We start from the raw sequence: 173,104 nt of genomic DNA on the forward strand, positions 1-173,104 counted from the left end.
AATACATCACCATTTGCATACTCAGCTACAAAGTATTGCAGGGTTGACGATAGAGATACAGCACCTGTGAAATTAGGTGGATTTTTTGCATTAACCTGTAACGTGTAGGAGTCTCCGAAGTCTCCACCGCTTGTGATACCAAATGCGTAATCACCAGCTGGTAAATTGGTTAACCCAAGAAGACTGCCAGCCGGCTGAATGAGATCCGTTGGGTAGGCTTGTCCTGTTTCATAATCAACAACAAATAATTGGACGAAATAATCAGGATTTGAAGAGGTAATCCGGCTGATGAGTGCCTGGGGTGAAGACGTGCTTAAAAACCATAAATCAACTGGATCGTCCTCTGTTAAGACAGCCGATTGGTTGATTGCTAGTCCATCAATGGAGCGTACGGCAGACGTGCGCAGCTTTCCATCTTTAGCGGCTTTTCGTTTGATACTTATTCCGTTTTTCTTATCTACTTTAAATGTTTTTTTCATTTGCTTCTGTTGAATAGCGGTTCCTTCATCCTGCTTCAAAAACGACTCTTGCACTTGCTGAATGGCTTTTTCCGTCAGTGGCGACACTTTTCCATCTGATTTTGGCGCTTCTTCTGCTTTTAACGCTGGTGAAAATAAACCTGTTGTCACAAGTAAAACAGACAGTAAAGCTGCGGTGATTTTTACGTAAAATGCTCTCACAGGAACATCCCCTTTTCCCTCATTTGGGTTTTTTACCCTGTGATCATTTTACCATTATTCCAGTAATTGTTTCGGTCTTTTTTAGGACATTTTTATAACAAAAAAACCAGCCGTATGCGTTACGACTGGTTTTTGGTCATTTTATACAATGGTTTTGACAAATAGTCGTGCTGTTTCTGCACTTGATCCTGGGTTTTGTCCAGTAATGATTTGTCCATCAACAACAGCGAATGGCGCAAAAGCTTCTCCTTTTTCAAACACCGCTCCTTGCTCACGAAGCTTTGTTTCCAATAAAAATGGAACCTTTGATGTCAGCTGAACGGCATCCTCTTCCTCGTTCGTGAACCCTGTTATTTTTTTTCCCTCAATAAATGATTTTCCATCACGATCCTTCACATCAACAAAGGCTGAAACACCGTGGCAAACGGCTCCGACTGCACCATTTTTTTCTGAAATCGCTAAGATCGCATCAGCTAACAGCTGATTGGATGCAAAGTCGATCATTGGGCCATGTCCTCCCGCAAAGAAGATCCCATCATAATCAGCTGGGTTCACATCTGTTAGCGCCTTTGTGTCTTGAAGTAATTCAAATACATCCTGATATTGCGCTGGAACACCTTCAGGAATTGAATTTTTATCTATCGGTACAGTTCCACCTTGAATGGAGACAATTTGTACGTCTAGTTCATTTTCTTTAAAGATGTGAAATGGCTCCGCCAATTCTTCTAACCATAAGCCTGTTGGGTGTCCGTTCATTTCCGGGCTGCTTGTCGATACTAATAAAACTTTCTTACTCAACTTGATCATCCTTTCGATTCATCATGTGGTTATTTTATATTTTGCACAATTAAATATCAAGCAATTCGACTTCGATGCAACTCTTTATGTGATACCCGATTTTCTAAAAAATATGCCATCACTTCAAATCTCATCACTATGTCACATTCTGTTGGTAGGGAATTTCATGTAAAATTGCCATTGAGTGATATAATATGAGGAAAGATTGACAGACCTCTCGTGCTGGAGGGAACTTTTAAAGGAGTGGAAAAGAGATGAAAACCTATTCGATTGTGATGATCATCATCACGCTCTGTATCATATTGGCCGTCTTCTTAATGAACCTAACAGGGGTCATGTACGGAAAAATCATTTTGGCTGTTGCCGTAGCTCTTTGTCTGACATCCATTATCCGTTTGATGGGTCTTCGAAAAAGATAAAGCCGCCCTTATCAGAGCGGCTCAGCTTGTTGACAAAGGGCTAAAATGATCTTTATTTTAGCCCTTTGTCTTCTTTTCAGCGTGATAGAAAACCTTTGAAGTCTACGTGTACCGGAGCAGAGCGAATTTGAGATTCGTGAGCACCTGCACGCAGGACTGACACCGAATGCGAAGGTTTGTCTACACGCTGAAAGCCGTCCTTATCGGGGCGGCTTTATTTAAGATTAAATCGCCAGCATAAGCGCAATTAATGCGAGCAAGGCTGGTACTCCTTGTTTGATGATAATGGATTTATTGGATGTTACACCGCCAAATACCGCTGCGATGATCACACAAAGAATGAAAAATAGCTGAATCATATATCCAACGGTATTCGATCCGAGAATGAGCCCCCAAATGAGCCCTGCAGCTAGAAACCCGTTATAAAGTCCTTGATTGGCAAACATCACCTTCACATTTGGATCTTTTTGTAAGTGTTCAGGGAGCCGGAAAGATCTCTTAGCCATCTTTGATTCCATAAAAAACATTTCTAGTAACATGATGACAATGTGTTCTATCGCGACAATTCCTACTAAAATCATTGCTAAAATATTCAATTTAGTTAATTCCTTTCTGATAGACGATCACGAATCTCTATTTTGTCCGTGTATAAATCAAAGTCTTGTATTAATTCTAGCGCTTCAGTAAACCGACTTTGTGGAATGTCTTTCATTTTCCTTACACCGAATTCCCTTTTAATAAAAGCCATGATGGTATTGATATGAAGCTTACCATGGCCATCATACTCCAAATGGCTGCAAAAAGTCTGCATCGTCCCTCGAATCACCTTTAATTGCTTGGCAGTGACACAACTCATTGGTAACGCTCATCCTTTCCTGTTTTTTAACAGCTAAAAAGAACCGTGAATGAAAGAAAACCTTCCAGTCTCTATTATATAATGGTTTCATTCGGATATCAAAATAAAAAAGAACAAACATTCGATCAAAAAACGATCATGTGATAAAAATCCTTATCTCAACACATCAAAAAGCCGGATTCAATGGTAGAATCCGGCTTTCTGTTTAGTTACTTTTAGAAATTAATACCTTTCCAACAGAACGATCCTTACTTTGTCCAATGACTTTAAAGGATAGACCATATGTCGGCACATCGCGTCCTGCATCTGGGTTATTTGGATTCACATAATTCTTTTGATCACTAAATGTACGAGTCGGACGAATATAGCGATCTTCCAAGGTTAAGCCTGTTGTCGCTGTATAATCAATATTCAGCTTCGTACTTGGATTCAAAGAGAATGCTGCATCATGTACTTGGAAACCTGTCGCCGCGATGGAGCCGTCACTCCATTTCAATACTTGCTGATCCGCATCTACGACACCAAGGAAGCCGTTCCCTGGATGCTTTCCTACCCAGTTATCACTATACGATTGATCGACATACCACACGACCAAACCGTTATTATAGCTCATCAGACTTGCTCCACGTTTGATAGACTTTAAGCCTTTATCGACATCAGCATAAGAGCGCCACTCTAGTAAATAGTATTGCGCTGCATATTGTTTTCCATTAGACTGCGAGAAACCATTGAAGGTGAAAGTGGACGTTCCCTCGGCATCATCTGACCACACTTTCGTTCCATTTGCTGTTACGTTCAGATCATCTACGAACAAGCCTGGTAGCGAATAGCCTGCATCGGTTGTGTATCGGAATTGCAGATCGATTTTCTTCCCTGCATAAGCAGAAAGATCAAAGGCTCCATCTACCCAGCCGTCTGATTTTCCGTCGATGCCATTACCTTCGTTAGCACCTGCTTCATTTCGGTCATTTGTTATGTTACCAGCAATGGTTTTCCATTGCTCGGTTCCAGTTTCACGAACTTCTACATATGCATAATCATAATCTTCTTCGATATCGTACCATGCTTTAAACGTAAGCTCTGCTTTGCTTCCCTTCGACAAATCAATACCTGTTGTCGTCATGGTTGCATTCAAATTGTCACCCGTCCCGCTGAAGTACGCGTATTTCCCCTCGGCAGGCTTTGTGACCACAATCTCTTTATCTGGTAAATCTACGCGAACCGCATCATGGTTGGTTCCTTTTGTTGCTGCTTCATCAATTAATACTGTTTTGCTTTTCTTTAATGTTTTACCATCAATGGTTTGTCCTGAAAGCCAGTTGCCGCCATGCAGGTTTTGAAGCATTTCTTTTGCATATGGACTAAAGCCTGTTGGTTCCGTACCAGGTACTTTACCTGCCCAGCTCCCACTTGACATGATAGACCAGTAAGAAACGGGCTCTCCTTTACCTGTGTATTGTGTATCATACTCATCAGGAAGACCAAGATCATGCCCGAATTCATGTGTGAAAACGCCTGCTGCACCATCTTCAGGCTCAATGGTGTAATCTAATGCTCCTAATTTTCCGCCTTGACCCGCTTCAGATTCAGTATTCGGAATTTCAAATACATCACCAAGTGACCAGCGGTGAGACCAAATGGCGTCAGAGCCGAGCTGTCCGCCGCCTGCCTCTTCACCTACGCCAGCGTGAACGACCATGAGATGATCAATGATGCCGTCTGGCTCGTTATAAACGCCGTCTCCATCAACATCATAGCGGTCCCATTGATCATATTCACCGAGGTCAATATTCGGATCTTTTGCTGCTGCTTCAAGGGCTTCTTTCACCAATTCACGCGGTCTGCCATCACTGCCTTCATCGTCAGGGACATTCCCGCCGTAATAAGCTGCTTCATGCTTGGCTGTATACCAGCCAGCAACTGTTCCACTGACCGTGTAACTGCCGCCGGACTGCTTTTCATAATATTGCTTCATGGATACTTTTCGTTTTCCATCTGGACCGATGTAGCCATTTTTTCCGAAAAGCATATCTTGATAGTGCTGTTGATCGTACTTGTCATAGTACATATCAGTCTCTTCTTTTTTAATACTATTATGCTTATAATCTTTAAAATCTACTAATAAAACCAATACTTTATCATTGCGAACGTCGCCTTTATACTTTTCCTTTTTGACAGGTTTTACTTGGCTGCCTTCTTTTCCTTTATGCTTCTTTAACTTTTTCTTTTTGGCTAGTTTGTTATGTACTTCTTGTTTGTATTCTTTCAGGAATTCAGGCTCTTCTGTTAAGGTGCTTGCGCTTTGTTTCATCGCAGCTTCTTCTTTTTTCTTTAGATAGTTCTTTAATGCCTTTTGGGTTTCTGCCTCATTGGCATTGTTTTTGATTTTCCCTTGTTTTTTCAAGGCTTTGATGAGGCGGTCTTCATTCACGACACTTGAGTCGAATGGAATACCCGAATAATGACCACCGTCTGAGGATGTTGATTTTTCTGAGGTGTGGGCAGATAGAGGTGTGCTGAAAGCTGTCAATGTGCCTAAACTGAGGACAGCTGTTAGTGCTATGCTCGTCCATTTCCCTTTTTTCATATTGGTTCCTCCCTAATTTGGTAATAAATAATATCTAATTCTAGCATATTCCAATATACTTAAGTCGAAAAACATTTTATTTTCAGAAACTTTGTGGAAAATGCACAATACGGGAATGAAACGGGCGGAACCATGTGTCGAAAATAAAAGAACCCTAGGCAATAAACGCCTAGGGTGATTGTTGTTTTCTATGAAAGCTGCTCGCCTTGAAAGGCAACAACATCAAGTGGAGCGGCTAAGAATTCTTTTGCCTTCGCTACGAAAGCTTGGAAATGTGCACTTGCATTATGGCTCTGAACTGCTGCTTCATCTTTCCACACTTCTAACATTAAAAAGGCATTTTCCTTTTCTGTATCCTTGAACAGCTTGTAGGATACATTGCCTTCTTCCGCTTGCGAAGCTTTCATTAATGCATTAATTTCTTCTAGAAATTCGTTTTCTTTTTCTGGATGAATGGTCATCCCTGCATGAGTAATTATCATATAATCGTCTCCTTTTGAAATGATATTATTTCCACTCTGTAATACGATCAATCGGTAAGCGGTAAGATGCATAGCCTTCGTCAGCAGCTTTCCCAATTGATAGCAGCATCACTGGTACATAACGTTCTTTATCCCAGCCAAATGTTTCAGCGATGACTTCTTTATCATATCCGCCAATTGGGTTTGTATCATAGCCGTGTGCACGTGCAGCAAGCATAAGCTGCATAGACACAATTCCACCGTCAATTAAGATGGTTTCGCGATTGACTTGCTCTGGAAGAGCGTCAAAATGTGCAGTTAATGCAGCAATTTGTCTTTCTTTCACTTCTTGCGGCATGTAGCCGTTCTCTACTGCTTTTGAATAAATTTCTTCTAAGTATTCATTGTTTTTCATATCTGCAAATACAGCAATGACAGCTGCTGATGTTGACACTTGAGTTTGGTTGAATTTTGCAAGTGGTGCAAGCTTTTCTTTTCCTTCTGGGCTGTCAATAACCATGAAGCGCCAAGGCTGTGCATTCACTGATGATGGTGCAGTTGTTGCTTCTTCTAAAATCTCTGTCATTTCTTCTTTGCTGATTTTTACAGCTGGGTCATAGTTACGAATCGAGCGGCGCCCTTTCATAATGTCCATAAAATCGTTTGTTTTTAATGCTGTAGCCATGTGTAACACTCCTTTAGGTTGTTTGAATCTTTTCGATGTTTTGTTGTATACGGATGAGCACATCAGTGAGAAGCTTTCGTTCTTCATCACTTACGTTTTCAAGCATTTCTGAGATAAATCGTTCTTTTTCTTTTTTAGAAGCTTCGATTCTTGTTCTGCCTTCCTCTGTCAGACGGACAAGTGTGACTCGATTATCTTCCGGCTTTCTTCTGCGCGTGACCATCCCTTTTGTTTCTAACTGTTTTAAGTGACGCGTCACAGCCGCACTATCAATATTTACTTTTTTCTGTAAATCTGATTGGCTGATTTCATCGGCTTGAAATAACAGTGATAGCAACTCCAGTCTTGATTGGCTGATGCCCGTGCATGCTTCGAACTTCACGCCCATCATACGGTTCACACACTGCAAACGATATAATATCTCTGCTTCTTCAGAGCAAAATGCTGTCAATGCCATCCCCTCTTTTCTATTCAGATCAATTAGTTGATATATCAATCATTGACTCATCAACTAATATACACCCATTGTTTGATGATTGCAAGAGGTTTGTTTCATAAAGTGAAATTTTTTTCAATAGAAAAAGACGAGCTGTACGCCCGCCTTATGTTCCTGTTGTCGATGTTGGTCCTGCATAGTGACTAATGATTCCAATGATGATCAAGACAGCAAAAATGAAGAGAATCAGTTTGAGCATCTCATGGATTATCCCCTCCCACCTTTCTAACTAAAATTGACATAAAAAAAGACAAAAGCGATCAATCAATCACTTTTGTCCTTTATCTTTATTCTGTAATTACGGTGTGAATTAAAGTTGGTGCATCGGCATGATCAGCAATGCGGATGTTGTCGTAAATTTTCTCCGTCACATTCGCAACATCTTCACGATTCGCATGCAGCGTCACGAGAGACTCGCCTTTTTCTACACGATCGCCCACTTTTTTGTTCAGCATGATGCCGACAGATAAATCGATATCATCTTCTTTTGTTGCACGTCCTGCTCCAAGAATCATCGCTGCAACACCGATTTCGTCTGCGACGATTTCAGCAACCACACCTGATTCTTTTGCAGGAACTTCGATTTGGTAAGGTGCTTGCGGCAGTTTTTCCGGCTGATCTACAATCGAGCCGTCTCCACCTTGATTTTCTAAGAATTCCTTGAATTTATCAAGTGCTTTGCCGTTTTTCATGACTTCAATTAGCTTTTCTCTTGCTTCATCAAGTGTCTCTGCTTTTTTCGCAAGAACAACCATTTGACTTCCTAATGTGAGCACAAGCTCGTTTAAGTCTTCAGGACCTTCGCCTCGGAGTGTATCAATCGCTTCTTTCACCTCAAGGGAATTTCCAATTGCTAAGCCTAACGGCTGAGACATGTCAGAAATAACAGCCATCGTTTGTCTGCCAACGTTGTTTCCGATACGAACCATTGCTTTTGCCAGCTTCTCAGAGTCTTCAGGTGTTTTCATGAAGGCACCTGCACCTGTTTTCACGTCTAGTACGATTGCATCTGCACCAGCAGCAATTTTCTTACTCATAATGGAGCTTGCAATGAGCGGAATGGAGTTAACGGTTCCTGTCACATCACGAAGAGCATACAGCTTTTTATCAGCTGGTGTGAGGTTGCCTGATTGCCCAATGACTGCTACTTTATGACGGTTCACCAGCTCGATGAACTCGTCTTTTGTAATTTCTACGTGGAAGCCTTTCACAGCTTCAAGCTTGTCCACTGTACCGCCTGTATGCCCAAGGCCGCGCCCTGACATTTTCGCAACAGGTACATCAAGTGCTGCCACAAGAGGAGCGAGTACAAGAGTTGTTGTATCGCCTACGCCGCCTGTTGAGTGCTTATCTACTTTAATGCCGTCAATGGCAGACAGGTCAATCGTATCACCTGAGTTCGCCATAGCGAGTGTTAAGTCTGCACGTTCTTGATCCGTCATATCTTGGAAGAAAATCGCCATAGCCAAGGCACTTGCTTGGTAGTCAGGAATTGTTCCGTCCGTATATCCTTTGACAAAGAAAGAAATTTCCTCTGAAGATAATTCTTTTCCGTCACGTTTTTTCGCAATGATATCTACCATTCTCATTGTTCTCACCATTCCTTTTTTAAATTAGTAAATCAAACCGACAACGCCTGCAGTTAAGAAGCTGACGAGTGTTGCACCGAATAACAGTTTTAATCCAAAGCGTGCGACAACGTTTCCTTGTTTTTCGTTTAAGCCTTTGACTGCTCCAGCAATGATACCAATAGAGGAGAAGTTCGCAAATGATACAAGGAATACAGAGATGATGGCTTCTGTACGTGCAGTGAAATGTAGACCGTCTCCAGACAGCGCCAGCATCGCCACAAATTCGTTGGACACCATTTTGGTTGCCATAATACTTCCTGCTTGTACCGCTTCGCTCCAAGGTACACCGACTAAGAAAGCAAATGGAGCAAAAACATATCCAAGTACATCTTGGAAAGAAACGCCGATGACCGCTGTGAAGATTCCATTAATCATCGCAATTAACGCAACGAATCCAATCAGCATCGCAGCTACAACAATGGCTACTTTGAAACCATCCATAATATATTCGCCAAGCATTTCAAAGAAGGATTGTTTTTCTTCTTCTACAACTTCGAGCATGTCTTCGTCCTTAGACACTTCATATGGATTGATGATAGACGCGATAATAAATCCACCAAATAGGTTCAGCACAAGTGCTGTCACAACGTACTCTGGTTTAATCATTTGCATGTACGCACCGACAATGGACATCGATACAGTCGACATCGCAGAAGCACACAATGTATAAAGACGCTGCTGAGGTAATAATCCGAGCTGTTTCTTAATGGAAATAAAGACTTCTGATTGACCTAAAATCGCAGATGCTACTGCGTTGTAGGATTCTAGTTTCCCCATTCCATTCACTTTACTAAGCAAATACCCGATTCCGCGTACGATAAGCGGGAGAATACGCCAATGCTGCAGGATACCGATCAAGGCAGAAATAAAGACAATCGGCAGCAAGACGTTAATGAAGAAAGTTGACGCATTATCATTCATTAACCCGCCAAATACGAAGTTGATTCCTTCACCGGCATAGCCTAGAAGCATTTGGAATCCCTTTGCAAATCCTCCGACTAGGAAATTTCCTACACCTGTATTGAGCAGAATATAACCTAAAATAAATTGCAGTACAATCATGACAATGACTGGACGGAATTTCACTCGTTTTTTCCCGTTACTAGCCAGCCATGCAATGGCGAGAATCACCAGCAAACCGATGATACCAATCACGTATTTCATGTTTTTCCTCCTCGAATGAATTCGTTTACATTAATGCGCTTGTATGGAATAAACCCTATTTCGCAAACAAATCGCGGAAGAAATTCCCATAAACGAGATCCTTCCGCATATGACTTTTTCATCATTTAATGCATCATGATTGTTATCCTACCATAGGACCGTATGAATTAATAGTCTTTCGAAGGAGCTGATTGATCCCCTTTAATAATGGAAACGCCTGCACTGGCACCAATGCGGGTAGCACCTGCAGCTGTCATAGCCTCAACATCTTCTTTTGTTCTCACGCCGCCTGATGCTTTCACACCGATATCAGGTCCGACTGTTTTACGCATCAATGCGATGTCCTCAACGGTTGCACCGCCTGTACTAAATCCAGTCGATGTTTTCACAAAATCAGCGCCAGCTTTCACAGAAAGCTCACAAGCTCGTACTTTCTCTTCATCTGTGAGTAAACACGCTTCAATGATGACTTTCACAAGTGCCTTACCTTTCGCTGCGTCTACAACCGCACGGATATCTTGTTCCACCACATCATATGCGCCGTCTTTCAGTGCCGCAATATTGATGACCATGTCCACTTCTGTTGCTCCGTTTTCAATCGCATCCTTTGTTTCGAATGCTTTGACCGCCGTTGTACTTGCGCCTAACGGGAAACCGATGACTGTACATACATCAACGCCTGTTCCTGCTAGTTCTTTCGCTGCAAGTGACACCCATGTTGGATTGACACAAACGGATGCAAATTGATGAGTTTTTGCTTCTTCAAGTAACTGCAAAATCGCAGCTTTAGTTGTATCTGGTTTTAGTGCTGTATGATCAATGAGCTTTGCTATCGTCATGCTTCACACTTCCTTTTAATTATGATACTTTCATCATAAATGACTATTGAACAATTGTAAATATAGTTATGAAATTTTGTTCATCTATTTTGTGACATTTAAAAGAGCTCTTGCTGTGTGCTGATCAATGATCAATACGTTCGCATATTTTCCTCTAAGTGCTCCGTGGATAGAGGCAACCTTTCGATGGCCGCCAGCGACAAGAATAGACCGTTCTTTTTTCCTTAAATCATCAAGCTCCACACCGATTGTCCGATTGTTAATCGCTTCACTGCAAATACGTCCTTCATGATCATAAAAGCGTGAACAAATATCTCCAACGCTAGATGCCTTAAGCAGCGCTTTTTCTTCTTCACGGAAATAACCAAGCCTAAACAAAAGCGCCTCATCCCTTACCGTCCCAACAGTAAACACAGCGATATTCGCCTGTTTGCCCATTTCAATGATCCGCTGAATATGTCTGTCCTGTTCGACCATCTCTTTAACAGCTGCACTATCAAACACAACAGGAAGCGGCAAATAGCGTGGTGCTGTTTGAAAGGCCTCCGCAAACAGCTGGATGGTTTCCGCAGAATATGTATTGACATGTGAGTGGCTGATTCCGCCCTTCAGCTGGACAACCTCTACACCTTTTACCTGTTTAGGTTGCATGTTTTGTGCAATTTGATACATCGTGGTTCCCCAGCTCACCCCTACGATATCACCGTCTTTCACCGTGTCTTGCAAGTAATCTGCACCAAATTGGCTCAGGTAATCGGTGATGGTCGGATAGTCGTCCTTTGGCGAAAACACTACATGAGCTGCGAGCAGATCATATTTTTCCTTGAGCAATGAAGACAGCTCGTTTAAATCCTCAAACGGGTCCATCACCGTGATTTGGACGTACCCTTTTTCCTTCGCATATTGAAGCAGCCGAGACACAGTCGGTCTAGACAGATCAAGCTGTTTGGCGATTTCCTGCTGACTGTAATCAGATAAATAATAGAGCCTTGCCGCTTCAATACTTAGTTGCTGTTTCTCACGATCCATTCGTACGCCTCCTTTTTTTCTTCTATCATAACAAATTGTTCACCTGATCATGCACAAATGTTCATTTGAAGAAAATCGTATAGGCGGCACGGAAGGTCTCATTCTTCTCTAAAGTTTGAATGCCGAATTTCTCCTTGTACTGCCCATTCGTCCCTTCCATATCGGCGATGCCATACCAAGGCTCAATACAAACAAAAGGAGCCATCGTTCTCTTTTCCTGATCATAAGGAGACCAAATGCCAACGAATGGAAAACCACTGAGGTAGATCTCAACCCCATGACCTGCCTGGGAAAACAATGACACTCGATTGATATGACTAAAGATCATCGCATCATGCTGGAAAAGCTCTGCCTGGAGCTGAATCGGCTCAAGCTGAACTCCTTTCCTCTTCTCTCTTACAAGTGAATCCTGAAGTTCATATTGGACTGGATCATGTTCGGTGGAAGGTGTCAATGTCAGTGAATAATCTGCTGTTTGCTCCCCTTCAACAAGCGGGACATGAAATGCTGGGTGCCCACCAATAGAGAAATACATCGTGTCATCTCCGTCATGATCAATTTCCCAGGAAATCGTCAGCCCATTTTCCGACAGTTCATAACGAATGCGGGCTGTAAATTCATAAGGATATTGCTCAACGTGGCGGCCATTTGATTGATATTGAAAAGCTACTTTATCTTTCGCTTCTTCAAATAGATCAAAATCGACATCACGAAGAAATCCATGCTGCGAGAGTTCATACGTTTGATCGCCTATCTTGTATTGATCATCCTTTAATCGTCCAACAATCGGAAATAAGATGGGTGAGACCCTGCCCCAATAAGCCGGATCACCAGACCACATATAGTGACGCCCACTTTCCTTGTGAAGCACCTCTCTGACTTCGGCACCCCTCTTATTGATCTGAATCAATAGCTGATCATTTTCAATCGTTCTCATTCAACACATCCCCCTTTCATTCTTCTTTTATTATGACAGGGATTTTGGTTTTGAGTATTCCCAACCCATCCATTCTTCTTCAAATAAAAAAATTTTTTTAAAAAAGACAGAAATTCGCCAACAAAATGTGATGCTGATTCGTCTAATCTTATATAAAATAAAAGAATCGTTGTTCTTTTGGAGTAAACAACAAATAAGAAGCGTTCGACATTGATGGGGGATTCATTTTCATGAACAGCAAGGAAAACCGTTTACGTTACATATTAGGATTAGATGGGCTGAGGGCTGTTGCCGTATTGGCGGTCATTGCTTATCACTTACATATCGGACCCGCAAGCGGCGGGTTTCTTGGCGTTGATTTGTTTTTTGTGATTTCTGGTTACTTGATTACGACGATCTTGCTGCATAAGCAGGATTTGGGCTATCAAGAGCTTTTGCCATTTTGGATGGGCCGGATCAGAAGGCTTCTTCCAGCTGCCTACATCATGATTTTTTTAACTGTCAGCTGGTGCGCCATTGCTGGTTCAAACGCATTATTGTCCATTCGTGGCGATGCCTTATCATCCTTTTTTTATGTGAGTAACTGGTGGTACATTTTTCATCAGCTTTCTTACTTTGACAGCTTCAATGCTGTATCTCCACTGAAAAATTTATGGTCTTTGGCAATAGAAGAGCAATTTTATATTATTTGGCCGGTGCTGTTGATTGCTGGACTGAAATGGATGAAAAATAGAGCCCACCTCCCCATGATCACCTTTGGCCTTGCACTCGTCTCCGCCTTATGGATGGCGATTCTCTATTCGCCAGATACTGACCCAAGCAGGGTTTATTATGGAACAGACACTCGTGCATTTGCGCTCCTGATTGGGTGCAGTCTCGCATTTGTATGGCCGATGCAAAGACTGTCTAGCAGAAAATTACTTCCTGTTGGCAGACGTATTTTACATATCGCTGGATTTGGTTCGTTTGCGATTTTCCTTCTATGTGTTTATGCAGTGGACGAATTTGACAGCTTTCTCTACCAGGGCGGTATGTTTTTATTCTGTCTTAATGCAGCAATCTTAATTGCATGCATATGCCACCCTGCAAGTCTCGTGGGGAAATGGCTGTCCTTTAAACCCCTCGTCTGGCTTGGGAAGCGGTCTTATGGTATTTACCTGTGGCATTATCCCATCATTGTGCTGACCACACCGGTTATTGAAATTGGACAGCCTTCCATGGGGCGTGTCACATTGCAGCTCATGGCAATTCTACTGATTGCAGAGGCTTCCTATCGCTGGATCGAACAGCCCATTCGACAGCTTGGATTCAGACAATATTTTGCCTCTTGGTCTATTTGGAAAAAAGGAATCAAACAATGGTCTATGTCCAATAAAGTGTTCCTTGGGATTACCGCAGCTCTCTTGATTTTGTTTACAATTGGCATGTCTAGCTCGTCTCATACATCCCCACATGCCAAGGAAGTGACACAAATTAAGACGGCACCAAAAAAAGCAGGAGACCCTGACCCTTCGGAATCAAAAGCAAAGAAAAAGAAAGAAAAACACGGAAAAAAAGCAGGAGATCACAAACAATTTCATCAAATTCTCGCCATTGGTGATTCCGTCATGTTAGATATTGCTCCTAATCTCGAAAAGGTATATGAACAAATCACCATTGATGCGAAGGTTGGCAGACAAATGAATGAAGCCATCAGTATCGCCCCTCAATATGCTTCATTGAATCATGCTGATTCCGCCATTATTATTGAGCTTGGGACAAATGGTTATTTTACTGAGGGCACTTTGACATCATTCATTCAGCATTTTTCAAAAGCACACATTTTCCTTGTGAACACGAGAGTTCCAAGGTCTTGGGAAAATGATGTGAATGCAGTGATCCAGCGAGTGGCCGATCAACATCGCAATGTGACCTTGGTCGATTGGCATTCGGCCGCTACAGGACAGCCAGCCTATTTTCAGCCAGATGGTGTCCATCTTTCAACAAAAGGATCTGACACATTGACACAGCTCATTACAGCAAGCATCAAGAAAAAAGGAGATGTGTCGTCATCATCATAAAAAGACTAGCATGGCGCTAGTCTTCTTTTATGCCGTCAAAAGGCTGGCTCTAATCGCTAACGCCCGCTCTTCCTTCGTTTTTTGATCAACCAAAGCGAAATCACCGTTCGCATATTTTAGTGAAAATAATTCTTCAATATGAAAAACGCCTGGCTGAAATCGTCTGTTCAACAAGTGCAGGGCCGTGGCACAGGCGACTTGAGCTGTTGCCTGAGACTCATCGTGTCCTTTAATTCCAAGCGTTGAATGATGAACCCTTTCCCCATTCATTCCTGTCACATCCACTTTGACCGCATATTGATCTGTCCCCATTTGAGAGGATTGAATCAACGAGATGGCTCGTTCCTTGATCTTCGGTAAGGTGAGAAATGACGTCATTCCAAGACTCCTCATAAAAGCCAATGCGCGCGTTGCCACGCGGGAATCAAAACAAAGCCTTGTCGTTACAGAAGGCACGCGAAGCGTTGAAGGCAATGTCTGCTGATCAGAAAAGGGGAATCGATAGGCATACCGCTTTCCAAGTTTCCCGCCAAAGTCTACCCGTTTCCCTCCAGTAAAACTTTTGACTCTTTTCCGCTGACGATGCTCGGTGAGCTCATAGTCAGAATGGACATGATCAATGGTCCATTCAATGGCGGCTCTTCCATGCTGATCGCCCACCCCAAGCATAATGCTAATATCCATTTGATCCACTGAAGCGAGCTTAGATGCCGCTTTCGCTGCTAATAAATTCGTAAGGCCAGGCGCAAGCCCTACACTGAACAAAGCAGTTGCACCCATGTGCTGCTGATCCAGCTTTGCCATCTGCTCCATATATACCCCCTTTGCCGAAATATCGAGATAATCGATCCCTGACCGCAAACAGGCGTCAGCAAATGACGTGTCGTCTTGATCAAGACACATGATCACCAGCTTCGTTTCATCCATCCAGTCCGAATTTAACGGCTTTTTGACATCTATTTGATAAGGACGAACCCGCCCTTTTGTCTTGCGTGAAAATTGTTCAGCCTTCACATAGCTTCGACCTGCCGCAAAAACTTGCCCAGGGTACACTTCACTCAACTGAAGACATATTTGCTGTCCGACATGTCCATAGCCGCCAATCACCATCACCTGTGATCTCATCTCTCATCCGCCTCTCTACGACCTCGTTTGCAAACAAGTCCTTTGATCATTCCTGCCTGAAAATAAGGTCTGATGTCTTCAAATCCCGCTTTGATTAAATGTCCCCTCATCTCTTTCTCAGACACAGGGTGCGTCGTGTCTCCCAGCCTTTCTTTAAAGGAAGTAAACACTTCTTTTTCCAGGCCTTGACGCTGCATGAATAGGGAAAGCATATGAAGCTCCTGCTGAAATGAGTGAGACTTCATATTTCCTTGAATAAAAGCCATCACAAGCGGTGCCCCTGGTTGAAGCCGGAGGGCAATCTCCTGTAAAAATGGCAGCCGATCTTTTACAAAATGAATCACAAGCATACTCACCGCTGCATCGTACACAGTTTCAGCCGACACCTTGTCTAATGCGGTCTTATGCCAAGTGACGCGTTCCTCCATATGAAGCTGTGCAACCCGCCGTTTGGCCATATCAAGCATGGATGGAGACGGATCAACCCCTGTGATTTGCCAGTCTTCTTTTCTTTGGAGCATGTTGATGATCTCTTCGCCGCCACCCGCTCCGACAGTCAGAATGCGAGAGGCTGCTCCCGTTAATTCGGTTTCTAATACATCTACTGACAGCTCATGCAAGAGATGATAGCCAGGTGCTTTATGTGCAATCGTTGCTGCGTATGATTCAGCAACGGGATCGTACCAATGCTGATTTCCTTTCATGTGCTTCTCCCCCAGTTCCTTTCCTCTTTACATGGTTTCCTGTACACTTTATTGTAAAAAGAGACATCAGAAAAAACGATCCCTAAAAGTAGGGATTTTTGAGGAGGAGATCAAGTGACCAATCCAGCCACTCATTTTCAGCAGCTGAGACAACACATTCGGGATGAGCTTGCCACCGTCCTTGATTTTGATGCCGCCTGCATCACAACCATTGATCCAGCCACCCTCCTCTCGACAGGTTCCTTCACAGATGAACCGATTGAAGAAATTCATGACCAGCTGTTTCAAAATGAATTTTTAAAAAAGGACGTGCACCAGCATGATTCTCTAGCCAAAGGACCTGTACATGCTGCGAGCCTGGTCCAGAGCGGAGAATATCACAACAGCGAGCGCTATCAGCACATCTTGACCCCTAAAGGATGGGCAGATGAATTACGGGCAGCCCTTGTGATTCAAGGAGAATGCTGGGGAATCGCCAGCCTCTATCGTAAAAAGGGAAAGGAACCTTTTCATGAACAAGACATACAAGCGGTCATCCATCAAACACCAGCACTCGCAGCCAAACTGAGAGATGAGCTTTTCAAAAAAAGAGACACTGAAGCTGATGACGCGGCGAATCAGCAAGGATTCATCATTCTTTCTCATGATCACACCCTTCTTTATGGAAATGAGACAGGGCTTCATTGGCTTCATACCTTCCAAACCTTTGAGCAAATCCATGACCGTGCCGTCATGCCCCGTCCGTTTAGAGCATTAAGCGCTAAGCTTGTATACGGCGGCAGCGCACAAACAGCAGCCAGCATGACGAGAATGCCTACGGGGCTTTTTCTCTCTCTTCAGGCATTTCGATTAGAGCAGGCAGCCGGGCAGGCAGAAGCCGTCATGATTCATATCAAGCGAGCCCAAACGAGTGATATTCTTCCTTATGCAGCGAAAACGTATCGGCTGACAGAAAGAGAGATGAACGTCCTTGACTGTTTATTAAAGGGCCTGTCTACAAAGGAAATCGCCAGTACGTTATTTATTTCAACCCATACCGTCCATGATCATGTGAAGGCGATGCTGCAAAAAACGAATTTGAGCAGCAGACGTATGCTTGTTTACTTTTTCTCAAACATATAAAAAAAGCGGCTACCTCATGGGTAGACCGCTCTTTCCTTATTTTCTTAGGACTAGCTCATGCAGCACATGTGCCACTCCGGCTTCATTATTGGATTTTGTCACAACATCCGCTACTGCTTTGACGTCATCAATGGCATTTCCCATGGCAACGCCACAGCCTGCAAACTCCAGCATCGACACGTCGTTCCCATTGTCACCAATAGCCATCACTTCTTCACGAGAAATACCAAGCTCATGAGCTAGAAGCTTCACGGCATTTCCTTTGCTCACATCAGGGTGCAGGATTTCAAGGAAGAAATCCGTGCTTTTTACCATCATGTACTTGTCCTTCACTTCAGACGGGATGGCTTGTATCGTCTTTTCTAAACGTTCTGGCTGATCGATATACATCATTTTCGGAAGTCTCATTGACTGATCTGCCTCTTCGACAGGTACATATTTAAGTGGTAATTTTGTTAAGTAGGATTCTAGCACTGTGTACTCGCTAATATCGCGATTTGGTGTGTACAAATGAGCTGAATCGAAATAATGCATCGGCGTGTCGAGCTGACGGCTCAGTTCATATAAAGAAGTCAAATCATCATAGGATAAAGTCAGTTCTGACACCACTTCATTTGTATGGCTGTTTTGTACAAGAGCCCCATTGTAGGCAATCACATAATCTCCCTCTTGATCGAGCTGAAGCTCTGCTAAATAGCGGTTCACCCCGCCAATTGGCCGGCCTGTACATAAAACAATTTTAACTCCTTCTGCCTTCGCCTGTTGAATGGCTTCGAAAACCTCATCTGGCACCATATGTTGATCATTTAATAACGTACCATCCATATCAATTGCGACTAATTTATACATTCACTGCTCCCCTTTTCTCAGCAAAAACGTGCTGTCTCTATTTTGAGCAATCATCTACATGATCACTTATCATTCCATTACTATTTACCTATTTTAGCCTATCGTTTTTTTCTCACTCTGTCTACTTGTTCTCCCCTGTAACAAAAATCACTTTATCCTACTCTATTATATCGCATTCTATTCAACCTGATTTAAATAGAGCTTACTCCCCTTTTCAAATGAATGAAATGAAACAAATGTTCACCATTGAATATGTTGAAACTAGCAAGTCTAATGTATGATGGATAGCAAAGAAAGGAGGTGCAGGGAATGATTACGTTTACGAGAGGGAAATTGTCAAAAATGTCTGGTGTACATATTGAAACCATTCGTTTTTACGAAAATGAGGGTGTGCTCCCCGAGCCTAAGAGAGCGCATAACGGCTATCGTTTATATGATAAAAAATATGTACTCATGCTATCCTTTATCACCGAAGCGAGAAAGCTAGATTTCTCACTCAAAGAAATTCGTGAAATTATCACGTCACTATTTGAAAAACAGTCAAAAACAGAAGCTGAACAGCTGCTCGAACAAAAAGTCGAAGATATACAACACTCCATTCAAGAGTTAAAAAAGAGGAAGGCTGCCATTCAATTGTTAACGAAACAAACATTAGCCAACATCAGCTAATTGTAAGGGCTGCCAAAGATGTGCCGGTGTTTGTCACTGGCACCACTCTCCGCCCAGGTCCCAAGTGCACGCGCAATTTAAACATCAGTTATACTAGAGACAGCTTTACTTGATATCAAACGAGTGGAAGGGGTTTTGAGTAGAATGAATATTGCAACCATCGGCACAGGTGTGATTGTGGAAGGCTTCCTGCAGGCAATTGAACAGCTGGAAGGTGCCTCTTGTCACGCTGTCTATTCAAGAAAGGAAGCAACGGCAAAGAAACTCGCAGATCAATTTGGTGTGCAAACCACTTATACAGATTTAACCGCTATGCTAGAAGATCCACACATAGAGGCTGTTTATATCGCATCACCGAATCGTTTACATAGCGAGCATGCCACGGCTGCATTGAAAAACGGAAAACATGTGATTTGCGAAAAGCCTTTCACCTCTAATGTGAAAGAGCTGGAAGCCTTAATCGCTCTCGCAAAGGAAAAGCAGCTCCTCCTATTTGAAGCCATTACGACCGTTCATATGCCAAACTATCATTTAATCAAAAAGCACCTTCATCAATTAGGCAGAATCAAACTGGTCCAATGCAACTATAGTCAATATTCAAGTAAATATAATCAGCTGCTAGCCGGTGAAACGCCGAATGTCTTTAACCCAGCATTCTCTGGAGGAGCCTTGATGGATATTAATATCTATAATGTCCATTTCATCATGAATCTTTTTGGATCACCGGAGCAGGTTCGCTATCAGGCCAACCGCCATCCTAACGGCATTGACACATCTGGTGTTTTGACGTTCAATTACAATGATTTCATTGCGACAAGTGTTGGCAGTAAGGATACAAGCAGCATGAACTTCGCATTGATTCAAGGAGAAAAAGGATTCATACATGTGAAAAATGGGGCCAATGGCTGTGAGGAAGTGCTGCTGCATGTTGATGACAGGGTCATCTCACTCAATGCACAAACGAATCCAAACCGCCTGTTTTATGAAGCAGAAGCTTTCCAGCACATTATTGAAACAGAAAATCATGAACAGTGCTATGCATGGCTTGAAGAAAGTCTCTCTGTCATGAAAGTCCTTGAAGCCGCAAGAAAAGATGCAGGTATTGTTTTCCCGGCAGATCATGCTTAAGCGAAAAACCGCCTTCTACCGAGAGGGCGGTTTTTAAGCTTAAATACTCTTTGAATACGCCACAAGACGCTGAGACATGTGATTCACTTCATCGACTGAAGCATTTACTTGCTCTGTTAAAGCAGCCTGTGTTTGCGTAAGAGCTGTCATATTCGAGATGTTTTCAAGAATTTCATCAATTTGTGTTTTCATTTCAGTTAAACTAGATTCAATATTTTCTGTTGCATTGGCACTATGCAGCGCCAGCTTACGCACTTCATCTGCGACGACTGAGAATCCACGTCCTTGCTCACCAGCTCTAGCTGCTTCGATCGCAGCATTCAAACCAAGTAGGTTCGTTTGGTTCGCCACTTCTTTGATCAAGTCAGAAATGTTTTTCGTCTCATCTGCACTGTTTTTCGCTAGATTTGCGGCAGACGTTGACTGCTCTTGAGCTACAGCAAGCTCCTGCGCTTGGTTTGTAACAGAGCTAATGCCCGATACCATCTCACTAATAGAACTTGAAAGCTGTTCTACTTGAGAAGCCATTTCATTGGCTGTTTTCTCTTTATTTTTTTCTAAAGTGATATCACGAATGGTTCCTGCAACACGAAGAGGTACACCTTTCTCATCACGAATGGTTTCACCACCCGCATGATACCAGCGGTACTCGCCATTTTTACTCTGCAATCTATAATCAATGTCAAATGGCGTGCGCCCAGAGTGATCATTTAAATGATCAGCAAAGGCTTGCAGGGCCATTTCTTGATCCTCAGGATGCAAACGATCGCTCCAGCTGCTCAAAACGTTCGGGAAATCTTTTTCATCTGTGAAGCCAAGCGTTTTTCTAAATTGTGGAGACCACCAGAATTCGTTGTTTGGATTGACTGGATCTCCTGCCTCTACGACCATGTCCCAAGGAGCTTCCACAAGCGCACGGTTGATCAGGTCATATCTTGTCACGAATGCTTGCAGCTCTTCTTCTTTCAATTTTTGATCATGAATATCAAAAAGAGCCCCCGCCACACGAAGAGGTACACCATTTCGATCACGAATAGTCGTTCCTGTTGCTTTGAACCAGCGATAATCTCCGTTTTTCAACTTTAAGCGATATTCGATATCATATGGCGTACGACCAGAATGATCCAATAAATGCGTAGAGAACCCATTCAAGGTGTATTCTTGTTCATCTGGATGAATTCGAGATGCCCAGCTGTCTAAGACATTCGGAAAATCGTGCTCATTTTGAAAGCCAAGCATTTTCCGGAAATCATCCGTCCATGTGAATTCATTTTTAGGATTCACTGGATCTCCTGCTACGACCGTCATATCCCATAAACCAACTTGAATAGCTTTTGTCAATAAATTCATACGCATATGAATATTTTCATGCGCTTCCTGCATCTTTTGCAAAGCTTCATTTATTTGAGCCACTGCTTCTATCGTTTGACTAGAAGAGAACGCAGCAGTATCTAGTCTCGCTGAAAAATCTCCCTTCTCGATTTGTTCTATTAATTGACTGCTTTCACTTAGAAGGATACCCGACGATGAATCATTTGCTTTTCTCATAAACATCTTCAATAACTCCTTTCAGCTCTTTCATACATTTTTGAAATATTTTACAGTTATAAACAATTCTTTATTAGGTCTTTAGTAATACAAATGATATATCGACAAAAACAGACAATTGTTTATGTCATCAATAAGGCAGATGTTCATTTTTTCACTAGGTTTCATATTTTGGTTTTGGATTAAGGAAGGAATTTATGGAGATAAGTAGCTAAATTGATAGAATAAACCGTCTATTTTGTCTGAAAAATCTCTTTTTTTATATTGACACTGGCGTCTTGAAAAAAGAAAATGGAACATAAGCATTTTTAAAAAAGGAGAACGACATGAGCGCGAATCAGGAACAACAAGAATTAAAAAAGCTTTTATCGCCGCGTCACATTCGCATGATTGCGTTGGGCGGGGTCATTGGTACAGGAATCTTTAAAGGAAGTGCCGATACAATCGGTTTAGCAGGTCCTGGAGTCATCTTTTCCTATGTATTTGCCGGATTGCTACTTCTTATTGTCATGGCAGCCTTGGCTGAAATGGCCATAGTCTATCCGGGGAATAACCTTCGCGACCTTATACAGATTGCGCTTGGTCAACGTTTTTCATTTGTAGTCGGCTGGGTTTACTGTTTTATGTGGCTCACTGTGTGTGTCATCGAGATCATTGCAGCAGGCAGCCTGCTCCAATATTGGATGCCGAACGTGCCGCTATGGTCACTATGTTTACTTTGCTCGCTTTTAGTCATCGGAATTAACTTAAATAATGTAAAATATTTTGGTGAAATTGAGTTTTGGTTCGCTGGAATGAAGATTTTCGTTATTATTGTCTTTATTATTCTCGGTGCAGCATTATTATTTGGGATCATTCCGAACGAACAAAGCACACCTGCTCTCACCAATTATCAAAACTTTATCCCGAACGGATGGGGTGCGATCTTTGCATCATTATTAGTGGTTATTTTCTCTTATGGGGGCTCTGAATTGATCGGGCTGACCATTACAGAAACAAAGGATGCGGAGAAGGTCTTACCTGGTGTTGTCAAAAGTATGATGTGGCGTATTATTTTATTTTACACATTGCCAATTTTGATTATCTGTGGTCTCATTCCTTGGAATCAAATCGATCCAAATAACAGTCCTTTTGTCCAAGTCTTCTCTGCTGCTGGTATGCAAGGCGCCTCTCACTTCATTAATTTCGTATTGATTACAGCCGTTCTATCTGCGGCCAATTCTGGCATTTATGGGACGACGAGAATGATTCATTCTCTATCTAAATCAGACGGCGGTCCGAAAAAGCTGGCACAGGTCAATAAAAGAGGCGTACCTATTTTAAGTTTATGGGTAACCGTTCTGTTTCTTCTCATCGGAACATTCTTTGCTTACTTATATCCAGAGCAAATTTTCAGTTATATGCTGGCTATTCCTGGATTTGCTGTTTCACTCATTTGGATTAGCATTTGCATGGCACATCTGAAACTTCGCCCGAAATATCCACAGGAGCCGTATTTCAAGGTGTGGCTGTTTCCGTATTTGACGTTATTTGCAGGTCTTGTACTAAGTGTGAGTTTTGTTATGTTCCTATTCAGACAAGAAAACTTGCCTAGCTCGATTATTAGCATCGGTTTCTTAGTCGCTGCCATTATTGCTTCATTTTTAATGAAAAAGAAGGCTTAAACGCTAAAACCCGCCATAGAGGCGGGTTTTTTTCATGAGCTGCTGTCTTCTGTCACTTCAAAATCAAGCGACGCTTTTGGGACACCGTTGATGATAATCGATAAAGTATGGGTTCCCGCATAATGCTTTCTCGTCGTCATATTTTGAAAAGACTGGGACCTGACGAATTCTCTACGTATCGCTGAGCCTGTTTCAAATTCTGTGATTTTAAATACCTTTTGATTGCGGGTACCCCGAGCTTTAACGTAATCAATGGCATACTCTACGCGCAGCTTTAGTGGCTTATCAGCCTGAAGAGTAAAATGAAAGGCCATTTTTTCTCCAATTCGAATAGAATGTTGCGCTACCTTTAAATCTGTTACTTGAATGGACGGGTCGTCTCCATAGCCAAACATGGCCATAATATCTGGATCGCCTTTTTTTAGTAATGTACGGGATGCATGTTTGACAATCCAGTTCGTATGTTCATTGGTTCCATACCAGCCTTTGACCGTTTGCTTCATCAGATCAGGCTGAATTGCGGAAATATCATTTAAATGATTCGCTACACTTTTTTGCACATACCTCGCCGGATCCGATTTCAAGTTTTCCAAAATAGGCCGTGTAACCGAAGGATTCTTTTTAAGCGCAGGAACAGATACCCCCCATGGCAAACGTGGTCTGCATCCTTCACTAGCCAGCCGGCGGATATGCTCATTTTGATCCTGTGACCACACCAGCATCTGCGCCAGCATGTTGTCTTGATCTTGAATCAGAAATGGCCGAACAGCAAATTCAGAAGTGGAAAAAGGTGTAAAGAATTCGAGCGCCTTAATCGAGATATCCCAATGTGCCAGACCGTACGTCTCGACGTAGTCTGGAAATACGAGCGCACTAAGTCCTGAAAAATGCGGTGCTGCCTGACGCAGCACTTCAATTGCCTGCTCGTAATCCTCAGGCAGACAGGCATGCATCGATTCAGTGACTTTTCTCATTCGTCCTTTTAACTCAAGCTGTGCCCAATCCTCTTGAAGCACGAGCCGCTGGAATTCAGCCGTATCAAATTTAGTGGACGCTTGTTCAAGTTTCTCCGCTAATTCTTGAATAAATAATTCATGATATACATGTTTTAATGGTTCGATCGTATCCGCCTCCCACATCTCAATATCATTATTTTACCCCAATCCGTAAAAAGTGGCATCGCAACAAGCTAAAAACAGCCCAATTCCGGAGAACTAGGCTGTTGCGTTCGCTATATAAACATATTAATGATCATAATAAATGCAATGGCACTAACGGAAATAATCGTCTCCATAGCAGTCCATGTCAAAAACGTCTCTTTAATGGTCATACCAAAATACTCTTTAATCAGCCAAAAACCCGAGTCATTGACATGAGACAAAATCAACGAACCCGCTCCTGTTGCTAACACAAGAAGCTCTCTGCTCACATCCGGCATGGATACAGCAATTGGGGCTACAATACCAGCTGCTGTCATCATGGATACCGTAGCAGATCCTGTTGCCACACGAATGACCGCAGCAATCAGCCAGCTAAGCAAAATCGGTGAGATTGGCGAGTGTTTCGCTAAATCAGCAATATAATCACCAACACCCGAATCGATGAGCACATTATTGAAGGCCCCGCCTGCTCCAATGACAAGCAGAATGGAAGCGATCGGTCCTAAGCACTCATTACTAAAGGAAAGCACCCGGTCACGGCTCATCCCTTGCATAAAGCCGAGGCTGAAGAAAGAATACACCGTTGCAATCAGCAGGGCTGTAATTGGATCTCCGATATACTTGAACACCTGAAACCAAATACTTTCCTCTGGCAAAATAATATCCGCCAGTGTGGCAAGCAGCATGAGAATCACCGGCACCAAAATGGTAAACATCGTATTCGCAAAGCCAGGAAGCTTTCGATCTTCATTTCGTTCAGTGAATTGTTTTCTAAGCATCTCTGGAACTGGCTTATGTATCCGTTTGCCAATCCACTTTCCATATAGCGGTCCAGCAATGATAGCTGTCGGCAAACCGACAATAATGGAAAAGAAGATGGTTTTCCCCACGTTGGCATGATAGATGCCCACAGCTGCCATTGCAGCTGGATGAGGCGGCACAAGACCATGCACAACAGACAATCCAGCGATTAACGATATCCCAATCGTCACGAGCGATATGCCTGTTTCAATCGCAATGGTAAAAAGTAAAGGAATGAGAAGAACGAATCCGACCTGGAAAAACACAGGTATCCCCACGATAAAGGCAACGAACATCATCGCCCAATGTACATTCTTCGTCCCAAATCGGCCGATTAATGTTTGAGCAATCCGTTCAGCTCCACCTGATTCAGCCATCATTTTCCCAAGCATGGTTCCAAGCGCAAGAACAATCGCCAGCAATGATAAAGTATTTCCTAATCCCGTTTTAATCGATTGAATGATTTCCTGCAAATCCATCCCTGTGGCAAAGCCGACAAGCATAGAGGTAATAATTAAACTCACAAACGGATTTAACTTAGCGACTGTAATGAGAATGAGTAAAAGGACAATCGCCGCAATCACGATGAATAAAAGCATGTTCTCCCACCTTTTCCCTGATGTTTAACGATTTTGTTTTAATTGCAGCGCACTAATGACATCAAATTCATCCTTTAATTTGTCATAGAGGCGCTCATATAAATAAAACAGCTCTATGTATGTCTCATTGTTCTTCATATTTGGTTCATGACGGGCAGATATCCGAATCCACTCTTGAACCTCTTCCATCTCTTCCATTTGACCTAAACTATGAAGTGCGAGGACAGCCGCCCCAAGTGCCGAGGCCTCATAACTTTCTGGAACAAGTACTTCTCTGCCCATCGTATCCGCTAAAATTTGCCGCCATAGCGGAGATCTGGCAAAACCACCCGAAGCCCGGACATCCTTTGCTGAACCAGTTAAATCTCTTAATGCAACACCGATCGAGAAAACACTCATAATGACGCCTTCTAACACGGCTCTAATAAAATGCTCCCGCTTATGCTGAAGGCCAATACCAAAAAAAGTGCCTCTCGCATTTGGATTCCAATAAGGTGCACGTTCACCTGTTAAAAATGGTAAAAACAGCAGTCCCTCTGAGCCAGCTGGCACCTTTTCCGCAATATCAATCATGAGATCGTAAGGGTCCACACCAAGGCGCTTTGCAACCTCCACCTCTGAAGAACCAAATTCATCCTTAAGCCATCTCAGCATGATTCCGCCATTATTGGTCGGTCCCCCGACAACCCAATGCTTGTCCGTCAGCGCATAGCAAAACGTTCTTGATTGCTCATCTGTGATTGGCTTATCTACGACTGTACGGACTGCACCGCTTGTCCCAATCGTGACAGCCACCTCTCCTTTACCAATGGCGCCAACACCTAGATTTGCTAGAACACCATCATTCGCACCAACGACAAATGGTGTATCTTCCGCGATCCCCATTCGCAGCGCAATCTCTGGCTGAAGCCCTCTCAGCTGATGCGTCGTTGGGACAAGTTCAGACAGTTGATTTTCCTCAATTCCAGCAATGCGAAGTGCCTCCTCGTCCCATTGAAGCGTTTCCAAACGAAACAGTCCTGTTGCTGAAGCGATTGAATAATCGACCACATACTGACCGAAGAAATGATAGAGAATATATTCTTTTATGGAAATAAATTTTGCTGCCTGCTTGAAGACATCAGGCGTCACTTCCTTTATCCATCGTATTTTTGAAAGCGGTGACATTGGATGGATCGGTGTACCGGTTCTTTTATAAATTTGAAAGCCATCCATGTCTGTAATGATTCGTTTCGCTTGTTCTGTACTTCTATTATCAGCCCAAATGATACTGTTCGTTAAAGCATTTCCATCCTCATCCATCACAATTAAGGAATGCATCGCCGTACTAATCCCGACGCCTATGAGATTCTTTACATTAAATGCTGCTTTCGTCAATGCGCCTCTTACACTCGCAATGACGGCTTCTAATATATGTTCAGGATCCTGCTCAACCCATGCTGGCTGGGGCTGAATGAGATCATAAGGAACCGAATGCTTTGCTATCACTTTCCCCTGTGGTCCAAACAGTACAGCCTTTGTACTAGTTGTGCCAATATCCAAACCAATTACCGCCTGGTTTCCCTTCATCTGTATCACGCCCAATCATTGATTTGAAATAAAATGTCGTGGTGCCGGTGTACCTGATAAATCCCATTATAGGAATATTTTTTTCGACATTCAACGATCAAAAAGAAAATAATTTTCATTTAAAACCTCAGAAACGTTACCACAACAGCATTTTTCACTAATAGAAAAATTTATTTTTGAAACCATTACACCCTTTTTTGAGAAATGATTTCTCTCATTTGCTTTAAATTTGTTAATGTTTCCTGCTGCCTTAAATGCGCAAGTGCAAAGTATAGAACATCAATCACAGTAAGCTGAGCAAGCCTGGCGGACATCGCTTCCGTTCGGAAAGCCGTTTCTTGCGTTGATGTATACAACGTGACATCTGCAAGCTGACTCAATGGCGAGCGCTGGTAGCTTGTAATGCCAATGGTTTTCGCTCCTTTTTCCTTGGCTGTTTTCATCGCATCAAGTAAATCTTTATTTCGACCAGAATGAGATATACCGAGCACTGTGCTCTTTTGATCAAGCAGACCTGCTGACATCGCTTGAAAGTGAGAATCTGTATGAACAATACAATTAATGCCTGTCCTCATAAATTTGTGAAAAGCATCTGTGGCGATGAGACCAGACCCACCGCTGCCATAAAACTCTAAGCGCTCAGCTTCATGGATTAATTGTATGGCTTTTTTTACATCTTCTGGATTCAACAATTGAAAACTATCCTTTAATGCAGTTATATTTGCCTGAAATACCTTTTGCATAAAAACAGCGGTATCATCGTCAAGACTCATCTCTTCATCTACATAATCAGGCTTTGTTTGGTCTATTTCCTGGGCAATAGCAATCTTCAAATCTTGATAGCCCTCAAATCCAAGCCTTTTACAGAGACGAAAAATCGTTGCCTCTGAGCTCGCTGTCTTTTTGGCAAGCTCTACAATAGACAAATGGATGATGTCGCGGGGTTCACTCGTAATAAGTTCTGCAATTGCTTTCAACTTTGGCGGCAATCCTCTGCTTGCTGCCCGTATCTTTTCAATACTACTTAAACTGACAGAAGCCAATCGACTTCACTCCTTCCTGATAATGTGAGCGCATACATTTCCTCATGTTCTCATCTTATAAAAAAGAAGCCTGTTTGCACAGACTACTTTTTTAAGAATTCATGACTTGGATCAATAATTCAAAGAAAGCCTCAGCATCTACATCCATACATACTTGGACGTTGCGCTCTTTCTCCCATTGATGCTGAAAATCACATATCATCTGACCATCACAAAACTCACTCTTCGTCTCCACGTCTACATGAAAAGCCTGTGTGCTCACGTGCTGCTTGTCAATGGCAAGACTTACAGCAAGCGGATCATGCATGGCACACGCCCACACACCATTACGCTCAAAATAGCGCTGGCGGTAAATGCTTGTACTCTCTCTTATATAACTCGCCAAAGTTTCATTCTGAATGGCGTCGATTTTTTCATCCGTTAACAAGACCTGCCTTGTGACATCTAATCCAACTTGAGTCAATGAAGGGAACCCAGCCTCAAGCACCAATTTCGCCGCTTCTGGGTCTGCATATGTATTGAATTCCGCAACCGGTGTGACGTTCCCCTGTCCCTGCACGACACCACCCATAAAAATGACTTCTTTGACGTGATGAATCAGCTCAGGGCATTTTTTCACCGCAAGGGCTAAATTTGTTAAAGGTCCTGTCAACACAAGCGTGACCTGCTGCGAATACTGCATCACTTGGTCGATGATAAAATCAGGCGCAAAACCTTCATCTGCGGTCTTCTTAGGCTCGACATCCTTTAAAGCACCGCCAATTCCATCCTCCCCATGCACCCGATGTTCATAATGAGGGGCTCTCAAAAGAGGCGTCGCTGCACCTTTGATGACAGGGATTTCCTCTGCCTCAACCAGCTCAAGCACTTTACACGTATTCAACGTCGCCGCATCAACAGACACATTCCCGCACACTGTTGTCATCCCCAACATATCAAACTGCTGACTTTTCACTGCAAGCAAAATACCAATCGCATCATCAATTCCAGTATCTACATCCAAGATCAATTTCTTTTTATTTGCCATGTTTGAAAACTCTCCCTTATTTGAAAGTGTTGTTAGGGGAATGATAGCATATTATTTTTGAAATTGATTTAGGGAATCAATCGGCTTTGTCGACTTGTTATTTCCCTTTTTCTCCAATGTCTTTCAGATATTGTTCGCGTTCTTTTTCAGAGAGTCGCTTAAGATAGTTTTCCTTTAATTCTGGTTCATCTTTAAATTTATCCCAATCTTTAAAACGATATGACAACTCAGGATCATAACTCATTGAACCTATTTTTTTAGCTCTATATTGTAAAGAAGCTGAAAATCCGTACTTCTCCGGTTCATTATTTATATAGCCATCTATTGTAATATCCCCCATAGGATTGATGGTCACATCTTTTTCAAACGTTATGGTTTTGATAAAGTTATGAATATCTCTTTTGTGTAAGTGCTCTTCAATCTTGGGTTTCATCTTCTCTGCAAGTCCTTCTGCTTTTGCTTGATCACTCTTGACCGCATTATTAGATTGGCTATGCTTGTTAACCTGAACGATTAACAAAGTCACTGCGACAAGGATGACTACAAACAATACAGATAAAAGCTTTATTGTGTTTTTCATGTCTACCGTTGCCACCTTCTTAATAATGAAAAATAAAAAAACAGGTAGATGATTACCTGTCAGGCTGTCGAGAAAATCTCGACAGCTTTATTTTTTTCCTTAAAATTTACATCTCCTCATTTTATAATAGAGAAAAACCCACTAAAGGAAGGTGTCTTTCTCATGTTCCACACTAGAAATTCTTCTCAGCACCAAGCCGAATTTGTATTGCTAGATCAACTGGTCGAAGAGGATCACCTGCTTCGTAAAATTGATCAGTACATTGATTTTTCATTTATCATAGACAAAGTAAAACCATATTATAGTGAGAATAAAGGTCGCCCTTCTCTTGATCCACTCATTCTGTTCAAAATGATGTTTATCGGATACCTGTATGGTATCCGTTCAGAAAGACAGCTTGAAAAAGAAATTTACTATAACATGGCGTATAGATGGTTTTTAGGTTTGAATATTAATGACCCCGTTCCTCATCATTCCACCATTAGTTGGAATCGTCGTACTCGATTTAAAGATACAACGATTTTTCAAGATATTTTTGATGAGATTGTGCTACAAGCCATCAATCACGATATGGTTGGAGGTCGTGTCCTTTTTACCGATTCAACCCATCTAAAAGCGAATGCCAATAAACATAAATATACGAGAAAAACGATCGAACAAGATACTCAGAACTATATGAAAGAATTAGATGAAGCCGTTCAAGAAGATCGAGAGGTACACGGAAAAAAGCCCTTAAAGGAAAAAGAGGAGGTGAAAACGAAAAAAGACATTCGCCAAAGTACGACTGATCCTGAAAGTGGCTATCTTTATCGTGAAAATAAGCCTGAAGGCTTTTTCTATCTAGACCACCGTACAACAGATATGAAATACAATATCATCACTGATGCCCATGTCACGCCCGGTAATGTCCATGATTCTGTTCCCTATCTTGATCGATTGGATCTCCAAATCGCACGATTTGGTTTTCAAGTAGAAGCTGTTGCCCTTGATTCTGGTTATTTAACAACACCAATCTGTAAAGGTTTATCTGATCGACATATTTTTGGTGTTATTGCCCATAGACGTTTTCATCCAACAAGAGGATTATTTGAGAAGTGGAAATTTCAGTATGATTCTAAACATGATCATTACATATGTCCAAATGGTGAGAAGCTTTTATATACGACAACTGATCGAAAAGGTTATAGGTTCTACAAATCAGATCCTAAAAAATGTGCATCGTGTCCTTTCCTTGAAAGCTGTACAAGATCTAAAAATCATCAAAAAGTGATCTCAAGACACGTGTGGGAAGAGCATAAAGAAAAGATCAGACAAAATCGTCTATCTGTCTCTGGAAAAGAGCTATATAAAAAAAGAAAAGAAAAAATAGAGCGAAGCTTTGCAGATTCAAAACAACTGCACGGGCTTCGCTACTGCCGGTTGAGGGGAAAACAGAATGTGAGTGAGCAAGTTCTTCTCACAGCTGCGTGCCAGAACATGAAGAAGATTGCCACACACCTAGCGAAGCTAGGCTAGGTGTGTGGGAGGCCTTTTTCAATACATTTCATTCTTCATACATACGTTAAAAATAAAAAAGATTGTAGAAAAACATGAGTTTCTCTACAATCTGACAGGTAGATGATTACCTGTTTTTTATTTTTCTCCAATATCCTTAAGATACTGTTCACGTTCTTTTTCAGAAAGTCTTTTAAGATAGTTTTCCTTTATTTCAGGCTCATCTTTATATTTATCCCAGTCTTTAAAGCGATATGATAAATCAGGGGAGTGGCTCATCGACCCTATTTCATTAGATCTGTATATCAATGATGCAGAGAAATGATATTTTTCAGGCTGATTATTTATATATCCATCAACTGTAATATAACCCATAGGGCTTATGGTTACATCTTTTTCAAATGTGATGGTTTTTATAAAATTGTAGATATCTTCTTCATGTAAACGTTCTTCAATTTTTGGTTTCATCTTTTCTGCGAATTCTTCTGCCTTTTCTTGATCGCTTTTTTCTTGCACAGTAATCTTACCTCCTGAATCATTCGATTTTTTTTCATTAATTTGTTGTAGTATAAGTGCAACTACCAAAATGATAACAATAGTAAGTAAAATTAATACCAATTTCAATGTGTTTTTCATCAAGAAATATCCACCTTTAAATATTTTAATTGATAGATCCGTTCTTTTTATAGATATATATTATACTTTAATTTATAATATTATATGATAAATATTACAGGAGTGACAATTTTGTCTAAAAACAGATCCCACTTTCAGCTTAACGACAAAGACTATAATCTTATTTCGAATGCATCTTACAAAATAGATTATTACAAAAAAGCAAGCGACATAGTTATAGGAAATGGTAGAAAAATGTATGTCGTTGATTATAAAGAAACAACTAAAGGTCTTAATGCACTAACTATCGTTTCCGAAGAAGATTTTGATCGCTCCGATGGCGGAAGAGACCTCCACAAAATCAAAAACGCAGTCATCGCTTACCGCGGTTCAGAACCGATTGGCGCAGGCCAATATAAAGATACCATTAAAAAACATGGAAAAAAAGAGTCAGATGATCTTCTTTCTACCATTTTGACGAAGCTGCCTCCTTTTCGTCAGTCACAGACGTCAAAGGAAGTTACGACGAAGGTGGCGACAGGGACAACGACCTATACAAATGAAATTGTTCAAGATTGGATGGTTTCAGATACAAAGTATCTGATTAAAAATATCCCTTTTGAACACGGCGCAGAGAATCAAATGGTTCAAGCAGATCGTTATGCAAAAGAGATACATAAGAAAATGCCGAATGCCAAGATGTATGTCACAGGGCATTCACTCGGCGGGTCTAATGCTTCCTATGTTCTTGTGAAAAATGACTTTATTAAAGGCGGCGTGACGTTTGAGAATCCAAATATTTATCCAAATCTATCAGATGGTTTACAAGCCAGAGCACTAAAAGGCGATTACCGCAGTAGATTAACAGAATATATCAATCTAAACGACGGGCTTTCTCTTTTAAATCGACATACGACAGAAATCGGTCAAGTGAAAGTGATGTATGATGCCGCTTTACCTGAAGGCGTCGATTACTCCGAGGACTCCTCTAAAGCCGTCCAAATCATGAAAGATCTCCTCAATCGGGCAATGAGCGTTAATCCTTCACTGGATGCAAATTTGTTTCTTGAAGCCCTCGCTGGCAGCCATGGCTTAGATCGGTATGCATTTTCATCAGATGGCTCCGTTGAAACCATTGATGATATGTTGAGAAAAAACCCTTCTCTCTCTGCCGCCATGTTACATCAATTGAGTCAGTCGAATGTTCACCCGCAAAGTGTGGTGGCGATTTTAATCAAGTCGCATGTTCTCATGAACACAGGTCGTCAATTCTCATCACTTGCCGAGCACAATATGCAGCAAATCATTCGCAAAATCGAGAAACTCGATGACAAAGTGGAGCAATCTGTGGAACGGGTACGCTCGAGATACAAACAGATTGTTGGCTTTGGTTCGTATGATCAGCTGACGGCTTCAGATGTGGATGATGTGATTCGTCACTTAAAAACGGAGGGACTTGAGAACGAGTTCTATTCAGTCAAAAAGTATGATACGGCGGTTGATAGCGCGATGAATATAAAAAGGTGGCTGGACTCAATATCAGATGATATGAGCCAGCTAGGGAAAGAATACCATGATGCAGATACAGCCCTGGCAAAGAATATGGGTATTTCTTAAGGAGAACGAAGAATGGAATTTTCAAAGAAACAACCAACAGATGCAGATCGTTTTTTGCAACGAATGACAGATACGCATACATCAAGCTCCGTCTTTTCTCAAACAAACTTTCATACAGAAGATATGACATCAGCAGAGCTGGCTGCTTTAAAAGCAAAGATCAAAGAAGAACAGAAAACAGCACTAATCAGAGCCATCCGGCATCAGCTTCAACATGAATTTGCAGAAGACCGCAAAGAAGCGGGAGAAGTTTTAGATCTGATTGATGAACTTCTGATCAAAGTCTATAAACATAAAAAGCAAATTCACACGCATATGTCAGGTCAAGCCATTGACGCATTAATAGAAAAAATCGAACAAAGACTCACGTTTTTCGAACTGAAAGAAGATGTTCAATCCGCCATCAACTCGATTGGCATTTAGAAGAACCTCTCAGTCCGATGAATCTTTTCCCCGCCTCACTCGTATATACTAAAAGAGTGATTGTTTGAAAGGAGATTTGTTTGTGGGATATATTTTGTTATTTTCGGTTGTGATCGGTCTTGTATTGACCCTTTTGCTCACACCGCTCAGGTTGATTATTAGAAAGAAAGGGACAGAACAGCAGGTTCCTCTTATGTGGATTGCAGGCCTTGCTTTGCTGTTCATGATCGGTATTTTTGTTTTCTATTACATGACCAATTTAGACCGTAACCCTTCATCCCTATGGCTGATTGGACTTGTTGTAACAGCAGCAGGCGCCTTTTTGTCAGTCGGATTGGAGCGGAAGATCAAAGGCGTGTTGTTCCTTATTCTTTTGCTGCTTGGTGTTTATATGGCGACAGCTTTTCTATTCAATGCGAATGAGAAATTTGATGTCTCCAAAATGGAGCAAAAAGTGGAAATCAAAGCGTTTGATGAGACAGAAACACCTGCGAGTGTACCGCCTCAATTTGCTCGCAATAAAATGAAGAAATCGTTCGGACAGGTTCCAAACACAAGCTACTACGAGCTTGGCAGCTTGCAAATTCAGAAGGTCAATGGTGAGTATGTGTACATCGCGCCAGTGGAATTCTCGGATTTCTTTAAATGGATTCGTTCAGGCAGTACGCCAGGTTACTTTACATTAAGTGCGACCGACTCATCTGCTAATCCAAAGTTTGTGAAAACAGAGATGGTTTATACACCTTCCTCCTATTTCAACAAAGAAATTGAGCGGCATATCCGTCTCCAGTATCCAGATTTAATTTTCTATGGAGACACTCAGCTGGAAATCAATGATGATGGCAAGCCTTATTACATTCAAACGTATGGCGATTTCATCTCTGCCAGAAACGGCTTTAAAGCGTCAGGCGTGGTCGTTGTTGATGCCAAAACTGGTGCAACGAAGAAATACTCCTTAGATCAAGTACCTGCCTTTATCGATGGTGCTGTTTCACCAGAGGCGATTAGTCTGCAAAACAGTTATTTCGGAAACTATGTTCACGGTTTCTGGAACAGTATGTTTGGAAAATCGGATGTGAAGCTGCCTTCAGACGAGGGGACAGAAGCCAATGTGAGTCCAGTGTTTGATTCAAAAGGAGAGATGTATTACTTCACCGATTTCACAAGTCCGAAAGAGGGCGTTGATTCCATGCTCGGGTATACCCTGACAAATGCCCGAACAGGAAAGGCCACGTATTACACCGGGAATCTTGAAGAGTCCTACATGGATTCTCAAGGAGCTTTGCAAATTATTGAGAAACGATTCATCGAGAAGAAATGGAAAGGGAGCATGCCGATTCTTTATAATTTCTATGGAGAAGCCAGCTGGCTCACACCTGTTCTCGATTCAAATGGGTTCCTGCAAAACTACTTTATTGTCTCTGCGGCCAACCCTGAAATCTCTGCGTACGCTTCAACACCAAACGAAGCACTGAGAGCCTATAAAACAGCTCTTCAAAAGGGCGGCGGCACGGTCAACAGCTCATCTAAGCAAGAAAAGAAAGATGCCATAGGCAAGGTCAAACGTGTGTATAAAGAAAAGACCGGTGATTACACAACCGTCACCTTCCTACTAGACGATGGGAAAAACTACACCATGTCATCTGAAAAAGAGCCTCTTATTATTTACTTAAAAGAAGGGGATCAAGTCACCATTAAGTACACAGATACAGGTGAAATCTTCCTTCCAGTCGATGAAATAAACATCAAAGGATTATAAAAAAAGACGCTTCTCCTACTGCGGAGAAGCGTCTTTTCTCTCTTTCCTCAACAACTCAACAAGCAATTCCTTATTTTTATTCCCGCCTGTCATCGGTGATTCGACATAGGAAAATTTCCGTTTAAAGTCCATTCCCCTCACAGAAATGACAGCCAATTCCCCGCCAATGCTGCCTCGCTGGAGTACATATTTAGATAAAACAGACAGCCCCATCCCGTGAATGACAGCCTCTTTAATGGCTTGGTTGCTGCTAAATGTCACAAAGGTCCGCGCTTTCAGTCCATTTGATTTCAGGACGTGCTGTAAGTATTCCCCTGTACCTGATCCCTCTTCTCTTGTGATCCAGGTTTCGTTTTGCAATTGATCAATTGTGACATCCTTTTTCTTTGCAAACGGATGGTCTAATGGGGCAACGATGTAGAGTTCATCCTCTAGAAAGGTTTCCACAGAGAGTTCTTTATCATTTGTCTGTCCTTCAATGAGACCGATATCGACATGGAACAAACGGACATGTCTTGCGATTGCCTCTGTATTATCAATGACCACCTCAATATCAACATGCGGATACAGCTGATGAAACTCCGCCAATATTTGCGGCAGCACGTACTCGCCAATCGTGAAGCTCGCTCCAATCGTCAGCTTCCCTCTTGCCAGATGATGATGCTCATAAATATCCTGCTTCGCCTGTTCATATAAACGAATGATTTGTTTTGAACGATGGTATAACATATCCCCAGTTGGTGTAACGGTTAATTGCTTTGGCGAACGATTGAGCAGAACGGTCTGGAATTCCTGCTCCAAGTTCTTAATATGAAGACTGACACTCGGCTGAGAAATCCGCAGCTTCTGGGCTGCTTTTGTGAAGTTTTTCTCCTCCACGACTGTCACAAATGTCTTCAGTGCATCATAATACATCTGTCCCTCTCCTATCAGAAATCTTAATCCAACACCTTCATTACATATATCTTACTAATTCCTTTCCAGCTCGTAAAGAACCACCTAAACGAAAACAATTTAATAAAAATATTTACTAATTTTTTTAAAGACTCTATACTGAGAGGAGATATTTTCTATAGGAGGTGCTGATTTGGCAGCAAAAATAAAAGATATTGCTAAAAAAGCTGGATTATCGATTGCGACTGTGTCTCGCGTACTGAACCAAGATCCCAACCTTTCTGTCACGGATCAAACACGCGAGAAAGTATACGCCGCCGCGGAGGCTTTATCCTATCAAAAAAAGACATTCAAACATTCCTTAAAAAAAATCGCCTTTCTCTATTGGATGACCGAAAAGGAAGAGCTTGAAGATATTTATTTTAAATCCATTCGTCTAGGCATTGAGGAACTCACTAATACCCGGAGTTTAAATGTCACCGCTTACAATCCAACTGATGGTCTACACTCCATTGATCCTTCTACAGAGGGGATCATTGCTATCGGAAGATTTAAAAAGTCAGAGCTTGACCAATTATATGCGATTACACATCACATCGTCTTTATTGATACGTCTCCAGATGAGGACCGCTTTGATTCTGTAAAACCAAACCTGAAACGAATTGTTGAAAAGATCATTGATTCCTTTATCGAAAAACAGCACAAATCGATCGGGTTCATTGGCGGGACAGACCTTGATCTCAATACAAATATGCGCATTCCAGATATTCGTGAAACGACCTTCCGCGAGTACATGTCGGCAAACAATGAGCTGGATGAGCGATTGGTCTATATCGGTCACCATTTCTCTGTAGATGAGGGCTATTCGCTCATGATGAAGGCGATCGACGAGCTCGGTGATGATCTGCCCACCGCCTTTTGTGTCGCAAGTGATCCCCTTGCCATTGGCTGTTTACAAGCATTAAATGAGCGCGGATTTTCCCTGCCGAATCGCGTCAGCGTCTTTAGTATCAACAATATTCACGTCTCTCAATATGTCTCACCACCGCTCACAACCTATCATATCCATACCTCTTTACTTTGTGAGACAGCGGTCGATTTACTTTTAGAAAGACTGGTTGACGGCAGAACATTACCTAAAACCGTGCTGATTGCCTCAGAACCTGTCTTTCGGAAAAGCACCATATAAACAGCTAGAAGCCCCGCCCACTGTGGAGGGCTTCTTTTCTCTCTAAACCAGTAAAATATTTTACTTAATAAATTTAATAAAACATGTTTACTTTTTTTACTTAAGTTGATATTCTCACATTAAGAAAGCGTTTTCTTGTTATCTGTGAAAAAAGAACGAGAGGGGATTACCAATGAAAAAGAGAAAATGGGCGACATTATCAGCAGTCGTTGGGACTGCTGTGCTTCTGCTTTCAGCATGCGGACCGGGAGATGACAATTCAAGCGGGAGTCAGCCAGCATCTACAGGTACAAAGACCTTGCTAGTGTGGGAGGATGTCAAAAAGGCTGACGGGATTCAAGACGCTGTAAAAGAATTCGAAAAACAACATGATGTGAAAATCAAAGTTGTCGAAAAAGCATATGCCGACCAAATCGAAGCTCTCCGCCTTGATGGAGCAGCGGGAACAGGTCCAGACGTCATCACGATGCCTCACGATCAAATTGGATCAGCTGTAACGGAGGGGCTATTACAGGAAATCAAACCAGATCAAAAAGTGATTGATTCCTTCACAGACGAATCTATTCAATCACAAACGGTGAATGGCAAGCTGTATGGTCTGCCAAAATCTGTTGAAACCACCGTGCTTTTTTATAACAAAGATCTTGTGAAAAAGGCACCAACTACACTTGATGGCTGGTATGATCTTTCGAAAAAGCTGACAAAGGACGGAAAATACGGTTTTGTCGCGAAATGGGATGAAATTTACTACGCACAAAGTGTGTTAGGCGGATCAGGGGGCTATATTTTCAAACAGAAAAGCGATGGCTCTTATGATGTCAATGATATCGGTCTGAATAACGATGGCGCCATCGAAGGCGGAGAGTACATTCAGAAATTCTTTAGCGAAGGGCTTTTCCCGAAAGGCATCATTGGTGAACAAGGTATCAACGTCCTCAACTCCTTATTCACAGAGAAAAAAGCAGCGGCTCTTATTTCTGGTCCGTGGTCATTTGGTCCATATAAAGAAGCTGGTATTGACTATGGCGTGACCGAACTGCCAACACTCCCTAATGGAAAACATATGAGCTCTTTCTTAGGTGTGAAGAGCTACAACGTCTCCTCTTATTCTAAAAATAAAGAACTTGCTGAGAAATTTGTTGAGTTTATCACGAACGAAAAAAATTCGAAGAAGCGCTTTGAAGTAACAGAGGAAATTCCACCAGTGAAAAAGCTGATGAAAGATCCAATCATTACTGAAAACGCAAATGCGAATGCTGTTTCAAAACAAACGAAATATGCCACGCTGACACCGAACAATCCAGAAATGGCAGAGGTGTGGAAGCCGATTGACAGCGCATTAGGGCTGATTGCGACCGGCCGTACAGATGTGAAAAAGGCATTTGATGATGCGGTCAAACAAATCGACTCTCAAATCAAAGCGAATCACTCAAAATAAACATCGAACACGGGTAGCCTTGCGTCTATCAAGCTGCCCGTTGTTTCATCTAATTTCATACGAAGTAGGTGTTAGACGTGACGGGTAACCTTGAACTAGACCGCACACACACAGTGGAACCAAAGACACACCGGAGACGGGCGCTAATGTTCTCTCTTATACCCGGGATGGGGCAAATATACAACAAACAGTATGGCAAAGGGGCACTCTTTTTCCTGTTCGGCGTCTCTTTTCTGATTGTCTTTTATGATTTATTCAATATTGGCTTTTGGGGATTGTTCACACTTGGTACGATGCTGCCTCGTGACAACTCTGTCTTCCTTTTAGCAAAGGGGATTATTGCGCTTTTAACAGCTGGATTTGGTATCGGATTTTACGTGCTCATGATGCGTGATGCATTTATGAACGGAAAGAAACGTGATCAAGGGGTTCCGCTTCATTCCATCCGAGCTCAATATCATCAGCTCATCGATCAAGGCTTTCCTTACTTAATGAGCACTCCTGCTTTCTTTTTACTTCTATTTTCTGTTGTCTTTCCTATCATGTTCAGCTTTGCGATTGCCTTTACGAACTACGATTTATACCACTCGCCACCTGCCAATCTCATTGATTGGGTAGGGGTCAAAAACTTTCAAAATATCTTTTCGATCGATATTTGGAGAGACACATTCATTGATGTACTTGGCTGGACCGTTGTATGGACATTGGCTGCTTCGACCCTTCAATGTGCTGTCGGCATCTTTCTAGCTGTCCTGCTCAATCAGAAGGATTTAAAAGGGAAACGGTTTTTTAGAACGATTTTGATTCTGCCTTGGGCTGTTCCGGGGTTTGTGACCATTTTGGTGTTTGCCGGACTGTTCAACGACACGTTTGGTGCCATCAACAATACGCTTTTTGCATCGATTGGGATTGATCCAAAGCCGTGGCTGACAGATCCATTTTGGAGCAAAATTGCCCTCATTGCGATGCAGACTTGGCTTGGATTTCCTTTTGTTTTCATTATGACAACCGGTGTTTTGCAGGCCATTCCTGAAGATTTATACGAGGCAGCGACCATTGATGGAGCAAACTTCTTTCAGAAATTCCGGTCCATCACATTACCGCTTGTCCTCTATTCAATTGCACCTATATTAATCACGCAATATACCTTTAACTTTAACAACTTTAATATCATCTACTTATTTAATGGCGGAGGACCGCCTGTTGCTGGGTCAACAGCTGGGGGTACGGACATATTGGTTTCTTGGATTTATAAGCTAACGATGCAGTCCTCTCAATACGCACTGGCTGCCGCTGTGACGATCTTACTTTCGATCTTTGTCATTGCCATTGCACTCTGGCAGTTTAAGAGAACGAATTCATTCAAAGAGGAGGACATGATGTGATATGGGATCAAAACAACAAAAACTCATTCGCCTGACTATCACTTATTTTATCCTTTTCATTGCCTCCGCTTGTATTCTATATCCACTGCTTTGGACGATCGGTGCTTCCTTTAATCCTGGGAACAGCCTCATGAGCACAAGCATGTTTCCGAAGAACCCAACGTTCAGCCACTTCACCGAGCTGTTCTTTGGTCAAGGGGCACTTTATGCAAATTGGTATTGGAACTCAATGAAGATCAGCATCGCCACCATGATCTTAACGCTGATTCTCGTCAGCTTTACAGGCTATGCCTTTTCCAGATTCCGTTTCAAAGGACGGAAAAATGGGCTGATGCTCTTTTTGCTGCTGCAAATGATTCCCCAATTTTCAGCGCTGATTGCGATTTTTGTTCTGGCTCAAATGCTTGGACTGATTAACAGCCACCTTGCACTGATTTTGATTTATGCAGGCGGACAAATTCCGATGAATACGTATTTAATGAAAGGCTATCTTGATGCGATTCCGAAGGATCTCGATGAATCAGCCAGAATGGACGGTGCAGGGCATTTCCGGATTTTCATCCAAATTATTATGCCGCTCGCCAAGCCAATTTTAGCCGTTGTCGCCATCAACTCATTTACAGGACCACTGGGTGATTTCATCATCTCCAGTGTCATTGTCCGATCACCCGAAATGTATACGCTCCCAATCGGTCTGTACAATCTCGTTTCAGACAAAATGGGTGCCAGCTACACGACCTTTGCAGCCGGGGCTTTACTGATTGCAATTCCTGTCGCTTTATTGTTTCTTGTTTTACAAAAACAATTTGTATCCGGCCTCACACAAGGCGGGACAAAAGGATAAGGAGAGATTTGATGAAAAAATGGATGCTCGTCACTGTTGTCGTTTTCTTTCTCATGGGGTTAGGTATTCTGCCTGAAGCAAAAGCAGACACGGTTTCTGTTCAGCCGATTAATGGACTGCAAGGGGACTTCATCAAAGGGGCCGATATTTCGATGCTTGCAGAAGTCGAGAGAAGCGGCGGCAGATACTACGACCAGAACGGACAGCAGGTTGATCCCCTTAAACTATTAAAGGACAAAGGCGTCAACTATGTGCGCATCAGACTGTGGAACCATCCATACGACAATCAAGGCCGTGCCTATAACGGCGGGACAAATGATTTAAACACAGCCATCGCTCTATCGAAACGAGCAAAAGCACAAAACATGAAAGTGCTGCTTGATTTTCACTACAGTGATTTCTGGACCGATCCTGGTAAACAGTTCAAACCGAAGGCTTGGGCGTCCCTCTCACAAAGCGATTTAGAAAAGGCTGTCGGCACTTACACAAGTGATGTGCTAAAAGCGATGAGGGCGCAAAATGCTCTGCCGAATATGGTACAGGTCGGGAATGAATTAAACTCAGGTATGCTGTGGCCAAACGGCAAAAGCTGGGGTGAAGGCGGCGGTGAATTTGACCGGCTCGCTGCTTTGCTAAAGGCTGGCACAAATGCTGTTCGCTCTGTCGATTCGAACATGAAAGTCATGCTTCATCTTGCACATGGAGGAGACAATGGCGCATCTCGCTGGTGGTTTGATGAAATCACAAAACGAGGCGTCACATTCGATACGATCGGTTTGTCTTATTATCCTTATTGGGATGGTGGATTCAGCGGCCTTTCCTCCAATATGAATGATATTAGTGCGCGCTATAACAAAGACGTCATTGTGGTGGAAACCGCCTATGGGTTTACAACAGCAAATGGTGACAACTTAGAAAACTCATTTAATCAAGACTCCGTCAAAACAGCTGGGTATCCAGCTTCACCGCAAGGGCAGGCATCTTTTATACGAGATGTATCAGAAAGAATTTCACAAGTGAAAAACAATCGCGGGAAAGGGTTCTTTTATTGGGAGCCGCTTTGGATTCCAGCGAAAGGCGCGCCGTGGTCTAGTCAATACGGGCTGGCTTATATCCAAACAACCGGTACGGTCGGAAATGCTTGGGAAAATCAAGCCATGTTTGATTTCAACGGAAAAGCACTGCCTTCTCTCGATGTATTTAAACAAATGACACCGTAATTAAAAGGATAGGACGTGACAAAATGGGAAAGCGTTACCCGCTCGTTCACCCAAATGTGAAAGGCTTTTTGCATGGTGGTGATTATAATCCAGATCAATGGCTCCATATGCCAGAGATCATTGACGAAGATTTTCGATTAATGAAGCTTGCACACTGTCAAACATTCTCCATCAACATTTTTTCATGGAGTAAGCTAGAGCCAGAAGAAGGTCAATATGACTTTGCATGGCTGGATGACATCATGGACCGCTTGACAGCGCAGGGGGCTCACGCCATTCTCGCAACGCCAAGCGGGGCAAGGCCTGCTTGGCTCTCACAAACATATCCAGAAGTATTACGCGTCGAAGCGAACCGCCAGCGTAACTTACACGGGCTTCGGCATAATCATTGCTTCACCTCACCGGTTTATCGAGAAAAAACAAATACACTCAACCGGCTGCTTGCTGAACGCTACAAGGATCATCCAGCACTGATCATGTGGCACATTTCGAATGAGTACGGCGGCGAATGCCATTGCGATCTTTGCCAGGAGGCATTCCGACATTACCTGAAAGACAAATACAACCATGACCTTGATGCATTGAATCAAGCATGGTGGACGGGATTTTGGAGCCACACCTATAGTGATTGGGCACAAATTGAGTCACCTGCACCGCATGGGGAGCACATGATTCACGGCATGAACCTAGATTGGAAGCGCTTTGTCACAGCTCAAACAATCAATTTTTATCAAAATGAGATTGAGCCGCTGCGAGAATTGACGCCTCATATCCCAGTGACCACCAACTTTATGGGCGACTATCCGCATATGCGTCCATTCCTTGGGCTCGATTATCATCAATTTGCAAAAGAAGTCGACGTGATCTCATGGGATAGTTACCCTGCATGGCATAGCGGCAGAGAAACAACTGCCGAATTAGCGTCAAACGTCGCCTTCGTTCACGATTTGTATCGTTCATTAAAGGACGGACAGCCGTTTCTCGTGATGGAAAGCACACCGAGCCTCGTGAACTGGCATGATGTGAATAAAGTCAAACATAAAGGAATGGCACACCTCTCTGCCATGCAGGCGATCGCCCACGGATCAGACTCCGTGCTGTATTTCCAGTGGAGACAAGGACGAGGCGCCTCTGAGAAATTCCACGGTGCAGTTGTTGACCATTCAGGGCATGAACATACGCGTGTGTTTCAAGAGGTGGCTGATCTAGGGAAACAACTAGAGCAGCTGCAGGCGATTGCGGGCACATCCGTTCAACCTGAGGTCGCGATCATATACGATTGGGAAAATCACTGGGCGATTGATGATGCTCAAGCCTTAAATAATGCAAACAAACGCTATGTGGAGGCTTGTCAAACTCACTATCGCAGCTTTTGGAAAAAGGGCATCCCTGTTGACATTGTCGGAATGGAAAAGGATTTCTCATCCTATCGAGTGCTGGTAGCTCCAATGCTCTACATGATCAAACCAGGCGTCGCAGAAAAGATTGAAGCCTTTGTCAAAGAGGGCGGCATTTTTGTCGCGACATACTGGAGCGGTATGGTTGACGAAAACGATCTCTGTTTCCTCGGCGGTTTCCCGGGCCCTCTCCGCCATGTACTTGGCATTTGGGCAGAAGAAATCAACACATTGATGCCAGATGAACACGTCTTAATGACCACAGGGAATGGACGCACCTACCATGTCGGCCAATATTGCGAATCCATTCATCCTGAAACGGCCTCTGTGTTAGGGCATTTTGAGAATGGCTGCTATGAAGGACAGCCAGCGCTTACTGTCCGTCCATTTGGAAATGGGAAAGCGTACTATATGGCTTCCGAAAATGAGCAGGCTTTTTATGATGAGTTTTACGAGGATCTCATTGCAGGCACTGGCATACAGCCTGTCCTATCTTCTGCGATGCCAGAGGGAGTCAGTGTACAAAAGAGAACAGATGGCACTCAGGACTTTGTGTTTATGATGAATTTTACAGAACAGCAGCAGGGCATCTCACTAGATTCAATGGAAGGCTATGAAAATATGCTGACTGGACAGCATGTGCCCGAACAGTTTCAACTTGATCCTTACGAATACATCATCTTGAAAAAATAGATTGAAAGATGCGTCCATTCATTGGACGCTTTTTGATTTTAATAATTCTAAATACCTATATATTTTTTTAATTGTAGATATGCACTCGAAGTGTTATTTTTTATCTAAATTTTTTGACATGTTTGACACAGCGCCCTGACTGGATTTGCCATCCTTTTTTGCCATTGTATAGGTATGAAAGCGGTTGCCTAACACTCATATTTTTGATACTCTTTTTTTCAATGCAGCTGTGGGACTGTATTGTGTTAAAAAGAGCAAATAAATGTCAACGGTTTATTGTAGGGGGAGGGGCTTATGTTAACGTTTGTTGGATTGTTGATTATTTTAACGATTGTTGTATTGCTGATTTGGGGGAAAGCAAGTCCAATTGTCGCCATGGTCATGGTACCTTTGATAGGGGCGCTCATTGCGGGATTTGGTATCAATGACATTCAAACCTTTTTTGAAGAAGGGATTATCAAAGTATTGCCAGTGGCGACCATGTTTATCTTCGCCATTTTATTTTTTGGCATTTTACAAGATACAGGGTTCTTTGAACCTGTAATTAAAGCTTTAATTAAGCTGACAAAAGGAAATGTTGTCACGGTTGCGATGGGAACTGCTTTGATTGGGGTCATCGCACACTTAGATGGAGCAGGAGCTACGACCTTTTTATTAACTGTACCTGCACTGCTTCCGCTTTATAAAAAATTACATATGAGTCCTTACTTACTGCTGTTATTAATCGGGACGAGTGCCGGCTTAACCAACATGGTGCCATGGGCTGGACCGACCGGACGAGCAGCAAGTGTCTTGAATATCGATCCATCAGAGCTATGGGTCCCGCTCATACCAATTCAGCTCATCGGAGTCGTTCTCGTGTTGGGGATGGCGTTCATCTTAGGGAAAAGAGAAGAGAAACGTATTAGGGTGAAAATTGCTGCAAACGAAGTAGCCGCTGTCCAACTAGAAGGCGCTGATTGGGACCAGGCTATTCAATCTATCAGCGAAACAGGCGACGCCTCTTTAAAACGTTATCACCTCATCTGGGTGAATTTCATCCTGTTTTTGGCTGTTGTTGTCCTTCTTGTGCTGAGTGTGATTCCAGCCAGTTATATGTTTATGATTGGACTTTCTCTTGCGCTGTTGATTAACTATCCGATTGTGAATGTACAAATGGAAAGAATCAAGGCTCATGCACCTAGTGCGCTGATGATGGCTGCTGTCATCTTCTCTGCAGGTTCATTTCTAGGAATACTAGAAGGGACGGGAATGCTCAAAGCAATAGCTGTTGACAGCGTTCAAATTCTACCTGCTTTCCTGCTTCCATTTTTACATATCATTGTGGGGATGTTTGGGGTACCGCTTGATATGCTGACAAGTACAGATGCCTATTATTATGCACTTCTGCCAATTGTCGAATCGATTACATCTGAGGTTGGCGTGTCAGGCACTTCAGCAGCATATGCCATGATGATTGGAAATATCATCGGAACCTTTGTCAGTCCACTTGCTCCTGCTGTTTGGCTTGCCATAGGTCTTGCAGGAGTCGACATGGGGAAACATATCCGCTATTCCTTCTTTTGGATGTGGGGATTCAGTATCGTTTTACTCATCGTCGCCAAGCTGATTGGCATCATATAAAAAAGAAAGACATGCGCATATGGGCGCATGTCTTTTTCTTTGATTTATGAAGGATATTCACTTGTGTGCACTTCTGTTTTCGGTTTTTTAATCAGTGACATCAACCCAACGATAAGCAACAAGATCATCGGAACGAAGGCAAGACCAACGGTTCCAATTAAAAGAGTCACAGCCGAAACCAAGAAAAGAATACCAGAAAGCACGGCACGTCGGTCTGTTTTCAAGACAATCACACCAACAAGTGTTAAGACAGCCGCAATTGCGGAAACAACCATAAACTGAACACCAAAGGCATGAACCGAAGCCTCAAGTGTTTCAACTGGCAATGCACTGCCTTCCTCTTTTAACACTTCATTCATTTCTTCATAAACTGCTGGATCTACAGAGAGCATCAACGCCCCAAAACCAACACCAATTACGTTGAGGACAATACTGATAATCCCCATAATTTTTTCACCTTTACGCTTAATCATTATAGAAACCTCCTAAAAAGTTAAATTAACCTGTTTTTACTTCTCGCTTTTGGAAGACGATTAAAGCAACCACCAAGAAGATGGCCCAATAAATGACTAGGACCGTTAATGAGAATCCTAGGGACATGTCTTCGATAAAAGTAGGTGTGTCTGCGAAATATTGTGCAGGATCGTTGGCAAACAATAAGTATTTCGCCCAATCAAAGAAGAACATCAAAATGCCTGTGATGGATGCTCCCACAATATAGGCTAATACACTAATCGCAATGGAAATGGCCTCGCTTCTAAACACCGTTGAGATGGCAAAAGAAAGTGTCCCTAATACAACAAACATAGCACAATGCGCCAAATAATAAGAGACCATATTTGCAAACTGAGACCGTTCAATGACTTCACCATTTTGATAAGCCAAATACACATAATCATTGTTTAGTCCAAAGAATATCGCACCTAAGATAAAGGATAAGATAAACAGGACAGCGATCAGGAAAAGTGAATATAGTTGAACGGTAAAGTATTTAGATAAAAGAACCTTCAACCTGGATGGCGGACGAATCAATAATAATTTAATTGTACCATGCTTATATTCAGCCGAGACAATCGTGGCTGCAATAATAATCACAAATACACCGACCAGCTGAAGCAAATCAGCATTGATCTTCACATAAGTCCATGCATTTTTACCGAATTGATCGGCTGGAGGCAAATCATGTTTGATTCGATACTCATTGATCGCTATATCATTTTCAAGGGATCTCTTATAAAATGCTAAATCATTCTCTTTCAATTCTTGCTTCTTTTCTTTATTGATCATTCGCAGCTCGGATTTCCAATCACTTGACGTTTGTTCATCGTCATTTGTCTTAACTGCAAAGATCAACGTCGCAATCATGCCTAACACAAGAAGCCCAACCATAATCCAAGTACCAACACGATAACTGATTTTCATCCACTCGTTTTGAATGAGGCGAATCATACGTCTGCCTCCTTTTTACCTGTTAAGCTTAAGAACTTATCTTCTAAGGTTTGTTTTTCTATTTTGATTTCGTACAAATGAATAGACGCACCGCTCAAATGACGAATCAATTCCGGCATTTTCTCTTCTAGGATGGAGAAGAATAAGTACTGCTCCTCTTCTCTAACCGTGATGCCTTCCTCGCATGCCTCAATGAGCTTTTGAGCTTCTTCTAGCTCACTTGATGCTACTTTCATTCGATAATTGACCAAATCATCCTGCTTCGTCTCCGCACGCTGATCCTCAATCGCAATCAGCTTTCCTTTTTGGATAATGGCGAAACGATCACACATCAATTCCATTTCTGACATGAGATGACTAGAAACGATGACAGCAAGACCTTCTTCCTTTGCCAGCCTTCTCAAGTAATCTCGTATCATTCGAATTCCCTCTGGATCTAGTCCATTGGTCGGCTCATCTAAGATTAGCAGTTTCGGTTTATGTATCAATGCCTGAGCAATACCCAAACGCTGCTTCATTCCTAATGAAAACGTACCGACACGCTTATGTTTCACATGCTGCAAACTAACTAGTTCTAGCAGTTCATCAATTCGACCTTCATCCACTTTTCCATTCATTCTGGCAAAATGAACAAGGTTTTGCCTTGCCGTTAAATGATTATACATTTCTGGATTTTCAATAATCGCACCGACATCTTGGATGGCATGCTGATATGAGGTTTGAATACTATGTCCATTAATCTGAATGTCACCAGATGTAATCGGAGAAAGACCGACCATCATGCGAATGGTTGTTGTTTTCCCCGCGCCATTCGGTCCTAAGAAGCCAAAGACTTCTCCCGCTTGGACAGAAAAGCTCAAGTCTTGAACAATCTTTTTCCCGCGAATATGCCTAGATACATTATGCAGTTCTAAAACGTTCGTCACGTTACCTCTCCTTCTTTGTCTAAGTATCATCTATCATCTATTTCCTGATAAACACCATGATCCGTCAAAAATAGAAGAACACTTCCATATGGTACAGCAATGCCCAAAAATTGTGAAGGGAATTAGCCAAAATTTAGAGAATCCTCTGCCTTTTTTAAGGTAGGGTTAAGAAAACTGAGGATTTTTATGTGAAAAGAGGCTTGATTTTCTAAAAAATGAACCTTTTTCAACAGGTATATATGTATGGAGTTCTGTTTAAGATTATTCCTTTCACCTATAAATAATGAAACGAAAAAGAGGCCTCTTATTCGACAGCCTCTTTTTATTCATTATACCTTTTTCACAAACTCTGACTTTAGCTTCATAGCGCCAAAGCTAGGAATTTTACAATCAATGTTATGATCGCCTTCAACTAAACGAATGCCTTTGACCTTCGTCCCTATTTTTAAAACCGAAGAAGAACCTTTCACTTTTAAATCTTTAATGACAGTGACTGTGTCGCCATCACTTAACAGATTCCCATTCGCATCTTTCACAACAAGCTGCTCCTCTGCCGCTTGTTCTTGTTCTAGTGACCATTCATGCGCACATTCAGGGCAGATAAGCAGACTGCCGTCCTCGTAAGTATAGGATGAACTGCACGAAGGACAATTCGGTAGATTAGACATTTGTATTTCCTCCAAATTTCTATTTCATTTATCACTATTTTACCACATTTCTATAGAAATGAACGTGATAGAAAAGGAAACATTTTTCAGCATTTACTTCTCTCTTCCAAATGTCATCACAGCCGCAATATTCCGCGCAGTTCTCTCTACGTGAAGAGCCGCATCATGCATCGCATCAGAAAGAGAGATGACACCTGGAACGATACTAAAAAGGGCATCAATTCCATGATCATGTACGACTGTACTGTCTTCTGAGAGTGATCCTGCAATGCCAATTACAGGGAGACCATACTGTTTGGCTGCTTTGGCTACACCGATCGGCGTTTTTCCATAGATGGTCTGCCGATCGATTCGGCCTTCCCCAGTAATGACGAGGTCTGCCTCCTCGATGACGTCATTAAAATGAACGGCCTTCAGTACAATATCGATTCCTGTTTGAAGATCAGCCTGTAAAAAGCCTAATAAACTCGCACCAAGTCCTCCTGCTGCTCCTGCACCGGCTGCATCAGCAATAGATACATTAAACTCCTTTTCTGCTACTTGTGCAAAATGAGCTAAGTTCTTGTCTAACACTTGAACCATTTCTTCATCTGCTCCCTTTTGAGGTCCGAATACGGCAGACGCCCCTCTCTCTCCCGTTAAAGGATTATCCACATCACAAGCTGCCTCCAGCCGGACGAATTGCAGTCTTGGATCAAGTCCAGATAGATCAATAGTAGCTAATTGATTCAGTGACCCGCCGCCCGGCATGAGGTCTTGTCCTGTTGTATCGAGAAAAGCTGCACCTAATCCTTGCATCATCCCAGCGCCGCCATCATTCGTTGCACTTCCGCCAAGCCCAATGATTACATGATTCGCTCCCTTATCCAGTGCCGCAAGCATTAATTCTCCTGTTCCTCTCGACGTCGTGAATAACGGATTCCGCTTTTCTGGCGGGACCAGATGTAACCCAGAGGCTGCGGCCATCTCTATGACAGCGGTCTGACCATCCCCCAACATGCCAAAAAAGGCATCCACAGGTTCGCCAAGCGGACCCGTAACCACTTGATTGACAATATGCCCACCTGTCGCATCAACCAACGATTGAACCGTACCCTCTCCTCCATCTGCCATTGGAAGTTTGAGATATTCTGCGGTTGGCAAAATAGAACGAAACCCTCGCTCAATGGCACAGGCCGTCTCATAAGCAGATAAACTTTCTTTAAATGAATCTGGTGCGATCACAATTTTCATCCAAAAACCCCTCGTTTCTCATCATGTCCTCAGCCGAACAGCTGGAAAATGCCAAAGATAATGGTCGATACAACGGTTAAAGTCAAACCAATTAACGATTCAAAAGGCATTAATTTCAACCGTTCTTTGATGTCCATTTGCACACTTCCTGCTGTTGCATGGAAAAAGCTCCCGTGCGGCATATGATCAAGCACCGTTGCTCCAGCATGAATCATGGCTGCGCCTGAAAGAGCAGATACGCCAAGCCCAATCAGTGTGCCGCTAAATACGCCACTGGCGACCGCCGTTCCTGCTGTTGTCGAAGCGGTTGCTGCTGACATAAAAATACCTGACGTTGGTGCAAGCAAATAAGGAGGCAGTCCCGATGCATCAAGTGCTTGAATAAACACATCTTTTAAGGAAGAATTCGATACGATTCCTGCTAGTGTACCTGTCCCTAATAACATAATCGCTACGCCCGACATTTTATGAAGTCCCGACATCGCATAATCATTGATATACTTTCCTTTTTTCATCAAAACAGCGCCTACAATGCCTCCAATCGGTAAGGCAACCATTGGATCTATATTGATTTGAAATAGCGGCCTTAGAGTCAACAATAAAATGGTAACAAGCGGACCAGCCAATGCTTGAAAAAAAGCAGGCACTTGAACCTTGCTTTGGTCAGCTTCCTCTTCAAGAACGGGTGTCCCTTTATTTCCGAGCTTTTTGGCTAACACGTACGTGACAGCTAATCCAAACACAGCCGGAATGACACCTGCCGCCATCATGGAAGTAAGAGGTACACCAAAAGCATCAGAGGCTGCAATCGCATTCGGGTTCGGCGACATGATATTTCCTGCCTTCCCGCCCCCAATCATGGCAAGTAAAATCCCCATTTTTGAAAGCTTTGCCCGTTTGGCAATGGCAAGTGCAATTGGTGCTACCGTGATGACTGCTACATCTACAAAAACGCCCACCGTTGTTAAAATCATCGTTGCAAGTGCGAGTGCTAAAAGGGCCCTCGCTTCTCCTAGCTTTTTCACGATGGCCTCAGCGATAGATAACGCTGCACCTGACTCAATCAAAACGCCAGCCAGTACACCTGCGGCCATTATTCTAAGGACAGCCGGAATCATGTCCTTAGCTCCGTCCATCATGACGTTGACGGTCTGAACAATATCTACACCGCCAACCAAACCGCCTATGAATGCACCTGCCAGCATGCCATATGCAGGTGATACTTTTTTTAGAATGAGAACAATAGCGATCACAAGCGCCATCATGGCACCCAGTGTACTTACCGTTACATCTTCACTCATTCTCAATCCCCCCAAATTGTCTTTTCTTAATTGTAAACGTTTACTCATCGGGATCGAGATGTGAATCTATATGATCTTTTTTTATTTATCACTTCATTCAATTGTGCAAATGCACAATCAAGGTAGTTGACTCATCAACTGCGCCATATAGAGCTCCATCAACTGTTTCACATGACGAGGGTCTTTCCCGGTTATTGTTTGAATTTTATCTAAACGATATCGCAGTGTATTGCGATGAATAAATAAGCGATCCACGCTTTTTTGCAAATCGCCTCCCTCTTCAATGTATACCTTTAACGTATGGACGAGCTCCGTTTCTTGTGCAAGTGGCTTGTAAAAATCAGTCCATCTATTTTCCTCTTCAGCGGTTCCTGCTCTTATAAATAAGCTTTCCAGCTGATAAGATTCAAAGAAAAATATACTTTCACCTGGATCAAGAACCTTCCCCAACCGCAGAGCATCTCTCGCCTGCTGAAAAGACAATGGTAATTGACTCATGTCCTCAGCGACAGTCCCTACACCTACAAGCACTTGCCTATCTACTGCTCTCACCATCGTTCTCTGCAGCTGCCCGGTCACGTGCTTCAGACTATGTTCATGAATCGGCTGCCTTAAAAGAATCAATTCATGAAGGAAGGTCATGCCTAGTAAATCGGCCGCATTCTTATCGTATTGAATCGCATGCATCATTTTGTGCACAGTGTCCTCGGAGGATGGAACTGGCTGAAAAATAATCGCCATTCGCCGCTTATCTAAATCCATCCCCAGCCAGGCCGCTCGATTCTTTAGCTGATGATCACCCACGTCAGAATCAGAAATCAACTGATTGACAATTTCACTTTCTATTCGCTGCCGCCACTGAACTCGTTCAAGCAGAAAAGATTGTTCTAACACCAGCTCAGCTGCCATTTTCACCAGCTCTGCATGATGCCGAATGTCCTCTGGCTCACCAGTAATTCCAATCACACCAACTACTTGTTCACGAAAGCATATAGGCAAATTGATTCCCGGCATCGCTCCCTTTAAACGGAAGGATTTCTCCTGGTCAATTTCCACACTGTTCCCGCTCGTCAGCACAAGTCGTGCACCATCATGTTTCTGTCCAATCCTTTTTCGTTCACCAGAACCAATAATCACACCATCTGCATTCATGACATTGATGTTTTTATGTAAAATATGCATCGTACGTTCAACCATTTCTTGAGCCAATTCACTGGTTAAAAATTGCATGCAGCATCTCTCCTGAAGGTATTTTCATTCAATGTATCATAGTGTTATTGCACAATAAATGCAAAGTTCTCAAAAAACAGCCGTTGACAAAGGTACGTTGAAAAGTGTTTAATCAAAACAAGGGACCGACCGACAGTCTAGTCAAAAGAAAGGATGGCTTTATGAGAACCGTTAAACATCCTGAAGAACGCAAAAATGACATCTTAAACGCAGCAGAGGTGCTTTTTTCAACCAAAGGCTATCAGCAAACAACGATTATTGACATATTAAAAGCCGTTGGCATTGCAAAAGGCACATTCTATTATTACTTTACATCCAAAGAAGAAGTGATGGATGCCATTATTGATAGAATCATCAAAGCAGATATCATCGTGGCAAAGCGTATTGCGGCTGATCCAAACCTGCCAGTCGTCGATAAACTATTTCATATCATCATGGCGCAATCACCTAAGCAAGGAAGCAATAAACAGGGCATGATTGAACAATTTCATCAACCTTCTAATGCAGAAATGCATCAAAAAAGCTTGATCAAAGCCATTAAAGAACTTTCACCAGTTTTGGCAGATGTCATTCAGCAAGGTATAGAGAAAGGGACATTTCAAACGAAGTATCCGCAAGAGACGGTTGAATTTCTCCTTGCTTCTGCACAGGTCATATTTGATGAAGGCCTTTTCCAATGGACTGCCGAAGAAAGTATACACAGAGCTCTAGCTTTTATCGATCTCCTCGAATCTTCTTTACATGCAGAAAAGGGAAGCTTCTCCTTCCTTCTCAAGCGATTAACTGGAGAGGGAGATGAAAATAATCAGTGATTGGTCACTTCAATACCAATCCTGCATACATTATAGACTGACGGTCGGTCTAAAAGGAGAGTGATATTCATGTTTTTGTTATCCAAAAGAGGCCCCACCCACTTTATGTACCTTGTTCTCGGACAGATTATTTCCGTTTTCGGGTCTTCATTAATTCGGTTTGTTTTATCTTTACACGTGCTGGATATGACACAGCGTGTTGACTTATATGCCTTACTTTTCGCTTTATCTAATGTCCCGCTCCTCCTTTCCCCATTAGCAGGGGCAATCGCTGATCGGTTTAACAGAAGGAACTTAATGATTTTATTTGATGTCCTCACTGGCATCATGATTCTGGCCTTTTATTTCTGGTTATTTTCAGGAAATGATTCACTCTATATGATCGGAGCCGTTATGATACTGCTTGGCGTGATGAGTACGTTTTACGCTCCTGCTGTGATGTCCAGCATTCCACAGCTAGTGAAAGAAGAACAATTAGAACAAGCAAACGGCATCGTAAATGGTGTGCAGGCTCTTTCAGGTGTTCTCGCTCCTATTATCGGCGGAGTTCTGTACGGACTTATTGGGAGTCAATCCATCATAGGGGCTAGTGCCATCATATTTTTTCTATCCGCATGCATGCTTTTACGGTTAAATATTTCCTTCTCACCCAGCCTGCTAACGGAGTCCATGAGTAAAGTGCTCGTGAAAGATATGAAGCAGGGATTTTCCTATATAGGCAATCAGCCATTTTTAAAAAGAGCCATGCTGCTTGCAGCGATGTTAAATTTCATCCTCACACCTTTTTTTATCGTGGGTGGTCCAATCATTTTAAGGGTCATAATGAAAAGCAGTGACATCATGTATGGGATTGGAATGGGCTTGATTGAGTTTGCTGTCATCGCAGGGGCACTGCTAGTTGGACTCGTAGCAAAGCATTGGCGCATTCCTACTTTATATCGCTGGCTGCTCGTCATCGCCATCATTTTACTGCCTGTGGCTTTTTCAACAACAAAAATGGCCCTTCAGTTTGGCACATATCCAGCCTATTTTCTCTTTTTAGCAGGATGTCTCCCAATTGCTATGCTGCTCACAATGATTTCAATCGTTGTGATCTCACATGTTCAAAAGAAAACACCCAATGCCCAATTAGGGAAAGTGATGGCCAATCTGACAATGGTTTCTCAATGTGCTGCTCCGCTTGGTCAAATGATGTATGGGTTCTTGTTCAACACCTTTTCTACCAACATGTATGTGACCGTGCTAATAGTCAGTATCTTCATGTTTGCACTAGCGTTCTTAACAAAAAATATGCTTCACCATGAAGGAGAATCAGCCTCATGAGATTGACGTTTATAAAGAAAGACTTAACCCGCCACCGACTCATTTCAATCGGCTTAACCATTTGCATCATGATGACATCATTTTTAGCAACAAGCGCCGCTCAAATGACAGCTCAGCTGAATGGTTCCATTTCTAACCTACTCCATTCAGCCAAAGCACCAGACTTTGTCCAAATGCATGACGGCACCATAGATGAAAAAGACATTCAAACATTTTCAAGCAAGCAGCCCATGGTAAAAGCACATCAAATTGTCCCAATGATTGCAATTGAACATGACAGCATCAAGTTCGGAAATGAACCTGCCAAAGCAGGTGTGATGGATCATTTATTTGTGAAACAAAATCGTTTTTTTGATTTTCTTTTAAACGAGCGAAATGAAAAACTAACTGTAAACAAAGGTGAAGTGGCTGTCCCCATCTATTTTCAACAAAAGTATCATCTCAAGATAGGGGAAACCTTAAAGATTGAAAAAGGGTCTAATCATTTCTCTTTTCAAATCAAAGCGTTCTTACGAGATGCGCAAATGAACCCCAGCCTTGTCAGTTCAAAAAGATTCCTCCTTCATGACGAGGATTGGGACGAACTGAATCACGAGTTTCCAAAAAAGGAGTACTTGATCGAATTTTTACTGCATGATGCCAAGCAAGCAGATGCTTTTCAAGCAATTTATCAATCATCAAAGCTACCACAACAGGGACCAGCTGTTACATTACCCTTACTACGTATGCTGAATGCATTGACAGATGGAATGGTGATTGCCATTCTCCTGCTTGTGTGCATGCTGCTCATTAGTATAGCCCTTCTCTCTCTCCATCTTGCTATGACAGCTGCTATAGAAGAGGATGAACGTGAAATTGGAATACTGAAGGTGCTGGGGATTCCTTTATCAAAAATTAAGCAATTATACGTTGGGAAGTATGCTGTGCTTGCCTGTGCAGGGTGTATAGCAGGATATTTGTTAACACTTATGTTTGGTGATATGTTTACGGCCAATATTCAGCAATATATGGGGAATGACTCTTCTTTTGCTCAATGGCTGATCCCGCTTTTCGTTTCTATTTTGACGGCAATGATCGTCATCTCATGTAGCTATGCTGTCCTAAGAAAGTTTGGTCAAGTATCGGCAGCTCAAGCGCTTCAAGGTGGTGTCACTTCACCAAATCACAAAAAACAAATTCCCATGCACCTCAAGAGAAACAGGTTCCTCCCAGTCAATATATGGTTTGGTTTAAAAGATCTGTTCTCGCGAATGAAGTTGTATACAACGATTACCTGCATTATCGCACTTTGTACATTTTTGATGCTGATGCCTATTCAGCTATGGCACACTTTACAATCACCAGATTTTATCACATATCTTGGCTCTGGCAAAAGTGACCTTCGAATCGACATTCGGCAAGGAAATGATTTAGAGAAAAGTACAAATAAAATCGAGCCTAAGATTCGCGAAGATCTAGACATTCAAACATCTGCCGTATATGAAACAACTTCTCTCCAATCTAAAGCAAAGGATAATACATTAGAAACGCTCTATTTAGAAACAGGTGATCTCTCAGCATTCCCTCTCACCTATTTAAAAGGACGAGAACCTTTCAAGGATGGAGATATCGCCTTATCAGTGCTAAGTGCAGACTCACTTCAGAAAAAGGTAGGAGAAGAAATCACTCTCGTAACAAATGGGCATGAAATTCAAAGATTGGTGACTGGCATTTACCAGGATGTCACCAACGGAGGAAAAACAGCAAAAGCATTATCACAACCTTTTCCTCAATCACCTCTTTGGAAAACCATTCAAATTCAACTGAAACAAGGAATAGATATTGCAGAAAAAAAGGCAGCACTAGAAACAAGTATGTCTCCTGCAAAAGTGACAGCTATGAAAGAATACGTTCATCAAACCATCGGCAGCACAGCATCTTTAGTAAAGGTGGTTGCATTTTTCTCTACAATAGCTGCTTTTGGAACCGCCAGTCTGATGCTATTAATGTTTCTGCACATGTTAAAGGCGAAAGATTCAAGTCGTAACCATATGTTAAGAATGATTGGATTTTCTATAAAAGATTTAACGGGACAATACTTAACAAGTTTTATCGTGGTTCTCTCTTTTGGCGCCTTTATTGGAACAATCGCTGTCAATACCATTGGTTCTGCTTTAATGAGTGTAGGTGGAGCATCCTTAGGGGCATCAAGCCTTCAGTGGTTGGCACCACAATGGGTGTCAGTCGTGTACCCACTCTCACTGTTTATCGTCAGCTTAGCTTTAACCTCTTGGTTATTGAAGACGTTTTTTTCTAGCAAAACCACCCAACATACACTTTCATAAGGAGATGTTTCACATGGAACACTTAATAGAAACAGAGCGATTGTCTTTGCAAATTGATTCATTAAAAGGGCAAAAGCAAACCATTCTTAAAAATATTCATTTATCGATTAAGTCCGGAGAGTTCGTGACCATTATGGGACCTTCCGGATGCGGGAAAACCTCTTTGCTTTATCAGCTTAGCGGTATAGAAACAGCCTCAGCGGGAGAGATCAAATATAAAGACCAATTACTATCAAAAATGACAGACAAACAGTTAACGGCTCTGCGCTTAACAGAGATGGGGTTCGTCTTTCAACACAGCCACTTACTAAAGAATCTCAATTTATTTGATAACATTATTGCTGCAGCTTATTTAGCGAAAAAAAAGCCGAGAAAAGAAGTAAATGAACGAGCTAAATATTTAATGGAGAAACTTGATATTGATCATTTAGCAGATAGATATTTGTCAGAAGTATCTGGTGGACAGCTCCAAAGAGCCTCTATCTGTCGGGCTCTTATGAATGAACCAGACATTCTTTTTGCTGATGAGCCCACAGGTGCCCTTAATTCAAGTACCACAAAGGAAGTCATGAATATTTTTTCAAAAATTCACTCTGAAGGAACAACTCTACTTCTCGTCACACATGATCCGAAAGTTGCTCTCCGCTCTGAAAGAATGATGTTTATGAATGATGGAGAAATTGTATCCAGTTTATATTTAGGGAAATACGAACGCTTAACTGCTGAGAAACGAGAAATTAGGTTAAATAATTGGTTGCAAGATTTAGGGTTTTAACGGGGGTATAAACAGGCAGAGAGCTGCCTGTTTTACTTTTTCTGACACTCAAACGAATAATCCATAGACAAGTAATTAGTTTCTAATATGATTTTGCCATCTGCTTGTTGACATGACTCTGTCAGCAGTTCAATTTCTTTGCTATAAAAGTATCTCTTTGACATGTAAAGAGTCACTAGAACGAGTAAAAGTGTCGTGATCATTAGTGTGATTTTCCAGTTTATGATTTGAGATCTTTTTTTCAATTCAACATCCTTTCTAAAATACGAGAGTTTTTATAATTTGTACTTATATTCACCTTTGTCCACTTCAGTCAGTTTCTTTTCCATCATGATCTAGCAACATCATAACTGATTTTCCCTGCTAGATCGACCCTTCATTCTTCCTCTTCCTTACCTAAAATTGCTTTATTTTAACTATATGGGGTGATGTTTTCGAACATAAAGATAAAACTGATTGTATTTATCACTTTTTTAGACTTCCAAAAAAAGTTTTTATCCATTTGTACAAACAATCATTCACCGTTACAATATCGTACATCACATGACCTAAGGTCCTTTTTATTACCTCTTGTCAATCACCTCGCAGAAACGATTATATTTTACCAAAAATTGTGATATCGTTTTTTAGTGAAACAGGTGAAAGGATCTTAAAGAGGTGAAATTTTGATGACTATCATTTCAGCTGAACAGGTGGGGAACCGTTTAAATGATTGGCGAATTGCGATTCGTAAGCATGATGTACAGAGTGCAAAGGCAATGTACACAGAATTACAGGAATTACTTCAAGAAATGGAAGAGAATCAGGAGGTCTTGACTTATTATTCATTGCTAGAAGGCAAGTATAAACTCATGTTATATGAACGAAGAGGTAAAAAACTGAATGAACAGACAGAGCTGGATTGCCCCTCTAAAACAAACGACTTAATTGAATACTATTTTTACCTTTACAAAGCCCTTTACGCTTCATATAAAAGAGACTATGCATCAGCGATTGGACTATTTAAAATTGCCGAGAAAAAACTACAAAACATTCCTGATGAAATAGAAGTAGCAGAATTCCATACAAAGATCGCAAACTTATATATGCTGCTTCGTCAAAGCCTGATTTCACTTCACTATATTCAGAATGCCATTGATATTTTTAAAAGTCATGAAGGCTATGAAAGAAGACTGGCGGCAGCCATTGTGATCGCCGCTGCTAATTTTATGGATATTGGTGACTTCATAAGAGCAGAAAGCTACTACAAAAAAGCATTACACATCGCAAACAGTCTAAACGATCATTTTCTAACATCACAGCTGTATCATAATATCAGCATTCTGTATGCTGAAACTGGAGAATCAAAAAAATGTATCGATGCACTAGAACAGGCTCTTAGTGATGATGACTATCTTTCATCGTGTTATTTCCATCACTCCATGTTTATGTTAATAAAAGAGCTGCTCTCCATCGATGAAAGAACACAAGCACTCTATTATTTCGAATTGGTCAAACAAAAACATGCAACGGAGAAAAGCCCCATCTATACAGCAAAAATGAATTTGCTCCACCATTTATATTTCACTGAGGATATGGTCAAAAAAGCTCAAGCCTGTTTCGATGAAATCAGCATTTTGAAAGAATTAAAGGATGCGGAGGGTGCCCGTGAATTAAGTGCACTGGCTGCCAGACACTTTGAAGAGCTGGGGGCAATTCATCAAGCCTATCTCTTTTTAAAGGACGCCTATCACATGGAACACACTACACTTGACTGGAGGAATTCAAATGAAAAAAATGAGTTTACTGATTTTCACTTTAGCCATCGTTGTTTTCGGACAAACAGTGTCTTTCAATTCCTTAAATGAAACGAATCCTGGTACAACAGAACGACCTATCGGAACATAATTTAAAACGGGACAATACAAAGAACCACTCGCCTTATTACAAGGCAAGTGGTTCCACATTTATTTTAATTCTTGATAAGAAATGAGGCGGTGTATATGTACCGCAAGATAAGTAAGCTCATCATTAGGAATGACGATACTATGCACCTGTTTAATATAATCTTTGATTTTGAAGGCAACATCCATCGCTTGAGGATACAAGTGAGCAATTTGTTCAAACAACTCATTTTCTTGATCTGATAATAATTTATTTGCATAAAATCTTTCTACAAAGAATTTCACATGGGTAATGAACCGGCTGTAATGAATATTCTCTTGATCCATTTTCATATTTAACGTATATCGCACGAGATTGACAATACTCCCGATCATCTTGGCATATTTCATGCCATCTTTCGAATCGGATTCTTCACCTAGTGCATTGATTAAATGAAAGGCGATATTGGCCGCTTCTTCCTTTGGTAATTGTATGCCAAATGTCTCATTAACCAACTCAAGCGCATAATTACCTACTTCAAATTCTTCAGTATAATAGTTTTTGATTTCCCAGTACACGCGATTTGTGATATTAATATTCTTTTTGTGTCGTTCTACTGCAAAATTCAAATGGTCCATTAAGGTGAAATAGACACCTGAATTTAGGTTTGTGTTCAAGCGCTTTTCTGCGTATTGAACGATGTGCTGAGTTAAATCTATGAACTCTTGAGGCATTGAATCTAACAGTTGAAGAAATTCTTTTGCCCTCATATTATCAACTGACATAAATACTTGGTCTGCCTTCTTCTCTTCTATCATTTGACCCGGCTTCTGTCCATAGCCGATCCCTCGGCCGAATAAAACCATCTCCTGTTGGTTCTGATCTTCAGCCAGGACCACACTCGAGTTTAAAACTTTTTTGATTTTAAACATCGTCATCACCTGTTTTCATGATTGTGGTTTTTCAATCAAGCGATTCACCATTTGTCTCAATGACCTTTTGGTACCAATAAAATGAGTCTTTTCGAGATCGTTTTAAGGTTCCGTTGCCATCATCATCTTGATCTACGTGAATGAAGCCATAGCGTTTTGACATTTGTGATGTACCTGCACTAATAATATCAATTGAGCCCCAGCTCGTATATCCAAAGAGATCGACGCCTTCTTCCATCGCTTCTCTCATCTGACGGAAATGCTCTTTAAAATAGTTAATACGATAGTCGTCATGGATAGAGCCATCACTTTCAACAACATCCTTTGCACCCATGCCGTTCTCTACAATGATAAGAGGTTTTTGATAACGGTCATACAATTCTATCAAAGATATTTTCAGACCAACCGGATCAATTTGCCAGCCCCAGTCAGTTGATGGCAGGTAAGGATTTTTGACCCCACGAATCGTATTTCCTTCAGTCTTTTCTAATCCTTCTTGGGCTGATTCAGTTAAAGACATATAGTAGCTAAACGAGATAAAATCTACTGTGTTTTCTTTTAAAATGGCAAGGTCATCCGCTTCCATTTGGATATGAATATTTTTTCTCTCAAGCATGCGCTTGATTAGTGGCGGATATTCACCAAATACCTGAACATCTGCATAGAAATAGTTTTCTAAGTTTTGTTTCAAAGCTCGTTCCACATCATTCGGATGACACGTATGCGGATACGTTGTCAATTTTGTCAGCATACACCCTACCTGACTGCCTGGTATGATGCGATGGCAATCTGCTGTTACGAGAGCAGATGCGACAAATTGATGATGCAGTGCTTGGTAAACCGTCTCTTCCTCTTTTCCTTCAGGACAGCGATCAGGAATAATTCCTGCTGTAATGAAAGAATGGCGGTGAATACTATCAATTTCATTAAAGGTGAGCCAATATTTCACATCATCTTTATAGCGTTCAAAACACACATTGGCGAATTTAATAAAGAGATCAATGACTTTTCTTTCAGCCCAGCCGTTATATTTCACACTAAGTGCTAACGGCATTTCATAATGTGACAGCGTCACGATCGGTTCTATGTTGTGTTTTTTCATTTCTGCAAATACACGCTCATAAAATTGCAGCCCTTTTTCATTCGGTTCAGTCTCTTCACCATTTGGGAAAATGCGACTCCAGGCAATAGAGATACGAAGTGTTTTAAAGCCCATTTCAGCAAAGAGAGCCAGATCCCCTTGATAGTGATGATAGAAATCAACGCCTCTACGTTTTGGGTACTTTTTATCGTTTGAGTCGTTAATGGCACGATCAATATTTTCAGAAGAAACTGCTAGGTGTCCTTCATAATCTTCTACACTCAAATTTGAACGGTACATCGCAATATCTGCAACAGACGGGCCCTTTCCATCTACATTCCATGCGCCTTCTGCTTGGTTTGCGGCAATTGCGCCGCCCCATAAAAATCCTTTTGGAAAACCTTTAATTGTTGTCATATGATTAACCTCCTAATTGTGTGACAATCATCAATGTATCTTGACGATTGACCTCTTGTAATGGCTGTACTTTAATATCAAATTGATCTGTATTTGTGATCACAGCAAGTGTAACTGGATCATATCCTGCTTCTATGATTTTTTCTAGATCAAATTCAATCAGGAAATCTCCTGCTTGAACACGATCTCCTGCCTGTACTTTCGGATTGAAATACTGACCTTCCAGCTGAACGGTGTCGATGCCAATGTGGAATAATACTTCAACCCCTTGATCTGTTCTCATACCAAGTGCATGATTTGTTTCGAACAGCAGGGTGACCTCACCATCTACTGGTGCATAAAGTGCTCCTTTTGAAGGCACAATGGCAATCCCTTCTCCCATAACCTTTGAAGAGAAAATATCATCTTTCACTTCAGATAGGGAGATCATTTGACCAATGACAGGGCTTTTGAATGTTTCACCTGCCCCAATTTGTTCAGCAAATGCCGCTTGGTCATTTGTTTTTTCTTCTACTGTTCGATCTTTACCTAAAACAAAAGCAGCGATAAATGCAACAACAAACGAAATGACAGCTCCAATGACAGCAAACATAAGATTTCGCGGGAGCTCATCTGATATGAACATCGACATACTTGCTAATCCAGGACCAACAAGCACAAAGGCTTGTATACCAACTAATCCAATGAAGATCCCACCGACAAAGGAACCAATCATGACACTTCCAAGAACTCGTTTATTTTGGAGGGTCACACCATATAATGCCGGCTCTGTGATCCCAAAAAATGCTGATATTCCTGCCGAGATTGCGGTTGACCTGAGCACTTTATCTTTTGTCCGTAGTGCAACAGCGAAACATGCTCCACTTTCCGCAATATTATGCGCAAGTGATGCTGGTAGGTAAAGCGCTTCTTTTCCAAGGTTCCCCATCGTCGTGACTGCATAAGGAACCATCGCTTTGTGCATGCCTGATGCCACCATGAATGGGAGAACCGCTGCTAAAATAGCGACAGCTACCCAGCCTACTGTATTAAACATTGCAAGAATGAGAGATGAAAAACCTTGTCCTGCTGTAAAACCAATCGGTCCTAACAGAAGTAACGTAACTGGTACTGTAATGACCAATGACATCATTGGTACGAAGAAAATCCGAATTGGTTTTGGTGAAAATCGAGTAAAGAATTTTTCCATCTGAGCGTAAAGCAATACAGAGAGGATTGCTGGAAATACTTGATACGCATAGGCTATATTTTTTACGTCGAACGACAGTAATTGCGCTCCTTCAGTGAGCATTGCTGTCATATTCGGAAGAATGAGTGCTCCGACTGCCGATAATGCGACGAGTGGATTTACTTTTAATTTATTTGCAGTCGTCACAGCGACTAGTAAAGGCAGGAAGTAAAGCGGTGCGTCACCGACCATGTTCAGTATTTGATATGTTTGACCCTTTGCATCCACCCAGCCTAATAAAGAGAAAAGGAGAAGAAATGATTTCAAAATCCCTCCACCTGCGATAGCTGGAACAAGCGGCTGGAAGACACCGACAATGAAATCTAACAGAACTGCGCCTACTTTTATTTTTTCTTTTGACTGATTGGAAGGTGCGTCTCTCCCTGATGAGCTGGCACCTATTAAACTTGTTAACTTTTGATACACTTCAATCACGTCATTCCCAATGACCACTTGGCATTGTCCTGACATTCTGACAGCTATGACACCTGGCGTTTTTTCTAGAGCCGGTACATCTGCCTTCTTCTGATCAATCAATGTGAAGCGAAGTCTTGTTGAACAATGTTCAAGATGAGCAATGTTTTCTTTGCCACCTACATGCTGTAAGACGTCTTTGGCAACCTGTGTATAATCCATCTTTTCTCCCCCTTTTCTCATACATGAGACCTATATTTTGGCAATAAAAAAAGGACCTAAAACGACAAATTCAAGAAATTCATCGTTTTTAGATCCTGCCTGCATGACCAGTCACATGTCTAATTTATCAATATTGGATTTGTTTTTAGTATATATTGAGTTAATGTAAGCGTCAACATATATTTATGAATTAAAAAATATTTTTTATAAGTCTAATGTCACCAAAACGATCTCATTTTACTTGAGAGGACATTTAAATCAAAAAAGTCAGATAGATATGTCCTATCTGACGTGATTGTTATCTTTATTTTTTCTTTGCGGCTTTTTTCTTTGCGGCTTTTTTAAATGCTTCTACTTGCTTTTGATATTGTTTCTTATTCACAGCTTTCAGTTTCATTTTTTCATTCTTTTTCCAAAACGGCAACTCAATATAGGCAGCTTTTACATCAGATGATCCTATCATCTTAGACAGGCCACCCTTTATTTTTGGTGTGGGATATACCCAAAAGTTTTTAAAACCTGTGATTCCAACTGCTTGATATTTTTCTTTTTTCAATGGCTTACTTTTCTTCCCTGTGGCTTTGGAGATTGTAATAGCCCCTGAAAAATCCCCTTCAAAAACGGCTTCTTCGATATTAAGGAAAATTTGATATGAATTGTTTTTTGCTGTATACAAATAGCCGTAGGCTTTATTTAAATTGTCTGTGTATTTCCCTATGATCTCATAGTAACGGTCTTCTGCTGTATCCACGTACTCATCATAGCGCTTATCAATGGCTTTTTTGTATTCTTTTAATTTCTTCTCATCAACAGCTTGATATCGTTTACTTTTCTTTGCCCCTTGCTTTTTGACCATGAGGTCTTTTCCAGAAAAATAAATGTCAAATACGATTGTTTTTTTCTTTTGTTGGACTTTAAGTTTGTATCCTTTTTTCGTGGTTTTCCCCGTTAGTTTGTATTTTGTTTTCACCATATAAGGTTCAATTGGATCAATCTTCACACCCTTACCGTTTAGGTATCCCGTGACCTTGCCTTTCTTTTCAGTCACCTTCAGCCAACTGACATTGTCCTTTGTTTTATAGGCATATGCATAAGATTGGTTCAGTGATTCTTTTTTAGCAGATGCTTTGTTTCCTCCAAAACTTCCAGCACCAATCAATAGTGCAACAATCATGAACAATATTCCTATGTTCCTCAACTTCATTTGTACACCCTCCATTCTTTTATGAATAGATGCGCAAGCTCTTTACACATCAAGTATATATTACCATATTTATGATTTATCTCCTGTATTTTAAAAATATAAAGCTATCAATTATTATTTTCTTGCTTTTTATTCATTTCAAATTTATTATATATCTAAATGATATATCTTTTAGATAGGTGTGTGGATGTACTGAAAAAATACAATGATACGACGTATGCGATTTTAGGTATTTTAACGACAGATTGCAAGTCAGGGTACGAAGTGAAGCAATTAATTGATAAGAGCTTGCATCATTTTTGGAAAATTAGTTATGGACAAATTTATCCTGCTTTAAAGTTTATAGTCGAGGAAGGACTTGCTGAGGTTTCACCTGCTTCTACATCCGGCCGTTCAGACAAGCGGGAATATCATCTGACTGAAAAAGGACTGGATACGTTAAGGCAATGGCTGGCGCAGCCGCTCGATCAGTTACCAGCAGAACGAAATGAAGTGTTATTAAAGTTATTTTTTGGACAATATCTTTCATTTGAGAAAAAGCTGGTGCTTCTACAGGATTATGAGAGGGGGCTCCGTATCCGTTATGAGACATACGTTTCGATTGAACAAAACATCAAGGAGCTTTATCCAGATGAAGCTGATGCGAAGTACTGGCTGTTTACTTTAGATTATGGAAAGAAAGTGGCTCAAGCAGGAATTGATTGGTGCGTGGAAACATGTGAACAGATGAAGAAAGAGGGGTGAACGAATGAAAAACGACATACGTGCTGGCAGATTTACAACGGACCATTCTGACTCGATTGTTGTGTTCATCATCGGAATGAGGATCAACAAACGCTGGGCGATCCATCAATGGCTGCCTGTGTTCATGGCGATGCCTGGCATGATCAAAGAACTGTATACCCATCAAGACGAGCTTGGTTTCCTCGGGACAGAGAATTACTTCGGTTTACGCACTACAGCGATGATCCAATATTGGAAGTCAACAGATGACCTTCTTGCCTATGCCAAGATGGAAAAGCATTTGGCGGCTTGGAAGGCCTTTAATCAAAGAGCACGGACCAATGACGCAGTGGGCATTTATCATGAAACGTATCAAGTTCAAGCCGGATCATATGAATCTGTCTACGTGAACATGCCTTCCTACGGACTGAGTCAAGCGAGAGCTTCTATTCCAATTGGTAAAGGAAAACAAACAGCGGAAGAACGGCTGGATACAACAAATTCCTAGAGAGCGATTCTCTAGGAATTTCTTTTTGCAACGGTCACAAAATGCTTTAATATGCGGGCTGTTAATCCCCAAATGGTGTATTTTTCATAATCATAAAACCATTCCTCAATCGAACGGCTCCCCCAGCGGTACTTCTCGCCATTCATGATTTTTTCATAGGGGAAATCCTCAGCTGGTGTTGGCTGAACAGACACATGATGTAGGTACGGCTCATATTGGCTGAGCCATGATAAAGGTATGGTAAAGGTCTCCTCCACTTCCTCTTGATTAAAGGAGTGCTTTACCTTTTGCTCATCAATGATGCCGACATACGGATAGACCACGAAGGATGGAGAAGCAATGTAAGGACTGAGCTGCCCAAGGATCTCGACTGATTCAGGCGGAATGCCCAGCTCTTCATGTGTTTCTCGCAGTGCAGCTTCTTGTGCTGTTTCACCGCCGTCGAGTTTGCCTCCAGGGAAGCTAATATCACCAGGCTGTTTTCTCATGGTCAGCGATCGCACCTCAAATAAAATATGCCATTCCCCGTTTACTTGCACCAAAGGAACAAGGATCGCCGCTTTGAACGCTGTCTCTTCTCCAATAAACAACGGTTGTGATTGATGTAAGTCATTCTTTAATTGATCAATGAACAAGGACATCACCTGTTTTCTGTTTCTCTTTCCTTTAGCGTATCATTGTTCACCTTTTGAATAAAGATGATCTTTCTGACAATTATTTTTATCATTTTGACAACTAAACTTGTCAAAATGAATATAATGCTTTACAATCAAGGAAAGATTTCGATCAAAATTGAGGTGACGGAATGAAAAATCGGCTAAAAGAGCTTCGTGCACGTGATGGATTGAACCAAACTGAACTTGCAAAGCGTGCAAAGGTTTCTCGTCAGACCATCAGCTTAATGGAACGCGACGAATTAATGCCGTCGCTCTTGCTCGCTGTTAAGCTTTCACGTATTTTTCAGGAACCCATTGAACGTATTTTTCTATTCGAGGAGGATGAACTCACATGAAAACTGTATACAAGATGCTCTTAGGTGCTCTCCTTGGCTTTCTCGGTGCTTACTGTTTGCTGGCGGCCGAATTTGAAATGACACTTCTTGATATTGCATTCGAAACGACTCTTGTCATCACTGGATTGACGATTCTATTGATCATTTATTGTTTTTCAGGAATTTCACGTATGAAGAAAAGAGTATCACTTTCTGTATCTGGTGATGAGGAGGATGAACTGGAAGTAAAACAGTATCGAACCTTTACTGATTTGTCGTTAGCCAATACGGTGAGTACCATTTTATCCATTATTGCAATCGGTATGGCCATCGTGACCGAGCAGCCACTCTGGCTTATTCTTGTCAATGTCGCTTTATTTACGATCACCATTATCAGTTCTTATGCTGCGATATCGGTTCTAAAACTCGTCTATCCTAATCGCAATCTACCAAGCCCATCCGACAAAGATTATAGCAAAAAGCTGCTCGCCATTTCTGACGAAGGTGAAAAGCATGTGATGCTGGGAGGGCTGTTTCACACCTACCAAATGATGAATATGTTATTGATCGGTGCCATGTTTATTCTCATTGTATATTCCCTTGGAGCGAATCACTCTCAGCTCTTCTCGATCATGATCATAGGACTTGTTTTGATCATTCTGAATGCAAATTACATGTTGAAGATTAGAAATCGTTAAATGGTAAAAAGCACAGCGCTATGAAAAGGCTGTGCTTTTTTTCATCCATTATGCAGCACGGCGTTTCTTTCGTGCATAAACCAAAAATAGAAATCCGAACCATACCGGTGTCAATAACAGCGCTGGACGTGTTGCGTCAGCGAAGAGCATGATCACGAGAATGGCGGCAAAAAGCACAAGAACACAAATATTCACAAAAGGTGTGAATGGCGCTTTAAAGGTAGATGCTGCATGCAGTTCAGGACGTGTTTTTTTATATTTCAGGTGACATATTAAAATAATACTCCATACCCAAATGAAACAAATGGCACTGATTGTTGTCACAATGCCAAAGGCTTGTTCAGGAATCAGCTTGCTTAAAAGAGCCCCGACAGATACCACGATCGTTGAAACAAATAGTGCATTGCTTGGGACAGCGTGTTTATTCAGACGGCCAAAGGAAGATGGTCCCTGTTTTTGATGACTGAGATTATACAAAATACGGCTCGTCGAGAACATGCCGCTATTACAAGCGGAAGCCGCAGAAGTCAGGACAACAAAATTAATGAGCCCCGCTGCTACTGGTATACCAAGCAGTCCAAAGGTTTTCACAAAAGGACTTTCTGATGCACTGAGCTCGGTCCATGGGTTGATACATAATAAAACAAAGATCGCACCCACATAGAAAAATAGAATTCTTAATGGAATTTTATTAATCGCAGACGGAATGTTTTTTTGTGGATTCGCCGTTTCTGCTGCGGACACGCCAACAAGTTCCACTCCCACATACGCAAAAATCACCATCTGGAATGACAATAAGAAGCCTGTGACACCATTTGGAAATACCCCGCCATGTGACCAAAGGTTCGTGACCGTCACAGGCCCGGCATCTGTTTGAAAACCAATGATTAAAAGAACAACCCCAACGCCAATTAGCAGTAGAATCGTAATGACTTTAATCAGTGCAAACCAAAATTCCATTTCTCCAAAAAGCTTCACTGTTAATAAATTAAACCCTAGTAAAATCAACAAACAAATGATTGCAGGAATCCATTGCGGAATGTCAAACCAATACTGCACATACACCCCGACCGCAATGACATCAGCCATCGCTGTCATAATCCAGCAAAACCAATACGTCCAGCCAGTTACAAAGGAAGCCCATGGGCCAAGATAGTCCTCTGCAATATCGGTTAATGACTGATAGCCTGTCTTCGATAAGAGCAATTCTCCAAGTGCCCTCATGACAAAAAAGATGGCCATTCCGACAATTAAATAAGCAAAAATAATCGACGGACCTGCCAATTGAATGGCCTTTCCAGAGCCTAAAAACAGCCCTGTTCCGATGGTTCCGCCTATTGCAATTAATTGAACATGACGGTTTGATAAATCTCGTTTTAATTCTTGTTGTGCCAATGTCAACGCCCTCCTCCGACACGATCCTATACTAAAATAATGAACCTTCAAAAAGTCCATAAAAAAAGAGATTGGATGCGCTCCAATCTCATGGTCATAAAAGAATAGCAAAATAGAGAAAAGCAATACATGGCATCATCCATGCATCACAAATACAATATTTCGTACTCTTCTGTCCTTTTGCCTGAGATTGTGAACCCTTCGGCGCCGCACATACATGCGGTCTCTCCAGAAGCTGCTCCTGCCATAGTGTGACCCACAGCAATCATAGCCTTCGTTATTTACTTAAAATGTTGCTATTTCTGAATAATTTTATATTTTACGCCTCTAGAAGAAAGCTGTCAATGGTAATCTTTTAAGATTTTATCCCTTCTCTACCTGATGCAATATGACTTCACTTCATCAACACCCCCTGATAAGGTATAATAAATCAAAAGATGTTCGGCTCGTTTGATGGAGAAATCCATCTTGACTATGAACCAAAGTTAGGCAATCCATTGAAGTTGGTGAAGACAAATGAAAAAATTGAACAAACAGCGTGTCACATTACAGGAAGTCGCCCGGCATGCCGGTGTCTCGACTTCAACGGCCTCACTCGTTGTTCGAAACAATCCTAGAATCTCTGAAGCCACTCGAACAAAAGTACTGCAATCCATGGAGGATTTAGGATACGTGTACGACCGCGTCGCTGCAAACATGCGGTCAAAAAGCTCCAATATTGTGGGTGTTATCGTCACGGACATTTCAAACACCTTTATTTCTGAGTTTTTAATCGGCGTGCAAACCACACTTGAATCACTTGGCTATACCGTTTTACTCGGTACAACCTTTGACAGTGTCGATAAGCAGGAACGGCTCATTTCCACAATGGTAGAGCACCGAGTTGGCGGGATTATTTTAAACCCAGCTTCGAAAAGCTCTACTAGGACGGTCAAACAGTTAAATCAAATTCGCACCCCAAAAGTACTAGCAAACCGTGAATTAGCGGAAGTGCATTGTGACTATGTCGGCGCTGATTATGAACAAGGCGCTTGGATGGCGGTACATCACCTTCTTCAAAAAGGACATCGACGTATTGCCTTTTTAGGCGGCATCAAGTCCTCATCGACTTGGATTGAACGCATGAAAGGTTTCAAAAGAGCCCATGATGAGGCAAACCTGACGATTGATGAATCTCTTATTATCGATATGGAACCTACCCGTGAAGGCGGGAAAGAAGCCCTTACCCAAGTCATCGACCAGCCCGAGCCTCCTACTGCTATTTTTTGCTTTAGTGACTTAGTCGCGTTTGGGGTCATTCAGGAACTGACAGCACGTGACATCAAGCCTGGTGAAGACATCGATGTTGTTGGATTCGATAACATCCCTGAAGCTGAGATGTATCACCCGCCGCTCACCACTGTCTCATCATTCCCACGATCCATCGGAGTAAAAGCAGCGAACCTTTTATATCATAAAATGAACGAGCAGGATGAAGAGCTGCAGCGATTGATCCTAAAGCCTCAACTTCATATTAGAGAAACCTCTACATCATCATGAAAGGGAGAATTGCGTGCAGCAATTCTCTTTTTTTATTGATCAAGTCAACTATTTCTTTATTTCATTTTTCTTTTTTTACATCACAAAGTCATAAACTTGACACATTTAAAGCGCAGGAGTATATTTATCACGTTGCTTCTTTTGGTATATCGTTATACCAAATTCGTCATACTATTATTTTTATTTAACAACAGTTGAAATTGATAATTTCTGATTCTGATCAAATCATGAAGATACACTTTCTTATCAAGACTGTTATTATTTTTTATTTTTAGTAGAACGATGTACTTAATGGAAGAACAGATGAATATTCATTATTTTTTCATCAATCACACAAGGGGTGTTGTGATGGGCTTGATATTACAAAGGTTAACAAAGAATTTGACCCAAAAAGGGTTTTAAATATAGGAGTGAGAACATGAAAAATCCTTATATTAAATCGTCACTTGGCATGTATTTAAACTACTTCATGCTCGGCATGATCAATATTATTGTGGCTTCCAACATGGAAAGCTTATCTGAACGCTACCATGTGGATATTCCGAAAATCAGCTTGCTTGTATCGGCGATCGGAATAGGTAAACTGATTGCTCTCTTTTTCTCTGGACGGTTAGCAGACCGCTGGGGACGTAAGCCTGTCATTATTACAGGAAACTTTCTTTACTTATTATTCTTAATCGGAATTCCAACGACAACGAATTATACACTCGCTTTTATCTTTGCGATTTCAGCAGGGATTGCAAACTCACTGCTTGATTCAGGGACATACCCTGCTCTAACAGAATCGTTTCCTAAAAAAGCAAGTTCAGCTTCTGTTTTAGTGAAGGCGTCCGTTTCAATTGGAGCGACTGTTCTTCCATTTATCTTGGCATTCTTTATTGCACATGACATCTTCTGGGGCTGGGCGTTCTTTGGACTAGGACTTCTTTATTTACTCGTAGGGATTTACTTGATCTTTATGCCATTCCCGAACCATAAGCAAGTCTCTTCACAAGATGATCTTCCAGTGCAGGAACAAATGAAGGAAGAACCTAAAATGTTTGGTGAAGGCTTAGCTGTTGTGCTCATGGGATTCACGTCTACTGCATTGTTTGTCGTATGGCAGACGTGGCTTCCGCAACTCGGGTTAAAACTGATTGGACTTGGCACAGGACAAGCGACGCAGCTTCTTTCTTATTTTAGTATTGGTGCCCTTGTGTCTGTTCTATTACTATCGATCGTATTAGATAAATTTATTTCACCTATTATGGTCGCCATTATTTACCCAATTGGGGCATTCCTTGCAATGTTTTCACTATTTCAAATCGAAACGTACAGCATTGTGATTGTCAGCACCTTTTTCTTAGGATTATTTACAGCAGGGATCTTCCAGCTGGCCATGAGTATTATGATGAAATTATTCCCTACAAACAAAGCAACGGCTTCATCATACGTCAACATTGCGGCAAGCTCAGCGTTTATTCTTGTGCCGCTCATTACAAGTGGGTTGGTCAGCACGTACGATATTAAAATGACGTTATTTTTCGATATGATCATTGCAGTCATTAGCGTATTGTTAGCAGTCTTTGTTTTAGGACGCATGAAAAAATTGTCTAGATAATAAAAGGAGATGTCAATTATGACAAACATACATGAACGAAATATTGATGGAAAAACAAAATTAGTCGGTCTTCTTGCTACACCAATTGGACACAGCCTGTCACCACGGATGCACAACCTTGGATACACATTAACAGGTATCAACTATGCTTACCTAGCCTTTGAAGTAGGAAATGATGAACTAGAAGCAGCAGTAAACGGAATGAAAGCGATGGGTGCAGCTGGATTTAACGTATCTATGCCAAATAAAATGAAAGTGCTGGATTACTTAGATGAACTAGATGATTCTGCGAGATATACACGTGCAAGCAACACTGTTGTGAACAAAGATGGCAAACTGATTGGCTACAACACAGATGGTCTTGGTTACGTGAGAAACTTGATTGAACATGGCGTTGAACTAGCTGGACAAAAGGTAACACTTGTTGGCTCAGGCGGTGCTGCGACACCGATTGCCATTCAACTTGCACAATCAGGAATTCGTGAAATTAGTATTTTTGCTCGTCAAGATCAATACTTTGTTCAAGCGGAAGAAAATGTGAAGTACATCAATGAAGAGATGAAATCATTCGGTGTCAAAGCGAACATTTTCCCACTTGAAGACAAAGACGCTTTCCGCCGTGAAGTAGCTGAGAGTGCGATCTTAGCAAATGGGACAAGCCTTGGGATGAAACCATTAGACCAGCTTAGCATTATTGATGACACGCTTGATGTACTGCGTAAAGATTTGATCGTGACAGATGTTGTGTACAACCCGCAAAAAACAAAACTTCTTGCTCAAGCACAGGAAGCGGGTGCCAAAACCATTAACGGTCTTGGAATGATGCTATGGCAAGGTGCTCTTGCTTACAAACTCTTTACTGGTGAAGATATGCCAGTTGATCAAGTGAAACAGATACTTTTTGACAACGACCGTTTCTAAACAAAAAAAGACGACTTCCTGAGCGGAGGTCGTCTTTTTTTATTCATGTACCATGATTTGGCGGTATCGATACAGAATATACATCGCACCGATAATGGCCACAACAGCCACAACCGCATCGAACATAAAGATCTGTAAAATGGTCGAGTGGCTTTCAATCAAACCTGTTACGACCGGGATGACAATGGCCGACACCCCGCCGGCTGTTGAGATAATCCCTGTCATCGTTCCTTTGTTCTTCCAGAAGAATTCAGCCATCACCGTTAATGTCAGCTGAAAGACACCAGCTGTTGAAAATCCCAATACAAATGAATTGACAGTTCCTATGACTGGAGATTTTACGACCAGTAGCACACAGATAGAGGCAAGTGTAATGATTGGATAGATCAGCAGCACCGTGACCGGACGGACAATGCGGCGCAAAAGAAATGCGAGCAATAGGACAGACAGCAAACCACCCATGCTATAGTAACTAAGCAGCTTCACTGCACTGCCAGAAGCCATCCCCAATATGGCCTCACCGTACGTAGGAAGCCAAATTTGCGGCAAGGCGTACAGACCATTTGACGTAAAGCTGATCACAATAAGTGCGATCCCTTCCCTCCAAAACGTAGGCTCTGACGTGAAGCGTGGAAGTCCGTCATGCTCGGTCACCTGGACTTGCTCCACTTTGCGATGATTCGGAAATGGCAATGTCCAGAGCATCAAGACATTCACAAGATAGATAAGGGCAGGAACAAAAAACGCAATGCCATAAAACAAATCATGCTCCGCTAAAAAGAAAATAGCCAGCGGCAGAATGGTCGCCCCAATCGAAATAAAAGCCTTCACCATCACATTCGCAGATCCCGAGTTTTGTGGAAAAGCCTCCATTAAGGCTGGATACGTTCCTGCATCCATCGCTGAATTCGCCACCCCTGCCAAAATCGCAAACGCAAAGGCGATTTGATAATTTGGAGACAATGGGATCCCGATGAGGAACACCGCCATCAGCACACCAGAAACCAAAATCACCGGCTTTCGGCCAAACCGATCTGACAGCACACCTGATAGACCATACGTGAGCACCCTGCCAATGCCGAGTGCCGAGATCATATAACTAATTCCCGCACTATTGGTATCTAACTGTTTGATTAAAAATGGCATATTTGAAGCCAATATAATATTGACCATACCTAATAAAAAATAATTGATATAAAGACTAGAAGCCGTTCTCACATACGGATTCCTCATGCTGACACACCCCTCAACACCATCGCAATGAAGTGACAAATAATGGTTACGCTTACAAGATCTCATGTGTGAGGAGGAGCAGCTTCGCAACCTTCACGTTCAAACATCTCATGCAGCTCACAGCTTACATGTCCTTCATTTATCAAGCATCTCTTCAAATTTTCACTAGCTCTTATTTTATATGAATGTGAAAGGTAATGATAGTGAATTGCTTAAATTTGAGGGGAATGATTGTAGAGAGAAATCCCCTGAGGCATGCAGGTGAGTTTTACATAATGAATATGGTTATTGAACATTGTCGTTTTAAAAGTATCATAAGTAAATTCGTGATTTTAAATTTAATTGACTCTCACAGCCCCCTAGTACTTAGCTCATAAAAATACTCTGTGCGCTCTATACACAACCCAAAATGAAATCCCCATATCCACTTGAAAATTTCGTTTGCTCAAGAAGTTGATTTAAATGAGTAAAACATTCATTCTCATTCACTAATATCGCTTCAATTTCTTGCTCCCGAAAAAATATCAGTCTACCTTGTTTAGGAGTTAATTTTACCCTGCTGACGATTTCCTTTAACATTTGTGTAGACTTTTCAATATGCTCTCGATAGTTATCTCCATGTATTTGAATTTTATGTTCTCTCGAGTGAAGGAAAGGAAATACCTTCTGACAAAACAATTGATTCTCTTCGATATCTAAAAAGGGTTTTCTGGAAGTGTCATATAGCTTAATTCGTTCATTAAGTGCTTTCTTCTGCTTTTTCTTTTTAATTTCTCCATTTTTTCTTTTCGGACCTTTCTCACGTTAGCACCTATCTTAGGCTTAACTTACTCTTTTTATATTCAAACATCTTAAGATTTCCAACCAAATAAAAGGCACTTTATAGCAATAAAGTGCCTGAATCATTATGTTGATAATCGTCAATAATGATGTTTAATCTTTGAATATTTCTGGTATTTTCTCTCTCCAAATTAACAACAGCTCTCTGAACTCCTTCGTTTCAATTTTATTTTCATGGGGTTCTTCAATCCTATAATGATGTTCAGCTATTGTCTCATGTTTTTTGATATTGACACTGGTAGCATTCAATGTAATTTCAAAGTTTTCATATACTCCATCTATCACATTTTGAATATATCCTATATACTCATCTACTTCTTCTTCTGTTGAAATATCTTGAATAAAATCTGAGAAAATACTTATTTCTTCTGGTAGTATTATTGCTAAATCACCAAATTGGTCTTCCTTAAATTCATATGAATATCTCATATAAGTTAATCACCTTCATATTATTTTTTATATAGTGGATATGCTGTAGCTATTGACCCATCTTTATTCAGATACATCTCTATTTTCATTCCTGTTGATGTTACACCTTTGAATTTGTTAGGACCTATCTGTTGTTTATTTTGGTAAGCTTCATCGATAGCTTTTAACACATCAACGCGATTCCATTCCTTAGGAAAGAAACTTGATTTAGCTACTTTTTCAACTCCATCTATTTCAACTTTAGCTCTATAAATACCGTTTTTATCAGGTAAACTTTCACTTCCTGGAATAACCTTACCACCCTGCATACTTTCATGATGATAACCAACTGCTTTTCCTCGTTTGTTTATTTCGCCATGATAAATGTGCTTCATTGTATGGGTATTATATTTTTCAGTATCCTTAATTCCCATCTTCCCATGAAACCCTTTTGCTCCAAACGGTAAAAGCATTCCAAGTGCCGCGTTCATACTCGCTTCCTGCTGTTCTTTCGAGACCTTGTTTCCAAACATGTCACGACCCGTAATCGCTTCGCTGAAGCCGTTGGTTGCGGTGAGGCCATATAAGCCTTTTTGGGATGTTTTTAAGGCGTCAAAGGACTTTTGTGATGTCTTGTAAATGTCGACTGCTCTAACTGCGGCTGATGTGGCTTGGGTCGTTTTATAGACGGCTTTTCCGCCTTTGAATATGCGCCCTGCCCAGCCGACGACAGGGATATAGCCTGCTGCGGCCATACCGCCTGCGGCGACTCGCTGGCCTGCGGTGAGCTGTTCTCCTGTGATCGGATCAACGCCCGTTGCGGCACGCTTTGCATCGTTCACACCTGTCAGCTCATTGACGATATTTCCGCCATAATCGAATGCTTTTTCATACCAAGGACGGTTGGCGAGGGCTTCCTGTTCCTTCGCGATCTCGCGGGCTTCTTCTTGTTCTTTTTTGATTTTCAGATATTCAGAAGTTTGCTTCTCAATATCGCTTTTTGCCTTGTAAATTTCACTATTTTGATACGCTTTCTTGTCAAAATTCATAGGCGAAATGGATTTTCCGTCATTTGTCGCATTCATCATTTCTGCGTACAATGCCATTGTAGCCTTCTGTTCTGTCTCTGACAAAGCATATTCATCTTTTAAATTTTGATCAAGCTCTATCAAATCTTTAACCGTCTTTTTCCGTTCGTCTTCTGCATCTTCGATCTTTTCATCAATGGTTTTGCTATCAAATACCTCCAAAGAAATGAGGTCATCAATGTCTTGAAAAATGGTTTTAAGTGCCTTTTTTTGATCTTTTACAATGCTTTTGGCATTTTTGATTCCCATGTGAACAGCGTTATCTAAAAAGTGTTCCTCCACAAAGGTATCGCCGCCAAAGCTCGTATCATCAAGTGTACCAGAAACACCTTCATGAAAGGCTTTTTGCTTATCAATGAAGGTGATAAACATGTCTACATTTCCAGCTAGTTCTTTATAAAAGCTTTTAATGTTATCGGCGCCTTTTCCAGTGAAATCATCACCAAGGTTTGCCACGCCCTGTAAGGCTTTTTTCAAATCAGTCATTTCTTCACGGAGTGCCTGATAATGTTTTGCCCTTGTGTCCATGGCACTTGTTAGTGCTTTTGCATCAAGTATCTTGCCCAGAAAAAGTCACTCCCTCCATTATTGATCATAAAGTCTATTTTACCGTGACCCTCAAAACGAAAAAATAGGATAAACGACATAAAAAATAAAATGAACTCTCTATATACATAAGTAATTAGGAACTAGTGAATGCATCATACAAACTATTAAAATCTTTATCTGTTTTCTTTCTCTACAGTTGTATGAGACAATGCCAACTAAAATGAGAAAGGAAAACCAAACTATGTATAAAGTATTTATTCCAACTGTTGTGATGATCTTCATTCTTTGGATTCTTCTTCAATTATCATTCCACATCAATATCTTTCACAATCCAATGAACTATTTTATCGTCATTACCCTCTTTTTTCTTTGTATTCAGGCGTTATTGAAACATAGACAATAAAAAGATCACTCAGGTACATACACTTTTTTCAGAGGTAATAAGGATCTTGTCTCAGCTGGCATATGTTCATACCAATGTACAATAAGATTTACGAGTTCTTCTAAGTCCACTAGATGAACCTCATTATGCTTCGCAACAGCTTTTGCATGAGAAGTAAACCCACCAGTAGAAACAAATAAACTGTTAGCATTCATTGGATTAGCACCTAATAATTGCTGTACCTCTGGCGAACTGGCTGAGGATTTTCGATGTTTTACTTGCACTTTTATAATTGGCTTTTCAAAACCAAATGCATCTTTATAAGCTAACACATCCACACCGCCATCAGGCCCTTTTGGACTCACGCGAACATTGTATGACATTGCTTGCAGTAAGCCTCCGACTAAGTCTTGTATTTGCCAAGGGTCCAATTTATCTACTTTATCTTCAATCATGACAGTGGCTTTGCTGACTAAATCTTCGATAATTTCATCTTCTTCTGTTTCATCTTCAGGTGCTGTTATGGAAGTAGGGTTTTTGAGTAAATGTTCAATCTCTTTCCCCCAATCATCTACACGAAAAACAGTTGATATAGAACCGAGGCTGTTCTTAGCTGATTGACTGAGAGAATCTCGTTTAACTGCTGTTGGTTCCCAATTCACCTGAATATGATTTGGATACATTTTATCTCCAGCTGTTTCATCAAAAAAATGCGGAGCAATCACCGTACCTACTCGATATTCACGGCTTTCTTTTATGTATGTAATGATTCGATCTCCCTTTTTAATTTCTCTACTAAACCTCCATACCTGACTGACCCAGCTTCTTCTCGTAAAAGGTTTGTTCTCAGCGAATATGACATCAGCTCGAGCATTCATCTCTTGCTTTGTTTGATATTGTTTTGGGTTACCTAATTTAGGCCACCCTATCGATGCGATGCCCTTCTCTTCCCAAATTGAAATTAACTCATTTTGGTCACCCGCACGAACCATCCACCATTTCGTCATTTACTATCTCTCCCATTCCATCCATCTTCTCTTATTTTCATCATCAAATATTCTCACTAAATTATAAGACTTATTTCTTGTTAACAAAAGGATATGCGCACCTTTTTTGTCGAAAGAAACACAAAACCCGAACAAGCGAATCCCACGCTCATCCGGGTCTGCATTTTCCTTTATTACACTTCTTCGCCATTCGTTGCAATGACGTTTTGATACCAAGTGAACGAATCTTTTTTGAGACGCTTCATCGAACCGTTGCCTTCGTTGTCGCGGTCAACGTAGATCATTCCGTAGCGTTTTTTCATTTCACCTGTTGTGAATGAAACGATATCAATGATACCCCAAGGTGTGTAGCCGATGAGGTCCACACCGTCGTATTCGATGGCTTTTTTCAGCGCTTCGATATGAGAAGCGAGATATTGAATTCGTTCAGGATCGTGAATGGAACCATCATCTTCCACTTGATCAATGGCACCAAAACCATTTTCCACGATGAAGAGTGGAATTTGATAGCGATCGTAAAAACGATTCAATGTATATCTTAGTCCAGTTGGGTCGATGGACCAACCCCAGTCACTTGATTTGATATAAGGGTTTTCTACACCATGCGGCAGGGCCCCGTTGACAATGTCTCCGCTGTTGTCAGACACTGCATCACTTTTGACCGTTGTCGACATGTAGTAGCTAAAGCCGAGATAACCAACTTTCCCTTTTCTTAAGCTTTCTTCATCGCCTGCTTCAAACGGAATATGATAGCCTTCGCGTTCAAATTCTTTTAATGCATAGCTCGGATAGTAGCCGCGAACCTGAACATCAGGGAAGAAATAACGTTGTCTCATATATTCTTCTGCAAGCATGACATCCTCTGGGTTTGAGGAATATGGATAGATTGGCACATGGGAGACCATCGCTCCAATTTGAAAATTAGGATTGATTTCTTTTCCTTTTGCTACTGCCCATGCACTTGCAAGCAATTCATGATGTCCTGCTCGATACATGATTTCTTTAGCGTTTTCGCCTTCTTTGACCGATACGCCTGAATTTGTCCAAAGGAACAATGGGTTGTTGACATCCATTTTGTTATTGATTTCATTAAATGTCATCCAGTACGTGACTTTGTCCTTGTATCGATTGAAGCACACTTCCGCAAATTTCGCGAAATACTCAGCGACTTTTCTGCTGCGGAAGCCGCCGTATTCCCTTGCCAAATGAAGGGGCATCTCAAAGTGGGACAGCGTAATCACAGGCTCGATGCCATGCTTGAGCAGCTCATCAAACACATCATCATAGAACTGTAAGCCTGCTTCATTCGGCTCTGCTTCATCTCCCTTAGGGAAAATCCGGCTCCAGCCGATTGATGTACGCAAGCATTTTAAGCCCATTTCTGCAAACATGGCGATATCTTCCTTGTAACGATGATAGAAGTCGATCGCTTCATGGTTCGGGTAAAATGTTCCTTCTTCTATCGTTTCAGTGATTTGTCTCGGTACTCCATGAGCACCTGCTGTCATCACATCCACAACACTTGGACCTTTGCCTGCTTCGTTCCATCCACCTTCGAATTGATGTGCAGCTAATGCGCCGCCCCATAGAAAATCTTTTGGTAAAGTCATCATTTATTCCTCCTATTTCACTATTGTCATCATGACATCCGTTGGCTGACATGTCGAATGTTCCTCTACAATCACATCTTCGTACGCTTGTGTATTGGTGATGATAACTGGTGTGATTGTTTTTAATCCCTTGCCTTCAATCACCTCTTGATCAAATGTCATCAACAAGTCACCCTTCTTCACCTTGTCGCCTTCTTGGATATTGAGTGTAAATGCTGAGCCATCTAGGGAAACCGTATCAATTCCGACATGAACAAGTAACTCCACACCGAATTCTGAACGCAGCCCAATGGCGTGCTTTGTCGGTGCAAGCATGACGACACTGCCGTCAAACGGTGCATACAGCTTATTGTCTGTTGGCTCAATGGCAATCCCTTTGCCCATCGCTCCGGAGCTAAACACGGCATCCGGCACCTCAGATAATGGGAGCACTTTTCCTGCAAGTGGTGCAGTAATCATTTCCTCATTGTTCATCGAAGCATTCGTTTTTTCTTCATCTTGATCTTTCACAGATGCTTCACCGGCTGTCTGTTCTACCGTATCTTCCCCATAACCAAACATTTGAATGAGCACAACTGGTAAAATCAGCGCAATTGCCACACCAATCAAAATACCAAAGATCGACGTTGGATAATCTGCACTAATTCCGTTCACAATCGTCAGCGGACCAGGCAAACCTGCATACGCAAAGTAATAGGGCGTAAAGAAGCTGGCGACAATGGCACCAATCGCTCCAGAAATACATCCGAAAATAAATGGTTTTTTGAAGCGTAAGGTGACCCCATAAATCGCAGGCTCTGTAATTCCGAAGAGACCCGTGATACCCGCTGAGACCCCGACTTTCCGTGTTTCTCGATTTCTTGCTTTTAAAATAACGCCTAACACTGCACCGACCTGAGCGATAACAGCGATGGTTTGATATGCCTGGAAGGAGTCACGTCCATACTGTTCGAAGTTGGCCAGCACCATCGGCGTGATGCCCCAGTGAACACCGAAAATGACAAGCACTTGCCAGAATCCGCCGATAATGGCGCCTGCTAATGCCGGTACATTGTCAGCTAAGACATTGTATCCGTTTGCAATCCCATTTGCACCTGCTGTCGAAAGAGGACCAATTAATAGAATGGTTAACGGGACCATGACGACCATACAGATAAATGGGACAAATAACGGTTTGACGACCTCATGAATTCGTTTGTTTAAAAATCTCTCCAGATAAGAAAGAATCCATACTAAGAACAGCGGCGGCAATACCGATGATGTATAGACCGTTTCAGATAATGCAATGCCTAAAAAGGTAACGCCTTCACCTGATGCCACGCGCCCAGCAATCTCTGTCCAAGCTGGACTGACAAGCGCTGCTGTACAAGCTACTGCGATATACATATTCGTTTTAAAGTGCTTGGCTGCTGTTATTGCAATAAAGATTGGCAAGAACGTAAACGGCGCCCAGGAAATGAAGCTAAAGACTTCATATGTTCCAGTTTTCGAGAAGATTGGAAATAACAGGTTAATTAGGATAAGTGCACCTTGTAAAATACCAGCCGCAGCCAAAATATACACAAATGGCGCAAACACAGCGGACATGGTCGCGATGACTCGGTTCAGCACCGTTCCCTTGTTCTCATTTGCCTGATCATCATCAGACGATTGAAGCTGAACAAGACTGGAAAAATGCTCGTATACCTCACCAACATGCTGACCGATGACGACCTGAAATTGCCCACCATTTTCCACCACGGTAATAACGCCAGGCATCGCATTGACTGCTTCCTTGGCCTTCGGATTTGAACGTTTCAGAACCAAACGCAGCCGCGTGGCGCATCTTGCGGCACTCACCACATTTTCCTCTCCGCCCACTGCCTCTAAGATGTCTTCTGCAAGCTTTTGATAATCCCTCACTTTTGACATATACCCCCCTTATCACTACTAGTATATGTACATTATAATTATACCGGTACAATTTATCAATACATATATAATTACAGATGGCATATCAAAGGAAAATCCGTATGTGCTATAATACAAAGACAATAAATCGTGAAAACAAAGAGGAATGGCTATGTTAAAGTATCAACAAATTGCGAGCGATATTGAAAAATATATTGTCACCCATGAGCTGCAGCAAGGTGACAAACTCCCTGTACTCGAGACACTCATGAGCCAATTTTCGGTGAGCAAAAGTACAATTATCAAATCATTAGACTTACTCGAAAGAAAAGGAATTGTCTATCAGGTGAGGGGCAGCGGGATCTTTGTCAGAAGACACCGGCGCAAGGGCTACATCAGCCTTTTATCCAACCAAGGGTTTAAAAAAGATTTAGAGGAATTTCAACTGACATCAGAGGTTTTAACATTAGACACCATCAAACCGCCAGAAGAAGCTGCGCTTAATTTGAACATTGAACAAGAAGAGGATGTCTTTTACCTCAAACGTATTCGTTACATCAATGGACAAACCTTATGTTTAGAAGAATCCTATTATCGGAAGACCATTATTCCCTACCTCAACACGGAAATCGCCGCCGATTCCGTTTTTAAATTCGTCAGCGAAGGTCTGGGACTCAAAGTCGGCTTTTCTGATATGTACATGCAAGTAGGCAAACTGAACGAAACCGAAGCGAAACACCTCGGCCTCAAACAAGACGATCCCGCCCTCCGCGTCGAGACTGTCTTTCACCTCACAAACGGCCAGCCCTTCGACTTCTCAAAAATCACGTACAACTACATGCAGTCTCAATTTTTTATTCAAGCGAATAATTATTATGGGTGATGGACGGGAAAAGCCTCCTGAGACAATCAGGAGGCTTGTTTGTCGTATGAAGAAGTGTCGCATGATGAATGTTTTGCAGAATATGAGGCATCACCGCTTACCTCATCAGTTAATGAAAGACCGTTTCGATTCCGCAGCAGCAATACAATCCCTAATTCGGATACGAGCTTCGCAATGTTATGACTCACGCCAGACTGTGTCAGCCCAAGTTTCCCCCCCCCCGCTTTTGTAAAACTGCCGCATTCGACGACTGTTAGAAATACTTTGTATTGGAATGTGATCAGTTTGGTCACCTCACAAGCTCAATTTAGATCTTGGCAAAATCTACTGTTAGACATTTCTTTGATTTTTCGATTTAAATGTTGTTCTATCAATTGAAAGCATGTCTGCTGAATCCATAAACGTTTAAAAGTATAGAGCTGTTCTTTTTCATCACCATGCAAATCTTCATCTTTCTCCAACTGGAAATCTGTTAAGTCTATTTTTTCATGAACATACATTTTAGTAAAGACATGAGCATTGTGAAAATCGATCATATGCTCTACTAAAGAAGAGATCGTGGTGATAAAGTCATCAAATGTATCTTCTTCAAGCGTTTTTTTGAGATCGAGATTACTATGAACATCAATTGAGATGTAATTATCTCTTTCATCCAATTCTTCTTGGGGAGCTAGCGGATAATCGTGAGTCGTTGCTTTTCTATTTAAATCTGTAATGGAGAAATAAATAATGATTTCTTTTTTATCGAGAAATTCATACTCCCATAATTCTGCATCTCTTAATCTTATGATACGGGTGAGGTTGTCCAACTTTTAAACCCTCCATTTGATTAATAAGATCGTTGAAATGTTTCTTAATTCGTCGTTGTCGACGACGAAGACCTAGACGCAGCTTCATCAGCCTTCACACAATCAATAGCAACAACCAGCGCAATCATCATAGGCTCCATCTCTTCTTTCAAAATATCGACCTTATAACTATCTCCCCAAGTAAACCATTCCTTCTTCACCTGTCCGATCACTTCGCCGTTCTGCAGCACTTGGAAATTCATATCCCACCAGTTGCCTTGAACTTCTATCCCCACTGCATCAATCGAATATTTTGCTTTAAAGAACGTAAACTCTTTTTTGATCGTCAATACCTCTTGACCACCAACTTCTACTAAAAACTTCGGTAAAAAACTAAACATCTTTTTCGTAATCACGGCAATTTCGTCTCGTTCTGTATTCAGTATGGTGAACGTCTTCGGCATCTTCATAAAGCTACCCTCGACCACATACACATCGTTCTCCTGCTGATCCTTTACCGTAAATCTGCCACTGAGACTAAATACCTTTTGCTTCATATAAAGTTGTTTCATATGTACCTCCAATTTAATATTTAATTAAAATCTCTCTTATATCGAACAGCTAGGTATACTCCTGAAGCGAGAGTTGCAAGAGAATATTTAAACAAAAAGAAGATTTGCCACATATATTCTTTTGGAAAAATCACGTCACATAAAATTACTCCGAATAACATGCAGAGGCAACCTTTTAAAGTGATTTGATTTGTCCTTTCGTCACTCTTTCCAATTCGTTTAAGGAATACAATTGTTAGAATTAATCCCACTAAAAGCATAGCAAACCCAATACCAAGGAGCATGTTCCAATTATCAGTTGATGATTCCACCCAAGTTTTTAAAGGATAAAAGATTGTATTTGTAAGATCTCCCTTATTTTCCATTATTCTCAATTCCTTTCACATAAGTAAAAATATCGTTAACATCAACTTTGAAGAAATTCGCAATACGAAAGGCTAACAGTAAGGTAGGAACATAATTTCCTTTTTCCATTACGAAAATGGTTTGTTTAGAAACACCGACTTTCTCAGCAAGCTCTTGCTGAGACATTCTGGCAAGCACCCGATATTCATAAACCTTATTAGATATCGAATCACCAAAATCTCCCTTCATATCCATCACCTCTTAAAAAAAATCATAAACTAATCGTTTACAAAAGTAAAGTAAACTTATATAAAATAACAATATACTTTTCAAAAAGGGATTTCTTTGAGGCTAATTTTTGTTGTAGCATTAACATAGGTTAATCTTTGGCGTTATGCATCGGCCTGCTCAGTGAAACAGGAGAAATACCGATATACGAGGCATCATGATATTGAGCGATACGTTGAACTAAGCCTAGATATTTCAACAAAATGATTAATAGGTGAGGTTATCATTGCAGCTAGTTCTTGGCTTTATAACAAGATTAGTAATTATACAGTAAAAAAGCAGCAGATACTGCGGCTAAAAAGATTCCAAAAGCTTAAAAAAGTCAGGGGGGTAAGGTTGATTTAAAAAAGTTTAAAGACAAGCATGGAAAAACGCCAGCTCAAAAAACAAGCGGTACCTTTAAAAACGGTAAATGTAATAACAAAAGATGTAGGGAAACGCAAGGCATCACTAGATAAGTATGGTAATGTAATCGTGAACAAAAGAAGAAACTATGAAAAGAAAATGGTCATTTTAGTGCCATCAATTGAACTAAACAGTGTGATTTGGATAGATGAAAACAACGAGCTACAAATCAAACCTACTTGGGATTGTGTCATTATTATTAATGCTAAAAATATGTCTGTCACAGTTCGTGATGCAGAAGATGTTGTAGGCTTGCCATAGAAATTAGTCTCATTTGACACATAGCAAATGAGACTTTTCTTCACTAACTACTCCTTTGGAAAAAACGTAGTAAATGTCGTTCCTTCTTCATTGCTTTCTACCTCAATAGAAGCATCGTGATAAGAGAGAACTTCTTGTACAATTGATAATCCCAGACCCATTCCTTCTTTATTTCGTGCTTGATCCACCCGGTAGAATCGTTCAAATATTTTTTCCAATGTCTCTTTTTCTATTCCAATCCCCGTATCTCTGATCTTCACGACCGCTTCTGATTCATTTTCTTCACAATGAATACTGATCTCTCCGTACTCTTTATTGTATTTAATCGCATTGACAATTAAGTTCTCCCATACGTTGATCAGCAATGTACGGTCAGCATACACGGTGACAGGCTGTAAATCGATCTTAATTTCTAACCCCTTCTCTTCTATCCGCCATAGCATTGAATGAACCACTTGATGAAGCTGATCATCGATCCTGACTAGTTGTTTATTCGTTGGATATGTCCCCTGATCAATTGAAGTAAGAATGAGGAGTTGTTTCGTTAAGTTTGATAATCGCTTCGCTTCTGTTTGAATAATGTGATTGTATTTTTTCCCTTCGCTTGACGAAAGCTCCCCATCTAGTAATTCAGAATACCCCCGGATATTGAGTAACGGTGATTGGAAATCGTGCGAGACGTTATTCACGAATTTCTTTCTCGCTTGATCTGTATTCTCCAACTTCTGCTGCATCATCCGAAAGCTATCGGCAAGCTGCCCAATTTCATCTTTGCGGTTAATCATTAATGGGTACTGGAAATTATGGTTGGCCATCTCTTGCGTTGCACTCGTCAATTCTGAAAGGGATTGGGTGACCTTTCGAGACATCAATAAAATGCCAATGATGCTGCTAATAAATACGGCGAATATAAACCCAAATATAATCAAATGAAATTCTGTGAAAAGGCTAATGTTATTCGGACGTAAAAATAATCCCCATTCTTCCCCTTCAATTTCTATTTTCGTTCCCACTGTATTCTGTATATCATTTGCGAAATGACTCATGATTAAATATGAATTTTTAAAGGATTTGATCCCGTTGTAAGCTTTCTCGCCTTCAAATAAGGCGTGCATTTGGTCATTCCATTGTGTCGTTTTAAAGGGTTCACCAAACATCCGAATTTCTCTATCTTCTTTAACCAATGCAATTTGATACCCTAGATCGCTCATGGTTTGCAGAAAATCGGAAGATGCCTGTAATGTGATTTCGTGTTCTTTGATTTGTTTCGATAACTGCTCCGCAATGACTAAATAACGATCATTTAATTGTTCTTTTACAAAGGCATTGTAAATCAAATTCGAACAAATAAATCCAACAAAGATGCTGATACAAACAATCAAACACGTATATAACATAAATCGTTGTTGTAGTCTCATTCTTTTACCTCTAGTTGATAGCCAAAACCACGAATTGTCACAATTTCAACATTCGCTTCAGCTCTTTTTAATCTTTCGCGAATGCGGTTAATGTGAGTGTTTAATGTGAATTCGGGTTGTTCTAACGTATCCCCCCAAATGTCATCAATTAAATCCCAGCGGCTCACATTGCGGTTTGCCCGCTGCAGCAGATAATGGAGAATTTCTAATTCCCGCATGGGCCAGATATATTGTTGATTCTCAATCATTAATTCCCAACGGTTCGTATCAATCTGAATATTCCCCGCAGTTGTTAAAGCTTCTATGGATTTACGATATCTTCGTAAAATGGCATTTACACGGAATAGCAGTTCCTTCGTTTCAAATGGTTTGACGATATAATCATCAATCCCTTGTTCAAATCCTTGCTGTTTATCTTCAATTTGCCCTTTCGCTGTCAGCATAATGACAGGCAGTTCATATTGTTTGATAACAATGCTAGCCAGCTGAAAGCCATCCATTCCAGGCATCATCACATCAATGATCATGAGATCAAATGACTGATGTTGCAAAAAAGCAAGCGCTGCCTCAGCATTGCTTGCTTTTATCACGTGATATCCCGCCTGCTCTAAATGGATGGACACTAATTGCAAAATGGCTTCATCATCATCCACAACCAATACATGCAATTAACCTTCCTCCTTTATCACCTTATCTTTGTCTTTTTCAAAGAATAATATGAGCGACGGCAGCAACATTCCTCGAACTAAGAATGTATCGATGATAATCCCAATAGCGACAATAAATCCAAAGATAAATAAATCGGTAATGGGCATGGTCATTAATGCGGCAAACGTTGCGGCAAGAATGATCCCCGCTGAAGAAATGACCCCTCCTGTGTTTCGTATCGCCACTTGTAATGCAGCTTTGACGTGTAACGTTTTACGTTCTTCTAAGAAACGGCTCACAAGGATGATATTATAGTCAATTCCTAAAGCCACTAAAAAGATAAAGGCATATACAGGGGCACGAGTGGAAATGGCATCATATCCAAATAACACATCGACTAAGAAAATGCCTAACCCTAAAGCAGATACAAAGGAGATTAAAATCGTCGCCATCATATAAATCGACATTTTGATCGAGCGTGTCAGAACGAGTAACAAGAGAAGAATGAGTAACGTTTCCAGCAAAACAATCTTTTTAATATCTGATTGATTCACTTGTTGTTCATCCACTAATTTAGCCGTTGTGCCCGCAAAAGATAGCTGAACCTCTTGACCATCTGATAAACGATAGGTGGATTGATCTGTACGGAATTCTTTTAAAAATTCAATGGCCTCTATACTGTATGGATTCACCTTCAGTGATACAGTCATTTTGCCATGCTCTCCATTTTTGGTAACTCCCGAAGGACGAGCCGACCCTATCTGGTCATTTTCTGAGAAATGAGAAGAGATTTCTTGTAAATGTTCCTGAGATAGGTTTTGACCGGTCACTAGCACCGTTGTCTGGGCTAGATCTCCTTTATTAAATTGATCCTCGACGATTTCAAATGCGACACGAGAAGGTAAATCCTTCGGGAAATTTTTCACTGAGTTAAATTCATACTGTAAATTGAAAACATTCGCCCCTGTCACAAGTAAAAACAGTAAGACAGCACCACCAATCAATCCTGGTTTTCGAACAACAAACTTTGCAATAGGCCCCCAAATGCCATGCTTCACTTCTCTCGCTTCACCATATTTGGGCACTTTCGGCCAAAATGCTTTACGGCCAAATAACGCAAACAATGCTGGGATTAGTGTAACAGAAGCCATCATAATGATCACCATCGCAGCACCGAAGATTGGAGCAAAGTTTTGATAATCACGGAAATCTGCCACAAATAAAATGATCATTGCCGCGAATACTGTACCTCCTGCAAATAATACGGGTTTTGCCGTTGCACGCATTGCCACTTTCATCGCTTCATATTGATTTTCATCATGATTCAACTCTTCACGATAGCGAGAAAAAACAAATAATGAATAATCAATCACAGCCGCAAATAATAAAATACTCATAATAGAAGTGGTCGAGTTATTGATTTCAAGTCCACCGACGCCAAGTAAAGCGACGACTTGATTTACCACTTGATAGACAATCACCGTTGCAAATAATGGGATGATCGCTAATAACGGGGAACGGTAAATGGCTATCAATAAAACCAAAATGATCGCAACGGTGGCTAATAACAGCTTCAAGTCAGCAGATTCAAATAACTTAACAGTATCTCCAGCTATACCTGCTGGGCCCGTAATATAAAAATCTGTATCTAACCCTTTTGCTATCTTTTTACCAACCTTTGTTGTTTCATCATTAATCTCTGCATAATCAGCATTGCCTAATCCGGCTTTCAAATTCATTGGCACAATCATAGTAGATTGATCTTCTGATAAAAATGCGGATAACGCTTGAGGAGGCAATGCGGTAACATCGACAATGTCTTCAATCCCCTCAATTTTTGCCTCTTTGATTCCTCTTATAATCGTTTTTACATCTTTGATAGCCAGCTTGCCATCAGGATGATGGAAGACATATAACCCCGGAGTCCCTTTGTCACTTGGGAAATACTGATCTAACTGCTTTTGTGTCACAATAGACTGAGCATCACTAGGTAAAGACTGAAAGTTACTCACTTTATGATCGCCCAATGTAGGACCAGCACTCAACCCTATCATGAGAACAAGCCAAATGATAACGGTCAGCCAAGCTCCCTTTTTTGTAGAAATTTTATCAATAAATGATCTAAATAAACTCACCGATTGTTCTCCTCCTTTTCTCACCGCTTCGAGTATATCGCTCGTATATAAACTTGATATAAACTCAGTGGAAGAAGGAGGCATGAAAATAAAAAAGCAGAGGTTTATCCCTCTGCTAATCCTTCATAACCATTTACAAAATAAGCGATCGTCTCTAACTCATCTTCTTTCAATTCTCTGTTCACATGTGCTTGATATTCACTCTTGATTCTCTGCTGATCTCCACCATAAAGATCAGTGTATTTCGCAATCATCCTAAGTTTTTCTGTTTCCTGACGAAACTCCTCTTTTGTCCACGGCCTTTGGTGTGACGGAATATACGTATCGGCATCAAAAGCATCTAATTCATCTAAAAGACGCAAGATTTCTTTTACCGTATAATGTACTTTTTCAGCATACATTTTCGGATAAATGCAATCAGCAAGAAACAGGATTTTCTCTTCTTTCACATATACGATCACTGAATCTGCGGCATGATCGCCCCCAACATGTTGCACGACACAAGTAACCCCGCCAAGATCAATTTCCATCCGATGATCAAACGTGACATTCGGTAAAACCACCTGAATCTCTCGATGATCCTGATATTCTTCCTTGATGGCTTTCGCACAGAACTCAATCTCCGTCCCTTCCCTCACCCGCTCATCAATCGCCTCATCTGACCAAGAAAACGGAAGAAGCTTCTCCATTTCCTTTCTGGTTTTTGCAGAAGCAATTGAAATCGTATCAGGCAATGCCGGCAGACCAAAGATATGATCCCAATGCCAATGTGTGAGGACAACCAGATCGGGCGAGGCGTTCTCATTTTTTAATGTTTCTTTGATGAAATAGTTCGCATGATTTTCCGAGTTGCCGGCATCGATCATTAATGTTTTGTTATTGCCTACGACCACGCCTAGGATGGGGCGGTCGGTTCTTGATACTGGTGTGATGTAGGAGAAGGTTTGGCCTAATTTTTTGATTGTGTGCATGGTGTGCCTGCTTTCTTAAATGTATATTGAACTACTTATGTTCTTCTAAATACGCCGCTAAGCGTGATCCAGTTGTACGTATATATTATAAGTGCGGAAATTCACTTATTATTATAGTCCTTAATAATTGATATAGTCTTGTTTGCAACATCACTTCCCAAAGATGCATACAATTTCTTATCACCAATAATATAAAATTCTTCTTTAGCTCGTGTAGCCGCAACATTCATTATATTTGGGTCGGAAACAGCCCATTTTGCTGCCCCACTGCTATTTGAATCTGCTCCAAGGACAAAATAGACAATTTTCGCTTCTTTTCCTTGAAAAGTATGAACAGTACCTACATTTGTTGGCTTACCATCTTGTCTTTTAGTAAAGTCAATTTCTTCTAAAACTTTTGCAATTTGGTAAGCCACGTTTTTAAATGGAGAAATCACATAGATTTCATCAGCTAAATCTGAATTCACTTGTAATCGCTCAGTAATTTGATTTTTCAGTAACTCAGCTTGTTCTTTAACATATTTATCATTTGCTTTTCCAGCAGAATGAAGCCACTCTGATGTCCCTTGCACCTCATCTTCATTTTTACCTTGTACCATTAAACCATCATAAGATATTTCATTAGAAATAGTGAACATCGGATAGTTTGAACGTCTATGTACCCACAGTGGAATACCAACCCATTCGTCTTCGTTTTTTTGGAATCCATACTGACTAGTATCGTCTACTATTGTTTGAGTGGATGCATCAGCAGAGACAAATTTTTCGTCTACATTATAGTGTCTTCCAATCAAAGTTAAAACATTTGGATCTAAAGTTAATACTGGCTTTATTTGTGAGGGGTCACCAACAACCATTACTTTTTTACTTCTAAAAATGGCTCCGACACTAGCCTGTGGTAATGCTTGACCAGCCTCGTCAATGAATAAGTTTCCAATTGAATTTCCCTTGAGGTTTTTAAACATTCGACCAAAACTTGCAAAAGTAGTACTGATAACTGGCACAGCGAAATTGATCCATTGCCATGCTTCTGAAATTAACTCATGGCCATTCTCTTTTGCAATGTAATTAGATTGTTTATTCCAAATAATCCTTGCCGCTTTTAAATTTCTTACGTTCTCATAGAGGAATCGCTTTCTAACTTTTAAAGCCGAAATAAATAATTCTGATTGTAAAATTCGAAACTCCTTTGTAAACCAAGGTTTAGACTTTTGAAGTTCTTCATATGATAGAGAAAAATCTATTTCCTTTATTCCACTTTGTGATTTGTTCTTTTCAAATGAATCAATTTCTTTTTTCATTTTTTCCAGATCATTATTCTTAGTGTTCACCCATCGTTCAAAGGTAGATTTTCTTTCCTGCATTTGTTTTTGAGTATACTCTTTTTTAACAGCATTTTTCTCTAGATCATTTACAAGCCGCCTAGAGTTATTTTCACGTTTTGTTTCTTGTTGAGATAGATCATTTAAGTGTTCATTCACGATGCTGAGATTTTTGAAATACTGTTCAACTTTCAACCTATTAAATATTTTCTGAAACCATAAAAAACTCGGTTTTTGTGAAGTAAGAACATGATAATTTCGTTCAGCTTGAATTTTTTCCCTCGATAAATTTTCGAGTTCAACAGAAACACTGGATAAAGCTTTTTGAAATTTTAATCTCTCTTCTCGCAATCTCTCAATTTCAGCTTTGGCTTCTTTTTCATTACTAGTCAAAACAGTTTGTTTTTTCTTTTTTTCTTTTTCAAATTCTTTAACTTGATTTATATATTTAATCTTTAGTTTTCGTAGATAATATATTTTTTGGCTATATTCTTCCGCTTTGTCTCTTTCAACTTTCAATTGATTATAAAGCCTTGTGAATTCCTGATATACATCACTATTCGATTGTTCATTTTCTTCTAAATCTTTTTCAATTGCTTCTATATTGAGAAGCAATTTATTCATGTTGATTGAATTTCCACCTTCTAATGAAAAAACACCCCAATTTTTATCATTGAGCAGTTCACTTATAATGTATCGATCCTTCCCAAATCCTTCCCCTGTTAGTTGAGAATTAGAGATATCTTTGAAATAATTTGCTTTCTCTAATTGATCTTGAAAACATTCTGAAATCTCTTTTTTCTTCGGTAATTCATTAACGATATTTTGGACTGCTCCATTATTTGAACTTGCCACAATAATATTTTTATCTGAAATAGATCGTGGTAAAACGCCAAATTTAGCATTTTTCCAATAGGTCAGACTGCCTTGAACCACTTTATTAGAAAGTTTTGACATAGCTAGCGCCTGTTGTACGACTAAATCAGCAAAAACATCCTTCAACAATGTTGTCTTCCCTGTTCCTGGTGGTCCGTTAACACTACGGATATCGTTTTTGTCGTTTAAAGCTAAATTAACAGCAGCTTGTTGCATAAATGAGAGTGCATAATCAGGGTTTGTTGGAAAACGTCCTAACGGATAATATTTTGGTTTTAAAGCAATCTCCTCAAAAATATGTGCATTAAAGTGCTCAGACTTTTTATGACTGTCTAAATTTCTCCTATCTCCAGTAAACCCATTAAAATATCTGTTTATATTTTCAGTATCTATTAACTTTGCCATTTTTAAATCTTCAATAAAGAAGGAATGTAGATTAATATCCTCATTATCCAAATGTCGTACAAATTTATAGCGGAAATTATTCACTGAAACATTATACTTTTGTATAAGTTCAGAAAACACTTTATGAAAATCCTCTTCAAATTTTCGATTTAATTCTTCTCTAAATAAAGTTTCAACTTTTAAGAAATCATCAGGTAAATGACCATTTTCACGAATATAGCCGCTCATTGTTAAAAACAACTTATCAGCTATCAGGTTAAGTTGATGATCAAAATATAAAGCGAAAGTAAATTTTTCTGAATTACTGATTTCCTCATAAGTTTTATCAATATTATATTTTTCTCTCAATATATCAACAACTTCTTGAAAATTGAAAATACCAAAGTAAAATACGATTCCAGACTTGTTAAAGGCCTTATCTGACATATTATTTTGTTGCTTTTGATGAGATAAAAAATTCATAAAAAAATTTTGCCAATCTTCCTCAAAATGATTTAATGTCTTTAATATTTTTTCTTTTTTGTTAATTGACCCTTCCGATAACTGCTCTATTGTAATCCACGCATTTAAAATGTCTTCCTTTTTATTCATGTTATATCTCCTATTATCATGCATATTTAAATATGGACAATTATACTTTTGAATAGTCTTTGAGTCTTTAACCATTAAATAATAACATACTTTTCCAGTATCGCTCAATTCCATATTGCACCTAATATGAAGCAGCAAAATATCACCTAAACGTATTCCAAAAAGTCTTTTATAGTAACCTTTCTTTTGATTTAAACACTAGTTTATTTTATTACGCCATTAATTAAATAAAGCGTCATTCAATTCTATTGAATGACGCTTGCTTGATCTATAAATTAACTAATTCTGTTCTCTTTTTTTGAAAAGATAAACCATCCATTCCAACAGAACCATAATAAATAGCTAATCTATCCATTTTACCAATAATACCCACTGGATAATCTGCTTCTCCAATGAAATCTTCAAAATCATCTGGATGGACATCAACTTCAATTTCGTGACCAATGAACGCATGATGATAAGAGATATCCTGATAAAGTTCGATTAAAAACTGTAGCATTTGATTTTGAAGAATAAATACTTCTTGAGAGGCTACTTCTTCCCAATTAAAATCTAGTAAGAAACCAAAGTATCCATCTTCTATATGAATTGTTAACCTTACTGGTTTAGAGCTATTAAATAGATTTAATACTTCAAATTCTGTATAGTGACCAGACAAATTTGCATCTTCGATGATATTTTTACTTATACTTTGTTCAATCCAATTTTCTCCATCTGGATCTATACTATACTTTACTTTCTTAAAGGACACGTCCCTTTTTTTTAAGGAATTTACGAAAGACTGAAAGATTGGTATATGATCATTTTCACGAAAAACAACACCAACATTTACAGATCCACCTATACCCATTATTGATCACCTCTTAACTATTAACTCACCGATTCTAACATAGTTATTTTTTTGTTTCGTTGAGAGCTTATAACCTGTAATAAATTCACCGTTCTGCTTGAAAAATGCAGCTTTATTCCCCTTTAAATGCATCATAACGTAACCTGATTGTCCACTATGCTTTGTTCTATATACATGACTTGAACGACTTACGTGGTTTCTTAGAGCTGTTTCAAATTTTTTTGCATTTGCCTTGCTATAAGATCCTTTTACACCAAAATCAACAGCATGTTTAAATTTCTTTTGTAGCTGCACAGATTTAAACGTAACTGCAGTAACAGCTCTTAAAATTTGACTTCTTGTATACATCTTAAAAGCAATCTTAGCAGAAGTTCTGATAATCACACCTAAAATAATAGCTGGTAAAATAGAAGCCTCAATTTCTTCAGAATTAACAGTGTTTTTTTCACCAGAGTCTTTATCTGTTAAGGTAGCTTTAAACGTTTCATTATCCGCCTCTTCAACGGCAATGTCATATTCTTTGTTAATAAGTTTACCATTTTCATCAATAATAGATGACGTAAAGTTCATTTCTTCCGTTTCTAAGCTCATTTCAAGGTCACCCTTAACTTCAAGATCGTCTGAGTTAAAGGTAGTTTCAATATGAAGTGATTCTTCTTCTAAGTCAATTAAATTAATATCCAATTCATCAGTATAATCAATATTTAATTCATCATAGACTTCCTGCTTAATCTCATCAAACTGATTTTCTAATAATTGATTATTTACTTCATTAGTTTCACTAATCGCTTCGGCTTGATTTATTGGTAAATTTACAATTACCATCGCAGTCACTATTAATATAGTTATTATTTTTTTACAATTCATTTTAGGCTCCTTTATGATTATAGATTATTAATCCGTTCCCTTGCTCATCATCATTTAAAGATTGAACTTTTCGGGATTCTTGTTTCAACTTTTTCATAAGTTCATCAACATTTAACTTCTTAGATTTACTCAAGTAATCCTGAACATACAGTGAAATTAAACCAGTAACATGTCCGGCTGCAAAGGAGGTTCCAGTAAACAAACTATATTCCCCCCTATGATTAGTAGAGAGTATATCAACTCCTGGTGCAATATAATCTATCTTTCCTCTTGCCGCTGAGCTTGGCCTTTTAAGATTTTTTTTAATAGAATTAACTGATATCACATTTGTGTATTTCGCTGGATACTCTACACCAGTTCCATATGTATTACCTGCTGCAGCTACTATAATTATTCCATGTGACACTGCTTTATCAATGGATGACTTTAATTTAGCTTTATTAGTAACTACTCCTGAACTGATATTGATTATATGTACACCTTCTTTTATGCTCCATTCAATACCCTTTATTAAAGAATCAACATCTCCTTTACCTTGTTGATTTAAAACCTTAACATCATAAAGCTCCACACCTGAATGATTGTAACTTGTTATACCTTTATTAGATTGTCTTGCTCCAATGATTCCTGCCACGGCAGTGCCATGACCAAAATCATCGGTGACAGGTCTTTTGGGAGTAACAGCATTATATTCCTTTTTAACAATATCTTTTAAATCCTGATGTTGTTGATTAATACCACTGTCTAAGATAGCTATTTTAACTTTAGTTCTTCCTTCGCTTCTCCCACTGTTCATATATGGATCAAGCAACTTAATATTCCATTGAATTTTTTTATCTTCACTGAAGTTATGTTTCTCACTCTCTTTATTTATATTGTTTAAGTCATTTAATACAAAAAAAACAAAAACGAAAACCATAACTATTATGCTAATTATAATCCCATACATTTTTATTCTTATAAGAACCATCTCCAATTCGTGACTGAAGTATCACTCAAATTCAAATACACAAACATAATATCTTATAATAATGGTAAATTCAATATTTAAATCCATAATTAGTTATTTAATGAAGTAATTATTTTATCTATTATTTTTTAATCATAAATACAGATTTTGAAGTTTTGGACGTAAAAAGATCTCACTCACTTATGATAAGGCTCCCCCCGCACAATCCGAAACGCACGATAAACCTGCTCCACCAACACCAACCTCATCAACTGATGCGGAAACGTCATCCTCGAAAACGACAGTTTCTCATTCGCACGCTGCATGACGGCGTCGCTTAAGCCAAGGGATCCGCCTATGACGAAACATACTTTGCTTTTTCCGTATGTTGCCAGCTTATCTATTGTATCGGCTAATTCTTCGGAACTTTTCATTTTTCCTTCGATGGCGAGGGCGATGACGTGGGCGTCTGGGTTGATTTTGCTTAGGATGCGTTCTCCTTCTTTGTCTTTGATGATTTTCATGTCTTGATCGCTGAGGTGTTCGGGCGCTTTTTCGTCCGCGAGCTCAATGATCTCCATTTTCGCATAGGCCTGTAATCGTTTTGTGTATTCGGCTATGCCTTGCTTTAAATACTTCTCTTTTAATTTTCCTACTGTGATAATTGATATATTCACAGGTCATCCCCACCTTAAGAACAAGTTATTCATATAAGTTATCAACAATTGTGGATAAAATTTGTGTATTTTGTGTCCGATCATTCGTTCCCCACTATATATATTGCAGGTTCAGCGCACAATTCACAGGTTGTGGATAAGCTGTGTGTATGTTCGATTTTTCTGAATTCTGGTGGCAGTTCGTGATCATCTATGTACATGTCTAGGACGGTTTCAATGTGTTCTCCACAAGCATAAAATATTTTGTTCATAAGTTTCTTATTCCTCCAATATGTTCTCCGGTTATTCACATTATTTCGCTCATTGTTCAATATAACCGATTTATTCACATGTTAATAGTCTTTTGCCATTTTCCACACCTTTTGTCCACAAACAAAACGAAAAAGCCTCCACTTCCAGTGAAGGCTTCCTTCTATATAAACGGATTATAAAATCTCGTTCCTCTGACAAAAGTCATCACAAGCGACACAATCAGTACCACACCAACAAACAATAATGCTGCATAATCTGCTTTTTGAAAGTCTTTGGCGGTAAACCATGTGCGCTTTTTATGCTTTCCAAATCCACGCAGCTCCATCGCATTGCTGATCGTCTCAATCCGCTCCAGGCTGGAGAAAATCAGCGGCATCACGATCGATAACGCATTTTTGATTCGTTTCCCCAGTTTTTCATTCTTCGATAAATCGATTCCTCTTGCCTGCTGAGAAATGGCAATCGTTCGAAAATCCCGCTGGATATCTGGAATATAGCGTAGGGCAATCGCTACAGCATAGGAAATCCGGTAGCTGACCCCGATTCGGCTGAGCGATGAGGCGAATTCACTTGGATTCGTTGTGACGATAAATAAAAGTGCCGCTGGCATAACCGTCACATATTTGAGTGTAATGTTCAATTGATAGAAAAGCTGTTCAAGCGTGACATTGTACCAGCCTGCGATATGAAACAGCTCGTGTTTTGCTCCGTAGATGGCGACACCTTGCTGCGGCGCAAAGATGTAAATGGCGATGTTGTTGATCACTAGGAAAATCGCCAGGACGATCACCACGAAGGATATATCACGAAGTCGCACGTTCGACAGCTGAAAGAATACGATACTGGCGGCTAGCATAAACACTAATACGCCTGTATCATACGTGAGCATCGCTGCGGATGACCAGAGGATAAAGCAAATGAGTTTGGTTGCACCTGTCAGCCGGTGAATCGGCGACGGGCGATCGATATAGGACAGCATGTCTACAGCCATGTCATTCGTTCCTTTCTGTCAACCTTAATGAAGCGATCCACGAGTTCATTTGGATTCGGCCAGTCTGCTTTCAGCGCCAGTTCATACAGCGACGTTTCCTTTAAACTCGCCTTTTGGACAAGCAGTTGATCTGTCAGCACTTTGGCCGGTGTGTCATCTGCGATTTTTTCTCCATCTGACATCACAATGGTTCTTGTTGTGTATTCGAGCATCAAATGCATATCATGGGTGATCATGAAGATCGTGACACCCTGCTTATTTAATTGCTCTAAAAACGTCATCATTTCTGTATAATGTCTAAAATCCTGTCCGGCGGTTGGCTCGTCTAAAATGATGATTTCAGGTTCTAATACAAGAATAGACGCAATGGTGACGCGTTTTTTCTGTCCAAAGCTGAGGGCCGAGATGGGCCAATTCCGAAATGGAAACAGTCCGCATACTTTCAGAACCCGCTCCACCCGTTCCTTGATTTCGTCTTCTCGTACGCCTCTTAAAACGAGACCAAGTGCGACCTCGTCAAAGATCATTTGTTTTGAAATCATTTGATTTGGGTTTTGCATGACGACACCGATTCGTTCGGAGCGTTGTTTGATCGTATCTCCTGTGATGTCATCACCATTTAAAAGGATTGTCCCTTCAGTTGGCTTTTCAAACGCGCAGAGCAGCTTGGACAATGTCGTCTTGCCCGCACCATTGGCTCCTGCGATGCTGATCATTTCTCCTTTTTTGACGGTAAAAGAGATGTTGCTCAGCGTGTTTGGTCTTGTCGGATAGTCAAAGCTCAGCTCACGTACTTCTAGTAAATCCTGCGCTGCAATCTGCTCTGTTTGATGCTCAGATGCTTCCATCCACTTTTCGATTTTCTCTTTTGCCTCGTCATCTAAGGTGAGGTGCTGTAAATTAGCTAACTGATCTCCTGGTGCGACCGGAATGCCTGCATATTTCAAGGCCTTCACATATAATGGCTCGCGCAAATATGCCGCTTCCAACACATTTGAAGCGAGTAATTCATCTGGTGTCATATCAGCCGCAATCGTTCCGTCATTGACAACGATGATGCGGTCTACATGACGAAAGAGGACGTCCTCTAATCGGTGCTCGACCATCACGACGGTTTTTTTCGTTTCTTTTTGCAGTCGATCGATGAGATCGATCACTTCTTTGCCAGTAGCAGGATCAAGGCTTGCAAGTGGTTCATCAAATAATAAAATGTCGACATCGTTGACAAGTACACCTGCAATGGCTACACGCTGTTTTTGACCGCCTGACAGCTCATGCACGGATGCTGCCAGCTTGCCGTCTACTTCTGTTAATCTCGCCGCTTCTGCTACACGGGCTTTCATCTCTTCGCGCGTGACCTGATCATTTTCAAGCGTAAACGCGATGTCTTCACCAACGGTCAGCCCGATAAATTGCCCATCAGGGTCCTGCAGCACCGTCCCGACAAGCTGTGAGAGGGAGAAAATGTTTTCTTTCTCTGCATTCTTACCGCCGATGTGAAGACTTCCTTCCATAGACCCTTTATAAGACGCAGGAACTAGCCCATTGATACAATGGGCTAGTGTGCTTTTTCCCGATCCAGACGGGCCTGCGATGAGGACTTTTTCCCCTTCATAGATGGTCAGGTTGATATCTTTCAATGTCGGTTCTGACTGACTGCGATACTTGAATCCGAAATGCTCGAATTGAATCATCGGTTTCTTCATTTACGTGTTCCACCTTACTTCATGATGTTTCTTTCGATAGGCTGCCGCTTTTGCTTCTCGTTTTCGCATAAGCTGCAATGATGATTGTTCCTAGTACACCGACTGTGATGATGTTCGAAATTCCTGCTACGATACCTTGCACAAACACTTTGTTCGCAGGTTCTGCATAGATCACAATGTCGAGTACAGGGGCAATAACAAACCAGCCTAATGCCTGTGCGCCTGCTTGTACGGCGTTGAAGAGCGTGATCTTTTTCCAGCCGAAGTCGCCCTCTTCTACTTTTAAACGGTTTGAAATGAAGCCGATCAGTAAACCAACAACACCCGAAACAATAATCCAGCTCCACCAAGGGCCAAATGTGGTGGCATCTTTAATGAGATGGCCAATAAAACCAATCAGTGCGCCTGCAACAGGGCCAAATAATACAGCCATTAACGCAAGGAATGCGTACGATGTTTCAATTTGTGTATTCGGAATTCCAGTTGGAATGGAGACGAAGCGTCCTAAAATGACAAAGACGGCTGCGCCAATTCCGATGGCAACGACAGTTTTCGTTGAAAGTTGTTTACCTGCCATGATGTTGTTTCCTCCTCTTATTCGTATATAATGCGCGGAGCTTTGCGAATCGAAAGGCGCCAGCCTGTGCCTGTACCGATGTTATAAGCCTTTGCAAATGACCCTTGATTGATCGCCACGCCTAAATGATCGAGTGAATTGACATATACGAGTGGTTCGCCTACCTTTAAATCGGCAAAAGATCGTCCATAGGTCATGATATTTTTATACACATTTTTCGGGCCGTTGGCAATGGTAACTTCTATTGCATCACCATAATTGATTGAAAGTTGTTCAAATAACGTGTGATGAATGTTTGTCCATAGGTTTCCGAACCTCACATCTAAAATATCAATTGTTCCTGTGATCACTTCCTCTTCGGCATAAGCCTTTACGACTGGAAGGTGAATAATATCATCAATATTCGCCTTTGATCCGACTTCTTCAAAAGAAATCACGCCTGAAGCAATTCTCGCGCCTGTATACGCGTAAATATCTCTCCCATGAAATGTATGTGATTTTCCCGACTTCGGCAGCCGGTTAATGGTTTCATCTAAATAACGGGCTTCCACAATCCCAATATCCTGCGCGACGTGCGTGAGTGTCCCGTTATCTGGGGTAATGATATAGTGCGAGCTTGTTGTTTTGACGACAAGACTCTTTCGCTCTGATCCAACGCCCGGGTCAACAACGGATACGAAGACCGTTTCTTCCGGCCAATATGTGACGGTTTGCAGCAGGCGATAAGATGCCTCCCAAATGTCATATTGCGGAATGTTGTGTGTTAAATCAAAAATGCGGATGGTGCTGCTTACCGTATTTGCCACTCCGTACATTGCGCTGACTGCTCCGTCATCAATGCCGAAATCTGATTGTAAAACCAATGCATGTTCACTCATGTTAATCTCCCTTTCATTTGAAAAAATGGTTGTGGTGTTTCACGTGGAACATTTGAACATTTGTATGAAAAAAGTGGACAATAAAAAATACCCCATCCTTATCTTTGAATCATAAGGACGAGGTATTTGTCTCGTGGTACCACCTTTATTTACTGTTTGCTCGCGCTAAACAGCCTCTACAAGTACAAAGCTCCAATCTGGCTCATATACTGTGGTTTTGATAACGAGTACCAACTCTCGTCGTGACCTACTGATATCAAAGATATGTTCAGTACGAGGCTCAGAGACCATTTTTCGAATCATTATTTTTGCTTCTTTTCAGCTGCCGAAGCTCTCTGTGGAAAAATTGATGATTGTACTTTCTCTCGTCATTGCCTGTTCAACTATTTTGAATTAAAGCTATCATACATGATGTTATTTTATAAATCAAGATATTTTTCTGAACATTTTTAAAAATGAGTCAACTGATACTGAAAGAGTCTTCTTTTTATAAAATTTAAACAAATGTTAAAGAGCGGGATATGGTGTCTTTCTTTTCTAGCGTTATAATAAAGAGGAAGGGAGGTACAGTGTGTGTGGACCATCTGTATGAATGAGTTTAAGCAGCTCTTCAAAAGCACAAAATCCATCTTAACAATTGTTATTATATTCATTTTATCTACTTTTGTATCAAGTCTTCCATTTATAGCTGCTTATCAAGGGAAATGGGAACAGGCAAAGGACCCTTATTCCATTGGGAATGAACTGGTGATGTCTTTATTTGGTTTTTTCCTTATTTTTTTATTGTCTCATGATATTATGAGTCGCGAAATTCACTTGAAAACCATTCGTTTTCTCGTCAGTAAAACGACCCGTTTGAATATTATCGTCGGAAAATATCTTGGACTGATGCTGTTTTGGCTCAGCTGCATTATGACGACATATGTACTGAATATGGTGATTTCACATCGTTTTCTGTTCTCTGATGCCTTAAAAACCTTAACCTTTATCAGTGTCGGCATCTCATGTACTTTGTTTCTGTCCATGCTCTTTCCAACACCGCAGAAATCGATGTTTGTCGGTATGTTGTTTTCCTTTCTTTTCCCAATCGTCAGTATGATTTCTGTTCTCTCTTCAGAACGGTTGATTCATTGGTTCAAATACATGACGCCTTATTATTATGCGCGATGGAATGAACCGCTGACCTATGTGCTGATGAATGCAGCATTGACCGTTGTCTTACTCATTGGAACTGCGCTGCTGTTTCAAAGGAGGGATGTCTAAATGCTACATACAAAAGGGCTTACAAAAAAATATCGAACAAAAGTCGCAGTAGATCATATTAACCTTGATGTCAATCAAGGCGATATCTTCGGACTCATCGGACCAAAGGGTGCTGGTAAGACCACGTTTTTCAATATCATTACGGGAATTTCCCGCCCGACCTCTGGTACGTTTACAATGATGGACATGCCTTCGTTAAAAAAAGTGAGGCATCACATCGGTGTTCTGCCTGAATATACGGATTTATATGAAGGGCTCACGGCACTTGAGCATATTGCCTATTTATCAAAAATTACCGGTACACGCCAGAAAACGAGCGATTATGAAGAATTACTCGAATTCGTCGGTTTACATCGCTATCATCAGGAGAAAGTCGGTGCCTTTACTCCTGGTATGAAGAAGCGGCTCGGAATTGCGCAGGCCATCGCCCATCAACCTGAATTTATTTTGCTCGACGAGCCTTTTGCCGATATTGATTCAGATTCTATCTTGAATATCCAGCGGGTCATTGATACGTTAAAAGATGAAGGCAAAACCGTCTTTTTAACAACTGACCGTCCACGGTTCACAAATAGTATCTGTACCAAAACTGCGTTCATTTCTGAAGGAAAATTAGTGTCCCCACATACTTATCCTCAAGAGAAAACCATCACATCCTCAAACATTCGTGCAACATTCAAGCATGCATGGATTGATGATGAGGTGAAGCCTGTTCTCACGCAGTATTTACAAACTGTGGGAACAGATCTTGTGATCAGTGATGACGAGACCTCATTGTTGATTCGTTCAGAAGCCCAAGTCCCTGCGATCATCCGCGCTTTCGTGAAATGCAAAATAGACCTATACAGAGTCACGGCTCAGGATGCCATGATTTCCTCATAAAAAGTACCGTACGCTCTCCGCACGGTACTTCTTCTTTTTTATAAGGGTTTGCTCATGTAAATGCCGGTTTCCGCAAATCCCGTCTTCTCATACAACGCACGGGCAATTTGATTATGAGCAAAGACATGCAGCGAGAGTTTTTGCACACCTAATGACTTTGCCTGCTCCTCTAATGCAGCGATGGCCTGCTTCGCAAAACCTTTTCCTCGATATGCTTCAAACAAAATAAAGTTATAAATAAATCCTTCCTGTTGAGGGTGATTCGGATCATAACAAAGCCAAACCCAGCCAATCGCCTCTTCTCCCTTTAAGAAGTTCCACAGCTCATGATGCTCTGTTTGAAGACCTTCTGGAAGCAGCCTATCAAATTGATCTTCTGCGTTCTCAAGTGCTTCTTCCTTCTCCCATGTCCCTGCGAGCACTTTTTCTTCTGCATACCTCTTAATGGCTTCCTCCATCAATGAATCATAATCTGTTTGTGACATCGGTTGTAGTGTAACCAATCGTACCTCCCCCTTTCCTTCATCATATGATGAGCATGCAAAAAAAACCAGTCCCTTGTTGGAACTGGTTATCCGCCGAATCGGTCGGTCTGGGAGAGTTTGACCTCTACTGATTTTTTCTTTCCGCTTCGGTAAAATTGCACCTTTACCTTGTCGCCGACTTTCTTTTGATATAAATATTTACGCAGATCCACGATATTCTGTACATCTTTGCCATCAAAGGATGTCACGACATCCAGCTCTTTTAGCCCCGCTTTTCCTGCTGGAGACAAAGGTTCAACACTCATCACGACGACTCCGGTTGTGACCTTTTCTGGCAGTTTCAACGTTTCCTGCCAGTGGTAGCTCGCAATATCGGCTAGTGATTTCATGCCAACCCCAAGGTATGGACGTTTGACCTCCCCATAGCGCTCTAAATCCTCTATGACAGGGATAACCAAATTCGCAGGAATGGACAGCCCAATTCCTTCAACTTCTGATTCAGCAATTTTCATTGAATTGATACCGATCACTTTCCCGTCCATATTGATCAACGCACCACCACTGTTTCCCGGATTGATGGCGGCATCTGTTTGCAAAACTTCCGCATTCCAATCCGCCTGTCCGTCTCCATTCGAGTCCACAGGAATCGCACGTTCCGTTCCTGAAATGACACCTTGTGTGACAGAGCCCGCGAATTCAAGCCCTAATGGATTTCCAATGGCGATGACTGGCTCACCTGGCTTCACATGATCTGAATTGCCAAAGGCGGCGGTTTTCTTGATCTTATCACTTTTGACGGTGAGTACCGCTAAATCCATGAGCTGATCGCTGCCGACAAGATCGGCTCCAATTCTTGTCCCGTCCTGAAGGCTCACTTCAAGCTGGTTTGCGCCTTTGATGACATGATGGTTGGTCACGATATAAAAGGTATCACCCTTTTTTTTATAAATCACACCTGACCCGCTGCCTGCTTCTCCACCTTCCTCCCAAAAGCTCGACTTTTGGATGTTAATGACGCCGACAACCGTATCCGACATACTAGACACCACTTTCGTGACAGCATCATTGACGCTCACATTGACTGTCTTTAAAGGGCCCTCTGATGCTTGCTGGTCTCCGGCCGGCTGCCAACCAAAGGGACTGCCGCTCTGTCCAGATACATAGGGGAAAAAGAATCCCATTAAAAAAGCTCCTACCAATACACCGATCAAACCAGATAGGAAATATCCTTTTCTGCTCCGTCTCGGCTTCCACTCTACATCGCGATAATCCACTATGTTTCCTTCCTTTCAGTGAATAGATGATGTATATAGTGTTGGTAAGAAGCTCTTATCTTAATCATACGATTGTCAAAATCATACGGCGCAAAGCGGTGTTGCTTTTTTCGGATCCGTATCATATAAATCAAAGCCGTCCCCCACAACATAGCCCTTCATTTCAAGCGTCTGCTGGACCGCCATACGGGCTAAATCCTTCATGTTGTTGTCTTGACTCAAGTGAGCTAAGTAAATGCGTGAGGTGGCATCCCCAATTACATCTGTCATCGCAAGAGCGGCATCTTCATTCGATACATGTCCAACGTCGCTCAGGATTCTGCGCTTAATACTCCATGGGTATCGGCCCATTTGCAGCATACCGACATCATGATTGCTCTCAAATACAAATGTATTGGCTGATTTAATAATTCCTTTCATGCGATCACTCACATAGCCTGTATCCGTCATGAGGGCAAGCTTTCGCCCTCCATAATGGAACACGTAAAACATAGGCTCTGCCGCATCATGTGACACGCCAAATGACTCGACATCAAGACCGCCAAAGGATTGAACCGTCTCCATATCAAAATGAAATTTCTGCTCGGTGTCAATCTTCCCAATATGAGATTCCATCGCCTTCCACGTTTTCGCATTTGCATAGACGGGAAGCTTGTACTTTCTTGCCATGACACCAAGCCCCTTAATATGATCTGAGTGCTCGTGTGTCACAAAAATTCCGTCCAAGTCTTCAGGCTTTCGGTCGATTTGACCAAGCAGCTCGACCATCTGCTTGCCGCTTAGGCCAGCATCCACCAAAAAGGCATGCTCGTCTGTTTCTAAATAAAAAGCGTTCCCCGTACTTCCGCTCGCTAGTACACTGAACTGCAAGCTCATGTTCTCTCACTCCATTGAAGATTTGTCATCTTTCTCTATATGATCAAGTGTTGAGCCGTCGATGGCATTGATCAAATATTCTTCCTCTGTCTTTTTCTTTGAACCAGCTGATTCGCCTTCAAGCTCCACTCTCCATACAGGAACCATGACCTGCGTGCTTGCACCTGGGTATTGCGTATAGTAGCCAAGTTCCACCTTGTTCACGGTCGTGTTTTGGCTCAGCATATTTTGCGTATATAAGTCCTTCACAGTTTCAAGCGCCGGGACAAGGGTTTCTTTTCTCACTTCATTAATCGACGTCACCATCGACTGCTGATATGATACGACCTCGTTTTGATCGTTCAAATCTAATGTGATTTTTCCGATGGTTTCGGTGTCATCAAGGCCTTCTTGGAAGATGTATTTCCCTTTATACGTTTGGAAAAAGACGATTTTACCTGTCTCTTCATCAATACTCCACAGCTTATAATTCTTCCCATCCAGCAAACGCTGGTTCACAAGGTTCGTCGCTGCTGTTTTCATATCCTTTTTCGGCAATGCGACTGGTTTATTGAAGGTCATTTCAAGCAACGTGACAGGATCATCTTTGTCTGTTTTCGGGAATGTGCTTTTCGCCTTTTGATCAGCTAATCCGTCGACATCCTTTTTCGTATATTGCTTCTTTTCAGCTGTAATGCGGTATCCAATCTTCGCTTCATCTGATAGATTGCCATATTTGATTCCGTCTGCCTTCATTTCTTCCAGCGTATCCGTTTTTTCGATAATCGCAAAATGATCAGTCGATCGTTTTTCAAAGTATTGAAAACCTAGAAAGATATCGAGAACGAGAAAGGCTAGGATAAAGATCGTTTTGGTCTTATTCCACTCCATTATTCTCGCTCCCCTCTGTCAGCAGATCATTCGATAGAATCACGGTTTTGCCGTTATATTTCATGCACCATACTGGCTCCAGCCAGACAAACATCGCTTGATCTTGATCTGATGCCGTTGTCGCAGCTTGATACGCAGGGAAAATCTGTTCAATTTTCTCCAGATCATCATATTTCGTCTGTTTGATGATCAGATTCTTCAGCTCTGTCCCATTCATCAGCTTGACCTGTTCACTCTGACTCGCTTTGTTGCCAAGAATGTAGTTTGGACGCTTGTAATTCAAGATGTCATCATTCGCCCATTGTACTTCCAGAGAGGTCATACCAAATGGATGCTTCGTACTATTGACGATTGGCAGACCATCCATAAACATATTGAAGGACAGCTGCTGGTTGCTGTTGATGCCAAAGTATTGATAGTCATCAGTAAAGCTTCCCGTATCATTGAAATACTTCACGCTTCGCTTGATCAAATCCCCCGTTTGAAAAACAGTACTGGAATTGATATTGCGGTGCTGATATTGGATGCGGTGATCTTTTTGATTGGCTTCAAGACGACTTGTCCCATCTGTATACACCGTCCGGTTTAAATTAGATTCCTCACCGACAAGACTTGGGTCTGTAAACAAAGCGTCCTTGAATTTGGTTGTCTTAATCGTTTCGATAAAGAACATTTTTGCTTCAAGCTGCTTTTGCTTTCTCGGCAGGAGGAAATCTCTTTTAGAATTCTCTGAGAATGTATAAAGATCATAGCGCGGCATCTCGCTTTGAGCGGCTGCGATGCTGTCCATCAGATTACGATAGTTGGCGGACTCAATCGTCAGCTCAAGCACCGTTTCCTTGCTATATGAGACCAAATAGACTTTTTTATTGGCCTTATTCTGCTGGGCAAACGGCACAATCATCCGATCAAATGAGTTGTATTCAATGGATTTATTCGGCCATTTAAACAGTGCTTGGAAAATATCAATCGGAATCGGATCATTGAACACAAGATCCAATGTCTTCCCCTGTCCTCCGCGTCCATAGAAGAAATTTTTAAATCTCTGCTCGGAATATTGGTCCGACACATCGGCAATCTCTTTGACATCCCACAGGCTCACATCATTCCAAAAGTTTTGGAAGAGTTCCTTTTGATCCACTTTGAAATGCTCTCCATTGGAATGGATGAACATCTCACGCGGCTTCACGACATCAATGAGACTTCGGGGCTCATCGCTTGAAATCTTCTTCGTTTCCACGACCTTTGTGCCGGCATCCGCCTGATCCTGCATGACGGGCTGGAACATCCAAATATTCCATGTAAACACAAGGCTGATCGCAATTAGGATTGTCAATATTATGGTTTTAAAGGTCTCACGCTTCATCCCAATCATCCTCTTGTTCTTCATTGTACGGAAGGGTAAAGGTTACCGTTGTTCCTTTTCCTTCAATGCTGTCAGCCCAAATATCTCCGCCATGAGCCTGAACCATTTCTTTTGCAATCGCAAGTCCTAGGCCGGTACCGCCAAGCTTTCTTGTTCTCGCTTTATCCACTCGATAAAAACGTTCAAAGATTTTATCCATATCCTTCTTCGGAATACCGATTCCTTCATCTTTGACGCTGAATAACACAAGCCCTTCATCCTCATCCAGATCGACTGTGAACGTAATATGTCCACCCTCTGGAGAATATTTCATGGCATTGGAAATGATGTTATCGAGCACCTGTGTGATTTTATCTTGATCAATTTCCACATATATTTCACGCTGCGGCAGATTGCGGATAAAATCGACATGCTGCTCCTTCGTCATTTCAAAACGATCAATGACGAGCGAGATAAACCTGATAAAGTTCGTCCACTCACGGTTGAATTGATAGTCCTTGCTGTCGAATTTGGACAGCTGGAGCAGGTCGTTGACAAGCCTGATCATACGCTCTGTTTCATTTTGCGTGACACTGAGGAACCTTGGCGCAAGCTCTTTATCACCAATTGCACCTTCAGCTAATGCCTCAAGATAGCTTCGCATCGTCGTCAGCGGTGTACGCAGCTCATGCGATACGTTCGCTACGAATTCACGGCGTTCAGCATCAATTTTCTCTTGCTCTGTCACGTCATAAATGACAGCAATTAAGCCGTCGATCTTCCCATGCTCTTTCTGAATGACTGAAAAATTGACACGCAAAACAGACAGCTGATCTTCGCGTTCAATTTCTATCAGCATGGAGTCTTGATTTTCAACTAAATCTTCAAATGTATGGGTTTCCTCTAGGCCGAGCAATGACGTAATGGGCATCTCTAATGCTGTTTCACGTGAAACATTCAGAAGCTCTAATGCCGGGCTGTTTAATAGAATAATGGCACCGTTTTGATTCGTTGCAATGACACCATCCGTCATATATGCAATGACAGAAGAAAGCTTTTTCCGCTCACCCTCTGTCATCAGCTGAGCTTCCTCCAGCTCTCTCGTCAGATGGTTAAAGGTCGTCGCTAGCTGACCGATCTCATCATGTCCATACTTTCGGACCTTTCTGGAAAAGTTCCCTTTGGCGAGCTCGATCGCTTGCTTTCTCATATCCGAAATTGGGTGTGTGATGGTTCTGAATATGAATATACCAAGTAGAGCAGTAATCCCAAGGGCAAGCAGCGTTCCCGTTGCCAAAATCGTATTAATGGTTCGCATTTGGTTAAAAACACTTTCCATGGAGGAGACCACATAAATGACACCAACGGTTTCTTGGTTTTCATTTTTCACGGCTGTCGCTGATATGCGGACTCGTTTATTCGATTCTGGGTCATAGAATTTTTTCTCGTAGTCTTTGCCAACCGCGAAAATACGGCTAATGATTTGATCTGTGATTTTTTTCCCGGCAATCTCTTGACTGCCATTATTCACAGAGGCAATGACCTCTCTGCTTTCGTCAATATAGCTGACTTCAGAAATTTCATTAGACTCATCTTTGTTGTTAAAATCGTTTAAAATCTTTTGAGCATCCTCTTTTAATTCCGCCTTGCTTTTCGATGAATCCTGTTCTAGGTAATACGATAACGAGTAGATTCGCTGATTCAAGGAATTATCATAAGAATTAATTAAGGACTGCTCTAGCTGCTTCACAAAGTAGACGCCAATGATCTGCATGGCGACAATGATCAGCAGCACGTAGATTAAGGTCAATTTGAAGTGAATCGAGCGAAAAAAACCTACTTTATTCATAAGAATCTTAGTCCTGCTCTGGGTTTCTTAAATAGTAGCCGACGCCTCGTCTTGTCACGATCCAGCTCGGGTGGCTAGGGTTGTCTTCAATTTTCTCACGAAGACGGCGCACTGTAACGTCTACTGTACGGACATCTCCAAAGTAATCGTAGCCCCATACAGTTTGTAGTAAATGCTCACGTGTCATGACTTGTCCAATGTGCTTCGCTAAGTAATGAAGCAATTCGAATTCACGGTGCGTCAACTCGATCGTTTCCTCACGCTTAGACACGACATACGCATCTGGGTAAATGACAAGTGATCCAATCTCGATATCATTTGATTCAGATTCTTCCTCCGATTGCGGAGCAGCAGTCTGTCTTCTCAAATTCGCTTTCACACGTGCAAGCAGCTCGCGCGTGCTGAATGGCTTCGTCACATAATCATCCGCTCCAAGCTCAAGACCGATGACCTTATCAATTTCAGAGTCCTTCGCTGTAAGCATAATAATCGGCATGTCATATTTCTTTCTCACTTCACGGCATACTTCAACGCCATCTTTGTTCGGCAGCATAATGTCGAGCAGAATGATGTCCGGCTTCATTTCTTCTACCATTTCAAGGGCTTCATTTCCGTCATACGCACAATGAACCTCATAGCCCTCTTTTCTTAAGTTAAATTCCAATATATCCGCAATCGGTTTTTCATCATCTACGACAAGAATCTTTTTTTCCATTATGATTTCCTCCTGCATTTTTAGCATCTATGTCATTTCATTTTGCATGTCTCATCAGGCCTTTTTCGTTCGAGTAAAAAAGGCTCACTATCTATTATAACGTTTTACGAGGCAAAGATAAAAATAATAACGGCTTTCTTTTCTAGTGAACGTTGGATAGGAAGGACACGGCTCAAAAAAATTGATGACTTTTTCCTTTTTTATCGAAACTTTTCCAATCACCAAACGTCTATATACATGTAACGTCTTCTTCTTATGGAGCCGGGCCCTACCTAGGTCCGGCTTCTCCCTTTTTATGCCTTCTTTTCATAAAATAAAAACGCACCTGCGATTGCAGATGCGTTTGGAAGTGGCTCGGGACGGAATCGAACCGCCGACACACGGATTTTCAGTCCGTTGCTCTACCAACTGAGCTACCGAGCCATCATCAAAAAGATGAATATGTATAAATGGCGGTCCGGACGGGACTCGAACCCGCGACCTCCTGCGTGACAGGCAGGCATTCTAACCAACTGAACTACCGGACCTCAGTAACTTGCCCGAAAAAGCAATCGTGGTGCTCTTTCAAGCAAGTGAGGAAAAATTAGCTTAACGCTAAAGTAAATCAATGACCCGTACGGGATTCGAACCCGTGTTACCGCCGTGAAAGGGCGGTGTCTTAACCGCTTGACCAACGGGCCAATACATGGTGAGCCATGAAGGACTCGAACCTTCGACCCTCTGATTAAAAGTCAGATGCTCTACCAACTGAGCTAATGGCTCTCGGTTTGTGAAAAGTGAATCTGAAGAAGCTGTATTGCGTCAAACCAATCGCTTTCAAAAAAGCTGGAACATCGCATCCTAACAAGTTTCAGAGACCTTTGCAACAACGAGATTTATAATATCATAGAGTCATTACATATGGCAATACGTTTTTCGACATTTTTTTTAAAAAAGTGTCGGATTTGATATCTCCTGTCAAATCGCCCATTTCTGCAATCGCCTTCAATTTTGATCCTTCTTTTCAATGGTCACTGTTTATTCAAGCACATAGAAACGTTTTAGACCGTCTGAAAATGGTTATACAATAGACAAGTAACATTGTGATTGAAAAAGGAGGAAGCAGCATGAGTTCATTCAAATTAGGAGATAAAATGCCCAATTTTTCACTGCCAACGGTGCAGGGCGAACACATTGATTTCTACAAACATTTAGAGGAGCATCAAAGCTGGCACCTCATCATTTTCTTTAGAGGATCCTGGTGCCCAGTCTGCGTAGAGGAATTAAAGGAGCTAGAAAAGCAGCAATCATACTTTCAAGACAAGGATATTCACTTAATGGCGATTTCAACGGATAACCCTGAGAACTTGAAGGAATTTGCTGATAAAGAGGGACTTTCCTTCCCGATCATGTCTGACCAAGATCTCACATCATTAAAAGCATATGAAGTCTTCTATCACGGGGAAGATGCTCCATATGAAGATCACGGGGTACACGGAGAACCCGCCTATTTCTTATTAAATGAAAAAGGGCAAGTGCTCTATCAGCAAAGACAAACAAGCCCATTTGGCAGACCGCATGCGAATGAATTGCGCAAAATCATCCAATACATTCGTAAAAATTTAAAAGGGCAATATAAAAGCCTAAAATAAGAAAGAAGCTCTCGTAATGAGGGCTTCTTTTTTATGAATGTATTTTGTTGAATAGCCAGTCTGCCATAAAATAAACAAAGAGACCCGCCATTAATATCACAAACGTGACAGGTGGTCGATCCTCTTGGATGAACGAATATAGCGCATGTCCACCTAATGCCAGAAGATAAAAGATAAACGCCGGCACAGCTGCTTTTTTTGCGTTTATTTGCTCCCTTTTCGTCATTTTCCTAAAAAACATTGCGCCACTCCCTTTACGTTGCTTTCTTCATCGTCACCCGGCAAAGTGCCCGCGATCGGATATATTCCATTGGTCCAATCCGCCATACATTTAAGCAAAATGCTGAAATCGCTATTTGCAGAAGTGAAATGAGCAGCCATGCCAATACGATAAGGGGTGCATTGATTTGACCGCCAAGACTCAATCCCCAGCTATAAAAAAGAATCGAGCAGATGACATTTTGCAGGATGTAGCAGCTGAGCGCCATTTTCCCTACATATTCAAACCAAGTCCACATGAACCAAGATTCCGTATGTGCCAAGAGCTTCGCAATGACAGCTATATAGAAGATAGAGAGGAATGGTGAAAAGACGTAGCGCACCACGAATTCCACTATTTCATTCGGCACGAAGACGAGTGCATTCAGCGGCAGACCAATCCATAAACCGAATCGGAACAATGTTTTCCGAAGAGATTGTCCGCGTGTATTCGCATAAAAAACACCAGCTCTCATCATTCGAACACCTAATAAAAACAGAAATGTATTCATTGGAATGATAAAGATCGCTTCTTCACGGTACATGAAAAAGTACTGTAATCGTTCTTGAACCTGCGAGATCCATGTCTCTGGCAGCTGCTCCTCTAGCATTGGTTCACTGCTTTGATCATAGGATTCTGTCTCCATTTCAGAAAGGGAGAACACAATCAGAAATGACATGACTAGCAGGTGAATCAAACCAGAGAAGATCATGCCCTTTTTGATGCGCCGGTCCCCTCCACGTACAATGAAAGCCACAAGTAAACCCGTGACGGCGTAACTCATGAGCACATCATATTCCATCACAAGGGCAAAATGAACAAAGCCTTCGATAAATAAAAATAAAAGAATCCATAAATATGTACCCGGCCAAGGTGTGTTTTTTCTTTTCGCCTGCTGGTACTTCAGCTCCAATCCAACACCAAACATGATGGTGAGCAGCGAGAGCATTTTGCCATAAACGAACATCGAAACAATGCTTTCAAGCAAACTGCCATTTTCATATTCATCTGCAATCTGATCTGTCGCAAAGGTATTCCCTGCATACGCAAAAAACCAAACGTTCGTCCCCAATGTGCCTAGTATGGCAAAGCCTCGTAAAATATCTAATAATCGTATTCTTTCTTTCACTTGAACGCTCCTTCCCTTTATACAGTTATCATATTTTGGTAATGCCGGGAAGTCCGTTCTATTGAATTTAAGGAATATTTAAACAAAAAAAACACCAGTAAAATGTGTGATTTTACTGGTGTCTGATCTGTCTATACTTATGGACGGTACACGCTGCGGACAACGTTCGTTTGTGAACGGTCTGGTCCGACTGAGAAAATAGAAAGTGGAATACCTGTTAATTGTGAAATGCGCTCTAAATAGTGGCGGGCATTTTCAGGCAGTTCACTTAAATTTTTCACGCCTGTAATATCCTCGGTCCATCCTGGCATTTCTTCGTAGACAGGCTCACATTTCGCTAATTCCTTTAGACTTGCTGGGAATTCTTCTGTGATTTCTCCGTTCAATTTATAAGCGACACAGATTTTCAATGTCTCAATCCCTGTCAGTACATCGATTGAGTTCAGAGATAAATCTGTAATACCGCTCACACGGCGGGCATGACGGACAACAACACTGTCAAACCAGCCAACACGGCGCGGACGTCCAGTTGTCGTACCGTATTCACGGCCAACTTCACGGATTTGATCGCCAATTTCATCATGAAGTTCTGTTGGGAATGGGCCATCTCCAACACGTGTTGTGTAAGCTTTTGATACGCCGACTACATGTTGAATTTTCGTAGGACCTACGCCAGAACCAATCGTCACTCCTCCAGCCACTGGGTTAGAGGATGTCACAAATGGATATGTCCCTTGATCGATATCAAGCATAACGCCTTGTGCCCCTTCAAATAGAACACGGCGGCCTTCATCTAGAGCATCGTTCAATACAACAGACGTGTCCACGACATATTTTTTCACTTGCTGGCCATATTCATAATACTCGTCTAAAATATCTTCAATTTTGAAGCCTTCTGTGTCGTACATTTTCTCTAAAAGACGATTTTTCTCTTCTAGATTACGTGCAAGCTTCTCTTCAAATACTTCACGATCTAATAGATCTGCGACGCGGATTCCGACGCGAGCTGCTTTGTCCATATAAGCTGGTCCGATTCCTTTTTTCGTCGTACCGATCTTATTAGCCCCTTTCCGCTCTTCTTCTACCTCGTCCAATTTTAAATGATAAGGCAGAATCACATGGGCTCTATTGCTGATTCTGAGGTTCTCTGTACTCACATTCCGTTCGTGAAGATACGCAAGCTCAGTGACCAACGCTTTAGGATCAACCACCATTCCATTACCGATGACACAAGTTTTCTCTTTATAAAAAATACCGGACGGAATGAGGTGTAGCTTGTAAGTCACTCCATCAAATTTGATCGTGTGACCTGCATTGTTTCCCCCTTGATAACGGGCAATCACCTCTGCATTTTCTGAAAGGAAATCGGTAATTTTCCCTTTCCCTTCGTCACCCCACTGCGTACCTACTACGACTACTGAAGACATATCGTGCACCTCCGTTAACCTTTCAAAACGTTATCTCTTTCAAACACATTTATTTTATCAATGCAAAACGAAAAAGTCAACGCTAAATCCGAACATTAGTATCTCGAAATCAAATTTTGTTCGCTTTAAATGTGAGGAAAAGCGCTTTAATCGCTTCTTCCACGCTTGAAAAAGGAGATTTTGAGCAAAAACAACTGTTTTTATCGATTCCCGCTTTATTCATGATTTTCAATCAATTGAATCATCGAGCTTGCCATGAAGTCAGGTGAATACGGTCTCCCTGTCCTCAGCCACCATTCAGCGGTTCCAACATAAGCAGAAATGACAAATTGCTTCTGCATGTCGAGAGGAACGTGATGCGGGTCAGGCTTTGAACCTGCGACCTCCTCTAACCCCAAAGTAAAGCTTTCCTCAAAAAAAGCACTGGCTGTCTGATAAATATTAAGCTCTCGCCCTCTTTTCAAGAGAATCTGATACTCCTCTTCATGTTCCTGCAAATGCTGATAAAATCGAAAAATATACACATATGCTGCATGGTCTGCCTGCCAATCCTCTTCTTGTACAGGAGCAAAAATAGCAGCTTTCATCACATCAAACATCTCATCCATGACCTGCTGGGCAAGATCAAACTTATCTTCATAATGCTGATAAAAGGTGGTGCGATGAATGCCTGCCTTTTTCGTTAAATCCTGTACGGAAACCTTTCCCCATTCCTTCTCTCTTAATAAATGAAATAACGCTTTTCTTAATTGATGCTTTGATTCAGTTGCTCGCTTATCCCCTCTGTAGCAGTCCGCCACAAGCCGCTCTCCCCTTCCTATATTCTTCAACAGATTTCGCTTTTCTGTTGGTTGAATCCTATCGGCTGATGAATTAACTTTAATCTAACACAACGAAAAAAAGGAATCATCTGACAACCCATAAGGAGTGATGATCATGGAAACAACAACACCAAGTGCCGTGCAAAAAGCATTATTAAGAGGGAAAAACAAGCAGGACCCGTATAACCCGTTTGATTGGTATGCCAAAATGCGTAAGGAATCGCCTGTTCATTTTGATGAAAACAGCCAAACATGGAGTGTGTTCACATATGATGAAGCAAAACGCGTAACTATTGATAAAGATACCTTTTCTAGTCAGCCTCCTAAAGACCAGCGGAAGCATTCTCTAATGAAAACAATGGTGATGATGGACCCGCCAAAACACACGCGGATCCGCTCCATTGTGAGCAAAGCCTTTACACCTCGAGTGATGAAATTGTGGGAACCCCGTATTCAAGAATTAATGGATGAACTCATGGCGCAAATAGATGGGAAAGAAGAAATTGATCTTGTTCAAGACATCTCCTATCCGCTTCCTGTCATTGTCATTGCAGAGCTTTTAGGTGTGCCGTCAGAACATAAACAATCCTTTAAAGAATGGTCAGATATTCTGGTTAGTATGCCTAAAAGTGAAAATGAAGAGGATGTAGCTGAATGGCAGAAAACACGAGATCAAGGCGAAGCTGACATGATGGCATTTTTTGCTGACATCATCGAAGACAAGCGTCAGCATCTCGGTGATGATTTGATTTCTCTTTTAATTCAAGCTGAGGAGAATGGAGACAAGCTGTCAGCGGATGAATTAATCCCTTTCTGCAATCTTCTCCTTTTAGCAGGCAACGAAACGACCACCAATCTGATCTCCAATATGATCTTTAGCTTGTTGGAAAAGCCGGGGGTGTATGAAGCGCTCGTTCAATCACCTGAGCTCATCCCGCGCGCTGTGGAGGAGGCCGTCCGTTTCCGTGCACCAGCACCTACAATCGTCCGTTATGTCAAAGAGGACACAGAGCTTGGAGGGAAAACGTTGAAAAAGGGAGACAATGTCATTGTTTTTCTCGCTTCTGCCAACCGGGATGAGCGCCAGTTTTCAAACGCACATGAATACGATATACACCGCCATCCTAATCCTCATATCGGCTTCGGCCACGGCATCCACTTCTGTCTAGGCGCACCACTTGCCCGCTTGGAAGCATGTACTGCTATCAAGGCCTTATTGGACCGATATGAGTCACTAGCGCTCCTCTCCTATGTGCCGATGACAAACAGCGGCATGTATGGACTGAAAGAGCTGAAGCTGCGCGTCACACCTCGCTCATAACAGAAAAGACTCCCACCAAGCATGGGAGTCTATTTTAAACGGGGGTAATTCCTTCTGTGTTCATGAGCACAACTCGGTATCCATCTGGATCTTCAATGGTTGCCCCTCCTCGATCCCAGTATGGGTTCGTAGAGGTGACATGCCGTCCGCCAAATGAGATCAGTCTCTTTTTCATCTGCTGAAACTCCTGTTCATCAGGAATATAGAAAACAAGCAGCTGTTCTGGATGCGGAACGGGCAGGCCCTCTTCTTCTTCATGTTTGGTGATTTCTAAATGAACATGCTGGTGAGGAAGTCCGAGCATCACACCATCATACCCTTCATGCTGATCAAATGAGCCTATTCGTTTGAGCCCTAAGCCTTCTTCATAAAAGGAAACAACCTCGTTCATGTTGGCTGTTGGACGTGCGATGCGTAATTGAGCGGCTTTGAACTGTTGAAATTCCATCTGTCATCACTCCTTTTCTCCTTTTAGTATACGATCTCTTTTTCTCTCTCTCCTCCTCATTTCGGCTGTTTTTCAGTCATTCTTTCGATGTAGATGGATCAAAAAAGCCCAGCTTCTTGAGCTGGGCTTTAAGCACCGGGCGGAACACCCGTATCGTCAAATCTTCTTTCCAGGTTGACGAATTTGTTATATTCTTTGACGAAGGCCAGTGAAACCGTACCAACTGGACCGTTACGCTGTTTGGCAATAATGATTTCAATAATGTTCTTATTCTCTGATTCTTTGTCGTAGTAATCATCACGATAAAGGAATGCCACGATATCGGCATCCTGCTCAATACTTCCTGATTCACGAATATCAGACATCATCGGACGTTTATCCTGACGCTGCTCTACTCCGCGGGAAAGCTGAGACAGGGCAATGACAGGAACTTCAAGTTCCCTTGCCAGCGATTTTAAAGCCCTAGAGATTTCAGATACCTCTTGCTGACGGTTATCGCTTGATCGTCCGCTCCCTTGAATGAGCTGCAAGTAGTCAATCAGGATCATCCCAAGACCGTTTTCTTGCTTCAACCGGCGGCATTTCGAGCGAATTTCACTCACTCTGATCCCAGGTGTATCGTCAATGAAAATTCCACTGTTTGATAACGAGCCCATTGCCATTGTCAGCTTACCCCAGTCCTCTTCTGTCAGATTACCGGTTCTTAGGTTCTGTGCATTGATATTTCCCTCTGCACAAAGCATACGCATGACAAGCTGCTCAGCACCCATCTCTAAACTAAAGATGGCGACACTTTCGTCTGTCTTCGTCGCGACATTTTGTGCAATGTTCAATGCGAAGGCTGTTTTCCCTACCGATGGACGAGCCGCTACAATAATCAAGTCATTTCGCTGGAAGCCAGCTGTCATCCGGTCAAGCTCAGAGAATCCCGTTGGAATCCCTGTGATATCGCCTTTTCGGTTATGAAGCTGTTCAATATTATCATATGTCTGAACAAGAACGTCCTTAATGTTTTGGAAAGCTCCTGAGTTTTTACGCTGCGCCACTTCCATAATGGTTTTTTCAGCATCACTCAATAGATCCTCTACTTCATCCTCACGCGTATATCCATCCTGTGCAATGGTTGTCGCTGTACGAATCAGACGTCTTAAAATGGATTTTTCTTCTACAATTTTTGCATAGTATTCGATGTTTGCGGCAGTTGGGACAGAGTTCGCAATATCCGTTAAATACGAAATCCCGCCTACCTCTTCTAGTAAGTCTGTATTGGCAAGTTCTGATGTCACCGTGACAAGGTCAACCGGTTCTCCTCTATCACCAAGTACAAGCATCGCATTGTAAATCTTTTGATGCGACATTCTATAGAAATCCTCTGGAATTAATACCTCAGAAGCGAGCGTTAGCGCAGATGGTTCTAAAAAAACAGCACCTAATACGGCCTGCTCGGCTTCTATATTTTGCGGCGGCAGCCGGTCATCGAGAAGTTCCGTCATGCCAAGCACCGTCCTTTCATAAAAAAAATACGCTACTCATCATTTTAACATTTTCATCAATAAAAAAGTGAAAAACATCGACTATAGTCAAAATTACCATGTTGATATTTTGTGCAAACCAGCGCATTTCAATAGAAAAGACTCTGTAACATCAATTGTTATAGAGTCCTTCGTTATCGCTAATGGAATTTCGATTTGTTGCCGTTCACACATGTAATCGACGCTCCAACATGGCATGTTCGGATGCGTTTTTCTAATCTATCGTTTTCTTAACCCCATAATTCACTTTTTGCCCAATGTCTTGTAAAGAACCGTTTTGATAACCAATAGATAAAACCAAATCTGGAATGGAATCAAACCCGTTTTTGGCTAGATCGAATAGCTGTGCACCGTAATGTGAAGCGGCAATGCGCGCATTTTCTGCTGTATATGGATTTTTAAGAAGTTCTTCTTTGTATAGATCAAAAATATTCGTTCCGTTATCCGTTACAAATTGACCATTTACAATGCTTAAATCCTTTAAATTGTAGCCTGTCACCGTTTTGATTTGATTGACAAGATGGAACTTTGCCAGAGAATCCGGTGTGAATTGAGTAGAATCATCATTTCTGCTTTTCATGATATGGAAAAATAATTCTCTTGTATTGTTGGTTGTATTTAATAAGTCTTCTATTTGTTTCATCAGCGTTTCGTCTTTTGAACCACTTACCACCAATTTAAAATTGTTCGGGTCAATGGTAAAAGTTAGATTTGTGTTTTTAGGAATGGATATCCCGTTTTTAGAGAATAAATCTTGTAATTGTTCGTTGACCTTTTGACGATTGGATATTTTTTTCTCTACGCTTTCTTGGGTTGGATCGTACCGTTTTTCATTACGGAAGATGGCATCATTAAAGTCATATTGACCTCCTTTTCCAGAATTAGCCCAGCCAATCTCCATCGTATATGCAGCTTCTCTTTCTACTTTAGTTAGATCACTCCTAAAATAAGGCGAGCGTGGATTTCGATACTTATCGTGTATATGACCATGAGGATTTTTGAAACGTTTATTTTGTTCATTTATTTTTTCATATTTTTCATCTAGTATTTTCATCCGTCTATCAGATTCGGTCATCACCTCATTTGTACTTTTAATAGATTGACCTTTATAATCGATTCTGTTCTGATTGTTTGAAACACCTGCCGTGTATGACGTATTAATATTCATTTTGATTCTCCTTTTTAAAAAATAGTGATTATTAAATATATCGGCAATTCAGTTAAAATTTGTTAGTTTTGATCCGATATAGTAATTATTACAAGGAGGGTTAAAATATGACAAATACTATCTTCAAACGTTTTTTGTTACCTGCATTGGTATTAGTGCTTGTTACTAGTTTTTTTGCACCTCATTCAGCAGAAGCGGCTATTACGGGGAATAACAGCCCTAACACAGCAAGCTCAATGGGATATTGGAAAAATAGTCGCCCAGATACAACAATCTTACCTGAAGGTGAAAATGAAGCGTATTATCAGTTCACGATCAATAAGGGTGAAAGGGTCTATGTGCGAAGTTCGTATAATAAGCAATATACGGGGATGAAAATCGAGGTGTATAATTCGAAGAGCTCTAAACCAGGGTCAAGAGTGATTAATCCTGATTCAGTAACACCCTTTATATTTGCAAATACTGGTGACGTTACTTCAACTTCAGAAACTTATTTTGTGAAAGTGACCCGTGGCTCATATACAGGGAATATGTATTTTACTGTCTCCATTCAAGATCGTATCAAATCTGGGAATGGGACATTCAATTTTACCGGGACTGCTACCAACCTGGGGAATTCATCTTTGAATCTAGCAGGTGTTGATTCTTCTGTCATTACAATGGATTTAACGACCAATTCTTCTATTCCTAACAATGCTATCGTTAAATCGATTTCAACAACTAGTACCCAATCGCCTAACCAAGGAAATGTCACACACAAACTGATGGCTGATGAAAACAAGATTTGGAACCAATCACTTTTTTCATCTGCAACAAGTGGGTCTTATCATATTTCACTGGAAGATGAATTAAAAGTGGCTCAAAAATGGAGCTTTAAGTACAACGCAAAGGCTACTGCGAGATCTACTATGAGCAATGTCAAAGCCGATATTCGTTACGAATATGATGTCACAGATGGATTCTAATTGAATGGTGTTTACAGACATGTACACCGATTGATCAAAAAGTAAGGGGACATCCCTTACTTTTTTCATTTCCGCATTTTTGATGCTATATGATATTTGGCCAACTTTAAAACAGCACCGTGCTTCCATAAGAAATAAGCTACTCATAAAAAGTGAAAGTGTTAATGGTGGTTTTGCTTGAGGGCATGTTGAAAGAGGAGGATGGTGATCATATCGGTGGCTCGCTGGTATAAATCCCATTGTTCATAGGCCGCAAATGTCATCCGTATTTCATGTAATGATTGCTTCATTTCTTGATATTCTTCCACTGTAAACGCATTTTTCAGTTTGAGCTGATGTTCAAGCAGTTTTAGCTTTAGCTTTCCTAATGGAGTTTTCATTCTGCCTACATTCCCTTCGATCTTGTCTTCCTTAGAAAATTGTATATGAATTTACGCATGATATTGAATAAGTTGTGAGATATGCTCACCAGCTTTTCGAAAAATTCTCCTCTTTTTTCCTAAAAATACAAGAAGGTCTATAGACTTATTTTTCCTCAAAATGATTTCAAGAAGAAAAACCTATATATATTCCTGAATCAAACAGAAGAAAATGGTAAATATCTCGAGACGGTCAAGGTCTTTTGACATTTCTCCTCTTTTTAAATGACTCAGTCTGGCATTCACTATTTCCACTCATTTGGTAGTTATTTAGTCCTTTATTTTCATAATATTTAGATTAAATTATCAACTACACGACTAAATGAACATTTGACTTCATAATTGATAACCATTATCATTTGATTTGCTTGCGTGATAATTGAGAATCATTTTCATTTGAAGGGACCATTCTTCAATCTCTACACTCATCCTATATCCGCAAGCCCGCTTTTATCAGCATATGAGAGTCAATTTGAGGAAGGGGATATTTTACACATGTCCAAACGCCCTGAAGGAATGGGTACTGAGGATTCTCTTTTCAGAGAAAGCCGTCCTTTTTTTATACCTGGGACGGAGCAACTGGATATCACAGCACACCCTTACAGACTTTTTATATTTAAACCGAATACTACTCCTCCAGCGGCTGGTTTTCCAGTCATGTACGTGCTTGATGGAAATTCACTTTTTGGCACAATGGTCGAAGCACTTCGTCTACAGTCAAGAAGACCTGAAAAAACAGGTGTCGTACCTGCCATCATTGTTGGAATTGGCTATCAGACAGAAGCGCCCTATCATCCGCTCAGGCATTATGATCTCACTCTTACCGGCCCTGACGCTTCCATTGGTGGCAAAAGAAAGGACTTCTCCAACCATACATATGGCGGGGCCTCTGCGTTCTTTTCTTTTTTAGAAAAGATTGTAAAGCCTTATATCGAGGAGCGCTTTCCGATCAACCAGAGTCGTCAAACACTGTTTGGACACTCTCTTGGCGGTCTTTTTGTATTACACACACTATTTGAGCACCCTGATGCTTATCAGACATATATTGCGGGCAGTCCTTCTATCCACTGGAACAAAGAATTATTTCTAGAAAAAGAACACCAATTCACCAGCCATATACGTCAGATGTCTATGAATGTCAGGCTGCTTGTAGGTGTAGGTGAGTTAGAAAAACACCACCCATGTCAAATGAATGATCATGCACAGTCACTAGCAAACCGCATGCTGCCTTTATCCTCATATGGCTTGCATTCCGCCTATCACGAGTTCCCTGAAGAAGGACATACGTCAGTTTTACCGGTACTGATGAATTACGCTTTTCGTTTTGCACTCTATCATGATCCATTAACAACCACAGATATGAAAGAAAGGTAGTGAACACATGAAATATAGTGGTCTATCTCAAAAGATTGTGCTTATCACAGGAGCCGGACAAGGTATTGGACAAGCAGTTGCGCAAAGACTAGCCGAAGAAGGTGCGATCATTGCGGCAGTTGACGCAAATGAAGATCAACTGCAAAGTACTGTTCAACAAATGAACGATGAAGGAATACACGCCTTTGCCTATCCATGTGATATTAGCGATCAAACTTCTGTTCAACATGTTGTCAGCCAAATTGAACAGCAGCTTGGACCCATTTATTTACTGGTCAATGTAGCAGGCATTCTTCGAATGGGTTCTATTAACCAGCTTCGAGCAGACGACTGGGAACAGACCTTTGCAGTCAACACACATGGTGTCTTTTACGTATCTCAAGCTGTCTCCAAATACATGATAAAAAGAACAGAGGGAGTCATTGTGACCATCAGCTCTAACGCCGGTGGCATTCCTAGAATGAATATGGCTGCCTATGCCGCTTCAAAAGCAGCAGCTACTTCCTTTACAAAAACACTTGGATTAGAGCTAGCATCCTACGGAATTAGATGCAATGTCGTCTCTCCTGGCTCTACCGCAACACCTATGCAATGGGCGTTATGGTCTGATGAACATGGTGCAGACAATGTGATCAAAGGTTCATTAGAGACGTATAAAACCGGTATTCCTTTACAAAAAATCGCTGATCCTCAAAGTATCGCTGATGCAGTACTCTTCTTTGCATCTGAGCAAGCCAGTCACATTACGATGCAGAATCTGACGATTGATGGTGGCGCAACACTCGGAATCTAGCATTTCATCAAAAAGGAGGCCTTTTCATGAAACATTCATTATTGTCGACAGAAGAAAAAGTACAGTTGATCCAAGACTATCAGCCAGGCTCTTTTTTCCTTGCTTCCCCTAAACGCACGATACTGGCAGAAGGGATCTTCCAGCATATTGAAACCAATCAGCTAAATGAACTATCCAAAAGGGTAGCGCACGTATTTGACGCTGCCAAACAAGCTGGTATTCGAACACCGATTGTTGCAGGTGCTGTTCCGTTTGATCCGGCGCAACCGGTTCGCTTAAGTGTTCCAGCCCACGTGCAGTTTAGTGATCCACTCGAATTTCATCAAGGTGATGAGAAGACGGAAGTGGCAGCTCCATCCTATGAGGTGACACCTGTCCCCTCTCCAGATGTCTACATGAAAGGTGTGAACGAAGGGTTAGCTAAAATTGAGAAAGGAGAGCTTAGCAAAATCGTACTCTCTCGATCTCTCCATCTCAAATCAAATCGAGAAATGAATACGAAAGCAATACTCGAACGGCTTGCTCTTCATAACACGACTGGCTATACGTTTGCTGCAAATGTAGCTGATCCGAAATCTTCCCAAGAGCGAACACTTCTTGGCGCAAGCCCTGAGCTGCTTCTTTCAAAGACTGGTTCATCTGTTATTTCCAATCCACTCGCTGGTTCTCGGCCACGCAGTTCAGATCCAGTAGAAGACCAGCGCCGTCACGATGAACTACTTACTTCAGCGAAGGATTTACACGAACATGCAGTGGTTGTCGATGCTGTCACTAAGGCGCTCGCTCCTTACTGTCATACACTAAATGTGCCTGCATCACCATCAGTCATACAAACAGAAACGATGTGGCATTTATCTACTGTCGTAAAAGGTGAATTAATAGATGCAGGAGTGTCTTCAATTGATTTAGCACTTAGCCTTCATCCAACACCCGCAGTATGCGGAACACCTACAGCAGATGCACGTGCAGCAATCCAAGCGATTGAACCCTTCGATCGAGGATTTTTCACAGGAATGATCGGCTGGTCAGATGAAAATGGTGATGGTGATTGGATTGTCACCATTCGTTGTGCAGAAGCTGAGGGTCACTCCCTTCGCCTATTTGCTGGTGCAGGAGTGGTCAAAGGATCAAAGGCAGAAGAAGAGCTAGCCGAAACATCTGCAAAATTCAACACGATGCTTCATGCTATGGGCATCCATCATCTATAAAAATACACAGGAGATGACAAAACATGTTTGTTCAACCACCTACATGGCCAGACGAATTTGCAAAACGCTACCGTGAAAACGGCTGTTGGCGTGGAGAAACCTTTGGCGGTATGCTTCGTGCACGCGCCGCATCGTTAGGGAATAAATCAGCGATTACATATGCTCATACGCACTTGAGCTACCAAGAACTTGATGAGCGCGTCAGCAGTCTTGCCGCTGGTTTTCATCAGCTTGGTATTCAAAAGGGAAGTCGAGTTGTCGTTCAGCTTCCTAACATTCCGGCTTTTTTTGAAGTCATTTTCGCTTTATTTCGAATCGGTGCTTTACCCGTCTTCTCGCTGCCATCTCATAGAAGCAGCGAAATCACGTATTTTATTGAGTTTGCCGAAGCAGACGCATATGTCATTACAGATATCGACGGCGGCTTTGATTATCGATCACTTGCACGTCAAGTGAAAGAAAAGCTTCCCTCTTTGCCTCATGTCATTGTTGCCGGGGAAGCTGAAGAATTCCTTGCCTTGGATGATCTGCGCAAGGACCCAGCACTTGATCCTCAAATTCATGTAGAGGCAAGCGATATTGCGTTTCTTCAGTTATCTGGAGGCAGCACAGGCCTTTCAAAGCTCATTCCTCGCACACATGATGACTATATTTATAGTCTTTGGAAAAGCAATGAGGTGTGCGAACTCACACAAGATAGTGTGTATCTGGCTACACTTCCAGTTGCACACAACTATCCATTAAGCTCGCCTGGAGTCCTTGGGACGTTATACGCAGGCGGAAGAGTTGTTCTTGCACCTGGCTCAAGCCCTGATGTAGTCTTTCCACTCATTGAAAAAGAGCGTGCGACCATTACCGCTGTGGTCCCACCTATCGCATTGATTTGGCTAGAGGCCGCTCCTCATCGATCAGATGACTTATCTAGTCTTAAGGTTTTACAAGTCGGTGGTGCTAAATTAAGTGCAGAGGCAGCAAAACATGTTATGCCTGCCCTTGGATGTAAGCTCCAGCAAGTTTTTGGCATGGCAGAAGGTCTGGTCAACTATACCAGATTGGATGATCCTGAACATGTCATTATTCATACACAAGGACGTCCGATGTCTGAATATGATGAGGTACTAGTGGTAGATGATGAAGACAAGCCAGTCCCTAATGAAGTAGCAGGACACCTTTTGACAAGAGGGCCCTATACAATTCGTGGCTACTATAAAGCCGATGAACAAAATAAAAAAGCCTTTACACCCGATGGCTTTTACAGAACAGGTGACATCGTGCGATTAACCAAAGAAGGAAATGTTGTTGTAGAAGGCAGAGACAAGGATCAAATCAATCGTGGTGGCGAAAAGGTGGCCGCTGAAGAAGTCGAAAACCATTTACTTGCGCATGCTGACATTCATGATGCCGCCATGGTGTCCATGCCGGATCCGTTCCTTGGTGAACGCTCATGTGCCTTTGTGATTGCGAAAGGCAACAGCAAACCAGCACCCGAGGCGTTAAAGTCATTTCTAAGAGAACGCGGACTCGCTGCCTATAAAATTCCCGACCGCATTGAATGGATCGATGCGTTCCCACAAACAGGTGTAGGCAAAGTCAGTAAAAAAGCATTAAGAGAATTAGCTGCAATCCATACTGCCAACGTATAAAAAAAGAGGAGTGAAAACCATGGCAATCCCTACTATTCCTGCGTATCCAATGCCGAGCACACAAGATTTACCCGAAAATAAAGTGAACTGGATACCGGATCCGAATCGTGCTGTTCTGCTGATACATGACATGCAGCAATATTTTTTAAATGCATTTCAACACGATTCATCACCGATCACAGAGTTAGTTCAACATATTGAACAATTACGTGATACATGCAATGAACTTGGAATTCCAGTCGTTTATACAGCTCAACCTGGTGACCAAGACCCGAAAGATCGTGCCTTATTAACAGATTTTTGGGGACCTGGACTTGGTGATGATGAAGCATTGACAAAGATCATTGATCAGCTCGCTCCATCTGAAGCAGATACAGTGCTGACAAAATGGCGTTATAGTGCATTTAAAAAATCCAATTTTTTAGATATTCTCCGAGAAGATGGGCGAGATCAACTGATCATTACTGGCGTATATGCACATATCGGCTGTATGTTGACAGCCGCAGAAGCATTCATGCTCGATATTGAAACCTTTTTTGTCGCAGATGCCGTTGCTGACTTTTCACTTAAGCATCACAAAATGGCGATGACCTATGCAGCTGAGCGCTGTGCGGTAACCACCACAACAGACCAGATCATTTGTCGTTTAACAGGACAGGAAGCAGACGGTGATGACCTATCCTTTGATTCAATCCTTCACCAAGTAGCTGAGTATCTTCAAGTCGAGCCGGATCAAATACCGCTTGACGAGAATCTCGTCTACCTAGGTCTCGATTCTATTAGAATGATGAGCCTAGCGGAAAAGTGGAGGCAGCAAGGAGCGGCAGTCAATTTCGTTGAGCTTGCAGCAAATCCAACGCTCGCTCATTGGCGAACCCTTCTTTTCCCAGAAAAACAGCCATCTATCCCAAATATCGATTATTTGTAAAGGAGGTATAGACCCTTGTCGATCCAGTCCGTCGATTCATTTCCACTGACCGGTGCCCAATCAGGCATTTGGTATGCGCAACAGCTTGATCCATCTAATCCAATTTTCAATACAGCTGAGTATATAGATATTAAAGGATATATTGATCCAGTACACTTTGAAGCAGCCATCCGAAAGACTGTCTTAGAAGCAGATTCTCTGCATATGCGCTTCGTTGAAGCTGCTGACGGTCCAAGGCAATGGTTTACATCCAAAAGCGATATCCCATTTCAATTCATCAATTTACAAAATGAAAAACAGCCGCTTGATGAGGCTAAAGCATGGATGAAGACAGATCTTTCAACATCAGTCTCTTTAGAGAAAGATGTATTATTCCGTGAAGTACTCTTTCAAATTGCGGACGATCGATTTCTCTGGTATCAGCGCATTCATCACATTGCCATTGATGGGTTCGCCTTTTCACTCATCGCACGTCGTGTTGCTGAGGTCTATTCAGCCCTATCGCAAGAAAAACCTGTGCCTTCTCAAACATTTGGCACCTTCCATGACGTAGTCCAAGAGGAGATCGCATATCAACATTCCAATCGCTATGAAGATGATCAGGCTTTTTGGAAAAATCGCTTTGCTGATCAACCTGAAATCGTTAGCCTTGCTGAGCTTGCCCCAAGAACTTCGGATGATTTTATCCGAAAAACCGCTAGCTATGATGCCGCAAAGGTAAGAAAAATGAAGAAAAATGCTCAAGCTTTCGGTGGTACCTGGCATGAAATGGTTCTTGCCGCATCCGCTCTATATATGCATCGTATGACTGGTGCACATGATATTGTTTTAGGATTGCCTGTTATGATGCGCCTTGGATCTTGCGCATTGCAAACACCTGGAATGGTCATGAACCTAGTACCTCTTCGTTTAACATGCAAACCCGAAATGACGCTCTCAGCACTTGTTCGCCAAGTATCCGATGAACTTAAAGCCATTCGTCCTCATCAAAGATATCGTCACGAAGATATGAGGAGAGACTTTAAACTCATCGGCAGAAATCAACGATTATTTGGTCCACAGATCAATATCATGCCATTTGATTATCATCTCAGGTTCGATCAGAGCATGGGTCAAGCGCATAATCTTTCAGCAGGACCAGTGGATGATTTATCGATCAACATATATGACCGCGCCGATGGGAACGGGTTTCAAATCGATTTTGATGCAAACCCTGCAGTTTACAAAGAGCAATCGGTTGACGCTCATCAGCATCGTGTTCTTCAATTGCTGGAGGAAATAACCGGACTAGAGCAAGATCAGACAATCAGTCAATTCAACCTTCTCTTGTCTAAAGAAAAAGAGAACATCCTCAAGCACTGGAATGCTACAAAACAAGAATTACCAAAAGAATGTTTACGGGAACTATTTGAAAAACAAGTCAGCAAAACACCACATGCAGAAGCATTACAGTTTGAAGAAATCACTTTGACCTACGAAGAGTTGAATCAGCGAGCAAATCAATTAGCTCATTATTTGAAAAAGCACGGCATTGGACCAGAACAATTTGTCGCAATTGCTCTGCCTCGATCGATCGATATGGTCGTGAGTCTATTGGCCGTCGTCAAAACGGGAGCCGCATACCTGCCATTAGACCCTGATTACCCTAGCGATCGTGTTGCCTATATGCTAGATGATGCTAAACCTGTGTGCTTGCTCACAGTCAAAGAGACAGCAGAGCGTTTTGACCATCCACATATCGTCCAACTGGATGATTCAACTGTTCATCAGGAGATAGTAGGCGGTCTGCATCTCAATCCGACCTGGAACGAAGGCTCTCCACATCATCCGGCATACATCATCTACACGTCAGGATCGACAGGCAAACCAAAGGGTGTTGTTGTAACAAAGCGAAATGTGATCAATTTTATATTGTCCATGCAAGATTCATTTTTATTAGATCAAAAAGACCAGCTTCTAGCGGTAACGACCATTGCCTTTGATATTTCCGGACTAGAAATGTTCCTCCCGCTTTTACATGGGGCTGCTCTTTTAATGGCAAAAAAAGAGACCATCCAAGAGCCAGCAAAGCTTTCAGACATGATTCGTTCTCATCATGTCACAATCATGCAGGCAACACCAACGTTGTGGCATGCATTGGCAGATGAATCCCCTGACGTGATAACAGGTATGCGTGTCCTTGTTGGAGGAGAAGCACTTCCTGCCTCCCTTTTGCACACATTGCAATCTCTTCAATGTGACATTACCAATTTGTACGGACCTACAGAAACGACGATATGGTCTACGATGGTAAATGTCACAGCACATCAAGACAATAGCGCGCCGCCGATTGGTAAACCCATTTGGAATACGAGCATATATATTTTAGATGAAGGACTAAACCCAGTCCCAGCAGGATCAATCGGTGAACTTTATATTGCAGGTGAAGGAGTATCTAGAGGATATCTTGGACGATATGATTTAACGGCTGAACGTTTTGTCGCTGATCCATTCGGCACAAAAGGCACGAGAATGTATCGTACAGGTGATTTAGCCAGATGGCGTGAGGATGGTTCGATTGATTATATCAGCCGTGCCGATCATCAAATTAAAATCCGCGGCTTCCGTATTGAACTAGGTGAAATTGAAACAGTGATCATGCAACACCAAGCAATAAAGCATACATCTGTTATCGTTCGTGAGGATCAACCTGGACAACAGTTGCTTTGTGCGTATGTTGTGCTGACAGATGGCACTTCTCTGCATCCTTCAGAGCTCAGGCAGTTTGTGGCAACATCGCTCCCTGATTACATGATGCCTTCTGCTGTTGTCGTTTTGCCAGAACTCCCGCTTACACCAAACGGCAAAATCAATCGCAAAGCATTACCAACACCAAATATGTCTTTAGTTAGTTCTGAGCGTACACCTAGAACACCCCAAGAAGACATGTTATGTAGTTTATTTGCAGAAACCCTTGGCGTATCTCAAATTGGCATAGATGATAATTTCTTTGACTTAGGGGGACATTCCTTGCTCGCCGCTCGTCTGCTTAGACGTATACGCGATACACTTGGTGCAGACCTAAACATGAGTACCATTTTTGAATCACCTCGAGTTGCTGAGCTTGCGCAACACATTGACAAAGCGAAGGACTTACGGCCGCCACTTCAGGTAGAAAACAAACCAGATGAGATTCCGTTATCCTTTGCCCAAAAACGTCTTTGGTTCCTTCATTGCCTTGAAGGACCAAGTCCAACTTACAATATTCCACTTGTCATTCAGCTGACAGGTACACTAGATCAAAAAGCTCTTATTGGTGCATTGGCAGATATCACTGAAAAACATGAAACACTTAGAACCATTTTTCCAAATAAGAACGGCATGCCAAGACAGGTCATTTTACATCCAAAAAGTGTTCAACCTGAACTCCATGTCACAGCTTCCACCGATCAACAAATTGAAAATCAGTTAAACGAAGCCATTCGCTATTGCTTTAACATTGAGGAAGAACCCGCACTGCGAGCAGAATTATTCATGCTTGATGCAAATCGATACGTGCTACTTCTATTGCTACATCACATCGCTGGTGACGGCTGGTCACTTGCACCATTGACACGAGACTTAGCTGCTGCTTACGAAGCCCTTATACAAGGAAAATCAATCTCCTTGCCAGCCGAACCTGTTCAATATGCTGACTATGCCATTTGGCAGCAGAAGCTGTTGGGCAGTGAAGAAGAGAAGGATAGTCTATTTGCCAAACAACTAGGTTATTGGACGGGTGCATTACATGGTCTGCCGGAAGAACTGGAGCTTCCCTATGACTTCCCGCGTCCACAGGAAGGAAGCTTCAATGGTGCTACGATAGACTTTACGATTGAACCCGCTTTACACCACCTACTTCTTGATCTTTCAAAGCAGCATCAAGTGAGTTTGTTCATGGTGCTCCAAGCATCGCTTGCAGCATTACTGACACGCCTTGGGGCGGGAACAGATATCCCAATTGGCAGTCCGATTGCTGGACGGAATGATGATGCACTTGACGACATTGTTGGGTTGTTTGTGAACACACTTGTATTACGTACAAATACAGCTGGTAATCCAACCTTTAGTGAGCTATTGAAGCGAGTGCGAGACGTTGACTTAGCAGCCTACGAGCATCAGGATCTACCATTCGAACGGCTAGTTGAAGTCCTAAATCCAACTCGATCCAGATCACGCAATCCATTGTTCCAGATCATGCTTGCCTTCCAAAATACACCGAAGGCAGAAATGAAGCTGGCAAAACTTGACTCAGATCTCTACGTGAAACCAGTGGGATCAGCTAAATTTGATCTGACCATCGAATTAACAGAACATAGAACCGAAACTGGGTCAGCAGCAGGGTTAACAGGTTTGTTTGAATTCAGCACAGATGTGTTTAAACAAAGCACCATTCAAGCAATCGCTGACAGAATGAAGCGCTTTTTAACAGAGGCAGCTGAGCATCCACATCTGCCTATTGGTCAAGTAAATATTTTATCAGAAAAAGAGCGCCAAACATTTCTCCCTGATAAAAAGACAATCGCTCAGTTAGACCAAACGCTTAGTCTGCCAGCCTTATTTGAAAAAGCGGCGCAGCAATACCCAGAGCGTGTGGCTGTAACGGATGGCAATCATCAGCTTACCTATAAAGAGTTAAACGACAAAGCTAATCGTCTTGCTCATTTGTTAATAGAAAGAGGCGTTGGACCAGAGCAGTTCGTTGCACTTGCCCTGCCTAGATCAATCGATATGCTCGTGAGCTTATTAGCCGTTCATAAAGCAGGCGCAGCCTATGTCCCGCTTGATCCTGACTATCCAGCAGACAGGCTAGCATACATGATACAAGATGCCAAGCCAGTTTGTAGCATCACAACAAAAGCAGACGCAGTGCATCTCCCTTCTGATTGCGATTTGATTTTGTTAGACGAAAAAGAAACGAGTGACCAACTGCTTAATACGCCAAATCACAATCCGGCTGATATAGACAGAATTGAGCCACTTACTTCTCTGCATCCAGCCTATATTATTTATACATCTGGTTCTACAGGCAAGCCAAAAGGAGTGGTCATCCCACACCAAAATGTCATCCGTCTTCTGACATCTACTGCACATTGGTTCCATTTTGATGAAGAAGATGTTTGGACAATGTTTCATTCATATGCCTTTGATTTTTCCGTATGGGAAATCTGGGGACCCCTTTTATATGGCGGTCGACTTGTGATTGTACCTCATACCATCTCTCGCTCTCCTGAAGAGATGCTCCAGCTTTTAGTCGATGAAGGTGTGACAGTACTTAACCAAACACCTTCTGCCTTCTATCAGCTCATGCAGGCAGACAAGGAACAACAAACACTTGGTCAAGCATTATCACTCCGCTATGTCATTTTTGGCGGTGAAGCATTAGAGCTCAGCAGATTAGAAGATTGGTACAGCCGTCACTCAGATCGTAAGCCAAAGCTAATCAACATGTACGGCATTACAGAAACCACCGTACACGTTACGTACAATGTACTCAATCGAGACATGATTACAAAAAAATCCAGTAGCTTAATAGGTGAACCCATTCCTGATTTACACGTTTATGTACTAGATGAATACCTACAACCTGTTCCCCCTGGGACAACAGGTGAAATGTATGTAGCTGGAGCCGGCTTGGCAAGAGGTTATCTAGGCAGGCCTGATCTGACATCTGACCGATTCCCTGCCGACCCTTATGGAGCACCTGGCACAAGGATGTATCGTACAGGCGATCTCGCACGTTGGACGAAAGAGGGTTCACTTGATTACATTGGCAGAGCTGATCATCAAATTAAAATTCGCGGGTTCCGCATTGAACTTGGAGAAATTGAAGCCGTTTTGGCACGTCACGATGCAGTTGCACAAGTTGCTGTCATCATGCGAGAGGATCAGCCTGGTGACAAACGCTTAGTCGCATATATCGTGACAACTGAAGAAGGCCGTACCGATACAGAAACCCTTCGTCATTTTGCCGCAGCCAGTCTTCCTGATTACATGGTGCCAGCGGCATATGTACAAATTGATGCCATGCCACTTACAGCAAACGGGAAGCTTGATCAAAAATCACTGCCTGCACCTCAATTGCATGTACAGCAAACAGATGGACGTGGCCCAAGAAATCCGAAGGAGGAAATCCTATGTCACCTCTTTGAAGAGGTGCTCGGTCTACCAAAAGTCAGCATTGACGATCGCTTTTTTGACATTGGCGGGCACTCATTACTTGCGGTTCGTTTAATCAGCCGCATTCGTGATGCACTTGGTGTCAAACTAAGCATCGGAACGTTGTTTGAAGCACCTAATGTTGCAAGTTTGGCAGAGAAACTAGAGACAGGCAGCGATGAAAACGCACTAGAAATCTTGCTACCGCTACGAGCAAATGGTGAAAATTATCCACTCTTCTGTGTTCATCCAGCAGGTGGTCTTAGCTGGTGCTATGCAGGTCTCTTGAATACATTAGAGAAGGACATCCCACTTTATGGATTGCAGGCACGAGGAATCGCAAGAAAGGATGTCTACCCACAAACACTAGATGATATGGCTGCGGATTATATCAAGCACATCCAAAGGATTCAGCCAAAAGGCCCTTATCATCTACTTGGCTGGTCACTAGGCGGGAACGTTGTGCAAGCAATGGCAACACAGCTCCAGCAGCAAGGCGAAGAAATCTCACTCGTCGCGATGCTGGATGCCTATCCAAACCACTTCTTGCCGATTAAAGAAGCACCTGATGAAGAAGAAGCACTAATCGCTCTTCTTGCGCTCGGCGGTTATGATCCAGATACCTTAACAGGTGAGCCGCTCACGATGAAAAGTGCCGTCGATATCCTGAAAAAAGACGGAAGTGCACTAGCCAGCTTAAGTGAGGATGCCATCAGAAACCTGAAAGAAACCTATGTCAATTCAGTTCGATTGCTCGGAGAATATCAGCCAAAAACTTATCATGGAGACATATTATTCTTTAGATCTACCATTATCCCAGATTGGTTTACACCAATTGATCCCGAAGCATGGGCACCTTATATCAACGGAAAAATTGAACAACACGACATTCATTGCCGGCACAAAGACATGTGCCAGCCTAAACCCCTAGCAGAAATTGGTGTCATCTTAGACAACACACTGAATCGGGTCAAACAAAAGCACTAAGAATAAAGGAGAGATGACAGATGACAAATCCCTTTGATCGTGAAGACGGTGTATTTCTTGTGCTTGTCAATGAACAAGGACAGCATTCACTTTGGCCATCATTTGCACCAGTGCCAGATGGATGGGAAAAGGTCTTTGGTGAAGACACTAGAAATGCCTGCATCGATTATATCCAGACACACTGGCAGGACTTACGGCCACTAAGCTTAACAAAAGAACCTGTCCTAGCACATGGAAAAACGGAATAAATCATCGCACCCTGACCTCATTCAGGGTGCTTTTTCTTCATAGAATAAACTGGTTCATCACCATCTGCCAGCTTTTCTGCTACAATTCAATTGAGAACGTTTATCAATCAATAAGAGATTAGGTGGTTTTATGGGAAACAACAATCCAATGGCAAATGCCGATCAATTCATCTATCGATTAACATATACTGAAAAAATAAATAATGCAGAGCTTCCGCATACTGAGCAACAGCTGTCAGATACATTCTGTCTCCTCTTTAGCATAAGAGGCAGCGGTTTACTCACATTGAACGATCAAAAATGGCGATTGAAAAATCTGACACTCTATACGATCATGCCTGGGGAAACATTTATGTTGAAAACAGAGCCTTATCAAAAACACGAGCTCTATCTGTTTCGCTTTCAGCTCTACACGCTGCAAGATCAAAACATAGGAGAAGTATCAACTGAACATGCCCGTTCTTTAATGAATGTATGGCAATTTATCGATATTAGCTCGATTGAACACATTCATTCTTTACTGTCCCATATGACAGAGGAATGGAAAAGACCTGAATCCATTAGCTTTTTTAGAAGCCAAACTCTTTTTCAACAGCTCATTATGCAGCTTTTCACACTGCATAAAGAAGATATTTTTGACACGGCACATGCCCTTTTCAAAACAAAACAATATATCGATCAACATTCCGAAGAACCCCTCAGCCTTACAAGTCTATCTCATATGGCTGGCATCAGCGCCAATCATTACAGTGAGCTATTTAAAAAGCATTTTGATGTGAGTGTCACTGATTATATCACCAAGAAAAGGATGGCTAGAGCCAAACAGTTAATGGCAAAAAGCAATGCAAAGCTCAAAGACATTGCACTGGAAATCGGCTATCAAGATCCCTATTACTTTAGCCGCATCTTTAAGAAAAAAACTGGTATGACCCCTTCTGCATATATGAAAAGCCGTCAGCGGAAAATTGCAGCCTATGGTCATTCCATACTCGGTCAGCTCACACCAATTCATATCATCCCATATGCTGCCCCTCTTCATCCTAAATGGACAGCACATGATTTTGAGCATCATGCAGAAGAAATTCCGATTCACCTGAGTGCACATCGTATCAACGAGCACGCTGAAGCCAATTTACAGCAATTAAAGGAAACAAAACCTGAGCTGATCATTGCCAATGATCATGTGACAGAGGAAGAAAAACAAGTGTTGAAAACCATCTGTCCTGTTCACTTTGTTCCATTCACACAATTGAATTGGCGCGCTCAATTCAGACAAACAGCTATGTTCCTGAACGAAGCGAAGGAAGCAGAAGAATGGTTGCTTCATTACGAGGAAATCGTCATTCAAGCGAAAAAGGCATGCCTTGTTGATCATCCACCAAAAACCGTCCTGCCTCTTCGTATCTTTCAAGATCAGCTCTACTTGTCTGTAAATCGCACCATGTCAGAAGTGATTTTTCATGACATTGGTCTTCTGCCAGCTTTTCAGAATGATGGTCAGCTAATCGAAAAAAAAATCAGCCTTAGCTCAATACAACAGCTAGACCCAGACACCATCTTTCTCTTCTTGCATAAAGAGCCAAAAACCATTGCATTTTATCAAAAGTTAAAGCAACAGGAGGCTTGGCAAAATCTCAAGGCTGTGAGTCAACAAGCAGTCTATCCACTCGCTTCTGACCCTTGGCGTGAATACACAGCAGCCAGTCATCAACGAGTCATTCAGGACCTTTTATCTTTTTTTCCGTAAAAAGTCCATCATTTGATAGAGAATTGTCTATGGATAAAAGGACGAAAGCCTAATACAATCTTTAATTGAGAACAATTATCAGTTAAAGGAGAAAACAAATGAAAAAATGGTTAGCATTGCTTACCCTTTGTATCATGACGATCACCACAGTAGCCTGTGGTGCTACAGAAAATAAACCTGCTTCAAACTCAACTAAAAGCAAGTCAGCTGAAGCAATAGAAACAAAAATCAATTACTTAGATCAAACGTACAAGCTCAAAACACCAGTGAAACGAATCGTCATTGCTGGAAGTTTAGAATCAATGGAAGATGCAAAATTACTTGGTATCCAACCTATTGGTGCTTCTACTGTAGGCGGCACATTCCCTGAATTATTTAAAGACATCACAGCGAAAACAGAAGGCATCGGTGAAAAAACAGAACCAAACCTAGAGAAAATCTTAAAACTAAAACCAGACGTGATACTCGGATCAACAAAGTTCCCACCTGCAACAATTAAAAAACTGGATAAAGTCCAAACGACGATCCCGGTATCCCATGTCTCTTCTGACTGGGAAAGTAATCTTTTATTGCTCGGTACACTGACTGGAAAAAGTGAAGAAGCCAAAACCCTCATTTCTGATTATCAGAAAGATCTCAAACAAGCGAAAGAAACCCTGAAAGACAAAAGCAACAACAAAACAGCTGTCATTTTACGCATTAGACAGGGAGACCTGTACGTGTATCCTGAAGATGTATACTTCAACTCTACCTTATATGGGGACTTAGGATTTACAGCACCAAGTGATATCAAAAAAGCCAAAGCACAAGCGATGATTTCAATGGAGCGCCTTGGCGAACTAAATCCTGACTATATTTTTGTTCAGTTCTCTAAAGAGGAAAACTCATCGAATCCAAACGCATTGAAGGACTTAGAGCAAAATAAAATTTGGACAAGCCTAAAAGCTGTGAAAAATGGGCACGTCAATGAAAATGTCGTTGACCCTATGCTTCAAGGAGGAACAGCACTAAGCAAAACAACCTTCCTTGATAAGGCTGTCAAATGGTTAGCGAAAAACAACTAAAGAAGGAAGCGCCAATTTGCGCTTTCAGATTGTTGACAAAGGGCTAAAATGATCTTTATTTTAGCCCTTTGTCTTCTTTTCAGCGTAGTTGAAAACCTAGAGGAGAGAATACACATGAACGGAACGTTTCTATATGACGAGTTTAACGGGCGTCAGCTTGATATTTACCTTCCACAGGACACCTCTATTGATGTTCCAGCTGTCTTTGTACAAGATGGCTCTTCTTTGTTTAGAACACACCTGCTAGAGATCGAAAGAATGATCGAATCCAATACCATCTCGCCAATCATCCTTGTCGGCATACACCCTTTCAATCGACTTGATGAATATACACCATGGAAGGCATCATCTCTGCGTTCTCAGTTTCCTGACTTTAAAGGCGAGGCAAAGACGTATGTGTCATTTTTAGCAAATGACTTGCTCCCATATATCAAAAGACAATATCCAGTCAAGCAGACCTGTAATGAACATAGTCACGTTGGCGCTTCATTAGGTGGACTACTTGCTATTTATACCCTATTGATGCACCCTATCCTTTTTAAAAACACCGCATCTATCTCTGGGTCATTTTGGTATCAAGATTTTCTACCGTTTGCTAAACAACAGAGCATTCAGTGTGTTGATCACCTTGTCTATTTATCTGTAGGCAGTGAAGAAGGTAAAGGCAAAACATCCGCTCAACAGCACATGCCTTTATTCACCAAACAACTACATGACCTTTTGTCACAGAAAGGCATGCAGGAATGGCAGCTGCAATATCACATCGAACAAGGGGAGGGCCATCATCTGAAACAATTTCAAAAAAATTTCTTATCAGCCATGAAGTGGTTTTATAAAAGAGACCTCTAATTTTTTATAAGCATGGCACAAAGTCGATATGATATATTGGAACGTATAGATTGATAGAGGAGGGATTTGCGCGTGAGACCTTTACAAATCTCAGCCGATACCGCACAAAAGCTTGCTGCATCACTCAATGTACCGATTGAACAAATCATGCATATGCCGCAGCATATCTTAATAGCTAAATTAGCGGAGCTTGAACAGAAGAAAGATCGTTCTTCTTAAAGAAATAAAGGAGTTTACATTCATGGAACAACAACTAGAACAATCAAAATTACATCCTCGCAGTACAGGGCAAACCATTTTGCTGATTGCTGGGATTTTACTCATTGCCTTTAACCTGCGTCCTGCCATTACGTCCGTCGGCCCTGTGATTGGCGCCATTCGTTCCGATTTGCAGCTTTCAAATGGACTTGCGGGTTTTCTCACGACATTACCGCTGCTCTCATTCGCATTGCTATCTCCAATTGCACCTAAAATCGGAAAACGTCTTGGCAATGAACGAACCCTTTGGCTTGGACTTGCTGTCCTTCTATTTGGGATTGTCATTCGCTCGTTTGGCACCATCACCTTCTTAATGATTGGAACGGCGCTAGTCGGCGTCGGGATTGCGATTTGTAACGTGCTCTTACCGGGGCTCGTGAAGCATAAATTTCCTGCACATGCTGGATTGATGACGAGCGTGTATACGACCTCGATGTCCGTCTTTGCGGCACTTGCATCAGGTGTCAGTGTTCCACTCAGCCATACGATGCCTGGCGGCTGGAATACGTCATTCCTTGTATGGGGTGGACTTGCGCTTATAGCCATGATGGTCTGGGCTCCGCAGCTTCTTCACCAAAACACAGCGGCAGTCAAAAGCATTTCGCTCACAGAGCAGCCAATATGGCGTTCACGTGTCGCATGGCAGGTGACCTTTTTTATGGGCTTGCAGTCATTTCTTTTCTATAGCAGCATCGCATGGTTCCCTGATATTTTGACATCACATGGAATGAACCTGTCGACGGCTGGATGGATGCTGTCTATTATGCAGTTCGCTGGTCTGCCATCCACCTTTTTAACGCCTGTTTTTGCAGAAAAATTAAAATCGCAAAGACCGCTTGTATGCGGCCTTGTTCTTGTGTATTTGCTTGGCATGATCGGTCTTCTTCTAGGAGGAACTACGCCTATTCTTGTCATCTCTGTTTTATTGATCGGCATTGGACAAGGAGCCAGTATCAGTCTTGCCCTCACATTTATCGGATTACGGACAACACATATGGAACAAGCAGCTGCCCTTTCAGGAATGGCGCAGTCTCTCGGTTATTTATTAGCCGCTGTTGGCCCGCTCTTGATTGGGATTCTCTTTGATATCACACATACATGGACGCCATCGATTATCATCTTTATCATCATTCTATTTTTCATGTTTCTATCTGGTATGCGTGCCGGACGCAGCGTCTATATTTCAGATCCATCTTAAAAAAAAGAACCCGCCTCTTCGTGAGACGGGTTCTTTTCTGCTTATGCTTGTTCAGTGACGTGTACCTTTAATGTTGCTTGCACTTCTGGATGAAGCTTCACAGGTACATTTGTATATCCTAACGCACGGATGGCGTCATTCAGCTCGATTTTGCGCTTATCGAGTTTGATTTGATGATCTTTTTGCAATTTATCAGCGATTTGTTTGCTTGTAATCGATCCAAACAGACGACCGCCTTCACCTGATTTTGCAGTGAGCTCCACTGTTAACGCCTCAAGTGTCTCTTTTAGTTGCTTCGCTTGTTCAAGCTCTTGGATGGCATTCTTTTTTTCTTTGTTTTTCTGCCCTTCCAATGCGCTTAGGTTCGTTGGATTTGCTTCAACCGCTAACCCTTGTTTGATGAGAAAGTTGTGTGCGTATCCGTCAGCTACATTTTTGACTTCGCCTTTTTTCCCTTTGCCTTTTACGTCTTTTAGAAAGATGACTTTCATCTTTGAACCCCTCCTTCGAAATATTCGTCTATGGCAGCTTTTAACTTCTCTACCGCTTCTTCAATGGTTATACCATAAATCTGGGTCGCAGCGTTAGTCAAATGACCGCCGCCATCTAACGCTTCCATGATAATTTGGACGTTGATATCTCCTAATGATCTCGCACTAATGCACACCGTGTTGTCATCTCGTCGAGCGACAGCAAATGACGCTTCCACCTCACTCATTGACAACAGGGAATCAGCCGTCTGGGCAATCGTAATTTGATCATAATACTCAGAGCTGTCAGACGGCAATGAAGCGATCGCCACCTGGCTTTGATACAGCTCTGTATGCTGAATGAGCTTTGCCCGTTTGATGTAATGATCAACTGTCTCTTTTAAGAACTTTTGCACAAGGACAGGATCTGCTCCCTTCGCTCGAAGGTAGGAAGCCGCATCGAACGTTCTTGACCCCGTTCTCAGCGAGAAACTCTTCGTATCCACGATGATCCCAGCAAGAAGGGCAGTCGCCTCAATCATGTTAATCCGCAATTTCTTCGGCTGATACTCTAATAGCTCTGTCACAAGCTCTGCTGTAGATGAAGCATACGGCTCCATATAGACAAGTAATGGATCACGGATAAACTCCTCGCCTCGTCTATGGTGGTCAATCACAACGACGTTTTCAATTTTATTCAGCAGTCGTTCTTCCATGACGAGGGACGGTTTATGTGTATCAACAACCACAAGCAATGTGTCATCCTTTGCAAGCTCCATTGCTTCCTCTGGTGTGATAAAACGTGACCAAAGTTCTTCATAATTCTTAATTTCACTAATTAAGCGTTGAACACTGTCCCCAATCTGGTTGGCGTCAATGACAATATAGCCTTCTTTCCCATTGGCTTGGGCGACCTTTAAAATACCGATCGATGCACCGATTGAGTCCATGTCTGGGAACTTGTGCCCCATGATCATGACATTCCCGCTTTCAGACACAATTTCTTTTAAGGCATGAGAAATGACCCGCGCGCGTACTCGTGTCCGTTTTTCCATTGGATTGGTTTTCCCGCCGTAGAATTTCACTTTCCCATTCGGCTGTTTAATAGCTACCTGATCCCCGCCTCGTCCAAGGGCAAGGTCAAGACTCGATTGCGCAAGTGCTCCAAGCTCTTTTAAAGAAGGAACAGACGCACCGATTCCGATACTAAGGGTAAGCGTCGCGCTATGTGCCCCTGTTTTCTCACGAACCTCGTCTAAAATGGAGAACTTCGACGCTTCAAGCTCTGCTAAAATGCTCTCATTTAATACCGCCATAAAACGTTCAGACGAAATTCTCTTCAGGAAAATGCCATATTCCTGTGCCCAATTGTTTAACAGGGACGTCACTTCACTATTAATAGTGCTGCGCACCTGATCATCAAGGCCCTGCGTGACATCGTCATAATTGTCTAAAAAGATATAAGATAACACCGTTCGTTCATTTTCATACTGTCTTTCAATCTGCACCTGTTCCGTGACATCAAAGAAATATAAAAGGCGCTCTGACCGCTTAATAATGACTTTAAATTTCCGGTCATTCAGCGTTACATTTTCTGTCTCGACCTCCTGTTTAATAAGAGGGACAACCGACTCGAATGTATCATACAAGGATCTGCCAACAAGTGTACTTTCATGAAAGCATGAAGCAAGAAATGGATTTGTCCATTCGATATAATACTGGTCATTAAACAGCATAATACCAATTGGCATCTCCATTAATGCTTCTTCTCCAACCTTTTTGACTCGATAGGATAATGTTGAAATATATGAATCAATCTCTTTTTGTACTTGCGTATCTGCCCACTTTAAGAAGTAGAGCACACCTGCAAGGACTAAAAGACCAACCGCTCCTATGATCCAATTATAATAAAGGTTGAGGAGGACTGTGACCATCGCAAGTACAATTAACGCGAAGATCGGATACTTGATGACAGGTTTTCTATAGAAGCTTGGCACTGATATCAACTCCTCAACATTCAGAGTGAATTATTTGTTTTTTACTTTATCTCTTAAATCAAAGCCTATGTCAGCAATCCCTATAATACGTACAATCACACCGATTGGCGGAAAGAGAACCGTCAACACGATAGTAAAAATGGGTACCACTTTTGAGATGTTTTTTTCGTGGCAATAATAGAAGATAAAAGAAAAGCCCTGAATAAGCACCAGTATAAATAAAATTTGAAACGCGCTCGTTTGAACGAGCCATAAAAAGCTGCCTTTTTCCGTCTGAATCAGCATCAAAAGCAGTGTGAGTAAATAATACCATACCATGCTTTTTGGCAGCCGCATATCCTTAAATTTCTTAAGGGCCGGCATGTCTTTGAAAAACCGTTTGATCAGGGGCTTCACGAACCAGTAATTCACGAAAGTCATCAGCGTGGCGAAAATCAATAACGCTACAGGTAAAGCACTCAATGCGGTATCCTTCATCTCTCTAAACTGCTTCAGCTGTTTCGCAATGTCCTGTTCAGAAGCGCCGGATTGCTTTAAGACACTCTCTAACATCGGCATCATTTGCTCAATCGATTCTTTCGCGATTCCCATAATATCGACCTCGAAAAGCTGAACACTGACAACAAAGGAGATGAGAAAACTGAATAAATAGATCAGCGCACCTGTAATGATGGCATTCCCCGGCTGCCTTCTGCTGTAGAAAAAACCCATACCTATTCCCACAGCAATCAGCATAGGTGCACTCAACAGCCCATTAATAGACCCAATTAAAAAGCTGATCACTATGCCAATAGCGCCAGCAGCAATTCCTTTTTTCAAGCCATGCCTGATTGTATAGAGAATGATCGGAATCGGAGCAGCGAGAAAGAAAATAATGGATAATAGCGGCACATACAAATAAAACAGCGTCATGACCGAAAAAATACTGATCATAATTGCGCCTTCTACTAACGCTTTTGTTTGTTTCACACCTTCACCTCTATCCAATCATTTTTCTATATCTTGCTCAATTTGTACTTCTATGTATACGTACTATGTAAGCTCCATCATGTCTTGCCCCAACCTTTATTTTACCATAGCGGCAAATCTCAAGTAAAATCCAGGCTATCCTGGGCACGTTTCACGTGGAACACAATATGGAATTGTACATGCAAGTTTTCAGACAGCATGTTACAATTTTTTAGATTATTCTTAGCTATAAACCCTGAATTCAAGGTCAAAAGCTGTTAGAATAGAAACATCATCAATAAATGTAAGAAGGAGAATTCACATGGGAAAAACACTCGTATTCGGACACAAAAACCCTGACACAGACACAATTTGCTCTGCTATCGCTTACGCTGATCTGAAAAACAAAATCGGCGCTCAGGCAGAAGCGGTCAGACTTGGAGAAATCAATGGAGAAACACAATACGCATTAGATTTCTTTAAACAAAAAGCACCTCGTTTCATTGAAACGGCTGCAAACGAAACAAAGCAAGTCATTCTTGTCGATCATAACGAATTCCAGCAAAGTGTAAGCGATATTGATCAAGTACAAGTGACGGAGGTCATTGACCATCACCGTATTGCCAACTTTGAAACAAGTGAACCTCTTTACTATCGTGCTGAGCCAGTTGGCTGTACAGCAACGATCTTAAACAAAATGTACAAAGAGAATCAAATCACGATTGAAAAAGAAATCGCTGGTTTGCTTTTATCTGCGATCATTTCTGATTCCTTACTATTCAAATCCCCAACATGCACACAGCAAGACATTGATGCTGCGCATGAACTGGCAAAAATCGCAGGGGTGGACCCAGAAGTATACGGCCTAGACATGCTGAAAGCAGGCGCTGATCTGAGCCAAAAAACCGTTCAAGAATTAATTACACTTGATGCTAAAGAATTTGCACTAGGTAACAGCAAAGTTGAAATTGCTCAAGTCAATACAGTAGATATCGCTGAAGTGACAGCAAGACAGGCTGACATTGAAGCGAAAATCAATGAAGTCATTGCAGCTAAAAATCTTGATCTATTTGTTTTAGTGATCACAGACATTTTAGAAAATGATTCTCTTGCTCTTGCACTTGGTGCTGAAGCGGCAAAAGTAGAAAAAGCATTTAACGTAACACTTGAAAATAACACGGCTTTACTAAAAGGTGTTGTATCAAGAAAGAAACAAGTGGTGCCTGCACTTACAGACGCACTTGCTTAATCAACACGACAAGACTGCTGACACGTTCAGCAGTCTTGTTTTCTCTGTCTTCTTTTAATGAATGTACATATCGCTGACAAGAATATCCTTAAGCACACTTGTTGGAATCGTGAATTCAACTACACCCATGTAACCAGGAGCCACATCATATTCATTAAAGGAAATCACCAATTTGCCTTTTGAATTGATATAGAAGCTTTGATCTAGCTGAATCTTCTTAAATGGGTCCATATCATCCTTGCCAATCCAGTAGATCTTGTTTGAATCCTCTTTCATCTGTTTCTTCATTTGTTCTTTAATATTTTCACTAATGACATCTATATACCGGTCATCTTTAAACAAGCTTGGTAATGTAATGAGTACATGGTTTTTCTTATCCACCGTATCATACGTCATTTCCTCTGCCGCAGAAGCCTGAGTCGTCACCTTGTATCGACCTAGTGAGAGAATTTGATCATTGTTCGTTCTCACTTCATATCCACTCTCCACACTTAAATGACCATTTTTATAGCCCTTTGTTTCCTTTTCAAAATCTTGATACAGCTTTTTGTTTTCAGCTAAATATTTTTGATTCAGGCTGGCTTCTAATTTTCCGTCATCAAGACCCGATACGTGTGGTGTTTTAAGGTCAATATTCGTTCCTTGATTGCTCTTTTTAAATTCTGTGAAAGTCACAACCTTCACAAGCTCACCAATGACAGGAACCTCTGAAATCGCTCTTGCCGCCTGTGGGCTGACATTAACAGTCGTGACAAATAGAGCAGCTGCCGCAACAAGTCCGATGGTCCATTGCTGAAAGTGAGGTTTTTTATTTTTTCGTTTCAACGTCCGTTCAACCATGGCGTCATATTCCGGTGGAATAGGGATTTCTAAATATTCCTCTTTTAACTGTTCCAAATGCTTATCCATTTATATTTCCTCCTGCGATAAATCTACTTTTAAAAGTCGTAACGCCTTATATAATCTAGTTTTGATGGTGTTTTCGTTTTCTTCAAGAATATGAGCAATGTCCTCTAGTTTTAAATCTTCAAAGAATCTCAATATGATGATGACCCGATACATCTCGGGCAAATCCTCTATGGCCCGTCTGACATCTTGATCCTCATAGACATCTGATTCACCCTTTGATAAGAATTCAAGTGTGTCATCATCTGTCACCTGCATCCGCTTCTTCTTTCGTAAAAAGTCTAGGGCAGCGTTCACCACGATTTTATAAAACCAGCTATGCATCTTGCTTGCATCCTCTAGCCGGTGAACAGATTTGAGTGCTTTATGAATCGCCTCTTGAACGACATCCATCGCATCTTCCGGATTTTTGACATAGCTATAGGACAATCGATAAAAACTATGTTTATGCTCCATTACGTAATCCGCAAATTGATCATCAATCTTTCGTTTCTTCATTTTACAAAGAGCTCCTTTATCTTAAATGCGCATCTGTTATTTCTTACAATGGATAGACGCGCGCCTTTTGAAAATAGTTTGCGCTTAGTTATTTTTTTAACATGTCATCGCATGTTCGTTTCTATACAAAAAGAGCGAACCTGACGGGTTCACTCTTTCAAAGCGGTTATTTTTTGATGAACAAACGATCTTAATGGAAAAAGCGGATGAATGATAGAGACGCCTGTCTCCCGCTCCACCTGTTGTGCAGCGTGAACCATCGAGAGCTGCATCACGCAAATGTCTCCGTTTTTTTGCTTCATACATCTTCTCAGCTGCTCCTTGATTCGATCCTCATAAGCCTGCATGTCACCGTTTAGGCAAAGATGAAAGACATCCTCCATCACAACAATGTCTGCTTCAATCTGTTTTCCCCGCTCTTGTGCATACGAATAAAGCCGATACATCGTTCCTTCCACTGTATCTGGGTTTGAAAACACAAGCTGAAGAGGCCCTTTTTTCTCACAAATCAGCTCAAACAACGGTTCATCTATCGGAACAATCGGTTGTTTGAAAAGGTGCTGCTGATCACCCATAGCCGCAATATATTGTGTACAGGTTAATAGGATGATATCGGCTTTCCTCTCTTGCATCAGTCTGTTGATGGCATAGGTTTGCTGCTTGTAATGATCAAAAGCGGGATCTTGTTTAGTGCGTTCCATAAATGATGAATCGACTGTGTGATGCAGCTCAAAAGCTGTATCACGAAAAATGTCTTCTATATAAGACATATTGGATGGATGTGCGTGAAGGCAGTGTAATCGAATCATCAGGTTCGCTCCTCTTGAAAGTTTTCAATCATTATATCAATCCTTGTATGAAATAGGGAGCAACATGACCATATTGTTATTGAGAGATTGAAGGAGGGATTCTACTTGAAAGAAGATCAACAGCCTAAACCATCTTCAGATTCAGAAGAAACTTTAACAAATCGACAAGGTCATCCGGTAACAGATAATCAAAACATGAGAACCGTTGGGAATAGAGGACCAACCACGCTTGAAAACTACGATTTCCTAGAGAAAATCAGTCATTTTGATCGTGAACGTATACCTGAACGAGTCGTTCATGCACGCGGGGCTGGAGCACACGGTTATTTTGAGGCCTATGGTACATTCGGAGATGAACCCATCTCCACCTATACAAGAGCCAAATTATTTCAGGAGAAAGGGAAAAAGACCCCTGTCTTCGTTCGTTTTTCTTCTGTGATTCACGGCGGTCATTCGCCAGAAACATTGCGCGATCCTAGAGGGTTTGCGATCAAATTTTATACAGAAGAAGGAAACTGGGATCTAGTTGGAAATAACCTGAAAATTTTCTTTATCCGAGATGCTTTGAAGTTCCCTGATTTGGTTCATGCCTTTAAGCCTGATCCTGTCACCAATCGTCAGGACGGCGAACGCATTTTTGATTTCGTCTCACAATCACCAGAAGCGACGCATATGGTGACATTTCTCTTTTCACCATGGGGCATTCCAGCGACATACCGCCACATGCAAGGATCGGGTGTCCATGCCTACAAATGGGTGAATCAAGATGGAAAAGCGGTGCTGGTCAAATATCACTTTGAACCGAAACAAGGCATTCGCAATTTGACCCAGGAACAGGCTCAAGCGATTCAGGGTGAAAACTTTAATCATGCCACACAGGATTTATATGAAGCGATTGAGCAAGGAGACCACCCTGAATGGGAGGTATATGCGCAGATCATGGAGGATGATGCACACCCTCATCTCGACTTTGACCCTCTTGATCCGACAAAGCTTTGGTACAAGGATGACTATCCATGGAAACCGATCGGACGAATGGTCTTAAACAAAAATCCAGAAAATTATTTTGCAGAAGTCGAGCAGGTTGCCTTTGGGACTGGGGTTCTCGTAGACGGTCTCGATTTTTCAGATGATAAATTGCTGCAAGGACGCACCTTCTCCTACTCTGACACGCAGCGATATCGTGTGGGGCCAAACTATTTACAGCTGCCGATCAATGCTCCAAAAAAGCATGTCGCCACCAATCAGCGGGATGGACAAATGGAATACCACGTCGATCAAGGAAAAGGGCAAAATCCCCATGTGAATTATGAGCCGTCTATCCTCGGTGGATTAAAAGAAGCGAAACAGGATGGAAAGGATCATTCACCTTTTGTCGAGGGTGAAGTCAAACGAGAATCCATTGACCGCCCGAACAATTTCGGTCAAGCGGGAGAAACGTATCGCCGCTTCAATGATTGGGAGCGTGAGGAGCTGATTAAGAACTTAGTCAATACCCTTGCGACATGTCAAAAGGACATACAAGAGCAAATGATCGAAAACTTCACAAAAGCAGACCCTGATTACGGAAAGCGTGTCGCTGACGGTTTAAAAGCCTTTAAACATGAGGAACCAAGCGGACCCATTGGCTCAACAGGCGCAGCTCAAGCCGTGAACGAAGCCATCAACAATAGCACACCTTCAGATCCTTATTAAAAAAGAAAGAATGCAGCGGCGAGGCTGCATTCTTCTTTTTTACACCTATTAAGCGTTTTGACCTTTTTTGATCCATTCTGCCACATTGACTGTACGTTTCGCCTGATGTTTCGCGGCTGCTTCTGCATCCTCTTGGATCTTTCCATTTTGGTCCACAGTGACACTTACGCCGTAAGGGTTGCCCCCTGCACCGTATAATGAGTCATCTGTGTATCCAGGAGCGGCAATAATGGCTCCCCAGTGGAACATCGTTGTATAAAGGCTCAGAATCGTCTGCTCCTGTCCGCCATTTGGATTTTGTGCAGATGTCATCGCACTTACTGCTTTGTTTGCCAATTTTCCTTGGAACCACAGGCCACCTGTTGTATCTAAGAATTGCTTCATTTGAGCCGGCAAGTTACCGAAACGTGTCGGCATGCTAAAGATGATGGCATCCGCCCACTCTAAATCACTCAATTGAACCTCTGGTACATCTTTTGTTTCGTCTAAATGTGCTTTCCATGCTGGATTTGATGCCACAACTGATTCTGGTGCCAATTCAGGAACCTTTAATACTTTGACCTCAGCGCCAGCTTCTGTCGCTCCAGCCTCAGCCCATTTCGCCATCTGATAGTTTGTACCTGTTGAACTATAATAAATAATCGCTAGTTTTACATGTTCCATTTGTTCCAGCTCCTTTTGTTTGGTTTGCCCAAAAAGCTTCTGTAAAAATCCCACCTGTATTCCCCACCTTATTTAAAATTGACGACGATACCATAAAGCCGCAGCATCGACTTCTTCCCTCGTTAACTGATGTCCACGATTTTCCCAATGAAGCGTAACGGATGCTCCCGCCTCTTGCAGTAATTGCTCCAGTTCCTGAGATTCCTCTGGACGGCACATTGGGTCATTTTCACCAGCTGCTATAAAGACTTGTTTCCCCGCTAATGAAGGCAATGAAACCCCGCGTCTTGGGACCATCGGGTGATGCAAGATAGCTCCTTTCAGCGCGTCTCCATAATGGAATAACAGGCTCCCCGCAATGTTCGCCCCATTGGAGTAGCCGATAGCTACCACATTGTGACGATCAAACCCATATTCAACTGCTGCTTCCCCGATGAATGTATATAGTTCCTTTGTACGCTCAATTAAATCTTGTTCATCAAATACACCCTCTGCCAAACGTCTGAAAAAACGCGGCATGCCGTTTTCTGACACATTTCCTCTCACACTAAGAACAGATGCGTCAGGATCTACCACCTCTGAAAGCGGCAATAAATCATGCTCTGTCCCGCCAGTTCCATGCAGTAATAAAAGGACAGGTCTTTGTTCATTCTTTCCTTTTCGAAAAAGATGCTTCATCATGAATCTCCTTTCCCTTTGATTTCTCTCACCTCAATTGGCAGCACAATTTGTTCAATCTGGCTGCGCTGCGCCTCATATTGCGGTGGCAGTTTCAATGCTTCACCCATTGTTTCCACTGTTTCATCGTGTGCAAACCCTGGAGGATCCGTCGCAATTTCAAATAATATGCCGCCAAGCTCTCTAAAGTAAATGGCATTGAAGTAATTTCTGTCTTGCACAGGTGTCACTTGGTACCCGTTTTGTGCAATATGTCTTTGCCAATCTAATTGATCCTGATCATCTGTTGCTCTCCATGCAATATGATGTACAACCCCAACACCCATACGTCCTCGTGCAACAGGTGTCACTTTCACATCAATCACATTGCCAATTGCACCGAACGAACGAAATCTCACATAGTCCTCTTCTGCTCCAACTCGTTCAAGTCCCATCGTTTGCTCTAACAGCTGCATCGTTTGCTCCGGCTGCGATGTTAATAACACAGCTCCGCCAAACCCCTTAATCGCTACATCTGATGTGACACCGTTAAATGTCCACTCATTTTGCTTTCCTTCCTCACGCTCTACAAGCTCAATCAATAAACCGTGTGGATCTTCAAATGAGACAAAGGCTTCACCAAAGCGTTCAATGGTTTCATAAGAAATATCAAACTGCTTCAGACGTTCCTTCCAGAAAGAAAAAGCGCCTGTCGGGACAACATATGTTGTCACACCCACTTGACCTGCACCAATTTGCCCCTTTTGTGCGCCTGGCCAAGGGAAAAACGTCATAATGGTACCTGGAGATCCTCCTTCATTCCCAAAATATAAGTGATATGTGCCTGGATCATCAAAATTGACGGTCTTCTTAACGAGACGTAATCCCAATACACCTGCATAAAAATCAACGTTCTCCTGAGGATGACCAACAATTGCTGTAATATGGTGAATACCTTCTGTTTTCTTCACTTCTAATGACCTCCTCATCATGAAGTAACAAACCTCTATTCATTATGACTTTGCTGACGTCTTTATATTATCTCGAATTCGAGATATTAAACCAAAAAAATATATTTATCTCGAATTAAGGATAAGATGTTTTTAAATAAATGTCAACGATTTTTGTTTTTCTTTTAAAAAAGCAGATCCGCTTTGCAATTGGCTGACCTGCTTTTCCTTGAATTTTGGAGCATTTTTTCTTTTTTAAATAGCCTTCCGCTACCTGAAACGCATCTTTTACCTTCACATTGACTTCATCATTCATTCTATCACGCTTTATAAATAATGATTCAATTGTTATGTATTCCATTTTAATATTTTATTGGTAAAATTATTGTAAAGGAAACTTTTTGGGGGAGATATTATGGCTAATACATGCCCATAATGTGGCACAAATCTAAAAACGGAGACAGATTTCTTTTTTTGTGATTTTTGTGAGATGAATTTATCACTAGATCAGATTCAAAAAGACGGAGAAAGAATCCAGATAATAAATAGAGAAATCAATTCTGCCTATCTTAACATGACAACTCCAGAATTAATGACATTTTCAACGTGGGAGCTAATACTTCTTTTAAAAGAAGCTAGAAAAGTAAGAACTTCCTTTTACAAAAGAAATTTTGAGTCAAAAATTTCCAAGTGCACTCAAGAAGGGGATGAATTACTACAGTCATATAAACTATCCACAAAAAAAATGTATGTAATCGAAAATATACTTAAGGTTCGGCTAGGTTATATCCCAGCAAATCTAAATAAATCATTCCTCAACAATTATAAAAAAAATATAGAAAACCCTAAATATAAAGCAAAAATGCTGATATGGGAAACGTAATTAATATATTTTCACTTGATCAGTTTAAACTTTTAATATTTTTAAAGCTATGCCTTAAATAGTCAGCAATTATTCATTTTATTTACTTAAAAAAGCGAAGAGCTCAAGGCTCTTCGCTTTTAAGTCAACGACTTACTCACCAGTAACGTATGGAAGTAATGCCATTTGACGTGATTTTTTAATCGCTAATGTCAATTTACGTTGATACTTAGCGCTAGTTCCTGTTACACGACGAGGTAAAATTTTACCACGCTCAGAAACAAACTTTCTAAGAAGATCAACATCTTTGTAGTCGATGTGCGTGATACCGTTAGAAGTAAAGAAACACACCTTACGACGTTTCGCACGACCGCCTCTGCGTCCACCTGCCATTTGTTTTCACACCTTTCCTTTAGTCATTTTTCCAGATCAATTAGAATGGCAAATCATCATCGGAGATGTCAATCGGTTTACCATCATTCGCAAATGGGTCATCATTGAAGCTATTTCCCTGATTACGATTTTGGTTGTTTTGATTGCCATATGGATTTTGATTTGGTTCATTTCCGAATGGATTCTGATCGTTTTGGCTACCGCCATAATACTGGCCTCCGCTATTGCCACCGCCGCTGTATCCACCTGAACCAGCACCGCCGCTCTTAGGCTCAAGAAATTGAACACTTTCAGCTTGAACCTCTGTCACGAAGACACGCTGTCCTTGCTGATTTTCATAGTTTCTTGTCTGCAAACGACCGTCTACACCGGCAAGACTTCCTTTTTTCAAGAAATTAGCCACGTTCTCGGCTTGTCTTCTCCAAGTAACACAGTTAATGAAATCGGCTTCACGCTCTCCAGATTGATTCGTAAACGTACGATTCACAGCTAGAGTAAACGTGGCTACAGCCGCACCATTAGGCGTGTAGCGAAGCTCAGGGTCTTTTGTTAGTCTTCCGACCAATACAACACGGTTTAGCATATTGAAAGACCACCTTTAAATATATATTTCAATGATTTATACTTCTTCTTTAACAACAATGTGACGAATGATATCGTCACTGATCTTAGCTAAGCGGTCAAATTCTTGAACTGCTGCAGCGTCAGATTGAACGTTTACGATTTGGTAGAAGCCTTCACGGAAATCGTTGATTTCGTATGCAAGACGACGTTTACCCCAATCCTTTGTTCCAGTGATCTCCGCACCGTTAGAAGTTAACACGTTATTGAAACGCTCGATAACTGCTTTTTTAGCCTCATCGTCAACTGTTGGGCGGATGATGTACATAACTTCGTACTTTCTCATCTGATTGCACCTCCTTTTGGTCTAAGCGGCCCTAAACGGGCAAGGAGCAATAAATTATATTACTCACAATTGTATATTATAACAAATCACTTGGCCTATGACAAGAACTTATACATTAAAACGGAAATGAATGACGTCTCCATCTTTCACTTCGTATTCTTTACCTTCTAAACGAACTTTCCCTGCCTCTTTCGCAGCAGACATGCTTCCGCCAGCCAGTAAATCCTCATAAGCCACGGTTTCAGCACGAATAAATCCACGCTCGAAGTCAGTATGAATGATGCCGGCACATTCTGGCGCCTTCATTCCTTTTTTAAATGTCCAAGCGCGTACCTCTTGCTCACCTGCTGTAAAATACGTAGCTAAGCCAAGAAGTGAATAAGACGCTTTGATCAGCTGATCTAGTCCTGATTCTTTGATGCCAAGCTCTTCAAGGAACATCTGCTTCTCTTCTCCTTCTAGCTCTGCAATTTCAGACTCGATCTTAGCACAAACGATAATCACTTCAGCGTTTTCGCCAGATGCAAACTCACGAATTTGCTGCACATATTCGTTGCCGTCATGATCCGCTACTTCATCCTCACTCACATTTGCTACATAAAGAACTGGTTTAGATGTGAGTAAATGAAGCTGTTTCACAAGGTTCTGCTGCTCATCTGTAAATTCTACAGATCTTGCCGATTTCCCAGCTTCAAATGCGTCCTTTAGCTTCGACAAAATATCAAATTCAGCTACAGCTTCCTTGTCCTTTTGTTTCGCTAGCTTACTCACACGAGTCAAACGCTTTTCAACCGTTTCTAAATCAGCCAAAATCAATTCTAGATTAATGGTTTCGATATCTGATACAGGGTCAACCTTACCTGATACGTGTGTAATATTATCATCTGCAAAGGCTCTCACCACGTGACAGATCGCATCTACTTGGCGAATGTGCGAAAGAAATTTATTCCCTAAACCTTCACCTTTAGATGCACCTTTGACAATACCGGCAATATCAGTAAATTCAAAAGCAGTCGGAACTGTCTTTTTTGGCTGCACCAATTCTGTTAGTTTTTGCAAACGCTCGTCTGGAACCTCTACAATTCCGACGTTTGGATCAATGGTACAAAACGGATAGTTAGCAGACTCCGCTCCAGCCTGTGTAATTGCATTAAATAGCGTTGACTTCCCGACGTTAGGTAAGCCAACAATACCAGCTGTTAAAGCCATTCTTTCATCTCCTCTATATCAAACGTGCTCGTTATACTGCGTAATATGAACCTAGAGCAATTATAAGTAGGTTTACATGAAAAGACAAGCTAACCATCATGCATTTTCAATAGAAGAAACAGCAACAAAAAGAGTAAATCAGAGCTCCAAAAGCAGAAATTGCACCTGTTTCTCCTGTACAATATACAAATTTAATCAAAAAAGCATGAGGCCTACTAAGCAGTTGGCTCCTCATGCTTGACAAGAATTTTCTTCATTTTTCGTTCAAAATCTCTTCTTGGAATCATCACGCTGTGCCCGCAGCCTTCGCATTTAATGCGAATATCCATGCCCAAACGAATCACCTTCCACCGATTGGCACCACATGGATGGGGTTTTTTCATTTCAACTACGTCATGTAACCCAAACGCTTTGTCTGCCATCAGCCTTCACCTCTCTTGCTCACTTCATTGAATCTATTGTACAAAAAAACGACGATGAAGGGCAATGCATAAAATAAAGAGCCTCTTCATTCGTCAATCCAGTTCTTTACTTATAGAAAAAACCCTTCTTTTAGATCATTTTATTTGTGACCAATAGTTACTTAAACTCCGCTTTTTTTCAATATTGTCACAAACACTGTAGGTCAAAAGGTTTTTATTGGTAGAACGCTGTGGTTTTTCCATATTTTTTGATTTATGATATCTGCATAAATGTTATGTGAGGGAGCAGGTACGATGGTCAATCGAAAGGATAGATTAACTGATAAAGAATATAAAATCATATCCGATCATGCTGGAGACATAGACAATTACCAGCAGCACCATACGATAGAAATAGGTCAGCAAACGCTCACTGTCCACGATTTTCTAAAGATCGATCATAAATTATATGGTTTAATGATGCAGCAGGAACATTCAGACGAATTCATCGTTGCTTTTCACTGTCCGCTGCCAAATCAAATGACAGTCACATCATCACAAGATGTGCAAACGGCGGCACAATCATTGCTCAAAACGGATTATGCCTACCCTATTGAAAGAAAGTCCCTAGCTGGGAATCAAGAACATGTCTTTTTTAAAGGGAAGGAATACATAGAACAAATCTGTCAGAAGCACCCTAATGTAGCCATTCATCTCACTGGACAAGCCCTTGCCGGTGCTGTTTGTGCTTATATTGCAACAGAACAGCCAGCTGTCAAAAAATCCGTCACCTTTGATAGTCCAAATATATGGAGCAGCCTGCCGCCTTCGATTCAGCAAAAGGCGCTGCAAGGTAAATATACTCATGTTCTCACTGAATATATTCAGCCTACTCATTACGTAGGTTTACTCAATCGTCACGATCATGGGATTGGACAAGTCAAATACACCGTACCGCCTCGGGAGCAAGGCTCGGTCCAAGAATCCATTCAATATAAACAAAGGGAAATTGACACCTTTTTAAAATCAGCCTTTGCTTCTATGAATATAGAATGGAACGAATCATTTGATACAAATGCATTTTTAGCTCTCGTTTCAGGAGATACAAAGCCGAATGGTTATTTATTCCATCCGAATGGAACCGCTCGTATTTTAGATGAACAGCTTGATCACAATACGAGTTTTACAGCGATGCTTTTGCAAGAAATTCATTCAGGCCGTGCATATGCACAAAGCGGTCTTGAAATTATCATAAAATCCCATTTACTAAAAAATTCATCTTATGATCTACAAAGCATTATTGAGCATGAGGTACAAACTGTATTTGAGAAAATCGATGGAATCGATGAAAGTGTAAAAGAAGCCGTCCACCATGTAAAACAAGAGCTCAAAGGACTTGTCGGTTTTGGCCACTATGATTTATTAAGTCATACAGATGTAGAAGCACTGTTAGAGGAAGTACGGATGGAGCAGCATCATTCATCCTTTTATTCACATGAAAAACAATTGAATGCCTTGTACACCCTTAGAGATTATGAACAAGAACTTTCCACCCTTTCAAGACATCTCTACACAATGGGTGATGACTATGCCAAGGCAGATAGACGCCTTGCGTTGCAAATGGGTATTCATTAAGAAAGGAGTCGCCAAATGGTCAATCAAAATAAACCTCCTAGTGACGCCCAGCGTTTCTTGCAAAATGTGAGCGCTCGCCGCTCCATGTCTGTATTCGAAAATCAATCTGCACCCCAAACACAATCGCAATCTCCTGAAGAAATCGCCGCCATTCAGGCTATACGCAGAGAAGGACAGCGAAAGGATCTAAAGCGACTGCTGAAAATGCGGCTTCATGACGAATTAGCAAACACTCGCGTGCACTTGGAGTATCAGCTGTCCAAAACAGAAGACATGTTGAACCAAACAACCATTGTCAAACAGCATTTATCCCAGCATTTAAAAGGACAAGCCATCTCAGAATTAGAGGAGCGCATTCAGCGTCTTCAGCAAATGCCTGTATATGATGATATCAAAGACGCTATCGATTCAATTCGGATAAAATAAGCACTTTTCTTACGAAGAGAGGTGCTTATTTTGTTTTATCAATATAATTTTTAGCCCGGAAAAATATCTTTTTACTTAAAATCGGATATAGCATTAAACAGACGAGTAAATAAAGATTCAACAAACTATAGATCGGATACAAGAAAGCAATCAAATCGGCAAATCCAAGAGATGTTAAAGGCGCCATCAAAAGAAGCATGACAAACACAATCAACCAGCGAGGCATTCTTACAACAGAGAGCATCCGGCTGGATAAACCAAATAAACCAGCGGCTGTCGTCGTATAAATCGCTAGACAAAGGACGACTGTCATAAACACAAACAATGACGTCGGCGCCCCCTCTAATACTGTAAACAAAGGAATTCCCTCTGCTGAAAGACTTCCAGAAATATCAACCAGTATTTCGTTATACACATAAGAGATCACACCAAAAATCAGACCACTTAATATGCTCGCCACCTTGGCTTCTCCGAGCCCCTTCATTTCTTTCCCAACAGAAGACAGCACTGCAACAACAGATAATATATTCAAAGAGGCAAAGACAATACTGGCTGGCCAATTGTACTGCTGCCCAAAATCAATCCTCCACATATGATCATGATTCATATAATAAAAAACAAACGCATAGATGAGCCCCGCCACCAAAATTGGTATAATGAAAGCATTCACTGATAAGAGCCCTTTCACATCCCAGAAAAAAATCATAAATGAAAAAAAACAAAACGCACCGATGCCAACCCAAAATGGTACATGATACATCTCAAGTGTAACCCCGCCACCGGCAATCATGACCGTAGTTGTCGTGAATAAATAAAGAACGATTAAAATGTCATACACCTTAGCCAGCCATGGTCCTACCAGTCGCTCTAACACCGGCACAAAGTGATCGGCACGCACCTCATAACTGATTTTTAACACCACATAGGTAGACAGCATAAACATCAATGTAAACAGGAGAATGGCTAGTCCACTATCAATGCCAAAAAACTGCCAAATTTCTTGGCCGGAAGCATATCCCGCTCCTATTAAGCTTCCTAAAATTAAAAGCGTCCACCTTGAACCAGCCTTCCACACAATCATCACCTCATAGGTATAGAATTAAGCTTGTTTCCGTATACTGTTACTAACTACTATGACAAGGAAGTGAGACCTATGAATAGCAAGAACGGTCTTTTTTTAAGAAATAGGGTGAAAGAATACGTGTCCCATACGGATACAAATGCCATTCAACAGCTTAAAAGTATTTTATTCTCGCATCTTCAGAAAGCAGGAAAAAGACCCGTTGCCATCGTTTGTATTGGAACAGACCGCTCAACTGGCGACTCTCTAGGTCCACTTGTTGGCACAAAGCTTTCAGGTCTGGAATTGAAAAAGCTTCATGTATACGGAACGCTCTCTGACCCAGTGCATGCGGTCAATTTAAAAGAAAAGCTCGCTGAAATTGAACAAGCTCATAAACATCCGTTTATTGTAGCTGTTGATGCCTGTTTAGGAAGAGTGAAAAGTGTAGGTTCCTTTCAGATTGGAGATGGCCCGTTAAAGCCTGGGGCGGGTGTACAAAAGGAGCTGCCAGAGGTAGGAGATATTCATATTAATGGGATCGTCAATGTGAGTGGCTTTATGGAATACTTCGTTCTCCAAAATACACGTCTTCACCTTGTCATGTCTATGGCCAATACACTTTCTGAAAGTCTATCTCACATTGATCAAATGGATTGGACGAGAGAAAAAAACCGTTCTCTTTTCGCTCCTATTCAAAATATCACTGGGAGAATATAAAAAAGACCATCTCTCGTATCAAGATGGTCACTCTGAGGATTCTCTCGCAGAAAGCAATTCAAGAATTCTGTCTAAATCTTCGTTTGAGAGAAATTCAATCTCAATTTTCCCTTTTTTCTTCTGTTTCTTGATCGTAACTGGAGTACCAAAGTAATGTTGTAAGAAAGACTCTCTTTCTTTCAACACTCGATCCTTTGGTGCTTCTTTTTTCTTTGTTTCACGTGGAACATTTTCGTTTAATTGCTGAACAAGTTTCTCAACCTGACGTACATTTAACCCTTCATCCACGATTTTCTTTACCAATGGCGCCAGCTTCTTTTTGTTTTTCAAACTAAGCAGCGTGCGTCCATGTCCCATTGATAACGTTCCATCGGCAATTAACTCTTGTACTTCATCTGGTAATGTCAATAGACGAAGGTGGTTCGCAATATGTGGTCTGCTCTTACCTAATCGCTTCGCTAATTCCTCTTGAGTCACACTTAAGTGATCTAGCAAGGAAGCATAGGCTTCCGCTTCCTCTAATGGAGATAAATCCTCGCGCTGTAAGTTTTCTAAAAGGGCAATCTCTCTCATCAGCGTTTCTGAAAATTCTCTGACGATCGCAGGAATCGTTGTCAGACCAGCTTGTTGTGCTGCTCGGAATCGGCGCTCACCTGCTACAATGTCATATCCTTTAATTGATTTTCGGACAATGATCGGCTGTAAAACACCGTGCTGCTGAATCGACTCTTTGAGATCGGATAATGCATCCTCGTCGAACGTTTTTCTTGGCTGATACGGGTTCGGACGCAGATCCTTCATTTTGATCTCTTCGACAGTTTCTTCATTTGAATCTACGTTGTTAAATAGTGCATTAATACCCTTTCCAAGACCTTTAGCCATTCGCATCCACTTCCTTTGCTAAGTCTAAATAGACATCTGCACCTCTTGAACGTGGATCATACAAGATAATAGGCTTTCCATGACTAGGCGCTTCGCTGAGTCTCACATTTCTCGGAATCACGGTCTGATAGACTTTATCTCTAAAGTATTTCTTCACTTCTTCGATGACCTGAATTCCAAGATTTGTTCGCGCATCAAGCATTGTCAGTAAGACACCTTCAATGGCAAGATCGGTATTTAAATGTTTCTGCACGAGACGAACTGTGTTTAACAATTGACTCAATCCTTCAAGCGCATAATATTCGCACTGAACCGGTATTAAAACGGAATCGGATGCAGTTAACGCATTAATCGTCAGTAATCCAAGTGATGGCGGACAGTCAATAATCATGTAATCGTAATTTTGCTTCACAGATTCAAGTGCTCTCTTCAGCCTCACTTCACGTGAGATCGTAGGCACAAGCTCAATTTCTGCCCCTGCAAGCTGTATCGTCGCAGGAATGACATCAAGATTTTCGACCTCTGTCGTCTTAATCACATCAAGTACATCTGCATCGTCAACTAAAATATCGTACACACACTTCTCTACGTCGGCCTTCTCAATCCCAATACCACTCGTGGCATTGCCCTGCGGATCAATATCAACTAACAACACTCTTTTTCCTATGTATGCTAAACACGCACCCAAATTCACAGAAGTTGTCGTCTTCCCGACGCCGCCCTTCTGGTTGGTAATCGCTATGATTTTTCCCACGATGTCACCCACTTTCAACTTAACAAGTTTCTCATTCATTCATACTTTCTATTCTATCAAAAAAAGTATGAAACGTTTGCTTTTTTTGTTTCTCCATTATAAATTCGTTGACGAATGTCTATTTTCGTACATGATTAGATGAATGAAAACACACACAAAAATTATATTAATATATCTTTTTGATGAAAAATCGATATACTTAGAAATAAAAAACCCTCACTTTAATCAAAAGTGAGGGCACATATCAAAAGTTTAATCCGCCAATTTTACGGCCTTCGCTCACAATGACCTTAGGGGTCACTGTTTTATAGCTTTTCTTTTTCAAAAATCCATAGGGTGCCTTAATGGTAAATGTCGCATGTCCGACAGCGTCACCCGTTTTGGCGTAGGCCTGCCACACAATCTTTGAACAGTATGTGGGGTCCAATGATTGAATCGACATTGTGATGGAGTATCGAGCCTTCGGATGGTCTTTCACGTAATCGTGTGCCCATTCCCCTGCGAGATCCGCCTTTTCTTCGTGATTGATCCGAATCACCTTTGTGTTGGCACTATAGCGAAACCAGCTATGAATGGAATCAATATGAGGGTGCTGTCGAAACCCTGGAATGGAGGCATAGCTTTTCTCGTTAATGACGATACCTGCATGACCAATTAAGCCATTCAAAGCACCAGTGCTTGTCACCAATATATCCCCTTTTTTAGGCATAATATCGGTTCCAGGATACGGCTTTCCTAAAAGGTGGCGAATGGTATGCGGCTTTTCATCAGTCACCATCTCATCCTGCTTGTTTTGCCGTAAGTCATAGTTCTTCAAATCATCATTTGCTGTGATCAAGTCGATCGTCTCGTCCTGAGACTCATGCTCTTGATTTAATTGTTGAACAGTTACCTCTCTAGAAACCACGCCTTGTTTCTTCAGGACGTTCAGTTCTTTCTTCGTAACCGTTTCTTCTCCAGCATGAACCTCTTGACTCGGTGGCGTATTTACAGCAAATATAGTCGTTTCATTTGAAAAAAGAGAAACAGAAAATAGTAAATAACAGATAATAGCAAAAGTAGTTTTTTTCATATTCATTGAATAGATGTCACCTCCTTTCTACTATGAAAATCATATTTTACCAATTAATCAATAATAAGTAAATATTATGTACTTTCATGAAGGCATACAAATAAAGCTGACGAGTGGATAGGACTGTCCCCATAAAGTGAGACAAATAAAAAACACCTTTAAGTTGAAATCGGGTATAGAATACCTGAAAACAATTTGGAGGTGTTTTTCTATGGGATCAAGAGTTAGTTATCCAATTGAAGTGAAGATGAAAGCAATTGAAATGCGATTGGCGGGAGTACCAGTTAAAAAAGTGTTGGAGGAATTAAATATTCGGAATGTGACTCATCTGGAGACATTCATCGTTTAAGACAGCCAGTAGGCAAACAGGATTCGTACGGGAAAGGGCCTGAATATCAAGATGAGAAATAGAAATTGAAAACGGAAATTCGCTACTTAAAACAACAAATTGACATATTAAAAAACTACACAGAATGGGAAAGGAAGTGAAAAAAGAAGCGTTCGTGTCGATTTATGATACGGTAAAAGACAAAGTGAGTGCATTCTGTCAGATGTTTAAGCTCGCAAGATCAACATTTTATCGTTGGAAAAAACAAGGTCATCAGCCAAAGCGGCAGGGGTTAATCGACCTCATTTCATCGCTTTGTGAGGCACATCAATATACGTATGGTTATCGAAAAATTACGGCTCTACTGCGAAAAGAAATGAAAATGAACTATAAGACGGTACAACGTATTATGCAAACCACGGTTTGCAGTGTCGTGTGAAAGTGAAAAAGCGTAAGCAAACCGGTCAACCCTATTATATTGCAGAAAATACTTAAAACGAGATTTTTCTGCGACAAAGCCACTTGAAAAATTGGTGACTGATCTAACATATCTGCCCTTTGGCCAAAAAACACTTTATCTATCTAGCATAAAAGATTTATATACAAGTGAGGTTGTGGCTTATACGATTGTGTTTCGCTTGTTCTAGATACGTTGAATCAGCTACAGGCACTGCCTGAAGGCTGCATCCTTCATAGTGATCAAGAATCGGTCTACACTTCATATGCCTATCAAAAGGAGATTAAAGGAAAAGGCATTATCATGAGCATGTCCCGCAAAGGGACGCCCGCTGATAATGCCTCCATCGAATCGTTTCATTCCTCACTAAAGTCTGAAACGTTCTATCTTAACAGCATTGATCGAACGACGACAACCATCGTAGAACGCACTGTCAAAGAATACATTCATTATTATAACAACATTCGTATTCAAACGAAACGAAACTAAAAAACAACCAATCACTGATAAACTATCGGCAATTGGCTGTATAAAGGTGTTTTGATCCCTGTCTCAAAAACGGGGGTCAGTCCCGATCTCATCAGCTTTTTTCTATTTAGGAATTCGAATCGTTAATTGGATGTATTCCTCAAATTCTTCTTCCTCGGTATTTATTTTAAGTCCGCTGTCTTCTACCATGTGGAGAGACTGGCGAATGGTATTCATCGCAATTCGTGTATCTCGACTAAATGCCTTACGTTTTGGCTTCGGTTTGCGATCTGTTTTTTGTTCAAGCATCTTCACTACACGCTCTTCAGTCTGTTTCACATTCAGCTGCTTTTCGATAATTTCCTGCAATAGCGCGATTTGTAATTCTGGAAGCTTTAGGGGTACAAGTGAACGTGCATGCCTCTCAGAGATTTTTTTCTCCAAAATGGCCTGTTGTACCTCTTCAGGCAACTTTAAAAGTCTTAATTTGTTGGCAACAGTTGATTGTCCCTTGCCTAAACGCTGAGCAAGCGCCTCTTGCGTTAAATCATGGAGCTCTAAAAGGCGTGCATAAGCATGAGCCTCTTCAATAGCAGACAGCTCTTCCCTTTGCAAATTTTCAATCAATGCCACAGATGCCGTTTCCGTATCAGTAAAATCTTTTATAATAGCGGGGATCTTCTCCCATTGAAGAGTTTGTACCGCTCTCCAACGTCTTTCGCCGGCGATCAGTTCATATTTTCCTTCTTCTTCTGTTGGTCTGACAACAATAGGTTGGATAATGCCATGGGTATGAATAGTCGTGGCCAGCTCTTGTATCTTTTCTTCTGAAAAAATGGTGCGTGGCTGAAAACGGTTAGGCATAATTGTGTCGACCGGGAGCTCCTGTATCTCTTCCTTTAATGTATCATGCTCAGCAATCTCTACCTCTATTTCGGTTTCACGCTCAGGATGTTCTTTGTCACCAAGCCCGAAGAAGCGTGAGAGTGAATGCTTCATGAACCTACACCACCTTTAAAAACTACCTTTTTATAATTCTATTTTCTCATGTTTTTTCCTTCTGTAAAATCATAAATATTGAAGAAAAACCGACCTTTTACATGATCAACCTTCTATTGGTGATTTATTAGGTGTTCCTGGTTTTCTAGGATATTTTTTTGGTGTTTGTTTTTTCTTTTCAATGACAATGATGTTCCGTTCGCTTTCTTCTAAAGGAAGAACAAAGGAATGCTTTTCAACAACCTCTCCTCCGAGGACTGTGACGGCTTTTTTCCCTGCTTGCATCTCTTCATCAGCGGCAGATGCTTTTAATGCAACAAACAATCCTTCCTTTTTCACAAGAGGCAGGCATAATTCGCTCAAAACAGATAGACGCGCAACTGCTCTAGCAGTGACAAGATCATAGCTTTCACGCTTTTCCTTACGTTGGCCAAACGTCTCCGCACGATCATGATAAAAAGTAGTTTCTTGTAAATTTAACCCTTTTGCTAACTCATTGAGAAACGTAATTCGTTTCTGGAGAGAATCAACAATGGTCACATGTAGATGAGGGAAACAAATTTTAAGAGGAATGCTTGGAAAACCAGCACCAGCTCCAATATCACAAATCGTTGTCACATTGTGAAAATCAATAAAAAATGCTGCTGATATCGAATCATAAAAATGCTTTAAATAGACTTCTTCCTTTTCTGTAATGGACGTTAAATTCATCTTCTCGTTCCATTCTACAAGCATGCGGAAGTAAGTTTCAAATTGTTCAAGCTGCACAGGAGAAAGAGTGATCCCTTTCTCCTCTAGTGCTGCTTTAAATTGATCAATGTTCATGCCGACATCCTTTCTACTCTGCTATCTTCGCAATACGTCCCTGCTCCAAATACACTAAAAGGATAGAAATATCAGCAGGGTTAACGCCAGAAATACGAGAAGCCTGTGCAACAGAAAGCGGTCGGACTTCTTTCAGCTTTTGCTTCGCTTCAGTTGCAATCCCTTTGATGGCATCATAATCGATTCGATCCGGAATCTTTTTGTTCTCCATCTTTTTCAGCTTTTCAACTTGTTGGAGCGACTTTTCAATATAACCTTCGTATTTAATTTGAATCTCTACCTGCTCACACACATCAGAAGGAAGCGGTGTTTTAGCAGGAGCTAATTGCACAACAGATTCATAGTTCATTTCTGGACGCTTCATCAAATCACTTGCACGAATGCCGTCCTTCAGTTCACTTCCACCAAGTGAACGAATAAATTCTTGTGTCTCTGCTGTAGGTTTAATGATGACAGAGTATAATCGTTTTTTCTCCGCTTCAATGGCTTCTTTTTTCAGCTGGAACGCTTGGAATCTCTCATCAGAAATTAATCCCAGGTTATATCCCAGTTCAGTTAATCTTAAATCAGCATTGTCATGACGTAAAAGTAGACGATACTCTGCACGGGATGTCAAGAGACGATAAGGTTCATTTGTCCCCTTTGTGACAAGGTCATCGATGAGAACACCGATATATGCATCAGATCGGCTTAAAATGACTTCTTCTTTACCTAATGCTTTTCTTCCTGCATTAATACCTGCCATAATTCCTTGACCTGCTGCTTCCTCATAACCCGACGTTCCATTAATTTGGCCGGCTGTATACAATCCGGAAATTTTCTTCGTCTCAAGTGTCGGCCACAGCTGTGTAGGCACAATTGCATCATACTCAATGGCATAACCCGCTCGCATCATTTGTACATTTTCAAGTCCTGGGATGGTTGAAAGCATACGCTGCTGTACATCTTCAGGAAGACTTGTAGACAAACCTTGCACATAAACTTCCTGCGTATTACGACCTTCTGGCTCTAAGAAAATTTGATGTCTCGGTTTGTCATTAAAACGAACCACCTTATCTTCAATGGAAGGGCAGTATCTAGGACCAGTTCCTTTAATCATACCTGAATACATTGGAGAACGGTGAAGATTCTCGTCAATAATTTGATGTGTCTCTAAACTCGTGTATGTTAACCAGCATGGTAATTGGTCTGTAATATATTCAACCGTTTCATAGGAGAATGCCCGTGGTACATCGTCACCTGGTTGAATTTCTGTCTTACTATAATCGATCGAGTGGCTGTTCACTCGAGGGGGTGTTCCTGTTTTAAAACGAACCAAATCGAATCCTAATTCTGCTAGATGATCTGATAATTTAATTGAAGGCTGCTGGTTATTAGGGCCGCTTGAATAGGAAAGATCCCCTAAAATAATGCGGCCTTTTAAGAAAGTACCAGTCGTTAAGACAACAGATTTCGCACGATAATTCGCCCCTGTTTGTGTAACGACACCTTTACATTCATCATCTTCTACAATTAAATGATCCACCATACCTTGGAGCATTGTCAGGTTTGGTTCATTTTCCATTGTTTTTTTCATTTCGTGCTGATATTGGAACTTATCTGCTTGCGCTCTTAACGCACGGACAGCAGGTCCTTTCCCAGTATTCAGCATGCGCATTTGAATATGCGTCTTATCTATATTTCGTGCCATTTCTCCGCCTAGTGCATCAATTTCTCTGACGACAATCCCTTTTGCGGGACCACCTACGGACGGATTACATGGCATAAAAGCAACCATATCGAGGTTGATGGTCAATACAAGTGTTTTGGCGCCCTGTCTTGCAGAAGCAAGAGCAGCCTCAACACCAGCATGACCGGCACCGACGACGATGACGTCATATTGACCAGCTTCATAACCCATTTCTTATGTTCCTCCTTTTACTTTCCTAAACAAAATTGAGAGAACAACTGATCAATTAAGCTTTCATGAACAGCATCCCCAATAATTTCACCTAACTGCTCCCAGCAGCGTGTTAAATCTATTTGAATAATATCAATCGGTACGTCCATTTCAATTCCTTCAAGAGCATCTTCAATTGATTGTTTGGCTGCCTGAAGGAGCGCAATATGCCTTGTGTTACTTACATACGTTAAATCCCCACTTTCAATTGAACCTGTGAAGAACAGTGATTGAATCGCCATTTCAAGCTCATCAATCCCCTTTTCTTGTAATAATGATGTTGTGACCACCGGACGATCTTTCGCTAGCTGCTTGACCTTTTCTACATCAAGCTTAGGCTCAAGATCTGTCTTATTCACAATCACGATGATATCCATACCTGAGACAGCCTCAAAAAGCTTAATATCCTCTTCTGATAATTCCTCACTATAATTGAGCACAAGTAAAATCAGGTCGGCTTCTTTTAAGACCTGTCTAGATCGCTCAACCCCTATACGCTCAACAATGTCCTCAGTCTCACGTATACCCGCAGTATCTACTAGACGAAGAGGTACCCCTCTTACATTCACATACTCCTCAATGACATCTCTCGTTGTTCCAGGAATATTCGTCACAATCGCCTTTGTTTCCTGTACAAGACTATTCAGCAAGGAAGACTTCCCAACATTCGGCCTTCCGATAATCACAGTGGATAAGCCCTCACGAAGAATTTTCCCCTGCTGCGAAGTCGTCAGCAGCGATTCAATTTCCTTTTTCACAGATGTCGCTTTTTCAACTAAGACTCGATGTGTCATTTCTTCGACATCGTCATACTCTGGATAGTCTATATTTACTTCAACATGGGCGAGTGTCTCCAATATCTCACCGCGAAGTCGTTTAATCAAACCGGAGAGACGTCCCTCCATTTGAGTGATCGCTACATTCATCGCACGGTCTGTCTTTGCACGAATCAAGTCCATTACAGCTTCTGCTTGAGACAGATCGATTCTTCCATTTAAGAAAGCACGTTTTGTAAACTCACCTGGCTCCGCTAATCTTGCTCCTTCTCTTAAAGCAAGCTGCAATACTTTATTTACCGTCACAATTCCGCCATGGCAGTTGATCTCAATAACGTCTTCTCTCGTAAATGTTTTTGGCGCTCTTAATACCGACACCATGACCTCTTCTATTACTTGCTCAGTACTAGAATCCACGATATGGCCATAATGAATGGTATGTGAATCCACCGATACAAGCTTTTTCTCCTTAGGCCCCTTATACATACGATCAGCAATCTGTACCGCATCAGGCCCACTTAAACGAATAATCGCAATTGCCCCTTCACCCATTGGTGTAGAAATTGCTGCAATTGTATCCACCGCTCATTCACCTCTTTCTCTACTTAATAGACAGTCTTTTATCTATTAAATGGACGTTGTCCATCTCTATATCAAAAACGCTTAATCCAAAATTTAAAGATACCACAAATGAAAGCGAAGCGAAAGTATCCCATATCTAATTATCCACAACTTTGCATCTTGTCTATTTTAACACTTAACTTATCCACATGTGAATAACGACGTTCTCAACTTATCTTCACATCTTACACCTAAATCCAATAAATTTAAACGCCCCGATCCCTTTACTTCAATGTAAAAATGGCGTTTTTCATCCAAATAACACGCTAACTTTTTAGAAATAAAGGATGAATCTTCTATAAAAAGGGAATTTTTCAATAAAAAAAGACTAAAATCCAGCTTTGCTGAATCTTAGCCTTTCTGCTATTTTTTATACAACACCACAACATGACGTTTGCTACCTGTATCTTCCGAAGCCGTAGCAAGTTCTTTAGAAAATGCGGCGATCGTATCATGAACGACTTTTCGTTCATTCGAAGGCATAGGTTCTAAATGAACCTTTCTCTTCGTTTTTAAAACACGGTTGGCCGTCCTGATGGCGTATTGTTCAAGTGCTTCTTGACGTTTCTTCCTATAATCTCCAATATCAATTGTAATATGGTGATACTGATCGGAATAACGATTAAACACTAACTGCACCAATGTTTCTAATGAGTACAAAGTTTGTCCTCTTTTTCCAATCATTAATGCCGTTTTATCTCCATCAATGTGGAAAGAAATCTTTTTCGGTTCCTTCTTGGAAACAATTTTTGCTTTAGGATCAATTGATTTAACAATTTTATCTAAATACTGTGTAGCTAATTTGAAAGCATTTCTCTTTTCTATTAACTTAACAACAGCTTGCCTTTTACCAAATAATCCCAAAAACCCTTTATTTCCTTCATCTACTATTGTGATATCAACTTCTTCTTGTAGTAGCTGAATTTGTTTAAGTCCGGAATCTACTGCTTCTTCGATTGTACGACCGACAGCAGTTATTTCCTTCATTTTTTATTCCCGCCAGCTTTTTCTTTTGTATCAACTTGTACTTGAGGTGTTCTAATCACCAATGTTTGAATGATCATGAAAAGGTTACCTACAACCCAGTAAAGTGAAAGTGCCGCTGGGAAACTGATTGCAAACACAACGATCATAATCGGCATGACCCAAAGCATAATTGCCATTTGAGGGTTGTCCGAAGGATTTCCAGCCATCATCAGCTTCTGCTGAATGAAAGTAGCTACACCCGCAATAATCGGTAATAAAAACAATGGATCTGGACTGCCTAAGTCAAACCATAAGAATGTATGTTTTTTAATTTCAGCTGTTCTCATAATCGCATGATAAAAACCAATTAAGATTGGCATCTGAATTAAAATCGGGAAACACCCTGCTAATGGATTTACACCATTTTTTTGGAAAAGAGCCATTGTTTCCTGCTGAAGCTGCTGCTGTGTTTTTTGATCTTTAGAGCTGTATTTTTCACGAAGCTTCTTCAATTCAGGCTGCAAAGCTTGCATTGCTTTTGTACTTCTTAACTGTTTAATCATTAATGGTAAAATAAGCAAACGAATTAACAGTGTAACAATAATGATCGCAACACCATAGTTTTCACCAGTCAAATTTGCCATGTACGTGATTAATTGAGATAGCGGGTAAACAATATAAGAATTCCAGAATCCCTCACTATCTGATGTAATTGGTTCATTGATTTGTGTACATCCTGCCAATAGAACCAACACGCCAATCAAGCTAAATATTAGTAATAATCGCCTTTTCAACAAGATTCCTCCCATTACTTCAAACTTTATTTAAGTTGGAATTGATTACGAAAGTGACTCACCTAATCAGTATGGTAACATTTTTTCATTACAAAGTGGTGGTTTCATTTTAATTCACTAGATGAAGGAAGCGCTTTTAAAAATTGATTCAACGAAAGTTTCTATTACGAAGACTTTTTCGGTTGTTGTTGATAAACAGCGGATTTTCTAAATAAATGTTGGAGAGATTTCTTTGTTTCCTCAAAGGTCAATTCACTCGCTGGTTTTCGTGCAATGACAATATAATCTTTTTCTTGCTTTAACTTATGACCTTCCTCTAAAAACACCTGGCGGATCAGTCGTTTAATTCGATTTCTTATCACTGCATTACCAATCTTCTTACTGACAGACAATCCTAAACGCAGTTCATCTTGATTCGGTTGATCCAGCTGGTAAATAACGAATTGGCGATTAGCCATTGATTGACCTTTTTTGAACACTTTTTGAAACTCTTCATTTTTTTTTAGCCTGTTTCGCTTCTTCATGTTTTCTTCCACTCCGATAAAAACTGACAATTCATTTACGATTTTATGTAAAAAAGACCACTGACATTATTCAGTGGCCTAAGCTGATAATTTTTTTCTACCTTTGCTGCGGCGTCGCTTTAAAACTAGACGTCCGTTTTTAGAACTCATACGGCTGCGGAAGCCATGAACTTTACTACGCTTACGGTTATTTGGTTGAAACGTTCTTTTCATTTATGACACCTCCCTGAGGAATAGCTGTTTAAGACAGTCTAACTCATTATATTTGTGTAACCCATCGATTGTCAATATCAATGATAAAACTCTTATTATCAACCTTATAAGCATAACACAAGTTATCAAGTGAAGAAACCTTCTTTTTCAGTTTCCAGCATTTTATTCTTTTTTCTCCTAAAAGACCTCCAAAACAAGGTTGTGGATATTTTTCCAGCATATTTAGACTATCCACATCCATTATCGACATTTTTTTCACACAAATAACCGGTGTGGATAATTATTTTTCAACAGGATGTAAAGTTTGTGGATAAGTTTGTGACACCCATTGCACCATCTCGTTTATTTTGATATTATATTTGTGTTTTAACTCTTAATTACTTATCTGACCTATTTACATTATCCACAATCTGTGGATAACCTGTGGAAAGTTATTACACAGCTTGTTGAATTGTTTATCCACAACTTGTGTAATTTGTCGAAAAGACGTTTTTCTACTATATTAATTGTTTTCAACAAAGTATGTGCACGAATGGTAATGACCATTTGCTCTTTTTCGTGTTCTATAACAGTTTGATACTGGTCATTTTAAAAAGAAAAGGAGGGGGGAGAAGCCTT

General features: G+C 41.3%; 160 protein-coding genes, 4 tRNA genes, 3 pseudogenes, 1 riboswitch and 1 other annotated feature (1 of these 169 running past the window's edge). Of the genes and pseudogenes, 56 read left to right on the top strand and 111 right to left on the bottom strand.

Features of this window, described 5'->3' with window-relative positions; genetic code table 11:
* Nucleotides 1-680 carry the 5' portion of a hypothetical protein gene (locus ACYH0L_RS18090; protein WP_099727210.1) on the bottom strand. The gene continues 448 nt to the left of window position 1, outside the view, so the window shows 680 of its 1,128 coding nt (coding positions 1-680); it begins with the start codon at nucleotides 678-680; the stop codon falls past the left edge of the window.
* A gap of 141 nt (nucleotides 681-821) precedes the next feature.
* On the bottom strand, nucleotides 822-1,478 hold the full coding sequence (locus ACYH0L_RS18095) for a type 1 glutamine amidotransferase domain-containing protein (RefSeq protein WP_482354207.1): 657 nt from the start codon (nucleotides 1,476-1,478) through the stop codon (nucleotides 822-824).
* A gap of 254 nt (nucleotides 1,479-1,732) precedes the next feature.
* Between ACYH0L_RS18095 and ACYH0L_RS18100 the strand changes: the two genes are divergently transcribed.
* On the top strand, nucleotides 1,733-1,897 hold the full coding sequence (locus tag ACYH0L_RS18100) for a hypothetical protein (RefSeq protein ID WP_003214630.1): 165 nt from the start codon (nucleotides 1,733-1,735) through the stop codon (nucleotides 1,895-1,897).
* Between the two features lie 224 nt (nucleotides 1,898-2,121).
* Here the strand turns inward: ACYH0L_RS18100 and ACYH0L_RS18105 are convergent, their stop codons facing one another.
* The 11 genes from ACYH0L_RS18105 to ACYH0L_RS18155 form a co-directional block, all read right to left on the bottom strand.
* A complete protein-coding gene (locus ACYH0L_RS18105; protein WP_099727212.1) occupies nucleotides 2,122-2,493 on the bottom strand; it encodes a DUF1304 domain-containing protein in 372 nt (123 codons plus the stop codon).
* 5 nt (nucleotides 2,494-2,498) lie between these two features.
* Nucleotides 2,499-2,753 (bottom strand): ORF6C domain-containing protein, encoded by a 255-nt coding sequence (locus ACYH0L_RS18110; protein ID WP_099727213.1) that lies wholly within the window; start codon nucleotides 2,751-2,753, stop codon nucleotides 2,499-2,501.
* A 205-nt stretch (nucleotides 2,754-2,958) separates the two neighbouring features.
* Nucleotides 2,959-5,340, bottom strand: coding sequence for an immune inhibitor A domain-containing protein (locus ACYH0L_RS18115; RefSeq protein WP_482354208.1), 2,382 nt, complete (start codon nucleotides 5,338-5,340; stop codon nucleotides 2,959-2,961).
* Between the two features lie 188 nt (nucleotides 5,341-5,528).
* Entirely contained in the window at nucleotides 5,529-5,822 is a 294-nt protein-coding gene (locus ACYH0L_RS18120) for a putative quinol monooxygenase (RefSeq protein WP_099727215.1), read from the bottom strand.
* Between the two features lie 25 nt (nucleotides 5,823-5,847).
* Complete coding sequence (locus tag ACYH0L_RS18125; RefSeq protein ID WP_099727216.1) at nucleotides 5,848-6,486, bottom strand: nitroreductase family protein; 639 nt, start codon at nucleotides 6,484-6,486, stop codon at nucleotides 5,848-5,850.
* A gap of 13 nt (nucleotides 6,487-6,499) precedes the next feature.
* On the bottom strand, nucleotides 6,500-6,943 hold the full coding sequence (locus ACYH0L_RS18130; RefSeq protein WP_230031660.1) for a MarR family winged helix-turn-helix transcriptional regulator: 444 nt from the start codon (nucleotides 6,941-6,943) through the stop codon (nucleotides 6,500-6,502).
* A 326-nt stretch (nucleotides 6,944-7,269) separates the two neighbouring features.
* Complete coding sequence (locus tag ACYH0L_RS18135) at nucleotides 7,270-8,571, bottom strand: pyrimidine-nucleoside phosphorylase (protein WP_482354209.1); 1,302 nt, start codon at nucleotides 8,569-8,571, stop codon at nucleotides 7,270-7,272.
* A gap of 24 nt (nucleotides 8,572-8,595) precedes the next feature.
* Nucleotides 8,596-9,777: a NupC/NupG family nucleoside CNT transporter gene (locus ACYH0L_RS18140; RefSeq protein ID WP_099727219.1), complete on the bottom strand. Its 1,182-nt coding sequence runs from the start codon at nucleotides 9,775-9,777 to the stop codon at nucleotides 8,596-8,598.
* A gap of 167 nt (nucleotides 9,778-9,944) precedes the next feature.
* On the bottom strand, nucleotides 9,945-10,616 hold the full coding sequence (deoC, locus tag ACYH0L_RS18145) for a deoxyribose-phosphate aldolase (protein WP_249705656.1): 672 nt from the start codon (nucleotides 10,614-10,616) through the stop codon (nucleotides 9,945-9,947).
* Between the two features lie 84 nt (nucleotides 10,617-10,700).
* On the bottom strand, nucleotides 10,701-11,645 hold the full coding sequence (locus ACYH0L_RS18150; protein WP_482354210.1) for a sugar-binding transcriptional regulator: 945 nt from the start codon (nucleotides 11,643-11,645) through the stop codon (nucleotides 10,701-10,703).
* 61 nt (nucleotides 11,646-11,706) lie between these two features.
* Complete coding sequence (locus tag ACYH0L_RS18155) at nucleotides 11,707-12,582, bottom strand: aldose 1-epimerase family protein (protein WP_482354211.1); 876 nt, start codon at nucleotides 12,580-12,582, stop codon at nucleotides 11,707-11,709.
* Between the two features lie 230 nt (nucleotides 12,583-12,812).
* Between ACYH0L_RS18155 and ACYH0L_RS18160 the strand changes: the two genes are divergently transcribed.
* Nucleotides 12,813-14,642 carry an acyltransferase family protein gene (locus ACYH0L_RS18160; RefSeq protein ID WP_099727222.1) on the top strand — a complete coding sequence of 610 codons (1,830 nt, stop codon included), beginning with the start codon at nucleotides 12,813-12,815 and terminating at the stop codon, nucleotides 14,640-14,642.
* 27 nt (nucleotides 14,643-14,669) lie between these two features.
* On the opposite strand, the gene ACYH0L_RS18165 is transcribed toward ACYH0L_RS18160, so the two are convergent.
* Both ACYH0L_RS18165 and ACYH0L_RS18170 read right to left on the bottom strand, forming a co-directional pair.
* Nucleotides 14,670-15,767, bottom strand: a complete 1,098-nt coding sequence (locus ACYH0L_RS18165) for a saccharopine dehydrogenase family protein (RefSeq protein WP_482354212.1) — start codon at nucleotides 15,765-15,767, stop codon at nucleotides 14,670-14,672.
* Nucleotides 15,764-16,471 (bottom strand): class I SAM-dependent methyltransferase, encoded by a 708-nt coding sequence (locus tag ACYH0L_RS18170; RefSeq protein ID WP_367308037.1) that lies wholly within the window; start codon nucleotides 16,469-16,471, stop codon nucleotides 15,764-15,766. The genes ACYH0L_RS18165 and ACYH0L_RS18170 overlap by 4 nt, the downstream gene beginning before the upstream one ends.
* Nucleotides 16,472-16,585: 114 nt before the next feature.
* On the opposite strand from ACYH0L_RS18170, the gene ACYH0L_RS18175 reads away from it, so the two are divergent.
* A complete protein-coding gene (locus ACYH0L_RS18175) occupies nucleotides 16,586-17,593 on the top strand; it encodes a helix-turn-helix transcriptional regulator (protein ID WP_230031656.1) in 1,008 nt (335 codons plus the stop codon).
* Nucleotides 17,594-17,629: 36 nt separating this feature from the next.
* Here the strand turns inward: ACYH0L_RS18175 and yidA are convergent, their stop codons facing one another.
* Nucleotides 17,630-18,442 (bottom strand): sugar-phosphatase, encoded by an 813-nt coding sequence (gene yidA, locus ACYH0L_RS18180; RefSeq protein ID WP_099727226.1) that lies wholly within the window; start codon nucleotides 18,440-18,442, stop codon nucleotides 17,630-17,632.
* Nucleotides 18,443-18,751: 309 nt separating this feature from the next.
* On the opposite strand from yidA, the gene ACYH0L_RS18185 reads away from it, so the two are divergent.
* The gene (locus ACYH0L_RS18185) at nucleotides 18,752-19,111 is read left to right on the top strand and encodes a MerR family transcriptional regulator (RefSeq protein ID WP_099727227.1); all 360 of its coding nucleotides are present in this window, start codon (nucleotides 18,752-18,754) and stop codon (nucleotides 19,109-19,111) included.
* A 144-nt stretch (nucleotides 19,112-19,255) separates the two neighbouring features.
* Nucleotides 19,256-20,239 carry a Gfo/Idh/MocA family protein gene (locus ACYH0L_RS18190; RefSeq protein ID WP_099727228.1) on the top strand — a complete coding sequence of 328 codons (984 nt, stop codon included), beginning with the start codon at nucleotides 19,256-19,258 and terminating at the stop codon, nucleotides 20,237-20,239.
* 39 nt (nucleotides 20,240-20,278) lie between these two features.
* On the opposite strand, the gene ACYH0L_RS18195 is transcribed toward ACYH0L_RS18190, so the two are convergent.
* A complete protein-coding gene (locus ACYH0L_RS18195) occupies nucleotides 20,279-21,793 on the bottom strand; it encodes a methyl-accepting chemotaxis protein (protein ID WP_482354213.1) in 1,515 nt (504 codons plus the stop codon).
* 320 nt (nucleotides 21,794-22,113) lie between these two features.
* Between ACYH0L_RS18195 and ACYH0L_RS18200 the strand changes: the two genes are divergently transcribed.
* On the top strand, nucleotides 22,114-23,451 hold the full coding sequence (locus ACYH0L_RS18200) for an amino acid permease (protein WP_099727230.1): 1,338 nt from the start codon (nucleotides 22,114-22,116) through the stop codon (nucleotides 23,449-23,451).
* A gap of 32 nt (nucleotides 23,452-23,483) precedes the next feature.
* On the opposite strand, the gene ACYH0L_RS18205 is transcribed toward ACYH0L_RS18200, so the two are convergent.
* The 6 genes from ACYH0L_RS18205 to ACYH0L_RS18230 all read right to left on the bottom strand — a co-directional run bounded on the left by ACYH0L_RS18205 (nucleotide 23,484) and on the right by ACYH0L_RS18230 (nucleotide 30,230).
* The gene (locus ACYH0L_RS18205) at nucleotides 23,484-24,590 is read right to left on the bottom strand and encodes a DNA alkylation repair protein (RefSeq protein ID WP_249705663.1); all 1,107 of its coding nucleotides are present in this window, start codon (nucleotides 24,588-24,590) and stop codon (nucleotides 23,484-23,486) included.
* 92 nt (nucleotides 24,591-24,682) lie between these two features.
* Nucleotides 24,683-26,011 (bottom strand): GntP family permease, encoded by a 1,329-nt coding sequence (locus ACYH0L_RS18210; RefSeq protein WP_249705664.1) that lies wholly within the window; start codon nucleotides 26,009-26,011, stop codon nucleotides 24,683-24,685.
* A 24-nt stretch (nucleotides 26,012-26,035) separates the two neighbouring features.
* The gene (gene gntK, locus ACYH0L_RS18215; RefSeq protein WP_482354214.1) at nucleotides 26,036-27,580 is read right to left on the bottom strand and encodes a gluconokinase; all 1,545 of its coding nucleotides are present in this window, start codon (nucleotides 27,578-27,580) and stop codon (nucleotides 26,036-26,038) included.
* A gap of 185 nt (nucleotides 27,581-27,765) precedes the next feature.
* The gene (locus tag ACYH0L_RS18220; RefSeq protein ID WP_482354215.1) at nucleotides 27,766-28,623 is read right to left on the bottom strand and encodes a MurR/RpiR family transcriptional regulator; all 858 of its coding nucleotides are present in this window, start codon (nucleotides 28,621-28,623) and stop codon (nucleotides 27,766-27,768) included.
* A gap of 91 nt (nucleotides 28,624-28,714) precedes the next feature.
* Nucleotides 28,715-29,650, bottom strand: coding sequence for a nucleoside hydrolase (locus ACYH0L_RS18225; protein ID WP_230031363.1), 936 nt, complete (start codon nucleotides 29,648-29,650; stop codon nucleotides 28,715-28,717).
* Nucleotides 29,651-29,747: 97 nt separating this feature from the next.
* Nucleotides 29,748-30,230 (bottom strand): DUF1433 domain-containing protein, encoded by a 483-nt coding sequence (locus ACYH0L_RS18230; RefSeq protein ID WP_230031364.1) that lies wholly within the window; start codon nucleotides 30,228-30,230, stop codon nucleotides 29,748-29,750.
* 162 nt (nucleotides 30,231-30,392) lie between these two features.
* Here ACYH0L_RS18230 and ACYH0L_RS18235 point away from each other — a divergent pair, with 162 nt between their 5' ends.
* Entirely contained in the window at nucleotides 30,393-31,745 is a 1,353-nt protein-coding gene (locus ACYH0L_RS18235) for an IS1182 family transposase (protein WP_099682813.1), read from the top strand.
* Between the two features lie 117 nt (nucleotides 31,746-31,862).
* Here the strand turns inward: ACYH0L_RS18235 and ACYH0L_RS18240 are convergent, their stop codons facing one another.
* A complete protein-coding gene (locus ACYH0L_RS18240; protein WP_230031365.1) occupies nucleotides 31,863-32,360 on the bottom strand; it encodes a DUF1433 domain-containing protein in 498 nt (165 codons plus the stop codon).
* A gap of 84 nt (nucleotides 32,361-32,444) precedes the next feature.
* Between ACYH0L_RS18240 and ACYH0L_RS18245 the strand changes: the two genes are divergently transcribed.
* From ACYH0L_RS18245 to ACYH0L_RS18255, 3 genes are all read left to right on the top strand, one after another.
* Nucleotides 32,445-33,956 (top strand): lipase family protein, encoded by a 1,512-nt coding sequence (locus ACYH0L_RS18245; protein ID WP_482354216.1) that lies wholly within the window; start codon nucleotides 32,445-32,447, stop codon nucleotides 33,954-33,956.
* A 12-nt stretch (nucleotides 33,957-33,968) separates the two neighbouring features.
* Nucleotides 33,969-34,379 (top strand): hypothetical protein, encoded by a 411-nt coding sequence (locus ACYH0L_RS18250; RefSeq protein ID WP_482354217.1) that lies wholly within the window; start codon nucleotides 33,969-33,971, stop codon nucleotides 34,377-34,379.
* A gap of 82 nt (nucleotides 34,380-34,461) precedes the next feature.
* A complete protein-coding gene (locus ACYH0L_RS18255) occupies nucleotides 34,462-36,138 on the top strand; it encodes a hypothetical protein (protein WP_482354218.1) in 1,677 nt (558 codons plus the stop codon).
* 15 nt (nucleotides 36,139-36,153) lie between these two features.
* On the opposite strand, the gene ACYH0L_RS18260 is transcribed toward ACYH0L_RS18255, so the two are convergent.
* Entirely contained in the window at nucleotides 36,154-37,053 is a 900-nt protein-coding gene (locus ACYH0L_RS18260; RefSeq protein WP_099727241.1) for a LysR family transcriptional regulator, read from the bottom strand.
* A gap of 172 nt (nucleotides 37,054-37,225) precedes the next feature.
* On the opposite strand from ACYH0L_RS18260, the gene ACYH0L_RS18265 reads away from it, so the two are divergent.
* The 7 genes from ACYH0L_RS18265 (at nucleotide 37,226) to ACYH0L_RS18295 (ending at nucleotide 46,821) form a co-directional block, all read left to right on the top strand.
* Entirely contained in the window at nucleotides 37,226-38,221 is a 996-nt protein-coding gene (locus ACYH0L_RS18265) for a LacI family DNA-binding transcriptional regulator (protein WP_482354219.1), read from the top strand.
* Nucleotides 38,222-38,393: 172 nt separating this feature from the next.
* Nucleotides 38,394-39,659, top strand: coding sequence for a galactooligosaccharide ABC transporter substrate-binding protein GanS (ganS, locus tag ACYH0L_RS18270; RefSeq protein ID WP_482354220.1), 1,266 nt, complete (start codon nucleotides 38,394-38,396; stop codon nucleotides 39,657-39,659).
* A gap of 146 nt (nucleotides 39,660-39,805) precedes the next feature.
* A complete protein-coding gene (locus ACYH0L_RS18275) occupies nucleotides 39,806-41,044 on the top strand; it encodes a carbohydrate ABC transporter permease (RefSeq protein ID WP_099727244.1) in 1,239 nt (412 codons plus the stop codon).
* 1 nt (nucleotide 41,045) lies between these two features.
* Nucleotides 41,046-41,888 (top strand): sugar ABC transporter permease, encoded by an 843-nt coding sequence (locus ACYH0L_RS18280; protein ID WP_249705672.1) that lies wholly within the window; start codon nucleotides 41,046-41,048, stop codon nucleotides 41,886-41,888.
* Between the two features lie 11 nt (nucleotides 41,889-41,899).
* On the top strand, nucleotides 41,900-43,108 hold the full coding sequence (locus ACYH0L_RS18285; RefSeq protein WP_099727246.1) for a glycoside hydrolase family 53 protein: 1,209 nt from the start codon (nucleotides 41,900-41,902) through the stop codon (nucleotides 43,106-43,108).
* Nucleotides 43,109-43,131: 23 nt separating this feature from the next.
* Nucleotides 43,132-45,198 carry a beta-galactosidase gene (locus ACYH0L_RS18290; protein ID WP_230031371.1) on the top strand — a complete coding sequence of 689 codons (2,067 nt, stop codon included), beginning with the start codon at nucleotides 43,132-43,134 and terminating at the stop codon, nucleotides 45,196-45,198.
* A 294-nt stretch (nucleotides 45,199-45,492) separates the two neighbouring features.
* Nucleotides 45,493-46,821 carry a CitMHS family transporter gene (locus ACYH0L_RS18295; RefSeq protein ID WP_249705675.1) on the top strand — a complete coding sequence of 443 codons (1,329 nt, stop codon included), beginning with the start codon at nucleotides 45,493-45,495 and terminating at the stop codon, nucleotides 46,819-46,821.
* A gap of 44 nt (nucleotides 46,822-46,865) precedes the next feature.
* On the opposite strand, the gene ACYH0L_RS18300 is transcribed toward ACYH0L_RS18295, so the two are convergent.
* From ACYH0L_RS18300 to ACYH0L_RS18330, 7 genes are all read right to left on the bottom strand, one after another.
* Nucleotides 46,866-47,294 carry a DUF4064 domain-containing protein gene (locus tag ACYH0L_RS18300; protein ID WP_249705676.1) on the bottom strand — a complete coding sequence of 143 codons (429 nt, stop codon included), beginning with the start codon at nucleotides 47,292-47,294 and terminating at the stop codon, nucleotides 46,866-46,868.
* Nucleotides 47,295-47,319: 25 nt separating this feature from the next.
* Nucleotides 47,320-48,270, bottom strand: coding sequence for an ABC transporter permease (locus ACYH0L_RS18305; RefSeq protein ID WP_249705677.1), 951 nt, complete (start codon nucleotides 48,268-48,270; stop codon nucleotides 47,320-47,322).
* Nucleotides 48,267-49,196: an ABC transporter ATP-binding protein gene (locus tag ACYH0L_RS18310; protein ID WP_099727251.1), complete on the bottom strand. Its 930-nt coding sequence runs from the start codon at nucleotides 49,194-49,196 to the stop codon at nucleotides 48,267-48,269. The genes ACYH0L_RS18305 and ACYH0L_RS18310 overlap by 4 nt, the downstream gene beginning before the upstream one ends.
* 329 nt (nucleotides 49,197-49,525) lie before the next feature.
* Nucleotides 49,526-49,864 (bottom strand): zinc ribbon domain-containing protein YjdM, encoded by a 339-nt coding sequence (locus tag ACYH0L_RS18315; RefSeq protein ID WP_034323363.1) that lies wholly within the window; start codon nucleotides 49,862-49,864, stop codon nucleotides 49,526-49,528.
* A gap of 93 nt (nucleotides 49,865-49,957) precedes the next feature.
* Entirely contained in the window at nucleotides 49,958-51,097 is a 1,140-nt protein-coding gene (locus ACYH0L_RS18320; RefSeq protein ID WP_256499169.1) for a glycerate kinase, read from the bottom strand.
* A 29-nt stretch (nucleotides 51,098-51,126) separates the two neighbouring features.
* Nucleotides 51,127-52,398 carry a GntP family permease gene (locus ACYH0L_RS18325; RefSeq protein WP_099727254.1) on the bottom strand — a complete coding sequence of 424 codons (1,272 nt, stop codon included), beginning with the start codon at nucleotides 52,396-52,398 and terminating at the stop codon, nucleotides 51,127-51,129.
* Between the two features lie 117 nt (nucleotides 52,399-52,515).
* Complete coding sequence (locus ACYH0L_RS18330; RefSeq protein WP_482354221.1) at nucleotides 52,516-53,628, bottom strand: CdaR family transcriptional regulator; 1,113 nt, start codon at nucleotides 53,626-53,628, stop codon at nucleotides 52,516-52,518.
* Between the two features lie 161 nt (nucleotides 53,629-53,789).
* Between ACYH0L_RS18330 and ACYH0L_RS18335 the strand changes: the two genes are divergently transcribed.
* From ACYH0L_RS18335 to ACYH0L_RS18355, 5 genes are all read left to right on the top strand, one after another.
* Entirely contained in the window at nucleotides 53,790-54,440 is a 651-nt protein-coding gene (locus tag ACYH0L_RS18335) for a TetR/AcrR family transcriptional regulator (RefSeq protein ID WP_482354222.1), read from the top strand.
* Between the two features lie 69 nt (nucleotides 54,441-54,509).
* On the top strand, nucleotides 54,510-55,763 hold the full coding sequence (locus tag ACYH0L_RS18340; RefSeq protein ID WP_482354223.1) for an MFS transporter: 1,254 nt from the start codon (nucleotides 54,510-54,512) through the stop codon (nucleotides 55,761-55,763).
* Nucleotides 55,760-58,087: an FtsX-like permease family protein gene (locus tag ACYH0L_RS18345; protein WP_482354224.1), complete on the top strand. Its 2,328-nt coding sequence runs from the start codon at nucleotides 55,760-55,762 to the stop codon at nucleotides 58,085-58,087. Before ACYH0L_RS18340 ends, ACYH0L_RS18345 begins: the two co-directional genes overlap by 4 nt.
* 13 nt (nucleotides 58,088-58,100) lie before the next feature.
* A complete protein-coding gene (locus ACYH0L_RS18350; protein ID WP_099727259.1) occupies nucleotides 58,101-58,862 on the top strand; it encodes an ABC transporter ATP-binding protein in 762 nt (253 codons plus the stop codon).
* A 668-nt stretch (nucleotides 58,863-59,530) separates the two neighbouring features.
* Nucleotides 59,531-60,709: a Rap family tetratricopeptide repeat protein gene (locus ACYH0L_RS18355; RefSeq protein ID WP_099727261.1), complete on the top strand. Its 1,179-nt coding sequence runs from the start codon at nucleotides 59,531-59,533 to the stop codon at nucleotides 60,707-60,709.
* A gap of 99 nt (nucleotides 60,710-60,808) precedes the next feature.
* On the opposite strand, the gene ACYH0L_RS18360 is transcribed toward ACYH0L_RS18355, so the two are convergent.
* The 4 genes from ACYH0L_RS18360 to ACYH0L_RS18375 all read right to left on the bottom strand — a co-directional run bounded on the left by ACYH0L_RS18360 (nucleotide 60,809) and on the right by ACYH0L_RS18375 (nucleotide 66,223).
* Nucleotides 60,809-61,657 (bottom strand): PRD domain-containing protein, encoded by an 849-nt coding sequence (locus ACYH0L_RS18360; RefSeq protein WP_099727262.1) that lies wholly within the window; start codon nucleotides 61,655-61,657, stop codon nucleotides 60,809-60,811.
* Nucleotides 61,658-61,688: 31 nt separating this feature from the next.
* Entirely contained in the window at nucleotides 61,689-63,155 is a 1,467-nt protein-coding gene (locus ACYH0L_RS18365; protein ID WP_327924945.1) for a glycoside hydrolase family 1 protein, read from the bottom strand.
* A 4-nt stretch (nucleotides 63,156-63,159) separates the two neighbouring features.
* Nucleotides 63,160-65,019 carry a beta-glucoside-specific PTS transporter subunit IIABC gene (locus ACYH0L_RS18370; protein ID WP_327924946.1) on the bottom strand — a complete coding sequence of 620 codons (1,860 nt, stop codon included), beginning with the start codon at nucleotides 65,017-65,019 and terminating at the stop codon, nucleotides 63,160-63,162.
* A 304-nt stretch (nucleotides 65,020-65,323) separates the two neighbouring features.
* On the bottom strand, nucleotides 65,324-66,223 hold the full coding sequence (locus tag ACYH0L_RS18375) for a hypothetical protein (protein ID WP_482354225.1): 900 nt from the start codon (nucleotides 66,221-66,223) through the stop codon (nucleotides 65,324-65,326).
* A gap of 192 nt (nucleotides 66,224-66,415) precedes the next feature.
* Here ACYH0L_RS18375 and ACYH0L_RS18380 point away from each other — a divergent pair, with 192 nt between their 5' ends.
* The gene (locus ACYH0L_RS18380; RefSeq protein WP_099727312.1) at nucleotides 66,416-66,967 is read left to right on the top strand and encodes a PadR family transcriptional regulator; all 552 of its coding nucleotides are present in this window, start codon (nucleotides 66,416-66,418) and stop codon (nucleotides 66,965-66,967) included.
* 4 nt (nucleotides 66,968-66,971) lie between these two features.
* On the top strand, nucleotides 66,972-67,454 hold the full coding sequence (locus ACYH0L_RS18385; RefSeq protein ID WP_099727266.1) for a DUF4188 domain-containing protein: 483 nt from the start codon (nucleotides 66,972-66,974) through the stop codon (nucleotides 67,452-67,454).
* An 11-nt stretch (nucleotides 67,455-67,465) separates the two neighbouring features.
* Here the strand turns inward: ACYH0L_RS18385 and ACYH0L_RS18390 are convergent, their stop codons facing one another.
* The gene (locus tag ACYH0L_RS18390; protein WP_230031386.1) at nucleotides 67,466-68,089 is read right to left on the bottom strand and encodes an NUDIX hydrolase; all 624 of its coding nucleotides are present in this window, start codon (nucleotides 68,087-68,089) and stop codon (nucleotides 67,466-67,468) included.
* A 170-nt stretch (nucleotides 68,090-68,259) separates the two neighbouring features.
* On the opposite strand from ACYH0L_RS18390, the gene ACYH0L_RS18395 reads away from it, so the two are divergent.
* Together ACYH0L_RS18395 and ACYH0L_RS18400 are read left to right on the top strand one after the other, a co-directional pair.
* Complete coding sequence (locus tag ACYH0L_RS18395) at nucleotides 68,260-68,466, top strand: helix-turn-helix transcriptional regulator (RefSeq protein WP_034323321.1); 207 nt, start codon at nucleotides 68,260-68,262, stop codon at nucleotides 68,464-68,466.
* On the top strand, nucleotides 68,463-69,143 hold the full coding sequence (locus tag ACYH0L_RS18400) for a DUF3169 family protein (RefSeq protein ID WP_099727268.1): 681 nt from the start codon (nucleotides 68,463-68,465) through the stop codon (nucleotides 69,141-69,143). The genes ACYH0L_RS18395 and ACYH0L_RS18400 overlap by 4 nt, the downstream gene beginning before the upstream one ends.
* 48 nt (nucleotides 69,144-69,191) lie before the next feature.
* Here the strand turns inward: ACYH0L_RS18400 and ACYH0L_RS18405 are convergent, their stop codons facing one another.
* Complete coding sequence (locus tag ACYH0L_RS18405) at nucleotides 69,192-70,538, bottom strand: amino acid permease (protein ID WP_256499176.1); 1,347 nt, start codon at nucleotides 70,536-70,538, stop codon at nucleotides 69,192-69,194.
* Nucleotides 70,539-70,700: 162 nt separating this feature from the next.
* A riboswitch (glycine riboswitch) is annotated at nucleotides 70,701-70,780 on the bottom strand.
* Between the two features lie 274 nt (nucleotides 70,781-71,054).
* Here ACYH0L_RS18405 and ACYH0L_RS18410 point away from each other — a divergent pair.
* The 3 genes from ACYH0L_RS18410 (at nucleotide 71,055) to ACYH0L_RS18420 (ending at nucleotide 74,598) form a co-directional block, all read left to right on the top strand.
* Nucleotides 71,055-72,077, top strand: coding sequence for a LacI family DNA-binding transcriptional regulator (locus ACYH0L_RS18410; protein ID WP_230031389.1), 1,023 nt, complete (start codon nucleotides 71,055-71,057; stop codon nucleotides 72,075-72,077).
* Nucleotides 72,078-72,495: 418 nt separating this feature from the next.
* On the top strand, nucleotides 72,496-73,677 hold the full coding sequence (locus tag ACYH0L_RS18415; protein ID WP_099727271.1) for an MFS transporter: 1,182 nt from the start codon (nucleotides 72,496-72,498) through the stop codon (nucleotides 73,675-73,677).
* A gap of 18 nt (nucleotides 73,678-73,695) precedes the next feature.
* On the top strand, nucleotides 73,696-74,598 hold the full coding sequence (locus tag ACYH0L_RS18420) for a quinate/shikimate dehydrogenase (protein WP_099727272.1): 903 nt from the start codon (nucleotides 73,696-73,698) through the stop codon (nucleotides 74,596-74,598).
* 39 nt (nucleotides 74,599-74,637) lie between these two features.
* Here the strand turns inward: ACYH0L_RS18420 and ACYH0L_RS18425 are convergent, their stop codons facing one another.
* From ACYH0L_RS18425 to ACYH0L_RS18440, 4 genes are all read right to left on the bottom strand, one after another.
* Nucleotides 74,638-75,831, bottom strand: coding sequence for an MFS transporter (locus ACYH0L_RS18425; protein ID WP_099727273.1), 1,194 nt, complete (start codon nucleotides 75,829-75,831; stop codon nucleotides 74,638-74,640).
* Between the two features lie 393 nt (nucleotides 75,832-76,224).
* A complete protein-coding gene (locus ACYH0L_RS18430) occupies nucleotides 76,225-76,509 on the bottom strand; it encodes a YxiF family protein (protein WP_482354226.1) in 285 nt (94 codons plus the stop codon).
* Between the two features lie 255 nt (nucleotides 76,510-76,764).
* A complete protein-coding gene (locus tag ACYH0L_RS18435) occupies nucleotides 76,765-77,100 on the bottom strand; it encodes a tRNA-Val4 (protein ID WP_230031391.1) in 336 nt (111 codons plus the stop codon).
* A 20-nt stretch (nucleotides 77,101-77,120) separates the two neighbouring features.
* Nucleotides 77,121-78,734 carry a T7SS effector LXG polymorphic toxin gene (locus tag ACYH0L_RS18440; RefSeq protein WP_256499698.1) on the bottom strand — a complete coding sequence of 538 codons (1,614 nt, stop codon included), beginning with the start codon at nucleotides 78,732-78,734 and terminating at the stop codon, nucleotides 77,121-77,123.
* Nucleotides 78,735-78,957: 223 nt separating this feature from the next.
* Here ACYH0L_RS18440 and ACYH0L_RS18445 point away from each other — a divergent pair, with 223 nt between their 5' ends.
* The gene (locus ACYH0L_RS18445) at nucleotides 78,958-79,119 is read left to right on the top strand and encodes a hypothetical protein (RefSeq protein ID WP_099727276.1); all 162 of its coding nucleotides are present in this window, start codon (nucleotides 78,958-78,960) and stop codon (nucleotides 79,117-79,119) included.
* A gap of 5 nt (nucleotides 79,120-79,124) precedes the next feature.
* Here ACYH0L_RS18445 and ACYH0L_RS18450 read toward each other — a convergent pair whose 3' ends face one another.
* From ACYH0L_RS18450 to ACYH0L_RS18460, 3 genes are all read right to left on the bottom strand, one after another.
* On the bottom strand, nucleotides 79,125-80,105 hold the full coding sequence (locus ACYH0L_RS18450) for a restriction endonuclease (protein WP_230031393.1): 981 nt from the start codon (nucleotides 80,103-80,105) through the stop codon (nucleotides 79,125-79,127).
* A gap of 173 nt (nucleotides 80,106-80,278) precedes the next feature.
* Nucleotides 80,279-81,718 carry a 6-phospho-beta-glucosidase BglA gene (gene bglA, locus ACYH0L_RS18455; protein WP_256499179.1) on the bottom strand — a complete coding sequence of 480 codons (1,440 nt, stop codon included), beginning with the start codon at nucleotides 81,716-81,718 and terminating at the stop codon, nucleotides 80,279-80,281.
* Between the two features lie 9 nt (nucleotides 81,719-81,727).
* Nucleotides 81,728-83,626, bottom strand: coding sequence for a beta-glucoside-specific PTS transporter subunit IIABC (locus tag ACYH0L_RS18460; protein WP_482354227.1), 1,899 nt, complete (start codon nucleotides 83,624-83,626; stop codon nucleotides 81,728-81,730).
* Between the two features lie 151 nt (nucleotides 83,627-83,777).
* On the opposite strand from ACYH0L_RS18460, the gene ACYH0L_RS18465 reads away from it, so the two are divergent.
* Entirely contained in the window at nucleotides 83,778-84,488 is a 711-nt protein-coding gene (locus tag ACYH0L_RS18465; RefSeq protein ID WP_099727280.1) for a GntR family transcriptional regulator, read from the top strand.
* Between the two features lie 49 nt (nucleotides 84,489-84,537).
* Here the strand turns inward: ACYH0L_RS18465 and ACYH0L_RS18470 are convergent.
* The 6 genes and pseudogenes from ACYH0L_RS18470 to ACYH0L_RS18495 form a co-directional block, all read right to left on the bottom strand.
* A pseudogene (locus ACYH0L_RS18470) lies at nucleotides 84,538-84,769 on the bottom strand (helix-turn-helix domain-containing protein); the annotation flags it as partial.
* A gap of 21 nt (nucleotides 84,770-84,790) precedes the next feature.
* On the bottom strand, nucleotides 84,791-85,297 hold the full coding sequence (locus ACYH0L_RS18475; protein WP_099727281.1) for a hypothetical protein: 507 nt from the start codon (nucleotides 85,295-85,297) through the stop codon (nucleotides 84,791-84,793).
* A gap of 44 nt (nucleotides 85,298-85,341) precedes the next feature.
* Complete coding sequence (locus tag ACYH0L_RS18480) at nucleotides 85,342-85,848, bottom strand: LURP-one-related/scramblase family protein (protein WP_482354228.1); 507 nt, start codon at nucleotides 85,846-85,848, stop codon at nucleotides 85,342-85,344.
* Nucleotides 85,849-85,868: 20 nt separating this feature from the next.
* A complete protein-coding gene (locus tag ACYH0L_RS18485; RefSeq protein ID WP_482354229.1) occupies nucleotides 85,869-86,213 on the bottom strand; it encodes a DUF2178 domain-containing protein in 345 nt (114 codons plus the stop codon).
* On the bottom strand, nucleotides 86,203-86,442 hold the full coding sequence (locus ACYH0L_RS18490; RefSeq protein WP_482354230.1) for a helix-turn-helix transcriptional regulator: 240 nt from the start codon (nucleotides 86,440-86,442) through the stop codon (nucleotides 86,203-86,205). The genes ACYH0L_RS18485 and ACYH0L_RS18490 overlap by 11 nt, the downstream gene beginning before the upstream one ends.
* A gap of 130 nt (nucleotides 86,443-86,572) precedes the next feature.
* A pseudogene (locus tag ACYH0L_RS18495) lies at nucleotides 86,573-86,683 on the bottom strand (Crp/Fnr family transcriptional regulator); the annotation flags it as partial.
* A gap of 161 nt (nucleotides 86,684-86,844) precedes the next feature.
* On the opposite strand from ACYH0L_RS18495, the gene ACYH0L_RS18500 reads away from it, so the two are divergent.
* Nucleotides 86,845-87,147, top strand: coding sequence for a hypothetical protein (locus ACYH0L_RS18500; RefSeq protein WP_257213735.1), 303 nt, complete (start codon nucleotides 86,845-86,847; stop codon nucleotides 87,145-87,147).
* Between the two features lie 47 nt (nucleotides 87,148-87,194).
* Here the strand turns inward: ACYH0L_RS18500 and ACYH0L_RS18505 are convergent, their stop codons facing one another.
* The 14 genes from ACYH0L_RS18505 to ACYH0L_RS18570 form a co-directional block, all read right to left on the bottom strand.
* Nucleotides 87,195-88,565, bottom strand: a complete 1,371-nt coding sequence (locus ACYH0L_RS18505) for a sensor histidine kinase (protein WP_482354231.1) — start codon at nucleotides 88,563-88,565, stop codon at nucleotides 87,195-87,197.
* Nucleotides 88,562-89,233: a response regulator transcription factor gene (locus ACYH0L_RS18510; protein WP_230031400.1), complete on the bottom strand. Its 672-nt coding sequence runs from the start codon at nucleotides 89,231-89,233 to the stop codon at nucleotides 88,562-88,564. Before ACYH0L_RS18510 ends, ACYH0L_RS18505 begins: the two co-directional genes overlap by 4 nt.
* Nucleotides 89,234-91,348 carry an MMPL family transporter gene (locus ACYH0L_RS18515; protein WP_482354232.1) on the bottom strand — a complete coding sequence of 705 codons (2,115 nt, stop codon included), beginning with the start codon at nucleotides 91,346-91,348 and terminating at the stop codon, nucleotides 89,234-89,236.
* 104 nt (nucleotides 91,349-91,452) lie between these two features.
* Nucleotides 91,453-92,319, bottom strand: a complete 867-nt coding sequence (locus ACYH0L_RS18520) for an MBL fold metallo-hydrolase (RefSeq protein WP_482354233.1) — start codon at nucleotides 92,317-92,319, stop codon at nucleotides 91,453-91,455.
* A gap of 101 nt (nucleotides 92,320-92,420) precedes the next feature.
* Complete coding sequence (locus ACYH0L_RS18525; protein ID WP_230031403.1) at nucleotides 92,421-95,513, bottom strand: AAA domain-containing protein; 3,093 nt, start codon at nucleotides 95,511-95,513, stop codon at nucleotides 92,421-92,423.
* A gap of 268 nt (nucleotides 95,514-95,781) precedes the next feature.
* Complete coding sequence (locus tag ACYH0L_RS18530; RefSeq protein WP_482354234.1) at nucleotides 95,782-96,363, bottom strand: Imm64 family immunity protein; 582 nt, start codon at nucleotides 96,361-96,363, stop codon at nucleotides 95,782-95,784.
* A 6-nt stretch (nucleotides 96,364-96,369) separates the two neighbouring features.
* Nucleotides 96,370-97,230, bottom strand: coding sequence for an SAR2788 family putative toxin (locus tag ACYH0L_RS18535; protein ID WP_482354235.1), 861 nt, complete (start codon nucleotides 97,228-97,230; stop codon nucleotides 96,370-96,372).
* A 1-nt stretch (nucleotide 97,231) separates the two neighbouring features.
* Entirely contained in the window at nucleotides 97,232-98,149 is a 918-nt protein-coding gene (locus tag ACYH0L_RS18540) for a S8 family peptidase (protein WP_482354236.1), read from the bottom strand.
* Between the two features lie 227 nt (nucleotides 98,150-98,376).
* Complete coding sequence (gene rlmH / locus ACYH0L_RS18545; RefSeq protein WP_249704716.1) at nucleotides 98,377-98,856, bottom strand: 23S rRNA (pseudouridine(1915)-N(3))-methyltransferase RlmH; 480 nt, start codon at nucleotides 98,854-98,856, stop codon at nucleotides 98,377-98,379.
* A gap of 80 nt (nucleotides 98,857-98,936) precedes the next feature.
* Nucleotides 98,937-99,107 (bottom strand): CxxH/CxxC protein, encoded by a 171-nt coding sequence (locus ACYH0L_RS18550; RefSeq protein WP_327925011.1) that lies wholly within the window; start codon nucleotides 99,105-99,107, stop codon nucleotides 98,937-98,939.
* Between the two features lie 161 nt (nucleotides 99,108-99,268).
* Entirely contained in the window at nucleotides 99,269-100,099 is an 831-nt protein-coding gene (locus tag ACYH0L_RS18555; RefSeq protein ID WP_327925013.1) for an energy-coupling factor transporter transmembrane component T family protein, read from the bottom strand.
* Nucleotides 100,090-101,805 (bottom strand): ABC transporter ATP-binding protein, encoded by a 1,716-nt coding sequence (locus ACYH0L_RS18560; protein WP_482354237.1) that lies wholly within the window; start codon nucleotides 101,803-101,805, stop codon nucleotides 100,090-100,092. The genes ACYH0L_RS18555 and ACYH0L_RS18560 overlap by 10 nt, the downstream gene beginning before the upstream one ends.
* 19 nt (nucleotides 101,806-101,824) lie before the next feature.
* Nucleotides 101,825-102,382 (bottom strand): ECF-type riboflavin transporter substrate-binding protein, encoded by a 558-nt coding sequence (locus ACYH0L_RS18565; protein ID WP_012011871.1) that lies wholly within the window; start codon nucleotides 102,380-102,382, stop codon nucleotides 101,825-101,827.
* 17 nt (nucleotides 102,383-102,399) lie between these two features.
* A complete protein-coding gene (locus ACYH0L_RS18570) occupies nucleotides 102,400-103,260 on the bottom strand; it encodes an SAM hydrolase/SAM-dependent halogenase family protein (protein ID WP_230031408.1) in 861 nt (286 codons plus the stop codon).
* A 110-nt stretch (nucleotides 103,261-103,370) separates the two neighbouring features.
* Nucleotides 103,371-103,641 (bottom strand) — a binding site (T-box leader).
* A 192-nt stretch (nucleotides 103,642-103,833) separates the two neighbouring features.
* Between ACYH0L_RS18570 and ACYH0L_RS18575 the strand changes: the two genes are divergently transcribed.
* Nucleotides 103,834-104,523: an ABC transporter permease subunit gene (locus ACYH0L_RS18575; protein ID WP_099727298.1), complete on the top strand. Its 690-nt coding sequence runs from the start codon at nucleotides 103,834-103,836 to the stop codon at nucleotides 104,521-104,523.
* The gene (locus ACYH0L_RS18580; protein WP_099727299.1) at nucleotides 104,524-105,405 is read left to right on the top strand and encodes an ABC transporter ATP-binding protein; all 882 of its coding nucleotides are present in this window, start codon (nucleotides 104,524-104,526) and stop codon (nucleotides 105,403-105,405) included.
* Between the two features lie 38 nt (nucleotides 105,406-105,443).
* On the opposite strand, the gene ACYH0L_RS18585 is transcribed toward ACYH0L_RS18580, so the two are convergent.
* The 11 genes from ACYH0L_RS18585 to ACYH0L_RS18635 form a co-directional block, all read right to left on the bottom strand.
* Nucleotides 105,444-105,908 (bottom strand): GNAT family N-acetyltransferase, encoded by a 465-nt coding sequence (locus ACYH0L_RS18585; protein WP_099727300.1) that lies wholly within the window; start codon nucleotides 105,906-105,908, stop codon nucleotides 105,444-105,446.
* Nucleotides 105,909-105,976: 68 nt separating this feature from the next.
* Entirely contained in the window at nucleotides 105,977-107,167 is a 1,191-nt protein-coding gene (locus ACYH0L_RS18590) for a S1C family serine protease (protein ID WP_370461135.1), read from the bottom strand.
* Between the two features lie 78 nt (nucleotides 107,168-107,245).
* Nucleotides 107,246-108,040: an MBL fold metallo-hydrolase gene (locus ACYH0L_RS18595; RefSeq protein WP_099727302.1), complete on the bottom strand. Its 795-nt coding sequence runs from the start codon at nucleotides 108,038-108,040 to the stop codon at nucleotides 107,246-107,248.
* A 6-nt stretch (nucleotides 108,041-108,046) separates the two neighbouring features.
* Entirely contained in the window at nucleotides 108,047-108,910 is an 864-nt protein-coding gene (locus tag ACYH0L_RS18600) for a two-component system regulatory protein YycI (protein ID WP_099727303.1), read from the bottom strand.
* Nucleotides 108,897-110,276, bottom strand: a complete 1,380-nt coding sequence (yycH, locus tag ACYH0L_RS18605; protein ID WP_249704719.1) for a two-component system activity regulator YycH — start codon at nucleotides 110,274-110,276, stop codon at nucleotides 108,897-108,899. Before yycH ends, ACYH0L_RS18600 begins: the two co-directional genes overlap by 14 nt.
* Entirely contained in the window at nucleotides 110,266-112,104 is a 1,839-nt protein-coding gene (walK, locus tag ACYH0L_RS18610; protein WP_230031412.1) for a cell wall metabolism sensor histidine kinase WalK, read from the bottom strand. The genes yycH and walK overlap by 11 nt, the downstream gene beginning before the upstream one ends.
* A gap of 7 nt (nucleotides 112,105-112,111) precedes the next feature.
* A complete protein-coding gene (gene yycF, locus ACYH0L_RS18615; RefSeq protein ID WP_099727306.1) occupies nucleotides 112,112-112,819 on the bottom strand; it encodes a response regulator YycF in 708 nt (235 codons plus the stop codon).
* Between the two features lie 350 nt (nucleotides 112,820-113,169).
* A tRNA-Phe gene (locus ACYH0L_RS18620) sits at nucleotides 113,170-113,242 on the bottom strand.
* Nucleotides 113,243-113,269: 27 nt separating this feature from the next.
* Nucleotides 113,270-113,346: transfer RNA gene (locus ACYH0L_RS18625), tRNA-Asp, on the bottom strand.
* Nucleotides 113,347-113,427: 81 nt separating this feature from the next.
* A tRNA-Glu gene (locus ACYH0L_RS18630) sits at nucleotides 113,428-113,499 on the bottom strand.
* Nucleotides 113,500-113,505: 6 nt separating this feature from the next.
* Nucleotides 113,506-113,581: transfer RNA gene (locus ACYH0L_RS18635), tRNA-Lys, on the bottom strand.
* Nucleotides 113,582-113,925: 344 nt separating this feature from the next.
* On the opposite strand from ACYH0L_RS18635, the gene ACYH0L_RS18640 reads away from it, so the two are divergent.
* A complete protein-coding gene (locus tag ACYH0L_RS18640; RefSeq protein WP_249704720.1) occupies nucleotides 113,926-114,450 on the top strand; it encodes a peroxiredoxin family protein in 525 nt (174 codons plus the stop codon).
* 31 nt (nucleotides 114,451-114,481) lie between these two features.
* Here the strand turns inward: ACYH0L_RS18640 and ACYH0L_RS18645 are convergent, their stop codons facing one another.
* The 4 genes from ACYH0L_RS18645 to ACYH0L_RS18660 all read right to left on the bottom strand — a co-directional run bounded on the left by ACYH0L_RS18645 (nucleotide 114,482) and on the right by ACYH0L_RS18660 (nucleotide 118,065).
* Entirely contained in the window at nucleotides 114,482-114,691 is a 210-nt protein-coding gene (locus ACYH0L_RS18645; protein WP_230031414.1) for a hypothetical protein, read from the bottom strand.
* Nucleotides 114,692-114,704: 13 nt separating this feature from the next.
* Nucleotides 114,705-115,838, bottom strand: coding sequence for a DUF418 domain-containing protein (locus tag ACYH0L_RS18650; RefSeq protein WP_249704721.1), 1,134 nt, complete (start codon nucleotides 115,836-115,838; stop codon nucleotides 114,705-114,707).
* Between the two features lie 137 nt (nucleotides 115,839-115,975).
* Nucleotides 115,976-117,265 carry an adenylosuccinate synthase gene (locus ACYH0L_RS18655; protein WP_099728578.1) on the bottom strand — a complete coding sequence of 430 codons (1,290 nt, stop codon included), beginning with the start codon at nucleotides 117,263-117,265 and terminating at the stop codon, nucleotides 115,976-115,978.
* Between the two features lie 215 nt (nucleotides 117,266-117,480).
* Nucleotides 117,481-118,065 carry a TetR/AcrR family transcriptional regulator gene (locus tag ACYH0L_RS18660; protein ID WP_099728577.1) on the bottom strand — a complete coding sequence of 195 codons (585 nt, stop codon included), beginning with the start codon at nucleotides 118,063-118,065 and terminating at the stop codon, nucleotides 117,481-117,483.
* A 136-nt stretch (nucleotides 118,066-118,201) separates the two neighbouring features.
* On the opposite strand from ACYH0L_RS18660, the gene ACYH0L_RS18665 reads away from it, so the two are divergent.
* The gene (locus tag ACYH0L_RS18665) at nucleotides 118,202-119,407 is read left to right on the top strand and encodes a cytochrome P450 (RefSeq protein WP_249704722.1); all 1,206 of its coding nucleotides are present in this window, start codon (nucleotides 118,202-118,204) and stop codon (nucleotides 119,405-119,407) included.
* A 34-nt stretch (nucleotides 119,408-119,441) separates the two neighbouring features.
* Here the strand turns inward: ACYH0L_RS18665 and ACYH0L_RS18670 are convergent, their stop codons facing one another.
* From ACYH0L_RS18670 to ACYH0L_RS18680, 3 genes are all read right to left on the bottom strand, one after another.
* The gene (locus ACYH0L_RS18670) at nucleotides 119,442-119,855 is read right to left on the bottom strand and encodes a VOC family protein (protein ID WP_230031417.1); all 414 of its coding nucleotides are present in this window, start codon (nucleotides 119,853-119,855) and stop codon (nucleotides 119,442-119,444) included.
* A gap of 128 nt (nucleotides 119,856-119,983) precedes the next feature.
* On the bottom strand, nucleotides 119,984-121,348 hold the full coding sequence (dnaB, locus tag ACYH0L_RS18675; protein ID WP_099728574.1) for a replicative DNA helicase: 1,365 nt from the start codon (nucleotides 121,346-121,348) through the stop codon (nucleotides 119,984-119,986).
* Between the two features lie 253 nt (nucleotides 121,349-121,601).
* Nucleotides 121,602-122,555 (bottom strand): DUF4885 family protein, encoded by a 954-nt coding sequence (locus tag ACYH0L_RS18680; RefSeq protein ID WP_249704723.1) that lies wholly within the window; start codon nucleotides 122,553-122,555, stop codon nucleotides 121,602-121,604.
* Between the two features lie 107 nt (nucleotides 122,556-122,662).
* Between ACYH0L_RS18680 and ACYH0L_RS18685 the strand changes: the two genes are divergently transcribed.
* Entirely contained in the window at nucleotides 122,663-123,520 is an 858-nt protein-coding gene (locus ACYH0L_RS18685; RefSeq protein WP_249704724.1) for a hypothetical protein, read from the top strand.
* A gap of 161 nt (nucleotides 123,521-123,681) precedes the next feature.
* Here the strand turns inward: ACYH0L_RS18685 and ACYH0L_RS18690 are convergent, their stop codons facing one another.
* Nucleotides 123,682-123,900 (bottom strand): hypothetical protein, encoded by a 219-nt coding sequence (locus ACYH0L_RS18690; protein WP_482354238.1) that lies wholly within the window; start codon nucleotides 123,898-123,900, stop codon nucleotides 123,682-123,684.
* A 534-nt stretch (nucleotides 123,901-124,434) separates the two neighbouring features.
* Between ACYH0L_RS18690 and ACYH0L_RS18695 the strand changes: the two genes are divergently transcribed.
* The 12 genes from ACYH0L_RS18695 to ACYH0L_RS18750 all read left to right on the top strand — a co-directional run bounded on the left by ACYH0L_RS18695 (nucleotide 124,435) and on the right by ACYH0L_RS18750 (nucleotide 142,413).
* Complete coding sequence (locus tag ACYH0L_RS18695; RefSeq protein ID WP_367308067.1) at nucleotides 124,435-125,313, top strand: alpha/beta hydrolase; 879 nt, start codon at nucleotides 124,435-124,437, stop codon at nucleotides 125,311-125,313.
* Nucleotides 125,314-125,320: 7 nt separating this feature from the next.
* A complete protein-coding gene (locus ACYH0L_RS18700) occupies nucleotides 125,321-126,106 on the top strand; it encodes a 2,3-dihydro-2,3-dihydroxybenzoate dehydrogenase (protein WP_249704727.1) in 786 nt (261 codons plus the stop codon).
* A 26-nt stretch (nucleotides 126,107-126,132) separates the two neighbouring features.
* Complete coding sequence (gene dhbC, locus ACYH0L_RS18705; protein WP_249704728.1) at nucleotides 126,133-127,314, top strand: isochorismate synthase DhbC; 1,182 nt, start codon at nucleotides 126,133-126,135, stop codon at nucleotides 127,312-127,314.
* 23 nt (nucleotides 127,315-127,337) lie between these two features.
* Nucleotides 127,338-128,957 (top strand): (2,3-dihydroxybenzoyl)adenylate synthase, encoded by a 1,620-nt coding sequence (locus ACYH0L_RS18710; protein WP_482354239.1) that lies wholly within the window; start codon nucleotides 127,338-127,340, stop codon nucleotides 128,955-128,957.
* 19 nt (nucleotides 128,958-128,976) lie between these two features.
* The gene (locus ACYH0L_RS18715; RefSeq protein ID WP_482354240.1) at nucleotides 128,977-129,885 is read left to right on the top strand and encodes an isochorismatase family protein; all 909 of its coding nucleotides are present in this window, start codon (nucleotides 128,977-128,979) and stop codon (nucleotides 129,883-129,885) included.
* Nucleotides 129,886-129,900: 15 nt separating this feature from the next.
* A complete protein-coding gene (locus tag ACYH0L_RS18720; RefSeq protein ID WP_482354241.1) occupies nucleotides 129,901-137,049 on the top strand; it encodes an amino acid adenylation domain-containing protein in 7,149 nt (2,382 codons plus the stop codon).
* Nucleotides 137,050-137,069: 20 nt separating this feature from the next.
* The gene (locus tag ACYH0L_RS18725; RefSeq protein WP_249704732.1) at nucleotides 137,070-137,297 is read left to right on the top strand and encodes an MbtH family protein; all 228 of its coding nucleotides are present in this window, start codon (nucleotides 137,070-137,072) and stop codon (nucleotides 137,295-137,297) included.
* A 130-nt stretch (nucleotides 137,298-137,427) separates the two neighbouring features.
* On the top strand, nucleotides 137,428-139,044 hold the full coding sequence (locus ACYH0L_RS18730) for an AraC family transcriptional regulator (RefSeq protein ID WP_249704733.1): 1,617 nt from the start codon (nucleotides 137,428-137,430) through the stop codon (nucleotides 139,042-139,044).
* A 98-nt stretch (nucleotides 139,045-139,142) separates the two neighbouring features.
* Nucleotides 139,143-140,108 carry an ABC transporter substrate-binding protein gene (locus ACYH0L_RS18735; RefSeq protein WP_327925025.1) on the top strand — a complete coding sequence of 322 codons (966 nt, stop codon included), beginning with the start codon at nucleotides 139,143-139,145 and terminating at the stop codon, nucleotides 140,106-140,108.
* A 114-nt stretch (nucleotides 140,109-140,222) separates the two neighbouring features.
* The gene (locus ACYH0L_RS18740; RefSeq protein ID WP_249704735.1) at nucleotides 140,223-140,957 is read left to right on the top strand and encodes an alpha/beta hydrolase; all 735 of its coding nucleotides are present in this window, start codon (nucleotides 140,223-140,225) and stop codon (nucleotides 140,955-140,957) included.
* A 72-nt stretch (nucleotides 140,958-141,029) separates the two neighbouring features.
* A complete protein-coding gene (locus ACYH0L_RS18745) occupies nucleotides 141,030-141,176 on the top strand; it encodes a YycC family protein (protein ID WP_003214589.1) in 147 nt (48 codons plus the stop codon).
* A gap of 22 nt (nucleotides 141,177-141,198) precedes the next feature.
* A complete protein-coding gene (locus ACYH0L_RS18750; RefSeq protein WP_099728572.1) occupies nucleotides 141,199-142,413 on the top strand; it encodes a CynX/NimT family MFS transporter in 1,215 nt (404 codons plus the stop codon).
* Between the two features lie 41 nt (nucleotides 142,414-142,454).
* On the opposite strand, the gene rplI is transcribed toward ACYH0L_RS18750, so the two are convergent.
* The 3 genes from rplI to ACYH0L_RS18765 are packed head-to-tail and all read right to left on the bottom strand — an operon-like array spanning nucleotide 142,455 to nucleotide 145,849.
* Nucleotides 142,455-142,904: a 50S ribosomal protein L9 gene (gene rplI, locus ACYH0L_RS18755; protein ID WP_034323903.1), complete on the bottom strand. Its 450-nt coding sequence runs from the start codon at nucleotides 142,902-142,904 to the stop codon at nucleotides 142,455-142,457.
* Complete coding sequence (locus tag ACYH0L_RS18760; RefSeq protein ID WP_230031421.1) at nucleotides 142,901-144,880, bottom strand: DHH family phosphoesterase; 1,980 nt, start codon at nucleotides 144,878-144,880, stop codon at nucleotides 142,901-142,903. The genes rplI and ACYH0L_RS18760 overlap by 4 nt, the downstream gene beginning before the upstream one ends.
* A 30-nt stretch (nucleotides 144,881-144,910) precedes the next feature.
* On the bottom strand, nucleotides 144,911-145,849 hold the full coding sequence (locus ACYH0L_RS18765) for a YybS family protein (RefSeq protein ID WP_249704737.1): 939 nt from the start codon (nucleotides 145,847-145,849) through the stop codon (nucleotides 144,911-144,913).
* Between the two features lie 301 nt (nucleotides 145,850-146,150).
* On the opposite strand from ACYH0L_RS18765, the gene ACYH0L_RS18770 reads away from it, so the two are divergent.
* The gene (locus ACYH0L_RS18770; protein WP_099728569.1) at nucleotides 146,151-147,077 is read left to right on the top strand and encodes a manganese-dependent inorganic pyrophosphatase; all 927 of its coding nucleotides are present in this window, start codon (nucleotides 146,151-146,153) and stop codon (nucleotides 147,075-147,077) included.
* Between the two features lie 54 nt (nucleotides 147,078-147,131).
* On the opposite strand, the gene rsiV is transcribed toward ACYH0L_RS18770, so the two are convergent.
* From rsiV to ACYH0L_RS18785, 3 genes are all read right to left on the bottom strand, one after another.
* On the bottom strand, nucleotides 147,132-147,986 hold the full coding sequence (gene rsiV / locus ACYH0L_RS18775; protein WP_482354242.1) for an anti-sigma-V factor RsiV: 855 nt from the start codon (nucleotides 147,984-147,986) through the stop codon (nucleotides 147,132-147,134).
* On the bottom strand, nucleotides 147,987-148,481 hold the full coding sequence (locus tag ACYH0L_RS18780; RefSeq protein WP_099728567.1) for an RNA polymerase sigma factor: 495 nt from the start codon (nucleotides 148,479-148,481) through the stop codon (nucleotides 147,987-147,989).
* Nucleotides 148,482-148,630: 149 nt separating this feature from the next.
* On the bottom strand, nucleotides 148,631-149,290 hold the full coding sequence (locus tag ACYH0L_RS18785; RefSeq protein WP_367308076.1) for a hypothetical protein: 660 nt from the start codon (nucleotides 149,288-149,290) through the stop codon (nucleotides 148,631-148,633).
* Between the two features lie 78 nt (nucleotides 149,291-149,368).
* On the opposite strand from ACYH0L_RS18785, the gene katX reads away from it, so the two are divergent.
* A complete protein-coding gene (gene katX, locus ACYH0L_RS18790) occupies nucleotides 149,369-150,985 on the top strand; it encodes a catalase KatX (RefSeq protein WP_370461136.1) in 1,617 nt (538 codons plus the stop codon).
* A 48-nt stretch (nucleotides 150,986-151,033) separates the two neighbouring features.
* Here the strand turns inward: katX and wrbA are convergent, their stop codons facing one another.
* The 4 genes from wrbA to ACYH0L_RS18810 all read right to left on the bottom strand — a co-directional run bounded on the left by wrbA (nucleotide 151,034) and on the right by ACYH0L_RS18810 (nucleotide 153,571).
* Entirely contained in the window at nucleotides 151,034-151,648 is a 615-nt protein-coding gene (gene wrbA, locus ACYH0L_RS18795) for an NAD(P)H:quinone oxidoreductase (RefSeq protein ID WP_099728564.1), read from the bottom strand.
* A gap of 72 nt (nucleotides 151,649-151,720) precedes the next feature.
* Nucleotides 151,721-152,329 carry an alpha/beta hydrolase gene (locus tag ACYH0L_RS18800; RefSeq protein WP_482354243.1) on the bottom strand — a complete coding sequence of 203 codons (609 nt, stop codon included), beginning with the start codon at nucleotides 152,327-152,329 and terminating at the stop codon, nucleotides 151,721-151,723.
* On the bottom strand, nucleotides 152,326-153,297 hold the full coding sequence (locus tag ACYH0L_RS18805; protein WP_410611094.1) for a ring-cleaving dioxygenase: 972 nt from the start codon (nucleotides 153,295-153,297) through the stop codon (nucleotides 152,326-152,328). The genes ACYH0L_RS18800 and ACYH0L_RS18805 overlap by 4 nt, the downstream gene beginning before the upstream one ends.
* A gap of 94 nt (nucleotides 153,298-153,391) precedes the next feature.
* Entirely contained in the window at nucleotides 153,392-153,571 is a 180-nt protein-coding gene (locus ACYH0L_RS18810; protein WP_230031426.1) for a hypothetical protein, read from the bottom strand.
* A gap of 174 nt (nucleotides 153,572-153,745) precedes the next feature.
* Here ACYH0L_RS18810 and ACYH0L_RS18815 point away from each other — a divergent pair, with 174 nt between their 5' ends.
* Complete coding sequence (locus tag ACYH0L_RS18815) at nucleotides 153,746-154,138, top strand: hypothetical protein (protein WP_482354244.1); 393 nt, start codon at nucleotides 153,746-153,748, stop codon at nucleotides 154,136-154,138.
* A 132-nt stretch (nucleotides 154,139-154,270) separates the two neighbouring features.
* Here the strand turns inward: ACYH0L_RS18815 and rpsR are convergent, their stop codons facing one another.
* The 5 genes from rpsR to ACYH0L_RS18840 all read right to left on the bottom strand — a co-directional run bounded on the left by rpsR (nucleotide 154,271) and on the right by ACYH0L_RS18840 (nucleotide 157,048).
* The gene (gene rpsR / locus ACYH0L_RS18820) at nucleotides 154,271-154,510 is read right to left on the bottom strand and encodes a 30S ribosomal protein S18 (RefSeq protein ID WP_008347556.1); all 240 of its coding nucleotides are present in this window, start codon (nucleotides 154,508-154,510) and stop codon (nucleotides 154,271-154,273) included.
* A gap of 40 nt (nucleotides 154,511-154,550) precedes the next feature.
* Nucleotides 154,551-155,093: a single-stranded DNA-binding protein SsbA gene (gene ssbA, locus ACYH0L_RS18825; RefSeq protein WP_099682525.1), complete on the bottom strand. Its 543-nt coding sequence runs from the start codon at nucleotides 155,091-155,093 to the stop codon at nucleotides 154,551-154,553.
* A gap of 36 nt (nucleotides 155,094-155,129) precedes the next feature.
* Nucleotides 155,130-155,417: a 30S ribosomal protein S6 gene (gene rpsF, locus ACYH0L_RS18830; RefSeq protein ID WP_003215073.1), complete on the bottom strand. Its 288-nt coding sequence runs from the start codon at nucleotides 155,415-155,417 to the stop codon at nucleotides 155,130-155,132.
* 108 nt (nucleotides 155,418-155,525) lie between these two features.
* The gene (gene ychF / locus ACYH0L_RS18835; RefSeq protein ID WP_367308081.1) at nucleotides 155,526-156,626 is read right to left on the bottom strand and encodes a redox-regulated ATPase YchF; all 1,101 of its coding nucleotides are present in this window, start codon (nucleotides 156,624-156,626) and stop codon (nucleotides 155,526-155,528) included.
* A gap of 215 nt (nucleotides 156,627-156,841) precedes the next feature.
* On the bottom strand, nucleotides 156,842-157,048 hold the full coding sequence (locus ACYH0L_RS18840; RefSeq protein WP_008347561.1) for a DUF951 domain-containing protein: 207 nt from the start codon (nucleotides 157,046-157,048) through the stop codon (nucleotides 156,842-156,844).
* Nucleotides 157,049-157,342: 294 nt separating this feature from the next.
* On the opposite strand from ACYH0L_RS18840, the gene ACYH0L_RS18845 reads away from it, so the two are divergent.
* Entirely contained in the window at nucleotides 157,343-158,662 is a 1,320-nt protein-coding gene (locus ACYH0L_RS18845) for a hydrolase (protein ID WP_099728560.1), read from the top strand.
* A gap of 15 nt (nucleotides 158,663-158,677) precedes the next feature.
* Nucleotides 158,678-159,088 (top strand): hypothetical protein, encoded by a 411-nt coding sequence (locus ACYH0L_RS18850; RefSeq protein ID WP_099728559.1) that lies wholly within the window; start codon nucleotides 158,678-158,680, stop codon nucleotides 159,086-159,088.
* A gap of 25 nt (nucleotides 159,089-159,113) precedes the next feature.
* Here the strand turns inward: ACYH0L_RS18850 and ACYH0L_RS18855 are convergent, their stop codons facing one another.
* Entirely contained in the window at nucleotides 159,114-160,169 is a 1,056-nt protein-coding gene (locus ACYH0L_RS18855) for a YkvI family membrane protein (protein ID WP_099728558.1), read from the bottom strand.
* A gap of 72 nt (nucleotides 160,170-160,241) precedes the next feature.
* Between ACYH0L_RS18855 and yyaC the strand changes: the two genes are divergently transcribed.
* Complete coding sequence (gene yyaC, locus ACYH0L_RS18860; RefSeq protein WP_230031431.1) at nucleotides 160,242-160,868, top strand: spore protease YyaC; 627 nt, start codon at nucleotides 160,242-160,244, stop codon at nucleotides 160,866-160,868.
* A 27-nt stretch (nucleotides 160,869-160,895) separates the two neighbouring features.
* Here yyaC and ACYH0L_RS18865 read toward each other — a convergent pair whose 3' ends face one another.
* From ACYH0L_RS18865 to ACYH0L_RS18875, 3 genes are all read right to left on the bottom strand, one after another.
* The gene (locus ACYH0L_RS18865) at nucleotides 160,896-161,750 is read right to left on the bottom strand and encodes a ParB/RepB/Spo0J family partition protein (protein WP_099728556.1); all 855 of its coding nucleotides are present in this window, start codon (nucleotides 161,748-161,750) and stop codon (nucleotides 160,896-160,898) included.
* Nucleotides 161,743-162,504, bottom strand: coding sequence for a sporulation initiation inhibitor protein Soj (soj, locus tag ACYH0L_RS18870; protein ID WP_008360890.1), 762 nt, complete (start codon nucleotides 162,502-162,504; stop codon nucleotides 161,743-161,745). The genes ACYH0L_RS18865 and soj overlap by 8 nt, the downstream gene beginning before the upstream one ends.
* A 244-nt stretch (nucleotides 162,505-162,748) precedes the next feature.
* Nucleotides 162,749-163,582: an orthopoxovirus pf05708 family protein gene (locus ACYH0L_RS18875; RefSeq protein WP_230031432.1), complete on the bottom strand. Its 834-nt coding sequence runs from the start codon at nucleotides 163,580-163,582 to the stop codon at nucleotides 162,749-162,751.
* Nucleotides 163,583-163,787: 205 nt separating this feature from the next.
* On the opposite strand from ACYH0L_RS18875, the pseudogene ACYH0L_RS18880 reads away from it, so the two are divergent.
* Nucleotides 163,788-164,894 (top strand): annotated as a pseudogene (locus ACYH0L_RS18880) (IS3 family transposase).
* Between the two features lie 58 nt (nucleotides 164,895-164,952).
* Here ACYH0L_RS18880 and noc read toward each other — a convergent pair.
* The 8 genes from noc to rpmH form a co-directional block, all read right to left on the bottom strand.
* A complete protein-coding gene (gene noc / locus ACYH0L_RS18885; RefSeq protein WP_099726337.1) occupies nucleotides 164,953-165,828 on the bottom strand; it encodes a nucleoid occlusion protein in 876 nt (291 codons plus the stop codon).
* 105 nt (nucleotides 165,829-165,933) lie between these two features.
* A complete protein-coding gene (gene rsmG, locus ACYH0L_RS18890; protein ID WP_410611106.1) occupies nucleotides 165,934-166,653 on the bottom strand; it encodes a 16S rRNA (guanine(527)-N(7))-methyltransferase RsmG in 720 nt (239 codons plus the stop codon).
* Nucleotides 166,654-166,666: 13 nt separating this feature from the next.
* A complete protein-coding gene (mnmG, locus tag ACYH0L_RS18895; protein ID WP_327925043.1) occupies nucleotides 166,667-168,553 on the bottom strand; it encodes a tRNA uridine-5-carboxymethylaminomethyl(34) synthesis enzyme MnmG in 1,887 nt (628 codons plus the stop codon).
* Nucleotides 168,554-168,570: 17 nt separating this feature from the next.
* Nucleotides 168,571-169,950: a tRNA uridine-5-carboxymethylaminomethyl(34) synthesis GTPase MnmE gene (gene mnmE, locus ACYH0L_RS18900; RefSeq protein ID WP_482354245.1), complete on the bottom strand. Its 1,380-nt coding sequence runs from the start codon at nucleotides 169,948-169,950 to the stop codon at nucleotides 168,571-168,573.
* 402 nt (nucleotides 169,951-170,352) lie between these two features.
* Nucleotides 170,353-170,976, bottom strand: a complete 624-nt coding sequence (jag, locus tag ACYH0L_RS18905; RefSeq protein WP_099726333.1) for an RNA-binding cell elongation regulator Jag/EloR — start codon at nucleotides 170,974-170,976, stop codon at nucleotides 170,353-170,355.
* On the bottom strand, nucleotides 170,973-171,749 hold the full coding sequence (gene spoIIIJ, locus ACYH0L_RS18910; protein WP_180275472.1) for a YidC family membrane integrase SpoIIIJ: 777 nt from the start codon (nucleotides 171,747-171,749) through the stop codon (nucleotides 170,973-170,975). Before spoIIIJ ends, jag begins: the two co-directional genes overlap by 4 nt.
* A gap of 164 nt (nucleotides 171,750-171,913) precedes the next feature.
* The gene (rnpA, locus tag ACYH0L_RS18915; RefSeq protein ID WP_008360906.1) at nucleotides 171,914-172,273 is read right to left on the bottom strand and encodes a ribonuclease P protein component; all 360 of its coding nucleotides are present in this window, start codon (nucleotides 172,271-172,273) and stop codon (nucleotides 171,914-171,916) included.
* Between the two features lie 78 nt (nucleotides 172,274-172,351).
* Entirely contained in the window at nucleotides 172,352-172,486 is a 135-nt protein-coding gene (gene rpmH / locus ACYH0L_RS18920) for a 50S ribosomal protein L34 (RefSeq protein ID WP_008360908.1), read from the bottom strand.
* Between the last annotated feature and the right edge of the window lie 618 nt (nucleotides 172,487-173,104).

Source organism: Bacillus sp. MC1252 (assembly GCF_056838025.1).

Bases quoted from the DNA above. Each gene is read 5' to 3' on its own strand.
- ACYH0L_RS18355 (WP_099727261.1), top strand. From the start codon at position 59,531: ATGACTATCATTTCAGCTGAACAGGTGGGGAACCGTTTAAATGATTGG.
- yycH (WP_249704719.1), bottom strand. From the start codon at position 110,276: ATGAAGCGTGAGACCTTTAAAACCATAATATTGACAATCCTAATTGCG.
- ACYH0L_RS18505 (WP_482354231.1), bottom strand. From the start codon at position 88,565: ATGAGACTACAACAACGATTTATGTTATATACGTGTTTGATTGTTTGT.
- walK (WP_230031412.1), bottom strand. From the start codon at position 112,104: ATGAATAAAGTAGGTTTTTTTCGCTCGATTCACTTCAAATTGACCTTA.
- ACYH0L_RS18535 (WP_482354235.1), bottom strand. From the start codon at position 97,230: ATGAATTGTAAAAAAATAATAACTATATTAATAGTGACTGCGATGGTA.
- ACYH0L_RS18580 (WP_099727299.1), top strand. From the start codon at position 104,524: ATGCTACATACAAAAGGGCTTACAAAAAAATATCGAACAAAAGTCGCA.
- ACYH0L_RS18500 (WP_257213735.1), top strand. From the start codon at position 86,845: ATGGAAAAACGCCAGCTCAAAAAACAAGCGGTACCTTTAAAAACGGTA.
- ACYH0L_RS18425 (WP_099727273.1), bottom strand. From the start codon at position 75,831: ATGAGGAATCCGTATGTGAGAACGGCTTCTAGTCTTTATATCAATTAT.
- ACYH0L_RS18735 (WP_327925025.1), top strand. From the start codon at position 139,143: ATGAAAAAATGGTTAGCATTGCTTACCCTTTGTATCATGACGATCACC.
- ACYH0L_RS18320 (WP_256499169.1), bottom strand. From the start codon at position 51,097: ATGAAAATTGTGATCGCACCAGATTCATTTAAAGAAAGTTTATCTGCT.
- yidA (WP_099727226.1), bottom strand. From the start codon at position 18,442: ATGTATAAATTAGTCGCAATTGATATGGATGGTACGTTATTAAATGAT.
- ACYH0L_RS18855 (WP_099728558.1), bottom strand. From the start codon at position 160,169: ATGATTGTGTGGAAGGCTGGTTCAAGGTGGACGCTTTTAATTTTAGGA.
- ACYH0L_RS18300 (WP_249705676.1), bottom strand. From the start codon at position 47,294: ATGATTAAGCGTAAAGGTGAAAAAATTATGGGGATTATCAGTATTGTC.
- ACYH0L_RS18640 (WP_249704720.1), top strand. From the start codon at position 113,926: ATGAGTTCATTCAAATTAGGAGATAAAATGCCCAATTTTTCACTGCCA.
- ACYH0L_RS18140 (WP_099727219.1), bottom strand. From the start codon at position 9,777: ATGAAATACGTGATTGGTATCATCGGTTTGCTGGTGATTCTCGCCATT.
- ACYH0L_RS18130 (WP_230031660.1), bottom strand. From the start codon at position 6,943: ATGGCATTGACAGCATTTTGCTCTGAAGAAGCAGAGATATTATATCGT.
- ACYH0L_RS18275 (WP_099727244.1), top strand. From the start codon at position 39,806: ATGTTCTCTCTTATACCCGGGATGGGGCAAATATACAACAAACAGTAT.
- ACYH0L_RS18415 (WP_099727271.1), top strand. From the start codon at position 72,496: ATGAAAAATCCTTATATTAAATCGTCACTTGGCATGTATTTAAACTAC.
- ACYH0L_RS18815 (WP_482354244.1), top strand. From the start codon at position 153,746: ATGAATTTATCACTAGATCAGATTCAAAAAGACGGAGAAAGAATCCAG.
- ACYH0L_RS18530 (WP_482354234.1), bottom strand. From the start codon at position 96,363: ATGGGTATAGGTGGATCTGTAAATGTTGGTGTTGTTTTTCGTGAAAAT.
- ACYH0L_RS18340 (WP_482354223.1), top strand. From the start codon at position 54,510: ATGTTTTTGTTATCCAAAAGAGGCCCCACCCACTTTATGTACCTTGTT.
- ACYH0L_RS18240 (WP_230031365.1), bottom strand. From the start codon at position 32,360: ATGAAAAACACATTGAAATTGGTATTAATTTTACTTACTATTGTTATC.
- noc (WP_099726337.1), bottom strand. From the start codon at position 165,828: ATGAAGCATTCACTCTCACGCTTCTTCGGGCTTGGTGACAAAGAACAT.
- ACYH0L_RS18840 (WP_008347561.1), bottom strand. From the start codon at position 157,048: ATGGCAGACAAAGCGTTTGGGTTACATGACGTAGTTGAAATGAAAAAA.
- ACYH0L_RS18595 (WP_099727302.1), bottom strand. From the start codon at position 108,040: ATGAGCTTGCAGTTCAGTGTACTAGCGAGCGGAAGTACGGGGAACGCT.
- ACYH0L_RS18410 (WP_230031389.1), top strand. From the start codon at position 71,055: ATGAAAAAATTGAACAAACAGCGTGTCACATTACAGGAAGTCGCCCGG.
- ACYH0L_RS18445 (WP_099727276.1), top strand. From the start codon at position 78,958: ATGTATAAAGTATTTATTCCAACTGTTGTGATGATCTTCATTCTTTGG.
- ACYH0L_RS18785 (WP_367308076.1), bottom strand. From the start codon at position 149,290: ATGATTCGATTACACTGCCTTCACGCACATCCATCCAATATGTCTTAT.
- ACYH0L_RS18805 (WP_410611094.1), bottom strand. From the start codon at position 153,297: ATGATGAGGAGGTCATTAGAAGTGAAGAAAACAGAAGGTATTCACCAT.
- ACYH0L_RS18800 (WP_482354243.1), bottom strand. From the start codon at position 152,329: ATGATGAAGCATCTTTTTCGAAAAGGAAAGAATGAACAAAGACCTGTC.
- ACYH0L_RS18715 (WP_482354240.1), top strand. From the start codon at position 128,977: ATGGCAATCCCTACTATTCCTGCGTATCCAATGCCGAGCACACAAGAT.
- ACYH0L_RS18525 (WP_230031403.1), bottom strand. From the start codon at position 95,513: ATGAATAAAAAGGAAGACATTTTAAATGCGTGGATTACAATAGAGCAG.
- ACYH0L_RS18710 (WP_482354239.1), top strand. From the start codon at position 127,338: ATGTTTGTTCAACCACCTACATGGCCAGACGAATTTGCAAAACGCTAC.
- ACYH0L_RS18565 (WP_012011871.1), bottom strand. From the start codon at position 102,382: ATGGCAGGTAAACAACTTTCAACGAAAACTGTCGTTGCCATCGGAATT.
- ACYH0L_RS18385 (WP_099727266.1), top strand. From the start codon at position 66,972: ATGAAAAACGACATACGTGCTGGCAGATTTACAACGGACCATTCTGAC.
- ACYH0L_RS18185 (WP_099727227.1), top strand. From the start codon at position 18,752: ATGATTACGTTTACGAGAGGGAAATTGTCAAAAATGTCTGGTGTACAT.
- ACYH0L_RS18225 (WP_230031363.1), bottom strand. From the start codon at position 29,650: ATGGCAAATAAAAAGAAATTGATCTTGGATGTAGATACTGGAATTGAT.
- ACYH0L_RS18520 (WP_482354233.1), bottom strand. From the start codon at position 92,319: ATGCACACAATCAAAAAATTAGGCCAAACCTTCTCCTACATCACACCA.
- ACYH0L_RS18295 (WP_249705675.1), top strand. From the start codon at position 45,493: ATGTTAACGTTTGTTGGATTGTTGATTATTTTAACGATTGTTGTATTG.
- wrbA (WP_099728564.1), bottom strand. From the start codon at position 151,648: ATGGAACATGTAAAACTAGCGATTATTTATTATAGTTCAACAGGTACA.
- ACYH0L_RS18555 (WP_327925013.1), bottom strand. From the start codon at position 100,099: ATGGCTGTAGACATGCTGTCCTATATCGATCGCCCGTCGCCGATTCAC.
- ACYH0L_RS18285 (WP_099727246.1), top strand. From the start codon at position 41,900: ATGAAAAAATGGATGCTCGTCACTGTTGTCGTTTTCTTTCTCATGGGG.
- rnpA (WP_008360906.1), bottom strand. From the start codon at position 172,273: ATGAAGAAGCGAAACAGGCTAAAAAAAAATGAAGAGTTTCAAAAAGTG.
- ACYH0L_RS18325 (WP_099727254.1), bottom strand. From the start codon at position 52,398: ATGAGTGAAGATGTAACGGTAAGTACACTGGGTGCCATGATGGCGCTT.
- ACYH0L_RS18110 (WP_099727213.1), bottom strand. From the start codon at position 2,753: ATGAGTTGTGTCACTGCCAAGCAATTAAAGGTGATTCGAGGGACGATG.
- ACYH0L_RS18350 (WP_099727259.1), top strand. From the start codon at position 58,101: ATGGAACACTTAATAGAAACAGAGCGATTGTCTTTGCAAATTGATTCA.
- ACYH0L_RS18365 (WP_327924945.1), bottom strand. From the start codon at position 63,155: ATGACAACAATTAAAGGTTTTCCAAAAGGATTTTTATGGGGCGGCGCA.
- ACYH0L_RS18570 (WP_230031408.1), bottom strand. From the start codon at position 103,260: ATGAGTGAACATGCATTGGTTTTACAATCAGATTTCGGCATTGATGAC.
- ACYH0L_RS18150 (WP_482354210.1), bottom strand. From the start codon at position 11,645: ATGGATCGTGAGAAACAGCAACTAAGTATTGAAGCGGCAAGGCTCTAT.
- ACYH0L_RS18260 (WP_099727241.1), bottom strand. From the start codon at position 37,053: ATGTATTATGATGCACTGAAGACATTTGTGACAGTCGTGGAGGAGAAA.
- yycF (WP_099727306.1), bottom strand. From the start codon at position 112,819: ATGGAAAAAAAGATTCTTGTCGTAGATGATGAAAAACCGATTGCGGAT.
- ACYH0L_RS18485 (WP_482354229.1), bottom strand. From the start codon at position 86,213: ATGGAAAATAAGGGAGATCTTACAAATACAATCTTTTATCCTTTAAAA.
- bglA (WP_256499179.1), bottom strand. From the start codon at position 81,718: ATGATGACTTTACCAAAAGATTTTCTATGGGGCGGCGCATTAGCTGCA.
- ACYH0L_RS18290 (WP_230031371.1), top strand. From the start codon at position 43,132: ATGGGAAAGCGTTACCCGCTCGTTCACCCAAATGTGAAAGGCTTTTTG.
- ACYH0L_RS18375 (WP_482354225.1), bottom strand. From the start codon at position 66,223: ATGAAGTTGAGGAACATAGGAATATTGTTCATGATTGTTGCACTATTG.
- rpsR (WP_008347556.1), bottom strand. From the start codon at position 154,510: ATGGCAGGTGGACGCAGAGGCGGTCGTGCGAAACGTCGTAAGGTGTGT.
- ACYH0L_RS18315 (WP_034323363.1), bottom strand. From the start codon at position 49,864: ATGTCTAATCTACCGAATTGTCCTTCGTGCAGTTCATCCTATACTTAC.
- ACYH0L_RS18695 (WP_367308067.1), top strand. From the start codon at position 124,435: ATGTCCAAACGCCCTGAAGGAATGGGTACTGAGGATTCTCTTTTCAGA.
- ACYH0L_RS18370 (WP_327924946.1), bottom strand. From the start codon at position 65,019: ATGGATTATACACAGGTTGCCAAAGACGTCTTACAGCATGTAGGTGGC.
- ACYH0L_RS18235 (WP_099682813.1), top strand. From the start codon at position 30,393: ATGTTCCACACTAGAAATTCTTCTCAGCACCAAGCCGAATTTGTATTG.
- rsmG (WP_410611106.1), bottom strand. From the start codon at position 166,653: ATGAACATTGATCAATTTAAAGCAGCACTAGAGGAGAAAGGGATCACT.
- ACYH0L_RS18465 (WP_099727280.1), top strand. From the start codon at position 83,778: ATGTTAAAGTATCAACAAATTGCGAGCGATATTGAAAAATATATTGTC.
- ACYH0L_RS18245 (WP_482354216.1), top strand. From the start codon at position 32,445: ATGATAAATATTACAGGAGTGACAATTTTGTCTAAAAACAGATCCCAC.
- ACYH0L_RS18450 (WP_230031393.1), bottom strand. From the start codon at position 80,105: ATGACGAAATGGTGGATGGTTCGTGCGGGTGACCAAAATGAGTTAATT.
- ACYH0L_RS18305 (WP_249705677.1), bottom strand. From the start codon at position 48,270: ATGATTCGCCTCATTCAAAACGAGTGGATGAAAATCAGTTATCGTGTT.
- ACYH0L_RS18230 (WP_230031364.1), bottom strand. From the start codon at position 30,230: ATGAAAAACACAATAAAGCTTTTATCTGTATTGTTTGTAGTCATCCTT.
- ACYH0L_RS18250 (WP_482354217.1), top strand. From the start codon at position 33,969: ATGGAATTTTCAAAGAAACAACCAACAGATGCAGATCGTTTTTTGCAA.
- ACYH0L_RS18550 (WP_327925011.1), bottom strand. From the start codon at position 99,107: ATGAACAAAATATTTTATGCTTGTGGAGAACACATTGAAACCGTCCTA.
- ACYH0L_RS18395 (WP_034323321.1), top strand. From the start codon at position 68,260: ATGAAAAATCGGCTAAAAGAGCTTCGTGCACGTGATGGATTGAACCAA.
- ssbA (WP_099682525.1), bottom strand. From the start codon at position 155,093: ATGCTAAACCGTGTTGTATTGGTCGGAAGACTAACAAAAGACCCTGAG.
- ACYH0L_RS18165 (WP_482354212.1), bottom strand. From the start codon at position 15,767: ATGAGATCACAGGTGATGGTGATTGGCGGCTATGGACATGTCGGACAG.
- ACYH0L_RS18210 (WP_249705664.1), bottom strand. From the start codon at position 26,011: ATGCTTTTATTCATCGTGATTGCGGCGATTGTCCTTTTACTCATTCTC.
- rsiV (WP_482354242.1), bottom strand. From the start codon at position 147,986: ATGGATAAGCATTTGGAACAGTTAAAAGAGGAATATTTAGAAATCCCT.
- rplI (WP_034323903.1), bottom strand. From the start codon at position 142,904: ATGAAAGTCATCTTTCTAAAAGACGTAAAAGGCAAAGGGAAAAAAGGC.
- dnaB (WP_099728574.1), bottom strand. From the start codon at position 121,348: ATGACGGAACTTCTCGATGACCGGCTGCCGCCGCAAAATATAGAAGCC.
- ACYH0L_RS18740 (WP_249704735.1), top strand. From the start codon at position 140,223: ATGAACGGAACGTTTCTATATGACGAGTTTAACGGGCGTCAGCTTGAT.
- ACYH0L_RS18170 (WP_367308037.1), bottom strand. From the start codon at position 16,471: ATGAAAGGAAATCAGCATTGGTACGATCCCGTTGCTGAATCATACGCA.
- ACYH0L_RS18195 (WP_482354213.1), bottom strand. From the start codon at position 21,793: ATGTTTATGAGAAAAGCAAATGATTCATCGTCGGGTATCCTTCTAAGT.
- ACYH0L_RS18205 (WP_249705663.1), bottom strand. From the start codon at position 24,590: ATGTGGGAGGCGGATACGATCGAACCATTAAAACATGTATATCATGAA.
- ACYH0L_RS18770 (WP_099728569.1), top strand. From the start codon at position 146,151: ATGGGAAAAACACTCGTATTCGGACACAAAAACCCTGACACAGACACA.
- ACYH0L_RS18685 (WP_249704724.1), top strand. From the start codon at position 122,663: ATGACAAATACTATCTTCAAACGTTTTTTGTTACCTGCATTGGTATTA.
- ACYH0L_RS18670 (WP_230031417.1), bottom strand. From the start codon at position 119,855: ATGGAATTTCAACAGTTCAAAGCCGCTCAATTACGCATCGCACGTCCA.
- ACYH0L_RS18875 (WP_230031432.1), bottom strand. From the start codon at position 163,582: ATGAATATGAAAAAAACTACTTTTGCTATTATCTGTTATTTACTATTT.
- ACYH0L_RS18160 (WP_099727222.1), top strand. From the start codon at position 12,813: ATGAACAGCAAGGAAAACCGTTTACGTTACATATTAGGATTAGATGGG.
- gntK (WP_482354214.1), bottom strand. From the start codon at position 27,580: ATGAAGGGAAACCAGGCGGTAATTGGTTTGGATATTGGCACAACTAGT.
- dhbC (WP_249704728.1), top strand. From the start codon at position 126,133: ATGAAACATTCATTATTGTCGACAGAAGAAAAAGTACAGTTGATCCAA.
- ACYH0L_RS18335 (WP_482354222.1), top strand. From the start codon at position 53,790: ATGAGAACCGTTAAACATCCTGAAGAACGCAAAAATGACATCTTAAAC.
- ACYH0L_RS18190 (WP_099727228.1), top strand. From the start codon at position 19,256: ATGAATATTGCAACCATCGGCACAGGTGTGATTGTGGAAGGCTTCCTG.
- ACYH0L_RS18135 (WP_482354209.1), bottom strand. From the start codon at position 8,571: ATGAGAATGGTAGATATCATTGCGAAAAAACGTGACGGAAAAGAATTA.
- ACYH0L_RS18115 (WP_482354208.1), bottom strand. From the start codon at position 5,340: ATGAAAAAAGGGAAATGGACGAGCATAGCACTAACAGCTGTCCTCAGT.
- ACYH0L_RS18330 (WP_482354221.1), bottom strand. From the start codon at position 53,628: ATGCAATTTTTAACCAGTGAATTGGCTCAAGAAATGGTTGAACGTACG.
- ACYH0L_RS18155 (WP_482354211.1), bottom strand. From the start codon at position 12,582: ATGAGAACGATTGAAAATGATCAGCTATTGATTCAGATCAATAAGAGG.
- ACYH0L_RS18200 (WP_099727230.1), top strand. From the start codon at position 22,114: ATGAGCGCGAATCAGGAACAACAAGAATTAAAAAAGCTTTTATCGCCG.
- rpmH (WP_008360908.1), bottom strand. From the start codon at position 172,486: ATGAAAAGAACGTTTCAACCAAATAACCGTAAGCGTAGTAAAGTTCAT.
- ACYH0L_RS18780 (WP_099728567.1), bottom strand. From the start codon at position 148,481: ATGAAGAAACGAAAGATTGATGATCAATTTGCGGATTACGTAATGGAG.
- ACYH0L_RS18700 (WP_249704727.1), top strand. From the start codon at position 125,321: ATGAAATATAGTGGTCTATCTCAAAAGATTGTGCTTATCACAGGAGCC.
- ACYH0L_RS18845 (WP_099728560.1), top strand. From the start codon at position 157,343: ATGGTCAATCGAAAGGATAGATTAACTGATAAAGAATATAAAATCATA.
- ACYH0L_RS18280 (WP_249705672.1), top strand. From the start codon at position 41,046: ATGGGATCAAAACAACAAAAACTCATTCGCCTGACTATCACTTATTTT.
- ychF (WP_367308081.1), bottom strand. From the start codon at position 156,626: ATGGCTTTAACAGCTGGTATTGTTGGCTTACCTAACGTCGGGAAGTCA.
- jag (WP_099726333.1), bottom strand. From the start codon at position 170,976: ATGAAGGAAATAACTGCTGTCGGTCGTACAATCGAAGAAGCAGTAGAT.
- ACYH0L_RS18665 (WP_249704722.1), top strand. From the start codon at position 118,202: ATGGAAACAACAACACCAAGTGCCGTGCAAAAAGCATTATTAAGAGGG.
- ACYH0L_RS18125 (WP_099727216.1), bottom strand. From the start codon at position 6,486: ATGGCTACAGCATTAAAAACAAACGATTTTATGGACATTATGAAAGGG.
- ACYH0L_RS18480 (WP_482354228.1), bottom strand. From the start codon at position 85,848: ATGAAACAACTTTATATGAAGCAAAAGGTATTTAGTCTCAGTGGCAGA.
- ACYH0L_RS18680 (WP_249704723.1), bottom strand. From the start codon at position 122,555: ATGAATATTAATACGTCATACACGGCAGGTGTTTCAAACAATCAGAAC.
- ACYH0L_RS18400 (WP_099727268.1), top strand. From the start codon at position 68,463: ATGAAAACTGTATACAAGATGCTCTTAGGTGCTCTCCTTGGCTTTCTC.
- ACYH0L_RS18100 (WP_003214630.1), top strand. From the start codon at position 1,733: ATGAAAACCTATTCGATTGTGATGATCATCATCACGCTCTGTATCATA.
- deoC (WP_249705656.1), bottom strand. From the start codon at position 10,616: ATGACGATAGCAAAGCTCATTGATCATACAGCACTAAAACCAGATACA.
- ACYH0L_RS18690 (WP_482354238.1), bottom strand. From the start codon at position 123,900: ATGAAAACTCCATTAGGAAAGCTAAAGCTAAAACTGCTTGAACATCAG.
- ACYH0L_RS18490 (WP_482354230.1), bottom strand. From the start codon at position 86,442: ATGAAGGGAGATTTTGGTGATTCGATATCTAATAAGGTTTATGAATAT.
- ganS (WP_482354220.1), top strand. From the start codon at position 38,394: ATGAAAAAGAGAAAATGGGCGACATTATCAGCAGTCGTTGGGACTGCT.
- ACYH0L_RS18460 (WP_482354227.1), bottom strand. From the start codon at position 83,626: ATGTCAAAAGTGAGGGATTATCAAAAGCTTGCAGAAGACATCTTAGAG.
- ACYH0L_RS18725 (WP_249704732.1), top strand. From the start codon at position 137,070: ATGACAAATCCCTTTGATCGTGAAGACGGTGTATTTCTTGTGCTTGTC.
- ACYH0L_RS18730 (WP_249704733.1), top strand. From the start codon at position 137,428: ATGGGAAACAACAATCCAATGGCAAATGCCGATCAATTCATCTATCGA.
- ACYH0L_RS18560 (WP_482354237.1), bottom strand. From the start codon at position 101,805: ATGAAGAAACCGATGATTCAATTCGAGCATTTCGGATTCAAGTATCGC.
- ACYH0L_RS18810 (WP_230031426.1), bottom strand. From the start codon at position 153,571: ATGAATGATGAAGTCAATGTGAAGGTAAAAGATGCGTTTCAGGTAGCG.
- rpsF (WP_003215073.1), bottom strand. From the start codon at position 155,417: ATGAGAAAGTACGAAGTTATGTACATCATCCGCCCAACAGTTGACGAT.
- ACYH0L_RS18645 (WP_230031414.1), bottom strand. From the start codon at position 114,691: ATGTTTTTTAGGAAAATGACGAAAAGGGAGCAAATAAACGCAAAAAAA.
- ACYH0L_RS18655 (WP_099728578.1), bottom strand. From the start codon at position 117,265: ATGTCTTCAGTAGTCGTAGTAGGTACGCAGTGGGGTGACGAAGGGAAA.
- yyaC (WP_230031431.1), top strand. From the start codon at position 160,242: ATGAATAGCAAGAACGGTCTTTTTTTAAGAAATAGGGTGAAAGAATAC.
- ACYH0L_RS18750 (WP_099728572.1), top strand. From the start codon at position 141,199: ATGGAACAACAACTAGAACAATCAAAATTACATCCTCGCAGTACAGGG.
- ACYH0L_RS18120 (WP_099727215.1), bottom strand. From the start codon at position 5,822: ATGATAATTACTCATGCAGGGATGACCATTCATCCAGAAAAAGAAAAC.
- ACYH0L_RS18850 (WP_099728559.1), top strand. From the start codon at position 158,678: ATGGTCAATCAAAATAAACCTCCTAGTGACGCCCAGCGTTTCTTGCAA.
- ACYH0L_RS18540 (WP_482354236.1), bottom strand. From the start codon at position 98,149: ATGGTTTTCGTTTTTGTTTTTTTTGTATTAAATGACTTAAACAATATA.
- mnmG (WP_327925043.1), bottom strand. From the start codon at position 168,553: ATGGGTTATGAAGCTGGTCAATATGACGTCATCGTCGTCGGTGCCGGT.
- ACYH0L_RS18865 (WP_099728556.1), bottom strand. From the start codon at position 161,750: ATGGCTAAAGGTCTTGGAAAGGGTATTAATGCACTATTTAACAACGTA.
- ACYH0L_RS18360 (WP_099727262.1), bottom strand. From the start codon at position 61,657: ATGTTTAAAATCAAAAAAGTTTTAAACTCGAGTGTGGTCCTGGCTGAA.
- ACYH0L_RS18435 (WP_230031391.1), bottom strand. From the start codon at position 77,100: ATGAGATATTCATATGAATTTAAGGAAGACCAATTTGGTGATTTAGCA.
- ACYH0L_RS18600 (WP_099727303.1), bottom strand. From the start codon at position 108,910: ATGGAGTGGAATAAGACCAAAACGATCTTTATCCTAGCCTTTCTCGTT.
- ACYH0L_RS18420 (WP_099727272.1), top strand. From the start codon at position 73,696: ATGACAAACATACATGAACGAAATATTGATGGAAAAACAAAATTAGTC.
- ACYH0L_RS18345 (WP_482354224.1), top strand. From the start codon at position 55,760: ATGAGATTGACGTTTATAAAGAAAGACTTAACCCGCCACCGACTCATT.